The 230,686-nt window shown below is 38.7% G+C and carries 226 protein-coding genes, 1 other RNA gene and 2 pseudogenes (2 of these 229 only partly in view); 51 read left to right on the forward strand and 178 right to left on the reverse strand.

Annotation, left to right across the window (positions count from 1 at the left end):
* On the reverse strand, positions 1-525 hold the 5' portion of the coding sequence (locus tag L2716_RS12745; RefSeq protein WP_236335769.1) for an alpha/beta fold hydrolase. Its footprint begins 318 nt before the window's first position; 525 of the gene's 843 nt are visible here — the first part of the coding sequence; the start codon lies at positions 523-525; its stop codon lies beyond the left edge, outside the window.
* 160 nt (positions 526-685) lie between these two features.
* On the opposite strand from L2716_RS12745, the gene L2716_RS12750 reads away from it, so the two are divergent.
* From L2716_RS12750 to L2716_RS12765, 4 genes are all read left to right on the forward strand, one after another.
* Positions 686-1,243, forward strand: a complete 558-nt coding sequence (locus L2716_RS12750) for an RNA polymerase sigma factor (protein WP_236335778.1) — start codon at positions 686-688, stop codon at positions 1,241-1,243.
* Entirely contained in the window at positions 1,243-2,031 is a 789-nt protein-coding gene (locus tag L2716_RS12755) for an anti-sigma factor (RefSeq protein ID WP_236335797.1), read from the forward strand. The genes L2716_RS12750 and L2716_RS12755 overlap by 1 nt, the downstream gene beginning before the upstream one ends.
* A 341-nt stretch (positions 2,032-2,372) precedes the next feature.
* A complete protein-coding gene (locus L2716_RS12760) occupies positions 2,373-3,719 on the forward strand; it encodes a copper amine oxidase (protein ID WP_236335800.1) in 1,347 nt (448 codons plus the stop codon).
* Positions 3,720-3,798: 79 nt separating this feature from the next.
* The gene (locus L2716_RS12765) at positions 3,799-4,458 is read left to right on the forward strand and encodes a class F sortase (protein WP_236335802.1); all 660 of its coding nucleotides are present in this window, start codon (positions 3,799-3,801) and stop codon (positions 4,456-4,458) included.
* Positions 4,459-4,667: 209 nt separating this feature from the next.
* Here the strand turns inward: L2716_RS12765 and L2716_RS12770 are convergent, their stop codons facing one another.
* Positions 4,668-5,366: a phosphatase PAP2 family protein gene (locus L2716_RS12770; RefSeq protein WP_236335804.1), complete on the reverse strand. Its 699-nt coding sequence runs from the start codon at positions 5,364-5,366 to the stop codon at positions 4,668-4,670.
* Positions 5,367-5,594: 228 nt separating this feature from the next.
* Between L2716_RS12770 and L2716_RS12775 the strand changes: the two genes are divergently transcribed.
* Positions 5,595-5,981 carry a hypothetical protein gene (locus L2716_RS12775; RefSeq protein ID WP_236335807.1) on the forward strand — a complete coding sequence of 129 codons (387 nt, stop codon included), beginning with the start codon at positions 5,595-5,597 and terminating at the stop codon, positions 5,979-5,981.
* A gap of 67 nt (positions 5,982-6,048) precedes the next feature.
* On the opposite strand, the gene L2716_RS12780 is transcribed toward L2716_RS12775, so the two are convergent.
* Together L2716_RS12780 and L2716_RS12785 are read right to left on the reverse strand one after the other, a co-directional pair.
* Positions 6,049-7,659, reverse strand: a complete 1,611-nt coding sequence (locus L2716_RS12780) for an MDR family MFS transporter (RefSeq protein ID WP_236335809.1) — start codon at positions 7,657-7,659, stop codon at positions 6,049-6,051.
* Positions 7,660-7,721: 62 nt separating this feature from the next.
* On the reverse strand, positions 7,722-8,141 hold the full coding sequence (locus tag L2716_RS12785) for a MarR family winged helix-turn-helix transcriptional regulator (protein WP_236335811.1): 420 nt from the start codon (positions 8,139-8,141) through the stop codon (positions 7,722-7,724).
* Between the two features lie 255 nt (positions 8,142-8,396).
* Between L2716_RS12785 and L2716_RS12790 the strand changes: the two genes are divergently transcribed.
* Positions 8,397-8,825 carry a CBS domain-containing protein gene (locus tag L2716_RS12790; protein ID WP_236335831.1) on the forward strand — a complete coding sequence of 143 codons (429 nt, stop codon included), beginning with the start codon at positions 8,397-8,399 and terminating at the stop codon, positions 8,823-8,825.
* A 110-nt stretch (positions 8,826-8,935) separates the two neighbouring features.
* On the opposite strand, the gene L2716_RS12795 is transcribed toward L2716_RS12790, so the two are convergent.
* On the reverse strand, positions 8,936-9,994 hold the full coding sequence (locus L2716_RS12795) for an HD-GYP domain-containing protein (RefSeq protein WP_236335833.1): 1,059 nt from the start codon (positions 9,992-9,994) through the stop codon (positions 8,936-8,938).
* 187 nt (positions 9,995-10,181) lie between these two features.
* Between L2716_RS12795 and cls the strand changes: the two genes are divergently transcribed.
* Together cls and L2716_RS12805 are read left to right on the forward strand one after the other, a co-directional pair.
* Positions 10,182-11,684, forward strand: coding sequence for a cardiolipin synthase (cls, locus tag L2716_RS12800; protein ID WP_236335835.1), 1,503 nt, complete (start codon positions 10,182-10,184; stop codon positions 11,682-11,684).
* A gap of 84 nt (positions 11,685-11,768) precedes the next feature.
* Positions 11,769-12,050, forward strand: coding sequence for a hypothetical protein (locus tag L2716_RS12805; RefSeq protein WP_236335837.1), 282 nt, complete (start codon positions 11,769-11,771; stop codon positions 12,048-12,050).
* Here the strand turns inward: L2716_RS12805 and L2716_RS12810 are convergent.
* Positions 12,047-12,886 carry a hypothetical protein gene (locus tag L2716_RS12810; RefSeq protein WP_236335839.1) on the reverse strand — a complete coding sequence of 280 codons (840 nt, stop codon included), beginning with the start codon at positions 12,884-12,886 and terminating at the stop codon, positions 12,047-12,049. The genes L2716_RS12805 and L2716_RS12810 overlap by 4 nt on opposite strands.
* A gap of 173 nt (positions 12,887-13,059) precedes the next feature.
* A complete protein-coding gene (opp3b, locus tag L2716_RS12815) occupies positions 13,060-13,989 on the reverse strand; it encodes an oligopeptide ABC transporter permease (protein WP_236335840.1) in 930 nt (309 codons plus the stop codon).
* Between the two features lie 110 nt (positions 13,990-14,099).
* On the opposite strand from opp3b, the gene L2716_RS12820 reads away from it, so the two are divergent.
* On the forward strand, positions 14,100-14,450 hold the full coding sequence (locus L2716_RS12820; protein ID WP_236335842.1) for an SgrR family transcriptional regulator: 351 nt from the start codon (positions 14,100-14,102) through the stop codon (positions 14,448-14,450).
* A 140-nt stretch (positions 14,451-14,590) separates the two neighbouring features.
* On the opposite strand, the gene L2716_RS12825 is transcribed toward L2716_RS12820, so the two are convergent.
* The 7 genes from L2716_RS12825 to L2716_RS12855 form a co-directional block, all read right to left on the reverse strand.
* A complete protein-coding gene (locus tag L2716_RS12825) occupies positions 14,591-15,961 on the reverse strand; it encodes an aldehyde dehydrogenase (protein ID WP_236335845.1) in 1,371 nt (456 codons plus the stop codon).
* Positions 15,962-16,270: 309 nt separating this feature from the next.
* On the reverse strand, positions 16,271-17,827 hold the full coding sequence (gene floT / locus L2716_RS12830; protein WP_236335847.1) for a flotillin lipid rafts scaffold protein FloT: 1,557 nt from the start codon (positions 17,825-17,827) through the stop codon (positions 16,271-16,273).
* 22 nt (positions 17,828-17,849) lie between these two features.
* Positions 17,850-18,392 carry an NfeD family protein gene (locus tag L2716_RS12835; protein ID WP_236335849.1) on the reverse strand — a complete coding sequence of 181 codons (543 nt, stop codon included), beginning with the start codon at positions 18,390-18,392 and terminating at the stop codon, positions 17,850-17,852.
* 8 nt (positions 18,393-18,400) lie between these two features.
* Positions 18,401-19,090, reverse strand: coding sequence for a PspA/IM30 family protein (locus L2716_RS12840; RefSeq protein WP_236335851.1), 690 nt, complete (start codon positions 19,088-19,090; stop codon positions 18,401-18,403).
* A gap of 149 nt (positions 19,091-19,239) precedes the next feature.
* Positions 19,240-20,331, reverse strand: coding sequence for a Ger(x)C family spore germination protein (locus L2716_RS12845; protein WP_236335857.1), 1,092 nt, complete (start codon positions 20,329-20,331; stop codon positions 19,240-19,242).
* Complete coding sequence (locus tag L2716_RS12850) at positions 20,328-21,434, reverse strand: GerAB/ArcD/ProY family transporter (protein WP_236335859.1); 1,107 nt, start codon at positions 21,432-21,434, stop codon at positions 20,328-20,330. The genes L2716_RS12845 and L2716_RS12850 overlap by 4 nt, the downstream gene beginning before the upstream one ends.
* Positions 21,427-22,935, reverse strand: coding sequence for a spore germination protein (locus L2716_RS12855; RefSeq protein ID WP_236335861.1), 1,509 nt, complete (start codon positions 22,933-22,935; stop codon positions 21,427-21,429). The genes L2716_RS12850 and L2716_RS12855 overlap by 8 nt, the downstream gene beginning before the upstream one ends.
* 128 nt (positions 22,936-23,063) lie before the next feature.
* Here L2716_RS12855 and L2716_RS12860 point away from each other — a divergent pair, with 128 nt between their 5' ends.
* A complete protein-coding gene (locus L2716_RS12860) occupies positions 23,064-23,255 on the forward strand; it encodes a hypothetical protein (protein ID WP_236335863.1) in 192 nt (63 codons plus the stop codon).
* Positions 23,256-23,278: 23 nt separating this feature from the next.
* Here L2716_RS12860 and L2716_RS12865 read toward each other — a convergent pair whose 3' ends face one another.
* Positions 23,279-24,754 carry a PAS domain-containing sensor histidine kinase gene (locus L2716_RS12865; RefSeq protein ID WP_236335871.1) on the reverse strand — a complete coding sequence of 492 codons (1,476 nt, stop codon included), beginning with the start codon at positions 24,752-24,754 and terminating at the stop codon, positions 23,279-23,281.
* 238 nt (positions 24,755-24,992) lie between these two features.
* Here L2716_RS12865 and L2716_RS12870 point away from each other — a divergent pair, with 238 nt between their 5' ends.
* Entirely contained in the window at positions 24,993-26,060 is a 1,068-nt protein-coding gene (locus L2716_RS12870) for an undecaprenyldiphospho-muramoylpentapeptide beta-N-acetylglucosaminyltransferase (protein ID WP_236335874.1), read from the forward strand.
* Positions 26,061-26,176: 116 nt separating this feature from the next.
* On the opposite strand, the gene L2716_RS12875 is transcribed toward L2716_RS12870, so the two are convergent.
* The 11 genes from L2716_RS12875 to L2716_RS12925 form a co-directional block, all read right to left on the reverse strand.
* A complete protein-coding gene (locus L2716_RS12875) occupies positions 26,177-27,097 on the reverse strand; it encodes an ATP-binding cassette domain-containing protein (protein ID WP_236335897.1) in 921 nt (306 codons plus the stop codon).
* Positions 27,098-27,133: 36 nt separating this feature from the next.
* Entirely contained in the window at positions 27,134-28,090 is a 957-nt protein-coding gene (locus L2716_RS12880; protein WP_236335907.1) for an ABC transporter ATP-binding protein, read from the reverse strand.
* Positions 28,087-29,028: an ABC transporter permease subunit gene (locus L2716_RS12885; RefSeq protein WP_236335910.1), complete on the reverse strand. Its 942-nt coding sequence runs from the start codon at positions 29,026-29,028 to the stop codon at positions 28,087-28,089. Before L2716_RS12885 ends, L2716_RS12880 begins: the two co-directional genes overlap by 4 nt.
* Complete coding sequence (locus tag L2716_RS12890) at positions 29,025-29,834, reverse strand: ABC transporter permease subunit (protein WP_236335912.1); 810 nt, start codon at positions 29,832-29,834, stop codon at positions 29,025-29,027. The genes L2716_RS12885 and L2716_RS12890 overlap by 4 nt, the downstream gene beginning before the upstream one ends.
* Positions 29,835-29,849: 15 nt before the next feature.
* Positions 29,850-30,863, reverse strand: a complete 1,014-nt coding sequence (locus tag L2716_RS12895) for a LacI family DNA-binding transcriptional regulator (RefSeq protein WP_236335914.1) — start codon at positions 30,861-30,863, stop codon at positions 29,850-29,852.
* Between the two features lie 215 nt (positions 30,864-31,078).
* On the reverse strand, positions 31,079-32,398 hold the full coding sequence (locus L2716_RS12900; protein ID WP_236335916.1) for a hypothetical protein: 1,320 nt from the start codon (positions 32,396-32,398) through the stop codon (positions 31,079-31,081).
* A 126-nt stretch (positions 32,399-32,524) separates the two neighbouring features.
* Positions 32,525-32,806 carry a HesB/IscA family protein gene (locus tag L2716_RS18450; RefSeq protein ID WP_408005311.1) on the reverse strand — a complete coding sequence of 94 codons (282 nt, stop codon included), beginning with the start codon at positions 32,804-32,806 and terminating at the stop codon, positions 32,525-32,527.
* A 78-nt stretch (positions 32,807-32,884) separates the two neighbouring features.
* Positions 32,885-33,352 carry an ArsI/CadI family heavy metal resistance metalloenzyme gene (locus tag L2716_RS12910; RefSeq protein WP_236335919.1) on the reverse strand — a complete coding sequence of 156 codons (468 nt, stop codon included), beginning with the start codon at positions 33,350-33,352 and terminating at the stop codon, positions 32,885-32,887.
* 21 nt (positions 33,353-33,373) lie between these two features.
* A complete protein-coding gene (arsC, locus tag L2716_RS12915) occupies positions 33,374-33,793 on the reverse strand; it encodes an arsenate reductase (thioredoxin) (RefSeq protein WP_236335924.1) in 420 nt (139 codons plus the stop codon).
* A gap of 26 nt (positions 33,794-33,819) precedes the next feature.
* The gene (locus tag L2716_RS12920) at positions 33,820-35,118 is read right to left on the reverse strand and encodes an arsenic transporter (RefSeq protein ID WP_236335933.1); all 1,299 of its coding nucleotides are present in this window, start codon (positions 35,116-35,118) and stop codon (positions 33,820-33,822) included.
* Between the two features lie 33 nt (positions 35,119-35,151).
* A complete protein-coding gene (locus L2716_RS12925) occupies positions 35,152-35,496 on the reverse strand; it encodes an ArsR/SmtB family transcription factor (RefSeq protein WP_236335943.1) in 345 nt (114 codons plus the stop codon).
* A 121-nt stretch (positions 35,497-35,617) separates the two neighbouring features.
* On the opposite strand from L2716_RS12925, the gene crcB (L2716_RS12930) reads away from it, so the two are divergent.
* Entirely contained in the window at positions 35,618-35,998 is a 381-nt protein-coding gene (gene crcB / locus L2716_RS12930; protein WP_236335946.1) for a fluoride efflux transporter CrcB, read from the forward strand.
* Complete coding sequence (gene crcB, locus L2716_RS12935) at positions 35,995-36,354, forward strand: fluoride efflux transporter CrcB (RefSeq protein WP_236335948.1); 360 nt, start codon at positions 35,995-35,997, stop codon at positions 36,352-36,354. Before crcB (L2716_RS12930) ends, crcB (L2716_RS12935) begins: the two co-directional genes overlap by 4 nt.
* 24 nt (positions 36,355-36,378) lie before the next feature.
* On the opposite strand, the gene L2716_RS12940 is transcribed toward crcB (L2716_RS12935), so the two are convergent.
* The gene (locus L2716_RS12940; protein ID WP_236335950.1) at positions 36,379-36,999 is read right to left on the reverse strand and encodes a protein kinase domain-containing protein; all 621 of its coding nucleotides are present in this window, start codon (positions 36,997-36,999) and stop codon (positions 36,379-36,381) included.
* A gap of 150 nt (positions 37,000-37,149) precedes the next feature.
* On the reverse strand, positions 37,150-37,569 hold the full coding sequence (locus L2716_RS12945) for a universal stress protein (protein ID WP_236335953.1): 420 nt from the start codon (positions 37,567-37,569) through the stop codon (positions 37,150-37,152).
* Between the two features lie 357 nt (positions 37,570-37,926).
* Between L2716_RS12945 and L2716_RS12950 the strand changes: the two genes are divergently transcribed.
* The gene (locus tag L2716_RS12950; protein ID WP_236335961.1) at positions 37,927-39,399 is read left to right on the forward strand and encodes a SulP family inorganic anion transporter; all 1,473 of its coding nucleotides are present in this window, start codon (positions 37,927-37,929) and stop codon (positions 39,397-39,399) included.
* Positions 39,400-39,504: 105 nt separating this feature from the next.
* Here L2716_RS12950 and L2716_RS12955 read toward each other — a convergent pair whose 3' ends face one another.
* From L2716_RS12955 to L2716_RS13005, 11 genes are all read right to left on the reverse strand, one after another.
* A complete protein-coding gene (locus L2716_RS12955) occupies positions 39,505-40,437 on the reverse strand; it encodes a nuclease-related domain-containing protein (RefSeq protein ID WP_236335963.1) in 933 nt (310 codons plus the stop codon).
* Positions 40,438-40,533: 96 nt separating this feature from the next.
* Complete coding sequence (locus tag L2716_RS12960; RefSeq protein ID WP_236335965.1) at positions 40,534-40,737, reverse strand: hypothetical protein; 204 nt, start codon at positions 40,735-40,737, stop codon at positions 40,534-40,536.
* A 101-nt stretch (positions 40,738-40,838) separates the two neighbouring features.
* On the reverse strand, positions 40,839-41,759 hold the full coding sequence (locus tag L2716_RS12965) for a Nif3-like dinuclear metal center hexameric protein (RefSeq protein WP_236335981.1): 921 nt from the start codon (positions 41,757-41,759) through the stop codon (positions 40,839-40,841).
* Positions 41,760-41,947: 188 nt separating this feature from the next.
* Entirely contained in the window at positions 41,948-42,691 is a 744-nt protein-coding gene (locus tag L2716_RS12970) for a CAP domain-containing protein (RefSeq protein ID WP_236335992.1), read from the reverse strand.
* 109 nt (positions 42,692-42,800) lie between these two features.
* On the reverse strand, positions 42,801-43,754 hold the full coding sequence (locus L2716_RS12975) for a nuclease-related domain-containing protein (RefSeq protein WP_236335994.1): 954 nt from the start codon (positions 43,752-43,754) through the stop codon (positions 42,801-42,803).
* Between the two features lie 320 nt (positions 43,755-44,074).
* On the reverse strand, positions 44,075-45,187 hold the full coding sequence (locus L2716_RS12980) for a DEAD/DEAH box helicase (RefSeq protein WP_236336005.1): 1,113 nt from the start codon (positions 45,185-45,187) through the stop codon (positions 44,075-44,077).
* A 93-nt stretch (positions 45,188-45,280) separates the two neighbouring features.
* On the reverse strand, positions 45,281-45,709 hold the full coding sequence (locus L2716_RS12985; RefSeq protein ID WP_236336007.1) for an OsmC family protein: 429 nt from the start codon (positions 45,707-45,709) through the stop codon (positions 45,281-45,283).
* A 21-nt stretch (positions 45,710-45,730) separates the two neighbouring features.
* A complete protein-coding gene (locus L2716_RS12990) occupies positions 45,731-46,285 on the reverse strand; it encodes a TetR/AcrR family transcriptional regulator (protein WP_236336009.1) in 555 nt (184 codons plus the stop codon).
* A gap of 92 nt (positions 46,286-46,377) precedes the next feature.
* Positions 46,378-47,298, reverse strand: coding sequence for a DNA-3-methyladenine glycosylase 2 (locus tag L2716_RS12995; protein WP_236336011.1), 921 nt, complete (start codon positions 47,296-47,298; stop codon positions 46,378-46,380).
* Positions 47,258-47,818: a methylated-DNA--[protein]-cysteine S-methyltransferase gene (locus L2716_RS13000; RefSeq protein ID WP_236336013.1), complete on the reverse strand. Its 561-nt coding sequence runs from the start codon at positions 47,816-47,818 to the stop codon at positions 47,258-47,260. Before L2716_RS13000 ends, L2716_RS12995 begins: the two co-directional genes overlap by 41 nt.
* A gap of 6 nt (positions 47,819-47,824) precedes the next feature.
* Positions 47,825-48,388, reverse strand: a complete 564-nt coding sequence (locus tag L2716_RS13005; RefSeq protein ID WP_236336015.1) for a bifunctional transcriptional activator/DNA repair enzyme AdaA — start codon at positions 48,386-48,388, stop codon at positions 47,825-47,827.
* 283 nt (positions 48,389-48,671) lie between these two features.
* Here L2716_RS13005 and L2716_RS13010 point away from each other — a divergent pair, with 283 nt between their 5' ends.
* Positions 48,672-49,529 (forward strand): esterase/lipase family protein, encoded by an 858-nt coding sequence (locus tag L2716_RS13010; protein WP_236336025.1) that lies wholly within the window; start codon positions 48,672-48,674, stop codon positions 49,527-49,529.
* A gap of 71 nt (positions 49,530-49,600) precedes the next feature.
* Here the strand turns inward: L2716_RS13010 and L2716_RS13015 are convergent, their stop codons facing one another.
* The 13 genes from L2716_RS13015 to uvsE form a co-directional block, all read right to left on the reverse strand.
* Positions 49,601-50,530: a thermonuclease family protein gene (locus L2716_RS13015; RefSeq protein WP_236336026.1), complete on the reverse strand. Its 930-nt coding sequence runs from the start codon at positions 50,528-50,530 to the stop codon at positions 49,601-49,603.
* A gap of 104 nt (positions 50,531-50,634) precedes the next feature.
* Positions 50,635-51,732 (reverse strand): S8 family peptidase, encoded by a 1,098-nt coding sequence (locus tag L2716_RS13020; protein WP_236336028.1) that lies wholly within the window; start codon positions 51,730-51,732, stop codon positions 50,635-50,637.
* 143 nt (positions 51,733-51,875) lie between these two features.
* Complete coding sequence (locus L2716_RS13025) at positions 51,876-52,976, reverse strand: S8 family peptidase (RefSeq protein ID WP_236336032.1); 1,101 nt, start codon at positions 52,974-52,976, stop codon at positions 51,876-51,878.
* 150 nt (positions 52,977-53,126) lie between these two features.
* Positions 53,127-54,542 carry a peptide MFS transporter gene (locus L2716_RS13030; RefSeq protein ID WP_236336033.1) on the reverse strand — a complete coding sequence of 472 codons (1,416 nt, stop codon included), beginning with the start codon at positions 54,540-54,542 and terminating at the stop codon, positions 53,127-53,129.
* Positions 54,543-54,714: 172 nt separating this feature from the next.
* The gene (locus tag L2716_RS13035; protein ID WP_236336034.1) at positions 54,715-55,653 is read right to left on the reverse strand and encodes a coiled-coil domain-containing protein; all 939 of its coding nucleotides are present in this window, start codon (positions 55,651-55,653) and stop codon (positions 54,715-54,717) included.
* 366 nt (positions 55,654-56,019) lie between these two features.
* Positions 56,020-56,730 (reverse strand): DUF459 domain-containing protein, encoded by a 711-nt coding sequence (locus L2716_RS13040; RefSeq protein WP_236336036.1) that lies wholly within the window; start codon positions 56,728-56,730, stop codon positions 56,020-56,022.
* A gap of 418 nt (positions 56,731-57,148) precedes the next feature.
* Positions 57,149-57,487: a transfer-messenger RNA gene (gene ssrA / locus L2716_RS13045) on the reverse strand.
* A gap of 115 nt (positions 57,488-57,602) precedes the next feature.
* On the reverse strand, positions 57,603-58,070 hold the full coding sequence (gene smpB, locus L2716_RS13050) for an SsrA-binding protein SmpB (RefSeq protein ID WP_236336045.1): 468 nt from the start codon (positions 58,068-58,070) through the stop codon (positions 57,603-57,605).
* A gap of 319 nt (positions 58,071-58,389) precedes the next feature.
* Entirely contained in the window at positions 58,390-60,702 is a 2,313-nt protein-coding gene (gene rnr / locus L2716_RS13055; RefSeq protein WP_236336055.1) for a ribonuclease R, read from the reverse strand.
* Positions 60,703-60,749: 47 nt separating this feature from the next.
* Positions 60,750-61,496, reverse strand: coding sequence for an alpha/beta hydrolase (locus tag L2716_RS13060; protein ID WP_236336057.1), 747 nt, complete (start codon positions 61,494-61,496; stop codon positions 60,750-60,752).
* A complete protein-coding gene (locus L2716_RS13065; protein WP_236336060.1) occupies positions 61,493-62,209 on the reverse strand; it encodes an alpha/beta hydrolase in 717 nt (238 codons plus the stop codon). Before L2716_RS13065 ends, L2716_RS13060 begins: the two co-directional genes overlap by 4 nt.
* A gap of 341 nt (positions 62,210-62,550) precedes the next feature.
* Complete coding sequence (secG, locus tag L2716_RS13070) at positions 62,551-62,781, reverse strand: preprotein translocase subunit SecG (RefSeq protein ID WP_236336080.1); 231 nt, start codon at positions 62,779-62,781, stop codon at positions 62,551-62,553.
* A gap of 184 nt (positions 62,782-62,965) precedes the next feature.
* On the reverse strand, positions 62,966-63,931 hold the full coding sequence (gene uvsE / locus L2716_RS13075) for a UV DNA damage repair endonuclease UvsE (RefSeq protein WP_236336103.1): 966 nt from the start codon (positions 63,929-63,931) through the stop codon (positions 62,966-62,968).
* A gap of 118 nt (positions 63,932-64,049) precedes the next feature.
* Between uvsE and L2716_RS13080 the strand changes: the two genes are divergently transcribed.
* Positions 64,050-64,229, forward strand: coding sequence for a hypothetical protein (locus tag L2716_RS13080; RefSeq protein WP_236336107.1), 180 nt, complete (start codon positions 64,050-64,052; stop codon positions 64,227-64,229).
* Between the two features lie 246 nt (positions 64,230-64,475).
* Here L2716_RS13080 and eno read toward each other — a convergent pair whose 3' ends face one another.
* From eno to L2716_RS13125, 9 genes are all read right to left on the reverse strand, one after another.
* A complete protein-coding gene (gene eno / locus L2716_RS13085; RefSeq protein ID WP_236336109.1) occupies positions 64,476-65,765 on the reverse strand; it encodes a phosphopyruvate hydratase in 1,290 nt (429 codons plus the stop codon).
* A 379-nt stretch (positions 65,766-66,144) separates the two neighbouring features.
* Positions 66,145-67,677 (reverse strand): 2,3-bisphosphoglycerate-independent phosphoglycerate mutase, encoded by a 1,533-nt coding sequence (gene gpmI / locus L2716_RS13090; protein ID WP_236336124.1) that lies wholly within the window; start codon positions 67,675-67,677, stop codon positions 66,145-66,147.
* Positions 67,670-68,431, reverse strand: a complete 762-nt coding sequence (tpiA, locus tag L2716_RS13095; protein ID WP_236336126.1) for a triose-phosphate isomerase — start codon at positions 68,429-68,431, stop codon at positions 67,670-67,672. The genes gpmI and tpiA overlap by 8 nt, the downstream gene beginning before the upstream one ends.
* A gap of 206 nt (positions 68,432-68,637) precedes the next feature.
* Positions 68,638-69,822, reverse strand: a complete 1,185-nt coding sequence (locus L2716_RS13100; protein ID WP_236336128.1) for a phosphoglycerate kinase — start codon at positions 69,820-69,822, stop codon at positions 68,638-68,640.
* 416 nt (positions 69,823-70,238) lie between these two features.
* Positions 70,239-71,246: a type I glyceraldehyde-3-phosphate dehydrogenase gene (gap, locus tag L2716_RS13105; RefSeq protein ID WP_236336138.1), complete on the reverse strand. Its 1,008-nt coding sequence runs from the start codon at positions 71,244-71,246 to the stop codon at positions 70,239-70,241.
* A gap of 84 nt (positions 71,247-71,330) precedes the next feature.
* The gene (locus tag L2716_RS13110; RefSeq protein WP_236336148.1) at positions 71,331-72,344 is read right to left on the reverse strand and encodes a sugar-binding transcriptional regulator; all 1,014 of its coding nucleotides are present in this window, start codon (positions 72,342-72,344) and stop codon (positions 71,331-71,333) included.
* A 136-nt stretch (positions 72,345-72,480) separates the two neighbouring features.
* A complete protein-coding gene (locus tag L2716_RS13115) occupies positions 72,481-72,723 on the reverse strand; it encodes a glutaredoxin family protein (RefSeq protein ID WP_236336150.1) in 243 nt (80 codons plus the stop codon).
* 60 nt (positions 72,724-72,783) lie between these two features.
* The gene (rpoN, locus tag L2716_RS13120; RefSeq protein ID WP_236336152.1) at positions 72,784-74,109 is read right to left on the reverse strand and encodes an RNA polymerase factor sigma-54; all 1,326 of its coding nucleotides are present in this window, start codon (positions 74,107-74,109) and stop codon (positions 72,784-72,786) included.
* A 136-nt stretch (positions 74,110-74,245) separates the two neighbouring features.
* Positions 74,246-74,824, reverse strand: a complete 579-nt coding sequence (locus L2716_RS13125; protein ID WP_236336167.1) for a cupredoxin domain-containing protein — start codon at positions 74,822-74,824, stop codon at positions 74,246-74,248.
* 301 nt (positions 74,825-75,125) lie between these two features.
* Here L2716_RS13125 and L2716_RS13130 point away from each other — a divergent pair, with 301 nt between their 5' ends.
* The 3 genes from L2716_RS13130 to L2716_RS13140 all read left to right on the forward strand — a co-directional run bounded on the left by L2716_RS13130 (position 75,126) and on the right by L2716_RS13140 (position 77,851).
* Positions 75,126-76,118: an LCP family protein gene (locus L2716_RS13130; RefSeq protein WP_236336176.1), complete on the forward strand. Its 993-nt coding sequence runs from the start codon at positions 75,126-75,128 to the stop codon at positions 76,116-76,118.
* A gap of 581 nt (positions 76,119-76,699) precedes the next feature.
* Positions 76,700-77,290, forward strand: a complete 591-nt coding sequence (gene clpP / locus L2716_RS13135) for an ATP-dependent Clp endopeptidase proteolytic subunit ClpP (protein WP_236336182.1) — start codon at positions 76,700-76,702, stop codon at positions 77,288-77,290.
* A gap of 108 nt (positions 77,291-77,398) precedes the next feature.
* Entirely contained in the window at positions 77,399-77,851 is a 453-nt protein-coding gene (locus L2716_RS13140; RefSeq protein ID WP_236336184.1) for a Gmad2 immunoglobulin-like domain-containing protein, read from the forward strand.
* Between the two features lie 57 nt (positions 77,852-77,908).
* On the opposite strand, the gene L2716_RS13145 is transcribed toward L2716_RS13140, so the two are convergent.
* The 19 genes from L2716_RS13145 to L2716_RS13235 all read right to left on the reverse strand — a co-directional run bounded on the left by L2716_RS13145 (position 77,909) and on the right by L2716_RS13235 (position 96,650).
* Entirely contained in the window at positions 77,909-79,648 is a 1,740-nt protein-coding gene (locus L2716_RS13145) for an aromatic amino acid hydroxylase (RefSeq protein WP_236337871.1), read from the reverse strand.
* A gap of 659 nt (positions 79,649-80,307) precedes the next feature.
* Positions 80,308-81,168, reverse strand: coding sequence for a VOC family protein (locus tag L2716_RS13150; protein WP_236336186.1), 861 nt, complete (start codon positions 81,166-81,168; stop codon positions 80,308-80,310).
* Positions 81,169-81,290: 122 nt separating this feature from the next.
* Positions 81,291-81,638, reverse strand: a complete 348-nt coding sequence (locus L2716_RS13155; protein WP_236336188.1) for a PilZ domain-containing protein — start codon at positions 81,636-81,638, stop codon at positions 81,291-81,293.
* Positions 81,639-81,775: 137 nt separating this feature from the next.
* On the reverse strand, positions 81,776-82,033 hold the full coding sequence (locus tag L2716_RS13160; protein ID WP_329610121.1) for an HPr family phosphocarrier protein: 258 nt from the start codon (positions 82,031-82,033) through the stop codon (positions 81,776-81,778).
* A gap of 125 nt (positions 82,034-82,158) precedes the next feature.
* Positions 82,159-83,094 carry a DNA-binding protein WhiA gene (gene whiA / locus L2716_RS13165; protein ID WP_236336197.1) on the reverse strand — a complete coding sequence of 312 codons (936 nt, stop codon included), beginning with the start codon at positions 83,092-83,094 and terminating at the stop codon, positions 82,159-82,161.
* A 34-nt stretch (positions 83,095-83,128) separates the two neighbouring features.
* A complete protein-coding gene (locus L2716_RS13170; protein WP_236336199.1) occupies positions 83,129-84,082 on the reverse strand; it encodes a gluconeogenesis factor YvcK family protein in 954 nt (317 codons plus the stop codon).
* Positions 84,066-84,974, reverse strand: a complete 909-nt coding sequence (gene rapZ / locus L2716_RS13175) for an RNase adapter RapZ (RefSeq protein WP_236336200.1) — start codon at positions 84,972-84,974, stop codon at positions 84,066-84,068. The genes L2716_RS13170 and rapZ overlap by 17 nt, the downstream gene beginning before the upstream one ends.
* Positions 84,975-85,056: 82 nt before the next feature.
* The gene (locus L2716_RS13180; protein ID WP_236336202.1) at positions 85,057-85,515 is read right to left on the reverse strand and encodes an 8-oxo-dGTP diphosphatase; all 459 of its coding nucleotides are present in this window, start codon (positions 85,513-85,515) and stop codon (positions 85,057-85,059) included.
* 517 nt (positions 85,516-86,032) lie between these two features.
* A complete protein-coding gene (gene trxB, locus L2716_RS13185; RefSeq protein WP_236336204.1) occupies positions 86,033-86,986 on the reverse strand; it encodes a thioredoxin-disulfide reductase in 954 nt (317 codons plus the stop codon).
* A 278-nt stretch (positions 86,987-87,264) separates the two neighbouring features.
* Positions 87,265-88,935, reverse strand: coding sequence for a tetratricopeptide repeat protein (locus tag L2716_RS13190; protein WP_236336206.1), 1,671 nt, complete (start codon positions 88,933-88,935; stop codon positions 87,265-87,267).
* A 278-nt stretch (positions 88,936-89,213) separates the two neighbouring features.
* Complete coding sequence (locus L2716_RS13195; protein WP_236336216.1) at positions 89,214-89,948, reverse strand: nuclease-related domain-containing protein; 735 nt, start codon at positions 89,946-89,948, stop codon at positions 89,214-89,216.
* Positions 89,949-90,211: 263 nt separating this feature from the next.
* Positions 90,212-90,856: a bifunctional phosphoribosyl-AMP cyclohydrolase/phosphoribosyl-ATP diphosphatase HisIE gene (hisIE, locus tag L2716_RS13200; RefSeq protein ID WP_236336229.1), complete on the reverse strand. Its 645-nt coding sequence runs from the start codon at positions 90,854-90,856 to the stop codon at positions 90,212-90,214.
* Positions 90,853-91,611 (reverse strand): imidazole glycerol phosphate synthase subunit HisF, encoded by a 759-nt coding sequence (gene hisF / locus L2716_RS13205; RefSeq protein ID WP_236336238.1) that lies wholly within the window; start codon positions 91,609-91,611, stop codon positions 90,853-90,855. Before hisF ends, hisIE begins: the two co-directional genes overlap by 4 nt.
* Positions 91,612-92,346 carry a 1-(5-phosphoribosyl)-5-[(5-phosphoribosylamino)methylideneamino]imidazole-4-carboxamide isomerase gene (gene hisA, locus L2716_RS13210; RefSeq protein ID WP_236336247.1) on the reverse strand — a complete coding sequence of 245 codons (735 nt, stop codon included), beginning with the start codon at positions 92,344-92,346 and terminating at the stop codon, positions 91,612-91,614. It lies immediately after the preceding gene.
* Positions 92,333-92,965, reverse strand: coding sequence for an imidazole glycerol phosphate synthase subunit HisH (gene hisH / locus L2716_RS13215; protein ID WP_236336249.1), 633 nt, complete (start codon positions 92,963-92,965; stop codon positions 92,333-92,335). The genes hisA and hisH overlap by 14 nt, the downstream gene beginning before the upstream one ends.
* The gene (gene hisB, locus L2716_RS13220; protein ID WP_236336251.1) at positions 92,966-93,556 is read right to left on the reverse strand and encodes an imidazoleglycerol-phosphate dehydratase HisB; all 591 of its coding nucleotides are present in this window, start codon (positions 93,554-93,556) and stop codon (positions 92,966-92,968) included.
* 3 nt (positions 93,557-93,559) lie between these two features.
* Complete coding sequence (gene hisD, locus L2716_RS13225; protein ID WP_236336257.1) at positions 93,560-94,828, reverse strand: histidinol dehydrogenase; 1,269 nt, start codon at positions 94,826-94,828, stop codon at positions 93,560-93,562.
* Positions 94,825-95,472: an ATP phosphoribosyltransferase gene (gene hisG, locus L2716_RS13230; protein WP_236336273.1), complete on the reverse strand. Its 648-nt coding sequence runs from the start codon at positions 95,470-95,472 to the stop codon at positions 94,825-94,827. Before hisG ends, hisD begins: the two co-directional genes overlap by 4 nt.
* A complete protein-coding gene (locus tag L2716_RS13235) occupies positions 95,469-96,650 on the reverse strand; it encodes an ATP phosphoribosyltransferase regulatory subunit (protein ID WP_329610135.1) in 1,182 nt (393 codons plus the stop codon). The genes hisG and L2716_RS13235 overlap by 4 nt, the downstream gene beginning before the upstream one ends.
* Positions 96,651-96,867: 217 nt before the next feature.
* On the opposite strand from L2716_RS13235, the pseudogene cax reads away from it, so the two are divergent.
* A pseudogene (gene cax, locus L2716_RS13240) lies at positions 96,868-97,558 on the forward strand (calcium/proton exchanger); the annotation flags it as partial.
* A gap of 280 nt (positions 97,559-97,838) precedes the next feature.
* Here cax and L2716_RS13245 read toward each other — a convergent pair.
* From L2716_RS13245 to hprK, 6 genes are read right to left on the reverse strand one after another with little or no spacing between them, the layout of a single operon-like run.
* A complete protein-coding gene (locus tag L2716_RS13245) occupies positions 97,839-98,366 on the reverse strand; it encodes a hypothetical protein (RefSeq protein WP_236336283.1) in 528 nt (175 codons plus the stop codon).
* A 21-nt stretch (positions 98,367-98,387) separates the two neighbouring features.
* A complete protein-coding gene (locus L2716_RS13250; protein ID WP_236336284.1) occupies positions 98,388-98,915 on the reverse strand; it encodes an acyltransferase in 528 nt (175 codons plus the stop codon).
* Positions 98,915-99,565: a pyrophosphatase PpaX gene (ppaX, locus tag L2716_RS13255; RefSeq protein ID WP_236336294.1), complete on the reverse strand. Its 651-nt coding sequence runs from the start codon at positions 99,563-99,565 to the stop codon at positions 98,915-98,917. Before ppaX ends, L2716_RS13250 begins: the two co-directional genes overlap by 1 nt.
* Entirely contained in the window at positions 99,555-100,508 is a 954-nt protein-coding gene (locus tag L2716_RS13260; RefSeq protein WP_236336296.1) for a nucleoside recognition domain-containing protein, read from the reverse strand. The genes ppaX and L2716_RS13260 overlap by 11 nt, the downstream gene beginning before the upstream one ends.
* 30 nt (positions 100,509-100,538) lie before the next feature.
* Complete coding sequence (lgt, locus tag L2716_RS13265; RefSeq protein WP_236336311.1) at positions 100,539-101,348, reverse strand: prolipoprotein diacylglyceryl transferase; 810 nt, start codon at positions 101,346-101,348, stop codon at positions 100,539-100,541.
* An 11-nt stretch (positions 101,349-101,359) separates the two neighbouring features.
* Positions 101,360-102,295: an HPr(Ser) kinase/phosphatase gene (gene hprK / locus L2716_RS13270; RefSeq protein ID WP_236336312.1), complete on the reverse strand. Its 936-nt coding sequence runs from the start codon at positions 102,293-102,295 to the stop codon at positions 101,360-101,362.
* Between the two features lie 183 nt (positions 102,296-102,478).
* Here hprK and L2716_RS13275 point away from each other — a divergent pair, with 183 nt between their 5' ends.
* Both L2716_RS13275 and L2716_RS18335 read left to right on the forward strand, forming a co-directional pair.
* Positions 102,479-102,679, forward strand: a complete 201-nt coding sequence (locus L2716_RS13275) for a hypothetical protein (protein ID WP_236336314.1) — start codon at positions 102,479-102,481, stop codon at positions 102,677-102,679.
* Between the two features lie 6 nt (positions 102,680-102,685).
* A complete protein-coding gene (locus L2716_RS18335) occupies positions 102,686-102,877 on the forward strand; it encodes a GNAT family N-acetyltransferase (protein ID WP_329610136.1) in 192 nt (63 codons plus the stop codon).
* Between the two features lie 40 nt (positions 102,878-102,917).
* Here the strand turns inward: L2716_RS18335 and L2716_RS13285 are convergent, their stop codons facing one another.
* The 6 genes from L2716_RS13285 to uvrB all read right to left on the reverse strand — a co-directional run bounded on the left by L2716_RS13285 (position 102,918) and on the right by uvrB (position 112,079).
* Positions 102,918-104,843 carry a heavy metal translocating P-type ATPase gene (locus L2716_RS13285; RefSeq protein ID WP_236336316.1) on the reverse strand — a complete coding sequence of 642 codons (1,926 nt, stop codon included), beginning with the start codon at positions 104,841-104,843 and terminating at the stop codon, positions 102,918-102,920.
* Positions 104,844-105,150: 307 nt separating this feature from the next.
* Positions 105,151-105,516: a phage holin family protein gene (locus L2716_RS13290; RefSeq protein ID WP_329610137.1), complete on the reverse strand. Its 366-nt coding sequence runs from the start codon at positions 105,514-105,516 to the stop codon at positions 105,151-105,153.
* A gap of 9 nt (positions 105,517-105,525) precedes the next feature.
* The gene (locus L2716_RS13295) at positions 105,526-106,674 is read right to left on the reverse strand and encodes a DUF4097 family beta strand repeat-containing protein (RefSeq protein ID WP_236336318.1); all 1,149 of its coding nucleotides are present in this window, start codon (positions 106,672-106,674) and stop codon (positions 105,526-105,528) included.
* Positions 106,675-106,690: 16 nt separating this feature from the next.
* Positions 106,691-107,014 carry a magnetosome magnetite crystal formation protein family gene (locus L2716_RS13300; RefSeq protein WP_236336320.1) on the reverse strand — a complete coding sequence of 108 codons (324 nt, stop codon included), beginning with the start codon at positions 107,012-107,014 and terminating at the stop codon, positions 106,691-106,693.
* A gap of 212 nt (positions 107,015-107,226) precedes the next feature.
* The gene (gene uvrA / locus L2716_RS13305; RefSeq protein WP_236336330.1) at positions 107,227-110,094 is read right to left on the reverse strand and encodes an excinuclease ABC subunit UvrA; all 2,868 of its coding nucleotides are present in this window, start codon (positions 110,092-110,094) and stop codon (positions 107,227-107,229) included.
* 5 nt (positions 110,095-110,099) lie between these two features.
* Entirely contained in the window at positions 110,100-112,079 is a 1,980-nt protein-coding gene (gene uvrB, locus L2716_RS13310) for an excinuclease ABC subunit UvrB (RefSeq protein WP_236336332.1), read from the reverse strand.
* 459 nt (positions 112,080-112,538) lie between these two features.
* On the opposite strand from uvrB, the gene L2716_RS13315 reads away from it, so the two are divergent.
* Together L2716_RS13315 and L2716_RS13320 are read left to right on the forward strand one after the other, a co-directional pair.
* Positions 112,539-112,910, forward strand: a complete 372-nt coding sequence (locus L2716_RS13315) for a YobA family protein (protein WP_236336334.1) — start codon at positions 112,539-112,541, stop codon at positions 112,908-112,910.
* A 135-nt stretch (positions 112,911-113,045) separates the two neighbouring features.
* Positions 113,046-113,741 carry an AIM24 family protein gene (locus L2716_RS13320; protein ID WP_236336336.1) on the forward strand — a complete coding sequence of 232 codons (696 nt, stop codon included), beginning with the start codon at positions 113,046-113,048 and terminating at the stop codon, positions 113,739-113,741.
* A gap of 81 nt (positions 113,742-113,822) precedes the next feature.
* On the opposite strand, the gene L2716_RS13325 is transcribed toward L2716_RS13320, so the two are convergent.
* From L2716_RS13325 to L2716_RS13335, 3 genes are all read right to left on the reverse strand, one after another.
* Positions 113,823-114,248 (reverse strand): chemotaxis protein CheW, encoded by a 426-nt coding sequence (locus tag L2716_RS13325; protein ID WP_236336346.1) that lies wholly within the window; start codon positions 114,246-114,248, stop codon positions 113,823-113,825.
* 29 nt (positions 114,249-114,277) lie between these two features.
* The gene (locus L2716_RS13330) at positions 114,278-116,293 is read right to left on the reverse strand and encodes a methyl-accepting chemotaxis protein (protein WP_236336355.1); all 2,016 of its coding nucleotides are present in this window, start codon (positions 116,291-116,293) and stop codon (positions 114,278-114,280) included.
* Between the two features lie 113 nt (positions 116,294-116,406).
* A complete protein-coding gene (locus tag L2716_RS13335) occupies positions 116,407-117,042 on the reverse strand; it encodes a response regulator transcription factor (protein WP_236336357.1) in 636 nt (211 codons plus the stop codon).
* A gap of 149 nt (positions 117,043-117,191) precedes the next feature.
* Between L2716_RS13335 and L2716_RS13340 the strand changes: the two genes are divergently transcribed.
* Positions 117,192-118,064: a sulfite exporter TauE/SafE family protein gene (locus tag L2716_RS13340; protein ID WP_236336367.1), complete on the forward strand. Its 873-nt coding sequence runs from the start codon at positions 117,192-117,194 to the stop codon at positions 118,062-118,064.
* Between the two features lie 40 nt (positions 118,065-118,104).
* On the opposite strand, the gene L2716_RS13345 is transcribed toward L2716_RS13340, so the two are convergent.
* The gene (locus tag L2716_RS13345) at positions 118,105-118,341 is read right to left on the reverse strand and encodes a DUF2198 family protein (RefSeq protein WP_236336369.1); all 237 of its coding nucleotides are present in this window, start codon (positions 118,339-118,341) and stop codon (positions 118,105-118,107) included.
* Positions 118,342-118,620: 279 nt separating this feature from the next.
* Between L2716_RS13345 and L2716_RS13350 the strand changes: the two genes are divergently transcribed.
* Positions 118,621-119,646, forward strand: a complete 1,026-nt coding sequence (locus L2716_RS13350) for a glycosyltransferase (RefSeq protein WP_236336379.1) — start codon at positions 118,621-118,623, stop codon at positions 119,644-119,646.
* Position 119,647: 1 nt separating this feature from the next.
* Here the strand turns inward: L2716_RS13350 and L2716_RS13355 are convergent, their stop codons facing one another.
* Complete coding sequence (locus L2716_RS13355; RefSeq protein WP_236336388.1) at positions 119,648-120,625, reverse strand: glycosyltransferase family 2 protein; 978 nt, start codon at positions 120,623-120,625, stop codon at positions 119,648-119,650.
* 181 nt (positions 120,626-120,806) lie between these two features.
* Between L2716_RS13355 and L2716_RS13360 the strand changes: the two genes are divergently transcribed.
* Positions 120,807-121,679: a nuclease-related domain-containing protein gene (locus L2716_RS13360; protein WP_236337875.1), complete on the forward strand. Its 873-nt coding sequence runs from the start codon at positions 120,807-120,809 to the stop codon at positions 121,677-121,679.
* A 165-nt stretch (positions 121,680-121,844) separates the two neighbouring features.
* On the opposite strand, the gene L2716_RS13365 is transcribed toward L2716_RS13360, so the two are convergent.
* From L2716_RS13365 to L2716_RS13375, 3 genes are all read right to left on the reverse strand, one after another.
* Positions 121,845-123,041: a PDZ domain-containing protein gene (locus L2716_RS13365; protein ID WP_236336390.1), complete on the reverse strand. Its 1,197-nt coding sequence runs from the start codon at positions 123,039-123,041 to the stop codon at positions 121,845-121,847.
* A 16-nt stretch (positions 123,042-123,057) separates the two neighbouring features.
* On the reverse strand, positions 123,058-123,222 hold the full coding sequence (locus L2716_RS13370; RefSeq protein WP_236336401.1) for a DUF4083 family protein: 165 nt from the start codon (positions 123,220-123,222) through the stop codon (positions 123,058-123,060).
* A 230-nt stretch (positions 123,223-123,452) separates the two neighbouring features.
* Positions 123,453-124,916 (reverse strand): S41 family peptidase, encoded by a 1,464-nt coding sequence (locus tag L2716_RS13375; RefSeq protein WP_236337876.1) that lies wholly within the window; start codon positions 124,914-124,916, stop codon positions 123,453-123,455.
* A 376-nt stretch (positions 124,917-125,292) separates the two neighbouring features.
* Here L2716_RS13375 and L2716_RS13380 point away from each other — a divergent pair, with 376 nt between their 5' ends.
* The 5 genes from L2716_RS13380 to L2716_RS13400 all read left to right on the forward strand — a co-directional run bounded on the left by L2716_RS13380 (position 125,293) and on the right by L2716_RS13400 (position 130,979).
* Entirely contained in the window at positions 125,293-126,927 is a 1,635-nt protein-coding gene (locus L2716_RS13380) for a peptide ABC transporter substrate-binding protein (RefSeq protein WP_236336405.1), read from the forward strand.
* A gap of 188 nt (positions 126,928-127,115) precedes the next feature.
* Positions 127,116-128,015 (forward strand): ABC transporter permease, encoded by a 900-nt coding sequence (locus tag L2716_RS13385; protein ID WP_408005325.1) that lies wholly within the window; start codon positions 127,116-127,118, stop codon positions 128,013-128,015.
* 26 nt (positions 128,016-128,041) lie between these two features.
* A complete protein-coding gene (locus L2716_RS13390; RefSeq protein WP_408005326.1) occupies positions 128,042-128,959 on the forward strand; it encodes an ABC transporter permease in 918 nt (305 codons plus the stop codon).
* Positions 128,960-128,989: 30 nt separating this feature from the next.
* Positions 128,990-130,057: an ABC transporter ATP-binding protein gene (locus L2716_RS13395; RefSeq protein ID WP_268963990.1), complete on the forward strand. Its 1,068-nt coding sequence runs from the start codon at positions 128,990-128,992 to the stop codon at positions 130,055-130,057.
* Positions 130,044-130,979: an ABC transporter ATP-binding protein gene (locus tag L2716_RS13400; RefSeq protein ID WP_236336427.1), complete on the forward strand. Its 936-nt coding sequence runs from the start codon at positions 130,044-130,046 to the stop codon at positions 130,977-130,979. The genes L2716_RS13395 and L2716_RS13400 overlap by 14 nt, the downstream gene beginning before the upstream one ends.
* A gap of 317 nt (positions 130,980-131,296) precedes the next feature.
* Here the strand turns inward: L2716_RS13400 and L2716_RS13405 are convergent, their stop codons facing one another.
* From L2716_RS13405 to L2716_RS13595, 40 genes and pseudogenes are all read right to left on the reverse strand, one after another.
* Entirely contained in the window at positions 131,297-132,091 is a 795-nt protein-coding gene (locus L2716_RS13405; RefSeq protein ID WP_236336430.1) for a hypothetical protein, read from the reverse strand.
* On the reverse strand, positions 132,088-133,107 hold the full coding sequence (locus L2716_RS13410; RefSeq protein WP_236336469.1) for a polysaccharide deacetylase family protein: 1,020 nt from the start codon (positions 133,105-133,107) through the stop codon (positions 132,088-132,090). Before L2716_RS13410 ends, L2716_RS13405 begins: the two co-directional genes overlap by 4 nt.
* Positions 133,094-134,053, reverse strand: a complete 960-nt coding sequence (locus tag L2716_RS13415) for an NAD-dependent epimerase/dehydratase family protein (protein ID WP_236336471.1) — start codon at positions 134,051-134,053, stop codon at positions 133,094-133,096. Before L2716_RS13415 ends, L2716_RS13410 begins: the two co-directional genes overlap by 14 nt.
* The gene (locus tag L2716_RS13420) at positions 134,050-135,189 is read right to left on the reverse strand and encodes a glycosyltransferase family 4 protein (RefSeq protein WP_236336473.1); all 1,140 of its coding nucleotides are present in this window, start codon (positions 135,187-135,189) and stop codon (positions 134,050-134,052) included. Before L2716_RS13420 ends, L2716_RS13415 begins: the two co-directional genes overlap by 4 nt.
* A gap of 15 nt (positions 135,190-135,204) precedes the next feature.
* Positions 135,205-136,386 (reverse strand): O-antigen ligase family protein, encoded by a 1,182-nt coding sequence (locus L2716_RS18415; protein WP_236336476.1) that lies wholly within the window; start codon positions 136,384-136,386, stop codon positions 135,205-135,207.
* Complete coding sequence (locus L2716_RS13430; RefSeq protein WP_236336478.1) at positions 136,383-137,690, reverse strand: lipopolysaccharide biosynthesis protein; 1,308 nt, start codon at positions 137,688-137,690, stop codon at positions 136,383-136,385. The genes L2716_RS18415 and L2716_RS13430 overlap by 4 nt, the downstream gene beginning before the upstream one ends.
* A 50-nt stretch (positions 137,691-137,740) precedes the next feature.
* Positions 137,741-138,514 (reverse strand): tyrosine-protein phosphatase, encoded by a 774-nt coding sequence (locus L2716_RS13435; RefSeq protein ID WP_236336479.1) that lies wholly within the window; start codon positions 138,512-138,514, stop codon positions 137,741-137,743.
* A 26-nt stretch (positions 138,515-138,540) separates the two neighbouring features.
* Positions 138,541-139,908, reverse strand: a complete 1,368-nt coding sequence (locus tag L2716_RS13440; protein ID WP_236336489.1) for a tyrosine-protein kinase domain-containing protein — start codon at positions 139,906-139,908, stop codon at positions 138,541-138,543.
* 323 nt (positions 139,909-140,231) lie between these two features.
* Entirely contained in the window at positions 140,232-140,894 is a 663-nt protein-coding gene (locus L2716_RS13445) for a sugar transferase (RefSeq protein ID WP_236336499.1), read from the reverse strand.
* 152 nt (positions 140,895-141,046) lie between these two features.
* A complete protein-coding gene (locus L2716_RS13450; RefSeq protein WP_236336515.1) occupies positions 141,047-142,267 on the reverse strand; it encodes a murein hydrolase activator EnvC family protein in 1,221 nt (406 codons plus the stop codon).
* 67 nt (positions 142,268-142,334) lie between these two features.
* Positions 142,335-143,231, reverse strand: a complete 897-nt coding sequence (gene ftsX, locus L2716_RS13455; protein ID WP_236336524.1) for a permease-like cell division protein FtsX — start codon at positions 143,229-143,231, stop codon at positions 142,335-142,337.
* Positions 143,197-143,907 carry a cell division ATP-binding protein FtsE gene (ftsE, locus tag L2716_RS13460; RefSeq protein ID WP_236336526.1) on the reverse strand — a complete coding sequence of 237 codons (711 nt, stop codon included), beginning with the start codon at positions 143,905-143,907 and terminating at the stop codon, positions 143,197-143,199. The genes ftsX and ftsE overlap by 35 nt, the downstream gene beginning before the upstream one ends.
* Positions 143,908-144,515: 608 nt before the next feature.
* A complete protein-coding gene (locus L2716_RS13465) occupies positions 144,516-144,908 on the reverse strand; it encodes a thiol-disulfide oxidoreductase DCC family protein (RefSeq protein ID WP_236336528.1) in 393 nt (130 codons plus the stop codon).
* A 77-nt stretch (positions 144,909-144,985) separates the two neighbouring features.
* Positions 144,986-145,657: a C1q-like domain-containing protein gene (locus L2716_RS13470; RefSeq protein WP_236336537.1), complete on the reverse strand. Its 672-nt coding sequence runs from the start codon at positions 145,655-145,657 to the stop codon at positions 144,986-144,988.
* Positions 145,658-145,788: 131 nt separating this feature from the next.
* On the reverse strand, positions 145,789-146,649 hold the full coding sequence (locus L2716_RS13475) for a YitT family protein (RefSeq protein WP_236337878.1): 861 nt from the start codon (positions 146,647-146,649) through the stop codon (positions 145,789-145,791).
* A 280-nt stretch (positions 146,650-146,929) separates the two neighbouring features.
* Positions 146,930-148,031 (reverse strand): peptide chain release factor 2 gene (gene prfB, locus L2716_RS13480; protein WP_236336548.1). Its coding sequence is split into 2 segments (ribosomal slippage): positions 146,930-147,958 and positions 147,960-148,031, totalling 1,101 coding nucleotides; the frame shifts between segments, so codons are not numbered across the junction.
* 186 nt (positions 148,032-148,217) lie between these two features.
* A complete protein-coding gene (secA, locus tag L2716_RS13485; RefSeq protein WP_236336567.1) occupies positions 148,218-150,725 on the reverse strand; it encodes a preprotein translocase subunit SecA in 2,508 nt (835 codons plus the stop codon).
* 192 nt (positions 150,726-150,917) lie between these two features.
* Complete coding sequence (gene hpf / locus L2716_RS13490; RefSeq protein WP_236336584.1) at positions 150,918-151,502, reverse strand: ribosome hibernation-promoting factor, HPF/YfiA family; 585 nt, start codon at positions 151,500-151,502, stop codon at positions 150,918-150,920.
* A 376-nt stretch (positions 151,503-151,878) separates the two neighbouring features.
* The gene (gene cspD, locus L2716_RS13495) at positions 151,879-152,076 is read right to left on the reverse strand and encodes a cold-shock protein CspD (RefSeq protein WP_236336607.1); all 198 of its coding nucleotides are present in this window, start codon (positions 152,074-152,076) and stop codon (positions 151,879-151,881) included.
* Between the two features lie 168 nt (positions 152,077-152,244).
* Positions 152,245-152,850, reverse strand: a complete 606-nt coding sequence (pcp, locus tag L2716_RS13500) for a pyroglutamyl-peptidase I (RefSeq protein WP_236336609.1) — start codon at positions 152,848-152,850, stop codon at positions 152,245-152,247.
* 53 nt (positions 152,851-152,903) lie between these two features.
* Entirely contained in the window at positions 152,904-153,293 is a 390-nt protein-coding gene (locus L2716_RS13505) for a DUF8042 domain-containing protein (protein WP_236336611.1), read from the reverse strand.
* Between the two features lie 3 nt (positions 153,294-153,296).
* Positions 153,297-153,647, reverse strand: coding sequence for a flagellar protein FliT (gene fliT / locus L2716_RS13510; protein WP_236336619.1), 351 nt, complete (start codon positions 153,645-153,647; stop codon positions 153,297-153,299).
* Complete coding sequence (fliS, locus tag L2716_RS13515) at positions 153,647-154,045, reverse strand: flagellar export chaperone FliS (RefSeq protein ID WP_236337879.1); 399 nt, start codon at positions 154,043-154,045, stop codon at positions 153,647-153,649. Before fliS ends, fliT begins: the two co-directional genes overlap by 1 nt.
* A gap of 32 nt (positions 154,046-154,077) precedes the next feature.
* Positions 154,078-155,631 carry a flagellar hook-associated protein 2 gene (locus tag L2716_RS13520; RefSeq protein WP_236337880.1) on the reverse strand — a complete coding sequence of 518 codons (1,554 nt, stop codon included), beginning with the start codon at positions 155,629-155,631 and terminating at the stop codon, positions 154,078-154,080.
* A gap of 18 nt (positions 155,632-155,649) precedes the next feature.
* Positions 155,650-156,006, reverse strand: coding sequence for a flagellar protein FlaG (flaG, locus tag L2716_RS13525; protein ID WP_236336621.1), 357 nt, complete (start codon positions 156,004-156,006; stop codon positions 155,650-155,652).
* A gap of 504 nt (positions 156,007-156,510) precedes the next feature.
* Complete coding sequence (locus tag L2716_RS13530; protein WP_236336629.1) at positions 156,511-157,659, reverse strand: flagellin N-terminal helical domain-containing protein; 1,149 nt, start codon at positions 157,657-157,659, stop codon at positions 156,511-156,513.
* A gap of 142 nt (positions 157,660-157,801) precedes the next feature.
* Positions 157,802-158,032 (reverse strand): carbon storage regulator CsrA, encoded by a 231-nt coding sequence (csrA, locus tag L2716_RS13535; RefSeq protein ID WP_236336631.1) that lies wholly within the window; start codon positions 158,030-158,032, stop codon positions 157,802-157,804.
* Positions 158,033-158,488: a flagellar assembly protein FliW gene (gene fliW, locus L2716_RS13540; protein WP_236336645.1), complete on the reverse strand. Its 456-nt coding sequence runs from the start codon at positions 158,486-158,488 to the stop codon at positions 158,033-158,035.
* Between the two features lie 22 nt (positions 158,489-158,510).
* The gene (locus L2716_RS13545; RefSeq protein WP_236336647.1) at positions 158,511-159,062 is read right to left on the reverse strand and encodes a DUF6470 family protein; all 552 of its coding nucleotides are present in this window, start codon (positions 159,060-159,062) and stop codon (positions 158,511-158,513) included.
* A gap of 265 nt (positions 159,063-159,327) precedes the next feature.
* Positions 159,328-160,209 (reverse strand): flagellar hook-associated protein FlgL, encoded by an 882-nt coding sequence (flgL, locus tag L2716_RS13550; protein WP_236336649.1) that lies wholly within the window; start codon positions 160,207-160,209, stop codon positions 159,328-159,330.
* 9 nt (positions 160,210-160,218) lie between these two features.
* Positions 160,219-161,769 (reverse strand): flagellar hook-associated protein FlgK, encoded by a 1,551-nt coding sequence (gene flgK, locus L2716_RS13555; protein ID WP_236336651.1) that lies wholly within the window; start codon positions 161,767-161,769, stop codon positions 160,219-160,221.
* Between the two features lie 17 nt (positions 161,770-161,786).
* Entirely contained in the window at positions 161,787-162,290 is a 504-nt protein-coding gene (locus tag L2716_RS13560) for a flagellar protein FlgN (protein ID WP_236336654.1), read from the reverse strand.
* Positions 162,291-162,302: 12 nt separating this feature from the next.
* Positions 162,303-162,569 (reverse strand): flagellar biosynthesis anti-sigma factor FlgM, encoded by a 267-nt coding sequence (gene flgM / locus L2716_RS13565; RefSeq protein WP_236336672.1) that lies wholly within the window; start codon positions 162,567-162,569, stop codon positions 162,303-162,305.
* A gap of 29 nt (positions 162,570-162,598) precedes the next feature.
* The gene (locus tag L2716_RS13570) at positions 162,599-162,994 is read right to left on the reverse strand and encodes a TIGR03826 family flagellar region protein (RefSeq protein ID WP_236336674.1); all 396 of its coding nucleotides are present in this window, start codon (positions 162,992-162,994) and stop codon (positions 162,599-162,601) included.
* A 98-nt stretch (positions 162,995-163,092) separates the two neighbouring features.
* Positions 163,093-163,518, reverse strand: a complete 426-nt coding sequence (locus L2716_RS13575; RefSeq protein WP_236336675.1) for a ComF family protein — start codon at positions 163,516-163,518, stop codon at positions 163,093-163,095.
* 87 nt (positions 163,519-163,605) lie between these two features.
* A pseudogene (locus L2716_RS18455) lies at positions 163,606-163,797 on the reverse strand (double zinc ribbon domain-containing protein); the annotation flags it as partial.
* Positions 163,794-165,296, reverse strand: a complete 1,503-nt coding sequence (locus L2716_RS13580) for an ATP-dependent helicase ComFA (protein WP_236336677.1) — start codon at positions 165,294-165,296, stop codon at positions 163,794-163,796. The pseudogene L2716_RS18455 and the gene L2716_RS13580, both read right to left, overlap by 4 nt.
* A gap of 19 nt (positions 165,297-165,315) precedes the next feature.
* Complete coding sequence (locus L2716_RS13585; protein ID WP_236336679.1) at positions 165,316-166,167, reverse strand: DegV family protein; 852 nt, start codon at positions 166,165-166,167, stop codon at positions 165,316-165,318.
* Between the two features lie 327 nt (positions 166,168-166,494).
* A complete protein-coding gene (locus L2716_RS13590) occupies positions 166,495-167,205 on the reverse strand; it encodes a response regulator transcription factor (RefSeq protein ID WP_329610122.1) in 711 nt (236 codons plus the stop codon).
* The gene (locus L2716_RS13595; RefSeq protein WP_236336689.1) at positions 167,202-168,356 is read right to left on the reverse strand and encodes a sensor histidine kinase; all 1,155 of its coding nucleotides are present in this window, start codon (positions 168,354-168,356) and stop codon (positions 167,202-167,204) included. Before L2716_RS13595 ends, L2716_RS13590 begins: the two co-directional genes overlap by 4 nt.
* A 224-nt stretch (positions 168,357-168,580) precedes the next feature.
* Between L2716_RS13595 and L2716_RS13600 the strand changes: the two genes are divergently transcribed.
* Together L2716_RS13600 and L2716_RS13605 are read left to right on the forward strand one after the other, a co-directional pair.
* Complete coding sequence (locus L2716_RS13600; RefSeq protein WP_236336691.1) at positions 168,581-169,213, forward strand: YigZ family protein; 633 nt, start codon at positions 168,581-168,583, stop codon at positions 169,211-169,213.
* 135 nt (positions 169,214-169,348) lie between these two features.
* Positions 169,349-170,347, forward strand: a complete 999-nt coding sequence (locus L2716_RS13605) for an LCP family protein (RefSeq protein WP_236336700.1) — start codon at positions 169,349-169,351, stop codon at positions 170,345-170,347.
* 244 nt (positions 170,348-170,591) lie between these two features.
* Here L2716_RS13605 and csaB read toward each other — a convergent pair whose 3' ends face one another.
* The 14 genes from csaB to L2716_RS13675 form a co-directional block, all read right to left on the reverse strand.
* A complete protein-coding gene (gene csaB / locus L2716_RS13610; RefSeq protein ID WP_236336702.1) occupies positions 170,592-171,665 on the reverse strand; it encodes a polysaccharide pyruvyl transferase CsaB in 1,074 nt (357 codons plus the stop codon).
* Between the two features lies 1 nt (position 171,666).
* A complete protein-coding gene (locus L2716_RS13615) occupies positions 171,667-173,565 on the reverse strand; it encodes a DUF5693 family protein (RefSeq protein WP_236336711.1) in 1,899 nt (632 codons plus the stop codon).
* Between the two features lie 118 nt (positions 173,566-173,683).
* Positions 173,684-174,736, reverse strand: coding sequence for a glycosyltransferase family 4 protein (locus L2716_RS13620; protein ID WP_236336719.1), 1,053 nt, complete (start codon positions 174,734-174,736; stop codon positions 173,684-173,686).
* Positions 174,737-174,926: 190 nt separating this feature from the next.
* A complete protein-coding gene (locus L2716_RS13625; protein ID WP_236336721.1) occupies positions 174,927-176,483 on the reverse strand; it encodes a putative polysaccharide biosynthesis protein in 1,557 nt (518 codons plus the stop codon).
* Complete coding sequence (locus L2716_RS13630; protein WP_236336729.1) at positions 176,480-177,220, reverse strand: WecB/TagA/CpsF family glycosyltransferase; 741 nt, start codon at positions 177,218-177,220, stop codon at positions 176,480-176,482. Before L2716_RS13630 ends, L2716_RS13625 begins: the two co-directional genes overlap by 4 nt.
* A gap of 102 nt (positions 177,221-177,322) precedes the next feature.
* Complete coding sequence (locus tag L2716_RS13635; protein ID WP_236336748.1) at positions 177,323-179,185, reverse strand: S-layer homology domain-containing protein; 1,863 nt, start codon at positions 179,183-179,185, stop codon at positions 177,323-177,325.
* A 423-nt stretch (positions 179,186-179,608) separates the two neighbouring features.
* On the reverse strand, positions 179,609-180,103 hold the full coding sequence (locus L2716_RS13640; RefSeq protein ID WP_236336751.1) for a hypothetical protein: 495 nt from the start codon (positions 180,101-180,103) through the stop codon (positions 179,609-179,611).
* Positions 180,104-180,296: 193 nt separating this feature from the next.
* Positions 180,297-181,103 carry a teichoic acids export ABC transporter ATP-binding subunit TagH gene (tagH, locus tag L2716_RS13645; protein WP_236336762.1) on the reverse strand — a complete coding sequence of 269 codons (807 nt, stop codon included), beginning with the start codon at positions 181,101-181,103 and terminating at the stop codon, positions 180,297-180,299.
* A gap of 17 nt (positions 181,104-181,120) precedes the next feature.
* Entirely contained in the window at positions 181,121-181,927 is an 807-nt protein-coding gene (locus L2716_RS13650) for an ABC transporter permease (RefSeq protein WP_236336764.1), read from the reverse strand.
* 42 nt (positions 181,928-181,969) lie between these two features.
* Positions 181,970-184,063 (reverse strand): CDP-glycerol glycerophosphotransferase family protein, encoded by a 2,094-nt coding sequence (locus L2716_RS13655; RefSeq protein WP_236336766.1) that lies wholly within the window; start codon positions 184,061-184,063, stop codon positions 181,970-181,972.
* 40 nt (positions 184,064-184,103) lie between these two features.
* Positions 184,104-185,270, reverse strand: coding sequence for a CDP-glycerol glycerophosphotransferase family protein (locus tag L2716_RS13660; RefSeq protein WP_236337882.1), 1,167 nt, complete (start codon positions 185,268-185,270; stop codon positions 184,104-184,106).
* Positions 185,263-185,658: a glycerol-3-phosphate cytidylyltransferase gene (gene tagD / locus L2716_RS13665; protein ID WP_236336769.1), complete on the reverse strand. Its 396-nt coding sequence runs from the start codon at positions 185,656-185,658 to the stop codon at positions 185,263-185,265. The genes L2716_RS13660 and tagD overlap by 8 nt, the downstream gene beginning before the upstream one ends.
* A 406-nt stretch (positions 185,659-186,064) precedes the next feature.
* A complete protein-coding gene (locus tag L2716_RS13670) occupies positions 186,065-187,261 on the reverse strand; it encodes an acyltransferase (protein ID WP_236336771.1) in 1,197 nt (398 codons plus the stop codon).
* Between the two features lie 197 nt (positions 187,262-187,458).
* Complete coding sequence (locus L2716_RS13675) at positions 187,459-191,793, reverse strand: S8 family serine peptidase (protein ID WP_236336780.1); 4,335 nt, start codon at positions 191,791-191,793, stop codon at positions 187,459-187,461.
* Positions 191,794-192,146: 353 nt separating this feature from the next.
* On the opposite strand from L2716_RS13675, the gene L2716_RS13680 reads away from it, so the two are divergent.
* Positions 192,147-193,145 (forward strand): C40 family peptidase, encoded by a 999-nt coding sequence (locus L2716_RS13680; protein WP_236336782.1) that lies wholly within the window; start codon positions 192,147-192,149, stop codon positions 193,143-193,145.
* 48 nt (positions 193,146-193,193) lie between these two features.
* Here L2716_RS13680 and L2716_RS13685 read toward each other — a convergent pair whose 3' ends face one another.
* Positions 193,194-193,466, reverse strand: a complete 273-nt coding sequence (locus L2716_RS13685; RefSeq protein WP_236336784.1) for a hypothetical protein — start codon at positions 193,464-193,466, stop codon at positions 193,194-193,196.
* A gap of 139 nt (positions 193,467-193,605) precedes the next feature.
* Positions 193,606-194,985: an N-acetylmuramoyl-L-alanine amidase gene (locus L2716_RS13690; RefSeq protein ID WP_236336786.1), complete on the reverse strand. Its 1,380-nt coding sequence runs from the start codon at positions 194,983-194,985 to the stop codon at positions 193,606-193,608.
* Between the two features lie 285 nt (positions 194,986-195,270).
* Between L2716_RS13690 and L2716_RS13695 the strand changes: the two genes are divergently transcribed.
* Positions 195,271-198,237 (forward strand): FG-GAP-like repeat-containing protein, encoded by a 2,967-nt coding sequence (locus L2716_RS13695; RefSeq protein WP_236336788.1) that lies wholly within the window; start codon positions 195,271-195,273, stop codon positions 198,235-198,237.
* 147 nt (positions 198,238-198,384) lie between these two features.
* Positions 198,385-199,416: an S-layer homology domain-containing protein gene (locus L2716_RS13700; RefSeq protein ID WP_236336798.1), complete on the forward strand. Its 1,032-nt coding sequence runs from the start codon at positions 198,385-198,387 to the stop codon at positions 199,414-199,416.
* A 273-nt stretch (positions 199,417-199,689) separates the two neighbouring features.
* Here L2716_RS13700 and L2716_RS13705 read toward each other — a convergent pair whose 3' ends face one another.
* The 8 genes from L2716_RS13705 to L2716_RS13740 form a co-directional block, all read right to left on the reverse strand.
* Complete coding sequence (locus L2716_RS13705; protein WP_236336800.1) at positions 199,690-200,229, reverse strand: hypothetical protein; 540 nt, start codon at positions 200,227-200,229, stop codon at positions 199,690-199,692.
* Between the two features lie 164 nt (positions 200,230-200,393).
* The gene (locus L2716_RS13710; protein WP_236336802.1) at positions 200,394-201,335 is read right to left on the reverse strand and encodes a polysaccharide deacetylase family protein; all 942 of its coding nucleotides are present in this window, start codon (positions 201,333-201,335) and stop codon (positions 200,394-200,396) included.
* A 209-nt stretch (positions 201,336-201,544) separates the two neighbouring features.
* The gene (gene wecB, locus L2716_RS13715; RefSeq protein WP_236336805.1) at positions 201,545-202,693 is read right to left on the reverse strand and encodes a non-hydrolyzing UDP-N-acetylglucosamine 2-epimerase; all 1,149 of its coding nucleotides are present in this window, start codon (positions 202,691-202,693) and stop codon (positions 201,545-201,547) included.
* Positions 202,694-202,779: 86 nt separating this feature from the next.
* Positions 202,780-204,066: an ArnT family glycosyltransferase gene (locus tag L2716_RS13720; RefSeq protein WP_236336815.1), complete on the reverse strand. Its 1,287-nt coding sequence runs from the start codon at positions 204,064-204,066 to the stop codon at positions 202,780-202,782.
* An 11-nt stretch (positions 204,067-204,077) separates the two neighbouring features.
* Positions 204,078-204,419 carry an EamA family transporter gene (locus L2716_RS13725; protein WP_236336816.1) on the reverse strand — a complete coding sequence of 114 codons (342 nt, stop codon included), beginning with the start codon at positions 204,417-204,419 and terminating at the stop codon, positions 204,078-204,080.
* Positions 204,416-204,778, reverse strand: a complete 363-nt coding sequence (locus L2716_RS13730; RefSeq protein ID WP_236336819.1) for a DUF2304 domain-containing protein — start codon at positions 204,776-204,778, stop codon at positions 204,416-204,418. Before L2716_RS13730 ends, L2716_RS13725 begins: the two co-directional genes overlap by 4 nt.
* A 4-nt stretch (positions 204,779-204,782) precedes the next feature.
* A complete protein-coding gene (locus L2716_RS13735) occupies positions 204,783-205,499 on the reverse strand; it encodes a glycosyltransferase family 2 protein (protein WP_236336821.1) in 717 nt (238 codons plus the stop codon).
* Between the two features lie 92 nt (positions 205,500-205,591).
* Positions 205,592-206,173, reverse strand: a complete 582-nt coding sequence (locus L2716_RS13740; RefSeq protein ID WP_236336823.1) for a hypothetical protein — start codon at positions 206,171-206,173, stop codon at positions 205,592-205,594.
* A 184-nt stretch (positions 206,174-206,357) separates the two neighbouring features.
* On the opposite strand from L2716_RS13740, the gene L2716_RS13745 reads away from it, so the two are divergent.
* On the forward strand, positions 206,358-206,720 hold the full coding sequence (locus L2716_RS13745) for a DUF4870 domain-containing protein (RefSeq protein WP_236336825.1): 363 nt from the start codon (positions 206,358-206,360) through the stop codon (positions 206,718-206,720).
* A gap of 53 nt (positions 206,721-206,773) precedes the next feature.
* On the opposite strand, the gene L2716_RS13750 is transcribed toward L2716_RS13745, so the two are convergent.
* Positions 206,774-207,070: a hypothetical protein gene (locus tag L2716_RS13750; RefSeq protein ID WP_236336844.1), complete on the reverse strand. Its 297-nt coding sequence runs from the start codon at positions 207,068-207,070 to the stop codon at positions 206,774-206,776.
* 268 nt (positions 207,071-207,338) lie between these two features.
* Here L2716_RS13750 and L2716_RS13755 point away from each other — a divergent pair, with 268 nt between their 5' ends.
* From L2716_RS13755 to L2716_RS13775, 5 genes are all read left to right on the forward strand, one after another.
* Complete coding sequence (locus tag L2716_RS13755; protein WP_236336846.1) at positions 207,339-208,961, forward strand: DUF6583 family protein; 1,623 nt, start codon at positions 207,339-207,341, stop codon at positions 208,959-208,961.
* Positions 208,962-209,048: 87 nt separating this feature from the next.
* Complete coding sequence (locus L2716_RS13760; RefSeq protein WP_236336849.1) at positions 209,049-210,248, forward strand: ABC transporter permease; 1,200 nt, start codon at positions 209,049-209,051, stop codon at positions 210,246-210,248.
* Entirely contained in the window at positions 210,245-211,390 is a 1,146-nt protein-coding gene (locus L2716_RS13765) for an ABC transporter permease (RefSeq protein ID WP_236336859.1), read from the forward strand. Before L2716_RS13760 ends, L2716_RS13765 begins: the two co-directional genes overlap by 4 nt.
* Positions 211,377-212,084 carry an ABC transporter ATP-binding protein gene (locus L2716_RS13770; RefSeq protein ID WP_236336866.1) on the forward strand — a complete coding sequence of 236 codons (708 nt, stop codon included), beginning with the start codon at positions 211,377-211,379 and terminating at the stop codon, positions 212,082-212,084. The genes L2716_RS13765 and L2716_RS13770 overlap by 14 nt, the downstream gene beginning before the upstream one ends.
* A gap of 430 nt (positions 212,085-212,514) precedes the next feature.
* A complete protein-coding gene (locus tag L2716_RS13775; protein WP_236336868.1) occupies positions 212,515-212,847 on the forward strand; it encodes a hypothetical protein in 333 nt (110 codons plus the stop codon).
* Positions 212,848-212,919: 72 nt separating this feature from the next.
* On the opposite strand, the gene L2716_RS13780 is transcribed toward L2716_RS13775, so the two are convergent.
* Together L2716_RS13780 and L2716_RS13785 are read right to left on the reverse strand one after the other, a co-directional pair.
* A complete protein-coding gene (locus L2716_RS13780) occupies positions 212,920-213,600 on the reverse strand; it encodes a hypothetical protein (protein WP_236336870.1) in 681 nt (226 codons plus the stop codon).
* A 124-nt stretch (positions 213,601-213,724) separates the two neighbouring features.
* Positions 213,725-214,528: an SGNH/GDSL hydrolase family protein gene (locus L2716_RS13785; RefSeq protein ID WP_236336872.1), complete on the reverse strand. Its 804-nt coding sequence runs from the start codon at positions 214,526-214,528 to the stop codon at positions 213,725-213,727.
* A 261-nt stretch (positions 214,529-214,789) separates the two neighbouring features.
* Here L2716_RS13785 and L2716_RS13790 point away from each other — a divergent pair, with 261 nt between their 5' ends.
* The gene (locus L2716_RS13790; protein WP_236336874.1) at positions 214,790-215,128 is read left to right on the forward strand and encodes a hypothetical protein; all 339 of its coding nucleotides are present in this window, start codon (positions 214,790-214,792) and stop codon (positions 215,126-215,128) included.
* An 81-nt stretch (positions 215,129-215,209) separates the two neighbouring features.
* Positions 215,210-215,494, forward strand: coding sequence for a hypothetical protein (locus L2716_RS13795; protein WP_236336884.1), 285 nt, complete (start codon positions 215,210-215,212; stop codon positions 215,492-215,494).
* A 56-nt stretch (positions 215,495-215,550) separates the two neighbouring features.
* On the opposite strand, the gene L2716_RS13800 is transcribed toward L2716_RS13795, so the two are convergent.
* The 3 genes from L2716_RS13800 to L2716_RS13810 all read right to left on the reverse strand — a co-directional run bounded on the left by L2716_RS13800 (position 215,551) and on the right by L2716_RS13810 (position 218,129).
* Complete coding sequence (locus L2716_RS13800) at positions 215,551-216,510, reverse strand: MBL fold metallo-hydrolase (protein WP_236336899.1); 960 nt, start codon at positions 216,508-216,510, stop codon at positions 215,551-215,553.
* Between the two features lie 220 nt (positions 216,511-216,730).
* Positions 216,731-217,180, reverse strand: coding sequence for a VanZ family protein (locus L2716_RS13805; RefSeq protein ID WP_236336901.1), 450 nt, complete (start codon positions 217,178-217,180; stop codon positions 216,731-216,733).
* A gap of 157 nt (positions 217,181-217,337) precedes the next feature.
* The gene (locus L2716_RS13810; RefSeq protein ID WP_236336903.1) at positions 217,338-218,129 is read right to left on the reverse strand and encodes a transposase; all 792 of its coding nucleotides are present in this window, start codon (positions 218,127-218,129) and stop codon (positions 217,338-217,340) included.
* 302 nt (positions 218,130-218,431) lie between these two features.
* Between L2716_RS13810 and L2716_RS13815 the strand changes: the two genes are divergently transcribed.
* The 6 genes from L2716_RS13815 to L2716_RS13840 all read left to right on the forward strand — a co-directional run bounded on the left by L2716_RS13815 (position 218,432) and on the right by L2716_RS13840 (position 221,917).
* Positions 218,432-218,890 carry a DUF2512 family protein gene (locus L2716_RS13815; RefSeq protein WP_236336906.1) on the forward strand — a complete coding sequence of 153 codons (459 nt, stop codon included), beginning with the start codon at positions 218,432-218,434 and terminating at the stop codon, positions 218,888-218,890.
* A 163-nt stretch (positions 218,891-219,053) separates the two neighbouring features.
* Positions 219,054-219,290: a hypothetical protein gene (locus tag L2716_RS13820; RefSeq protein ID WP_236336916.1), complete on the forward strand. Its 237-nt coding sequence runs from the start codon at positions 219,054-219,056 to the stop codon at positions 219,288-219,290.
* A gap of 178 nt (positions 219,291-219,468) precedes the next feature.
* On the forward strand, positions 219,469-220,767 hold the full coding sequence (locus L2716_RS13825) for an S-layer homology domain-containing protein (protein WP_236336918.1): 1,299 nt from the start codon (positions 219,469-219,471) through the stop codon (positions 220,765-220,767).
* An 80-nt stretch (positions 220,768-220,847) separates the two neighbouring features.
* On the forward strand, positions 220,848-221,438 hold the full coding sequence (locus L2716_RS13830) for a hypothetical protein (RefSeq protein WP_236336921.1): 591 nt from the start codon (positions 220,848-220,850) through the stop codon (positions 221,436-221,438).
* 27 nt (positions 221,439-221,465) lie between these two features.
* Positions 221,466-221,693 (forward strand): hypothetical protein, encoded by a 228-nt coding sequence (locus tag L2716_RS13835; RefSeq protein WP_236336931.1) that lies wholly within the window; start codon positions 221,466-221,468, stop codon positions 221,691-221,693.
* A gap of 14 nt (positions 221,694-221,707) precedes the next feature.
* Positions 221,708-221,917, forward strand: coding sequence for a hypothetical protein (locus tag L2716_RS13840; protein WP_236336934.1), 210 nt, complete (start codon positions 221,708-221,710; stop codon positions 221,915-221,917).
* Positions 221,918-221,997: 80 nt separating this feature from the next.
* On the opposite strand, the gene L2716_RS13845 is transcribed toward L2716_RS13840, so the two are convergent.
* The 8 genes from L2716_RS13845 to wecB (L2716_RS13880) all read right to left on the reverse strand — a co-directional run.
* Entirely contained in the window at positions 221,998-222,459 is a 462-nt protein-coding gene (locus L2716_RS13845) for a hypothetical protein (RefSeq protein ID WP_236336936.1), read from the reverse strand.
* A 98-nt stretch (positions 222,460-222,557) separates the two neighbouring features.
* Positions 222,558-224,519, reverse strand: coding sequence for an LTA synthase family protein (locus L2716_RS13850; RefSeq protein WP_236336939.1), 1,962 nt, complete (start codon positions 224,517-224,519; stop codon positions 222,558-222,560).
* 160 nt (positions 224,520-224,679) lie between these two features.
* Positions 224,680-224,829: a hypothetical protein gene (locus tag L2716_RS13855; RefSeq protein WP_236336941.1), complete on the reverse strand. Its 150-nt coding sequence runs from the start codon at positions 224,827-224,829 to the stop codon at positions 224,680-224,682.
* Between the two features lie 417 nt (positions 224,830-225,246).
* Entirely contained in the window at positions 225,247-226,557 is a 1,311-nt protein-coding gene (locus tag L2716_RS13860; RefSeq protein WP_236336959.1) for an oligosaccharide flippase family protein, read from the reverse strand.
* A gap of 206 nt (positions 226,558-226,763) precedes the next feature.
* Positions 226,764-227,990 (reverse strand): hypothetical protein, encoded by a 1,227-nt coding sequence (locus L2716_RS13865; protein ID WP_236336961.1) that lies wholly within the window; start codon positions 227,988-227,990, stop codon positions 226,764-226,766.
* Positions 227,991-228,004: 14 nt separating this feature from the next.
* Complete coding sequence (locus tag L2716_RS13870; RefSeq protein ID WP_236336970.1) at positions 228,005-229,369, reverse strand: hypothetical protein; 1,365 nt, start codon at positions 229,367-229,369, stop codon at positions 228,005-228,007.
* Positions 229,370-229,409: 40 nt separating this feature from the next.
* On the reverse strand, positions 229,410-230,465 hold the full coding sequence (locus L2716_RS13875) for a glycosyltransferase family protein (RefSeq protein ID WP_236336972.1): 1,056 nt from the start codon (positions 230,463-230,465) through the stop codon (positions 229,410-229,412).
* Between the two features lie 82 nt (positions 230,466-230,547).
* Positions 230,548-230,686, reverse strand: partial view of a non-hydrolyzing UDP-N-acetylglucosamine 2-epimerase gene (gene wecB, locus L2716_RS13880; protein WP_408005327.1) — the end only. The gene runs 941 nt beyond the window's last position; only the last 139 of its 1,080 coding nucleotides appear in the window; its start codon lies off the right edge, out of view — the gene reads right to left on this strand; the stop codon is at positions 230,548-230,550.

Genomic DNA, 230,686 nt, shown 5'->3' on the forward strand with positions numbered 1-230,686 from the left:
CTTTGTCCGTTCTCTCGCGATTAGCTTTCTTTCGTCTGGGTGGAGCGATTTAGACTTCAATTGGATGATTAAATCCTGCATATATTCAAAATCGGGATGATCAGGATGATAGATGCTCTCTTCTGTGTCAGCATAATTTCCGCTGGCAGCACTACCAACAACAATTAAATAGTTTAACGAGTTAGGATGGTCTATAGCGTACCTTAATCCTAGCATTCCGCCAGTCGAATGGCCTGCAAAACTCCACTGCTCATAACCTAGAGAGACTCGTATCGCTTCTAAATCCTTAACGGTTTCTTCCATAGAAAGTTCTTTGTCTAATTTGTATCCTTCAGATCGACCTGTCCCTCTCAAGTTAATCAGTATTGTTTTATATTTATGTGTAAATGTGTTGGCGAAATGGTCTCCTGTTTCATTGAATTCAGAGTAATGATGTGCAACACACACGGGTTTCCCTTCTCCTCTAATGAAGATTTCAAATTTTCCTCGATTCGTCTCTACAATCTTACCTTTCCATTTCGTCAATTTCTCACTCCTTTCCGGCTCACCAATAAGTCCCTATGAAAGAATTTCCCTTTTTTTGTGATCCCAAACCCCCAGATAGACGTATACTTAATGAGTTCTCTTTGAAACAAGCAAAAATTAGTATATGCTTAAACAAAATCACTGTTAAAAGGAGAATGGAATGAGCGAACAAGATATCGAGCTCTATGACAGGGTGCAAAAGCAAGATAAAGAAGCACTAGGGCTATTATACGAACGCTACGAAAAGTTACTATTTTCATTTGCATATCGAATCACGAAAAGAAGAGAGCTCTCAGAGGAAATTGTCCAAGAAGTTTTCATTAAGATTTGGACGAAGCCAGGTATTTATGATCGATCTAAGGGTAAATTCTCCTCTTGGCTTTTAACCGTTACACGAAATACAGGAATAGATCAGCTTCGAAAGAAAAATGAAAACACATATGAAATTGAAGACCGAGACGCACTACAAAGAGACGAATCCTCGATCGAAGAACAAGTTGAATGGAAAGAAGATGGAAGGCAACTGAGAAAAGCGATGACTTATTTAGCTGATGAGCAACAAGAAATTGTTGAACTATTCTACTTCAAAGGATTGTCGCAACAGAAAATTTCAGAGAAAATTAAAATACCACTCGGAACCGTTAAAGGCCGGTTACGATTAGCCCTTAAACATTTACGTAAAAATCTTGAAACTGCTGAACAAGGGAGGGATCTATAATGAAAAATCAAGAACAATGTGAAATGCTCCTGGATTATTTCAATGATTGTCTAACTGAGACCGAAAGAAAAGCATTTGAGGCACATCTTACAGAATGTGCTGAATGTAGCGAAGAATTGAAAGAATTACAGGAGTTAACCGCAGACCTCCCGTATGCCGCTGAACCTGTAGAACCTAATGAAGGAATGAAAGATCGTATTCTTTCATCTGTTTTTGAACAACCGATTGAATCTGAAACACCAATCCAAGCTTCCGATTCAAATGAAGGTCAGACGAAAGTAACTCCTATACAACAACCGCAAGATAGTCAGACGAATCGAAAAAGAAAGATGAAATGGATTCAGCCATTGCTTGCTGCATCGCTTCTCTTTTCACTAACCGCCAATGTGTACTTCTATATGAACGATAACGATCGACAAATTGTATCGCCAAACGAAGACGGTGTAAATGAAATCGTAAAAAATGTAGAATTAGCTGCAACTGAAGGAAACGAGGCAAGAGCACAAGCTGCCATGATCCAAAAAGAAGATGGCATGTCCCTCGTTATGCAAGCCGATAACCTCCAAACATTATCCGGCAGTGAAGCTTATCAAGTTTGGTTAATAGATACGAATGGGGAAAAATTTAGAGCCGGCACATTCCTACCGAACAAGAACGGACAAGGTGGCGTTGTGTATCCAGTCGATGTCAAAGGCGAACATCAGTGGGATCAAATCGCAGTAACATTAGAACCAACTCCTGACAGCTCACAACCTAAAGGAAAAATCATTCTCGCATCAAAATTATAAAATTAGAAAGAGCGCTCTCAAGCGCTCTTTTCATTTTTGAAAAAGCGGTTTTCATCCGTTTTCTAGATAATTTCACATTTTTCTAGATAATTTCGTGTTTTTCTAAATAATCTTCTATTTTTCTAGATAACGACCTCAAATCACGGATTCAACTCCATTTTTGGAAGTGATCGAGCCTCTTTTTGCCTCATCTCCTTCATTTTTTATAAAAAACACGCAATGTAAACCCTTGATACAGAAGCTTTCTGCAAAAAAGAACAAAAAACTTTCAAATCAGTGTGATCCATTTCCTGATCTCTCCCGTTAGCCTTACAAATAAGAAAAAAGGGAGAGGTTCACAAATGAATTTCAAAAAAGGACTCGTAGCAATTCCATTAAGTACATCTTTACTACTCGGGGGCGTCGCAACAACAGCGTTCGCTGATGACCATGCAAAACCAACCGTAACGACACCAGCTTCAGAATTACGCACATCACTCGATCACCTCCTCGGTGAGCACGCATACTTAGCCGTCGAAACGATGAGAAAAGGTGCAGAGGGCTCGAAAGATTTTGAACAATCAGCTGGCGCATTAATGGCTAATGCAGACGATTTAAGTGCAGCAATCGCTTCTGTATATGGTGAAGATGCTGGTAAACAATTCGACGAGATGTGGAAAGGCCACATCGGATTCTTCGTAGACTATGTAAAAGCGACTGGCGCTAACGATGAAGAAGCTAAGAAAAAGGCATTGGATAACTTAGCAAATTACCGAGCAGAATTTTCTAACTTCCTAGAAACTGCTACAGAGGAACGTTTAGAAGCAGGCGCATTGGCTGACGGACTTCAAATGCACGTTAACCAATTAATCGGAGCATTCGATGCTTATGTTGCCGGAAACTATGATAAAGCATATGAGTATGAGCGTGAAGCGATCAACCATATGTACGGTGTGAGTAAGGGACTTTCCAGCGCAATTGTACAACAGTTCCCTGACAAGTTTGAGAACTCGAAAGCCGTAACACCTGCAAATGATCTTCGTTCCAACATGAACCACCTTCTTACCGAGCATGCAGGTCTAGCGATGATGGCCATGCAAAATGGAATCGACGGTTCTGAAGACTTTGAAGCTTCAGCTAAAGCACTCTCAAACAACACGGAAGACCTAACTGCAGCGATCTCTTCAGTATACGGTGAAGAAGCTGGAGCACAGTTCAAGGAAATGTGGTCAGGACATATCGGAAACTTCGTTGAATATGTAAAAGCAACTGGCGCTGACGACGCTGAAAAGAAAAAAGCAGCACTTGATGCATTAGCAAACTATAGAGCAGATTTCTCGAACTTCTTAGAAACAGCAACAGATGGTCGTTTAAAAGCTGATGCACTATCTGAAGGTTTACAAATGCACGTTAATCAATTGACAGGTACATTTGATAGCTATGTAGAAGAAGACTATGATGCAGCATATACACAACTACGTGAGGCATATGCACACATGCTGAACCCAGCAAAAGGTCTATCAAGCGCATTCGTAGATCAGTTCCCTGACAAATTCGCTGGTGAAATGCCTTCTGACATGCCTAAAACAGGCATGGGTGGAACTGCAGACCAAGGCATCTCGATTGAATCAATCCTACTTGCTGGATTTGCAGCTTCAATTGCGATTGCAATGCTAGCAGTAAGAAGATTCAGCGGACAAAAGTCATAAATACAGATCAATAAAAAATAGAAAGAAATAGAGAGAAGGTCCCTCCTTCTCTCTTTCTTTTTAAAAAAGGGTGAGCGATATGAAGAAAACCTTGCAGTGGCTAAGTCTATTATTACTAGCATTCGCTTTAGCTGGATGTATGAATCCAACTGCCGACAGCAAAGAAAATCAAATGCAAGTTAATACATCAACACAAGAACAATCAACTACAAACGAAGAAAAGGACCAATCTAATTCAACAGCTAGTGGACAATCTACTGAAAATGTTGACATCATTAAAGATGAGCGCAAAGGGATTGTACCGGTCTCAATCGAAATTCCATCCATTAATGTAAAAACAAAGGTTGAACATGTAGGAACGTTAGATGATGGCCGTATGGATGTACCGAAAGATGCCGATAACGTAGGTTGGTACAAACCAGGAACATTACCAGGTGCGCAAGGGAACTCAGTAATTGCTGGACATGTGGATGACCTGACGAGTCCTGCAGTCTTCTATGACCTTCATAAATTGAAGGACGGAGATAAAATTATCGTAAAAGGCAAATCCGGGGAAACACTTACTTTTAAAGTAAACCAATCAAAAGTCTATCCTCGGCAAGACTCGCCGATAGAAAATATTTTCGGATACACGTACAGAAGTGCGCTTAATTTAATTACGTGCACGGGTGACTATGATCCAAAAACAACCGAACGAGCAGAACGCCTTGTCGTAACAGCAGAGCTTGTTCAAGGGTAGGAAAACTGGGTTTGATCTATACCAATAGCTGCGTTTAGATAGACAGGCATATTGGTTTCAGGTCACCTTTATCGATGTTTATTAATAAAGGCGCACCCTCTAATAAAATAGAGAGTACGCCTCTTAAACGTATGTTTTTCTCTTCAAACATCACATATCCAACAAACAACCTTTTAGTATGAAAGAATCATCAGTCATCTGCATAGACCTTATAAAGGGCTGTTTTCTTTCTGGTTGCCTCGGCTTTTTAAAATAGACATCGCATACATGCATGTCAGTAACCAAACTGCTCCTGCAGAAAATCCGGCAATCACATCACTTGGATAGTGTACATGTAAATAGACTCTCGAAAATCCAATTAAGAATATAAGAAGACTGGTTAACAAGATCACAGGCCAATAAGATCGGCCTTGATTTTGTAAGTATTGAACGATGAGAAAGCCCATAATTCCATATGCTGCAATAGAAACCATCGCATGACCACTAGGAAAACTATAACCGCCGACTTCAATTAAGTGTTCTATATCTGGGCGGGCACGCTGGAACATGAATTTCAATGCCCCATTTAATCCCCATGCACCTAAGATCGTAATGAGTAAGATCAGTGACTCCAATTTCAATTTCTTTTTTAATAAGACCGCCAAATAAATGATAACAACGACCACATATGTACTCGTATCCCCTATACTCGTTACGAAAATCATAAAATCTGTTAACCAAGGGGTTTGCATATCGAATACGATGCTCGATAGAAACGTATCAAATGCACTCAATTCACGGTCTATTAAACTGTCAGCTAAATATCCAAATACACCGATTAACATTAAAGTTGCTATTATGCCAATCACAAGTTTATAACTGAGCTTTTGCAATACCTTTTCATTAATCTGCGTTCCCAACTTTCCCATTTACGAACGACTCCCTTCAACGATTACCAATTGTGCATACAGCTGATTTTCATTTATTGTGTTATTTATTCATCTACCCTAAAGAATACCCTATTATCATACATGTGAAATCATAAATAGGATGATTTTCACTTTTAATCTCCAGTATTTTTATTTTTGATCAGGAAGGATTTGCCTTCCCTTTATTGAAATTACAATATCACAGAAAAGATATGGGGTGGTCTATTGATGGGGTTTGGGCAAAAGCAGAGAAAGCGCATCATTAATAAACCTACGAGAGAATTAGAGTACAAGCTTGTGTTTATTGGCAGTTTGATTGGTTTTTTCCTTTCATGCCTTTACTTCGTCTACTTTGAGCATATGTACATGTCCATTCATGATATGACCTTGTCCATTATTAGTAGCATCTCAGGTGCCGCAGCATCTCTCGTTGCTTATTTATGCCTCAGAATGGTGGATTATCAAACACGTAAGTTTGCAATCTGTATTGCCATTTGTTCGATTTGGGGGCTAATCAGTGTGAGCTTCTTTTACTCCATACCTGCGCTTCTCCTACTCTCTTCTACCTTCCTCTGCTTTTGGCGAAGAGATAGGGAAATCCGTATCGTCAAGTAGACTTAATGAACAAAGAGATTGAACTTAAGGCATATGCTTAATCCAATCTCTTCGTCATAATCTACATTTATTTAGACATATGAGCGTGTCCTCGCGTCGTCACTTGCACGTCCTCTGTTTCTTCATCGTCTTCTTGGTTAGATGTTTTCAAGCGAACTTCTTTTAAGAAAAGGACTAGAATTACCGCAACGACCATCATAATGGCTCCAAACAAGAACGCACCATTTAATGCATCACTTAAAGTCGATCTCATCATCGCAACGATTTGTTCAAACATCCCTAATTGCTCTTGAGGAACATTTCCTTTTAGGGCTTCTAGTTGATCCGGATCCATTAACAGCTTAGGATCAGCCAGTTTGTCCAGCTCTCCGCTTGAATTTGAGTTAGATAAAGCAGCTGAATGTTTCATGTTCGATGTCATAATAATATTCATAATCGCACCCATAATCGAGACGCCAATTGTTCCTCCTAGCTGACGGAACAACTGTACAGATGATGTTGCTACACCAAGATGCTTATAAGCAACAGCATTTTGGATGGTTATCGTGAAAATAGGGAAGCTACATCCTAGTCCGATACCGATAATGATTAGTCTCAGAACAGCATCTGTATTCGTACTGTCTCCACTCAGCGTAGTTAAAGAGAAAATCCCTATACCCATTATCGTTAATCCGAGTATGGCAAGTTTTTTATACTTACCTGTTTTCGTAATCAACTGTCCTACAATTGTACTTGAAGCAACCATACTAAGCATCATTGACATCATAATAAAGCCTGTTTTTGTAGCTGAAGTTCCAATTACACCTTGAATGAAGAAAGGCATATACATAATCGCACCGAACATTGCCATACCGATTAATAACCCAATAATGTTTGAAATGGTAAACACACTATTTTTGAATAAACCTAGGGGCAATACGGGGTTTGCGACCTTCTGTTCAGCAACAAGAAATGCACCGAGAGAAATGAAGGTAAGGGTGAAAAGTCCGATGATTTGGAAAGACCCCCACTCATAAAGGTTTCCTGCCCAAGAAAATGCGAGTAACATCGGAATAATTGTTCCTGCAAGGAAGATTGAACCTAAATAATCGACTCTACCTCTTGATTGACGAGGAACACTTGGAAACAATCGCATAATTAATACAAAGGCAACAAATCCAATCGGTAGGAAAATCCAGAAGATCCATTTCCACGCGTAATGGTCAACGATAAAACCGCCTAAAGTTGGTCCAAACACACTTGCAAGTCCGAATACTGCTCCCATTAAACCTTGCCATCTGCCACGCTCTCGAGGTGAAAATAAATCACCGATTGAGGCAAATGCAGTCGAGAAGATCATCCCTCCTGCCAGACCTTGCAATCCTCTATACAGAATGAGCATATAAATTGAGGTTGCGGTCCCGCATAAGAATGTGGCAACAATAAACATCCCTAGTCCGATTAGAATAAAGGGCTTACGTCCATACATGTCGGATAGTTTTCCAACTAATATTGCGGTAACACTCGATGCAAGCATATAAATTGTAAAAATCCAACTGAAATACTCCATACCGCCAAGGTCTGATACAATCTTTGGCATTGCGGTCCCAACAATTGTCTGATTTAGTGCTGCAAACAACATCGATGCTAAGACAGCAACCATAATTGTAATTTTCTTTTTGAGAGGTAAATGTTCCATTTTGGTTCTCCTATCCTTCATCAAATGAATAGTTCACTTAGTGAACTATTTAATCAAAAAAATTATTTGTTCATTTTCGAAAATAATGTAAGCAATGTTTTCATATCTTCGTCCTTTAAGTTCTTAAATTTACGTTCCATGTATTGATGTTTACGTTCTTCTAGCATCATTACCTGGTCGCGACCTTTATCTGTAATACACAGATAAATCACTCTACGATCATTATCTGCGCGTTTTCGAATCACAAATTCACGCTGAACTAGACGATCTGTGACTGCTGTAATATGACTGGTTGCAACATTAAACTCTTGTGATAACATCGAAGTCATCACTTGATCCTTTTCCATAATATATTTTAGATACGTAAATTCCATGGATGTACACTCATCTTCAAATAGATGATTCAATTCTTTCCGGAACATACGAAAGGTCGTACGAAAGCTTTTCTCTAATTCCCATATCAATCGTTGCCGATTATCCATAACCCACACCTATCATCCTCTTTATACTTCAACCATTATAACAAATCTTAACCGTTCAACGTACCAATATGCTCTTTTCAGACACAGTCATTCATGGTAAAATATTCCTGTTGAGAACCTTCATTCAAAAGAATAAACCTGACGGACTTCACACCTACAAATAACATTCAGGACATCATTTCATCATCAAATTATCAATTTGGTACGATTTATACTATAATAAATAGTGGAGTTCTGATTGAAAGGAAGAGTCAGATGAATATTGGCTTTTACTTATTACCTAAAAGTGAAGTAAAATTCTTGAATCCTGAATCAACCATACGTCAAGCACTTGAAAAAATGTCATTCCACAAATACACTTCAGTACCACTCGTTGATGAAGACGGAAAATATACAGGCACCTTAACCGAAGGTGACTTATTGTGGAAGTTGAAAGAAGACTTAGATTCAGATCAAGACTATGAAGAAGTCATTCAAAGTATCAAGTTGAAGGATGTTCCTAGAAGAGTAAAGAATATTCCTATTTCTATTAATGCAAATATGGTAGATCTAATTACACTCGCAACTGACCAAAACTTTATCCCGATTACTGATGATGAAGGACACTTTATTGGTATTATTCGCCGACGAGATATTATTAAATATTGTGCAAGTGTCATTTGGGAAAAGAAACCGACAACCTAATGATTTTTTCAAGGAAACCGTAAAAATCAAGGAGTCCCCTGTCACATAACCTTTGTGAGAGGGGACTACTCTTTATATGAAAACCATTTTCTTCATGCTTCTATTTAGAACTAACTCGCAAAGTTTGTAATAAAGATCGAAGAGACCTTTTTCAAATCTACATAATCGTTCTCGATTTTCAAAAGTGGTCTGTGAGGAGATTCATACGGGACAAATGCAATGACCCCTTTTTCTCCACTATTTAGTACAACACTTCTGCCGACATATTGTTTCATGAGGTATCGCACAAACTCGTTTACAATCTTTTCGTTTAATCTTCCTTTATTGGCATCTATTACGAGTTGATCGATTGCAATGAATGATGACTTACCTTTTTGGTAACTACGCTCTGTGCAAATCGCATCATAAATATCCGCTATGGATAAGATTTGAACTAAAAAAGGGAGTTCTTCTTTCTTCCTTGAATCCGGATAGCCCGTTCCATCAAGTCGCTCGTGATGAGTTAATGCCCCTAAAGAAACCATGACATTTAAACTTGGTAACTTACTGAGGATTTCAAAGCCATACCTAGTATGTAATTTCACTTCCTCGTATTCAGCATCCGTAAGTTTACTAGGCTTCTTCAATATGTCATCCGGAACATGCATTTTACCGATGTCGTGTAAAATGCCCATTTTTCCAAGAAGTAAGATATCTTTCTCCGGTAAATTCAGAATTTTACCAATTAACCCCGAAATCAGACCAACATTTAAGCTATGTCGATACGTAACTTCATCACGGTCCCTTACTTCATAAATCAAAGATACAGCTTGATCCTCATCTTCCAATACCTCTTCAAGAACGTTAGAGAACTGGGTAAATACTTTATCTACACTGGCTTCTAAATTAGAGAGCACTTGATCAAAGAATTCTCTAATGCTGTGAACTGCTTGATCATAGGATTGCTGTATGCGAGGATATCCATTTGTTTCTATCTCGGTATCCATTTTAGGTGCATTCACTTGTAATACGACTTGTTCTTCTTCTCCTTCAAAAAACCAATCATGATTTTTCAACATGTCAATGTGAGCACGATTCACCTTTGTTCCTTTACGCAACAGTAGTATTCCTTTTTTGGAATGGACATTTTTCTCCAAACATACGCCTTCATTCAACTCGCGCTGATTCATCAGACACTCCCCTATGCCTCAATCATTTACCTTATAAAAAAACTCGAATTTTGTCATCTAATCTTATTATACATGCAAAATTATCCAACTGCTATTAAAATTTGAAGGGCAATTATTCACAATCGTTTCTTCGAGGTTAAATTAGGGTACTTTAACAATATTGTATATGAATGTGGAGGACGTATGAATGAAACGTACTAGACAATTTTTATTCAGTATTTCACTGATCATTAGTTTTGTAATCATCTTATCAACAAAGCAAAACCTCGAAGTCAAAGCCATTGCAGTGGCAGTCTATTTATCAATCATTTTATCCGTTTGCTATGTATTGATGCTTGAAAATCGATCTCCTTATAAAACTTTACTATGGATTTATGTCATATTATTTATTCCTGTTATCGGATACATCACCTTCATATACTCAGGACAGTTAGAAGTCAAAGGACATTTGTTCAAACAAAAGCGACAATCTAATTTCGAACAATCTTTAGAAGTTCAGCATGAGTATAAACCATCGCATAAATGGACGCACTTAAGTGAATCGGAAAGGGATTTTTCTAAATTAATCACTTCATTAAGTGGACAAAATATTAGTTTCTATTCTAATACCGAAGTGCTTCGAAATGGGGATATGAAATTCCCTAGATTACTCGAAGAAATCAACCGTGCTACTGACTTCATCCATATGCAATATTACATCTTCCGCTCTGATGAAACAGGTAGAGAACTCATAAATGCTTTAATATCAAAAGCACGAGAAGGTGTGGAGGTCCGTTTTATTTTCGATGGTATAGGTAGCTTAAGTTTAGAGGATCAAGATATTTCAGCTATGAAGGAAGCTGGCGTAGAGGTCCACAGTTTCTTACCCATCCAAAAAGGATTCTTTAACCAAAAATTTAATTTCAGGAATCACCGGAAAATTGTTGTAATTGATGGGAATATCGGTTTTGTAGGTGGTTTAAATGTAGGTAAAGAATACCTAGGTAAAGATGAAAAGTTCGGATATTGGCGAGATACTCATTTAATCTTACGTGGTGAAGCTTTGAGGGATCTACACCGTGTTTTCCTCCTTGACTGGAGCTATGTTCATGACGAGGAATTATTTACAGATCGTTATTTAGACGTACAGCCACATGATGAAGGTGGTGGGATACAGGTGGTGCCGAGTGGTCCTGATACTTCTCAAGGAATTATGAGCTATTTATATTTTTCTATGATCACGAATGCGAAGAAGTCTGTCTGGATTACTACACCGTATTTCATTCCGAGTAAGGAGATTCGAACTGCCTTACTGATTGCAGCTGTTAAAGGGATTGATGTTCGCCTTATGGTACCCGAAAAGTCCGACGGATTTTTAACTGAATATGCAACACGGTCCTACTTCAGTGAACTATTGAAATATGGCGTAAAAATTTATTTATATCGAAAAGGGTTCCACCACCAAAAGACAATCATTGTTGATGGGTCGTATGCTACGTTAGGTACAGCCAATGTGGACCTTCGCAGCTTTCATTTAAATTTTGAAGTCAATGTATTCATGTTTAGAACACCATCTGTTGATACGTTAATATCTCAATATGAAGAGGATTTAAACAACAGTGTAGAAGTCGACATAAATACTTATAAAGATAGAGGCCTTCTAATCAGAACAAATGAATCATTTGCACGATTATTTTCTCCCGTTCTTTAGAGCGGGAGTTTTTCAATCCCATGAAAGAATCCACTTATTACGTACATACTACAATTATAACTTCATGTAGAGGATGTGTTGTACATGTTTGGGTGGATTTTTCCTGTCGGATTTTGGTTTGCAGGAACACTAATTGCCGCAAGTCCTGGCATATTATTCAGGATGCTTGAAAAGGAAAAAGAACATTTGAGAAAAGAAGCCGCTGACACAAATTTTCGTGATCATATGGCTTCAATATTCTTTCGAGTCGAGGAAAACTTACTTAGTTCGATACCGTGGTGGGCTTTCACCTTAATTTGTTCCCTTTTAGCGATATTCTTTTTTACGTTTGGCTTTATTGCACTAAGCTTTGTATTAGCAGGCTAAAGTGTAGATTTCGCAACATTCACATACCAACGACTCGTTAAGCTTTCTCGTTCCAAGTAAAGTACTGCCTTTTCCTTCGTAAGCCCTTGACGAGTACGTACAGTCAATTCAACCGGATATTCAACAACCATCAAGCTTGTCGGTTGTTGTTTGAAACGTGGCACATCTGGATTGATAAAAAAGATCTTTCTAAGCGTACGAACATTCTTGGCGGGTCGTATTGTCTTTCTAACGATCGCATTGTCTTCTTGATTTATTCCATTTATGAAGGCGAACGCAATCTGTTCACTTGTCGCTTTATTAAGGTATTGATCTAATTTCCCAGCTGCTTTTAGAATCATTAATTGGTGTGATGGATCCTCTTTACTCGAGCTATGCGTAGTACTGTTTGGTAGGTGTATACAGAAATGTCCCGGAAAGTTGTTCGCTAATGCGCCTGCTCCATGTGGCATACCGTGCATAGAAGCTGGAATAAGATGCGATCCGCTTCGGATAAAAATCGCTCTTCGCTTCCAGCTCCATTTTCCATCATAAATAGCTTTCATAATAGCTGTATCAATAGTTGTGAGTGGTTGGACATCCGCATGCTTGGATCCTGCACGTCGTTGAACTTTAAAATATAGCCCTGTCTCATAATCAACCACTTCAAAAACACTATCTTTTGGAACAATCTCACTTGTTTCATCCCATGACTTCCATTCAATACGCTCAGGAATTTGGGTACCATCATCGAAAATTGAGGGAAGATATTCAACATTTATACTGTTTGCATATAAGCTACTCGGAAAAATAAACAAGAGCACTACACAAGAAATTAACAATCGTTTCATATTCATTCTCCGTTCGGTGAAATTCTTCTCCTCTATTGTGAGACAATTACCACCTAATCTATAACAGGTAAAATTTTGATGCGATCTATATATACACCTGCGCGCTATTGTAATTCATGCCATCCGATGAAGCCATAAAAAAACTGTCGAAGCCGAAGCTAGGACAGGTTGTCATATAACTATGATTGATCATCGCTAATTCTAATCCTTGGATCAATTAATCCGTAGGCGATATCTATTAGCAGGATCATAACAACGAACAAGAAGGAATAGAACAGGGTAGTACCCATAATAACAGGATAATCGTTTGTTGAAATAGAGCGCACAAATTGTTCCCCAAGCCCTGGTACTGAGAAGATCCGTTCAATTACGAGCGTACCTGTCATAATGCCAACGAGCATAGGTCCAAGTACTGTAACTAATGGAATCAGGGCATTTCTAACGGCGTGAACAACAACAACCTTAAGCGAACTGACCCCTTTTGCTCGAGCCGTAACAATATAATCCTGACCAAATACTTCTAATAGCTCCGTTCTCATAAACCTTGCTGCCACGGCCATCGGGAATATTGCTAATGCAATCGTAGGCAAAACTGTATATTCTGGACCTTCCCAAAAGGCAACGGGAAGCCATTGTAATTTTACCCCGATATAGTATTGTAATAATCCAGCAAATACAAAGCTCGGAATTGAGATCCCAATAACTGATATTAAGGTCGAAGAATAATCCCACATCGTATTATGACGAATCGCAGAAATAATACCTAAAATCATTCCAAAAAGACTTCCGAGAATCATTGATTGCAACCCTAGATAAGCAGATGGCCCTACTCGTTCCATAATCATTCCAGTAACACTACGACCATCAAATTGAAAGGATACCCCAAGATCGCCTTGGACTAAGTTCGAAATATACGTGACATACTGAACTGGAACAGGATCATTTAAATTATATTTCTCTAAAATGATCGCTTCCTGATCAGGGGTAAGCTTCTCCGATAAAGCTAATGGTGATCCAGGCATTAACTTCATTAAGAAAAATGTCGCAGATGCAATCACGAAAACAGTGATAATTAGGTACATTAACCTCTTTAAGATATATAATTTCATAAAAACAACCCCTCCTTTGTCTGACTTTTTTGATAGTTTAAAGTATAATGATAATTACGAATGGAAAAAAGTGATATTTTTGAAAGGAGTTGTTCCCCTTTTTTGGGTAAATGATGAGATATGGTACCTATTATCTACAATTATGTGATCTCTTCTCCACAGAAGATTTGATCGAAGTCCCATTGACGCGCTTAGCAGAAGAATGGAAAATCACGACCCGATATGCAAAAAAGATCATTCAAGAGTTACATAAACAACAAATTATCGAATGGACTCCAGGTAGAGGGCGAGGAAACCTATCAAAGCTACGGCTCTTATACGATAAGCATGAAGTAGTAATCGGATTGGCAAAGGAACATGTACGGAAACGAAAAATACAAGAGGCATTCTCTGTCATTCAAACACACGCCCCTGAAGTAAAAGAAAACTTTGTAGATTGGCTATCGGATCCATCACTATAAAAAGGTTGCCCCTTAATTCGCTTGGGACAACCTTTTTTTATATTTTTGTTCAATTCTAAAAGATGGTTACTATTAAATGGTCACTTCATGAATGAATTTCAACAATTTATTACCAGAGCAGCTCTTAATTGATTCATTACTTATTTCAACAGTTTTTTCATTATTGAAAGTCCATATTTATGAGACGGATACCTAAATTTAATATCAAACCGATTCGTTTGTTGAACGACACTCTTTTCATGTGAAAATGCATCAAAGCTCGCTTTTCCATGATAGCTTCCTGTGCCACTTTGTCCAACACCACCGAATGGTAAATACGGAGTAGCGATATGAATCAACGTGTCGTTAATACAACCACCGCCAAACGATAAGGATTCAATAATCTTTTCTTGATTTTGGTCTGTTTCTGTAAACATGTAAAGCGCAAGCGGTTTCGGGTGTGCTCGAACATTCTCGATCACTTCATCTAAATGATTAAATTCTAGAATAGGTAAGATAGGACCAAATATTTCATCTTGCATCACTGGAGCATCCCAATCGATTGAATCAATTAGTGTTGGTTCAATAGCCAACAAATTTCGATCGACCTTTCCACCTTTAATGACTCTTCCATCTACTAAATAGCGAGAGAGTCGATTAAAATGATTTTCATTAACGATTCTTGTCATTTCCTTATTGTTAAGTGGATTCTTGCCATATAATTCTTCAATCGCGTCTTCCATTAAACGAGTTAATTCATCCTTTACTTCCTTCTGAACGTAAAGGTAATCCGGGGCTATACATGTCTGCCCAGCATTCGTAAATTTCCCCCAAATGATCCTTTTAGCTGCCAACATAAGGTCTGCACTTTCATCTACGATCGCAGGACTTTTCCCACCTAACTCCAAAGTAACTGGAATCAGTTTCTTCGATGCGGCTTCCATTACGATTTTCCCAACATTCACACTACCTGTAAAAAAGATCTTATCAAAATCCTGTTCCAATAGCTTTTGACTGACCTCAACGCCACCTTCAACTACCGCAATGTAACGCTCTTCATAAAGCTCCTGAAACATATCATATATAACTTTAGATACAGTAGGGGTTAGCTCGGAAGGTTTGACAACTGCACAGTTTCCTGCTGCAATCGCCCCAATTAAGGGTGAAATTTGCAATGAGAACGGATAATTCCATGGTGCGATAATGAGCGAAACCCCGTATGGTTCTGGGTATATATAGCTCTTCGTTCCAATGTGAGTTAATGGGGTACTGACGCGTTCAGGCTTCATCCATTTCGTAATTTTATTGATTGCAAAATTAATTTCTTTATACAACATACCAATTTCAGTGGAATAGGCTTCAAACTCCGATTTATTCAAATCTTTCTTTAGAGCACCTACGATCTCTGGTTCATATCGTTGAATCGCTTTCCTTAGTTCATTTAGCTGATTGATTCGGAATTTAGTCGACTTTGTTTCACCAGAAAAGAAATATTGTTTTTGGTTCTTTATAATTGTTTCAATATTTTTCATAAACCTAAAGAACTCCTTCCGTCAATCCGTTCAAACTCATAAACATAATGTAACTCACTTTTCCTAACAGGTCAATTGATACAGATCTGACCCTCTACCACCGCAAGACAAGGAACACTTCGGCAGCGTTACATCGCACGAAGAAAATGCGAATTTCATTTTCGAGGAGTCTCGTCCCCTCATCTTCAATCAACATTAAACCTTAAGATGTCCTTTCATTACAGATGCATTGTATTCTAAAAAAAAAAGACTGACCCGAACATCGATTTTCATCAATGTCTCAAGCCAATCCTATTGCTTTTAGAAATCTTACTTTTCAGTTTTGGCGTATTCTTTTTCCTCTTCGTTTGTAGGAATGCCATCTCTTTTCCGTGTGATTTCTCTCGTTAGTTCATCCACACTTGAACGAACATTACCTTTTCCAGAGAAGTTTTCGATTAGCTCCTTCACATCTAATCCTGATGAAGCTTTAAGTGATTCTTGAAGTGTAGACATCAAGTTAGTTGCATAGCCGGTTACTTTATTGGCACCACCACCTGAACCACTTCCTGTATCAACAACAGTAATTTTATCAATGTTTGAGAGTGGACTCGCTACTTCCTTCGCGTAAGATGGAAGCATGTTCACGATCATATCAAGTATCGCCGCTTGACCGTACTGTTCAAATGCCTCAGCAATCTTTTGCTTCGCTTCTGCTTCAGCAAGTCCTTTTAGACGTATAACCTCTGCAGCCGTTTCTCCTTGTGCCCGTTCCGCATCCGCTTTCGCTATACCATCAATTCGAATTTTCTCTGCTTCTGCTCTTGCCATTGATTCGACACGGTATTGTTCTGCATCTGCTACAGCAATCTGCCTACGCTTATCCGCTTCTGCAGATTGTTCAACCGCATAACGATCCGCATCTGCCTTTTTCTTAACCTCTGAGTCGTATTGTTTTTCTCTACGTGCAATTTCTTTTTCCTCAAGTTCAATTTGCTTTTGACGCTCGATGATTTTAATTTGCATTTGATGTTCGGTAACTTCTTGCATCGCATGCGCTTCTTCCAAGTGATAAGCTTGATCGGCACGTGCTTTCGCTTTATCTTGTTCCTGACGAAATTCCGCTTTTTTCAATTCATTGATTTTTTCAGCTTCTGCAATTTCAGTAGCTCGTTCTAGCTCAGACTTCTTCGCATCTTTATCCGCTTCAGCCCGTTTTATACGTGTTTCTTTATCAGCGTCTGCAGTCGCAATGTCGGCATCTCTTTTCACTTGAGCAATTCTTGGCTTACCAAGAGATTCAAGGTAACCGTTCTTATCACGGACATCTTTAATTGTGAATGAGACGATATAAAGACCCATTTTCGCTAAGTCTTGAGTTGCGACGCGTTGTACTTCTTGTGAGAACTTCTCACGATTCTTATAAATTTCTTCCACCGTCATCGACCCTAAAATCGAGCGAAGGTGCCCTTCAAGCACTTCGCGGGCTTCGTTTTCTCTGTCTGCTTTTGTTTTTCCTAAAAATTGTTCAGCTGCGGTTGCAATCTCACCGATCGACCCACCAATCTTAATAATCGCCGTCCCATCTGCCATTACCGGAACACCTTGCTCTGTATACACTTCCGGCGTTTGGACGTCAATTTTACTAGATAGAAGACTTAACGATTCTGCTTGCTGGAAGACAGGGAGTACGAAAGTCCCTCCACCACGAACAATTTTAATTCTATTCCCTGACTCATCAATATTGACATTCTTGGACCCTAGATAACTACCAGTAACTATGAGTGCTTCGTCTGGTCCCGCTGTGCGATATTTAGAAACAAATACACCAATAAGTGCTAATAAAAGTACTGCAACAACTCCACCTACAATAAGTATTGTGCTCATATGAACCTCCTAAATTTTCTAATTAGATGTTTAAAGATGCATTTTCATACGGCGTTACGTGCAACACACCGTCTTGTATTTCTATGACCAGTATTTCTGTGCCTTCTGGGATGGGTTGGTGATCAAGACTGATCGCCGATTTTGCGATATTCCCACTGTTTCCTGAAATTAAGACCTCACCAAACCCATCTGCAGGGATAGAGATAATCACTTTACCAACTCGACCTTGAAGATCTTCAATTGAGTACGTATTTGAGGATTCTGCAGACGATAAGGGTATTAGTACAAATACATTTAGCAATGTAACAAGGAGTAACGCTGAAACAATAGCCGTGATTAAAATGAATACACTATTCAAACCCGTGATTTTCTCTAAAATATATCCTGTTCCACTTAACAAAGTGACAAAGGATAACACGAGCGTTGGATTAAAATATGTTTCCGAAAGCCCTTCGAAAACACCTTCCAGTATGTCACTCAACAAGATGTATAGGAATGTTAAGCTACCTCCGATAATCAGTGTGTAGAGATAGATGGCTTCCATTGTATAACCAAGCAGCTCCATAAGATCCCCTACTCATTAGTCGCTTTTGTTTGTTGAGCGATTTTTTCTTTCAACCGTTCTAATTCTTCGTCCATCTTTGTTTTCGTAGACATTTGCGTTAATTCATCATCAAGCGTCCTACTTGAAGCATTCAAGTCTTCACTTGTTTCCGCTTCTGCTTCATAGCGAAGCACCTTCTCTTCCATTCGCTTGAAACCTTGCTTTGATCCTTCACTGTTATGTGAGGACATGGAACGGTTAATATTCGTTCTCGCCTTCGCTGATTGTGCACGTGATTTTAGTGAGGCTTTCTTCAATTCCATATCTCTGTATTCTGATTTCATTTCTGTGAGTTTCAGCTTAAGGTCAGTCGCTGTTTTCGAAGCATCCAAGTAAAGAGATTGAAGCTGTTCCGCTTCCTCTTGGATTTTTATCTTATCTTCCAATGCTCGTTTAGCGAGATCCTCATTTTGATCTTGAAGCGCTTGCACAGCTTGTTCTTCTCGTTTCATGACCATCGATTCCGCTTCTTCCCACTTCATTTTCAAGAGCTTTTCTTCTGCCATCATTTTTGCGGTAGCTTTCTCGGCCTCTTGAATATCTGAGCCCATTTCACGTAAATATTGTTCTACCATTTTGATTGGATCTTCTGCCTTATCAATTAGACTGTTTACTTCCGAATTGACAACTGTCTTAACCCTTTTGAAAAGTTCAAACATGAACAATCCCCTCCATCACTTAATCGTTAGTTTCTGATTCATCATTCATTAGTTATTACGTTCAATAAATGTAAAAAGTTTCATATTTTTCTAAAAAAAGATATAAAAAGAGCCGATTATTGAATCAGCCCTTACAAAATATGACGTTATTAAGTGGTTGTCCCTACCTCTAGTATTTTCATATCCACTTCAACTTCTACAGGGATTTCTGGATACATCTTCTCCCAATCTTTTTCATTAAAACCTCTTACTCGTTGGCGGAGGCATGCGCCTAATCCGAGTGGATCGATATTATGCTCCTGAAAGCTTTTGATTAATTTCTTCGCCTCTCTTTCATTATATTTTTTGACAGTCTGCTCTATCTTTTGGATCATTGGCGGATCAAGTTGGTATTTGATCGTCGGAGCGTCATTGATCATTCCTGTCATCATTACTTTTATTAAGAATTTGGGATTATCTTTATCCCCCTGCATAATTATTTTGACTTTTGAACCAATACTTTCAATTACAATATAGTCTCCATCAAATTTGATTTCCTGAGTAGCTTCTTGAAAGTTCTCTTTCAGTAATGTGAAAACAAAGCTTTTTTCAAATGGAATTTTATATACATATGTACCATCCTTGAAGAAAGCAATCCCGTCTAGTTCTAGCTCTTCATTATCATTCAGTTTTAAAAAAGGAGTGTATCCGTCGATACCTTCTCCGTAATAAGCATATAAAAAATCATGTAAACTTGTTCGAGGTAAATTCGACTTCGCATTATGGTCAATCATATTTGTAATGAATTTACTAGTCGTTTGACTTTTTCCAATTCCAGCTTGAAGTATTTCTTCAGTCTTACCCTCAGTTATAGCTAAAAATATGTTTCTTCCTATCCTAGGATCCCTTGACATACTTTCAAGTGTGGAGCCGACACCTTTGGATGCTAATTCAGAACTATAAAGGACAACCTTAAGTGTCCCGATTGTTATGGGTTTAGACGTTTTCGCACTAAGCTCCGTATGAATTTGTTTGGTAGAATGAGCAACCGTTGTCAATGTCTCTTCGTTCATTTGTTCACTTTTCTCCAGGTGAGAAAAATAAGGAACAACTGCCGTTCCCCTGATCAGATCCTCACCCTCGTAATCATAACCGACCACTTGGATCAAGGAGACATCCTCAATGCTTTTTCTAGGAACACACCCTGAGAGTAATAGTAAGCACATACCTACATAAACCATTCTGATTAATCCTTTGGTCATTTTCTATTCCTCGCTTTATTAACAACCCTCTGTATGAGAAAGAGAATTGGAATATAGACTGATGTAAAATAAAACCCTGTATCTCCAACGATCCCATTTAACCATTCAACTGAAGTACGATCTTTCATTAGACCACATGCAACGACGATCATAACCATATACGCAATCAAAATGCGATTCTGACGTAAATTCAATGTCAGTTTCAAGGTACGGCTAGAAGCCCATAAGCTTAGACAAATGTTTGGTAAGATTACAAAAACATATAATGCTATCCCGAAGTATTCAAAACGAGCAATGAATGGGAACTCTACAATCTTCCATAAAGATATCGTTGACCATATGAGATGTTTCAATTGCCCTTCACTGTAATAAATGAACGATGTAATGACAGTGCCTAAATAAACAAGAATCGTAAACATGAGTCCATAGTGGGCCCACCTTTGGGATTCTTCGGGCTTTTTAAAAAAAGGATAGTAAATTAGGAGTACCTCAAATCCTAAATAAGTTAATGACATTGTCCTTGTTGCTTTTAAAATATCTGGTATCGAAGCTTGGATGACAGGATAAAGATTCTGCACATGAGAATATTGAAGTGGATAAAATTTCAATAAAAGCAATGGCAAGCCTATAATCATGCTGATAAAGCAGATCCCTGTAACGGTACGAAACCCTCCACATATGAAATAATAAGCAATCAATATGAATAAAGTGCTGAATATCCATACATTGAGCTGTTGGAAAACCCATAATTGTATCAGTTCAATAAATGTCCTTAAAACAGTGATACATAGAATTAATAGATAGATGCTAAATATAAAACTCAGCATATTACCAACGACTTTACCAAATAAGGAATGATGTATACTTACTAAGTCCCCTCCACCATCCTTTAATAATTTGTACATGATCCAAACCAATCCGTGAACCCAAAGCCCTCCAAGCAATACAGATATCCATGCATCATATCCAGCATCCAAAACGATATAGCGTTCAAATCCTAGAACACCTACGCCAACAATCATCGAAGATATTAGGAAGAATGCCATTTGTGGCGGTACCATAGAAGATGTTGGCACGGAATGTTGATGTGGCAATTTATTCATCTATATCCCTCTTCTCATTGGTACGCTTAGCATTAAATCGGACAGGATCTTCAGGTCGAGTCTGCAATGGTCTGATTGTTTGCTTGTTAAAGGGGAAACGGAAAAAAGCGTCTTTCAAGCCGCTGATCCTCAATGGATATATAGGGGCAAAGAAAGGTCTTCCCAATGATTGTAGTCGTATAATGTGGCACAAAAATATACTCATGACCATAGCAACACCAATTAACCCCCACCACTGAGCACCGATTAAAAATGGAAATCGAATCAAGCGGATAGCGTTTGCAATCTGATAAACAGGGGTCGTAAAAGATGCTAAAGCAGATAAAGCCACAATAATTAATAACACGTTACTTGTGAGTCCAGCTTCAACCGCTGCAGTTCCAATAACAATACCTCCAACGATACCGATTGTCTGTCCTACTTTAATAGGTAGTCTTGCACCAGCTTCTCTTAGTAATTCAATAGCCAGCTCTAAAATAATCACCTCTAATATAGGGGGAAAGGGTATATCGGCTCTTGATGTGATAATCGTCGCCATCAAGTCTTCAGGAATCATTTCATGATGATACGTTAAAATAGCTACATAAAGTGGTGTTGCTATAACTGAAAAGAGGACAGCAAAAAGACGTATGATTCTTAACGCCGAAGCCAGCACCCAGTTCAAATAGTAATCATCCGAAGCAGAGAAGAATTCTATTAATGTATTAGGTCCCGATAATGCATGGGGGGAACCGTCTACAAGAATGATAATTTTCCCTTCTGCAAGGGCCCCCGCTACACGGTCGGGTCGCTCAGTATCTAATAATTGCGGAAATGGTGAATGAGAATTATCAGAGATCATTTGTGAAATATAGGAACTATCAATAATCTCATCAAATTCAATTTGCTCTAGTCGCTGTTTAACAGTATTAATGTTCTCTTTGTTAGCTATGCCTTCAATATAAATAGTAGATACTCTCGTTTTCGTCAGTTTTCCGATAACGATTTCCTCTACTGTTAACTCTGGCAAAGGGAGGCGTTTTCTTATAAGATTAATATTCGTATCTAAGGATTCCACGAATGCTTCCTTAGGACCCACTACACTGAATTCAACCTCTGGAATACTTACTTTACGTGTTTCTGCGGACACAGCAGGTATGAGCAATACTCTCTCATCACTTTCCTCAAGTTGTATCATGATGAATCCACTTAATATATTTTGCAGAATCAAATCTGCGTCTTCAGTAATGACTTGATTTTGTACAGATACCTGATTCTTTATTTCTTCTAAAGATGTCATCTGTTGATCTTTGATGTCTTCAAGTATCGTTTCTGATAGAATCTTAGGCTCGACAATTGTTTTGATATAGCTGATGGTACAATTTGTTACTCCAGTAAGCTCGTACTGTACGAAATCCTTAGAATTCTTAAATGGAGAAAGGAGTTCTTGTAACGACTCACTTTCTTTTGGTTCGGTAGTTTGCTTGGACTTCCGATAACTTTTCCTCCACTTCGACCTCATCGCTTAAACCTCTCATTAATCCGAATAGATTTTATAGTTCCATCATTCACATCTGAAATGTAATGTATACAAGATGTTTAGATGACATCTGTTCAGGAGAAAATATGCCTACACGAGGAGGGATATTTTTGATATGGATTATGATTAGTCCATTCTTTTTACTTCTGTTATTTTTCGTCTTCATCTATTTCCTTTTGGATTTTTTTGCAATGTTCACCCTATCCATTTTTCTGATTTGGATCATCTTATTACCTTATGCTTTACTAGTCGTTGATGAACTGCATAGAATAAAAGCCGAAAGGAAAGCAGATCAAAGGTAAATGATTGCATACAAAAAGGTACCTTAAGAGGTACCTGATTGATAGATGGGCAATGTGATCGTGAAAGTAGTTCCCTTTCCTTCTATACTTTTAACATCTACCGTGCCATGATGATTTTGGATAATTTTATAACTAATCATTAATCCAAGACCTGTTCCTTTATCCTTTGTTGTATAGAACGGTTCTCCAATTTTTTCAAGTATATTGGGAGGAATTCCGCATCCTTCATCTTTTATTTCTACTATGATCGAGTCTTCCTGAGAATTAATATTGATATAGATATTTTGTTCGTCCTCCATCGACTCTATCCCATTTTTGATCAAATTGATGAATACTTGTTTCAATTGATTCTTCTCGCATATGATATGGGGAAGGTTTTCTTCCATTTGTAAATGGATTTGTATATTTTTCACACCAGCTTGTGTTTCCATATGAAGAACGGCTTGTTCTAAAATATTTTCTATAGAAGCTTCTTTCATTTCAATTGCTTGGGGTTTTGATAAGATCATAAATTCTGCAATAATCGCATCTATACGTTGAAATTCACACATGATTACATCGTAGTAGTCAAAGTGTACGAGATCTTCTTTTAATAGTTGTATAAAACCTTTTAATGAGGTCATTGGGTTTCTTATTTCATGACCGATTCCTGCTGCAAGTTCTCCGACGACGTGTAACGTTTCTGACTTCCTTATCGACTCTTCCATTTTCTTTCTTCCGGTAATATCTCGTAAAATAGTGAGATGGACATTCGGTAAAATATTCGCCTTTGTCACATGTTCCACGTACCTGACCGATCCATCTTTATTCGTAACTCTTGATTCGCCCGTTATTTTGCCAAGTTCAAGCAACTTCTTTAAAGAATCTGGAATTCGTTCTCTTATTTCTGGGTCTAATATTTTAAAGTGTTCTGCGCGTTTGATCTCATCAATTGAGAAGCCAAGTAGATGACTAGCAGCTGGATTCGCATCAATTGGAACACCTGTGTGGTCAAAAAGTAGAATCGCATCAAGAGCTTCTTCAAAAATGGCCTGGAATTTCCTTTCGGTTGATACGATTTCATCTTCCATTTGCTTTTTCTCAGAAATGTCCGTTGCCGTTCCGACGACTTCAATGGTTAGTCCATTAAGCTTTCTTGGTAATAAAACAACTGAATATATGGCACTTTCATATGTGACTTCTAATGTTACTTTTTCGCCATCATAAGCTTGTTTGTATTTAAGATTAAGATAAGCAGCAATTTCTTTATCAAAAAGGTCCTCAGGAGTTTTGCCAACAATTTCGTCTACCAAGATATTATTATGCTTAGCTGTTCTACCACTGAGAAATGTGTATTCAAACCTCTCATCCGCTCTCCGAATGAATTTGAACAAAACACAATCAACGTGGTGCAATACTTCTTCTACATGTGACAATTCTTCTAGAAGCTTCTGTTTCTCTGTTTTCAAAAGCTTCAACTCCGATTCTAGTTCGGACACCCTTTTTTCTGTTAGCTCCACGACATCCCCACCAATCATCTAGTATTCACTGAATACAATCAACTTTATTGAGACAGGGCAACATATCCTTACTATAATAGTTCTTTAAGCAACCATCGTTTCCTTTAAGTAACCATCGAAAACTATGAGAATAGGTGATAAAACCCTATAATAGATGAAACCAACGACAATACCTTGTATACTAGGATTCATATAAAATAAGTGTCCGTCACTGGGTAATGAATAAAGGATGATATGGATGAAACGTATTTTGTTAACAGGTGGTGGGTCTACAGGTCACGTTGCGGTGAACCTTGCCCTCATTCCACATTTGAAACGTAATAATTGGGAGATTCATTATATTGGATCTCATAACGGCATAGAGCGCGAGTTAATTGAACCACTTGAAGATGTTCAATACTATCCGATTTCTACTGGAAAGCTCCGTCGTTATTTTGATGTGAACAATTTTAAAGATCCGTTTAAAGTGATTAAGGGGATCGGTCAAGCATATCGTATTTTACGTAAAGTGAAGCCTGACATCGTCTTTTCTAAAGGTGGATTTGTCTCCGTACCCGTTATGCTCGCATCTAAATTGAATCGCACACCTTCAATCACACACGAATCAGATATGAGTCCAGGTCTAGCTAACAAAATTTCGATGCCTTTCGCGTCGAAAATCTGTGTGACGTTCCCCGAAACGCTAAAGCACTTACCTGAAGATAAAGGGGTATTGTTAGGGTCCATTGTACGTGAAGAATTACATGAAGGAACAAGAAGAAAAGGACTCCACTTTTGTGACTTTACTGAGACCAAGCCTGTTATTCTGGTTATGGGTGGTAGCCAAGGTGCAAAGCACGTCAACGAAACCATTCGGAAACTTGCGCCGAAATTGACACAGAAGTATCAAATTGTACATTTATGCGGTAAAGGTAAAGTGGATGATAGTATGAATATTCGTGGATACAGACAGTTTGAATATGTTAAGGAAGAGCTGCCTGATATTTTGGCGATGACTGATCTTGTTGTAACACGGGCTGGCTCAAACTCGATTTATGAGTTCCTAGACTTAGAAATTCCAATGATCCTGATTCCTCTCCCACTCAGCCAAAGTCGTGGAGATCAAATCCAAAATGCTGAGTCCTTTGAAAAGCAAGGATTTGCAGAAGTCATTCAAGAGGATGATCTAACTGAGGAAGGTTTGGAAGACTTAATTGAAAAAACGTATGAAAATCGATCCAAATATCGCAAAAACATGCAGCGAAGTGAACAAAGTAACCCGCTAGAGAAGCTTTATGGCCTTTTGGAAGAATATAGCCGGAGATAAAGCGGTTGAGAGTATAGGTATCTAGAAAAATTGAATTTTATCTAAAAAAAAGCGAAATTATCTAGAAAAGTGGATTTAAAAAGGGCTCACCCAATCAACAAAGGGTGAGCCGTTGTTTATCCACGAACTGCGAGACGATCTGTGACTTCATACTTTATTATTTCAATAACATTAGCTGCTACATAATGCTCATTTCCTATATGTAATAAGTGGGGTGGATGCTGTGACCGTGGTGGTACGTGAATAGCAGCACCGCGTTTTCTTGCATTTGGATCAGTCTTAGGGATAGAAGCAAGTAAAGATTGTGTATAGGGGTGTACAGGATTATTATATATTTCATCTTTTGGAGCGATTTCTAACAAATGTCCATGTCTCAAAACACCAACCCTGTCACTCATATGATGAACAACATTCAAGTCATGAGAAATGAAAATCATCGTAAGGTTATACTCTCTTTGTAATTCCTTTAATAGATTCAATATTTGAGCTTGAACCGACACGTCTAGTGCAGATACTGGCTCATCTGCAATAACCAATTTCGGTTTCATCACCAATGCCCTTGCAATTGCAACCCTTTGACGTTGCCCACCAGAAAATTCGTGAATGGTCTTATCATAACAATCCTTTGATAATCCCACTTTCTGAATCATCTCTAATACAAGCTGCTTTCGTTCCTTTTTCGCTCCAAGCTTCTGGATGGTAAGTGGTTCTTCTATTATCTCACCTATTTTCAAACGTGGACTCAATGACTCATAAGGATTCTGAAAAATCATTTGAAACTCTTTTTTGATCGATCGCAACTGCTCCGCATTCATACTTTTCAAACTCATATCATTGAAGTAAATCTCTCCAAAATCCGTATTATATAAACACATTAAAGACCGTCCAAGTGTCGTCTTTCCAGAGCCAGACTCTCCAACAATACCAAGTGTCTCTCCGCGGTAAACGTTAAAAGATACCCCTTCTAAAGCTTTCTCAACCTCTTTACCTCTTTGAAAATATTTTGATAGATTCTTCACTTCGATTAACGACTCCATACTACCAACTCCAGTCGGATAAATTCAAATTGCCCCTTAATTTGTGAAGAAACGCACAAAGTGTCCAGGATCCACTTCAATTAGTCTACTTTCTCTCTGATCATACTCTACATGTGAAATAAAACGGTTTGGAGCAAACTGCCTGCCTCCATAATATTGGTTTTCCATTTCACTATCTCTGATTGTTGTCAGGAATGCTTTTGGTTCTTTGATTTTCGGAATACTGTTCATCAATCCTTTTGTATACGAATGTATCGGATTGTTAAAGAGTGTGAAAACATCTGCGGATTCCACAATCTCTCCGTTATACATGACTATAACTCGATCTGCATTTTCCGCAACTATTCCAAAATCATGTGTGATCAATAAGATGGAAGTGTTTGTCTGTTCCTTATACTCATTTAATAAGTCTAGGATTTGTTTCTGTATAGTTACATCAAGGGCAGTAGTAGGTTCGTCTGCAATAATCAGTGCTGGCTTACATGATATCGCCATTGCAATCAACGCTCTTTGTTTCATACCGCCTGATAATTTGCCAGGATATTGATGATATACATCTAGTGGGTTTAAGAAACCTACTATTGATAACAGCCTTAATACTTCTTGGGTCAATTGTCTCTTTTCTACTATTGAATGGAAACGCAATATATCTGCAATTTGTTTCCCTATTTTTATAGTCGGATTTAATGACACCATAGCGTCTTGGAAAATCATCGATATTTGTTTACCTCTAATGTTCTGGATTTCTTTTTTAGACAAATCATGAAGGTTCTGATCATTGAATAAAACTTTACCGCTATCCACCCTACCGTTCTCTGGTAATAAGTCCATAATTGCTAGTGAGGTCACACTCTTTCCTGATCCAGACTCTCCAATCAATGCAACCGTTTCACCTTTATTCACTGTAAAATGAATGTCATTGATCGCCTTCGTCGCCTTTTTACCTTTAGAATAAAATGAAACACCTAAATGACTTACGTTCAACAAGGTCATCGCCTGCCCCCTCCTCTTATCAAAGGCTTGATATGATTCTGAATCCCATTTATGACTAAGTTCAATGCAAAGATCGTCAATGAGAAGAAAGCTAATGGAATAAGTAACACATGTGGCTTCAACATAATCTCATTGAAGTTATGTCCGATTAAACCTGCCCATTCTCCAGTCTGGGATGTAAATACCTCATGTTCATTAAAGATGTCACCAACTGTAAACGTACTTCTCCCTCCTAAGAAAATGAGCAAAACGCCAAGATGAGCTAGAAGAATCAAAACTTGGATAATCTGTTGGGTGATGACTAATAGGACACGGGTCGCCATTTCTGGAATGATGTGTTTGAAATAAACGTATATCGGCTTAGCTCCAAGTGAGTGTGTACTCACTATGTATTCTTTTTCCGAAATTTTCATCATGTCGTTTGAAAATGTAGAAATGAGCTGAGGCACACCAATTAGCACTAAAATAATGCATTGAATTGTCAGGATCTCTGCAATACTTTTACCCTCTTGGACTTGATGGACCGTAAGAGGAGCTAGAAGTAAAAATGCAAGTATTGAACTCGGAATGAAAATGGTTGATTCTATGATATCTTTAAAGAAAGCACTTAATTTTTTGTAAAAGCGGTGGTATACCATACTTAACATCAAAGCAAGAAATACACGAATCAAGGCTATTCCAAATGCAATTACTAAGGTGTATTTTGCCCCTTTAATAATCATATGGAATAGGCTCCGGCCAAACTTGTCTGTTCCAAAAGGAGGTACTTCAGAAGGTGTAAATGGTGCTACCCCTACTAAACTACCATTTTTATAAAGATATTTGACTTGTTCTGGCATCTTGAATAATTGATCAAAACCAAAGCTGAGACCTAGTAGCGACAGAATGATTAAAGTACCAATCATGAATTGGGGCTGTTTAAGTATATTCCAAGTCATGCAGCATCCACCTCCTGATCACCAATCGATTTACTGATAAAGGATTGAGTCGCTTCAAAAAGAAAAAGAAATGGGATTGTGATCAATACTGTACTGATTAAGAATACAAATGTGTTCGGACTTAGCATTATTCTCATGAGTCCGTGGATGTTGAATACATATTCTAATATAAATAAATTGGATAACATGAATACAAATATCGTTTTGAAGTATAGGAACAAATTGAATAATACATTTCTGAAGACATGGCGGATTAATATAAAGTATTCTCCTAGTCCCATTGACCTGGCTACAGCTACATAAGGTTTATTACGTTCTTCATTCAATAGAAGGAATGTCATTTTAAAGAGCTGGATAGTAGGAAGTGCAGATAGAGCAAGTATTGGAATCAGATATATCTTATCGTCATAAACGACGGTAACGTTACTGATCAGCCAACCTGTCTTCTGGAATATGTAAACGATTAATAACTGTAGGGAAATGACGATGAAGAGATCTGGCAAAGATTCAAAAAGGGTAAGCAGGCCATAAACAAAACGTTTAAAGTAATATGGAAGTAAAGATGTGATAAATGTGAAAAGAACTGCAAGGAACAAACCTACTAGTATTGCACCGAAAAAAATGGTCATTGAGTAAAAGTACTTATCAAAAATATCCGGGAAGATATTATAGGACTTCCCATTTAAAGAATAGGTCCTTAAGTTTATTGTTTGGTCAAACCCATACAATAAACTAGGCAAGAAACTAATGACAACAACTCCAAAAACGATTGATTTCAACTTTCTGAAATAATTCCCTATAGACACATTAATATCCCCCTGTTATGTAGTTAATCGTTTAACAGATTTTCCATAAATGAGTTCAGGCTTTATCCGAATTTCAGCTACTGTATTCTGTTCAATAATCCCCATTAATGACTTTGCTGCCTGTATTGCTATGGTATAATCATCATTTTTGATCGTAGTTAACGGTGGATTGTAATACTGACTGACAAATAGACCATCAAATCCGACTACTGATATATCACCTGGAATATGGTAACCTTCTTCAGATAGTTTAGAGATAGCTCCCATAGCCATGAGGTCATTTGCAATGAAAACAGCTGTAAGATCAGGAGATTGTTTAAGTAAAGTGATAATAGCTTCTCCTCCGCCTTTACCGGTGAAATCGCTATATACGACATCCTCGTCTTTCAAGATCAACTTTGCATTTTCAATTGCCTTTTTATAACCACTCATTCTTTCCTCACAAATTTGCACATTACTAGGACCATTTATAAAACCTATTCTCGTATGTCCAAAATCGATTATGTGTTGAGTAGCTATATATGCCCCATACACTTCATCAGTATGAATGCTTGAGCACATCTCTGAATTCACTGATACTTCTAAAACTACGCAAGGTGTTGTGATGGTCCTTATGTCATTAAAAATATTATGATGCTTCATAAATCCAGGCAATACAATACAACCTCTGAGATTTCTTTTCTGCACTAGCTCCATTAATTCACCCTGGCGATACCGATAAGGATCAAAAGCATAAATCATCGTTTCCATACCATGAGTCCTTAAGATTCTATTCATATATGGAAGCATGGCAAAAAAAGCAGGCTGAGCTTCAGCATCACTTTCTGGAATAATAATGCAAACAAGGTTACCTTTCTTATAAACCAGTTCCCTTGCTGCTAGGTTGGGGACATAACCGAGCTCTACAGCAGCCTCCATTACACTTTTTCTCGTTTCTGGCTTAACACCATATTTGTTGTTTAATGCCCTAGAGACCGTACTAGGATTTAGCTTACAGAGTTCTGCGATATTTTTTATGGAGGGCTTCATTCGTTTCCACACCTTTACATGCTTTTCGCAAACGTTTGCGAATATTCTGAAATAATCGTAACACTATCATCCACTTTTTGTAAATCTTTTTAACAAAAAAAGCGACAATTATGCCGCTTTCTTTTGTTTTTGATTTTGGATATACCATACCAATAGGAAATAGAGTATCGCTTCATTTCTCCCTATTCTTTAGCAGACAAAACGGTATTTGCACTTTATGGGATCTCTATGTTCACTTTACGGTTTAGTGTTTTTACGTACATGAGCTTATCAACAGAGATTTGCAGATGTTCGGATTGATCGATGAACGCTTTCGGGATACTCATATTGAATTGGTTTTCTGGACCTGTTCCAACACCCATATGATCCTTCAGAATTTCACCTTTTTCATTACTGATTTCAGTGATATGACTTCTAAGCTTGTCGTAAGGGTCTTGGTTCTGTTTCATTCTCAAGTCTTCACTTTTTAGATAGGGTCTTGCACTAATCAGATGTTCATCTTCGTTGTTCGAATCATATTGAATACTGATGTAAAAACGATCTTTCTTTAAGATGATTTTGTCCAAGTAAATGTCCGTATTTTTGATCTTTGCAATTCGTTTGTTCACTCTCTTTTCAAAGGGTTCTGTGTCCTCCGTGTACTCTTTTGTATCTATTGTGAAAGTGAATTGTTCATCACCAATCAGCTCCACGCTGTCGACGTTAACTACAATTTCATTTGGCTCTGAATTCGCTGGTGAAGACTTCATTTGAAAAATGTTTGCATCAGTAAATTCAATTTCTGAAAGCGAGAGATTCTCGCCCCCAATTTGCACGGTTCCATGTATCGTTTTTAATTGATCTTTCAGCCCAGAAAAAGCCCAATGAGTCATGATTTTTGACGTACCCAAAACCATTTTCTTAAGCTGCACATTACCATTATTAACTTTGAAATCTTCATTTACTTGTACAATTCTAGTGCGCTCATCAGTCTTTTTGTATAGCACATCTAATTTTATCGGGTTTTTTATTCGGAGAATCTTTGAACCTCTCACGATCTCGACTTCTTTCAGTACCATCTCTCGTACTCGTTCTAGTGTAACCCCCTCTTTCATAATCGGCTCAGCAACAACTCGATTGTAGAACCATCCATTATGCATCATGCCATCGTCAACATGATCGGCGTAACTTGTAAATCCCGCTTTTTCATTCAATGATTCAGGTACATCTAACCTGAACTCCATTTTTGGCAGTTGTTGATCCATCTTTCCTTTAACCCCAAAAAAGATATAAACGTGCTCTGAGTTATACCACACTTTACTTATTTTAAGCTCAGAATCAGAATTAGGAATGTCAACCTTCTCATCAAAATCTCTCGTCAACCCTAGTTCTTCCGCTCGTTTTAAGCCCGGTGTTGTTTCATACCAATGCTCTCTAACCTCATTCCAACTACCCGCAACTGCAGGTTTATCATCTGTAGCTTTTATGTAAAGAACAACGATAAATGCGATTATGATGACAGAAATGAGCATCACTTTCCGATAATTTTTGTTCATTTGCAACCCCCTCACCGCCATACATTTTAACACAATATGGTAATCAATGATTTATCGATACCATTAAAAAAGAGCTGCCCCAATGACAGATGATATCTTTTGGGTCAGCTCTTCTCGTTCTTTCTTTTAGCAGCAGTCTTCTTGACCGAGGAAAACGAGTCCTGCGCCTTCGTCGGTTTGTTGGAAGTCTACTATAAGATCCTGTGTATGTGTAACGATACGTTCATCAAATGATACACGGATGCCGTTCAATTCTTCTACTTTGTCCGTTTCTTGTGGCTCATCCAGAGCCATTCCCAATTTGGGACCACCTCAGCCCATACCTGCAAAATAAATACGGATTCCTTTTGCATCGTGCTGATGAAGGATCCCTTCAATCGCTTGTTTCGCTTTATCTGTAATTTGCAATGATCTTCCCCCTCACTCTATCTTTGGTAGACTCTCTCAGTGTAGTGTATTCGCGAGCAATCCTCAACGATAATCGACCTATTTCTTAGGAGATGTTAATTCTATATTAATCGCTTGAGGCTTTGGAGGTGCACAACATAGGGACATATCCCGAGCATCTCCAGCAGACTCAAATTCTGAATCCTCTTTCGTGTAGAAAATTTCCCACGCATTCCCGTCAGGATCATACACCCACACTTTATCTTGCACAGCGTAACAACAAGTCGTATCCATCTCATCTATTAATAATAATCCCGATTCACGAAGGCGCTCACCCATTTTCAGGACATCTTCAGTATTGTCCACTTGGAATCCTAAGTGATTCAACACACCGTCTTTGTTGAAATCACGTTCGTTCAGTGAGAAATGTAGAGCTGGTGAATCGAGCTCGAATTTAGCATAATTCTCCTTCACCTTAGTCGGACCTTCACCGAAGAAACTTTTATAAAATGCCAACGACTTCTCCAAATCACTGCAGTTTACAGCAACATGCATTCGGTTAATCATGAAATCCTCTCCTTTTCTCGTTTACTTGCCTTCTTTTGCAAACTTTTGAATTCGTTCTTCGATTTCATTACGAACGCGCTGGAAGAATGCCCATTTTTCCTCTTCTGTTCCTTCCGCTTTCGCAGGATCATCAAAACCCCAGTGGTCATTTTTTACATGGGAAGGTGTTGTCGGACATTTGTCAGCTGCATCTCCACAAAGTGTAACGACAAGATCCGCTTTATTCAAAATTTCACGATCAATGATATCTGAAGTTTGGTCTGTAATATCAATTTCAACTTCGTTCATTGCTTTTACCGCATTCGGGTTCAGTCCATGTGCTTCGATTCCTGCAGAATAGACGTCATAACGATCTCCTAAGTATTTCTTTCCAAATCCTTCTGCCATCTGACTGCGGCAAGAATTCCCTGTGCACAAAAAGTAAATAATCGGTTTAGACATTGTAAAAACTCCTTCAAGTTATATTTTTATGAAATAATCGAAAGCCAAATATATAGGCCGGTTAATGTGATAAATAGTGTTGGAACGGTCAGGATAATTCCGATTTTAAAATAGTATCCCCATGATATTTTAACACCTTTTAACGATAGAACGTGAAGCCAAAGTAACGTTGCAAGGGACCCAATCGGTGTAATTTTCGGACCTAAGTCTGATCCAATCACATTCGCATAAATCAATGCTTCACGGATTGTACCGCTCGTCGCCGTATCTTGAATCGCTAGTGCATCAATCATAACGGTCGGCATATTGTTCATAATCGACGACAAGATTGCCGCAATGAAGCCCATTGAAATCGTCGCCACGAATAAACCTTGATCAGCTGCTGCTTCAATTACGACAGCCAATACATCCGTTAACCCTTCATTTCGCAAACCATAAACGACAACGTACATTCCGATGGAGAAGAACACGATTGCCCAAGGTGCACCCTTTATCACCTTCTTTGTTTCAACTGCTGAGCTTTTACGAGCCATGAATAAGAAGAAAATCGCGACAATACCGGCAATAATCGAAACCGGAATACCGAAAAATTCACTCGCAAAATATCCGCTCAACAATACCGTAAGTACAAGCCAAGATAATCGGAACATCTTATCATCTCGAATAGCTTCAACCGGCTTCTTTAACTGATCTACTTCGTAGTCTTTCGGTATATCTTTTCGGAAAAATAACCACAAGACCGCAATACTCGCAACAATTGAGAACAAGTTCGGAACAACCATCCGTGATGCATACTCAACAAATCCAATATCAAACACATCTGCGGAAACGATGTTCACAAGATTACTGACAACGAGCGGTAAGGATGTTGTATCCGCGATAAATCCACTCGCCATAATGAACGGGAATATCATGCGCTCTTTAAAGTTGAGTGCCCGTACCATCGCAAGGACGATCGGTGTCAAAATCAACGCAGCACCGTCATTCGCGAAAAATGCCGCGACAATTGCACCTAAGATCGTTACGTAAATGAACATCTTCACGCCGTTACCTTTTGCAATCCGTGCCATATGTAAAGCAGACCACTCAAAGAACCCAATCTCGTCTAATATAAGTGAAATGATGATGATTGCGATGAAAGCAAGTGTCGCGTTCCAAACGATATCCGTGACAGCAACGACATCACCTAAATTAACGACACCTACAAGTAATGCTACAATTGCGCCCCCACAAGCTGACCATCCAATTCCTAAACCTTTAGGTTGCCAGATGACAAGGACTAATGTAATGACAAATATAATGACTGATAAAAATACTGATAACAAAACGTTAACCTCCAGTAGTTCAACCCCTAGCTATTACGTACAGCTTATACTCAATCCAGCTTTCTCGAGATCCTCTAGCTGTTTTTCAGAGTCAGGAACATAGTTCAATATATCTTTTACCAACGGATACCCTTCATATTCTTGATTAATGGAATAATAAATCCATTGACCCTTTCGAGTTTCCTTAACGAGTCTTGCATCTCTTAGTTTGCGCAAGTGCTGACTAATCGAAGGCTGGCTCATCTGGATGATTTCAACAAACTCACAGACACAACACTCTCTCACATTTAATAATCCCATAATCGTTAGCCTCGTTTTATCTCCAAGAAGCTTCACAGTTTGGGACACTTCTGTCATATTTAAAGCCGTTTCTTTCATCAACTCACCCCCTTATCGATTATCATTATATAAGCATATACTTATATACACAAGTGAAAAGTATTGAAAGGACCCGAAATATGATACATTAAACATAAATCTGTAAAGAGGTGTGTAAGTTTTGAACCTGCTAATGGTTGTAATCGGAGGTTTTTTTGGATCTATTTTCAGATTTCTACTCGGAGAATGGATCCCAACTTCATCAGGATTTCCAATAGGTACATTAACTGTGAACCTCTTAGGCTGCTTGTTTCTCGGTTGGTTTACTGCCTTTTTGTTGCAGAAATTTTTACATACCCAGTTGATCCTGCTTATTGGAACTGGCTTTACAGGCTCTTTCACAACCTTTTCAACCTTTTCAGTAGAAACGGTTCACCTCATGCAAAACGGACTTTTCCTAATTGCAGGTTCTTATGTGGTAATCAGCGTCTTAGTCGGCATTGCTCTAGCGTTCTTCGGTTATAAAATCGGATTAAAGCCTAAAGTAGGTGATCTCCAATGATGATCTTGATTGGATTAGGAGGCTCACTAGGGGCAGCAGCGCGGTATTTAATCGGACAATTTTTACATAATAAAAGCCCTAACAGCTGGATGAATGGGACTTGGGTCGTCAATATTGCAGGCTCCTTTCTGTTAGGAATACTTGCAAGCTTATACACAACTGATTCACTCACAGAATGGATCTGGTTGTTTTTCGGAATTGGCTTTTGCGGAGCTTTTACGACGTTTTCAACCTTTAGTGTGGAAGCGCTCAAAATGCTCCAAAGCGAAAAGTACACACAAGCTATCCTTTATATCGTCACTTCAGTTTTCCTTGGAGCAATCGCAGCATTCACCGGATTTATAGTTGAAATATAAAATGACGTCAGTTCTTCTCTGACGTCATTTGTTCGATCTCAGCGTCCTAAATGGGAGGACGATTTTTTTATAGTACAATTTCACAAGTTCAATGATGGTTCTCGGAACCTTCTTCATGAAATATTTTCTCTCATAAAAACGCTCATGGGCAAACTTTAAGTCATCCCATTGTGTGCAAGCTTTAACTTGCTTAAACCTGACAACATCGATGACTTTGATCGTTCCTTCATGCGTGAGAATCAAATTTTGAAGGTGAATATCTGACGGATTCAATCCTTTCGATCGAGCATAAGCCAACGCCTTATCCACTTCATCTATCATCTCTTTCGTGATGCGAATCCCTTTGTGCAAGCAGTCATAGAACGTATGACCTTCAATATACTCCATTACAATATAGTTATGGCCGACTTCATATACCTCTGGATAGTACGGTGAGCCTTCTAACTTCGTATATATATCCGCTTCTTGCTTAGCAAGATGCTCAAACTCTGTAAAGAAGATTTTAATCGCATAACCTGTCTGTTCATCTTTAAAAACGAATGCACTTCGTCCCTTGCCAATCAAAGTATACGATTCGGGCTTCTGAATTAACTGGTTAGACTGGATCGATACTTGATCTGTTAATTGTTGCGTTGTGGGATGCATAGCCATTCCCCTCTATCGTTTTATTTGTAAGCTCTAAAGCTATTGATTAAGACTTTGGTTTCATCTTAATTAAAACGATTCGCCAAAAGAAACGAAATTGTTTGGGTTGCGTCATCTACATGCCAACAAATGGCACGTAAAGTGTGACAGTTATTTGACGATCATGACTGGGCATTGGACACGCTTTGCAACCTTATGGCTTACGCTACCTAATACCATTTCTTGAAATGTATTCAATCCTCGACTACCAATTACAACGAGATCATAGGGGTTTTCATTCGCGTATTGAACAATTGTAGGCCCAGGTTCTCCTCTTAAAACTTTAATGTCATAAGTGATCCCCTGCTCTTGTAAAATTGCCTCTGTATGATGAAGGCGTTGTTTACGTTTCTCCTCTATTCCCTCTTTACTGCCTTGAGAAAGGACGTCCGATTTTGATGTGGCCCCATCAATAACATATAATACTGTCACCTTAGCGGATTCATTACCATTAACGATCATACTTACTTTTTCGGCAGCTCTTATTGCATGATCTGATCCATCTGATGCTAGAAGTATTTGTGTAAACATTGTCATCCTCCTCACAGCTACAAACACAGCTTATCTATTTTAATTTTCTCACTTTTTTAATAAATTTACAATTGCCTAACGATATCCCATATTTCTCCTAAAAGTAAATTCATCAAGTTGCACCCTCTGAGTGAGTATTTCGTCGATAATGGAAGAAATCAAAGAAAGTTTACGCTTTCTTAGGACTATCTTTCCTACGCAAACGATGTTATAATCCGATATGTTCACAACGGCCCCGACTTTCATGAGAGTTGAAAGTCTGTTTTTTTGAAATGCGAATGTAAGCCGCCACGTAACGGATTACAGAAGCGCTTGTTTTAAATAAATAAAAAAGAAAGAGAGAGGTGCAATACACTTTTGAACGTACAAAAATTACAACAAGAATGGTTTGGCAACATTAGAGGAGATATCTTAGCAGGTATCGTCGTTGCTCTAGCCTTAATTCCTGAAGCCATTGCCTTTTCAATCATTGCTGGGGTCGATCCGATGGTCGGTCTATATGCATCGTTTTGTATCGCGGTTGTGATTGCCTTTGTCGGTGGACGTCCAGGTATGATTTCTGCTGCAACCGGAGCGATGGCCCTATTAATGACAACACTTGTCGCTGATCACGGTCTTCAATATCTATTAGCCGCTACAGTCTTGACGGGTGTCATTCAATTATTAATGGGTGTCTTAAAGCTGGGTAAAGTAATGAAATTCATCCCTAAGTCCGTCATGGTCGGATTCGTTAACGCACTAGCTATTTTGATCTTTATGGCTCAACTACCACATTTCATAGGTGAAACTTGGATTATGTATGCGATGGTAGCCGGAGCATTAGCAATCATATATATTTTACCGAGGTTTACAAAAGCCGTTCCTTCTCCATTAATTGCAATCATCGTAATGACGATCATTGCGGTTACGTCAGGAGTAGGTGTAAGAACTGTTGGGGATATGGGAGAGTTAACACAAGCATTACCATTGTTCTTAATTCCAGAAATTCCATTGAACTTCGAGACATTGCAAATCATTTTCCCATACTCTTTTGCATTAGCGATTGTCGGTTTGCTTGAATCACTTCTCACTGCTCAAATCGTAGATGATATGACAGATACGGAAAGTGATAAGAACCGTGAAGCGAAAGGTCAAGGTGCTGCAAACATCGTTGCTGGATTTTTCGGAGGAATGGCTGGTTGTGCAATGATTGGACAATCTGTTATCAACGTAAAATCTGGTGGCCGTGGTCGACTATCGACCTTAGTCGCCGGTGTTGTTTTGATGCTACTCATTCTCGTATTCAACAACGTCCTTGTTCAAATTCCAATGGCAGCACTTGTCGGCGTAATGATTATGGTATCGATCGGAACATTCGATTGGTCTTCATTAACGAAACTCCATGTCATGCCTAAGACTGACGCAGCTGTAATGATCGTGACCGTTGTGACTGTAGTATTTACACACGATCTATCCAAAGGCGTTATTGCCGGTGTCATTCTAAGTGCAATCTTCTTTGCTGCAAAAATTTCGAAGGTTCATGTAGATACGATGATTGAGGATAAAACGAACGCAAAAACGTATCAAGTACGCGGACAGCTATTCTTCGCATCCGTTACAGAATTCGTTTCAAAGTTTGATTTTAAAGACAACGTAGATACAGTGATCATCGACTTCACTCATGCACATTGCTGGGACGATTCAGCTGTCGGTGCAGTCGATAAAATCGTACTGAAATACAAGCAAAACGGAACACCCGTTAAAATCATCGGCTTGAACCCTGACAGCCATAAGCTGATCAACCGACTCGCCGTATACGACAAAGCCAATGTAAACATTGTGAACCATTAATATATGGAGAAAAGTGCTGGACCAAACCTGGTTCAGCATTTTTTTATATAAAATACTAAGGGACATGTTCATTATAGGTAAACGATTACTAGAATCCGGTTAGCTTTATGACCTGTACTTTGGCCAGAGTGAACTAAGAATGTAAGAGCGGTTTTTGCCGGTCCCCATGTGTTTTAGGTTTAGTGAAGATAAGAATCGGTATGATGTTGTCCTAGAGGGGATTTGAAGAAAAGATCTAAGCTGTTGATTGGAAATGCTCTTACCACATAAAAGGAAGTAGTCTCGAAGTGCATCGAGATGTGCCTGTGGAGAAATGGTTTTACATTGAGGACAAATCCATTTTGAACGAGCTCTTTGCATAGGGATTGCTAAGCATTTAGGGCATTGAACTCCTGAAGTCAGTTTTTCTTTTGGGATGTTTAGTTTGGATAGAATGTCGGGGTGGTATGGAGTGTGGAACTGAATGATTTTTCTCTTGAGATTGATTAGCTCTTTTGCAGAGAACCATTCCTGTTTGTATGTTGCGTGGAGGTCATTAATTGTATCGAGGATTTTTGTATTGCGAATAACCTTTTTACGGAGTAGTTCTTCATTATTATTCGGTATGATCTTGGCTTTGTTATTTGCTACAACAACAAATGAATTGATCGGAATTTGATCTGAAAACCCTTTACTTCTCAGCCACTGGATCAGTTGAAAATGTTGATGCTCAACCTGCTGAATCGGGTCTTTATGAATCACTTCTTTATCAGCAATTTGTTGTATGAGCTGATTTTGATCGGTATCAAATAGGAGCGATCCCGCCAAATTCTTCACTTCCATAAGGATGAAAAAAGTTGGATGGACTAAAAGCGTATCCATTTGAAAGAAATACTTACCACTACTCAATCGTGTCCCATCAAAGATCAAATATTTATTGTCTCCAAGGAAGCTTAAATAGTAGTCTAAACTCCTCTCTCCCCACTCACCAGACCTGCTAGTTTCAAGCCACCCTTCAGCAATTGGCCTTGCAGGATGATCAGGCGTAATTCTTCTCATAAGCGCTTCCAGACTTTCAAGATATACATTTTTAAAGTAGATTTTTTGTGTCAAAAAATCGTTCCTTTCTATTTTGTTTGATTATTCTTTCTGTATTTAACTGTAAATACCTGCTGAAAGACTCAACCTCTTCGCATTCGTTCCACTTCTCACTCCTTGTGTTCCACTTCTCACTCCTTGCGTTCCACTTCTCACTCCTTGCGTTCCACTTCTCACTCCTTGCGTTCCACTTCTCACTTCTTGCGTTCCACTTCTCACTTCTTGCGTTCCACTTCTCACTTCTTGCGTTCCACTTCTCACTTCTTGCGTTCCACTTCACACTCCTTGCGTTCCACTTCTCACTCCTTGCGTTCCACTTCTAAAATATAAAAAGGTACATCCATGGGGATGCACCTTTTTATTCATAGCCACCATCTATGCTGAGGTATGAGCTCTATATTCAGTTGAGGATATTGTTCTTGAAACCATTTACTCATTTGCGTTTTCATAACGAGATATTCTGATGCAGAGTGGGAAACACCCATTAAGGACATATTTGTGTCTGGTACATATTGCATCATTTCTTTGTATTTCTTCCGTCCATATTCATTGTCGATATGGCAGTGGATTTCCCCTGTTATGTAGGCTTGAGCTCCACGTACTTCTGCATCTTTCATATCTTCAACTGAATCCCCACAGCCAGCAACAATTGCAACTGTTTTTATCTCTTTCTGTTGAACCCCTTCAAAATCGATGTAAGGGATGTCGAAGGTTTCTTTTAGATGATCGGCGAGATTTTCTGTGTTGGTGGTTGGTATTTCACAAATCAACCCGACGTGTCCAGTATTATTGTATGGTAGGAAACGTTCAATCACTGTTGCATTAAGTGCTTCTGCGATTGCCATATTTGTACCGATTTCTTTATGATAATCCATTGGCACGTGGCATGTATGAATGGAAAGCCTCTTTTCTTTGATTTCCTGTAGATAGTGCTCTTTGATTGGGACAAATCCACGACCAGATTCACCTCTTGGGTCACCACACTCCATCAAAAGAGGATGATGCATGAATAGGAGATCTCCTTCATTCGCGTTATCAATGAAAGATTCTAGAACTTGATCCGTCGGAAAGACAGCCATATAAACGGTCCTAACCTCATCATTACCACGAATCATTAACCCGTTGAAGCGAGACGTGAAATCCTTCTCGAAAGTAGACTTCCAATCAAACTCAATTGGATCATACACCCTCGGTATGAACCTGCCAAAAGCTGGATCCTGCTCGAGCTCGCTAATTTTAAATAAATCGTTCAAATCCTTCTCGATCTTTCTAAGTTGAACCATATGTAACCCTCCACTCTCTATATGGATACAACTAACAATAGATGAAAAAGTATGAATATTCAACAGGTTACTGAGGTAAGTGTCTGACACCAATTTTTATCCCTACTCTCCCATGGCTTTTTAGACAGTACTGACATTTCCCTAAAAGAAGAGACTGGAAGCATTGTGCTCCAGTCTCTTCACTATTGTTACTTTTCGATGAACATTTGAGTCCAGTAGGTGCCTTGGCTTCCACCTGTTGAATATCCAATTCCGATGTGCGTAAGCTCACCGTTCATGATATTTCGTCTGTGCCCTGGACTGTTCATCCAGTCTTGTACAACCTTTTCAGCAGATTGCTGTCCGGCTGCAATATTTTCAGCTGCTGATTGATAAGACACGCCGAATTCCTGCATCATTTGGAATGGTGAACCATAGTTTGGCGAGTTATGTGAAAAATAGCCATTCTCCAACATATCATCGGATTTCGCTTGGGCGACTTCTGCAAGCTTCGTATTCGCCTTTAATTTAGGAAGCCCATTCTTTGCTCTTTCCTTATTGGTCAAATCTATAACTTCAAGCTCAATTTGATTCATCGACTTACCATCTGCGCTAGGTTGATTCGGCTGTGTTTCGTTTTGTTGAGGCGCAGCTTGTTGATTATTGCCACGATCTGCAGGCATACCTCCACCGTATTGTTGACGGAACTGCTGACCGTTTTCCCCATTAAACGGTACTTCTAGACGATATTGATACTGGCCTCCGCCCCAAATTGGTCGATAACGTGTGTCATTGTTCGTCCGAATTTGAGTACCATTTTTACCATATCGATCGTCATTCACCGTTTTAAGTTGCATACCTTCTTCTGATTTATTTTCCGGAGTATTACACCCTGCCAATAAACCCACTGACATAAGTGCAGTAAGACTTAAAGTTACAACCTGTTTTTTCATGCAAAGATCTCCTTTATCGAAGGTTTTATGCCTTCTTAATGTTTACATGAAACACAAAAAGCAACCCGTGAAACACTTGGTTGTAACGGAAGAAAACGGAAACGGATATTCACTTTTTAAAAAGTGAATTTAAATCGTAAACACGATTTCTTGTTGTTCCGGTGGGTTTAAGATTTAAGGTTTCGATCATTCTGTGGGCAGTACGAGAAGTTTTTAGATGGAGGAAATTTTTGAATTCTGTGTTAGTGATGAAAGGATTGATGAGAACAGAATAATCTTGGAGTGCTTTTAAATGAGCATCATCTGAGAACAAGTCACAATTGGAGCAAATCCACTTCCCATATATTCTTGTCATAGGTATTGATGAACAATACGGGCAACATACACCTGTCATAATATCTTCTTTTTTAATTTTATAGATGTTTATTAAATCAGGATTGGTTGGTGTGTTTTCTTTGTTTAATTGCCTTTTCAGTCTTTTTAAATCTTTTTTTGATAGCACATCCTGCTTATAGGAACAAGTTTGCTCATTTATCACTTTTAAAATTTTAGTATTTCTAAAGACCATTCCAATTATAGATGGTGATCCTTTTGATGTAATTTTCGTCCTATCATTAGCGATAACAACAATTGATTTGACTGGAATTTGACTAAATTTATGCTGCACAAGCCATTTCCTAAATTGAAAAGCCTGGTGCTCAGCCTGTTCAATTGGATCCTTGAAAATTTCTTCTCTATCTTCAATCTGACGAATAAGTTGAGCGTTTTCTGGATCAAATATGAGTGTTCCAGAAATGTTTTTCACTTCTAAAATCAAAATGAATTTAGCATGTATGACGAAGAAGTCGATTTGAAAGTAATTGGATTGGTAAGGTAGGCGAATATTATGGATGATGAGGTACTCTTTTGGATCGAGGAAGCTGAAGTAATACTCAAGGGATTTTTCACCTTGAAAGCCAGCGTTTTTTTTAGCATATCTGTTTACTACTTTGGTCCAAGATGGATGGTTTGGTGGAATTCTCCTTAATAATGCTTCTAAATTTTCAATTTCTTGAGGCTTCAAACAATATTTTAGGGACAAATACGCATTCCTCCTTAAACATAATGATATATTTATTCTTCATAAGAGATCTAAAGCCTTCTTAACCTCATACATTGAAATCTTAATCAATAATCTCGACATTTCACGAGATTATCTCGACATTTGATTAGATCATCTTGACATTTCCCGGATTAATCTCGACATTTCCCAGATTAATCTCGACATTTCTCAGATTAATCTCGACATTTCCCAGCATAATCTCGACATTTTAGTAAAATAGACCCACTACCCACACCACCTCCTCACAACGAAAAAATCCGCGTTTCCGCGGATTCTCCTTATTAGATTCGTATTGTCTTTCTAGGGATGTCTCGATTGAGGTTTCTTTCGATCATATCAAACGTTGCGTAATCCTTCGGTGCGATAAATGTGAGCGCCACTCCGCTTTCCCCTGCTCGACCGGTTCGTCCGATTCGGTGAGTGTAGCTATCGGGATCCAAAGGAACATCGTAGTTGAAGATGTGTGTAACACCTTCGACATCCAATCCTCGCGCTGCCACGTCTGTCGCAACGAGTAAGTGAATGTGACCGTCCCTGAACCTTGCCATTACATCCTCACGTTTCGCTTGTGATAAACCTCCATGCAATTCATCAGTCAAAAAACCCTTCTCCTGCATCGCCAAATTCAACTTGCTCACACGACGTTTTGTTCTACAGAAAATGATCCCAAGGAAAGGTTCCTCGTCTTTGACTGTCTTCAAAAGGGTGTTTTGCTTTTTCCGATCAGTTGTCTCAATGACATATTCCTCTATTTCGCGGACTACGATGTCTTCGGCTTGCACCATGATTTGATGCGCATCCTTTAAATAGCGGTTAGTAAGTGAAAGGATTTCATCTGGCATTGTAGCTGAAAAGAGTGCAGTTTGTCTCGATTTTGGCGTCGCTTCTATAATGGCCTCCGCTTCATCCAAAAATCCAATTTGTAGCATTTGATCGGCTTCATCCAATACGAGCATCGATACTTGAGATAAATCAATCGTCTCTCTTCTCATATGATCCAAAATCCTGCCCGGTGTTCCGACAACGATATCGACGACTCGATCTAACTCTTTTAGCTGAAGGTTGATATCTTGTCCGCCATACACAGCTAATACATTGATCCCTTTTCCTTCAACGAGCTTCTTCAATTCCATTGTAATTTGCAATGCGAGCTCTCTCGTTGGCGTGATGATTAATGATTGAACGGAACCAGCATCCGTGTTAAGCCTTTCAAGCATCGGTAGCAAAAAGGCAATCGTTTTTCCCGACCCAGTTTTCGCTCTTCCGATAATATCCCGGCCTTCCATCAACAAAGGGATGGCTTGTGCTTGGATCTTCGTTGGATTCTTAATGCCTTGATCTGCTAATTTTTCACTATATGTAGATGTAATGCCTAGTTCTCTAAATGTTGTCATTCCTTCACCGCTTTACTCAAGTATATACCCTAAGCGTACTCCAATTTTGGATAAAAGTAAAAAGCCCCTTCAAATGAAGGGACTTTTACAAGTTTAAGCTTTTACCCAGTTAGGGACCATTTCAACGTCTGCTGCAACCATTGTCGTGTAGATTGGGCAACGGCTGTCAACGATTTCTTGTAGCTCATCAATGCGCTCTTGAGGCTCACTCGTTTCCACTGTAGCGTTCACAGTGATCTTTTGGAAGTAAGGTCGGACGCTCTTATCGCCCATCATACCTTTCGGGTCAATATCACCATTGATTTCGAACTTAATGCCTTTCAAGTCGAAGTCGATTTCTTTCGCTACGAAGTTTGCAATTGCATTTTCGCAACCTGCTAATGAAATGAGAAGGGTTGCAAGTGGGTTTGCACCTTCGTCTGTTCCACCCATGTTTGCAGGTTCGTCGATCACAACCGAGTGCTCGTGAGACTTACCTTCTGTGTTCATACCTTTTGATACTGCTGTAATTTGTTCTAACATTTGTGCATTCCCCTTTCAAATCTAAATATATTGTGCTCTGATGTTCTCAGCTATATTTCGCAAAATCGAGAGATCCTGAAAGTTTTTCATTAACAGGATGCCGCCTTCCAGCTGGGCAACAATCGCTTGTGCTTGCATGAGGGCTTTCTCTCCACCGACGATATCTTCTAAAACATTCTCCAAACTTCTGATCCACTTCTCAAACAAAGCATTAATCTTTGTGCGGAAAATTTCATCATGCTCGCTCATTTCAAGTGCGAGATTTCCGAAAGGACATCCGTGGAATTCACCAATACTTTCATGATAAGAAACCGCCCAATCAAGCATCTCATTCAGCTTGTCAGTTGATGGTTTGTCTGACTGAAGGATAGCCTCAATGAGATTTTGTTCCCACGTTTGAACATATTGGTCTACAACAGAAATGCCCAAGTCTTTTTTCGATGAAAAGTAATGATAAAATTGACCTTTTCCAATGTCAGCAGCCTTGAGAATGTCACTAAGCTTTGTGCTTTCGTAACCTTTTGCATGAATGAGTTCAGCCGTCGCTGAAATAATGTGTTCTTTTTTTGACGTCATCTTTAATCAACTCCATAAACCAACCGGTTGGTACAAAATAAATTTATCACAGTACTTTCATAAGTTGCAAAGGAAGAAACTCATGTAGTAAGCTAGCTTACATTTTTGGAGAGACTCCTCCATAAATAGAAGACTGCGTATGCTTCCCAGCCCTTCCATTTTGAGAAAAGTTTTGTCATTTCCTCATACGTTGGCTTTGTATCAAGACCTAGAAGCTGCTTTAATGCATTTTGTAATCCTGCATCCCCAATTGGAAATGCGGAAGGATCTCGCAAACAACGCATAAGAACGTAATGTGCTGACCATGGTCCAATTCCCCGTATGGATACCAATTCTTTTTCAGCAGATTCGAAATCTGTCTCTAACAACGCTTGTTTGGACAAATTCCCTTCTTTCATAAGCGTAGCGATTTGTATCAAATACTCTGCTTTTCTACCTGTTAGTTGAATCTGTTTCAAGTCTTCTACAGTCAGTTTTGAAATTTCCTCTGGCTTCGGAAATACCCAATATCGTTCTCCACGCCAACTCAAATCATCCCCATATGTCTCGACAAGTCGCTTTTTTACGGTATAAGCAAAAGTTAAATTCACCTGCTGACCGATTACTGCCCAGCATATGGCCTCGAACAAATCTGGAACGCCAATTACGCGTAAACCAAAGAAATCGCTCACTAATGGTGAAAGTAAAGCATCCGTTTTTGCCATTTCATAAAATGGGGTCAAATCCTGACTCAGATCAAGCCAGTCCTCAATAAATAGCTGTACCTGTTTAAAGGAGGAGGGAACTTGATTAAGAAAAGTGACTTGGAGTTTGCCATCCATCTTCTCACTAATTTCTATTAGGACTTTTTCTCCTTCTAGCTCCAAAAGTTTATAAATCTTATCGTTTTTCACTTTATGTAGACATTCTAGTGGAGAGCGAGATAGGTAAATGAGGGTTTCCTTAAAGCTATATATTTCTGGTGTATCGATGTCAAAACTGGAAACGAGCGTGCCCTTTTGCTGTGTAGTCATCGTATCCCTCCAATTGCAATAGTTGTTCCTTCACTTTTAGCCCACCGCGAAATCCAGTCAACGCATTACTTTTTCCAATGACTCGGTGACATGGGACGATTATCGGAATCGGATTTGCTCCATTTGCAGTACCGACCGCTCGAACAGCTTTCGGATTATCCAGCTTTTGTGCGATATCCGAATAGCTACATGTTTCGCCAAAAGGGATTTCAGTTAGTGCTTTCCACACTGACACTTGGAAAGGTGTTCCGATCATATCGAGTGGCTCGGAAAATGTTGTACGCTTTCCATCAAAATACTCCGTTAGTTCAAGAGCACTTGCACGAAGTCGGTCATGATCCTCTACCAATTCTGCGTTTGGCATTTGCTTTTCCACCCAGCTGTTTAATGTATCGAAGCTTTCCGTTGGCCATGTAATTCGGCAAATTCCTCTTTCAGTTTTTGCGATGTATAGTTCACGATCCTTGAAAATCGGATGCTCAAATGTTGCCCAGTATACCTTCGTAATTGTTTTATCCATTATCGTTCACCCTCCAATTCCCGTTGTTCTATATTCGTTCGGTGTGTGTCCTGTTATTTTCTTAAATGAAGCTGAAAAATGAGAGGCATTCTTGAAGCCGACCTCTTTCGCAATCCGATTGATTGTCATCTCACTCGTCTCAAGATATTCTTTTGCTTTTGTAATCCGCATTTGGTGTAAATGTTTGTTCGGCGTTAAGCCCGTTGTCCGCTTAACGATCCGCTGCAAATGATACGGGCTCATCATAAGCTTATTGGCAATGACATCAAGGGTAAGTGGTTCTTTGTACTGTTCTCGAATCAGCTTCAAAACCGCTTCTGACAATTCAGCATCTGGACCATGTTGACTCGGTGTTTCTGGCTTACACCTTTTACAAGGACGGAATCCAGCATTTAACGCTTCCTTTACTGAAGAAAAGATTTTCACATTTTCCGGCTTCGCGAGGCGAGATCGACATGAGGGTCTACATACAATTCCTGTTGTTCGGATGCCAACATAATATTGACCATCAAAACGTGTATCCCGCTTCTTCATCGTTTCGTATACAGCTTGAAAAATGTCATCCCCCATCGACCTACACACCCTTTCGTTTTCACTCATTATAAACGAATATCCCTCGTTTGTTGAACACATCCGAATAGGACAGCAATTTTTCGATAATATGAGGATTTATATTTCCAATGTTTTCATAAAACAAGATACGAATTGACAGCGCTTTCAGCTGTGTGTTTTAATGTTGTATAAGTTGATACGTGATTATGCTGGAGAATTGGAGACACGCATAAGGGACTCTTTTTGAGAACTTATGTGCTGTCTCTTTTTTACATTAATAACAAGAAAAGAGGAGATGTCCGTGAAGAAGCTTTTCGCAATGTTTATAATGATAAGCCTAATCGGTACTGGGAGCGGTACTGTCATGGCCGAGGGAGGTTCATCTGGCGGATTTTTAAAAGAAGAAGGAACACCTCCACCTGGTGCAAACGATCCAGATTGTCGCCCTAGTGAAGCACATCCCGAACCTGTCGTTCTTGTACCGGGCACATTCGAAACGATGGAAAGAAACTTCATTAATCTCTCTCCAATGTTGAAAGAGAAAGGTTATTGTGTGTTTTCTTTGAACTATGGTGAGCAGAATGGATTACCAGCGTCCGGACCGATTGAGGACTCTGCAGAAGAACTTAAAGTCTTCGTTAACAATGTCTTAGAGCTAACTGGTGCTGAAAAGGTTTCTATTGTTGGTCACAGTCAGGGCGGAATGATGCCAAGGTACTACATGAAAAATTTAGGTGGAAGCGAGCAGGTTGAAGACTTAATTGGTCTCGTGCCTTCGAATCATGGAACGACTGGAGTGGCAGGTTTCTCTGATTTGACGACAACCGGAGCAGACGTTACTTCATGTACAGCCTGCCATCAACAATCGAGTGATTCTGAGTTTATTACAGATTTGAACAAGGGTGCCGAAACTTTAGGAAGTACATCCTATACTGTCATCACGACACGTAATGATGAAGTCGTCGTTCCGTATACTTCCGCTTTCTTAAGTGGTCCGGATGAAACCGTAGAGAACATTACAATCCAAGATTATTATCCATATGACCAAATCGAACATCAAAATATTGCACAAGACCCGCTCGCGTTCAATTTTGTTTTTGACGCTCTTGAGCATGAGGGTCCGGCAGATCCTGATCGAGCTGTAGCTTTATTTAAATAAATAACTTGGTTTCAGAAAAAAAGCTGACTCTGTTTGGACTTTTTCCGTCCTTAGAGTCAGCTTTTTCTTATTTAACATTGATTACTGTCTTGTACTTTATCGTAACCCGCGTCCTTTGCATCTTTTTCGTTTAAAAAGAATACGCGGTATTCAATTGGTACGCTTTCCCACTTGGATGGTTCTACATACATCTTGGTAGCATGATGACCGACAAATTTATTTGGACCTCCCCGCTTGTTGAAGCGGAATTCGTATGGGAGCTCATCAATAGGACGCTCTGGATTCCATATACCTTTGCAAAACTCTTTCGCCCGTACAACAGCTTCACCATACTCATTAAAGTTGACCAAATTGGGGTAGATGAAATACGGAACAGCCATACCTAATTCAATCATTTCCAGATTTATGTTCTGCTCATTTTTGACAACAACTGCGAGAAGTCGACCGTATTGATCGAACGGTTCATCGCCAACGTGAATATCCACCCGCTCACCTAAAGGTAAAAGGTACTCAAGCTGTCTCGTTGCTTCCTCAGCATGGTAGCCTTGTGATTGACCTTGATAATTGGTTTCTGGGGTATCGATTGAAACGAATCTTACTTTTGTCGTTCCTAGAACTGGTGTTTCTAAATGGATTGTATCTCCATCGACAACTTTTTTTACAGAAGAGATGAACTGCTTTTCTTGAGGTGGTGTTGCTTTATGAGAATGAGATGGTTCAACGTTCGCTTCTGACGTCACATGCATTTCCTGTTGGTGAGTCGAGTCGAGCATACCTGTGATATTGAACCATTTACCACGTTCAAGATGATTCAATTTCTGTTGTGATTTTACGAGAATTCCGTTCATATTTTCATCTATGAATGGATAATTATAACCGTCTTCTAAGGGCTCTTCTGCTTCTCCAGCAAGAAATCCACTTACAGTTACTTCGCTTCCCTTTAGGTCAGACCTATCTTGCATAGCCAGTTCCGCAATACGTACTTCAAGGTCGCTTTTCATATCATTCACCCTCTTTCAGTTGTTACTTACAGTGTAATACAAGATAGGCGAATGAACTTTTAAATTACAGTAAATTACAAAAAATGAGTCTTAAAGCTCAATTATTATGCAGTAATGTTCAATAATGCTGCATATGCATTAATTCGGCCATTTTGATAAAGCGTTCCTGCGCCAGTAATTGGTACAGTTGTTGATTCAATTGCAGCTCGGACTTGAGCTCTATCAGGTTCAAGGGAAGCCATTAGTGCGGCTAGGCCACTGACAAAGGGCGCAGCTTGAGAAGTACCAGATAAATTCCCATAATCCGTTTGTCCTGTACTATTTGCTGTAATCGGCAAAGTTGATAGTATATCGACACCGGGTGCTGCTACACTAACCCAACTCGCTCCATAATTAGAAAAGGACGCTTTCGTATCGTCATTATTTAGTGCCGCTACTCCTATTACTTCTGAATAAGCAGCAGGATAATGAAGATTATTCGAGTTATCATTCCCGGCTGCCGCAACTAAGATTACACCGTTGTTAGCTGCATACTGGACGGCATTTTGAACAGTTGAACTTGAAGTTGGACCGCTAAAGCTCATATTAATAACTTTAGCCCCATTAGCTGTTGCATTAATAATACCATTTGCAATATCACTGAAAAATCCAATTCCAGTATCATCTAGCACTTTAATGTTCATGATTTTCGGGTTAATAGCAAGACCTGCGACACCAAGATTATTTCTTGTTACAGCAGCCGCGATTCCCGCTACATGAGTACCATGCCCATTCAGATCTTGTGTCGTTGATGAAGTTGAGAAATTTACATTTATAACGATTTTTTCATTTAAGTCTGGATGACCTGCATTAACTCCAGTATCCAATACCGCTATTTTTAGAAGAGAAGAACCTCGTGTAACGTTCCATGCTCTCGTAGAATTGATTTTCAATAGACCCCATTGTTGATTAAACAAAGGATCATTCGGAATCAACTGGGTAGACATTGTCCCATCAACTTCTACAAAATCTACTTCATTAACTTTTTCCAAACGACGTACGATTCCTCTAATTGAGTTGGGATTTACTTTTAATACATAGACATTGATTTGGGGTATTTCAGTGAGACGGTCGAAGTTTATTGATGAGAGAATATTGTTTACTTCTTCTCTAGAAGTATTAGACTTGAAACAAACATTAATTCGGTCTGAGGTTTGATTCATAATGATTCAATTTGACTCCTATCAATTTGGATTCTTCACCATTTGCATAATAGAGTTAAGGAAAAACTCAGCTAAGAGTAAGAATTGACCTATATTCCTCTACTAGATGAGGACCTTAATCACTAGTACATAGAATGAAATGACTATTGGTCTTTAATCTTCAATAATGCAGCATAAGTGTTGATTCTACCATTTTGATAAAGGGTTCCTACACCAGTAATCGGTACAGTCGTCGTTTCTATAGCATTCCTTACTTTGTTGGCATTAGGTTCTAAAGAAGCCATTAATGCTGCTAGTCCACTGACGAAAGGTGCAGCTTGAGATGTTCCTGATAGGTATCCATAATTCGTAGCACCCATCATGTTTGTAGAGGTTGGTAATGTTGACAGGATATCGATTCCCGGAGCTGCCACATCCACCCATGCAGCACCGAAATTGGAAAATGACGCCTTCGTATCATCACGTTTCACTGCAGCCACACTAATCACTTCAGGATAAGCAGCTGGGTAAAACAGATCATCAGCGTTGTCATTGCCTGCTGCCGCAACTTGGATAACACCATTACTAGATGCATATTGGACAGCACTTTGAACACTTGAGCTGAATGAAGGGCCACCTAAGCTCATATTAATCACTTTTGCTCCATTATCTGTCGCATTAACGATACCTTTAGCGACGTCGCTGAAAGAGCCACTACCACTATCGTCTAGTACTTTTATATTCAATATTTTGGGGTTGATGGCTAGACCTGCAACACCTATTTCATTCCTTGTTGTTGCAGCAGCAATACCAGCGACATGTGTCCCGTGACCATTGATATCTTGAGATGTCGATGAGGTCGAGAAGTTAACATTCAGGACAACTTTATCTATCAAATCTGGATGACCTGCATTAACCCCAGTATCTAAAATCGCTATTTTTAGAAGCGAAGAACCACGTGTAACATTCCACGCTCTTGTAGAATTGATTTTCAATAGACCCCATTGCTGACTGAAAAGAGGATCATTCGGAGTCAACTGAGTGTTCATTAAGCCATTGAATTCAGCGTAATCTACTTCTGGAAAATTAGAGAGAATGCGAAGTGTAGTGTTCATTCTACTAGGATCCACTTGGATGACATACACATAAATCTGTGGAATTTGATCAATTACAGTTCCACCAACAAGTTGGATGATTTGCAATGCTCGACTACTAGGAACACTAGGAAAGAAACGCACTACTATTTGATTGGGGAGAAAACTCATAATAATTTTATTTACCTCCTAACACTATTAGATTCTCTATCATTTTACGCAGCTTAAGCCATAGTGGACACGGCTAGTTGATAGATTCCGCTGAAAATAGGTATTTTTTTACATAAAAAAAGAACACCCCATTGGGTGCTCTCTTTCCGTTTATTTTGCTTCTTCAATTTCATCAAGGTGCATAAGTTTTTGTAGTGGTTTTGATAGTGCAAGTAGAATCAATCCTAATACAAGAGCAGCTAGTCCAAGATACACAAATATTTCGAGATAACCGAATTCTTGTGTTAACGATGCGACATGTCCTGCAACGTAGTTGGCAGCCGCATTACTTAAGAACCAAACCCCCATCAGTAATGAAGCAATTTTGACTGGTGCCATTTTACTAACGAGTGATAGTCCGATTGGCGATAACGATAGTTCACCGAGTGTATGAAGCAAGTAAGTGACGACCATGAACACCATTGAAACTTTGACAGTGTTAGATGCGTCGCTACCTGTTGCAAGAACAGCCGGAACTAATACCATAAATCCTAATCCTAATAAAATAAGTCCAAATGACATTTTTGTTGGTATTGAAAAATCACCGCGCTTTGTTTTTGATAGTTTCAGCCAAAGCATAGAAACAACCGGCGCTAAAATCAATATAAACAAAGGATTCAATGACTGGAAGAAGGATACCGGTACTTCATACCCAAATACGGTACGGTCGATGAAATCTCTCGTATAAAGGGTGAAAGATGCTCCTGCTTGTTCAAATCCAGCCCAGAATGCTACAGTGAAACATGCCAGAATCAGGATGACTGTCGTACGTCTTTTTTCCTGTCTTGTGAGTGGCTTAGGTTTTTCATTAACTTCAAGAGAAGGTTTTGCTTTATCATTTGCAGGCATCTTTCCGATATCGCCTAAATATTTTTTCGATAATAGATTAAAGGTCAATTGTCCAATAATCATTCCGATAGATGATGCTAGGAAAGCATACTTGAATCCAAATACTTCGATTCCAGTTGGAGTTGTTGATGCAAACCAGTTTGCGTAGATCAGACCCGCAACGATTGGGGAAATCAATGCCCCTAAGTTAATGCCCATATAGAAAATCGTGAATCCAGAATCTTTTCTAGGGTCATTTTTCGAATACAGTTCTCCAACTAGTGTCGAGATATTCGGTTTGAAAAATCCATTACCCATGATTAATAATAACAATCCGAGATATAGTCCCCACTCTGCTTGAACGGCAAAGAGTGTGAAATCTCCAACAGCCATCGTAATTCCGCCGATGGTAATCGCTGTTCGTAGACCCATCAGTTTGTCAGTCAAAAAACCACCGATTAAAGGCGTGAAATAGACTAGGCCCGTATAAATACCGTAAAGCATGAGTGCTGATGATTCACTGAATCCAAGTCCTCCACTGATTAATTCAGCTGTAAGATATAGAACGAGAATAGAGCGCATGCCGTAGTAGCTATAACGTTCCCACATTTCGGTGATGAATAGTAGGAATAATCCTTTCGGATGCTTCTGCTTCTTTTTTGCAAGCATATCCTGGTTTTCGTTAATCGTACCTTCCATGATGTTTCCTCCCATGATGTTTTCTAAGTAGTGTGAATTTTGGATGATTCCAGACCATTCGTCTATGATACCATCTAAATGGGAGTATCCATTAATATTGAGAAAAGGAAGAATTGAGAGAAAAATTAGTAAACAATGAAAAAGCTAGCTCAGGGAGGAGCTAGCTGTGAAATTATGCACTTTCAATTAAATTTTGCTTTTCATTTTTTATCATTTGTAGTCGATTTTGTGTCTGATCAGCTTGTGTTTGTAGCTTGGATAAAAGGCGATCGATGTTATTTTTTTGTGTTCTCGTTTTATCCAATGAGTCGTTGATTCTGCCTTGGACCATCCAATCGGAAATCAATCCATCGAAGAAAAAATCAGCAAATTTTAATAGAGATGATACGTCAACATTTAAATCCGCCTCTTCATTTACATCAATCAACTCTTTTTGAAACGTCCGCATTTTGGTTTGTGCATGGTGGATGTGTCCTGTCGCATCATCTATATGATTATGTTTGACCGCGCTTGAAATCATTCCGCCTCCAAGCATGTCGAGCGTGCCCCAGTTGTTGGCTTTTTCGAGCGAATGAAGCGCCTGATCTAGTGCATGTATGACTGCATTGCCCGCATGAATGGCTTCCGACAGTTCATTAAGAAAAGCACTTAAATCTCCCTCTTGCTCACTTAATCGATAAATTTCCGAAGATACAGGTGATCCACTCTCTTTTATGTACTTTTCTTTCGCTGAAAGTAATTGTTCATATTTTCTTTCTGCATCTTTAACCTGTATGAGTTTCTTCTGCAAATCATTAATCGATTGATTTACTTCTTCACGTGATTTCTTCGCTTCATCCAATTTGAGCTGAACCGCAGCTACATCTTGCTTTTCTTCATCTAAACGACCTTCCTTTGTACCGAGTATTGTGAGCAACAAACTCGTTACACTGATTCCTTCAATTTTATCGACATCCGCTTTTTCAGCTGTCAGTTGATCATTAAGGTTGAACACACGCTCATGCATTTCTTGATATTCACGCTTATATTCTTTAAGTTGGACTTCCCATTTATGCTTCTTTCGGATGTCCCCTTTAATCTGAATGATTTGATTGTTTAAATCAGCAATCATTACGCACTCTCCTTCTTCCCTTTTTATGATTTACGAGGACCAAAGGAAAAGGTTTCAAAAGAGATTCCTTATTATGTCTGAATGGAAGAGGCACTTTCTATCAGCGATATGTGCGAATTCCAATTTTCGCGGACAGTAAGAGGGGCTTTCTATCCGCGATATCTGCGAATTCCAATTTTGACGGACAGTAAGAGGCACTTTCTATCCGTGATATCTGTGAATTCCAATTTTGACGGACAGTAAGAGGGGCTTTCTATCCGCGATATGTGCGAATTCCAATTTTGACGGACAGAAAAGGGCTCTTTTCGGTCAAATCTTAATAAAAAAATAAAACCGCATTTCAATTTTCGAAATGCGGTGGCGAACTTAAAAGTCATATTCTTCTACAATTTTTTTCGTTATTAACAGATATCCTTTTTTATTCGGATGAAGTGCATCGCTGAAATATTCTGTGGATTTCACTTCAAAAAGATCATTCGTAGAAATGAATTTTACATGTGAATACTGACTGACAACTTGTTGACTTGTGTCATTCCAGTCTTGAATGACTTGTCCAACCTCTTCAGAAGAGGGTTTAGGGTTATATAGACCTAAAAACAGAACAGGTGCGTCTGGATTTTTCTTACGAATGATGTTAAAGATTTCAGATAAATTTCGTTCATAATCTACTTTTGACCGTTTCACCTTTTCATCGTGAATTTTATCTAAGGTCATCCCGTTACTTTTGACTAAATCGTTCATACCTATAAAAACCGTAATGTAGTCTGCTTTTTCAAGGTCCTCAAGTACACCTGGCTTACCGAGCTGATGAAGTAGTCCATCTGATTGCTGACCAGGTATGCCGTAATTATCGACAGTGATGTTACCCTTATGATTCTCTGTAAGTAATTTTTGTAGATCCCCTACATACCCTGCACCAGATTCATCCCCAACTCCATAGGTCAAAGAATCCCCTAACGCCATAAAAACTTCGCTATCCTTCTTTGCTTCATCCTTACTCTGATCAAAGGCAATCAATCCAAAAATGCCCGATACAAGTAATACACTAACGAATATATAAACAAGTGGTTTTCTCATAAGCGCCTCCTAAGGAAATAACCTTCCCTGTAGGGTATATGATTAAACCATTTCAGTTTACGTTTCTAAAAATAGACATAAAAAAAACCACCATAGTTATGTATGGTGGAGACGGTGGGACATGTTGTTCCATGCTTTCGTCATGGCACTGACTATATCTTGAACCTGATTGTTGCTCAGGTTCCCCGGCGTATTATACGAAATATATTTTGTACTTGTTTTCAAGTAGAATTTCGTATCCTAGTACTACCTTTAAGGTAGCCTATGAGTCGATACACGGCTGTTGGATTGCTCCACATACCGCTCGGCATTGCCTTACCGCTTTAAAGTAAGCTAATCATAGCCCCTCAAGCGACTTAGGTTTCACCGATTAAGCCAGGTTATCACTTTTGTGTTACCACAAAAGGCGACTATTTACTAATCGAACCCACGTCCAGAGATATCGGCACTTAAGCTTCTACGAGCATAGTCGATATATTGGCATTTCGCCAGCACGTCAGCCTATCGACAGGCATCGGTGTGACTAGTCTGATTATTCTCTTCCTTCATCCTCAGACGGTGGAATCCGGCGTAGCCCACTTCAGTTGAGTCCCTTACCCTAGCACATGGGCGATGCAGGGAGGAACCGCTCTAAGCTACTATTATGCAGCTAGTGCGAAGTTGTTGTTTTCTTTGCCAGTTATAGGCGTTGGCGTTTTAACGAGGCCGACCCCCTCGGCTCGCAACTTAAGCTCGACCTATCCCTGTCGAATCCGTAACGTCCCCATATAAAATGAGTGTTGCGGTAGTTGCTTAAAAATCATTGTTTTATAACTGGCGACAAAGTCTATTATAACATGAATAAATCACTTTGTTAATCGATTTACAGTTACTTACATTTTTTGGCGTTCGCGGAAGGCTTTCTCAATTTCCCGGTTTGCGGTCTTTCGCTTCAAGTCTTCACGCTTGTCGTATTTCTTCTTACCTCTTGCGACTCCGATCAGAACTTTAGCGACCCCGTTTTTAATATACAGCTTCAACGGTATTATGGAATAGCCTGTTTCTTTAGAAGCACCAATCAATTTACTGATTTCCTTCTTGTGTAACAACAGTTTTCTAGTACGAAGCGGATCATGGTTGTAACGGTTTCCTTGTTCATAATGGCTGATGTGCATATTATGAAGGAAAACCTCACCGTTTTGAACACGACAAAAGGAATCTTTCAATTGAACACGTCTTGCACGAATGGCTTTAATCTCTGTGCCTTGTAACACCATACCTGCTTCGAACGTTTCTTCAATTGCATAATCATGACGAGCTTTTTTGTTTTGTGCGATTGCATTCCCTTCATTACGTGCCATAGCTTCGTTTCCCCCTTCAACTGCATGATACATTTTATCAACAAAGGTCAAATAAAGTCAAGAAATCCGCGCTGTGAAAGAAAAGCGCAAGCGCCCTGACTTGCACAGGATGTGTTGACTTCGACGTTCACCACAGGACGTGGTGGATTTTAGTCGAAGTTCCTTACTAACGTAGGTCATTGGAAGTCCGATGAGGAGGCTGTCGCTGCCGCAAGAGGGCTGAAATGATCCAAGTGACTGGGCGCTGAAGCTAGACATCTCACCGATGCACTCCGTAAAAAGAGAGAACCTCATCCAGCATCTGAATGAGGTCATTCCATCATTTACGCTTCTTCTTTTTCCCTTTTTTCTTCTGTATGTCTTTGTAGAATGGCTTATCGCCTTTGCCTTTCTTTTTTCGAGATGAATAATTCCCGTTCCGATTATTGTCTCTCTTCTTTTCTTTCGTCGGGCTCTTACCACCACTAGAAATCACACGTGGTCGTTCCTTTCGTCTTCTCTGAGCTGGTGCTTTCATACCGACAATTTCAAAGTCAATCGCACGTTCCTCAACATTAACAGCGAGCACACGAATCTTAATTTCATCACCGATTCGGAATACATTCCCAGTTCGTTCACCGATCATCGCGTATTGCTGTTCGTTGAAATGATAGTAATCATCGGTTAAATAACTGACGTGGACAAGTCCTTCGATCGTATTCGGAAGTTCAATGAATAATCCGAAGTTGGTTACACCACTGATGACACCTTCATACTCCTCGCCGACTTTATCTTCCATGTATTCTGCTTTTTTCAGATCGTCTGTTTCACGTTCTGCATCAACAGCTCGTCGTTCACGCTCAGAAGCATGTTGTGCGATTTCAGGCAAACGTTCACCCCAATGATTCTTTGTCTTTTCGTCTGCTTTTCCTTCAATCAAATACGTTCGAATGAGGCGATGGACGATTAAGTCAGGGTAACGACGGATCGGTGAAGTAAAGTGTGTATAGAACTCCGTCGATAATCCATAATGTCCATGGTTTTCAGGTTCATATCGAGCTTGCTTCATTGATCGAAGCATGACCTTACTAATGACTGCTTCTTCAGGCTCACCTTGTACCTCTTCTAATACTTGTTGAAGAGCACGTGGATGGATGGAATTCGCAGATCCGCGAACTACGTAACCAAAGTTTGTGATGAACTCAAGGAAATTCGTGAGCTTTTCTTCGTCTGGATCTTCGTGAATTCGGTACATGAACGGTACTTTCATCCAGTGGAAGTGCTCGGCAACGGTTTCGTTCGCTGCAAGCATGAATTCTTCAATCAATTTTTCGGCAACAGATCGATCTCGTAAAACAACGTCCACTGGCTTAGATTCTTCGTCAACGAGCACACGCGCTTCACTGAAATCGAAGTCAATCGCACCACGTTCAAAACGCTTTTTACGGAGAATTTCTGCAAGCTCACCCATTTGATCGAAAAATGGTACGAGGTCCTTGTACTTCTCCAGTACTTCATCGTCTTCTCGCAATAAAATTTTACGAACATCTGTATACGTCATTCGCTCATTTGTACGGATTACACTTTGGAAAATATCGTGATTGACGACATCACCGTTCGCGTTGATTTCCATTTCACACGAAAGTGTCAGTCGATCGACCTTCGGATTTAAACTACAGATTCCATTTGATAAACGGTGTGGAATCATCGGAATCACCCGGTCTACTAAGTACACAGATGTTCCGCGCTCTAGCGCTTCCTCATCAATTGGTGAGCCTTCTGTGACGTAATGACTGACGTCAGCGATATGGACACCGAGCTTGTAATTGCCGTTGTCGAGCTTGACGACATTTACCGCATCATCCAAATCTTTTGCATCTGCCCCGTCAATTGTGACGATCGTTTCTTCTCGTAAGTCACGGCGGTCTCCAAGGTCTGCCGGATCAATTTCATCTGGAACTGAGTTTGCATGTTCTAAGGCCTCAGCTGGAAAGTCTCTCGGTAGTCCATGCTTATAAATAATCGACAGGATATCAACGCCTGGGTCGTTCTTGTGCCCAAGAATTTCAATGACTTCTCCAGTTGCACTTGATCGGTCCTCTGGATATCCTGTAATTTTTACAAGAACCTTATGGCCGTCAATTGCATTATTGATCGATTCTTTCGGAATGAAAATATCATTTGGGATTCGCTTATCATCCGCTTCGACAAATCCAAATGTCTTACTATCTATAAACGTTCCAACAACCTGTGTCACACCACGCTCAATGATTCGGATGACAGTTCCTTCTGGCTTTGCATCTCCAGGTCTGCTTGAAATGCGGACGAGTACGGTATCGCTGCTCATTGCACCGTTCAATTCAGAAGGTGGAATGAAAACATCCTTCTGCCCTTTTTGTTCAGGAAGTAAGAAGGCAAAGCCCTTCGCATGTCCCTGTAGCTTTCCTTTTATCAGATTCATTCGTTCTGGTACGCCGTATCGATTGCTGCGGGTACGGACAACCTCGCCGTTTTCTTCCATCGTGTTCAATGTAATAACAAGTTCTTTAAAATCATCCGCACCTTCAAGACCCAGTTGTTCCTCTAGCTCTTGTACGGTTAATGGTTTATAAGCTTCTTCTCTCATAAATGCTAAAATTCTATCTTGATCCATAGTTCAATCCCTCCTTCAACGTAATCATGTTGAATAATAAAATGTAGTTACTTTGTCCAATCGAGTGTATTGAGAAATGCTAAAACATCCTCATGTAATTGTTCTTTCTCTTTATCTAATGTGATGACGTGACCAGATTCTTCGTACCACTTTAAATCCTTCTGGTCAGATTCAATCGACTCATAAATAATATTTGCACTTTCCGTGTTAATCATTTCATCATTTCTCGCTTGAATAACAAACGTAGGCGTGTAAATCATATCTATGTTTGAACGAACATCCGAGATAAGATCCTGTAGCGCCTTCAATGTTTTCATCGGCGTCTTTTGGAAGGCTTCCATCTCTTCTTCAATCTGCTCTTCAGACTTTTGTTCGTATTTTTTGAATTCCCTAGCGTAATCAAGTACACCTTCATACATAACTTCTTCGCTTTTTATGTGCATAGGAGCACACATCGGTACGATCCCTTTTACCGGCTCTGTATAACCGAGTTTTAATGAAAAGACCCCACCTAGTGATAACCCAGCAACTGCAATCTCTTCGTATCCTTTTTCCTTCAGTTCATTATAAGCGTCCATAACGTCTTTCCACCAATCATCTGGTCCCGTATGAACGAGCTCTTCTGGAGGAACACCGTGCCCTTTATAATGAGGCGCGAGGCAAGAATACCCTTGCTTTTGTAAGAACCTTCCTAGCATACGTACGTCAGCCGAATTTCCTGTAAAACCGTGTAGTAACAGAACTGCACGATCCCCACCTTCAAAGAAAAACGGTTTTGGTGTTACGATTTTCATGATGTTTCCTCTCCTTCAATTGCTTCTGTATCTGTTAGAAAATGAAAGACGTGATGTATGACGTCTTCTTGTTCAATATCCTGGCAAATAATATGTTTTGATTGAGGAAGAAAAACGAGTTGTTTCTTCTTACTCTGAATAGAATCATATATATATTGAGCACTTTTCTTAGGTACAACCCCATCGCACTCTCCTTGTAAGATGAGCGTGGGCGTTTCGATTTTTTTGATATAGGGACGAAGATTGTGAATGAGTTTTCTAAATTGGAACGTCATCGACATCGGGGTCATTTTAAACTTCCGGAGATAGCGTTGAAATAACTCATTATCTTTAATTTTACCTTTTGATAAATCAATAACCATCGCTTTAATATCTTGTAAAAGCTGACATGGACTGACATAATAGGCAGCTGCACTCATAAGAACGAGTTTATCTACTTTATGTGATGCCGACAAATAACCAGCAATCATCCCACCCATGGAAAAACCGATGATGTAGATTGTGTCACACTGCCTTTCTAAAGCCCTAAGTTCCATTTCTGCCGTCTGGATCCATTTATCGAAGGAAACATATTTCATCCGTCCACCTGTATCGTGTCCCGGAAAAGTGGGAGATTCGACGATCCAATCTGTATTTTCTCTTAAATATCGTACAATCGGCTCTACCTCATAAGGACCCCCGGTAAAACCGTGTAGACATAAACAACCAATCATGGGTCGAACTCCTTTATTCTTTCTTATAGTTTGCCCCTTGTCCGAATTGTTAAAACGTATGTACAGTAGAAAGCGAAATTTGCGACACTCCTCGAAAATGAAATTCGCATTTTCTTCGTGCGATGTAACGCTTCCGAAGCGTTCCTTATCCTGCGGGAAAAGCAAGCCAGGCGAGACCCCACAGTGAACTTTGTGTCGTAAACATCATCTTGTGCAAGTGAGCGAGGAGGCTTGCGGATCGCCCGCGGAAAGGGAGTGAATTTCGCATTTTTAAGCAATGTCTTATTTTTTTGAAAAACAAGAAAACAGCAAGCATGATACTTGCTGTTCTTTCGTCGTTATTAATAAATATAACCTAATACAATTGTTAGTATGAAAAATAAAATGGCAAGAATAATGGTAGCTTTTTGAAACACTGCATCAATTCCACGAGCTTTTTGTTTTCCGAATAATTGCTCTGCTCCACCTGTAATTGCACCAGATAACCCAGCACTTTTACCAGACTGAAGGACTACAATAGTAATTAATGCAATTGCATCAATGATCAATAAGACCAACAAGAATGTTTCCACTTAATCCACCTCCAACGACACAATCCAGTATTATAAATGTACCACAACAATGCGGAAATTTTCAACATAATTTGCAAGTGTCAGACACCTTTTTCCATCCCATGTGGCGCAAGGGGTTACGCTGGGTATCGTTTCGTTTCATCAATCCTACACCTTCAACTGATCTAGAAAGTGTTAGACTCACTCATTTTATATAAAAGCTTGCACCATCAATGATTTCAATGTTGTTGTATGTTTTCAAGTCTTGCATCAATTTAAATAATGCTTCGTCTTTTTTCTTCGCTTCAATCATACAATCAATTTGTTCAACACTGCCTTTGATTTTATTAAGAAAATCCATAAACATATCTGGATCTACAAAGTCAGAGTGCGCACGGAATTGTTTTTCACTTTTAGGGCTTGAGATATGCATTTTTACTGCAAATGGTGAGTGGGACCATGTCTTTGTGACTCGTTCCCAGTGCTCTTCCCAATGCTTGTTTTCATGATGAGCTAGATGATGATGGTAATCGAACACAAGCGGAATATCTAATTTCTCACATAAATACAAGGTGTCTTCCAAGTGAAAAGACTTATCATCATTTTCAAGTATAAGTAGTCTTTGAACACTTCGAGGAACGATCATCCAGTTCTCAACAAACCGCTCTAGGGCTAGCTGACGATCCCCGTACATACCCCCAACATGTAAAACACAACGGTGCAGTGGATCGAGGTTCATTCCATCGAGCAGTTGCTTATGTAGGAGAAGTGTTTTGATCGACATCTTCAGTACATCTTTTTTGGGAGAATTGATCAATACAAAGTGATCCGGGTGAAAATCTACTCTCATATCTTTCTCTTTTACAAATTGGCCGATTTCTGCTAATTCTTCCTCAATTGCATTCAAGTAGTCCCAATCTGATAAAGCTTCATGGGTAGCAAGCGGTACTAACCTGGATGTCATCCGGTAAAATTTTATATCATGTGCTGCATTATGCCGTAAAATCCTAAGTGTATTGGAAAGATTGGATTTTGTAATCCGCTCAAGCTTCAGCATCGCAGCTTCTTTATTTTCGGTATTTGAAAAAGTTTTGTATGTCATTGTTTGTGACGGGGAAGAATTTTGCAGACTTAATGCCATTGCAACAAAACCTAATCGGACAAGTGTCATATCATTTTCTCCTTCGGATGGCAGTTATCCCTTAGTATGACCTAAATTCGTTGGTAAATGATGAACAACATAATTTTACCCATCAAAATCCATATTAGTGATATGGAGGTGAACTGCAATGACAAAGAAAGATCCAAATATCGAAAAGAATCAGGAACTACAAACCGCGACGAATATGAATCCTGGATTTACCGTTCAAAGCGACGCCTTCCAGCCGCTCGATATTCTCATTGCACAAGCTGATAGTGGGATTGAACCACAGCGAAGCGACGTACATGCCGACAACGAAGACATGTAGCTGACCCACTTCCTAATGGGGCTGACTTTTCTAAAGTCAGCCTCTTTTATTGGAGATGATCGATAAATCATGAGTTTTGCACGATAAATCTGCATGTTTGATCGATAAAATGCGAGTTTTGCACGATAAATTCCCGAGTTTGCACGATAAATTCCAACTTTTGCACGATAAAGTGGTTTATGTACCTTTAGACAAAAGCATTAAAAACCCCGATTGGCGGCTGTCCAATCGGGGTTTTTCTATTGCTTATTTGTTAATGTTGTAAAATGCATCTTCCCCAGCATAGTGTCCTGCGTAGTCGAGCTCGTCCTCGATACGTAGAAGCTGGTTGTATTTTGCTACCCGGTCCGTTCGGGATGGTGCACCAGTCTTAATTTGACCCGCGTTTGTCGCAACTGCGATGTCAGCGATTGTGCTATCTTCTGTTTCACCAGAACGGTGAGAGATGACTGCAGTGTATCCTGCGCGCTTCGCCATTTCAATTGCATCAAATGTTTCAGTCAATGTACCGATCTGGTTCACTTTAATTAGGATTGAGTTACCGACTTTGCGCTCGATACCTTCAGAAAGTTTCGCAGTGTTCGTTACGAACAGGTCGTCTCCAACAAGCTGGACTTTGTCACCGATTGCTGCCGTAAGCTTTTCCCAACCGTCCCAGTCGTTTTCGTCTAGGCCATCTTCAATTGAAACGATTGGATATTTAGATGACAACTCTTCATACCAAGCAACCATTTCTTCAGATGTCTTCGTAACGCCTTCACCTGAAAGATGATACTTGCCATCTTTATAAAGCTCAGAAGATGCAACATCTAATGCCAACTTCACTTCTTCGCCTGGCTTGTAGCCTGCTTTTTCAATGGCTTCGATAATTGTTGAGATTGCTTCTTCGTTAGATCCTAGGTTCGGAGCAAATCCACCTTCATCTCCAACAGCTGTGTTCAAGCCTTTGTCTTTTAATACTTTTTTCAATGTGTGGAAAATTTCAGCCCCAACACGAAGTGCTTCACGGAATGTTTCTGCTCCGACAGGCATAACCATGAATTCTTGGATATCTACGTTGTTATCTGCGTGCTCTCCGCCGTTTAAGATGTTCATCATTGGTGTTGGAAGTGATTTTGCATTGAAACCACCAAGATAGTTGTAAAGTGGTACACCAAGGTGGTCTGCAGCTGCGTGTGCCACTGCCATGGATACACCAAGGATTGCGTTAGCGCCTAACTTTCCTTTGTTCTCAGTACCGTCGAGCTCTAACAACTGCTTGTCGATTGCAACTTGGTCAAGTGCATCGAAATATACAAGTTCAGGTGCAATGAGTTCATTTACGTTATTTACAGCATTTAATACACCTTTGCCTAGATAACGATCTTTGTCACCGTCACGAAGTTCTACAGCTTCGTACTCTCCAGTTGAAGCGCCACTTGGTACGAGTGCACGACCACGAGCGCCTGATTCTAACCAAACCTCAACTTCTACAGTCGGGTTACCACGAGAATCTAATACTTCACGAGCAAAAATATTAATAATACTTGATGGCATAACATTCATCTCCTTGTTTTAAAAGCTAATTTTATATAGTCATTTATTTACTACGAAATTCAACTCGCTTTCCGCGGGTATGGAAATGCGGAATCGCCTTGTTCAGGTGCGATAAAGAAAACTTGGCAATGCATATCCTCTAGTGGAAGCTTCTGCCTTAGTTGCACTTATGCTGGTAGTAAGAGCGCTGGAGGTTCCTCAAACCAACACGGTTATGGTGTTGTAAGAGGAATTGAAGCGACCTCGAGCACTTAGGCGATGTAGCTAGACAAAACCGCCGCGAGCCTTTTAGATCACTTCGTTCTTTAAGAAGTCTCGCTTGGTCCGCTTTTCCCGCAGGAGTCTCATGAATTTCGCTTCTAATAAAATCTCAAAGCAACTACTTTAATAAAGTTTTACCTGTCATCTCTTTCGGCTGCTTACCGCCTAAAAGATCTAGAATCGTCGGTGATAGATCTGCAAGAATTCCGTCTTCTCGTAGTTCTCCACCTTTTTTCGTTACGATAACGGGTACAGGGTTCGTTGTATGGGCTGTCATCGGTTTTCCTTCTGTCGTCATGACTTCATCAGAGTTACCATGGTCTGCTGTGATAATCGCTGCTCCATCCTTTTCTAAGATGAGATCAACAATTTTACCAAGACATTCATCGACCGTTTCTATCGCTTTAATCGTTGGTTCAAGCATACCTGAATGACCAACCATGTCCGGATTTGCGAAGTTCAAAATGATGACATCATGCTTGTCCGCATTCAACTCATCAAGCAACGCGTCCGTTACTTCATAAGCACTCATCTCAGGCTGTAAGTCATAGGTTGCGACTTTTGGAGAATCAATCAATATCCGTTCCTCACCAGGAAACTCTTTTTCACGACCTCCACTGAAAAAGAACGTCACATGTGGGTATTTCTCGGTTTCAGCTATTCTAAGCTGTTTATAATCTTGTTGAGCTAGTGCTTCACCTAGCGTGTTATCTAGGTTCGTCGGTTTGAATGCGACTTCTCCATCAATCGATTCACTGAACTGGGTCAAACATACATAGTGTAAGTTTTTCGGACGACCTTCTCCTCGATCAAACCCTCTGAAATCGTCATTCGTGAATACTTGAGAAATCTGGATAGCTCTGTCAGGTCGGAAGTTAAAGAAGATGATCGCATCATCGTCCTCAATCGTCGCAACCGGTGAACCGTCATCCTTCGTAATGACTGATGGTAGTACGAATTCATCATGGATATCATTTTGGTAAGAATCTTCTACTACTTCGATCGGATCGTTGTAGGATGGGCCTTCGCCGTATGTCATTGCACGATACGAACGCTCCACTCTGTCCCACCGCTTATCACGGTCCATCGAATAGTACCGACCTGATATTGTCGCAAATTCCCCAACACCAAATTCGGCCATTTTTTCTTGTAAAGCTGAGATATATTGTTTGGCTGATTGTGGTCCAACATCACGGCCGTCTAAGAAACCATGGATATAAACTCTCTCGACGTCTTGTTCGGATGCAAGCTTCAACAATGCATAAAGATGATCAATATGACTGTGAATACCACCATCAGATAGCAAACCAAATATATGGAGCGCTGAATCCTTTTTCTTTACGTGGTCCATCGCATCTAAGAAGGTTTGATTTTCATAAAATTCGCCTTCTTTAATAGATAGGTTTACTCGGGTCAAACTTTGATAGACGACACGGCCTGCACCGATATTCAGGTGACCGACCTCCGAGTTCCCCATTTGACCTTCAGGAAGGCCAACCGCTTCTCCACTCGCTTGGAGTTGAGCGTGAGGAAACGCATTCCAGTAGCGATCAAAATTCGGCTTGTTAGCCTGGGCGACCGCATTCCCTTTTGTTTCATCCCGTAATGCAAACCCATCTAAAATGATGAGCGCGACTGGTTTTTTAGCCATTATGAACAACCTCCAACAATTGTAGGAAAGATTGTGGCTTTAAGCTTGCTCCACCGACTAGTGCTCCATCAATATCAGATTGGCTCATTAATTCTCCAATCGTTTCAGGCTTCACACTTCCACCATATTGGATTCGGACGTTGTCTGCAACTTCCTTCGAATACTTTTCTTCTACAACATTACGAATATATGCACAAACTTCATTTGCATCTTCAGAAGTAGCTGATTTTCCAGTTCCGATTGCCCAAATTGGTTCGTAAGCAATCACAACTTCGCGAACTTGATCTTCAGACAAGCCACTTAGTGCAAGCTCAACTTGTTTTTTGACATGAGGTTTGGTTTCTTCACTTTCGCGTTGCTCCAGTGACTCGCCTACGCATACGATAGGCACTAAATTGTACTTAAAGGCTGCATGTACTTTCTTATTAACGGATTCATTCGTTTCACCAAACATTTCTCTGCGCTCAGAATGACCTAGTATCACATATTCAACGTTCATGTCGTTAAGAGCAAGAGGACTAATTTCACCTGTAAAAGCTCCTGATTCCTCATGATGCATGTTTTGAGCACCAATATGAAGTTTGGAATCTGTCGTTTCGTTCACAAGCGCATTTAGAAATAATGCAGGCGCACAAATAACTGAATCGATTTTTTCTTGATCTGGGATCAATTGACTGATCTCCTTAACAAAGCTTTTCGACTCCTCTAATGTCTTATGCATCTTCCAGTTTCCTGCGATAATCGGTTTACGCATCTTTAAGGACCACCTTTCTTCAACTATTAAATATTCTTTAAAGACAAATTAGAATCAAGAAGTTCTAGGCACGCAGGTTTTGAGGACCGGATAGTTCAGGATATGAAACCGGCTAAAAACGCCACGTCCTGTGACAACGCCGGCCCTAGTACATCCTGTACGTCGGAGGACCGGTAAAACCAAGTAACAACGAAATTCGCAGATTATTATTTGTCGTTTAGTGCTGCCACTCCAGGTAGTACTTTCCCTTCCATAAACTCAAGAGAAGCACCGCCACCTGTAGAGATGTGGCTCATCTGATCAGCTAGTCCGAATTTCTCAACTGCTGCTGCAGAATCTCCACCACCAATTACACTGTACGTATCTTTTGCGTCAGCAAGTGCATTTGCTACACCTTTCGTACCATTTGCAAATGCCGGAATTTCGAATACACCCATCGGTCCATTCCATATTACAAGCTTCGAACCTTCAATCACTGTTCTGTACTCATCTCGGGTTTCTGGACCTATATCAAGCGCTTCCCAATCAGATGGGATTTCATCAATAGAGACGACTTTCGTATTCGCATCTCCGGAGAAGTCATCCGCAACAATTGCATCCTTAGGTAGGTAGAACTTCACGCCTTTTTGTTCTGCTTTTTCCATAAATGTTTTCGCGAGATCTATTTTGTCTTCTTCTAATAGTGACTTTCCGATATCATGCCCTAAAGCTTTCACAAATGTGTAAGCTAAACCGCCACCGATGATCAAGTTATCGACTTTATCTAATAGATTGTCAATGACACCGATTTTGTCTTTTACTTTTGCGCCACCAATAATTGCAGTAAATGGGCGTTCTGGCTCAGCTAATGCTTTTCCAAGAACCTCAAGCTCTTTCTCCATTAAAAATCCAGCCACGCCAGGTAGATGATGCGCGATACCTTCTGTTGAAGCATGTGCACGGTGTGCTGCTCCAAACGCATCGTTCACATAAAAGTCTGCGAGGTTAGCGAATGCTTTTGCAAGTTCCGCGTCATTCTTCTCTTCTCCCGCTTCGAAACGGACATTTTCGATTAATAGAACGCCGCCAAGATCAAGGGTAGAGATTGCTTTCTCAACTTCCTCACCATAAACTTCATCTGTTTTCGTAACAGTGCGGTTCAGTAGATCACTTAATCGTTTCGCAACTGGATCGAGTCGTAATTCCTCGACTACTTCACCCTTCGGACGTCCTAAGTGACTCGCAAGAATAACCTTTGCACCTTGTTCTACGAGGTGTTGAATCGTTGGTAGAGCAGCTCGAATCCTCGTGTCATCTGTCACTTCACCATTTTTCATCGGTACATTGAAGTCTACACGACAGAACACTTTTTTCCCATTCACATCAATATCTCGGATCGATTGTTTTTGCATTCGGAAAGCCTCCTTAAATAACTGAATTCATTCAAATGTTCGATAAAATTAAAGTTTTGTCCGATAAAAAGCCATCTTTGCACGATAAAATCGGGGTTTTGCACGATAAATGTGTAAGTTTGCACGATAAATCATCCAACGAACATTCATCGCCCTGTTTAATCAGAGCAATTACTTAAAATCGGCTAAGTACACGTGAAAAGAGGAGTAAAAATTACCCCTCCCCCACATTCTATATAAACTTATGATTCAGGTACAGTTTTTCGATAGAAAAACAACCTTATCTTTTTAGTGACGAATTAGAAACGAGAAGTTCAAGGCACGATGGTTTTGAGGACCGGAGTGTATGCTTTTAATACATGAGGACCGGTAAAACCGAGTAACGATGAAATTCGACGTTAATAATTCTGTCACTTTTACAATCCTTTAGATGCGATGAAAGCAACCAAATCAACAACACGGTGAGAATATCCGCTTTCGTTGTCGTACCATGAAATTGCTTTGACCATGTTTCCTTCCATAACCATTGTAGATTGTGCATCTACTGTGGAAGAATCAGGGTTTCCGTTGTAGTCAGTTGATACAAGTGGCTCTTCACTATATCCAAGCACACCTTTCAAGTTTGTTTCAGAAGCTTCTTTAAATGCTGCGTTCACTTCTTCAACCGTTACATCTGTATCGAGCTCTGCTACAAGGTCAACTAGAGATACGTTCGGTGTTGGAACACGCATTGCCATTCCGTTCAACTTGCCTTCAAGCTCAGGAAGGACAAGGGATACCGCTTTTGCAGCACCAGTTGTTGTCGGGATGATGTTCTCTCCAGCTGCACGTGCTCGACGGTAGTCTTTATGCGGAAGGTCAAGGATTTGTTGGTCATTCGTGTATGAGTGAACTGTTGTCATCATTCCACGCTTCAATCCGAATTTGTCATGCAAAACTTTTGCAAGTGGTGCAAGACAGTTTGTCGTACAAGATGCATTTGAGATTACATTGTGGCTAGCTGCATCGTATTTTTCTTCGTTTACACCAAGAACAACTGTGATGTCTTCATCCTTCGCTGGAGCAGAAATGACAACTTTCTTCGCACCTGCTTCAATGTGTTTTGCTGCATCGTCGCGTTGTGTGAAGCGACCAGTTGATTCAACTACGATTTCAACACCAAGATCTCCCCATCCTAGTTGGGCTGGGTCACGTTCAGAAAGTACTTTAATTTCTTTACCATCAACTACAAGGTTTTCACCGTTTACTTCTACTTTCGCATCAAGCTTACCGTGAACTGTGTCATATTGAAGTAGGTGTGCAAGCATGTTTGCATCCGTCAAGTCGTTTACTGCAACCACTTCAACGTCCTTATTGTTTAAAGCTGAACGAAATACATTACGTCCGATACGTCCAAATCCGTTAATTCCGATTTTTGTAGCCATATTAATAACTCCTCCTTGGAATATATACCTTAAGTATTTTTGAATCTATTTTAAGAGGTAACGATCACCGGATAGCAATCGTTCCTATAATAACTCGTTTGCTGCGCCCTCATCCGTAATTAAGATCTGGCGAGGTCCACGTTTCATATATGCTGCGATTGCATTTGCTTTACTGCTTCCGCCTGCTACGGCAAAAATCGTTTTGTCGTCTGTCAGGTCATCAAGCTGTAAGCCTACTGTTTTCAGCTTGTGTACAATGGTTCCATCTTGGTCGAAATAATAGCCAAATGCCTCAGCAACAGCATTTTGTTTCTCAATTTCTTGAAAAACGATCGATGATGAATTTCTTCGTTCTGCCATCGTTGTAGCTTCACCTATACCGTGAATGACGATTCCTGCTGAACGAATTTGTTCAAGAACATCTTTTACACCTGGCTCTTCAATTAGGGACTGATAAGATTCTTTGCTTAATTGATCGGGGACATGCAATAAGCGATACTCTCCATTCGCTTTCTGAGCCATTGTTGAACAAATTGTATTTGCTTGATTCTCGACATGCTCACCTAGTCCGCCTCGAGCTGGGACAATTAAAGGTCTTTTTCTATTCGGTAATGGCTTCATCATTTCAGCCACTGCCGCTAGTGTCGTTCCACCTGTAACTGCGATCGTTCTCTCAGATTTCAACAATGGTAAAAGCCGATTGACCGCTGCTTTTCCCATTTCTGTTTTCACCCATTGATCTCGATCACTATCACCAGGAACGATAATCACTTCTGCCAACTTTAATTTTTCCCGTAATCGCTCTTCTAAAACATGAAGACCCGAAACTTCTTTCATTACATTTTCAAGTTCTAAGAGAATATCATTACCTTCATCAGTTAAAGTCATACCTGATGTTGAAATATTCAATAGCCCTTGTTTGTTTAAGAATTCTACTTCGGCTCTAAGCACCCGTTCCGTTTGTTGAAGGTTCGTCGCTAGACTGCGCCTTCCAATCGGTTGTAGGAATCTCACATTTTGAAGGATTCGATAACGGTTTTGCATGACATCCACTAAATCTGGCAATAATTTTCTTTGTAACTCAATGATCGGTTCCATCGCAACTCCCCTTTTTGAGAGTGTAGGACTAATTTTGTCCCGGTTAGTCATATTATGTCCCAATCTGTGTAAAAAAATATAACGACCTTTCAAGTAGTATAATAGCAAGTCTTCTGTAGATGTTCAACTCATAACACTAAAAAAATGTAAGTAAGCGTTTTCTAAGTGAAATTCGATCTAATTTACCATATTGTATGTCTTTACCTTCCACTTGGACAACAGGAATCATTAGTCCATAAGCTTCGAGCCATTCATCCTTTTCATAAATATCTCTTTCTTCAATATGAAAACCAAGCTCCTCTTGAAGATCCTCAAGGATAATGAGCGCATAATCACATAATGGACACTGTTTTTTCGTATAAAAATGGACAGTTAGCATCTAATCGAACTCCTTTTATGTAAATGAAAAGATGGAACATGGTTATCTGTCCCATCTTTATTATACGACAAGTGATTTTCTTTTCGAAGAGGAAGGAATTCGTAGTTCCTCTCGGTATTTTGCGACCGTTCTCCTCGATATTGCAATTCCATCACTCTTTAAATTGTCTGCAATTTTTTGGTCAGAGAGTGGTTTTTGCTTTCTCTCTTCTTCAATCATTCGCTTAATTTTTATCTTGACCTGAGCGGAGGATGTATCTTCTGAATGATGTCCATTGTCGATCTTCGAGGTGAACAATGATTTTAGTGTAATCGTTCCTCTCGGTGTTTGAATTGTTTTATTTTTCACAGCTCGACTGATCGTCGATTCGTGCACCTCAATCGCTTCTGCTACTTCTTTCAAGGTCATCGGCTTCAAAGCTTCATAACCTTGCTCGAAGAAATCATGTTGCTTATCAACTAAATAATCACCGAGACGCTCAAGCGTTTGGCGTCTCTGTTCTAGGCTTCGTTTTAACCACTCATATTTTTGTAGTTGTCGCTCTAAATAAGCTTTAGCATCTGAATGACGTTCTAACATTCGGAAGTAACGATCATTCAAAGTGACTTCAGGCACTAACTCTTCATTCATCCGTAATTTATATTCCCCAGCATTATTCTTTTCTATGAAAAATTCAGGCTGGACCCATTCACTCCGGCTATGGTTGTACTCCGAACACGGCCTAGGATTCAAAGAACGAATTGTATCTTCAGCCTGCTTCAATTCTTCTAAGGATATTTGTAGTTTTTTCGATAATTCATTATATTTTCGATCGGCTAGCTCTTGGAGATGATCTTCCAGGATTGCCTGAACGTGTATCGAGTTTTCATTAAGAGCGTTGTACTGTATTTTAAGACATTCAGCAAGAGATCTTGCACCTACTCCAATCGGCTCAAGCTGCTGCACATTTTCTAGTGCTTTTATGACGAGACTTTCAGAAACTCCAAGTTCAATTTGCAGTTGATCCAAACTACAATCTAAATAGCCGTTCTCATCTAAACAGTAAATCAAATATTCGGAAACGGCTTTTTCTTGATCGCAAATGTCCAGCCAAGCTAATTGTTCAATAAGATGGTCTTGCAGTGATGGTTCTTCAGCTTTCACATAATTGATCGGATGAGTGTCATCTTCACCGTAGTACCATGTGTCTGAACCTTCAGCACGGTCACTCATTTTGGTAGTAGGTAATGGCTTCTCAATCAACTCTATGATCGGATTTTCCGTAGCTTGCTGTTGTAAAAAGTTAGATAGCTCAAGTGTTGGGTATTGTAAAATCGTGATCGCTTGTCGCAACTCATTTGTCATGACAAGTTTCAACGATTGTGTTTGAAATAAACCAAGTTCCATAACAATACCTCCCTACTCCCATCATATCAAATATGAATGCGCTTTATCACTATGTAATATTTACATATGAAAAATAAAACGAATCAAAATAGTAAGAAAAAGAGTGCCCAGTTCGGACACTCTTTGTTCGCTCCATTTATTCTTCTACCGTTATGGTACCTTTCATTCCAGCTTCTTTATGTCCGGCAACGCTACAATAAAATTCAAAAGTTCCAGTTTCTTTAGGAATAAACTTAATGCTGACAGTCTGACCAGGTTCTGCATTCATATGAAGTGTCTTCATATCCATTTGATCTCCGTGTGCGTAAGCTTTTTTCGTGCCTAGCAATCGATCCAGCATAGAAGTTTTATCCGGGTGGTCTGGCATGTCACTCATAAATGTCATCTCAACATCTAGTTCTTTTTCCACAAAATCGTGAAACACTTGTCCCTCATTTTTCAATACAAACTCATATTCTTGACCTTTTTTCAAAGTAATTGTTGACGGTTCAAACTTCATTTCAGTCGCAACGATTTCGATCGTGTTTTTATCCATCGTTGCATCTTGATCGTTCGACTTGCTATCTGACTGATCATCTCCATCACTTTGCTGTTCTTCTGTCGATTCTGGTTCCTCGTTATTCTTCGTCTCTGGGCTGTCTTCTGATCCACAAGCTACAAGAATTGCTAATAAGAGAAGTGACAGGAAATACAGTGGTGTCCTTTTATTAAACATAAAAATAGTCCCCTCCATTTTTGTCGATTAATGTTATATTAAAGGTATATTACATATCTTTAATTAGCAAACGATTCCATATTGAAATCGGATCACAAAAATATTGTAATTTATTGAAGCAGTACCAATGATCAATTGCTTTCAAAAGTAAGCAATATCACTATCTGATCTGTACTCAGGGGATACTACAAAGGTAAATTATTAATGAAAAATTTTCTCCCAAGTTCATACAAATCTTTACAAGATATGATATAATTTAGTGCTAGTATGTCATTTTATCGTTTATGGTGGTGAAAGAGTAATGCCTTCACGTATAGATCGGAAAAAGCAAAAGAAAAAAGGCGGTTTTCTAAAGAAAACTCTCTTATTTTTAGTGATTTTATTTATAGCTGTTGCTGGATACGCGGCCATTCAATATTACTTAGGATTACAACAAGCAGATCCTTCAAAGGAAATGGACAACAACTATGAATTCAACGCCCCTGAAGTTAAAGGAAAGTATAATGTATTGTTGTTAGGTGTCGATGCTCGAGAAGAAGATGAAAGCTCGAGAACAGATACAATTATGATTGCTCAATACGATACAGACGAGAATAAAGCTAAGCTTGTCTCTATTATGCGTGATTCATATGTCGAGATTCCAGGTTATAAAAACAATAAAATCAATGCTGCCTTCTTCCACGGAGGACCTGAATTATTGCGACAAACAATCAAAGAAAATTTTGATATCGATATTCATTATTATGCGCTGGTCGACTTTAAAGGATTTGAACAAATTGTTGATACCATTGCACCAGACGGGATCGAAATGGATGTTGAAAAAAGAATGTCAACAAACATCGGTGTCACTCTACAACCTGGAGTACAGAGGTTAAACGGAAAAGAATTATTGGGTTATGCACGTTTTCGACATGACGCAAGAGGTGACTATGCACGTGTTGAACGCCAGCAGAAAGTGGTTTCAAAAGTGAAGGATGAATTCACTAGTCTTTATGGTATAAGCAAATTACCTAAAGTGATTGGCACCATCCAACCTTATATTGATACGAATATGAAATCATTTACTGCAATTGGATTAGCAAAAGATGTGATTCTTAACAAAGGTGATATTGAAACGATGAAAATCCCTGTTGAAGGTGGATTCGAAGAGACTTCAAATTCTGCTGGCTCAATTTTGCAGCTTGATTTTGAGAAAAACTCACAAGCCCTTAAAGACTTTCTCGGTTTTGATGTAGACACAACTACAATCACAGAAAACAACAACACAGATGAAGAAGAAACAGAAGAATCCTAAATAAATGAAACAAAATCTTTCGGTCGTACCCTGAAAAAGAGGAAACGCTGATTTCGGTACTAGCAAGAGGCTCAGAGTGAACAACTCTGGGCCATTTTTCTGTCCGCCATATCCAAATCGAGCTGCTACCGCGGATAGTAACACCCCTTTTCTGTCCGCCATTTCCAGATCGAGCTGCTACCGCGGACAGTAACACCCCTTTTCTGTCCGCCATTTCCATATTGAGCTGCTACCGCGGACAGTAACACCCCTTTTCTGTCCGCCATTTCCAGATCGAGCTGCTACCACGGATAGTAACACCCCTTTTCTGTCCGCCATTTCCAGATTGAGCTGCTACCGCGGACAGAAAGCCACATATTTCTAGAGATAGGACGTTTAAATCGGCTCGGAACGGGAAAAATGGTATGATGTATACATAGCTATCTTACATAAAGCTTTAGGTCCTTGAACATTCGAGCATTAAAAAAAACGTCGAACGATTTTCAGTGTTGTAGGAGCCGAAAGGTTTGACCTATATTGACCTTTTGAGTAAGATGAAATTAAACCATAAACATACTTATGGAAAGAGGAGGATTTCTGAAATGAACTTAATCCCAACAGTTATTGAACAAACGAACCGCGGAGAACGTGCTTATGACATCTATTCCCGCCTTCTAAAAGACCGTATCATCATGCTCGGAAGCGCGATTGATGATAACGTAGCAAATTCAATTGTTGCACAGTTATTATTCTTAGCTGCAGAGGATCCTGAAAAGGATATTTCTCTTTACATTAACAGCCCGGGTGGATCGATTACTGCAGGTATGGCGATTTTTGATACGATGCAATTCATCAAACCGAAAGTCAGCACAATCTGTATCGGTATGGCAGCATCAATGGGTGCCTTCTTACTTACAGCAGGTGAGCCTGGTAAACGTTACGCTCTTCCAAACAGTGAAGTCATGATTCACCAACCACTTGGTGGAACACAAGGGCAAGCTGCTGACATTGAAATTCACGCGCGTCGTATTATTGAAATGCGAGAAAAGATCAACCAAATCATCGCAGATCGATCTGGACAGCCAGTTGAAGTTGTTGAACGCGACACAGACCGTGATAACTTCATGAGCGCAGAACGTGCAAAAGAATATGGCTTAATTGACGATGTTCTACAACAGCCAGTAACAAAATAACGCAACTCCAAAAGGATCGACCGATTAAAGGTCGATCCTTTTTTTATCAAAACGAAGCGGCTTTAATCTCTGCTGAACAACATAAACTGTTGTAAGGAGGGGTTATGAGTGAAGCGAATCTTAGTGATGGTATTGGTCGTGATGCTTGGTTTGGGCGCGTATCAAATGTATTCTAATCAAGATATTGAGACACCCGTTACTGAAGATCAGCAAAATGGAGACGATCAAAAGAAAGATCCAACTCCAGAAGCACCAGCAGAAAACGATGCTTTTAAAATTGAAAGTCCTCGACCAAACGAAATGGTTAGTAGAGAATTTCTCTTCAAAGGGAAAGCACGCGTTTTTGAAGCAAGTTTTCAGTATGAATTGAAGGATGGAGAGAACGTTATTGAATCTGATTTCCTTATGGCATCTGAAGGTGCACCAGCTTGGGGAGATTTTGAAAAAACCATCTCGGTTCCTGAAAGTGTGTCTGACCAATTAGTGCTTAAAGTGTTCGTTGAAAGTGCAAAAGACGGATCGGAAATTAATATTATAGAGATACCCCTTAAAGTTGAGTAGACGAGAAAGAACCAGAGTGACGACGTGCCCACTCTGGTTCTTTCTCGATTTGTGGTGTTAAGCTGATTTACGGACTTTGATCAAATGTAGTCCGTTATCAATCCACTTTTTCAATTTCGGCTGGTGTTTCATTTGTTCCAAGTCACTCATCAATTTATGCTTCGTCGTTGGCAATAAAGGTTTTTGTGTTAGAATCTCAACGATTTCCAGGCGTAGTAGCCAATCCTCCGGAAAGCTTTCTAATTCTTGCACGACATGATTAATCGTTGCGATGATTTCCTGAGGTGTCTGCTCTTCCTCTCGTATTTTACGAATTTTTCCGTATAACTGCTCTAATGGTGTAAGTTCTCTTTCCTCAACATGAGCAACCTCTTCGTTCACATCTCCACCAAAGAAATGCTCACTATCAGCAGCGCCAGCAAATACTGACGTAATCTCTGTTCCAACAGCCATATCGAACACGCCCTCCCCGCTTTCGAATAAAACGGATCCATTATGAGAGACTTGCGCGTTCTTAATGCCTATCAGTATGACTTTATCATTTTTTCGAACAACATGATCGAGGATGCCTTCCACCATCACACCTGATTGAAATTCTAACGTGAATGCTTCATCCACTTGGATGCCTTGCTCAGAAAACTCAGCTTCCGTCCAATCTTCAAGTGCTTTTTCAGAGGTAACTACGTCTCCAATTGGCGAGCTGAATCCTTCTGTGTGAACATTTTTACCATGCCCATCAATGACCTCATCATCAACTGACAATGCTGTCGGACCTGAAGTTTTCATAAAGATTGCTTCCCCATCATCGTCCTTGATTAACTCTGATACTGTCCCTGTTACTTGGAGTCCTGAACTGAAAACAGATGTCGAAGTGTTTGCAGATCGAACTGCTTTCTCCAAGCTCTCCGTTCCACCGACCTTGAATGCCATCGTTTCTGAAAATTGTTCAACAGCATCTAATAGTTGATCAAAGTTTTTACAAACAAATAATTGAGGCTGTTGCGTCGTAATATCAAACCCAGTATTGATGACGGTGTCCAACTCAAACGGAAGCTTTGTAACCTCTTCTGAAAGGCTCGACACACTTTCCCCAATTGAAGATAGTAGACCTGCTCCGTATAAAACAGGTTTCTCGACACTTCCGATCATGCCGAATTCCACTGTCCACCAGTATAACCTAGAGATTTGTTCCGCCTCTGATATTTCAGTAACCGCTTCTTGTTTCTCTTTAAAATTTGCACGCGCCGCTTCGATATCTTGCTCTGGAACAGATCCATCTTCAAGAAGCGCAGATAGCGTACGGATTGCATCAAAAAGTTCGTGCTCTTCTTTAGTAGCAAGTGCCTTTGAGCCAATTTCTCCAAATTTCTTGACGAATTCTGCGTATGTCGAATCACATAAAATCGGCGCATGACCAGCAGCTTCATGAATGATATCAGGTGCAGGTGTGTAATCAATGTTCTCCAGCTTTCGGATATCTGTCGCAATCGGTAAGTAACCATGCGCTTGGAAATCGAAAAACATGACTGCAGGGATGAAACCATCTATTGTAACGGCTCCCCATCCAAAAGGCTTGAGACTTTCATTCATGTCGTCCACTTTCGGTATGGAATCGATTTTGATTCCTGATGAAACGAGACCATCCGTATAAGCTTCATGAGCTACATCTTTTAAGAAGTTATGGTTTTGTCTCATCACGTAACGCCAAACAGAATGGTCGATCGGTGAATACTGTTCATGATGCTGCTCTACAACATATTTCCTTAAATGTGCCGGTAATGGTCTTTGTTTCATGATTCATTCTCCTTTTTATATAGTAAAATCTTAAAAGATAGGCTTTGTTAGCTTTCATTGTTGATGTTTAAAGAAATAGAAGCATAAGGCGGCGACTCCTGCGGGAAAAGCAACAGACTGAAGACCCCGCAGAGCGAGGGAACTAAGGAACTTCAACTAATTACCACCACGTCCTGTGGTGAACGTTGAAGTCACCACATCCTGTGGAAGTGAGGAGACTGAAGCGTTGCCCGCGGAAAGCGTCCACCTGAAGCTGTTCAAAATCAACAACAGTCTTTAACAGAGCTAATAAAATAAAAAACCTTCCATCCAACTAGGGACGAAAAGTTTCCGCGGTACCACCCTGATTGATGAACAATATTTTGTTCATCCACTCAAATGAGAAAGTCTATAAAATACTGCAATGTAATTCGCAATGACGACTGCCTGAACTTTCACCTACCGTCCAGTCTCTATTTGCTGCTCATCGTAGTGCTACTGCTTTTGCAAAGACTTTTATATTTATTTTTTTATTTATACTTAAACGCTTAGACGCTTTTAAGTGTTAAAGTTAATATACACACTAATTTTCAAAACGTCAACCCATTTATTAAAAAATAATAAAAGGGCTATATCTCAAATACTGTTCAGAACACACTTGAGATATAGCCTTCTTTATTCTTTTAACTGCCATTATGAGTCGAAAGTTGAATGCTGTTTCCTGACGGATCCTTTGTCAACACTCGATCATTCGAAATAACCACATCATAACCTAATTCATTCAACTGACTAATTACGTGATCCCTTTCTTGTTCGGTGGCATATGTAATGGAATATGATTTCATTCTCATACTGCTTTCGTCTGGTGGGGCAATACCTTTTCCATTCCATGTGTTCAAACCAATGTGGTGGTGATATCCTCCAGTAGAAACGAACAAAGCTTGTTGTCTTATCGGAATCGTAATGTCAAACCCTAGCCCATTAACGTAAAAGTCCTTGGCTGCTTCTAAGTCGTGTACATGTAAATGGATGTGTCCCAAAACTGTTTCTGAAGGCAGGCCATCCCATTGACCATCTGCCTCTTCTAGTACCCCTTCTATGTCAATTGGATCACTTGCAAGTGGCAATTCTCCATTCTGCCAAGTCCATTGTTCAGATGGTAAATCTCGATACACTTCTATGCCATGACCATCTGGGTCAGCCAAATAGAGCGCTTCACTAAACAAATGATCTGAACCACCTTGAATAGGATGGTTGACAGTTTTCACATGATTAATAAAGTTCCCTAGATCTTTTCGAGTTGGTAATAAGATAGCAAAATGGAACAATCCTGTGCGGTTACGTTGTTTAGGTTGAGCGGTATCCACTTCCTCCAAGGTTACAAGCGGATGTTTTCCATCTGCCGTTAATACGACGATATTTCCGTTCTTCTCCAATTCTTTAAAGCCTAAAATATTTTTATAAAATGAGAGTGAATGCTTTAAATTAGAAACAATTAGATGAATTCGATCTACATATGGATTCGACAATCGATGATAGGTCATCATGTACCTCCCCTGAGCACTTACTTTTTTATAGTTATAACTTTACTATATCATATTTCACTAAACTTACAATAAGTAAGTGTTTTAAAATAAAAAAATCACCAGCCTGACTGATGATTTGTTCATTCGTATGTAATTCGAAACTTCTTCTGATCTTTAACGTCATAGTTGAACTTGAAGCCATATTCAAAGAATTCTTGAGGGAGCTTTTTCTTTCGAATTATTTTTCCATAAAGAGTTACTTCTTTATCCGATATCACAACATCAATCTTATAGATGGCAAGGTAGTGGACTTTGAATTCTGCTTTACTCACAAAACGGAGTCCCCCTGCACTCATATCGAGTACAACAATTTCCTCAGGATCAGTCGATCGGACATCATCATAAGGCGTCAAGAGTTTAATCGATGTTTGAATGGGCTTTGCAAATGCGACTCGATCAAAATCTCTCCTGTTAGAAGCTTGGTACACTGTAAAATCACCTCAATCGTTTGCTTTTACATATTGTACCACCCGAAATTAAAAGGCGTATCCTACTAAATCGTCATCTTTGGCCTTTGTAAAAAGAAGTAAAAAGTACCATCCATCATTCGGACAGTACTTATGTATTATTCTGCTCTTGCAACGAAGCTTTCTAGTGCTTGAAGCGCTTCTTCTTCATCTTTACCATCTGTCATAATCGTAACGGTTGCCCCAGAGGCAATCGCAAGACTCATAATTCCCATTATACTTTTTGCGTTTACCTTCTTACCATCTTTCTCTAAGAAAACGTCCGAATTGAACCGATTCGCTTCTTGAACAAATAATGCTGCAGGTCTAGCTTGCAATCCGGATTTCAGTTCAACTTTCAATTCCTTTTCCAACAATGGATCATTCCTCCTTGTGCTTTTCTATATTCAATATATATTTCGTAGACTGCTTATTCATGTAAAGATATTATTGCTGGTAAATGTAAGCGTTCTCTTCTGCTAGGAAAGAAATACGCCTGTGGTTATGATTGACCCAGGCGTATTTTATTCGCTAATTCATCAAGCTTCCGTAGTCGGTGATTGATTCCAGATTTACTGATCGGTCCCGTCGAAACAAGATCACCAAGTTCCTGCAAGGTAACATCTTGATACTTCACCCGCAGCTCAGCAATTTCCCTTAGTTTATCAGGTAACGTTTCTAGTCCCATCTCTCTATCAATCAGCTTAATGTTTTCAACTTGTCTCATAGATGCGCCAACCGTTTTATTTAAATTGGCGGTCTCACAGTTCACAAGTCGATTAACCGAATTTCTCATATCCTTCATAATACGCACATCTTCGAATTGTAAAAGGGCATTATGCGCACCAATTAAAGTTAAAAATTCTGAGATCTTTTCTCCTTCTTTCATGTAGATGACGAATCCTTTCTTTCGTTCTAACATTTTAGCATTTAGCCCGAAAGAATTAATTAATGAAAGAAGTGATTGTGAATGTTCTTCATACATCGAAAAGATTTCTAGATGATAGGCGGACTCAGGATGATTCAATGAACCACCAGCTAAGAATGCACCTCTCAGGTAGGATCGTTTACAACAGCTTTTCTTCGTAATCGCTTCGGAAACATCACGTTTAAAGGAAAAGAGATCATCTATGATATCTAATTCTCTTAAGAGTGCTCTTGAATCATTTTTTATACGCACGATATAGACGTTGTTCTTCTTAAGCCTCATTTTCTTTCGCACGAGTAACTCAGCAGGATATCCATACAGCTGTTTAATCAAGGTATAAATTCTTCTTGCGATTGCCGCATTTTCAGTTGGTATATCGAGAATGATCTCTCGATTGGCTAGAGAAATGGACCCGTTCATTCGAATCAACGCCGAAAGCTCGGCCTTTGAGCAACAATTTTTCAATTCTAACTTAGTAAGTTCTTTCTTCGTATCGGATGCAAACGACACTATTACACCCCCTCACCCAATCTTGCATCGGGGTTTATTGAGATACTAGTTCTAATATGATTTCTGAAACACGCTTTGCATCATGTCGTATGAGAGAATCATGATATTGCACTATTTTATCACTGATGACTTCAAACCCAAAGGATTTCAACCTCGTTTCATCATATATGACAGGTTCTCCACCTTCAGTCGCGTATTTATTTAACAATTCTTTCTCTACATTTTCATTATTGACAATTATTGTATCAATTATCTGTTGGCCTGTATGAGCAACGAGAATATTGACATGATCAGATGCTGTAAAATGGTCCGTTTCACCAGGTTGGGTCATGACGTTACATAAATAAACTTTTCGTGCTGATGATTTTTTGATCTCTTCGGGCATACCTGGCACAAGTAAACTAGGTAGTATACTCGTATAAAGACTTCCTGGTCCGATGACAATCAGATCAGCGTCCCGAATCGCTCTTAAACTTTCATCTAGAGGCTTGACTGTATCTGGCGTTAAAAACACTCGGACAATCTTTTTTCCGGTATGAGGGATTTTCGATTCCCCAGAAATGATCGATCCATCATTAAACTGAGCATTAAGTATAACTCTGTGGTCTGATGCAGGTAATACTTTCCCCCGAACATTCAGAACCTTAGACAATTCTCGGATTCCTGTCACGAAGTTTCCAGTGATATCAGACATTGCAGCCAACAGCAAATTACCTAAAGAATGTCCCGACAGTCCACTACCATTTGTAAATCGGTGTTGGAAAAGTTGTTCAACAAGAGGTTCGACCTCTGAAAGAGCAGCCAATACGTTGCGAATATCGCCTGGCGGTATGATATCCAACTCTTCTCTTAATCTCCCTGAACTTCCTCCATCATCTGCTACCGTTACAATTGCTGTAATATCAACAGGGAACTTTTTAAGCCCCCTTAACAGTACAGATAAACCCGTTCCACCACCAAAGACGACAATCTTAGGATTTCGATTCAACTTCTATTTTCCGGTTTTTGTCTTTTTTGATATCGCGGTGGCTGCTATTAACGCGATAGTCTTTTCCAAGGTACCCCTTTAAATGCTCAGCCAAAGTAACAGAGCGATGCTTTCCGCCGGTACACCCAACTGCAATAACAAGTTGGCTTTTCCCTTCTCTTTTATAATGAGGGATAATGAAATCAAGTAAGCCTGTCAGCTTTTCAAGGAATTTCTGCGTTTCCGACCATTTAAGGACATATGATGAAACCTCTTCTTCAAGACCTGTCTTCGGGCGCATATGCTCAATGTAATGTGGATTCGGTAAAAATCGGACATCAAAAACTAAGTCAGCATCAATCGGCATCCCGTATTTGAAGCCGAACGAAAGGATGTTGACGGTAAAAGGATGTGACTCATTGATGGAGTATCGTTCAATGATATTTTCCCGTAACTCTTTTGGTTTCATATTTGTCGTATCGAGGATTTTCTGCGCTCGACCTTTCAGCTCTTCTAGCAATTCACGCTCATTCTTAATCCCCTCAAGTGGTAACCCGTTTGGTGCGAGTGGATGTGAGCGACGCGTCTCTTTGTACCGTTGGACAAGTTTAGAATCTTGGGCATCTAGAAATAGAATTTGTGGTTTGATTTTTTCGTTATCTGCCATTGCATCAATGGTTGCAAATAACTGATCAAAAAATTCTCGCCCTCTCAAGTCCATAACGAGTGCGACCTTCGTCAGTTTCCCAGTCGAATCATCCATAAGTTCAACAAACTTCGGAAGCAGTGCAGGTGGTAAGTTATCGACACAGAAATAACCTAAGTCCTCAAAACTTTGCATCGCAACTGTTTTTCCTGCGCCAGACATTCCTGTAATTATAACCATTTGAAATTCATGCTGCCGTTGTTCCATTAGGAATCCCGCCTTTCCTCTTGGGTCATCTTCTGTATCGTATGAATCGTGTCCATCAGTATGATCAAGACACTCTTTTGTTTTATGATGGATCTAATCGATAACTAAGTAGCTTGAAATCTGGGGTGTAAGTGAATGTTCCGATAATCATGCCACCACCGTTAATCATGTAATCTAGAATGTGATGGTCACCAGGCGCCATTGGCAAGGAAGTGACCTCATCCTTTGGTTTCCAGGATAACTTACCTTCCTCCGACTCATCTAGGACTTCACCTTCACAATCTGTCGCATAGAAGGTGAACATCATCCACTCTTGAACAATTTGTTCCTCTTCTTTAATGATAAAATTAAAAACACCTTTTAACTTCGGATTCAACAAATAGAGTCCTGTTTCTTCTCGGTACTCTCGAATAACCGCATCTTTAATCGTCTCTTCAGACTCCATTTTGCCACCAGGTGCTACCCACCAACCACGACGAGGTTTTTGTAGCACTAAGATTTGATTATCCTTCTCGAGCACACAATTCGCTACACGTTGCAATTCACTCACCTCTTTCTCATATTATACTACATCCTATGTTTGAACGCTTACCTGTAATTTCACTTAGTCTATGTAAAAAAGGCATGTTCTTATCAAATGTTTAGTTGTGGACTAACCACTCCTCGAAGATGAAACTCACATTTTCTTCGTGCGATGTAACGCTGTCGATGCGTTCCTTGTCCTGTTGGAAAAGCGATCCAAGTAAGACCGAGGAAGTGATGTCTAGCTCAGCTCCCAGTCACTTGGATCACTTCAGACTTCCTGTGACCTTCGTGACTAATCAGGTCGCTTCCGCTTATTTAAGCCGCGGAAAGGGAGTTAATTTCCGAAGTAACAAACAATTTTAGAGCGCAAAAAAAGAGCACGGAACCAATGTCCCGTGCACAAAATAAGAAATTTATTAAAAGGGGGTCAATTTCTTAACTTTATAGTACCCCACAATTGTTTCACAGTTGTTACAGTTGGGTTAAAACAGAATTACGTTTTATCCAATTAACGCATTTAAGAGCATTTTCGATTAAGAATTAACGCTCAACTTTTCCATTAAGGATTCAACATAATGCTGGGCACTTTGTGCAGCAATACTGCCATCACCTGTAGCTGTAACGATTTGGCGTAGTGTTTTCTCACGGATATCTCCTGCAGCAAAGATCCCAGGGATTTTCGTTTCCATTTCTGAATTCGTTTCAACATAACCGTTTTCGTTCGTTATGCCTAGATCTTTAACAGCTTGGTTCAATGGAAGCATTCCGATGTAAATAAATGCACCATCCGTTTTGAATTCACGTTCTTTACCATCTTCAGTGCTTACAAGTGTCACACTACCGACCTTATTGTTCTCAGCATTAATTTCTTTAACGGTATGGTTCCAAATAAATTCAATTTTGTCATTATCGAATGCACGGTCTTGTAAAATCTTTTGTGCGCGCAGTTGATCGCGACGATGAACGATCGTCACTTTAGAAGCGAAGCGAGTCAGGTATACACCTTCCTCCACTGCTGAGTCTCCCCCACCTACAACAACGAGTTCTTTTCCTTTAAAGAACGCGCCGTCACATACGGCACAATAAGATACACCGCGACCACTCAATTCTTTCTCACCAGGTACACCAAGCTTTTTATACTCAGCACCAGTTCCGACAATAATGGAACGGGCTTTGTATTCTTTTCCGCCACCTGCGATGACTGTTTTATACTCTTCACCATCAACGATTTCCTTCACATCGCCATACGCGTATTCAGCACCGAACTTTTTCGCGTGCTCAAACATTTTGTTGGAAAGGTCAGGACCGAGGATATGGTCATAGCCAGGATAGTTCTCCACATCTTCGGTATTCGCCATTTGTCCACCTGGAATACCACGTTCGATCATTAATGTGCTTAAGTTAGCACGTGAAGTATATACAGCAGCCGTTAATCCAGCTGGACCCGCGCCTGCAATAATCACATCATAAATTTTTTCTTCAGACATACTCTCCACTCCTTTACGTTAAAGAAAACTTGGCAAAGCAAAGCCTTTGGCAAGGCTGAGCCTTAGTTGCACTTATACTTAATACGTAAACTTTTTAACCACGCAGAATAACTCCATGTTAAAAAGTTATCATTCATAATGTGCGACAAACAAAGTAGTCTTAGTTTTAACTATTATTGTTATCTTATTAGTATCGTATAAAATCGAGTGGGCATCCGTCTAACAAAATGCTCAGGGAAAGCATTCTTGTAAGATAAATTACAATCACTTAACTGACCTCACTCGCTGAAATACGTCTCACTTTGTTTTTCATACAGGCTACGTAAAATTTTCACATACTTACCTAAAGTGGAAACGGAGATCCCATATTGAGACGCAACCTGCTTCTGTGAAGTGTTCTTGTCACCTAATTTGTCAACAAAATAATCAATTGCAGCTGACCATGCATAGTTGTTGTTCAGGGATATCGAAAGCTCGTTCTTCGATTCTTCCATAATCAAATACCAGAGAAATGCAGTATCTGCGTTAAGTTCATTATCACTTCCGAGTAGTAGATCCAAAATCTTCAGCCCATTGATCATCTCTACTGGAGGTTCCTCTAAACGAACGATTCCCGAATCTTCCTGAATTTCAACTTGTTCATACCCATTTTCAAACAAAACGGTGGCAGCTAGCTCTTTCATCAATAAGGATTCATCTATCTCACCACAAAATGCTTCTAATGTGGCAGAATCCTCTTCTTCCATCGACTTACGTATTAAAAGCAAATGCGAGAGTTTATTTTTGTGAATCGTTCCTCTAAGTTTTTGAATCCCATCTGTAAGTTCGCCCGATTCAAGGTAACTTTTTACCGGTATAGTATATTGATATTCAGCATAGTCGGGTTGGAGTGCGTATTCTTCCAACTTTTCTAAATAATACTTAGCCACTGTGCTTTCTGGCTGTAAATCAAGAATTTTCTCCCAAGCCCATTCAGCTGCTTTCTTTCTTCCTGTTTTTAAAGAAGCGACAGCTAACCAATGAAAATACGTCTCATTCCAAGCATAGCCTTGTTTCCTAACGGAATGTAACCATAGGAAGGCAAGCTCATTTTCTTCAAGCAACGCAAAAGTACTCCCTAGTTTGTAACGGTGCTCAGGGATAATCGGATGGATGACCCTAAGAATTCGTACAAATTGATCCGTTTCCTTTTGTTGTTGTAGCTGTTTATAAAAGAGCGCAGCATTACAAAGCGCATGAAGATTGCCTGGATTTTCATCCAAGATATCATCAAGCACTGAAAAGGCATCCTTATATTCTCCTAAGTAAAAGTGAGCAAGTGCCAAATTGTTATAAGCCGCCCAAAACTCAGGATGATTTTGTACCATTTGCTTCAAAAGGTCACGAGCTTCTTCAAACTGTCCTTTTTCCAAGCTTCTTCGTGCTTTTTCATGATGTACGATCAACCGTTCTTCTGTCGGTCGATTTTCAAGGTCCTCGCCAAATTCACTATGTATCAAATCAAGCAATTCCTCTGATTCCTCGTAAAATTCACCATCTGGTTCATTTTCCATATATCTAACCGCTTCACTCTCAGCTTCACGAAACATGCCGAGGTGAGCGTAATTATTCGCCATAAAGTAATAACACTCGGATATTTCTGCGTCAATTTCACTTACGACATACTCTAAGAGGTCGTTTGACTCCATAAAATCTCCAAGTTCTGCTAATGTGGCTGCAAGCTGGCAAAGATAAGTCGCCTCTTTCGGATCGACATCCACTGCCCTTTGGAACAAATGCTTCGCCTTCACTAAATCCTTTTTCTGATAGGCCTTAAGTCCTCGTTGAAAATAATACTCCCCGCTACGTGAAAAAGGGATCACTTTCCCTTTATTGCGAGAAGCGCTTTGATTCAATTTCATTGTAATGTAATCACCCGTTCTCTGTACTCTCTTTCGAAAGTATAACACACGCGGTTACTCCTCGAACACACTGAATCTTGACAATTATTGGTTGGACCAAAAAAGTTCAGTTACCTATAAAAAGGAAGGGTATATTTACGTCCTTTATTATTTCCAGTATGAGGGAGGTTCATGGAAGTGAGGATATGAGTAGCAGTTGAACGAGAAGAAAGATTTATGAATTCACGTAAAGTTTGATTGGTAATGATAGAGCCAAAGAGTAATGAATAGTCTTTTATTGAATCTATGTGTGCATCTTTGGATTTGAAATTACATAAACCGCATTCCTAGTGCCGTGCTATACGTAACATCGGAATGGAATTACATTCTGGGCAGTGGACACCAGTTAAAATATCCGCTTTATTAATTTGATAAGTCTTAAGAATATCTAAAAACAAGGGTTCATTGGATCTTTTCAGCTTGTTTTTTAGCTTGAGATAATCCTTCTTTGTAAGAATCTTATTGTAATATTTTTGATATGTTGATTCTATTTCAAATGGAAGGTTAGAAGCATAAGTGAGGTTTTGTAACTTATGGTCTGTATTTTTTAAAATTGTAGAAGGATGACTAATAACGACTAAAGTTTCAATGGGGATATCGGGGAATTTATGATGATGGAGCCAATTTTTAAGATGCTTTTTCTGTAGTTGGACTTGAGTATATGGATTTTGGAACCCTTCCTCCACTTCATCTAGTGTTCTGATCATTTGATCATTATTTAAATCAAAGTAAATCGTTCCAGCTATATTTTTTACTTCTAATACAAAAATCAACTTGGAGGTAATGATGACTGAGTCCATCTGAAAATAGAAATCTCCATCTTTCAGCCTTAGTCCAGGAAGTAAATGGTAGATATTTTGCGGTAAGAGACTAACATAATAGTCAGAGGTTTGTTCACCTTTAAATCCTGCCTTCAATTTCGACAAATCCGCCTCAATTACTGGTCTTTTTGGATGGGTCATAACTAAACGTCTTAGTAGCACTTCATTTTGGAGCATTTTTATGGGCTTTGTTCGTTCCACCTTTATAATCTATACAACTCCTTTCATATATTGAATATGTATTCCTCATTTAAACACATAATTCCTTCAGTGTTCTGTCGAATAACCGGTATATGCACGAGAAAAATCAGATATGCACGATAATTTGGATATATGCACGATAAACCAGATATATGCACGATAAACTAGATATATGCACGATAATTTGGATATATGCGCGATAATCGGATTATATGCAGACTAGACCTCAATCCGATTTCTCAAAAAAAAAAAAACGAAAAGGATTACTCCTTTTCGCTCGGATCTGTATGTCGTTCTTTTAAGACTGAGAGGACTTCATCAAGTGGCAATGCTTGTTCTTGCAGCAATACGAGCACATGATAGAGCAAGTCAGCCGTTTCCCATGAAAGCTCTTGGCGATCCCGGTTTTTCGCTGCAATAATCACCTCTGACGCTTCTTCTCCAACCTTTTTCAAAATCTTGTCTACGCCTTCTTTGAAAAGGTACGTCGTGTAGGAACCTTCTGGCCGTAGCTGCTCGCGTTCAGCGATCAACTTTTCAAGCTGAGAAAGAATGGCGAACCGATCATTAGACTCCACTTTCCTATTCTCATTCAACAAGGAATCATTAAAACAAGAAAAGGTACCTGTATGACATGCTGGACCTTTCGGTTGAACGAGTACGACGAGTGCATCTTGATCACAGTCATAACGAATATCAACAATCGACTGTGTATGACCCGAAGTCTCCCCCTTATGCCAAAGCTCTTGTCTAGATCGGCTATAGAACCATGTTTCCTTAGAAGAGAGCGAACGTTGTAACGACTCCTCATTCATATAAGCGAGCGTCAACACCTCTTTACTTTGTGCATCCTGGACAACTGCAGGAATCAGCCCATTTTCATCGAAACGTAAATCACTTACCCTCATCGTACGTTCACCCCTTGCTTGTTTAATTCATCTTTCACAGCTTCAATTGATGTTTCTTTATAGTGAAAAATTGACGCGGCTAATGCTGCATCCGCATCCGCTTCTGTAAACACTTCGTAAAAATGGTCAGCGGAACCTGCTCCGCCTGATGCGATGACTGGCACCGAAACAGCATCGCGTACTTTTTTCGTCAATTGTATATGAAATCCGGATTTCTCACCGTCCCGATCCATGCTAGTGAGTAGAATTTCCCCTGCTCCACGACGTACAGCTTCCTTCGCCCAGTCAATGACTTCCCAACCCGTAGAGCGCTGTCCACCGTTCGTATACACTCTCCATGAACCGAGCGATTCATCATAACGAGCGTCGATTGCAACTACGATACATTGTGACCCGAAATACTGCGCACCGAGTGTAATTAAATCTGGATTTTTAACTGCTGCTGTATTGAGAGACACTTTGTCCGCTCCTGCTCGCAACACTTTTTTGATGTCTTCAAGCGAGTTGATGCCGCCACCGACTGTAAAAGGAATTGCGAGTTCAGCTGCAACCTGATTGACAACATCGATGATGACATTCCTTTTTTCATTAGAGGCGGATATATCTAAGAATACGAGCTCATCTGCACCTTGTTCATCGTAAAGCTTGGCAAGTTCAACCGGGTCACCTGCGTCGATGATATTGACGAACTGAATGCCCTTGACGACTCGTCCATCTTTTACATCTAAACAAGGTATAATTCGTTTCGTTAACATCTATTGACCTACTTTCCTAATTGCATCTGTAAGTGTGAATCGCTCAGTGTAGAGAGCTTTTCCGATGATTGCACCTTCAATTCCATCGCTTATTCTATTTGATAAAATCTCTAAATCCTGCAAAGAGCTGACGCCACCTGATGCAATGACTTCAGCACCCGATACTTTCGCAAGCTCTGCGATTGCTTCCGTATTTGGACCTTCAAGTGTCCCATCACGAGCGATATCGGTAAAAATAAAGTGTTTCGCTCCAGACGCTGCCATCTCCTTAGCTAGGTCTGTCGCCTTCACTTCAGATTTGTCGAGCCAGCCTTCCGTTGCCACGTAACCTTCGCGAGCATCAAGTCCAATCACAATCCGCTCTCCATATTTCTTTAACATATCCTTCGTAAACGCCGGGTTTTTAACGGCTACACTTCCAAGTATCACACGGTCCACACCGTTTTCTAAGTAAAACGAAATATCCTCCTCTGTGCGTATGCCACCGCCAACCTGTACATGGACATCTAGTTCGGTAGCCACTCGGAGGACATGTTCATGATTCACTTTTTCTGCAGACTTTGCGCCATCGAGATCAACCATATGAATCCAGCGCGCGCCTTGTTCAGCAAACATTTTTGCCATATCGAATGGGGAGTCTCCATAGACGGTTTCTTGTTCATAATCTCCTTGAAAAAGTCTTACACACTTACCGCCACGCATATCAATGGCAGGATAAAGTTCAAACGGTCGCATCCGCCTTCCTCCTCTCGACATAATTTGCGAAGTTCTTCAAGATTTCCACTCCTGCTGTACTGCTTTTTTCGGGGTGAAATTGAGCGCCAAAGATATGATCTTTCCCAACGATTGCAGGAACTTCCTCATGATAATCTGACGTTGCGATCAACACGTTCTGATCATCCGTTTTTACAAAATAAGAATGCACGAAATAGACGTAATCTGAACTCAAATTTTGAAGGAGAGGAGAACCTGGCTGCTTGACGATCAATTGGTTCCAGCCCATATGTGGTACTTTATATTCAATTCCGGGGAATCGTACAACTCTACCAGGCAAGAGATTCAAACCATCTGTCAGTCCATTTTCTTCACTTTCTTCAAAGAGGAGCTGCATACCGAGGCAAATGCCGAGTAAGGGCTTACCAGCTTGTACAGATTCTCGGATAAACGTGTCCATCCCGTTTTCTTTTAGGGCGTGCATGGCATCTTTAAATGCGCCAACTCCTGGCAAAAGGAGTGCATCTGCTGCAGCTAATTCTTCTTTTTTCTCCGATAAAAAGTAGTCCACTCCTAGACGTCGAAGCGCATTTTGTACGGAGTGCAAATTGCCCATTCCGTAATCGATAATTCCAATCATTTAGAGCATTCCTTTCGTTGATGGCACGCCAGTCACTCGTGGGTCCAGTTGCGTGGCATCATCCAATGCACGTCCGAGTGCTTTGAAAATCGCTTCTATGATGTGATGGGTATTCGAACCATGATGAACAATGACGTGCAGGTTCATTCTCGCTTCTAACGCAAACTTCCATAAAAACTCATGCACAAGCTCTGTATCGAATCTCCCGACTCTTTCAGAAGGCAGCTCAACTTTCCACTCCAGATGTGGCCGGTTACTCAAATCGACAACGACCTGAGCGAGGGCTTCATCCATCGGAACGAGCGCACTGCCATAACGCTTGATGCCACGTTTATCTCCAAGCGCATCAAGGAACGTTTGCCCTAAACAAATACCGATGTCCTCAGTCGTATGGTGATCGTCAATTTCTGTGTCACCTGTTGCATTCACAGTTAAATCGAACAGGCCATGGCGCGTCCATAGGTCGAGCATATGATTCAAAAAAGGAACAGGCGTATGGATTTCAGACTGACCTTGTCCATCTATTTGTAGATTCAATTCTATTTGTGTTTCATTCGTTTTGCGAGTGATCGATGATGTGCGTTCAGACATGATCTATTCTTCCTCCAGTCGGATATCAATTGCTCTAGCGTGGGCTTCTAGGCCTTCTAAACGTGCTAGTTTACTAATTTTGCGTCCATCATTATATAGCGCATCTGTTCCATATGAAATGATGCTTGATTTTTTAATAAAATCATCAACACCAAGTGGGCTCGAGAAGCGTGCTGTTCCGCTTGTCGGCAGAACATGGTTCGGTCCAGCAAAGTAATCGCCGACAGGTTCTGAACTATTTTTACCTAGAAAAATAGCACCTGCATGCTTGATTTGGCCAAGCAATTCAAACGGTTCGTGCGCAACGATTTCTAAATGCTCTGGTGCAACCTCATTGATGGCGTTGATTGCTTCCTCTTCTGTATTTGCAATATAAATAACCCCGTTACTAATAATAGAAGCTTCAGCAATTTCCTTCCGAGGAAGGCTTTCCAGCTGACGAATCACTTCTTTAGACGTCTCTTCTGCAACTTCAATGGACGTCGTAACAAGTATCGAAGTAGCCATTTGATCATGCTCCGCTTGTGATAATAGGTCAGCTGCCAAGTATGCAGGTTTTGCGGTCTCATCTGCATAAATCATAATCTCACTCGGTCCTGCGATCATATCAATGCCAACAATCCCAAACACTTCTCGTTTAGCGAGTGCGACATATATGTTCCCCGGTCCTACGATTTTATCGACAGGTGCTACAGATTCAGTTCCGAATGTAAAAGCACCGACCGCTTGAGCGCCGCCGATTTTATAAATTTCACTCACACCACTTTCGTTTGCTGCAACGAGTACACTCGCTGAGATTGAACCATCCGCTCGCGGTGGCGTGGCAATGGCGATTCGTTCAACACCTGCAACACTAGCTGGAATCGTCCCCATCAAAACAGAGGACGGATAAGCCGCCGTTCCACCTGGCACATAAACGCCAACCGAATCTAATGGCGTCACCTTTTGTCCAAGTACCGTTCCGTCTTTTTTCGTCGTAATCCAAGATTCTTGGATCTGCTTTTTATGATAAGCTTTAATATTCGCTGCGGCTTCTCTTATGACGTCTATGACTTCAACATCAAGGGATGCGTAAGCTTTTTCGATTTCAACATCCGTTACTTTCAAGTCGTCCAATTGAGCACCATCAAATTTTCCGGTCAACTCAAACAGTGCTGTGTCTCCTTGTTCTTTTACTTGATTAAGAATGCTGATGACAGCCTCTCTCTGCTCGTTAGTCCCTTGACTCAATTGCTTACGAATGCGAGCGCCCTTCAGCTGTTGAATTTTCATCGGACGACCTCCTTCCCTTCAATCACTTTTTCCAATCGTCCTACCATGTCATCAATGACTTTAGCTTTCACTCTGTAACTGACTGGATTGACAATAAACCTTGATGTGATATCCATAATTTTTTCCGTTTCAACGAGACCATTTTCTTTAAGTGTTCTTCCTGTCGAGACAATATCTACGATTCGATCAGCCAAACCAATCATAGGTGCTAATTCAATTGAGCCATTCAACTTTATGATTTCAACTTGCTTCCCTTGACTTCTGAAATAACTGGAAGCAACGTTTGGATATTTCGATGCTATTTTTGGTGCAACTGAATCAAGTTCTATTCCCGGTAGCCCTGCAACAGCTAAATGACACCGAGATATACCGAGATCAAGTACTTCATATACGTCTCGCTTTTCTTCTAGCATGACGTCTTTTCCAGCGATGCCAACATCAGCAACTCCATGCTCCACATACGTTGGGACATCCATAGGCTTTGCTAAGATGAAACGCATATTCGCTTGTTCAATATCAATAATCAATTTACGTGAATCCTCAAATTCAGGTGGGAGGTCATAACCTGCATTCCTAAGCATTTGAACGGCCTCTTCAAAGATTCGACCCTTAGGCATAGCAATTGTCAGTATCGTTGATGTCATTCGTCTCGCCCCTCCTCTTTCCCTAGAAAGTAAGTCACTTTTGCAAATTGTTCTGTGTACCCATCTAAATAATCGATTCCTTTAATATCCTGCAACACGACTCGTTCACCTTTTTCACGGAGTTGTTGAGCATTCTCCACAGCATGTTTCCGCTGTTTTTCTGAGTAAACAATACACTGTGTTGGTGAGGTCTCTTGTTGAGGCTGAAGTGCTTCCATTAAATAATCGAGATGGATACCAAATCCGGTCGCTTTTGCATCCATTTCAAATTTCTTAAGAAGATCATCGTATCTACCACCATTACTGATCGGAGAACCGAGATTTGGTGAATAACCTTCGAAAACGACACCCGTATAGTACGTCATGTGACTGACAAGCGTGAGATCGAGTGAAACCAAATCGTTAACACCATACACTTCAAGCGCTTCACTTAACGCTTTCAACTCTTCTAATGCTTCATATGCTCGCGTCGATGAAATCAGTTCTTCAGCCTGCTGTAGTCCCGTTTCACTACCTCTTAACAATAAAAAGTCAAGCAACCTCTTCTGATCAATGGATGACAGCGGCAGTTGTTTCACATGCTGTCTGTATCCAACATAATTCTTTTCATATAAAAAACGTTTGAGCGTTTCTGTACGCTCATTCGTTCCTAGTATCTCTTTAAAAAGCGCATCCACATAACCTAAGTGTCCGACTGCCACTTGGAACTGGTGCAAACCTACCGATTGTAACGTTTCAATCATTAATGCGATCACTTCTGCATCTGCACTCGTCGTCCCGTCTCCAATCAATTCAATGCCGAACTGTTCAAATTCAGCTGGACGGCCACCCTCTTGTTGTTGTGCTCGGAATACATTCGCGCCGTAAGCAAGTCGCATTGGAAGTGCGCCGTTTTTGAGGCTCGAAGCCGCAACACGTGCGATTGGAGCCGTCATGTCCGGTCGCAAAACGAGTGTTTTCCCATCTTGATCAAGAAGCTTAAAGAGCTGTTGATCTAATGTAGCAGAAGCCTCTCCAACGGTATCGTAGTACTCTACCGTCGGTGTTTGCATAAATCTATATCCCCATTGGCTCACGGTCGTTTCCATCACAGATTTCGTTTTCAATTTGCATTCATATAATTGAGGTAGCGTGTCCCGCATCCCCATTGGTTTTTCAAATACTAGCGGTTTTGACACATCATTCACTCTCCGGTCCCTCTTAATATTCCGAATCCTTTAGTTCGCTAATTAACTAACAAGATAAAGACTTAATTTGTAGTCTAACGCGCTTCTGAAATCCCGTCAACTGTTAATTAATCTACACTGTTGCTTATCTTTACCCTAATTAAAAAATCTTAATAACGTTAATCTTCAAATGTTTGTCATACATTAAAGTAAACTGGTACTTCTAAACAATAATTTAGAAACACGTCACAATTCTGCATTATTGATGTTCGGAGTGGTCGTCGCCTTCGTCTTTCCAGAAATTTTTGCAATGTCCCTTAGTGAAGGAGATGCGCTAACATTAAGCATCTGGGTATCTTGTATTTTGATCGCCTTATATCTCAGTGCGCTATTCTTTAAGCTCGTTACGCACCGCGGGGTTTACGCATGAAAATGGTGAAGAAGCTCATGAGGAAGAAGCCGAATGGAGTTTGAAACGTGCGATTACGATTTTGGCACTGGCTACAGCTGCAGTCGCCTATGTCAGTGAAGCCCTCGTCCACACATTTGAAACAGTCGGTGAACAATTTGGATGGAGCGAAGTGTTCATCGGCGTCATTATCGTCGCGATTGTCGGTAATGCAGCAGAGCACGCATCGGCTATTATCATGGCCTTTAAAAACAAAATGGACATCGCAGTGGAAATTGCCGTTGGATCGACCTTGCAGATCGCGATGTTTGTAGCACCACTCCCTGTACTTTTGTCTCTACTGTTTCCGACACCGATGCCACTCGTTTTCACACTACCGGAGCTTGTCAGCATGGTCCTTACGGTTCTACTCATCAACACAATTGCAAACGACGGTGAGACGAACTGGTTCGAAGGTGCGACCTTACTCGCAGCCTACTTCATTATGTGCGTTGGATTCTACTTGCTGTAGTTAAAGTTGAAATCGGAAACCACTGGGAACCCAGTGGTTTTTTTTCGTTATATGAGAAGGGATGTAACGTAGTAAGAAGGAATTAAAATGGTCGGATTAATACCGGAAATGGGCGGATTACCGGTTGAAATGGGCGGATTTTTCCAAGAAATGAGCGAATAACTCAATGAAATGTCGAGATCACATCAATAAAGTACTCACCAAGCACAAAAAAGCCCCATTCTGAAGGAATCAACTTACTGACTCGCTCAGAATGAGGCTCAAATTATATACATCGGATCTATTTATAGACTAAGTTCACGTATTTCTGAATAAATCGGCGTACATCACGTTCTTGGACGATGAAATGGTACTGACAACGATGTGCATTTTTAAAGTAGCTGAAATCTGTTTGCAAATACTTCTCCAATTGCTTTCGGTGGATATGAACGACTAACTCGTTCTGTTGGTAAGGTACCATGATCTTCAAACGAGTGATATACGGTAGCTCCTTGAACAAATAGACAAGGTTATCAAGCAGTATTCTGCCAATTTTATATTTAGAAGAAAAGTACTCATCATAATCATCAAGAAATTCTGGACTAACATGGTCACTATTTTCAAAACGGATGACAGCTTCGTCACCATTCCAATATGCATCCCTTATGTAGTCGCTACCTCTTAAACGAGATACTGCAGATAAAAAGAAGAAACGATCTTGTTGCTCATTGTCTTTCTTCGGCTTAGAAGCAGCCGGACGCATCCAAGTATCGCTGATACGGAACTTACCATCCATATAGATCATTGACATTCTCTTCTTTTGTTCCATTTGACACCCCACCTTATTAACCTATATATCGTCATGATTCGTCATTTGTTTACGCTTGTCCATTTCTTCTTTCGTGTAGATGATGCGCATCGGATTTCCACCTACGAACGCCCCGGGTTCTACATCTCGATGAACGAGTGTTCCTGCAGATACGATCGCACCGTCACCAATAGTGACACCTGGTAGAATCGTACTGTTAGCGCCTATCATCACTTCATCACCAATCTCTACATTACCAAGCCGGTACTCTTTTATCAAATATTCATGTGTTAAAATCGTCGTGTTGTAGCCAATAATCGAGTTACGTCCTACAGAAATTTTCTCAGGAAACATAATATCGACCATCACCATCAACGCAAAAGCGGTCTGTTCACCTACATCCATTTTAAGAAACTTCCGATATAACCAGTTTTTCACCGGAATGATTGGTGTATACCTAGCAAGCTGAATGACAATGAAATTTTTAAACACTTTGAAAAAAGGAACCGTCTTGTAAATCTGCCAAAGCGCATTGCTTCCCTCGACTGGATAGCGCTTGGTCTTCCGCATTATACGACCACCTCAACCTCTAATACACGGAGCAAGTCCGACATTTCTTCTAGCATGAAATCAGGATTTCGTAGCTCTAAAGATTCGCGTCCTTTAATTGTCCATGCGACTGCTGCTGTCATTGTCCCAGCATTTTTCCCAGCTTCAATATCATACCGGCTGTCTCCAACCATGATTGCTGAATTTACATCTGCTTGCAGCTTGTCTAATGCCTTGAAAATGGGTTCAGGATGTGGCTTTGCTTGTTCGACATCATCTAGCGTGACGATCGTCGTGAAGTAATCACTTAATCCGGTAATCTCTAAGCCAAGTTCAACTGCATCACGCATTTTCGTCGTCACAATGCCAAGCTTGAAACCTTTTTCGTGCAAGACTTTTACCGTGTCGACGACGCCTTCAAATGCATGGACGTATTGTTCATGATGTGCCAGATTATGCGCTTTATACATTTTGACCATTTCTGCTACAGAACTTTCATCCACTTCTTTAAAACTATCGATCAAGGGTAGTCCAATGAACGAAATGATGTCTTCTCTCGAATAGGTTTGTGGACAGTAATGCTCAAGTGTATGTGTAAAGGACGCGATGATCAATTCATTCGTGTTAATTAACGTCCCGTCTAAATCAAATAAGATTGTATCAACTTTCATAATTTGCTTCCTTTCGGTGACGATGTGCTTTTTTTGCATCTATACGGTTCCAGACGACCGCTACGACCATCGTCAATATGATAGCAACGACTAAACGAATGAGCAACAAGGGCCATACCGGAATTCCGAGTGGGATAAAGATGAGCGTATCTTCAATGACAGCATGACAGGATACGAGAAAGATGAATGCGAGATATAAATCCTTTTTCTCCACACCATCCTCTTTAACAGCCTGCATCATCACTCCGGCACCGTATGCGAGACCGAAAACAAGGCCAGCCGCTAATGTAGTCGATGTGTTTGACTTCATACCTAACGAACGGGTAACTGGCGACATCCAACGGGAGAATGTAGCTAGCCAGTTCAAGTCCTTCATGTATTGAATAAAAATCATCAGCGGGATCACAATAGCTGCTAATTGGACGATTCCGATGAAACCTTTCTCAACACCGAGCCAGAGGATATTCCAAAATCCTGATACTTGTTCTTCAGATTGAGAGATTAAACCATAAACTGCTTTCTCAGCCCCGCCTTTCCAGAAGAAAGAAATTAAAAAAGCGGAAACCAATGCAAGACCTAATCGAACAACTAGCACGATCCACATTTTTATACCGGCTTTCGTTGCAACCGTAGATTCTATAAATAGGTTGTGAGAGAAAGAGAGCATAACCGCAAGGATAAACACCTCTTTTACCGTCAAATCAAGACTTAATATCGCACCAATTCCGGCATAAAGATTCAAAAAGTTCCCAATGACAAGAGGTAATGCGGCTTCGCCAGATAAACCGATCCACTTCATAAGTGGTTCCGCTAATTGGACAAGCCAACCCATGACAGGGGTTTGCCCTAGAATCGTAACGAGCAGGGTAATCGGGAAAATAATCTTTCCAAGCTCCCAAGTTGTATTCAAGCCAACGCTTAAGCCTTTTCGCATGGTATTCATATTCCCCTACCCCTTTCTTAAACTTTCTTACTAATCTTGATATCTTTTATCTGCATAACCCATTTTACGACGATACAGCATGATAGCAAGGCTGATCAGGATTAAGACAATCGAAATGACCTGTGCAATTCGTAGGTTTTCCGTTAACATTAAGCTGTCTGTACGTAATCCTTCGATAAAGAAGCGCCCAATTGAATAGTAAATGACGTACGTAAGGAACATTTCTCCGCGTCTTAAATTCACTCTTCTTAGACCAATTAAGATCGCAAAACCAAGAATGTTCCAAAGAGATTCATACAAGAACGTCGGGTGATAATAAGCACCGTTAATAAACATTTGGTCGACGATCCAGTCTGGTAAAAACAACCCTTCCAAAAAGGAACGACTTACCTCGCCTCCGTGAGCTTCCTGGTTCATGAAGTTTCCCCATCGTCCAATTGCTTGGCCGAGAATAATACTAGGTGCTGCAATATCAGCTAATTTCCAGAACGATAAATCTTTTACTTTTGAAAACACGTAAGCTGTTAAAAAAGATCCAATCAGTGCACCATGGATGGCGATACCGCCTTCCCAAATCTTAATAATTTCACCGAGGTGATCTTTATAGTAAGACCATTCAAACGTGACATAGTAAATACGTGCAGAGATGATTGCAACAGGCACAGCAATCATGACAAGATCGACAAAAGTTTCAGAATTGACCCCTAACCGTTTCGATTCTCTGACTGCAATATACAAACCAAGTAATGCTCCAAACCCTATAATAATGCCATACCAATAGATGGTCAAAGGACCTAAATCAAGTGCGACCCGATCCAAAGGTTGTATTTGTGAAAGCATTTGTACTCCTCCTAAAAGTCATCATAATCTGGGGTATCAATAACATGGTTCAATTTATCGGAAAATTGCTGTGCAGCGTTGACGCCCATTTTCTTCAGACGGAAATTCATCGCTGCTACTTCTATAATAATCGCAAGGTTTCTACCAGGTCTGACAGGTACAGTCAGCCGAGGCACTTCACAATCGATGATCGTCATCTTCTCTTCGTCCAACCCTAATCGGTCATACGTTTTAGTCGAATCCCAAACTTCAAGGTTGATCACAAGTGCGATTTTCTTGAAATTGCGAATTGCCCCTGCTCCAAACAGAGTCATTACATTAATAATACCGAGCCCTCTAATTTCAAGTAAATGCTTAATGAGATCAGGCGCACTGCCAACTAGCGTTTTTTCATCCTCTTGACGAATTTCTACTGAATCATCTGCAACGAGACGATGTCCCCTTTTCACTAGTTCAAGCGCGGATTCACTTTTACCAACACCACTTGCTCCTGTAATGAGAACACCAATCCCATAAATATCGACAAGTACACCGTGCACAGCCGTAGTCGGCGCTAGCTTACTCTCTAGAAAGTTCGTCAAGCGACTGCTTAAGCGTGTCGTTGTCATTTGAGAGCGGAGAATCGGAATACCCATCTCTTCTGCGGCCTCACTCAACTCTTCTGGCACATCCCAACCTCTTGAAATGATGATGCCAGGTGTTTCTTCGTTAAAAAGCTTGCGAAGTCGCTCTCTTCGAATACGAGGGTCAAGTCCCGCTACGAAAGAAAGCTCAGTTTTACCTAAAAGTTGTAATCGTTCTACAGGATAATATGCAAAATAACCTGCCATTTCTAGTCCAGGTCTTGAAATATCACTCGTAGTAATTGAGCGGTGAACACCTTCCTCACCATATACGAGCTCTAAATCAAACTCCTCTATTAAATCCTTGATATGTATAGTCGCCATAAAAAACGGTCACTCCCAAAATGTAGCGTACGTACCAAAATATATTTTATCATGCTTTGTCGTATCATGCTCTTACAACACATATTTTTTCCATAAACTGTCGAATTATCAAAGCAAACCTTGAAGGCAAACGAACGACCGTAGCGAAGTTTTTATAGAATGATTGAATGGGAGGTGTGAGCATTGATTTACGTAGAAAAATTGCCAGCAATGAATGCGTTTGCTGAACTTTTTTTAACAACGGGTTGGGAATTAGGCTTATCTCAAGAGGAATTATATGAGGCCATTTCGAATAGCTGGTATGTCATTTCTGTATATGATGATGACGCCCTCGTCGGCTTTGGAAGAGTTGTATCCGATGGGGTTTACCAAGCAATGATTTGAGACGTTATTGTACTTCCAGATTATCAAGGAAAAGGGATTGGAACTAAAATAATGAAGTTCATCCTAAAAAAATGTAGAAACCACAAGATCAGGATGGTCGTTCTAATGAGCGCAAAAGGGAAGGCCGAATTCTATCGAAGATTAGGGTTTAAAGAACGAGACCTGAATGCACCAGGCATGATACTAGTTGAAAAATAAGAGAGACCTATTCGCACGAACTACGAATAGGTCCATTCATTCATGTTTTCAATAGCCGTAAGCTATTTAGTATAACAAGAATCGTACTACCTTCATGTCCAATGACCCCAAGTGGCAGGTCAATCATTTGTACAAAATTCGAAGCAATTAATGACAAGATGACGATGACCGAAAAGATGAGATTCTGCTTGATGATCTTCGTCATTTTTTTCGATATTCGAACGACCTCCGGAAGATTCGATAATTGGTCATTCATGAGCACGACATCTGCAGTTTCAAGCGCAACATCAGTGCCTCGCCCCATCGCAATACCGATATCAGCTATAGCAAGCGCAGGCGCATCATTAATCCCATCACCGACCATTCCAACAAGCCCGAACTTATCCTTTAATCGCTTAATTTGCTCGACTTTATCCTCCGGCAAGCACTCTGTAATCACGTTGTCGATCCCTGCTTCCTTCGCCAAAGCTTGACCTGTCGCCTCACTATCACCCGTCAGCATGATCGTTGTAATGCCAAGGTCCTTCAGTTTTGAAATGACGTGCTTACTATCCTCTCTAATCCTGTCTTTGATCGCAAACACAGCCGCTATTCCTTGTTCATCCCGCGCGTATACTAACGTTTTACCTTCTTCCATGAATTGTGCCGTTTCATCTGGATAAAACGATTCATAACCTGAACCAACGAATGAAGCCTTGCCGACGATCCAATGCTTACTTTTGTATATCCCTCGAACGCCATTACCTGTTATGCTTTCCATCGAATCAGGTGCAGAAATTGAAACTGATCGCTCTTTTGCGGCATGGACAAACGCTTCCGCCAAAGGATGACTCGAATACGACTCGATTGAGGCAACAGCTTGTAGAATTTCATTATCCTCTAAATCTTCTCGGACTCTTAAATCCGTAACTTCTGCTCTGCCGAACGTCAAAGTTCCTGTTTTGTCAAAAGCAATCGCATCCACTTTAGCAAGCTGGGAAAGATGGTTTCCACCCTTTAGAAGGACACCTTTTCGCGCACCATTGGAAAGTGTTGATAAAACTGCCGGTGCAATAGATGCCATAACGGCACAAGGTGAGGCAACAACGAGTAGGATCATCGCTCTGTAAAACGTTTCCGTCCAGCTCCAGCCGATTAAATAATGAGGTAAAAATAACATCACACCTACGAACATCAACACGATGTTGACATAAATGCCTTCAAACCGTTCAATAAATTGTTGTGATTCCGACCTTTCATTTTGAGCCGTTTGTACAAGATCTACAATTCGCTGATACATTGTTTCATTAGACGCATGTGTAACCCTGACCGTAACGGTACCACTTTCGTTAACAGTACCTGTATATATGGTATCCCCTTCACCCTTTTGAACAGGCATAGACTCACCCGTAATCGTTGATTGATCAACGGTTGTGTTCCCCTTTTCAATGAGCCCATCAGCAGGAATTTGTTCACCAGGTCTGACTAAAATCCGGTCATCAACAGACAATAGATCTGCTTTCACTTCCACTAACTGTTCACCATCGATCCTCAGTGCAGTTGAAGGTTTTAGGTTAAGTAGTGAAGTAATCGTTTTTTTACTCTTATTCAGTGTGTATGTCTCCAACGCTCCACTCATCGAAAAAATGAAAATCAAAAGCGCTCCCTCAAGCCAGTATCCTATAATAGCAGAACCAATAGCTGCGAGGACCATGAGAAGTTCAACGTTAAGCTTCCTCTCTTCTATAGTTTCGGTTATACCTTCCTTCGCTTTAGCAAATCCGCCAATGAGGTATGCTGATGCAAATAAAACAACCGATGCCGAAGTTAAGCTTTGTGCTGAAAGTAACCATCCGATTAGAATTAAGACACCACTTGTGAGTGCCGCAATCAATTCCCAATGATCGTATAAAAGACTTTCAGAAGATGCTATGCTGAAATTCTGATCTTCTTGAACTTCCTCGGAGTAAACTAATTTTCCATCCATTGAACTCAGCACCCCTTTGGTAATTGAGAATGAATACTATCTTCAATAACCGCTTAAAAATACAAGAGCTGCCAACATTACGTTGACAGCAGTCTTTAAACTTCATCTAATTTATTCGATTCTATTTAAAATGGTTCCTACAAAATAATGATTATAAATATTATACCACCGATACAGCTTGCAGGCTAGAGAATTGTCAGATAATTTAGTGGATTTAATATAATCAACAAAAACAAGACCAGCTATCGGGTAAGTTCCCTCAGCGTGGTCTTGTTGATTTTAGACAGCTCTTCCTGTCTATTTTACTTTATTTACTTTTCAAAGGTTTGACGATTAAGTTGTTGATTAACAGGTTCAGAATTGAAATGATAATTGCAGCTAATACCGCCATTCCAAACCCAGATATGATAAATGCATCTCCCATTAGCCATTGAGTTAGCATAAGTGTGATTGCATTTATGACGAAAAGGAACAAGCCTAAACTTAAGACTGTCACTGGTAGTGTCATGATGATTAAGATCGGTTTAACAATTACATTGATAATCGATAGCAGGAGGCTTGCCATAATTGCTGCGCCTACTCCAGATAAATAGAACGATTCAGAGAAGAATCCTGAAACAACCATTAGTACAATCGTATTGACGATTAGTGAAATAATCCAGCCTCTCAAAATGGTACCCCCTTATCTTTTGGCGATTGAAATTGACCCGGTTTTTGTTTCCGCATCAAGCTCATAAGTATTCTGTGCTTCTTCGTTTGCAATGAATTCCATCTTTTTTTGGACGACATCTTTACTTTCGTTGATCATTTTGACTTTATCTAAGTAGCAATTCAAGCTTCCAATCGTCGCTTTTAAATTAGCCTTCACGAGGAGTGAATCTGGAATTAGCAGCTCTACTTTTCCTGCAACTGTCTTAAATGAAGCTTTCCCTGGAAGTGATTCATCTAATACAAATGTGATTGAACCATTTAACGTTTCAGCTTCAACTCGTTCATATTTACCATTCATACGAATTGCGCCATTTAACGTTTCTAAGTCCACCTTATTCCAAGCACTGTTTTCAAGCTTTATTTTACCATTGGATGTCGAAGCCTCTAGTGACTCCCCAGTAATCTGATCTAAAGCAATATCACCAAACGATGTCCGAGCTGTCATCGTATTTGTATGCATCTTTTCAAGAGATATCGAACCATTGGACGTTCGAAGTTGAATTTCTTTGTATTGATGAGCCGGAACATACATAACCGCTTTTACTTTCATTCGATTTTCATCGGCCATTAATTGTAACTCCCCATCCTCAAGGGTGAAATGAACGTTCTTCAAGAAGTACGCTTTGGCCTCGTCAACCGATTGTGTTCTAAAAACGGAAGCGCTACACTCGACTCTAACACTTTGCTCCTCCCAAGGTCGTAATTGGATGCCTCCGTTCGTCACGTGCGCTTTGACTTTGTTAACGAACACATCATTTTCTTGGAAGACATGATCAACCTCAATTGCTTGACCGAAGTTAAAATCAAAATCTGAGTCCTTCAACTTATTAACAACACGGTCAATGAGGCCTGAAAACTTACTGATTGTTGATTCAACTCTATTTGAACCCGTATCTTGATTGGATGTTTTTTGACTACTCTTTTGCTCACTTTCTGTCTTTTGTTCACCTGTACTAGTCGTAGTTGATACGTGATTCGGCGTAATCGTTTGAGCAGATGACTTTTCTGCTTCCATAACTTGATCTGGGTTTTCTCCAATCGCTTTTAATAGATCAATTGCCTCGCTTGATGAAATTCGCCCTTCATCAAGCATTCTTAAAATCATTTTTCTTTCTTCCATGGTTACAACCCCTTCTTTATTTCTGTAGCAACACATGTATCCCTCTCACTAAATTCCAGATTACCACTGAAATAGCGGTCCCCCCAAATATGATCATACAAAATACAGAAAACGTTGTGAAAAGCATACCCGACTCAAAATATAGGATCGATAAGATTGCTAATGCAACGATCGGGATTAAATGAAAGGTAATCGCTTTTCTTGCATGTTCCCTTACCTCATGATCATCATTCATGAAACAATATACGAGCACCGGAACTAGGAAAGGTGCAAAGATAATACTCATATAGCTAAGTGATGAGATTACTCTACACGTTGAAGACACCTTCTTCTCCTCCAATTGATGTACCCTCTTTATAAAAGACTGTTCTAAATGATTGTTGCATGATACAAGAGCAACAATGTATTTGAAACCAACCTTATAAAGATGGAACAATAATAAATGTTTATGTATAGATTAAACATGTCATGCAGCGGACAATCCTTATCTATATTTCGACAAACAAAATAAAAAGCCTTCTAAGAGTATGATTCTTAGAAGACTTTCAACATTTACTTGCTAACTGCTTCTTTTAACTTTGTATCCATCCGCTTCCGATCGCGTTTTAATATTGGAGCTAAATACTTACCCGTATATGATTCACTGTTTTCAGCAATTTGTTCTGGCGTTCCGGTTCCAACAATCATTCCACCCTTATCCCCACCTTCAGGACCAAGGTCAATGATATGGTCGACCGCTTTAATGACGTCAAGGTTATGCTCGATCACAAGCACTGAATCGCCATTATCAACTAGACGCTGGAGTACTTTCAAGAGCCTTGAAATATCGTGAACATGTAGTCCGGTTGTCGGCTCGTCCAGTATATACAACGTTTTTCCTGTAGCCCGTTTATGAAGCTGTGAAGCAAGCTTGACACGCTGTGCTTCCCCTCCAGAAATCGTCGTTGAGGACTGCCCGAGCTTAATATAACCAAGTCCAACATCCATCATCGTCTGCACTTTTCGTTTGATTTTCGGTATATTCGCGAAAAATTCAACCGCTTCTTCTACTGTCATATCAAGAATGTCAGCGATGTTTTTCCCTTTATACTTCACTTCTAACGTTTCGCGGTTGTAACGTTTACCGTGGCAAATCTCACAAGGAACATACACATCAGGAAGGAAGTGCATTTCGATTTTAATAATGCCATCTCCACGGCACGCTTCACATCGTCCTCCTTTTACGTTAAAGGAGAATCGACCTTTCTTATATCCTCTTACCTTCGCTTCATTCGTTGAGGCGAAAACGTCACGGATATCATCAAAGACACCGATATAAGTTGCTGGGTTTGACCGTGGTGTACGGCCAATTGGAGACTGATCAATATCAATGACTTTATCGATATGATCGAGCCCTTCAATCTTTTTGTGTTCACCTGGTTTATCCTTCGCTCGGTGAAGCTTTAACGCCAGTGACTTGTACAGGATCTCGTTAATCAACGTACTTTTTCCTGAACCTGATACACCTGTCACACCTGTAAACACGCCAAGAGGGATATCCACTTTAACATTTTTCAAGTTGTTCTCAGTCGCACCTTTAATCGTCAGCTTACGCCCATCAGATTTTCTGCGTTCATTTGGAAGAGCAATAAATTGCTTACCGGATAAATACTGTCCTGTCAACGAGTTCTCATCATCCATAATTTCCTGCGGGGATCCTTGGGAAGTGATTTGCCCCCCATGAGCCCCTGCACCAGGACCAATATCAATAACGTAATCCGCTGCAAGCATCGTATCCTCATCATGCTCGACGACAATTAACGTGTTACCTAGACTTCGCATTTCTTCAAGCGTATTGATCAACCGGTCATTATCCCGCTGGTGAAGACCAATTGACGGCTCATCTAAAATGTAGAGAACACCTGTTAGTCGAGAACCGACTTGAGTGGCAAGACGTATACGCTGTGCCTCCCCACCTGATAACGTTCCAGCAGATCTGCTTAACGTAAGATAATCGAGTCCTACATTGACTAAGAAGCCAAGTCGATCGTTAATTTCTCGTAAAATGAGTCGCCCAATTTGAAGTTCTTTTTCCGTCAATTCCAAATCGTTAAAGAAAGTCTGCGCTTCTTTTACTGACATTTGAGTAATATGACCGACATGGTGTTCACGGATCTGAACAGCACGAGCTTCTGGCTTCAAACGGTGTCCATCACAAGTTGGACAAGCCTTTTGCGCCATGTAACCTTCCATTTGTTCACGAATATAATCTGAGCTTGTTTCATGATAACGACGCTTAATATTGTTAACGACACCTTCAAACAAGATTTTATTTTCTCTTACTTGACCAAAGTCATTTTCGTAGCGGAAGTAAACTTTATCTTTTCCACTACCATATAAAACTTTATCGATTTCTGATTTCCGCAAGTCTTTTACCGGAACATCCATATCAATTCCATAATGATCACAAACACTTTTTAAAAGCTGTGGGTAATATTGTGAACTTTGTGGTTCCCACGGTGCAATCGCATGTTCACGTAATGAACGATCCCAATCTGGAATAATCAAATCGAGATCGACTTCGAGCTTCGTTCCAAGTCCATCACATGAAGAACATGCCCCAAACGGACTGTTAAATGAAAACAGACGCGGCTCAAGCTCTCCAATCGAAAATCCACAATAAGGACATGCATGATGTTGATTGAACAGTAGTTCTTCATCACCCATGACGTCTACGATCACTTTGCCATCAGCGATGTTCAGAGCCGTTTCTAGTGAATCTGCTAGTCTCGTTTCGACGCCGTCTTTCACGACGATTCGGTCGACGACGATTTCAATAGAGTGCTTTTTATTTTTCTCAAGGTTTATGTCGTCACTTACGTCGACAATCTCACCATCAACGCGAACACGAACGTATCCTTCTTTCTTAATATCTTCTAAAACTTTGACGTGTTCACCTTTACGTCCCGATACAACAGGAGCAAGAATTTGGAGCTTCGTCCGTTCCTCATATTCCATAATTCGATCAACCATTTGTTGAACCGTTTGTGACGTAATCGGTACGTCATGATTCGGACATATCGGCGTTCCGATACGTGCAAACAGCAATCTTAAATAATCATAAATCTCTGTAACGGTACCTACTGTTGAACGAGGGTTCTTACTCGTCGTCTTCTGATCAATTGAAATCGCTGGTGAAAGCCCTTCAATGGAATCGACATCAGGCTTATCCATCTGACCTAGAAATTGCCGTGCATACGCAGAGAGTGACTCTACGTAACGGCGCTGTCCTTCTGCATAAATCGTATCGAAAGCGAGTGAAGATTTTCCTGATCCAGACAAACCTGTCATGACGACAAGCTTGTTCCGGGGAATCGTCACATCGATCCCCTTCAGGTTATGTTCACGCGCTCCTTTTATCGTTATGTTTTCATTTGCCATGAGAGTCATCCTTCCGCCTTTAACTCTAATACTAAGTCACGAAGCTCAGCTGCTCTTTCGAAGTCGAGTTCTTTTGCAGCCTCCTTCATTTCCTTTTCCATCTTTTCGATGACCTTTTCACGCTCTTTCTTCGTCATCTTCTCAACAGGTTTAGACTTGGTCTTACCTGATCCATCCTCCGTATCTACTGTCGCCCGAATCAGCTCTGGAATTGCCTTCTGAATCGTTTGTGGCGTGACACCATGCTCTTTGTTGTAAGCAATCTGTCTATTTCGGCGGCGTTCCGTTTCATCGAGTGCAATTTGCATGGATTTTGTTATTTTATCCGCATACATGATGACATGTCCGTTTGAATTACGTGCCGCCCGTCCAATCGTCTGAATGAGAGAGCGTTCTGCACGGAGGAACCCTTCTTTATCCGCATCAAGAATGGCTACGAGAGAGACCTCAGGGATATCGATTCCTTCACGGAGTAGGTTAATACCAACAAGGACATCGAATACGCCTCTACGTAAGTCACGTATAATTTCAATCCGCTCAAGTGTTTTGATTTCCGAGTGGAGGTAACGGACTTTTACACCATTTTCATGTAAGTAGTCTGTCAGGTCCTCAGACATTTTCTTCGTGAGTGTTGTCACTAGTACGCGTTCTTTCTTTTTCACTCGTTCAGCAATTTCATCCATCAAGTCATCGATTTGTCCTTCAATCGGACGCACATCAATGGTTGGATCAAGTAGACCCGTTGGACGAATGATCTGTTCAATCATTTCAGGGGTATGCTCAAGCTCATATGGACCAGGTGTAGCAGATACATAGACCGCTTGATTAACTTTCTCTTCAAATTCTTCAAACCTTAGCGGACGGTTGTCCTTGGCTGAAGGTAATCGGAATCCGTGATCGACTAGGACCTGCTTTCGTGCTTGGTCGCCGTTAAACATCCCACGAACCTGTGGCAGGGACACATGTGATTCATCCACCATGAGTAAGAAATCCTTAGGGAAGTAATCAATCAACGTATATGGAGTCGAACCTTCAGGTCGAAGAGTCAAGTGCCGCGAGTAGTTCTCAATTCCTGAACAGAACCCCATCTCTTCCATCATCTCGATATCATACCGCGTACGCTGTTCTATTCTTTGTGCTTCCAATAGTTTATCTTGGTCTTTTAATTCCTTTAGACGTTCCTCTAGCTCAGCTTGAATCCTTTTAATCGCTAGCTTCATCTTCTCTTCACGGGTTACGAAGTGGGATGCCGGGAAAATTGCTACGTGTTTACGTTCACCAAGAATCTCACCCGTCAATGCATCTACCTCTGTGATCCGATCAATTTCATCACCGAAAAATTCAACCCTTAAGCAGTGTTCGTCTCGTGATGCTGGGAAAATCTCCACGACGTCACCACGGACACGGAACGTACCACGTGTAAAATTAAGATCATTCCGCGCGTACTGAATGTCAACAAGATCACGTAGCAATTGGTCGCGATCCTTTTCGATCCCTGCACGTAAAGAAACAACTAATTCTTTATATTCTTCTGGATTACCTAAACCGTAAATACAAGAAACACTGGCAACAATAATAACGTCACTTCGTTCAAAAAGGGCTGACGTTGCCGAGTGCCGTAGTTTATCAATCTCATCATTTATGCTCGCATCTTTTTCTATAAAAGTATCTGATTGAGGGATATACGCCTCAGGCTGATAGTAATCGTAGTAACTGACAAAGTACTCTACCGCATTGTTCGGGAAGAGCTCTTTAAATTCACTATATAACTGTCCAGCAAGGGTTTTGTTATGCGCCATCACGAGCGTAGGCTTGTTCACTTGCTGGATGACATTCGACATCGTGAACGTTTTACCTGTACCCGTCGCACCGAGCAACGTTTGATGCCTTTTACCTTCATTAATGCCCTTTACTAGCTCTTTAATGGCAGTCGGTTGGTCACCTTCAGGCTGGTACTTCGACACCAGTTCGAACTTTTCATTCATAGGCAGAATCCCTCCATTTCCATAAATCTCGCTATCAAACATTATAGCACAGGAGTAGTAAAAAATAACAAGAAAAACGAACTTACATTCGCATATTAAAATTTGGAAATTCATCATGTAACCTTAGGCCGGTTCTTTACGTCTAAACAGTAGGTGTTTAATGAAAATAATTGAATTCTTCGAAATTCACTCCCTATCCGCGGGCGAACCGCGAGCCTCCTCGCTCATAGCAAATAAAATGGAGGTTTCGTTTGCTGTGGGGTCTCGCCTGGCTCGCTGTTCCCGCTGGACAAGGAACGCTTCGGCAGCTTTACATCGCACGAAGAAAATACGAATTTCATTTTCGAGGAGTGTCGTGAATTTCGTTGAAAATCCACTTTAAAAACGAATAAACGATTTATCATCGGAGTTTCCCTTTATAGTATTGAAAGAAACGTTGCGAAGAGAGGTTGTGTTTAGATGAGAGGTTGGTACTATAAGGCATGGCTTTTGTTGATTATTCTTCTTGCTGGGTGTGGTGGACAGACAAACGAACACATAAGCAATGACATGGATGATGAGATTTGGGAGCAATCAATCAGTGGTTATATTGCGGATCAAGAAGCTTCTCGCATACTCGTATTAGGTAAAATTACTAAAGAGCAGCTTACAGAGTTAAGTGTCCGAGAGTTATTAGAATCGGCTCGACCAGATGCCTTCTGGTTTACCGTGTCTGATGTGCAAAAATATAAAATCGGACAGAAAGTACAAGTCTGGCCTAAGGGTAGCATAGCTGAGTCTTACCCCGCACAAGGCACAGCAGGAAAAATCGAAGTGATTGAAGAAGAGTAGGAAAACGATTGCACCATGTTCAGATATGACATAACACCACACCTTAAACCTTGATCTTTTTTAACCAAAAACAAAAAGAAACTTTATCTCAAGGAAACACGTATATGAACAAACGTAGAAATGAAGGTGATATATATGTCAAAATATTCTATTGAAGAGTTTGTGAGACAAACGTCTCAAGAGGATAAAGGTGAAGGGTTCTTCGAGCTGGAAACCCCACGAATTCTTGAGGTCAATTTAAATGGAAACGTATGGGCGAAGGCAGGTTCAATGGTCACCTATCACGGACAGATCAAATTTGTGCGAGAAGGCATCCTTGAGCATGGGATTGGGAAAATGTTCAAGAAAGCTTTGACTGGTGAAGGCGCCTCCCTTATGAAAGCAGATGGATCGGGTAAACTTTATCTCGCAGACCAAGGTAAGAAAATTACAATCCTACAGCTTCAAAATGATTCGATTTATGTGAATGGAAATGACCTTTTAGCATTTGAACCGACAATTGATTGGGATATTAAATTGATGAGACGAATTACCGGGATGATGGCTGGGGGACTATTTAACGTCCATTGCCAAGGTACAGGGATGATTGCGATTACGTCCCATTACGAACCACTCACGATTCAAGTCAAACCAGGTCGACCTGTTTTGACAGACCCTAACGCGACCGTTGCTTGGTCTGGCTCACTTACTCCTGACTTCCAAACAGATGTGTCATTAAAAACGTTCTTCGGACGTGGAAGTGGTGAATCGATTCAAATGCGCTTCGAAGGAGACGGTTTCGTCGTCGTTCAACCGTATGAAGAAGTTTATTATCAGAACGAAAGTAATTGATAATAGGATGAGTAATTAAATAGTTCACCGTACGAAATCAAAAAAGGACCGATCACTGAGGATCAGTCCTTTTTAAATCTATTAAGCCACTAGTACTTTTTCAATATCGAGTAGAACGAGTATTCTTTCATCGAGGTTCACTACACCCTCAATGAATTCTTTCTGAATTGAATTAATCCTACCATCATAAGGCTGAATTTGATCAATATCTACATCCAATACATCGGTTGCTTGATCGACGATCACACCAACCTCTGTTCCATCATCTAACGGCACAATTATGATTCTCGTTTCGCTATCTGTTTCATCAACTACTTGAAAAAACTTTTCCTTCAAGCTGATAATCGGAATGACATTCCCTCGTAAATTAATAACGCCTTTCATATATGCTTCAGACAATGGCAGCTCAGTCACGCTTTGCATACGCTCAATAGACGTTACCTTTTCGATATCAAGACAATACTCTTGGGTACCAATATTAAAAACAATTACCTTCTTCTTACTCATCAGCACTTTACTCCCTACCGCTTTCGTTCCTATTTTTCAACTGTAAACTTACTTAATTCTGTACGCATTTCTTCAGCAAATTGATCAAGTTCTTCAGCAAGCTTGTTCAAGTGTTCCATTGAGGCTGTTTGTTCTTCAATTGAAGCTGTTACTTCTTCCGTACCAGCTGCTGTTTCCTGACTGATTGCGGTGATGTTTTCAATGTTGTGTGAGATGACATCTTTCTGCTCGACCATTTGTTTCATCGCTTCAACAACATGAGTGATCGCATCACTATTTGACTTGATTGTATTTCTTATTTCAGCAAATGACATTTCAGTATCATCTACTGACTTCCCTTGGGAGTTGATGACCTCACTCGTTTCATTGATTAATGAGACTGTATGCTGTGTTTCACCTTGCATTTCAGTAATTAATCCTGAGATTTGATCTAATGCTTTCTCAGATTGTTCTGCTAGCTTCCGAACCTCATCAGCAACTACCGCAAAGCCTCGACCTTGATCACCAGCCCGGGCTGCTTCAATTGCTGCATTCAGCGCCAAGAGATTTGTTTGACTAGCAATCTCAGAGATCGTATTGACGATTTCACTAATGTTATTGGAACGGTCATTTAAAGAATTAATCGCAAGGACCATTTCTTTTGTCATCGTTCCTGTTCTCTCAGATTGACTTCGTAACACATTCATCATGTCCATCCCTTTTTGGGACGCTTCCTGCATACGGTTTGATTCCTCTAACATTTGTGCGCTTCTTTGTTCAACATTAATAATTTTGTCTGATAAAAGATTCGCAGCAATGACATTTTGCTCCATTAACTCTGACTGATTGTTTGCACCAGACGCAATTTGCTCCATCGTTGTTGCGACTTCGTTGGCTGAAGCTGTATTCTCTTCAGCACTTGCTACAAGAGTTTGAGAAGCATCTGTCACATGTATCGATGTTGAAGATATTTTCTTCATCATATTTCTCATTTCACTTAACATGTTTTGGAAGCTTGCTGATAGTTGACCAATTTCGTCCTTACGATCCGTATCGACTTCTACTACGAAGTTTCCTTGCTCAACTTCCTTCATAGATTGTTGTAATTTACGAATCGGCTTAGAAATCTTTCTAGAAATGATGATTGACACACCGACTGCTAATACGATGACAATTAAAAGTGTAATCAAAATTGGTAGTAAAATAACTGAAGCCTTTGACTCAAATTCATCCATACCAATGGCACCGATGATTTTCCACCCAGTTGTTCCGTTCGTTGTGAAACCCATCACCTTATCAGCGTCTTGGAAGGTGTAAAAAATGACGCCTTGATCGCCTTCTTTGGTCATCTTTTTATAATAGTCTGCTTTCGTTTGGTCTTTACCAATGATTGATTCATTAGGGTGTGCTAGGAACTTACCATTTTTATCTAATAGGGCGGCATAACCGCTTTCGCCAACCTTCACCTCATTGACCATATCTACTAATGTATTAGCAGAAATATCAATGGAAAAGACTCCGACCAACTCATTCCCATTGAAAACAGATTTAGCTGCGCTTATTGTAAGCGTATTTGACGCTGCATCAATATAAGGTTCTGTCCAAACGACTTCGCCTTTGTTTTGAACCGCCATATCATACCATGGTCGCGTTCTTGGATCGAAATCATCAGGAAGGTCTGTCTTAGGATAGAGGACCATTTCTCCTGTTTCCTCAACACCCATGTATACGTTTGTAATTGATTTGTTCGCATCCGAAGTTTCTCCGAACTCTTTCATCAAATCATCTGTATTTCCATCATAGTTCATGAGTAACTCTTTACTTGATAAACGATTAACCGTGCTTTCGTTGTTTTGGAAGAACAGTTCAAATGTATGATCCATGCTGACCATTTGCCCTTCAATACTGTTTGCTAATTCCTTCGAGGTTAAATCAACACTAAATTTGTAGCTTACGATTGCAATGATCGATCCTGATAACATAATCAGAATTAAAAAGGGTATTAAAATTTGACGTTGTAATGTTTTTTGTATGAATCCTAAACCGAATCTATTACCTATTTTCATGCTGCATATCCCCCTATATTTTTTCTGCCACTTCTTATTTCGGGGGTTTTCAGAAAAGATTAATAGGAGTGACAAAAGACAATTAAGTTGAAATTTTCTATCAATTCATTTTTCTACGATATTGATATCCATTTATTTCTAATCGCCTTCATGACAGCAGTTGTCCGATCATTTACTTGAAGTTTTTTGAAGATTGATGTGACATGCGTTTTAATGGTTTTTTCTGTAATGAATAACTCTTCTGCAATCTTTTTATTACTTAATCCTTGTTTGATCAGTTCAAGCACTTCCCATTCCCGTTTACTTAATAGACCATCGGGTTTCACCGCTTTATTAAACAAAAAATCATTTAATCTCTTATACTCTTCTAAGAGTGTAGGGACTAATTGATTATGTACGTATGCTTCATGTTTAAAGGCTTTCGCGATCGCTTCACGTATATCTTCTGGATCTGTGTCATAGAGCACATACCCATCTGCACCGTAGCTGAACATCAACTCTAATCTGTCGCATTCATGCGTAGATAAAATGAGCACAATTTTGAAATGATGATCTATTAGCCATTGAAGGGTTTGTGACTTGATATTACAGTCGACAATAGCCACTCCATCTTTTAGCTTTAATTCTTGTAATTGAATGAAATCGTTTATTACATGCGTATTGTGATTTGGAAACTTTTCAGCAACCAACGATAAGATGCCTTCCCGATAAATCGGCTTTTCTATTAAAATAACTAAATTGTTTTCCATTATCACTGCTCCATCTAAATGTTGTCCGACAACAATTTTACTACAAAAGCATTCCTTTATGTTGCTAATATTGTAAAGTCTGTGGATTTAAGTGAATAGTTCCTGTAACATAGTCTACGGAAATATAGCTGAATTAGAGGAGCTTTTTGATGGAATTACTTTTTATATTATTAGGTTTTGCAGTCGGTATTCTATCCGGCTATTTTGGAATCGGAGGCGGTTTCATTCTGACACCAGTCCTTATGCTAATGGGATTTGCGCCAGTTGTGGCAATTACAACAAGCTTGATGTATGCAATTGGATCTTCGCTATCTGGCGTTTGGGCTCACTATAAAATGAATAATGTTATCTGGAAAACCGCACTTATTCTTGGAGTAAGTGGTGTAGCAGCAACACAGCTTGCAAAGCCATTCGTGCTTTGGCTGGATCGGAACGGATTTGATGAAACAATTATTCCGATTATCTATGCTGTTATCATCGGTTATTTTGCATATTCTTTACTGAAGAAAACAAACAAGAAAAAGGTTAGCCAAAAAGGAAATCCAGGCATCATAAAAATAGTAATCATCGGTTTTATTGGTGGGTTAATGTCCGCAACACTTGGCGTCGGTGGTGGTTTTGTAATGGTCCCGCTAATGATTTCGTTAATGGGGTTTGAACCTCGCAAGGCTGTCGGGACAAGTCTTGTCAGTGTCATGATGATTGTAACAGCTGGATTCATCTCCTATTCTGTTTCGATAGATATCGATTACGTTTTAGGTCTTTTATTAATAGCAGGGGCGTTATTCGGTAGCCAGCTAGGAGCCAAGTTGACATCACTTTATACAGACACACAGATCAAGAAATACTTTGGTCTCCTTTATATCACTACGCTAGTCGGAATCTTGTTTGAACTTTTTAACTTTGACATAGCAGGTATGATTGTACTGGCGTTGTACGTAGTATTGTTGCTCGGAAAGTTTATCGTTGATTTCATTCAACGGAAGCAAAATCCTTCTATTTTGAAGCACCAGGATCAATAATTTGTTGATGATACAAAAAAGCGTCTATCCTCGATAGACGCTAACTCCATTTTTTATCTACTTTTTTTCCTATTCGCATAGATAAATAACTTCCAATTGAAAGCCCAAGTATGCCAGTTACAATGGTCCAAATACTTTCCAATTTGCTAAAAATCGCGACCATGATGATGACAGCTAATCCGATCGAAACCCACCTATTGTATGTCACCCTTACGAGAAAAGGGATCAAAATGATTGGCAATATGAATGCCCCGAAAATTTCTATCATGATGTTCATGTACGCCTCCCAACATCATTAACTTCTATCCCAAGAGCAAACTATGTAAGTACAAGGAATATATCGCCATTATACGCCTATATACGATACCAATTCAATTATGTTCTATAAAATTAGCTCAAAAGGTTGCTATAAGCTAACCTTAATTGAGCTACTTTTTGGTTTCAATACCGTTTCCTTAAGCTGTCCCTGAGAAAGTAATCTTTTTTGTAAATTTATGGTTTTCATTTATTAGTTTTAACTTACATATATTGATGGAGCTGAGGAGGTGTTTCACGCATGCTTGTATCTGTAGTGATGGCGGTTTTTAACGGTGAAAATTATTTAAAAGAATCAATCGATAGTGTCCTCCAGCAGACCTATCGTAACTTCGAATTGATTATTGTTAATGACGGCTCAACAGATCAAACAAGATACATATTAAGTCAAATTAATGATAATAGAGTCCAAGTCATTCATTTAGAATCAAATGTTGGTTCAGCAAATGCTTTAAATAAAGGCATTAGTACAGCGAAGGGCGATTGGATTGCGATCCAAGATGCTGATGATAGAAGTCTTCCTACGAGATTAGAAGAACAAGTGAAATATGTTTTTGACCACCCAAATATTGTTGCTGTTGGGGCGTTGAAAGCATGCATAAGTGGACGTTTAGAAATTCCAAAGGAAAAGCTAAAAAGAGAAGAACATGGTAATTTTTTAGTTGATCCAGAACATATGAGATTGAACCGTTTTTACATTAATCCACTATGCCATGGGTCAGTCATGTTTTCAAAAGCAGTTTTCCAAAGAATCGGCGGTTATGATCCTACTTATCAAATATGCTATGATTATGACCTTTGGATGAGGATGTTTGAAGAAGGGCCTCTTCATAAATTGCCAAAAGTTTTATATGAGTATCGCATCCATGATGATTCTATAAGCAAGGGAAATGACGGAGTAATAAATGAAGATTGGATTGTCGTAGGAAAACACATTAAATCTATTGTATCGGAAAACAACAAAGGCCTCGTTCCAAAGTTTGCTGTTCTTGGAAATGATCATGCATGCAGAGAATTCAAGCGCACAGCTGAAGTCTGCCATATTAATGTTGCACAATACATCGTTCAAGTAAGTGAAAATACGAAACAGAAAATTTTTCAGGATTATTTGGCTGGTAACATTGATGCGGTCATTTTACTTGAAGGCGTACAGTTCTTAACCTTATTTCAGACATTATTTCAGACATTATTTCAGACATTACAAAGGAAAGGGATGGAATGGAATAAGGATTTATTTAAAATTTGGGCGGGGTACTTGTATAGTTAAATTATAAATCCGTCCAAACTTTAAAGAGGTTTTGATTCTTAGTCCATCCATTTTGGATTAGTTGATTAAACATCCTGTTATAACGGTTAGTGTCTAAAAAAATGATGGCATCGACCTGATTGGAATTTAGTTCTACCGGTTTTGGATCGTATAAGTAATCAACAATTTGAAATTGGCTATCCATCACCACATGTTCCTCATATTTTTTACAATTTTCCTTTGAACCAATAATGATAAATGTAGGATGATTGATACCTTTCTTAACAAATTGCCTAATAATATCACTCGTAATGAGCTTCCAAATCTGAATATACATGGTCAGGTTATTTCTCTGACTAATTGAACCATGGTGAACACGATACTGATACAAACATTTTGGCAGTTTATAAGCCCTATCCTTATTTAGCATCCTTAACCACAAATCATAGTCCTGACAAATACGATAGTCTGGATCATAACCACCAACTTCGTAAAAAAGGGCTTTCGAATACATCACGGAACCATGACAAAATGGACACCCTAAGTATCTGTTGTCCATAATCTCCTGATGGGACTGACTATAATTAAAACCAGACGCCATATTGATTAGTTGTCTTAAGGGAATTTTTTGTTTACCAGGGATACATTCGACAAGGGAACTAACAATCCGAACATCTGTATTCTGCTTTATGAAGTTCACTTGATGTTCAATTCTCGTAGGCATACTGATGTCATCAGCATCCTGTATCGCAATCCAATTTCCTTTCGACATACTAATTGCCAAGTTCAACCCTATTGGTGTCCCCCTGTTTTCTTTTTGATGAATAATCTGGACTCGGTTATCTTTTATGGAGTCAAGTAAGTCTTGGGTACCGTCGGTTGAACCATCATTGACGATAATGAACTCTATATTTTTGTATGATTGCGTTAAGATGCTTTCCACAGCTTCGATCAAGTAATCTTCCCCATTAAATACGCTCATTACAACACTGATTAGCATATTACCCCTCCCCATATCCTTACACACTATGTATAATATGGTTATTCGACAAATGCTCAATTTGAACCATTAAGGAATAGGAGTTGATTTATTGATAAAGTTACCGCGTAAAGAACCTCTATGGATTCCAGCTTTAACCGCCCTGACCTACAGATGCCCTCCCTCACATCCGAATTTTTCATTGATTGAAATAGATTTAGCAAAACACAAAACAGGATATCGTGGTGAACTCACTCTTGGCTATTACTTAGCATACCTTCCCCCAAAAGAAACCTCGATTTTTAATGGCCTCAGATTATTTGATACCCTTCACTTTTTTCAAATGGATACAGTAATTTTGACGCCAACATTCATCCTCATTGTGGAAGTGAAAAACATTTCCGGAAGAGTCAAATTTGATGATGTAAAACAAATGATTCGAACGCTTGATGGTAAGGAAGAAGGCTTTCTGAATCCATTTTTACAGGTTGAGTGGCAGAAGGAAAAATTGAAAAGGTGGCTCGACCAACACAAGTTCCCAGAGATACCAATTAAACACCATATCGTTATCAGTAATCCTTCAACGATTATCGAACCTTCAGCACATATCCCCACAAACTTAACACCCGCTGCCAACATTTATTTCGCAATAGAAGATCTCAAAAATGCACATCCAATAGAAGTGATGAAAAAAGAACAGATTCGCAAACTCTCCCGCTTATTTATAAAAAAGCACACCCCATACGTACCTGATGTAATGGAAAAATACAAATTAATTAAGGAAGATTTACGCACAGGAATCTACTGCCCAGCTTGTAAACAATTGGCGATCAAGCGAAAACAAGGTCGCTGGGTATGCTCAGAATGTGAGATAGACCGTGAGAATGCTCACATTGAAGTGTTAAAGGAATACAAACTTTTACTGGGTCCCACGATTAGTGCTGCTGAGTTCCAGTGGTTTGCCGGACTACCTTCACAGCTCATGGCTCGACGGATTTTACAATCGATGGACCTCCAAGTCATTGGGAAGAATAAAGGTACAAGATATGTGCTCCCAAACTGGGATGATCGATAAAATTGGAGATTTGCACGATAAATTCCGAGTTTTGATCGATAAAATTCAAGTTTTGCACGATAAATTCCCAACTTTGCACGATAAAATCCAAGTTTTGCACGATAACCGCAACTAACCACCTCACCAAACGAAAAAAACCACCCCTCAGGGCGGTTTTAGGACACATCATCCAACGACTTTACGTCGCTTCGCTTTTTCCGGCTGTGCGAAGAGCAGTCCTAGCTCATGATGTTCATTTTCATACAACGAACGCTGCACAAACCGAACATCTCCATTTTCATTTAAGACTTCCATTTTACAAAACTGCGCATTGCTTTGAACCGCTCCGTAAAAGTCCTCAACTCGATCCAACGTACGACCGTTCACTTTCACAATTCGCTCTCCGATTGATACATTCATTTTTGATGCAGGAGAACCTGGTATGATGCCAAGCACACGTAAACCTTCCTTTAATTCTGAAAAATACGGAGCCTTCTCCACTTCAAGCTTTCGATAGAATAAAATCAGTGCATTACGCCCAACAAAAGCGAGCGCCACCACTACAATCGATAACGACTCAAAGTCTAAAGAAATGAGCAATATGGACGCTGCAAGTAAAATGACGCCGAGCCACATGAATCGAGACCCGATACTCTTAACGACTGGTTCTGGCATCGATTGGGATACAACGTGGTGGAATCCTATAGCAAACGGTACGAGCGCAATTCCTACACTCACTTCACCCATTTGCAACATCGGAAACCAGCTTGACGTTGAGATTGCGCCTCCTGGTACGAGTACGAACAATGGGACTAACCAAATCCGACTAATGACATGTGCGCCAATGCCTTTCCCTCTTTTTCCTCGTAATAAGATCGGTGACGTATTTTGTGCGCCAACTGACATGATTAGAATGCCTTCTACAACAACAAGTGCGGCAACGAGCAACGCGATCATGCCAAGTGAAGCTGTTTGCAGTTCACCCATCCACGTATCAATCAGCCCAACGCCTGTACTAAATTCCGGAACATAAGCCGCTACTACATATGTCAGCAAACCTGCGAATACGGGATGAAATAGATTTTTACGTAGTGTCAATCCAAGCAATATGTAGAATGCTGACATTACCGCGATTACGCCAAATGGAAGGTATAATCCAGCGAATACACTTAACAATGAGAAAATGAACCCGATTAAAAGACCTGGAAAGATCCCCTTCGAAAAGTCGTCCAGCGTATCATGGATCCGCACATGAAAATCACTCCGTTCACGCTTCACACGAGTGACTGCATGGATACCAATTAAGATAAGGATGACATAAAAAAGAGGATTGAGAAAAAACCAGCTCATTCCTTTTATAAAACTCCATAAAATTTCCTGCATAACATTGCCCCCAACACTAATCTTTCTGTTTTTCTTCTATTAAACGATCAAGCTTTTCATTCATCTGATCCATTGAGCGCTGCTTTCCCCGCATATATTTCACAACAAAAACAATCCCTAAAACCAATCCGATCAAAATGAGAAACGCAAACAGTTGATATAATATATCCCCAACATTCATATATAGCTCCTCCTATACTCTTCGCCCGAGTTAAAGAAAACTTGACGAAACCAAGCTTAAGCGACGATTGTGTCCTAGTTGCCCTTATACTGAATTCGTAAACTTTCCCACTACGTCGAAGTCCACCATTTGTGGAAAGTTATAGCTTGTTCAAGTAACCCAAAAGAAAAACCGTAGAAGGGGTATCTTCTACGGATATATTCGACAGATATAGATTTTATCCTGCTCTTTTACTTGCCAAAGAGAACTTCTATCGCTGCTTTTAGCTGTTGATCATTCTTTCCACTATCAATCTTTTCTAGCAGCTTTGTTTGCATCATAGTAGCTGTTTCTTCGTCCACATTGCCAGATGCTTTAAGATCGTTTGCATTTTGGAATGCACGGACAGCAGTCTCTGTCTTTTCATCAAAATAACCATCATCACGACCTGGGTTAAACCCAAGACCCTTCAACATCGTTTGAACGTTTTTCACTTGTTCACCCGTCATATCGAACTTCAATGGTTTTTCAATCGTAATTGGGTTTGCCCGGTAGAAATCTGGTTGCTCGACTTTAATAGTCGGTTTAACACCCTTTTTATGAATCCAGTTTCCATCTGGCGTCAGCCATTTGAACATCGTCAGTTTGATGCTGCTTCCATCGTCCATTTCAACTGCCTGTTGTACAGTCCCTTTACCGAATGATTTCTCACCAACAACATCATAACCGCCTGCTTCTTTTAAGGCTGCTGCTAATATTTCTGAAGCAGAAGCACTTCCTCCGTCAATTAAAGCAACAATAGGGTAGTCTTTTTTACTCGTTTGATCTGAGAAAAACCGTTGCTTTTCTCCGGCTCTTGATTCAATTTGTACAATTGGATCGTCCTTCGTGATGAAATGCTGTGCAATTTTCTCTACACTTTGCAAGAATCCACCTGGATTACCACGAACATCAATGACAAGCCCATCAATATCCTTCTTTTCAAGTGCCTTCAACTGTTTTGCAAAGTCATCAGCTGTATTTTCAGAGAACGACGTAATCTTCAAGTGTCCGACTTTCTTACCGTCATCTTCAATTACTTCTGAGTAAACCGTTTCAATCGGAATCTTATCACGCTTTACATCTACTTGGAGCGTGTTGCTGACACCTGCTCTTTTCACTTCGAGCTTTACCGTTGTTCCTTTTTTACCTCGAATCTTTAAGACAGCTTCGTAAAGGTCTAAGCCTTTCGTACTCTTCCCATCAATCGATACGATTTGGTCATGCGGCTTCAATCCAGCTTTTTCGGCAGGTGAATCCTCGAATGGCGCAACGATGGTCACATATCCATCCATCATTGTCACCTCAGCACCGATCCCTTCAAATGAAGACTCGAGCGTATCATTGAATTGTTTAGCGGTGTTCGGATCCATGTAAACGGAATACGGATCATCTAATGTGTTCACCATCCCCTGAATGGCTCCGTCTAAGAGCTGTTGTTTGTCAACATCCTCTACGTACTGTTCAGAAATGAGTTTATACGTTTTTTCAATCTTTTCGAACTCTTCCTCGGATACTGAGGCACCGGCATTCAAATTCTTACCGTTTTCCGTTGCTTTCTCCAGTAGAGACTGCGTTTGTCCATCATCAGAAAACAAAGACATGCCAGCGTATGTACCACCTGCTCCAACTGCAAGTGATCCCGCAACTAATAACGCAGCCACTTTTCCTCTCACATTCATCTCTATCACCTCATTGTGTTTGCAGGAAAAGGCACCACACCTTCTAGATGCGATGCCTTCTCCTATGAGTAAGGTCCCCCTACGCTCCGTGCCGTTCGCTTACTCAATATACTATATGAACAGCTTGTATACTTTATGAATTCAATCTCTTCAATATTGTGTGAATTTTACTTCTTTTAGCTTACTACAGAACCCTTTATGAAACAACAATTCTAGCTTTTATTTCTCCATATTTTCTCAAATCAATGTGAAGTTCACAATATGCAAAATCCGACTTTTAAAATCAAGTTCAATTCATTTTTTGTGCATAGTACCTCCCCATTCAGAGAGATACTAAAGTGAAATGATTAACAAACATGGAGGTAATGACGTGTTCAAACAACGTAGATCTGAAAAGAAAAGTATTTTCACAGCATTTAGCCTTCTACTAACATTAGCGCTTGTACTAGCAGCTTGTGCCCCAGGTGGCGGCGATGGTGGTGGTGAAGGTGGAGAACAAAAGATTAGAGTCAATATCAACACTGAACCATTTTCATTGAATCCTGGTCTTGCAAACGATACGACGTCCGGAGGCGTACTCCTTCAAACGTTTGAAGGCTTAACACGAATAGGTAAGGACGGAAAGCCTGAAAATGCAATGGCAAAAGACGTTAAGAAATCGGAAGACTTGAAAAAGTACACATTCACAATTCGTGATGCAACATGGTCTAACGGTGATAAAGTAACCGCGCAGGATTTTGAATACGCATGGAAATGGGCCATCAATCCTAAGAACGAAGCACAGTATGCATATCAACTCTACTACTTAAAAAATGGTGAGTCGGTAAACATGGGCGAAACGCCTGTTGATCAACTCGGTGTAAAAGCAATCGATGAGAAGACGCTTGAAGTTACGTTAGAAAACCCAACACCTTATTTCTTAGAGCTGACGGCATTCTATACGTACTTCCCAGTCAACAGCAAAATCGCAAAAGAAAACCCAAAATGGTACACAGACGCAGGTGAAAACTACACGTCCAATGGACCATTTGTCATGAATAAATGGGCACACAACGACAAAATTATACTTAAAAAGAATAAAGAATATTGGGATGCAAAGGCTGTAAATCTTGAACAAATCGAGATGATTATGGTCAACGATCCTAATACAGAATTAAGCATGTTTGATAATGGTGAGCTGGACTGGGCGGGTTCTCCAATGGGTAACCTTCCAACAGAAGCAATCCCATCATTAAAAGATGAAAAACGCCTCAATATCGAACCGATTGCAGGTACGTATTGGTACAAATTCAACACATCGAAAAAGCCGTTCAACAACGTGAACATCCGTAAGGCATTTGCGTACTCGATCAACCGTGAAGCGATTGTTAATAACATCACCAAAGGCGGACAGATCCCTGGAATGGCAGCTGTCCCTCCAACCATGATCGAGGAAAATGAGAAGGGTTATTTCAAAGACAATGAAGTTGACGAAGCGAAGAAACTGCTTGAAAAGGGATTAAAAGAAGAAGGATACGGAAGCGTTGCTGATCTACCTGCGATTACACTCTCGTATAATACCGACGAGTCACACGCAAAGGTCGCACAAGCCATCCAAGATATGTGGAAAAAGAACCTTGGCGTTAATGTGAAGTTGAGTAACGCTGAGTGGAAGGTTTATATCGACAAATTACACAGCGGGAACTACCAAATTGGACGAATGGGTTGGCTTGGTGATTTCAACGATCCAATCAACTTCCTCGAGCTATATAAAGAAAAAGGCGGGAACAACGATACACGCTGGCACAATGATGAATTCGCTTCCCTACTTGAAAAGTCTGCAACAGAAACAGATGAAAAAGCACGTTTAAAAATGCTTAAAGACGCAGAAGAAATTTTAATGGACGAAATGCCGATTGCACCCATTTATTTCTACACGAACACATGGGTACAAAATGAAAACTTACAAGACGTGGTCCTATCAGGACTCGGAGACGCTCAGTTCAAATGGGCATCGGTTAAGTAAAGAAAACGTGAGGAATCGAAGCGACCTCGAGCACCTGTGCGCTGAAGCTAGACTTCTCTTCACTTTATCAGAAGTGTCAGGCTCCATTCAGGAACCCTTGAGTCCCAGGGGTTCCAAAAAGGTGCCTGACACCATCATTTAAGGAGGTGGTTCCGTTGTTCGTTTATATTTTGAAACGCATTTTATTTATGTTCATTTCTCTGTTCCTTATCATTACGGCGACTTTCGGGTTGATGCGTGCTGCTCCCGGTGGTCCTTTTACAGGTGAAAAAGAACTGCCCCCAGCCATAAAGGCGAATCTAAATGCTTTTTATGGCTTAGATCAGCCTTGGTATATGCAATATCTTGACTATCTCACTTCAATCGCACGATGGGATTTTGGTCCTTCTTTTACGTACAAAGGGCAAACGGTTAACGACTTAATTAACAACGGATTTCCAGTGTCTTTTTATCTCGGGATGGAAGCAATTCTCATCGCCGTTGCATTTGGCATTTTATTAGGAACAATTGCCGCTTTGAAACATAATTCATGGCAGGATTACGGCGCTATGATCATTGCCGTGCTTGGTATCTCAGTCCCTTCGTTCATCATCGCGTCTGTTTTTCAATATTTTCTTGCGATGCAGCTCGGATTATTTCCTGTCGCACGTTGGGATACATTCATGCATTCGGTGTTACCTGCATTCGCACTTGCAACAACGCCAATGGCCTTTATTGCCCGGCTAACACGCTCAAGCATGCTTGAAGTGCTCAGTAATGATTACATTCGTACAGCAAGATCAAAAGGTATCGGAAAGAATATGATCATACTGCGCCATACAGTCAGAAATGCGCTATTACCCGTTGTTTCTTATATGGGACCGCTCATTTCAGCGATTCTAACAGGGAGTTTCATTATTGAAAAAATCTTCGGAATCCCAGGACTCGGCATGCACTTTGTCACAAGCATCACAAACCGTGACTACACAACGATTATGGGTGTAACCGTCTTTTTCAGCGTATTACTACTCGTATCCATTCTCCTAGTCGATATCGCATACGGGCTCATTGATCCACGTATCAAAATTGCCGGGACGAAAGGAGATTAACACATATGCGACAAGACGAACTTAATATAGAAGACATACCAAAAGACTATTTGACGCTCGTTGATACGAAAGCAGATGATGCTGAAAAAATTACCCGTCCAAGCCTCTCCTTCTGGCAGGATGTGTGGAGGCGATTTCGTAAAAACAAGCTCGCTTTAACGGGTGTCGTCATCCTCATTCTCCTATTGTTAATGGCGATTATCGGACCGATGATTACACCTTACGACTATAGAACCAACAACCTTCAAGCCGTAAATGAAGCACCCAGTGCGGAACACTGGTTTGGAACCGATAACCTTGGACGAGATGTGTTCACCCGTGTATGGGAAGGTGCTCGAATATCTTTATTCATCGGATTTTCAGCAGCAATCATCGACTTGTTCATCGGGGTCATTTGGGGTGGTATTTCCGGATATAGAGGCGGACGATTGGATGAACTCATGATGCGAGCGGCCGATATTTTATGGGCAGTCCCTTACCTCCTTCTCGTTATCTTACTCATGGTTGTTTTAGAACCTGGACTGACAACGATGATCATCGCCATGACTATTACTGGATGGATCAACATGGCCCGTATCGTTCGTGGGCAAGTTTTACAACTGAAAAATCAAGAATTCGTCTTAGCCTCTCAAACATTAGGGGCCAAAACGAATCGAATCATGTCCAAGCATCTCATTCCTAATACGATGGGACCGATTCTTATTACAATGACGCTCACGATTCCGAATGCGATCTTTACTGAAGCATTCTTAAGCTACTTAGGATTAGGCGTTCCAGCACCACTTGCAAGCTGGGGAACGATGGCGAGTGAAGGACTTCCAGCAATGCGTTACTATCCTTGGAGATTGTTCTTCCCTGCGACCTTTATCAGCTTAACGATATTTGCCTTCAACGTGATTGGTGACGGTATGCGAGACGCTCTCGATCCGAAACTACGGAAGTAAAGAAAACGAGAAATGAAAGGAGTGAACCTTATGGATAAAGTTTTAGAAGTGAAAGATTTGGAAGTCTCCTTTTTCACACATGCTGGTGAGGTAAAAGCTGTGCGAGGCGTCAATTTCGAAGTGCGTAAAGGTGAAACACTCGCTATCGTAGGTGAATCTGGTTCTGGAAAAAGTGTAACAACCCAATCGATTATGAAACTGATTCCGATGCCCCCTGGTAAATTTGTCGGCGGCTCTATCCTTTTTGATGGGGAAGACCTCGTCCATAAATCCGATAAGCAAATGGAAGCCATTCGCGGAAAAGACATCGGAATGATTTTTCAGGATCCAATGACGTCATTAAATCCAACGATGAAAGTCGGAAAGCAAATTACTGAAGGCTTACAAAAGCATGAGAAAATCTCACAATCAAATGCGAGAAAACGCGCAATTGAGCTACTTGATAAAGTCGGCATACCTATGCCCGAAAAAAGAATCAACCAATACCCACATGAATTTTCAGGTGGGATGAGACAGCGCGCAATGATTGCGATCGCTCTTGCTACTAAACCTAAGTTGCTCATTGCCGATGAACCTACAACCGCGCTTGATGTAACCATTCAAGCTCAAATTCTAGAACTGATGAACGATTTGCAAGAGGAAATGGGTACTTCCATCATCTTCATTACCCATGACCTTGGTGTTGTCGCGAACGTTGCAGACCGCGTCGCTGTCATGTATGCGGGACAGATCATTGAAACAGGAACGGTAGACGAAATCTTTTACAATCCGAAACATCCATACACTTGGGGATTACTTGGCTCGATGCCTGATATGACAACTGAGGAAGAGGAATTGACAGCCATTCCAGGCTCACCACCGGATCTCGTCAATCCACCAAAGGGCGATGCATTTGCTCTCCGAAGTCCTTATGCGATGAAGATTGACTTTGAGTACGAACCACCGATGTTTCAAGTTTCTGAAACTCATTTTGCTAAGACGTGGCTCCTTCATAAGGACGCACCACAGGTCGAACCTCCAGAAATTGTGAAGAAACGAATGGTACATTTTAAAGAAAAACAAGGTCAAGAAAAAGGTGAACCGAATGGCAGCCGATAGAGAAAAGATTATTGAAGTAAAGAACCTATCGAAGCATTTCAAGACCGGTCGGGGGAATGTCGTCAAAGCCGTTGACGAGGTTTCATTTAACATATACAAGGGAGAAACATTCGGACTCGTTGGGGAGTCTGGTTCAGGGAAATCTACGACTGGACGAACGATCATTCGACTGTACGAAGCATCTGGTGGCGAAGTGATTTTCAAGGGTGAAAATGTTCACGGTAAGAAGAACTCAAAAGACATGTTGAAATTCAATCGTAAAATGCAAATGATTTTCCAGGATCCTTATGCTTCACTAAATCCGCGGATGACAGTTGCAGACATTATAGCAGAAGGCATCGACATCCATAAGCTAGCCAAAAATAAGTCTGAAAGAATGGAAAAAGTATATGATCTACTCGTCACTGTTGGATTGAATCGTGAACATGCCAGTCGCTATCCTCACGAATTCAGTGGTGGACAACGCCAAAGAATCGGAATTGCGCGTGCACTAGCTGTTGACCCAGAGTTCATCATTGCCGATGAGCCCATTTCGGCACTCGACGTGTCCATACAAGCTCAAGTCGTCAATTTAATGAAAAAGCTTCAAAAAGAAAAAGGACTGACCTACTTATTCATTGCCCATGACCTTTCGATGGTAAAATACATTAGCGACCGCATTGGAGTTATGTTCAACGGAAAACTCGTCGAACTAGCAGAAAGTGATGAACTATACCGAAACCCGATACACCCGTATACACAGTCGCTCTTAACTGCAATTCCGAGGCCAGATCCTGACTATGAACGAAACCGAAAGCGTACGCACTATAATCCAAAAGACCTGAACGTGAAAGAAGAAGATGTTTCATTTCGCGAAGTGACACCAGGACACTGGGTCGCATTGACTGATGAACAGTATGAACAAGTTGTAGAACGGACTTAACATGAGAGGCGTGACCCGAAAAAGCTTTTTCGAGTCACCCTTTTTTTATAAAAAAGTAGGTTCAAATCTTCATCAAATTGCATTTATCGTGCAAAGTTGGGATTTTATCGAGCAAAACTCGAAATTTATCGTGCAAAACTTCAAATTTATCGAGCAAAACTCGAAATTTATCGTGCAAAACTCCAATTTTATCGTGCATTTAGTATGTAAGTCCTAGTCGCGAGATCCTCCACCTGCAAGTTCCTTGGCACACAGTAGTAGAAAGATGCCCTTTTTTAATTAAGAAAACTCACACCAGAATTGGTGTGAGTTCTTCCTTACATATTAAATTGAATAAAGTCCGATCGTGCTTTCCATCTTTTGCTTAATGCGTACAATACTAAAGTTCCTAACAAGCTCTTCGCTTCATAACATTTGTATTCAATGACTTCTTCCCCGCCGAAACCTTTTTTAAAATAATCGATATTCTTTTCCTCGTCATTATCCTCTTGGGTTAAACCACAAAAATCATAAATTTGATACCCTTGATCTTTAAAGTACATCATATCTTGCCAATGTAGATGACGGTTGGCTCTACCAATAATACTTTTATCAATAGAATCATCTAACAGACGAGCTGAACAGGAGTAAATCATACAAGCTTTCACGCCATCAGTGGAGTATCCATGTGAGCTTAATAATCGACCGTTTTCATCCGTTACTCTCGTAATGACGAGCTGATTTTTGTCCCTCAATGAAATTAATTTACTAATATTGCACGAGCCAATTTTCTTTTCTTTTGCAAATTCATTAAAGAAGACGCCAAAGCTTTGAATATCGATATCACTCGGTATTTCAATGATCTCCACCTTCACATTGTCTCTTACAGCACGGTTTACTTGATAGCGTGTACTACGGTTCATTTCAGAACGAAGCTGCTCGGTACTTTTCGTCAAATCAATATGAAGTGTTTTAAAGCGTTTATGCAATGTCTTACTTACACCCTTTTTGATTACCTCAGGAAGTTGTGAATAGATGATGACGTCTGTTTTTTGTTGATGATCGATTTCATTTTCTCTTCCATATATATCTGTAATTCTCATAAACCCTTTTGACCAATTTACAGGATTCATTTACTCGCCTCCATTTGAAAGACTTTCGATTTCTCTTGATACACCTCGTTCATTGTTTTTGAAGTCATGCCATAATTCGTCTTTAGATCAGCATAATGCGTTAATACTTCACGAAGAAAATGCATGTTCTCCTTAAAATTCGCCCCAAAGTTGTGAGGGTGCCACCATATATGAAATACCTCTCCCTTTTTAGCTGCGTGTGTTAACCCATCCTTAATTCGCTTCAAACGCAAAGGTTCTAACATACGTAATTTTTTAGAATAAGGCTTTATTTGACGACTCGAAGGAACGTTTAAAGGTAATGGATTGTCTCTGTTCACTGTATACGTATGATGACCAGATATATTCACATACGTATCGAGCAAACGTAGCGCTCTTTTAATGTATTTACGTCGTTCGTTTGCGCTAATGTCGTAAAACCAAGATGATTCATTACCTCTATAGGTTGAAAGATTGTTTTCTCTACAAATCGCCAAATGCTCTTCATTGATTTGATTTTTAGGAAATACGATACTACTAATCGTGTGCCCATTTCGCCTGGAAATGTTCAATGCATTTCTTAAATCTTCTCTAAAAACATGTGTATTTTTATTTTCTAAGCTGTAATGGTGTGAATACGTGTGGGTAGCGATTTCTTGATGTGGGTAAGACGAGATTAGTCTAATTAATGAGGGTGCAAAATGAAATGGATCTTCTGACTGGATATTTTCTAGTTCCTTAATATATCTAGCTAAACTCATTCTAGCCTGCATGATAGATGACGCATTTTTCATTTCAGCTAAAAGCTCTTGTTTATTCTTATAATACATAAACCCAACAACCGCCCAAGTTGCATGGACATTGAATGTATTAAAGAGATGCAGAGTTTCCGGTACGTTTTTTTGAATACCAATAATATTATTTTGATAATCATCTCGATCAAAACCTTGATCCCATAAACCCCAAAATAATTCAAAATCAAGTGAGACGACGAGCGTGCCTGTTTTTCTATGTTGATTTATGTTATTTGACTTCACTTGATACATACCTTTCTTTCGACTCCGAATTATAGTTCATACTATAATAGTCCATCGTTTCTTTAAGGCCTTCTTCTAATAAGGTGTTAGGCTTCCAATCTAGAGAAAATTTTGCATGTTGGTTTGCTAAACAACTGTTTGGTATATCTCCTTCAACGACTTGCTCATATATATAATTAAATGGCTGTCTTGATAGCTTCGAAATGACTGAAGCTAGTTGTCGAACAGAAACTTCCTTACCTGAACTAATATTAATAATTTGATGATCCCCTTTGGTTAAGGCACGAATACAAGATTGTACAACATCTTTTACATATATGAAATCTCTCGTTTGTTCTCCATCACCAAAAATAATGATGGGTTTATTTTCAAGTTTATTAATAATGAATTTTGTAATAACCCCAGCTTGTCCGAGAGAGTTTTGTCTAGGACCATACACATTAGCGAACCTCAGAATACTATAATTGAGACCGAATCTTTTTTCATACATCGTTATATATCTTTCAGCCGACCATTTTGAAACGCCATAAAAGGATATAGGACTTAACGGGTGACCTTCTTGGATAGGTAGCAATTCAGGCACACCATAAATCGCTGCGGAAGACGCAAATATAATTTTAGACACACCTAACTCTACACAATAGTTTAAGATTTTAAGTGTCCCATTTACATTGGTGAAGCTGTCTTCTAATGGATTACGGTTTGAATGTTCAACAGATATTTGAGCTCCGAAATGATAAACAACTTCAGGTCTTTCGTGCACCATGACATCGTGAAGCCCTGGCTCATTGATATCCATATGATAGAAATTTGCCTCGGGTGAAACATTCTCCAGATCACCATTCACTAACGAATCAACCACAACTACTTTATGCCCTTGTTTAATCAACTCATCCACTAAGTGAGAACCTATAAAACCCGCTCCGCCTGTAACCATGATTTTCATATACTTTCCTCCCTTTTATGAAGTACAATTTGGTTTTTGGGAAAGGAGATTTTCTTATAATAATTTAATGTGTCCGAGAACATCCTGTCATAGGTGAACCTTTCTTCGTAACGCTTTCTACTGAACTCACCCATCTTCAACATCAGTTCTTGATTCGATATTAACGTTGATAGCTTAATAGCTAATGTATCAACGTCTCCTTCAGGAATTAAGTATCCATTCCAATTGTCTCTCACCATTTCTTTAACACCACCAACATTAGAAGCTACGATTGGAAGCCCACTGCGCATCCCTTCAATAATGCTGATTGGTAATCCCTCATGTTTGGACATTAATACAAAAATATCTGAGTCGTTAAGCACCTGATTGACGTGGCGTATAGCCCCCATAAATGTGACTCTGTCTGAAATCTTGCTTTTCTTTACTATACTTTTCATATCTGACAGTCTCGGTCCATCACCGACTAGAGAGAGTTTCCACCTCATATGACCCAGCTTCTCTAAAGCTTTAATGACAGTTAGATGATCTTTTGGATAAGCAAAACGAGCAACCATAACTATTGTTGGAGGACCCATATTCCTTTGAGATGATAAAGGTCTTTTGATATCCGGTATCCCATTATAAATAGTCTGTAATTTGTTTTCAGGTAAAATGTCATGCTGCAACGCTAATTGATAGTCGTAATCCGACACAGTTATTATCCCTTGAGAAATCCGCCCAATTAGTCTCTCTAAATATATGTACATCCTCCTTTTTCTTTCTGGAATTCCTTCTGAAAAGGACCAACCATGAGCAGTAAAAATAGTAGGGATTTTAAGCTGTTGTCCAAGAATTCTACCAATTACTCCAGCTTTAGTAGAATGAATAGCCAATAAATGAGGGTTAGCTTGCTTTAAAACTGACCGAATTTTATATAGTGCTCTCAAATCAAAATAAGGGTGAATGGTACGACGCAGTTCTGGAATTTCAATACATGCAATATTGTTTTGATTTAACTCATCAAACAATGGACCTTTTTCATTAGCAATGACGGTCACATGATGCCCTCTCCGTGCAAGCCCGATTGATAAATGAAGGAGATGTATCTGTGCACCACCAATATCATCCATACGTGTTATGAATTGAACAATTTTCATTTCTATTGCACCTCCCTATTTAATATCAACGGCAGATCGTGGATTAAGCTTGATAGATTCATTCCACCAAGGTAGTGCCAATAGTAACCAAAAGTGTCTCCAATGAATGGTGTCTACGAACAAACTATTCAATAAAATTCCTAGAATAGACGCTAAAATAATGACGAAAATCACTCGATCAGTGCCGTTCGTAGAGAAGATTTTCTGTACACATCTAATCATGCAAATGAATAAGAATCCTATAAAAGTGAGCAATCCTAGTAATCCATTTTCTAAAAATAATCGAATATATAAACTATGAGTGGAGTGATTAAATAGTAATTCTGTTTGACCCGCTCCAACCCCTAACGGACGATCGCTCCCTGTCGAAATGGCTGCTAGTTGGACATCAAACCGCTTTGTATCATAGCCTTGAACGCCAAACCGCTCTTGAAAAAGACCGACAAGATCAGAGGATGTACTAAGGTAAATTAGTAAAATTAATGAAAGAATGCTAACGAAAATGAAGGACACAAATCTTTTTTTCGGGTTTACTTTCACAAATAGTAAGTAAACGGCTGCACCTAAGACAAAATTGACCCAGGCACCTCGGGAAAAGCTTAAAATAATCCCCAAAAGTAATAATAAAAAAATAATGGCCCACATTGATACTGATCGAGAACCTTTTGATGTTTCTATTTTCGATAAAGCAAATAAGGCAGGTGCAATCAAAAAGGGACCGAAAACGTTAGGGTCTTTAAAAAATGATTTCACACGCCCTTCCATTAGTACCAATTCCTCTAAAGGAAGAACGTTGAGGTATCCAGCGAGACCGATGATCACCGAGAGAACTGCTGCAATGGTATAACCGTTAAATAAGACATCAATACCTTTTCGGTTAAATCTGGCTAACACCCCTGAAACACAAACCCAAGTAACCATCAAAAATACAGTGATAATTGTGTATTTAATAGAATGAACCGGATCGATCGCAATGAATACCGATAGTAAATTGCTTACAGTAAATATGGCTAAAAAGATGATCGCGACTTGCATATATGATGAGAAATATAGATATGACATATAGATCGATATGACAAATAATAAAATTATAGACATATCATACGGAGAAGGTTCAATAAACACGATAAAGCTTGATACCATTACAAATTGAAAGAGCTTAAAATAGATCGTTGGCACTTCCTGAACATGATTCACCCGATTCCATCAGCCCCTTTCAATTTCAATCTCATCGAATACCATGAGAAGTAAAGAAGAACAAGATATCCGATTGAAGCTGCAATACTTAATACTGCAATTGTTATGAATGTTGATTGTATAAAATAATGAGCTACAATAGCTGCACCTACAATAATGATTAATCTGATCGTTTCACTGATAATTTGCAGCCATTGACACTCGAGAACATAAAAGTTAATGAGCGTTGGTCCGGTGATAAGCTGGAATAAATAAAGTATGGCGAGAACTTGGACATAAGATCCTGATTCGGACCAATTATCTCCAAAGAACATTCCGAAAACCAATGGAGATAACAATGCGATACAACCTATTACAATAACGCCCAGCCAACTCATTTTCTTCAAAGTTTGCCAATACAATGATCTGAAGCTCTCATATGAAACTCTAGCTTGCTTCGTTGATTCTGATAAATACACCTGTTTCACTGAGAAACCGACTAGCGCATCAGGTAAAGTTAAGATTCTTTGAGCAAGCATGTACAACCCAGCAACCTTAGGACCGAAAGAAAACGCTACAAACAGTAAGGGCAAGTGTAAGCTTAATTCATTTATAATAGAAGAAATACTAGACACCATTGGAAATTTTTTATACCGTATGGAAACTTGTTTAAGTAGTTTTGGTGAAAATCCTTTGACCCCTTCTTTCAAATCTCTCCACATGCTCTTGCCAAGGAAACTGCTTCCTCCTACTCTACCCGCAACATCACCAACAACGAGACCTAGAGATCCGAAAGATAATAGACCGAACGTAAGTTGTCCTACTACTTGACTTATGTTCATCGTAACTTTCCCTTTTGTCATAGAAGGGTAAGACTCTTTTCTGATCAACCAGACATTGAATACTTGATAGGTGCCCAACCCTAGTAAACTAATAGGGATAAACAAAAGATTCATCCTAATATGGTCAACGTTCATCCAATTGGCAATAACATCTTGAAAATACAGTATGAAAATGAATACACTAATACTTACGCTTACGACAAATAGCATAGCTGTGCACAAGATATGAAAGGCATCACGATCACTTTCAGGATGCGGAATTGCCATTTCATATTGCATAGAAACAATTACCGAAAGACTAAAGAGAATCGCTAAATAAATGGAATAAAAACCAAATTGCTCAGGTGTATAAATACGTGTCAATACTGGCATAGCAAGAATAGCTACAAATTGAGAGAGCGCGGTCCCTGAGACAAGGATAGAAACCTTTTTGACAAAATCATTTGCGCTAAGTATATGAATAACCGGGTTCAGGATTCGCATTTTGTTCTCCTTTTTCGTTATGGGTAGTGAATCCAGTTAAGTTATTGGCATCATAGTAATCGAAAGACTTTTCGTTGTTTCTTAACTTGTTGAGGCTCTTTGATTTTAAATTCCCTCCCGGTTAGTACATGTTCTGCATTATTCATAAAATAAGATGAATACGGTCCTCCGAATTCCTTCTTAATCAACTTGTACGCTTCATGGATTTTGAAGGGACGCCTTGATGTATCATGTGCATCTGAAGCAATGAAGTGAACTAAGTTATGATGAATCATTTTCATTGCAGCCGATTGATTCCTTTCACCCATATCCCCTACAATGCTTCCAGCTGTAACTTGAGCTAATGTGCCTCTTTGGATAAAGGAATAAAGCCGATTCGGGTCCTTCCGAAATTCTGTATTACGTTCAACATGAGACAAAATCGGAATATATCCCATTAATTGAAGCTCAAAAAGTATGGATTCTGTGTAAATCGGCACCTGATTGCGCGGCAATTCAATAAGGACATAACGTCCGTTATTTAACGATAATAATTCTTGAGGATCTTTTTTCATATCTTGAAGAATGTTGCCATTCAAATGAATTTCCATACCAGGTACAATCGTTACGTTAATTCTCAGTTCCTGTAGCATCATATTTAACTTCTTTGTTTGTTCTAACACTTTAATTGGAGAGTTATGATATTGATCGTTTTTATGGTGTGGAGTGGCAATGATATGTGTAATGCCCGCTTCTACTGCACTACGAGCCATGAGAAGTGATTCGGACAATATTTCTGGACCATCATCTAACCCATGTAAGATATGGTTATGAATATCGATCATTCAGTCTCTCTCCCTCTGTTCATGTTTTAATAATAGTAATATTGGCTCTGATTAATTGACTTGTCTTTATTTAAAACAACACCGACGATGTTGCCACCCATTCTTTGAATTTTGCTTAGGCTTTTAGAAGTCTGATTATATTTTGAATTCTGGGCATCGACAACGAACAGGCAGTCATTCACTTTTGATGATAAGATGATTGGGTCTGAGACGATCAGCGGTGGACTGTCAATAATGATGACGTCATATTCTTCCTTCAAATCATTTAACAGTTGATCCATATTCTTAGATGAAAGAAGCTCTGATGGATTTGGGGGGATCGGTCCTGAACCGATAAAACTAAGGTTCGGAATTTCTGTTGTAGAAATGACGTCATTCAACGATGCATAACCAGTTAAATATGATGTCATTCCGTGTCTTTTCGTTTGTTCAAATATCGTGTGACCATTTGGCCTTCTTAAGTCTCCATCGATATATATGGTTTTTTGATTATCCATAGCAAAGATAATCGCTAGGTTTGCACTCGTTAGTGATTTTCCTTCACCAGAATTCGTGCTCGTTACCATTAATGCTGTGGTATCCGAATCTGTAGAATGAAATTGAAGGGAAGTCCTCAATGTTCGGTAAGCTTCTGCAATAGGAGATAAATTGCTTCCTTTATGGATGAGGTTCACATATGGCTGATCTATTGAAGCAGCAACCTCTTCCTTCGACTTTTCAAAATACGGTATAACAGCAAGCACTGTTACAGATAGTAACTTTTCCACAATAGGCTCTGAATGGAGTTTAGCGTTAAAATATTTCTTAGTCAGAATGAATGTACATCCTAATATGAGACCGATTAGAACGGAGATTGCGCCGTTTAATATAGGTTTCGGTCTGACTGGTTTTTGATCTGGCAATACGACTGCTTTTGAAAGGATATGAACATTATCGGTATTCATTACTTTCTTGATTTCTGTTTGGAACGTGTCTGCAACTGAATTCGCGATTTTCGATCCTGTTACAGGGTTTGTATCTTCTACTACAATTGAGATAATTTGAGAATTCTCAAATGTCGTTACATTTGTCTTTTTAATTAACTTTTCGCTTGTCATACCGTTTCCGATTTCTGCTGCAACTAAATCCATAATTCTTGGACTTTCAATCATAAAGCGATACGTTTCAATTAACCTTAAATTGGTTTCAATATCATTAGAAGAGACTCTTAAACCTTCCTCGGTCGGATTGGTCCGGTTGACTAGTAAATCCGTTTTTGATTGATAAATAGGCTGTAATAGGAAAAATGTTAAACCCATACCGATCAATGTAGAAACAATCGTGAAAATAAGGATGACCCTATAATTCGCCTTTAATTCATCTAATAATTTACGTGCATCAAATTCTTGATCCATAAATTGATCCTCCTTATTTTTATAGAAGGACCGGATTGTCCAAATGTTAGATGAGGACAACCCGTTCACTCTTTACTCATTTATCTTATGTTGGTCAATTAGGATAAATAACAACTTATTATTGGTCATTTTGAACAACGTAAAACCAAAAAAATACTACACCTGTTTTCTGATAAAAATTTCCTTTACCAATAGTGTACGTCGGACTCATTATTTACTTTATAGGTCTTTCTGTCGATAAGTAGTTTTATTGTACCACCAAAATCATGTTATATCTATACTTTTTTGAATTATGTGATAATATTCAATAGATATTTAGATATTTAATATGAACCTTTGCCCGACAGAACTTGAAAGATCGTTTTCCATAGGATTATTAGATCTAGTTTCAGGGACCAATTCCGAACATAATAAAGATCGAACTTAATTTTTTCGCCATGGTTAATTGTGGAACGACCATTTATTTGGGCATATCCTGTGATACCAGGTTTACATGATAGTCGACTTCTTTGGTAATCCGAATAAAACTGAGTAATTTGTGGAATTTCTGGTCTAGGTCCAACCAAACTCATTGTTCCTAACAGAACATTAATAATTTGAGGAAGCTCATCCATGCTCGTTCTTCTTAATACTTTTCCGATTTTGGTGATGTTCGGATTTTCTTTACCTTTAAACACAAATTCGTCTGGAACGCCGTTCTCCCAAGAATAGTTATGGTTGTTTTTCTGAAGTGAATTTTTGTTTGTCATTGTCCTAAATTTGTAAATTTTAAAAGGTTTATTATTCAATCCGCTCCGAGTTTGAACAAAAAAGATCGGTCCACCATCAAGTAGAAATATCACCAACATGATCAAGAAGAAAATCGGTGAAACTACAATAAAGATCAAACTCCCTAAAACGATGTCAATGATTCTTTTGTACACGAGCAACGAATGATCCAATTTACGAATGGGATACGTAACATTCGCCACCTTGTTTCTTTCCATAGCTTGTCCTCCTTAAGTGAAATTCCCCCTACTCCTAGTCTTCAAGTAAACTATATTCGCTTCCTATCAACATATTCCTTTTTATAATCTGTCAATTATGTAGAAAAAAGAGCAATCCTTAGTAGGAATTGCTCTTTTTAATACTATGATTTTTAGAAGAATCTTTGAGGATCTATAGCGTTTGATTTGCTAGAGTTCCATTGACCTTTATGGATTTCAAAGTGTAAGTGTTGACCAGTTGAACGGCCTGTATTCCCCATGATTCCAATTTGCTGTCCTTTTTTTACAGATGCACCATTTCCAACTTGACGATTTCTCAAATGAGCATAAACAGTTGTATAGGTCTGTCCATTGATATTGTGGGCAATAAAGACTACGTTTCCATAACTACTAGAGTAGTAGGATTTAATAACCGTACCAGATGCTGATGCAACAATTGGAACTGTGCCACCACGAGCCAAATCTATACCCGCGTGTTGTTTACCCCAACGAGATCCAAATCCAGAAGTAATTCCTGCATTCGCCGGCTTCATGAACATACCACCTGTTACAGAAGGTGCGGATGCACTGGAACCAGATGATGAGCTCTTAGCTGCTTCTCTTGCTTGACGGCGCTTTTCTGCTTCAAACGCAGCTTGTTGTTTCGCTAAAAGATCACCTTCATTTTCTAGTTTACCTAACTCTTGATGCATATGTGCTTCTTCTTCTTCTAGATCACTAAGCAGTGCATTCTTTCGCTCAACTTTTTGATTTAGACTTGCTTTTAAACTCTCAAGCTCTTTCATTTGCTTGTTCAATGTTTCAAGTTCACTCTCAACTTCAGCTTTTTTATCTTCTAGAGCTTGTTTATCGGCTTTATGCGCCTCAAGAATCTCTTTATCTTGAGCAGCAATTTGGTTTAATGCAAATACACGGTCTAGGAAATCACCAAAGTTGCTTGATCCGAGCAGAACTTCAATGTATTGGACAGAACCACCGTTTTCGTACATTGCTTTCACACGGTCTTTCAACATCTTATCACGTTCAGCAATTCGCTTTTTTATAACAACAATTTCTGCCTTCAGTTTTTCAATATCTTCTTTCGTTTTGGCTATATCTTTTTCTTTCTGATCAATTTGATTTTCTGCATCTGAAACTTGTTGGTCGAGCTTTTCAATTTCTGCATTTAATAGATCTTGGTCATGCTTAATTTTTTCAATTTCTTCTTTTGCTTTTTCTTGTGCTGATTTATTTTTATCGCTTTTCTTTTTTACGTCATTAATTTTATCATTTAGTGAATTTGCGGATGCTACATCATTAGTTCCTGTCAGGCCTGGATACCCTCCAAGCAAAAGGCTTAGTGATGCAACCGCGACAATTATTTTCTTTTTCAATCGTACATCCCCCAATCAAATCTTTTTATGTATACCAGAAAGTCTGTAACGACTTCCTGGTTTTCAGTTATACTTTCAAGAATTTACGGACAGAAGTTAAGCTCCCCCACACGCCAATGAAAGCACCTATGACGATTAAGAGTCCAGCAAGCTGGAACATTAACGGATAAACTGGTAGGAGCTGAATGAAGACTGTCTTTAAGTTCATACTGACAGCATCATAAACGAATTGATAAGCTAGTATTAACAGACCAATCGGAACCAGTGATCCTAGCACGCCTAGCAATAGCCCTTCAACAAAGAACGGACCTCTTATGAAAGAGTTGGTAGCACCTACTAGTTTCATAATCTCAATTTCACGACCTCTTGTAACGATCGTGATTTTAATTGTATTCGCGATCAAGAACATCGCAGTAAAGAGAAGGCCTACGATTAATATGAGCCCGATATTTCGAGCAGCATCAGTCACTTTAAAAAGTTTCTCAACGGTTCCCTTACCGTATTCAACCTTCGTGACACTTTTCATGCCTTCAATTTTATTGGCTACAACTGGTGTATCTTGCGGCTTTTTCGTTTTGACCGCAAAAGCATCAGGTAGAGGATTCTCTGTCTCTAGAGATTCAAACACTTTCCCTTCATCTCCGAGAGAGTTAATTAAATCCTTTAATCCTTCATCCTTTGGTACAAATCGAACATCGTTCACTCGATCGATTTTGCTCAGCTTTTCTTCAATTTGCTGATGCTGTTCTTGTTTTGTTGTTTTATCGAGATACACTCTAATTTCAACATCATCTTCAATTTGTGAAGCGATGGAATTAATATTTAAAAGTAACACGAGGAATACGCCTACTAATAATAGAGTCACTGTTACTGCACTAATCGATGCAAATGACATCCAACCGTTTCTTCCAAGGTTTTTGAATCCTTCTTTAATGTGTCGAGATAGGGTTCGCATCTTCCTCATAACCGTAGACACCCCTTTTCTCATCACGTACGATTCGTCCACCTTCGATGGCGATCACCCGTTTTTTAATTGTGTTTACAATCTCTTTATTGTGGGTAGCCATAACTACAGTTGTCCCACGATTTGTGATTTCTTCAAATACTTCCATAATTCCCCAAGCTGTGTCTGGATCAAGGTTTCCAGTAGGCTCGTCTGCAATTAAAACGGGCGGCTTGTTCACAATGGAGCGCGCAATTGAAACACGTTGCTGCTCTCCTCCAGATAATTCATCAGGGAGAAACCGCGCTTTATTCTTGAGACCAACGAGTTCAAGTGTTTCCATCACTTCTCGTCGAATGACTTTTGGAGACTGCTCAATCACCTCAAGAGCAAACGCTACATTTTCATATACTGATAGTTTCGGTAGAAGTTTAAAGTCTTGGAACACGACGCCAATTTGTCTTCTTACGTAAGGGATTTTGCGTTCCTTTACTTTTGTTAAACTCTTACCATTTATAATAATGTCACCTTTTGTCGGTTTCTCTTGGCGGAACATACATTTTATGAATGTTGACTTTCCCGCACCACTTGGTCCGACAACATAGACAAAGTCACCTTTTTCGATATGGACATCTATCCCGTTCAATGCCATCACACCGTTGGGGTAAGTTTTCCATACATCTATCATTTCGATCAAACTAAATCACACCCTATGTTGTTTCTTTTGAAGTCTATTCTAAGTAGAGTATCTTTATATCAAAGTATTCTAGTATATTTAGTCGTAATATTTAGCACAAGATTAATTATAACATCTTGATTCGGCAAAATAACCCAAAATCATATTACATTTTTGTTTCAAAGTATGACGAAATATATCATATACTCGTTTGCTCACTCGATATTCTTCGACAGGTTTCTCGCATTATTGTACTTTTCTCCATTACTTGATTATATCCTTCTTAAAATTAGTAATAAAGTACAAGGAACTCAGAATTATACAGTTATAAATAACCAGAAAATTAAAAATCGCGATTGGAATTAGATGAAATTAGACCTATGTAATATCATATTTACCCATTGTGACATCGTACTTTTTACTACTATTTCAATTTTTGACAAATTATTAGGGATTGAAGCACGTAAAGAAGTGAATTATGGCAGAATATCATAAGAACAGATTATATCCTTTAAGGTTTACGAGGATAGGCATATGAAGGGGTATTACTTTTGTTTAATGAAGCAATTTCCATGTTAAAGGTCACTTTAAAGTTTGCTCTTAGAATGAAGACACATGAACCTTCCTCTCTATTGTAAGAACCGTTTTTTTATATCAGGAGTTGGCATCATGCATTCATTTCGTTTTCCAAACCATTTATAACGATTCTTAGCGACATAATTGTATAGAGCATCCCTTAAAGGTCTTGGTATGATGAGTAGAACAGTGAGTAGTTTCCAAAAGCCTTTTAATTTCCTACAAATTCGTAACGCCGCACTTGATTGTTGATAGACCTTGGCATTTTGTATAAGTACTATACTATTGAATGACTTCGGTAGATCATAAGTTTGTAATAGCTCAGACCCGACTTTACTCTGAAGTGCTGCAAATTTGAAATGTCCTTTCGGATCTCGGTCAATAATGAACTGAACCGCACCATTACAAAGGTTACACTCACCATCAAATAGTAAGATGTCATTCATTTGATACACCCCTTTCAGATGAACCTAGTATACCATTTGAAAATGACGACAAAAAACCTCTTGATCGGATCAAGAGGTTAAAAAATCAAGCCTGCTTCAAAATGTGTGAAACGGTTTCCGATGATCGTCGTTACATTCCTACTTGAGGACTGGAGTTGTATTGATATCGTTTGTCCAGCTGTCAATCTGATGATTGTGCACCCCTGCACTTTGTCTGTCGTTCCTGGATTGGAAACTGCAAAGTCCAAATCTGTTACAGCAGCTCCATTACTACTGTTAAGAATCAATCGTACGTTCGTTGGAGCTTGTCCTCCTCCAGTAGCGACCGAATATTCAACACTCGAACAGACTGAATAGGTACCTGTTTGGGGCGCTGTGAATGTTGATGTTGCAGGGTTATATCCATTTGCTAAATCAAATGCTTCTGTTTCAAAGGTGACGGTTTGCGGTGTATTGTTCCCAAGAATCGTTTGAGCTACACTGTCAAACGCACGAAATGCTGTATCTGGAGGTGGCGGTCCAGGTGGTCCTTGTGGTCCCTCTGGACCTTGGGGGCCTTCTGGACCTTGGGGACCTTCTGGACCTTGGGGACCTTCTGGGCCTTGGGGGCCTTCTGGACCTTGGGGGCCTTCTGGACCTGGTGGACCTGGTGGACCTGGTGGGCCTGGTGGGCCTTCACCTCTTTGTATAATGACACAGCACTCGTTATTGGATGTACAACCTTTACAATTACAATACTTCCTTTTCATAAATACACATCCTAATAAACTAGTAATAGTTCATTATATGCTGTGGAACCCTTCTTTACATGAGCTTATGCCTAGGACAAGCTATAATTGGGTGTTGGTCTGCATAAATAAAAGACTCCCAAATGGAGTCTTTACGATTGACTGAATCCTTCGCCAAGTACCTCATGTGCATTCACGATAATAATGAAGGCAGCTGGATCCACTTTTTTCACTTGTTGTTTTAGACGTGTCACTTCAAACTGCTCAACAACGCACATGAGCATCGGCCTCTTATTGTCTGTAAAACCTCCCGTGGCAGAAATTCGTGTTACACCACGATCGATTTCTCTAAAGATTTCATCACGTACATCATCTTCATGTTCTGTAATGATATACGCCATTTTTGAGTAGCCGAGCCCCATTTGAACGACATCAATCGTTTTTGCGGTCAAAAACATACCGATCATTGCATAAAGCGCTTGTTCAATTGAGAAAACGAATGCCGAGGTTGTCACAATTGCACCGTCAATGCTTAAGATACAAAGGCCAAGTGACATGCCCGTATACTTATGGACGATTTGTGCTGCCAAATCAATTCCGCCTGTAGACGCTTTTCCTCGAAACACGATTCCTAGACCTAAACCTACACCAAGTCCTCCAAACAATGCACCGAGAAGAGGGTCATTCGTAATTGGCTCCGCTCCTTCTGAAAGAAAGACGACAAAAGGTAAAAACAATGTACCAACTAGTGTTTTAACGCCGAAATTTTTCCCGAGAATGACTACACCAGCTATGAATAGTGGAATGTTAAGTGACCACTGTACAATCGAAGGCATCCAGCCAAACAGATTTTTTAAGATTAAACTGATCCCGACTACACCACCAGAAGCGATGTTATTTGGGGCTAAAAACAAATTGAATGCTAAGGCAACGAATGCCGAGCCTATCAACACAAATATATAATCTAATAGAATTAATAACTTAGGATTTACTTTATTACGTCGAACAGCCATCATCATTTTGTACCACTCACTTTATGTAAAAGTAATATTTGGTAGAATATAACCTTGAAAAGTATATCACTACCCTAGGTTTAAGTAAATTTTCCGATTATTAGGACTAGTCCGTCGATAAACTTAAGCGTGACAAGGTATATGAGGCTTTTGAATGAAGGATTCGACAGTGTTCACAAATCGTCAAACAAATGTTTGTTTGACACTGCACACTCGCTGTATGTGTGCGGCAAAACTAATAGGGACAACGGTTTCCCGTCATCCCCACTTTACACTTCTCTTATTTTATTTTTGAACGAAGATAAGCATCAATGAACGGATCAATGTCCCCATCCATGACACCATTGATATTTCCAACCTCTACATTTGTCCGGTGATCTTTAGCCATGCTATAAGGATGGAAGACATATGAACGGATTTGACTGCCCCATCCGATTTCTTTCTGTTCCCCGCGAATTTCATTGAGCTCAGCTTGTTGCTCTTCAATTCTTCGTTGGTATAGCTTCGCTTTCAACATTTTCATAGCACGATCACGGTTTTTTATCTGTGAACGTTCCGTTTGGCAAGAAACAACTGTATTCGTTGGGATATGTGTCATTCGAACGGCTGAATCCGTCGTGTTGACATGCTGACCACCAGCTCCACTTGCACGATACGTATCAACCTTAATTTCATCTGGCTTTAATTCAATTTCGATATCGTCACTCAGCTCTGGCATAATCTCACATGATACAAATGAAGTATGCCTTCGACCTGAAGAATCAAACGGTGAAATTCGCACAAGTCGGTGTACACCTTTTTCAGCTTTTAGGTAACCGTACGCATTATGACCTTTAATCGCCAACGTAACACTTTTGACTCCTGCTTCATCACCAGGTAGATAGTCTAACGTCTCAACCTTATAGCCTTTATTCTCAGCCCAACGTGTGTACATACGCAATAACATAGATGCCCAGTCTTGAGACTCTGTACCACCTGCACCTGGGTGAAGTTCCAAGATGGCATTGTTTTTATCATGCGGCTCACTAAGAAGAAGGGTTAGTTCAAAGTCTGAAAGCTGTTTAGAGAGCTCTTTCAATTCGTTTTCAAGCTCGCTTTGTAGATCAGCATCCTCTTCCTCTTTCACAAGTTCATAAGAAACTTCTAAGTTTTCATAGGTTTCGTTCAGCTCATGGAATTCATTAACGACATCTTTCAATCCATTTGCTTCATTAATAACTGTCTGCGCATTGTTTTGATCGTCCCAAAAATCAGGAGATGTCATTTGCTCTTCCAAAACAGCAATGCGTGCCTCTTTATTGTCTAAGTCAAAGAGACCCCCTAAAGTCTTGTATTCGTTTCTCCATAGCCGATAACTCGTGCTTAATCTCCACTAATTCCATAATCGAACTCCTCTTTTATATGGTTGATGTGTCAGTCATCAATTCACAACCGTTGATATGAATGGGTTGACGATCGGTACCCGACACTTTTTAAGTCATAGAATCTGTTAAATGCAGCAATCACTAACATATCCAAATCATAAAAGAAAACTTGGCAGGGGCCAAGCCTTCTTTAACTGCTTCTATTTAAGCACCGTGACAGTGCTTATATTTCTTTCCGCTTCCGCAAGGGCAAGGTTCGTTGCGTCCTACCTCGCTGCTTCTACGCATAGGTTTTTTCTTTTGTTGTTCTTGTGCTTTCGGATCGACCGCTTTTCCTTCAGCTACTTTTTCACGTTGTAGATTTTGCTCTACTTGAGCCTTCATGACATAAGTAGAAACCTCTTCTTCAATCGCTTCAACCATTGCTTCGAACATTTGGAAACCTTCGAATTGGTATTCACGTAATGGATCATTTTGACCATAAGCACGTAAATGGATTCCTTGTCGGAGTTGATCCATCGCATCAATGTGATCCATCCACTTTCGGTCAACTGAGCGAAGAACGATTACTTTTTCAAACTCACGCATTTGTTCTGGCTCAAGCTCAGATTCTTTACGATCATACTCTTCCTTCACTTTTGCTAAGAACACTTCAACAATTTCTTCACGTTCTTTACCTTTTATGTCGTTAACAGTTACGACCCCATCGTTCAAGAACGTACCCTTTGCATAATCGATAATCGCTTGTAGGTCCCAATCCTCTTGAACCTCTTCTTCCGGTGTATGTGCAGCTACAATTCGCTCTACAGTAGAATGAATCATACGCTCCACAATTTCACGTAAGTTTTCAGATTCCAACACTTCAGCACGCTGTGCATATATAATCTCACGTTGTTGACGCATGACGTCATCATATTGGAGCAACTGCTTACGTGCATCATAGTTATGACCTTCCACTCGTTTTTGGGCAGTTTCAACGGCTTTCGTCACCATTTTACTTTCAAGTGGTTGATCTTCCTCCATTCCGAGGCGATCCATCATCGCAATCATATTATCTGAAGCGAATCGACGCATCAATTCATCTTCCATTGAAATATAAAATTGGGAAGAACCTGGATCCCCTTGACGACCAGCACGTCCACGTAACTGATTATCAATACGTCGGGATTCATGACGCTCGGTACCTACAATGTGAAGTCCACCCAGTTCTAATACACCTTCGCCAAGCTTGATGTCCGTACCACGACCCGCCATGTTCGTAGCGATTGTAACGGCACCTTTTTGCCCAGCGTCTTCAATGATCTGCGCTTCTCGACCATGGTTCTTCGCATTCAAGACGTTATGAGGTACGCCTTTTTTCTTAAGTAATGTTGCAATTAATTCAGACGTCTCAACCGCAACCGTACCGACAAGAACAGGCTGTCCCTTTTTATGGCGTTCAGCAATTTCATTTACAACTGCTCTATACTTACCTTCTTGTGTTTTATAAATATGATCCGCATTATCTAAACGCGCAATCGGTCTGTTCGTTGGAATCACAACAACATTCATATTATAAATGTTACGGAATTCCTCTTCTTCCGTTTTCGCTGTACCTGTCATCCCTGAAAGCTTATTGTACATACGGAAGAAGTTCTGGAACGTAATCGTCGCAAGTGTCATCGATTCACGTTGGATTTGCAAGCCTTCCTTCGCTTCAATCGCCTGGTGCAATCCATCACTATAGCGACGGCCTGCCATTAAGCGACCTGTAAATGGATCGACAATGACTACATCGCCATCTTGTACAACGTAATCTGTATCGCGATGCATGACGACATGCGCTCGTAACGCTTGGTTGATGTGATGGTTGATGGAAACGTTCGAAACGTCGAACAAGTTCTCAACACTGAAAAAGCTTTCAGCCTTAGACATACCTTCTTCTGTAAGCTGAACATTTTTCGTTTTAATATCAAACGTATAATCCACATCAATTTTCAATTGGTGAATGAATTGATTCGCAATCCGATATAGCTCAGTCGATTTCGCAGCATTCCCTGAAATAATTAAAGGCGTTCGCGCTTCATCAATTAAAATCGAGTCAACCTCATCGACAATTGCAAAGTTCAACGGGCGCTGTACCATTTCTTCCTTATAAAGCACCATGTTGTCACGGAGATAATCGAACCCTAGCTCATTGTTCGTCGCATACGTAATGTCAGCTGCATAGGCTTCTTTCTTTTCTTCTTTCGAAAGTCCAGTTACATTCAAGCCGACACTCAAGCCAAGGAAGTTATATAGCTGACCCATCTCCTCGGCGTCACGTGCTGCTAAGTATTCGTTGACTGTAACAACATGAACACCTTTACCAGTCAGCGCATTCAAATAGACCGGCATAGTCGCGACCAACGTCTTACCTTCACCGGTTTTCATTTCTGAAATATTACCTTCGTGTAGTGAAACAGCACCCATAATCTGTACAGGGTACGGTCTCATCCCAAGCACGCGAGTCGCTGCTTCTCGAACGACTGCAAATGCCTCAATTAAAATGTCATCTAGCTTCTCCCCGTTATCTAAACGAGATTTGAATTCCTCTGTTTTTGCTTTTAACTGTTCATCTGACAGCTTTTCCATCTCTGGTGCGAACGTTTCAACCTCATCCGCATACTTTTGTAGACGAGAAATTTGACGCTCATTACCACTTGGAAAAATCTTTTTTAACATACCGATCATGAAGTTAGCACCTCTATTTACAAATCAAATGATTTTTTGAAAATTCTTCTAACTTTAGTCCATGCTTTATTTTAACAGTTTGCAACAGGAAGAACAAGAATTCAAGGCATATCCACCATGCGTAGATGCTGATTTTTTCCATATAAAAAGACGCAGTCATTACGACTGCGTCTCCCGTGCTTTCATATTTGTTTATTCGATATCCGGAGCAATTAGCCCGTACCTACCGTCTTTACGTTTGTACACGACGTTCGTTTCTCCAGATTCAGCATGAGAGAATACGAAGAAGTTGTGTCCTAGCATATCCATTTGAAGGATCGCTTCCTGTGTATCCATCGGCTTTAAGTCAAAACGCTTATTACGAACAACTTGGAAGTCATCCTCTTCCTCTTCTTCCTCAAGAAGAGTGGTTGTAGTAGCAGGTGCTGCACTAGGTGCACCATTGCCATTTGCAAACGCGAATTTGATCGCGCCACCCTGTCTAAATTTACGATTTACTTTTGTTTTGTGTTTGCGGATTTGTCTTTCCAGTTTTTCAACCACTAAATCTATTGCAGCATACATGTCGTCATGAGACTCCTCTGCACGTAATAACAACCCTGGCATAGGAATCGTTACCTCGACAAGCTGCTCATTATTGAACACCTTTAGGTTGATGTAAACATCTGAGTTTGGAGTACCATCAAAATAACGTTCTAGCTTTCTTACCTTCTTTTCGGAGTAACTCCTTAGTGCTGGTGTTACCTCAATATTTTCTCCACGAATGTTAAAGTTCATGAAAGACTCCTCCTTTCGGTGTTTATATATATTTCGCTATACCCCTTAACAATTCCTCCATAAACATAAAAGTAAATCTAAAAATTCTGACAATATTTTTAACATTTAAGTAATATTGAGGAATTTAAGGAAAATAGCGCTATATAAAGGGAAACACGCGAGTTTCATGCCACCGCAATGACATGTTACAGAGATTATTCGACAAATCCTCATACTAGCTGTAGAGGTCTTTCGATGGATATATTAAGAAAATGTAAATTGGGGAAATTGTACAGGATTAAAGGAGTGAACACGATCCAGATAAATTAGAAAACCCGCTCCTATATATAGAAGCGGGGGCTTGCTATTAATTCAAATTCTCAAAAAGGAATGTGAATTAAAGCTTTGTTACGTTTGATGCTTGAGGTCCACGGTTGCCTTCTACAACTTCAAACTCAACGTCTTGGCCTTCTTCAAGAGTTTTGAAGCCTTCAGACTCGATAGCAGAATAGTGTACAAAAACGTCGTCTTGTCCTTCTACCTCGATAAATCCGAAGCCCTTTTCTGCATTAAACCATTTTACTTTTCCTTGCATGTAATTCACATTCCTTTCGTATTCAAGAAATCATGTGGAAAATTCCACAATAAAAGTATACAATGTGACAACCTTTAGAGTCAACATTCCGGAAATGATTAGTAAAATGTGACCAAAAGTCGGACAACCTACAACCTTATTCTAATACGTCAAGAGTATTAGAAACACTTACACAGCAAGGGTTTTGATGGCCGCTTCTACTGCTTTTTGGATGGTCGGCAATGGCCATGCCGGGAGACTTTCCTCACCAATAGAAAGTTCAAATGAAGCTGGTACATGGATGAACCCAGCAGGCATTTTTAGGTCCCTTTTGTCCAGTTCATGGAGCAATAAATACATGACATTATTGCATAAATATGTACCCGCACTGTTTGAAATTGCAGTCGGGATCCTTTCTTCATGAAGATGATCTACGATCTGCCGTATCGGTAAAGTGGAAAAATAAGCAGCAGGACCACCTTCAACTATGACTTCATCTACTGGCGTTTGTCCTGCATTGTCCTTAACACCATCGTTCACATTAATCGCGACCCGTTCAGGAGTAATTTTGTTCCGACCCGCTGCAAGCCCTAACGCAATGACAGCATCTGGCTCAATTTCTTTTAAGTGAGTTAATAGTTGTGGAGCTGCCTCATCAAAAACAACAGGTAAAACTCGGCCGACAACCTCAAACTCTCCCACTCGCTTCCCATCTAAATTTCGAACGATCGATTCAGTTGGATTCATTGCGTGATCAAGAAACGGTTCAAAACCAGTTAATAATAACTTTTTCATAAAAATCCTCCTATAAAAAAGAAGCCGATATTTTTCGTCCGGCTCCTTTCATTCTAATGCTGTATGTATGGTTTAAACGTCACGTCGAGAATTTCCTTCCAAGCAGAAAAGGCAGGAATCAATCGATTCAGAACTACACGCTTGCGCTCTGTTTCAAGCTCATAAACCTTTTCTAAGTCAGCAACTATGCTTATCACTGTATCAAATTTTTGTATATCATTGAGAATGGTAGTCTCATTTTTGAACAGCTCATTCATCAATTGGTTCGTTTTTTCAAACTGAGTAAAAGCGAGGAAAACATCTCCAAGCATCCGATCGCCTTCAAACCACTTTTCTAACTGATATTGTTCTTCTACATAATCAAAGCCTTCTTCAACGACTGTCAACAAATGTGAGTATTGGATCATCATTTCATGTTGATTATTATCTAAATTGTACATCATAACCTACTTCCTTTTATCAAAGAACATGCCATCAGCACGATTGGTTTGATAAGGGTTGGCGTATTTCGTGTTATTCGTCCGCTTCGTCTGGATCTTCATTAATTGCATTTTAATATGCTTCATTTGATCGTTCAGATAAGGTTGGATCAGCTTGTTAATTTCAACGAGCTGTTTACCCAACTCCTTTTCCTTATCTGTATAATCCCCCGACAAACGCTCAATCAGCTTCTGACGATATTCCATATATTGATTTAATTCATCAAGATAGTCTTCAGGCTCATCCTCTGGCAATCCCTTTTGCACATGATCATATAGCTTTTCGGTATGCTCCAGCAATTCCTGAACTTGGCTCATTAAGCTTGTCCACCCATCCCATAATTTGCTTTTCGATTTTGTTGAATAACTTCCTTCCATGTGTCACGGAATTCCGTTGTGATGCCCTCAACTTCTTCAATAATGGTCACATCATTTTTCACGTTCGCATCAATCAAACGACGATTCATGTAATCGTACATCTGCATCATCTGTTTTCCAACAGCTACATCTGTATTCAATGTCACCATCAGCTCTTGAATGATCTTTTGAGCCTTTTGCAAGTTGATATTCTTTTCTTCAACTTTTCCAGCTTCAATTCCTGCTTTTGCTTGTTTTAAGAACTTTAAGCATCCATTATAAAGCATGAGAGTAAGTTCACCTGGTGATGCTGTCCCCACAGAATTTTGTTGGTAAGTTTGATATGCATTAAGAGACATTGTAATCAAAACAACTCCTTATATTTTCGCGGTTACTGTCCGCCGCCAAATTGATTCATCAAGAACATTGACTGTTGGTTCATACGACTAATTGCCTTTTCCATTGCGGTAAACTGACTCCAATAACGATCTTCAATACCTGTCAATCGACGTTCAAAGTCAGTAATTCTTGAATCCAAGTCGGTAAGATCTCTTCCCATAGTGAACTGCGCGTTTGTTTTTAGTGAGTTTCCCGCTTTTGATTCGATTTTATCAATTGTTTCATCAATCGAGTCACGTAGTCTTCTCGCAATCCCTTTTTCACTCGTAGTCGCACCATTACTCATGAACATTTGGTAAATGGCATCCGGATCGTCTTGAATCGCTGCCCGAAGTTTATCCTCAGTAATGATGAGCTTACCACGGTCTAAATAATTGGAGGAGGTTTTTATACCAATTTCAGAGAGCTGGTCGTACTTTGTAGATACATTTGCACCTGTTACTTGAGAGTAAAGATTAGATCGCATATTGTTCAAACCACTGTTGAGAATTGAGTCGTTTCGAAGCATTCCGCTTCTTGCCTTCTCTTCCCAAAGCTCGACTTCCCTTTCAGACAAGTCTTCCTTTTGTTTAGCCGTTAAAGGAGGGAAATCTCGATAACGATCTTCTTTCACTTCACCATTAATCTTTTCAATGGTTTCATTATATTTATCGACGAACTTAACGATTTTATCAAGAATTGAATCGGTATTTTGAGAAACAGAAATGTTCACATCGGAAGTGGTCACTTGTTTCAAAGAATACGTCACATCATTGATCGTAAAATCGTTCGTTTTCCGAGTAGTGGCAAAACCGTTATATTCAAATGACGCATCTTTACCTACGGTTTTTCCAGTAAGGTCAGAACCAGTGGTAGCATTACTAAATCCAAGTGCTTGGAAGAAATCTCTCGTGGTATCATCCTTCATATTCAGTTGTGCGCCATTCCCAGTGTTTTTCATCGTAAGTACAACTTTGTTCGTTGCTTCATCGTAAAATGCTGAAACGCCTAATGATGTATGTGAATTGATTTTTGACATGACATCATTAATTGAATCAGTAGAAGGATCAATATCTAAGGTAATATCACTTGCAGCTGATTCACCAGGTTTCATGACACTTAAAGATAACGTGAACGGACTCGCAAAAGTTTTATCGGCCCCACCAACAGTGAAAGTAACGTCTTGAAGGTTCGTATCTCCACCAACAACTGCACCATTCTTATCTGTAACTGTTGCTTCAGAACTATACATTGCAGCTTTTGCTAATTGATTTACCTTTATAGATGTATTTGTCGCAACAGCACTGTTGCCTGCTTTAGCAGAAACTGAGGCTTGATCAGAGCTTGTTACAGACTTTGATAAATAAGTACTTTGTCGGAATACACCGTCAAAAATATGTTTGTCAAAGTCTTTCAAGAGCTTATTCATTTCACGATAGTCATCGCGTTTCCATTCCAGTAATTGCTTATCTTGATTCATTTTATCTAATGGAATTCGTTCCGATTTCATTAAGTCACTTACAAGCTGATCAATATCCATCCCACTTGCTAGTCCGCCTATTCGCATGCCCAATTTCTATCACCTCTATATCTTTTCGTCTACAACAATCCCGACAAGCTCCGCCATAGCCGCGTACATATCTAAAAATTTTCGATCTGGTATCTCACGGACCACTTCATTCGTTTGATCATCCACTACTTGCACATAATATTCATCTGACTGTTCATGGAGCTGGAATTTTAAAGATGTGTGAGTCGGCATCAGAAATTCATTCATACTTGCGATTTTCTCATCAAGTACAGCCTTAGGAATACTCTGCTCTTCTGAATTGTCCTCTTTCTTTTTCTTTGATTCCTGTTCGTCTCCTTTAAACTTAAGGCCAATAATCCTCTCAAGATGTTGAACACCAGATGTACTTGAACTCACATTCCCTGTTTCCATACCCGCTCCCCCTAAACAATTATTCTCTATCTCTTTTATCGGTAAATAAAGTAGAAACTTAACAAGCTATTAAGATAATAAAAAACTTATTAACAAAAAATGGCCGCCTCATTTGAGACGACCATTGTGTAGTAAAAATTAACGAAGAAGTTGTAGAACTCCTTGAGGTTGTTGGTTGGCTTGCTTCGCCGCTATGTCTTTCGATCATAGAATAGACTATATCTTCACCCTTGATTATTAGGGGCTGGGCACTTCGAATGGTTATATCCACCCTACGAAATTCATCACCATAGTCTTATGACCTTAGATGGTTTTTTCTAGTCGTTGAACCTTCTCCACTCTTTCGAGACAGGAGCTTGGCTGCTGATTATCCAATCCCACTCATTTTCTAACCCTCACGTCTGTCGTTTCCAACTACGTTGTGGTTGAGTAAGCTTAAGGAAGTTCCAGCAATTCACCCAGTTATACTCTTACCCGTTACCAGATAAGACGCCCTTCAATCAGTTACCTTAGAAGTTGTAAAACTCCATTCGGAGACTGCATTGATTGAGCCAACATTGCTTGTGCTGCTTGTGAAAGAATAGAATTCTTAGTTTGGTTCATCATTTCTTTCGCCATATCCACGTCACGGATACGAGATTCTGCAGCAGTTAGGTTTTCAGAAGATGTACCTAAGTTATTAATTGTGTGGTCTAAACGATTTTGCCATGCTCCCAAAGAAGAGCGTTGTGCAGAAACCTTTTTGATCGCTTCATCAATAACTTGAATATTGTCGTCAAAGCTCTGTGTAGTTACATTTACAGCTGCAAGATTAGCTACATTTGCATTACTTGCAGTAGACCCAAGAGCCGATGATCTCATATCATCTATTGAAATATCCAATGTAGTCCCACCATTTGCACCAATTTGGAAGCTTAATGAAGTACCACTAGTAGCTATTGTTCCTCCACTAACTGAACCTCCAGCATTAGCTGTACTTAAGTTAGCATCAGATCCAAATGATAATTCTAGTCCAATAGAGTCAAAGTTTAAAGTTGTACCTGCAGATATTGCAGTAGTATCAGCTACTGTTAATGTTTGTGAAACCCCACTATTTGTACCAGCAACAGTTATAGAAGTACCTGTTGTTGTAAATGTAAGAGTCTCTCCTGCAGCAACACCTGAAACAGATGCAGTAATTCCAGAAGCAGTTAAATCAGAAATTGCCATTGTTCCATCTGCTGCTTGTACACCTAAAGATCCATCTAATAGTGTCTTCGTGTTGAATTCAGTTTTATTCGCAACACGATCAACTTCAGTGTTCAGTTGATTAATTTCTTTTTGGATTTCAGCTAGATCATCTGAAGTATTTGTGCCATTATTGGATTGAACTGCTAATTCACGCATACGTTGTAACATACTATGAGTTTCATTTAGAGCACCTTCAGCAGTTTGGATCATTGAGATACCGTCTTGAGCATTCCGAGATGCTTGCTCCAATCCACGAACCTGGCCACGCATTTTTTCTGAGATTGCTAGTCCTGCAGCGTCATCTCCAGCACGGTTAATACGAAGTCCTGAAGATAGCTTCTCCATTGACTTACCTTGTGCAGTAGAAGCACTGTTCAACTGACGATATGTGTTAAGAGCTGCGATGTTGTGATTAATTCTCATTATAAAATTCCTCCTTGAATTGTCCGAACCACGTCCATGTGGTTTGATTTTCACAAAAACAAACGTTCACGTCGGCCGACCATGATTGTTGCTTTTGCTTACAATTCTATTATCGTCATCACTCGACAGCTCTTTAATAGTTTTATTTAGATTTTTTTACAGATTTTAATGTTTCCATTAGATTGCTCGGTGTTTGGCTTGCTTGGTTGTTCTCATCTTGGATAGATAAATAGATTTCTTTTCTATGTATATCAATGTTTTTAGGCGCATCGATTCCAATCTTTATTTGATCCCCATCAATACCAAGGACCTTGATCTCAATTTCCTCACCAATTTGAATGGACTCGTTTGGTTTCCTGGTTAACACAAGCATTTATCTGTCCCCCTTAACAGCGTTCAGGGATTCTTGTAATAACGTGTGCTTCGTGATGTATTGCTCATCATTCAGTACAATTTGCTTTCCGTAACCTTTTTCAATATTAATTACAATCGGCGCTTTCAAATTTGCAGTTGTTTTTTCAAATGGATCTTGAACCGTTAAGATGACAAAGACTGCAACCTCTTGTTCGCCCTTAATTTGCAATTGACTCGTGACCGCTTCTGGAATATCAAACTCATAATTTCGGAAAAACAAAAATGGATTAGCAATTACAAAAGCCAATGAAGGTGTACTGACGGATTGTAAAATATTCAGTGGTGTCTCTTCGTCACCAAATGGTATTACAACAAACTTCTTCTCTTCAATAAAGCCTGGTAGCCCTTGTTCGAACTTAATGATTTCTTTTTCCTCTATTTCCATCTCACCAAAGTACCTTGTATCAATTTTCATTATTTTCACCACACATTTTTATTTAGACAAAATCTATTGAAATTGAATTTCTTTGTTGTAAGGACACCTCTACTTTACCTGGCTGGTAGTTGTGTTCAGGTTTTTGTAAAGTAGTCTCAATTATTGGCTTGTTTACTTTCACATCAACATTTACGTCCGCAGGCTGATAATTGACCTTCACACTACCTGCAGAAGGAATCCATCCAATATTCCATTCCTTCATTGAGTTCATACTATTCATCTCAGCTTGATCTACTAAAGGACTTCCACCATTCTCAATGCGCATCAGCTGATCACCTTCCTGTGCACGACGTGCTACGCCCTCTAAAAGGTCTGATTTCCCTAATTGTGCTGCTTCTTCTGTTCGAACAAATACACTTTTAAGATCCATATCATTCCATGCTTGTGTCTGATCAATCGTTAATGTTCCTTTGGTTGTCTGGATGTTAAGCTCCGCTTTTGGTTGCTGAATGGACTGATCTGCTTTGGGTTGTTTAATCTCTTGAATTGGCTCAGTTGTTTTCAAACCGATTAAAGCTGGCTGTGATTGTATTCGAATTTGTGGAATTTTCATGATCAACACCTCAATTTATCAAAAAAAGCTATCTAACGAGAGATAGCTTAAATTAATATAACATCATAGTAGTAGACGGTTTAGGAACAAGAAGTTCAAGGCACGATGGTTTTGAGGACCGGAGCGACGAGCGATACATCTATGTGTTACTGCGAGTTGTACCGAGGAAGATTACTTCAAAGGTACACTTGTAGACGCAGGTACATATGCTCTTTGTCCGGTAAAACCGAGTAACGATGAAATTCGCCATTCATAAATCGGATACTTATCTTAAAAAGTCCATTAGCGTAGGCTGGATAATCCTCGCTCCAGCTGCTAACGCAGCCCGGTGAACGCTTTCTTGCGTTTTCAAGTCAATGATGACTCGTTCCATATCTGCATCTTCGTTGTCTGATAAGATACGATTAGCAATAACTTCTTGTTCAGCTACACGGTCTTGCACCATTTCCACTCGGTTATACCGCGCACCAAGTTCAGCTCGTTCAGATACAACCTCATCCAGGTGTGAATCAACTTTTCCAATAAAAGCATTTAATTGTTCTCCTGAGGAACCAGCATTGTTCAACTCATCAACAAGCCCTTGCAAGTCATCAAACAAATCCTGTGAAAAAGCTTTATCCTCATCAATGTTCACTTTTAGCTTTATGCCTTTTGAAACTTCAATTTTAATGGCTTCAGTTCCATTAGGACGAACGACTATACCATCTGCATTTACTGGAGCATTTGTCGTATCGGTCCCGTTAAAGATATACTTCCCAGCAACTTTAGTATTCGCAATGTTAATCAAGTGATCACGCAACTGCCCAATCTCGTCTGCAATTGCGCCACGTTGGCTATCTTCATAAGTCCCATTACTTGCCTGCACAGTCAACTCACGAACGCGATGTAAGACTTGCCCCGCTTCATCAAGCGCCGCATCTGAATTCTCCATCCAGCTGTTTACTTCAGACAAATTACGTTTGAACTGCTCAACTTCTGTTAAGTCCGTTCTGTATTCCATCCCTTTCATCGCAACGACTGGATCGTCAGAAGGTTTCGTTATACGCTTTCCTGTTGAGAGCTGATCCTGATATTTCCCCATCCGCTGGTAGCTCTGGCTTAAGTTACGCAACATGTTTCCTGTTAGCATACTTTGTGTGACACGCATTTATTTCCCCTACCTTCCTACTCGACCCATGCCGTTGATAATTCGGTCAAGCATTTCATCAATACTCGTAATGTTTCTTGCTGCAGCATTATAGGCATGCTGGAATTGCATCATTTTCGTCATTTCTTCGTCTAATGAAACCCCACTAACGGATTGACGACGTTCCTCAACCGATTGTTTCAACGTATTAGAGTTGTCCATTAACCGATTGGCTTGTTGTGCATCGACAGCCATTTCACCAATGATACCTTCATAAAAGCTTTGCAAAGTAGAATCTCCGCTAGAAAAAGTGAACGTCTCGTCTTTTACTTCACCTAAGGCTAAGGCGTTACTTCCATCTCCCGCATTACCATCCGTTGAAGCTGCAATATTATTAAGCCCATTTGCACCTGTAACATCACTATGTAACTTGATTTGAGAGGCCGCACCTTGAGTGGATGTCAACTCGTCGAAAAACTTCTTTCCAGTATTGGTATTCGGACTTGTAGAGCTTAATCCATATCCACTTTCATGAACATTATTGAACTCTGTAGCGAATTGATAAGCCATTTCATCTACTTTTGAGAGCATTTCAGGGTAAATACCTGAAACATTTCCGCCAGTATCTTCTTTACCGTAACTCTCGATTAACCCGAGCAACTTACCTTTGGATGTGAAATTTTCAATTGGCGTAGCTGGTCCTTGCGTGTTCGATCCAAAAGGTGTTAATGCAAATGAATCCATCAAACCATTCGAATCACTATCAAGGATCTCTAGTGTATTCCCAGTCAAATTCGCTCCATCTACTAAAGTACCAATTGAATTACCGCTTGCGTCCATCAATTCAATTGTATATTTACCTTCAGCAATATCGAGCGACTGTCCACCACTTCCAACTGCTGTAACCTTCACATTTGCTAATTCGGATAATCGATCGACAAGGGCATCTCTTTTATCATATAAATCGTTCGTTAAATATCCATGAGGCTCAATCTCACCGATTTGTTTATTAATATCATTGATTTGCTCTGCAATAGAGTTGATTTCTTTAGCGGTCACGTCAATTTGGGTCTTGAAATCATCACGAATCGAATTCAAAGAACTGGAAAGGTAGTTGAATGTTTCCGCTAGCGCTATACCACGTTGACGTACCACAGAACGTGCTCCAGAATCTTCTGGGTTAACTGCTAAATCCTGCAATGATTGCCAGAAACGATCCATCGTCTTTGCTAAACCATGATCTGACGGCTCATTCATTACTTCTTCCATCTTTTGAAGTGCATCACTTCGAGACGCCCAATAGCCTGACTTTGTGTTTTCACCTCTGAATTGTAAATCCAAGAAACTTTCCCTTACACGCTGAACCGTTCCTGCTTCAACGCCTGTTCCCATTTGTCCAGGAACTTGCGGACGGTTACGAGCTGCTGCAGGATAGGGTTCCGTTTGTGAAAAGTTAACACGTTGTCTAGAATATCCAGGTGTACTAGCGTTTGAAATGTTATGACCAGTTGTATTCAAGGCACTTTGGTGTGTCCGTAAGCCTCTGAGTGATGTTTCAAGTCCGTGGAACGTAGATGACATTTGTGAATGCCGCCTTTCTATGCTTTAGAATCAAAGATTGATTGTTGTTTCTGATATCCGTTTGATTTTGTTGATTGTCCGGGTCTTCCGTAATTTGCAGTTGGTTGCTTAGGCTCCATTAAGGAAAGCGATGCATTAACGAATTGAAGTGACTGCCTCGTCAATTCATGATTCAACTCATTTTGCTCCTGCAGTTTCTGAATTGTCGTACGCAACTCAGCTTGAACCTCCAGCAACGTTTGCTGCTCCTTTTCATTATAAAAACGAAGAAGCTGAGCTAGAGACGGATTCTCATCCGCCACAATCCCCTTCTGGTTCAAAAGTGACTCAACTTCTTGAACTCTAGCATTCTCAATCGCGTCAATTTGTTGAATACATTTATTTTCTTGCGTTAAAATTTGATCCAATGCTTTCATTTCGTTCGCTTTGAGAGCCTCTGTTTTCTTTAGTGACAACTCTAGTAACTGTTCGTGCTGCTTATGTAAATCGGACAATAGCCCGATCATTCGATCCCCTATCATACCTTCACACCCTTAGGCTTTGGTCCAGAAGTCAGCGAACTTCTGTGCAACTTTTTCAGCATCAACCTTATAATTTCCAGATTGTACTTCGTTCTTTAATTGCTCAATTCTTTCAGTACGTTCCTTTGAAGCACCACCACTTTTTTGCATTTCAAGTGCTTCTTTTGAAATTTGAATTTGGTCTTGTTTTACTTGTTGTTGGTTTTGCTGTTCGTTTTGTTTATTGATCTGCTGTTTGTACGGGTTGTTTGAGATGTTTCCAAATCGGTTGATTTTCAACTCAATTTCCTCCTTACTCCACATTTGGATTATTTTTCTGTATAGTAAGTTATTCGTTCTTTCACTTGTTGTTTTTGGGTTAATTCATCATGTGTATACAATTCTTTTCTCAATTTCGAGTTGCATGAATCACACATTCTTCCGTCTTGAATGCCTTTACCACAATGTTCACATTCATAAGTCAGGTTTGGAAATTGGGATGCTCGAATGCGTCCTTCTTTCACAAAGCGACTAATCGTTTTTTCTGAAACACCTGTCGCTTCAGAAACTTCTAGTAAAGACGCCTCACGATTCGCCTTCTTCTTAATAAACTTATAGACCACTTCATATTGTTTCTCTTCTTCATTATAACAAGCATTACATACAGGTCGATACGCTTTCGCAAATAATCGGCCACAATGTGCGCAGTTGGCTAAATCCGCCATCGACGGTCTCTCCTTTTACATGTTACGTTATTCTTTATCTACATTCTATATCGGTTCAATTCACTTAAAGTTTAACGCTATCATATGTTTGGTAGGATTTACCCTCTCGCTACTGTAAAAGATGTAATACTTAGGGCACCTTTATCTAATAGAATTTTGCCCGCTGCCTCAAGTGTCGCACCCGTAGTGTAAATATCATCCACTAATGTGATCTCTTTGTCACGAATATCCTCTTTAAATGATTCGTTAAAAGTAAAAACCGCTTGTTTCTCCAAACGATCCTCTCTTCCTTTTTTACTCTGCTTCTCTTCGTGTATTGGTCTATGTAGACAACAAAACATAGGTTGTTTTAGCAGTTGAGCAATTAAGAACGATTGATTAAATCCTCTTTCATAATGCCGTTCTTCACTTAACGGTATCGGAACAATTGTCGTGTTTTTGAATTCCTTTTTAAATAGTGAGACGGCTTTTTCCCGAATCGCTTTAATGAGTTCAGCATCCCCTCTATATTTAAACTGTGCCATGTATTCCTTCAAAAATGTGTTGTATACAAAGAGGGACCTATTCCTTGATATAGCCCTGCCCGACTCACTCCAACGAACACAGTCAAAACACACATCTTCCTGCCGATATTTCTCGGGAAATAGCGAAAAAGGACGACCACACTGTCGACAAATTTCACCTTCTATGTGTTCAAGCTGTTCTGTACATGCCTCACAAAGTAATGGCAGACTGTCCCATCCAATAAATAATCCCCAGCCAACAGCAGGTTGAAAGGTTTTTTTACAATACAGGCATATCACAGACTCGGTTGACCCGCTCTTTTGTTGTGTTCTAAAATCGTATCTCGAGCTGAAACCATTGCGTTCGTTTTACCATAATGGAAGTAAACAACCTCTCCGTATGGATCTTCAATACTACGTCCAGCTCTACCGGCAATTTGGACAAGGGCATTTGAACTGAAATTTTCATGATCTGCACCAAACACCCCTACGTCAATTTCAGGAACTGTTACACCTCGTTCGAGAATGGTTGTCGTGATCAACATCATGGTCTCCCCTTTGCGAAATTTTTGAATCTTTTCATTTCGATTTGGATCCTCAGCATGGACAAAATCAACACTTTCGCTTTTTTCAAAAAGCGCATACACTTGTCTGGCAACTTGAACAGTAGGTACAAAGACAAAAGTTTTCCGCTTTCTTTCAAGTCGATCCTCGATCCAATCAAGCACAACTTTTGTCATGAGACCTTTTTTCAAAAACTTCATCCAATTGCTGCACCATACGAATTCAGGAACGGGTAAGGGGTAGCCGTGATATCGCTTAGAGATATGCACGACTTCAAGCTCGGTCTTTTTCACTCTTTTTAACATCGAATGTGAAGGGGTTGCCGTTAAGTAAATCATGGTGCGATTCGTTTTCGAGGCTTTTGCAACTGCAAATTGTAATGTTCGATCATAGGAATACGGAAAAGCATCCACTTCATCTACAATCATTAAGTCAAATGCTTCTTTAAATCGGAATAGTTGGTGAGTTGTAGATAAGATGAGTTGTGAAGAATGCGATAAATCAGAGTGTCCACCGTATATCGCCTGTACGCCAACATTCGGAAAAGCAGATTCAAATCTAGGACGTAACTCTGTGACGACATCCGTTCTAGGGGTTGCAAGACAAACGCGCTTTCCTTGGTGAAGAGCTTTTTCAATCCCTTCAAACAGAATTTCTGTTTTTCCAGCACCACAAACCGCCCAAATGAGAAGTTCTTGTGGTAAATCAATAACTTCTGAAATCCTTTGTGAAGCTATTGCTTGTAACTGAGATAACTTACCCTCCCACTTCAATATTTGATTATTTTTCTGTTTCCAACTGAATTCGGGTCTAGTCCACCTTAAAAGAGGTGTACATTGACTCACTCTCCCCATCATGATGCAGTTTCGACAGTAGACGCATTGCTCCTTGCACCGAAAGCAGTCAAAGGATGCAAACAAATTTAGTTCATCGTTACCACATCGCTGACAATAAAATTGACGTCCATTTGTAGTTATTCCTTTTTCAAAAATAATCAAACCATTTAAATAATGTTCGTAGATTTGTCCTATTGGGAATGGTAGTTCATCAAGTAGAAGGTGTTTTCCTAATAAGAATTGGTGGAGTTGAGACGTATAACGGAATGACTCATTAATAGGTGGATGAGGTAGTTGAGAGATATTTCCGATGGATTGTAGCAGTTGGTTCGGTGATTGAGCAAGGGGCTCCGGACACAGAATGGTGCCTGTTTCAGAAGGAATAGTGGCAAAACGCATCAGTTTCGCCACCGCTCCATTATTGTTTGATCCATGTAAGGCCGATACTTCCTTCACCTAAGTGTGTGCCGATGACAGGACCGAAATAAGAGATAATGATTTCAGCATTGGGAAAGTCCTGTTTCAATGTTTCTGCATATTCTTTGGCTTCCGCTTCACGATTCGCGTGTATAACCGAGATTGTCACTTGATCATTCGATTCGACATCCTCATGAAGAAGATCAAACAAACGTTTGATTGCTTTTTTTCTGGTACGTATTTTTTCAAAAGGAACGATTTTCTTGTCTGAAAAATGGAGGACCGGTTTCACTTGTAACAAGTTTCCGACGAAAAATTGTGCACTGTTCAATCTGCCCCCACGGTGTAAATGACTCAAATCATCGACCATGAAGTAAGCTGGCACGCCATTTGCACGAATTAACGTCATACGTGACATGATTACTTTAGCGGCTTGCCCCTGATTAGCCATTTTCGCCGCTTCTAATACGAAGAAGCCTTGTGGCATACAACTGATTTCAGAATCGAACACATGAACGTCAATATTTTCTACCATCGTTTCAGCAGTTAATGCACTTTGGTACGTTCCGCTGATTTCACTCGATAACGTAATGACGATGACATCTGTATATCCTTCATCTGCTAGCTTTTCGTATAATTCTACAAACAGACCCGCTGCAGGCTGTGAAGTTTTCGGTAAAGCATCACCTTCTCGCACTTGTGCGTAGAAATCTTCAACGGTCAATTCAATTTCTTCTTGATAGGATTCTTTTTCAAAAATAACATTCAGTGGAACCATTTTGATATCATACTGGTCCCTCAGCTGCTTCGGTAAATACGAAGTGCTGTCTGTTACGATCGCAACTTTGTGCATACCCATAACCCTTTCTAAAATAAATTCCCCTAAATATGTATTTGACTAAAAACGAAGATTACCTGCTTCATTATACTCGAATCATGATTTAATTACATTTGTTGTGTTCATTATTTTCAAATGCACGATAAATTCGGGGTTTTGATCGATAAATTCTGAGTTTTGCACGATAAATTCGGAGTTTTGATCGATAAATCTCGACTTTTGCACGATAAAACTCAAAACTTGCACGATAAACGCGTCAATCCCCTCAAAACACCCCCCACAAATTAAAAATTCCCCACCAAAAAGACCCCCTGTCACCAGAAGGTCCCTAACATAAAGGATTTAGTTCACTTTCACCCAACCATTTTTAATTGCTTCAACTACAGCTTGCGTACGGTCGTTTACATTCATCTTTTGCAGAATGTTACTCACATGGTTTTTGACAGTCTTCTCACTAATGTAGAGCGCTTCACCAATTGAGCGGTTACTCTTACCATCAGCTAGCATCTGTAGGACCTCGCACTCTCGGCGAGTCAAAATGTGAAGCGGCTTGCGGTATTCAACCTCTTTAAAGCCAACTTCGCCACCACCGTTTGATGGACCTTGCGTTTTAATGCGACGAAATTCGCTGATCAAGTTTACCGTTACCTTCGGATGTAAATATGCGCCACCATCTGCTACAACTTTAACTGCATCAATTAGTGCATTTGCGTCCATTTCTTTCAGCAAGTAACCAGATGCACCTGTTTGGACCGCATGTGTCACATATGCTTCATCATCATGGATCGATAAGATGATGACTTTAATATCCGGATATTTTTCAATCAAACGACGGGTCGCCTCTACGCCGTTAATATTCGGCATGTTAATATCCATCAAAACGACATCAGGATCATAGTTCTCTATAAGTTCTACAGCATCTTGACCATCGTCACCTTCAGCAACGACTTCAAAACCCTCTTCCATGTCCAAGATGCGCTTTACACCTTCGCGGAATAGTTTGTGGTCATCAATAAGTACAATACTTGTTTTAACGGCGTTCATTTGTGTCATGTCCATGCCTCCTGCTCTTTTAATGGAATTTGAATAAAAATTAAAGTGCCTTTTCCAGGGGTCGTATCAATTTTCATCGTACCTTTAAGTAACTCTACTCGTTCTTTCATTCCGACCAATCCAAAGGACTTATCCTTCTTCTTACTAGGATCGAATCCAACTCCGTCATCTCTTACTAAAATCGATAAGTTATCCTGAAACTCGATCTTCACTTGAACTTCCTCAGCTTGAGCGTGTTTACAAGCATTTTGAACGGATTCTTGTATGAGCCTGTAGGTGGCTACTTCCATTCTCGAAGGTAGTCTTCGTTCATTTCCAAAACTTCTGAGTTGAATGTCAATTCCTGTTGAATCGCAAAGTGTTCTTAAGTATTTCTCCAAAGTTGGCACTAAGCCTAAGTCATCTAATGCCATCGGACGCAAATCATAAATGATTCTTCTCACTTCAGTTAGTGCTTCTTTTACCATCTGTCTTAAATCATTCAATTCATTTCGAGCTTGATCGATCCCTTTTTGCATATATGTTTTTTCGATCAATTCCGATCGTAAAAGTACATTCGCTAACATTTGAGCCGGACCATCATGTATTTCTCTAGAAACTCTGGCACGCTCTTCTTCTTGTGCTTCAATAATTTGAAGCCCGAAGTCCTGCTTTGCCTTCGCATCCTTCACAATCGCACCGACCTGTCGAAGGTCCGAATCTAAATAAGTCAAAACAACACTGATTTGACTGACCAATTGCTCAGCTCGCTCAATCGTTTGTTCCAACTGTCGGATCCTACGCTCAATATCATCTCGTCGCTCTCGTAATGATGCCTCTTTTTGACGTGTTGAAATGAGTTGAACTTGATACTCACTAGCTACTTCATACGATCTTTTAATTTCATGTTCGTTATACCGTTCGAAATGCTTACTGACTTCGGCTAGTTTCGCTCTTGATAAACGAGACTTTGTTTCAAGAACATCACCTAGATGAATCGTTTCATGAACAGATTCTCTGATCTCTTTTAATTCGTTAGACAGCTTTTCAAATTCCTCACGTGACTGCTCACCAATCTCGAAAATTTGTTCTTTACTCTCATTGACGGTGGCAATCGTTTTATCCAGAATCGTGTCGATACTACTTGGATCAAAGGTTTCTGTAGTTTCCATGCTTATGCCTCCAATACTACTGTATCGAACAACCCTAATAGGTACTAGGTCCTTCTTGCCCAAATATTCATAAAGTCCTATATCCAAATATTTCCCTATATAATTAGACAATTCGAAATGAAGTTAGAATTTATGACTTTATTACTCCATTTTTTTAAAAATTTGATGGGATATTAGTCCAGATATATAATTGTTAAAGTCACTACTTAAATCTGGAGGTTATTATGCTCTCATCATATTATACCGTAAAAGCGTACGGAGAACACGAACAAATCCTACAAAAATCAAGATTTATTGGCTATATACAAAGAGCTGAGACGGAAGAAGAAGCACAAGCTTTCATCCAGTCGATCAAAAAGAAACATCCATCTGCCAACCACAACTGTTCAGCATACTTAATAGGTGAAAATGACCACATCCAAAAAGCCAACGATGATGGTGAGCCAAATGGTACAGCAGGGCTTCCGATGCTAGAAGTGCTCAAAAAACGAAAATTAAAAAATACTGTAGTAGTAATTACCCGATACTTTGGTGGAATTAAACTCGGTGCAGGTGGTTTAATTCGTGCGTACGGCTCTACTACATCCAAAGTACTAGATGCGACAGGAATTGTCGAACGCCAACGAATGACTATGATGTCCTCTGCATTTGATTACCATCTCCTAGGTAAAGTCGAAAATGAGATTAGAAATGCTCACTATCTTTTAAAGGGAATTGAATACCTGGAAAAAGTAATTATAACTACAGCTGTACGCGAGGGAGAGGAAGAACAGTTCTCTAAGTGGTTAATAAATGTTACAGCAGGACAGGTGGAAATAGCAGCTCAAGACAAACAATATATTGAAACCGAATTGTAATTAAATATCTATTGCTATAAATCATTGATTGAGATACCATTTTAAAAGTTAGTCAAATTTAGTCGATTAAGGAGAGTTCGTCCAACTAAATGACTCTCTTCGTAATTTATATATCAATAAGGAGAATATCGAAATATGTATCGGACAGAAATTCGAAGGAAAAGGAAACGCCGGCGTAAACGATTATTATTGACTTCGCTCTTTTTAATCATTTTTTCTATAATTGGTTATGGTTCTTATTTAAGTTTCAAATTAGCTAACGCAAGTAACAATTCTGTTGAAGAACTTAAACGTGGAGAAAAATCTGACCTTCGAGAAAATTTAGTTGATGTGAAGGACGATAATTTCTCTGTACTGTTCATCGGTATTGATGCACGTGAAGGGGAAAAGGTGAGTCGATCGGATGCCTTGATATTGGCAACATTCAATAAAAAAGACAAATCAGTCAAGATGGTAAGTATCCCACGTGATTCCTATGTTGATGTACCAGGCAGAGGGATGGATAAAATTAACCACGCTCATGCTTTTGGTGGAGTTGACCTAGCAGTTCAAAGTGTTGAGAACTTGTTTGATGTTCCAGTTGACCATTATGTACGAGTAGACTTTACAGCATTTATCGAAATTGTCGATGCCCTTGGCGGTGTTGAAGTTGACGTACCTAAGACGTTCTCAGTACAAGACAGTCAAGACCGTGCCGAAGCCATTACACTCCAAGAAGGAGAACATGAGTTGAATGGTGAAGAAGCACTTGCCTTTGTTAGAATGAGAAAGCAAGATCCAACTGGTGACATTGGTCGAGGAGAGCGGCAGAAACAAGTCATTAAAGCGATTCTAGAAAAAGGTACTTCATTAACTTCCATTACGAAATACGGAAAAGTGATAGATGGACTAGAAAAGAACATCCAGATGGACCTGTCATTTGGAGAAATCGCAGGATTGCATGGATATGCTGGAAGTATTGATAATATCGAATCACTGCAATTATCAGGGTCCAATACGAACAACGGAACATTTTATTATATGCTAGATGAACAAAGCGTCGACCAAATCTCTGATCAATTAAGAACACACCTAGAATTAGATGGGGAGAGCAAAACAGCTGAAGAAACTTCCTCAAAAGTTGCAACTCAATAAGAATTCATATTAGAAGTTCTGACTAATAGACATCACATCGTCTGCTTTGGTCAGAACTTTTTTATATTCAAAAGAAAAAGGAAGAGTTCCAAATACGGACTCTTCCAATAATCATTCACAATATAATGATCCAAAAAAACGCAATAATAAATCCTGATAATAAAGTTCCAACTAGAAGAAGTAACATTTGCTTACTGTTCATAGGATCATCCTAACTGACAGTTTAATAAGTGGGGCCCTAAACCTATTGTTGCCTAAAAGTATCAATAGCTTTCTTTGCAGTTTCTAAAGCTACTCCCCTCATCTTGTTGACCGGCTCTTTCATCAATTGAAGGCGATAATCTAGATTACTCATTTCCTCTAAAATCTTTTCAGAAAAGCCTTCCAAGTCATCATCTTCAACACTCCCTGCAACGCGCTGATTACACAAATCAGCAAATGAATCAATTTTCGGATCATAAGAAATGGCAAGGAATGGTGTATCTTTAACTGCAGCAAAGATAAGTGAATGCAGCCTCATTCCTACAAGTAAATCAGACTGGCCAATGATAGCGATTTTTTCCTCAATGCTGGCATCAAAAGGAGAAACTACAGCTGAATGTTTCATCATTGAGATGATATCCTCAGAGGCGTGATCATCATGTTTTCCATGCATGGGTACAAAGACAACATGTGCATCAAATCGATCTAAGAATTTGTCCAATTCACTTGCGATTATTTTTTTGAATTCAACATGGTCTTTCCAATTTCGTACTGATACTGTGATGACAGGTTTGGAAAATGACTGTTCTTTAAACCATTGTGAATGATAATCTGCTTCGATACCAATCACGGGGTCAGGCACTATTTCGAGCTCTCTTTTCACACCTACAGTCTCCAATAGGCGCTTTGAATCTTCATCCCTTATGGTTATCTTATTTGAATGATTCATCACATGACGGACGATCGCTCTGCTGAGCGAGGACTTCAATGGTCCTATCCCCTGTGCATAAATAAAGACAGGTTTTTTCAACCATTGTGCTATTTTAATGATCCCACCATAATAGGGAATGGATTTCCAGCCAGTTGAATCCTGAAACAAGCTACCCCCTCCGCTTATGAGACCATCAGAAGATTTTATTGCTTCTTTAACTTCTTTTAAGCGCCATCTATTTACTGCCCCAACATTGTAAAGGCTTTTTGTTTTTTCAGGATTGTTAGACAAAACGACAATGTCCAAGTTCTTTTCAATCATTCGAAGAGATTGAATGATTGAAAAGACAATAGCCTCATCACCTATATTGTCAAATCCATAATACCCTGAAATGACGATTTTCATGTTACCACCTTGCTTTCCATTTTGAAAAGTATCGATTTCCTAGGTTAAATACACCGATGAATAGTAAACCGATTACAATTCCAAAACTTAAGCTATATATGCTTCGAAGTAATGAAATATAAAGCGGAATGTGTAAATGAGTAAAAGTATTTACTAGAGATAACCACCCTATAATTGATGGAATCATGCATAGTAAACCAAGCTTTAAATAATTCCGCATGAATAGATACAATCCAAGGATATAGAAAGGAAAACCAATCAATACTTCTTTTGTTCTTGGTCTGACAAACAGTAATTCTTCAAGCTTTTGTCTTACAGTCAATTCAAGTGTAGACACAGATCCTGCATTGCCTGTCCTGCTTACATAATAAAGGAGAACTGCACCAACAACTACAAGTATAAGCAAATGCCAATACTTAATAGGCCTGTCTAGAAGCGAGACAACATCTCCTAGTTGTATATTTCTTTTGGTTCTTTTGTAAACAGCACCTATAACATAAACCACTGTAACAACAATCGGCATTAAGTATAAAACTTTTACTCCTCTGAATCCTTCTCCTACATGAAGGAAATACTCTGTTCCATAAAGAAGTGAAACGACAAACCATATCCCGATGAAAGAGATTAATCCTGCTTTCAGATACTGGAATAATACCGCGCGCCAACTATCTACTTTATTATAAGATAATGCAGCAAATATAGGTGTTAACGATGCAACTCCTAAGGCAACCAGTTTAATTATTAATTCTATTTCAGATATGAAATAGATAACAGCAAGAAGAACTGTTCCCGCCCCCGCTAGTACCATCCATCTCTTTTTCAAAAATTGACCTACAGATAGCATGATGAATATCGTTGCACCTAACAACACTATAGCCATTTCCCATATGCTGTGATCAAGCTTAGGGAAGGTTGTTGCCTCTTCATTTTTGAATCGGTCTGGCATTGAATCGTTTAAATGATTAAAAAACTCCATATTTTCTTCTGCCAATTTTTCTGCATTACCAAAAGTAAGCAGGTGAATATACAAGACACGTATATTACGTTCCTTCACAGCTCGAATTGCTTCTTCTGTAATTTCTTCATATGGCTTCTTTTCCAAATCAAAACTTCTTAGTCGAATGACATTCAAATCATTTAAATTGGCTAGGGTTTCCAAGCCTTTTTGGCTATACTGCTCAATTGTCAGTAGTGATATATTTTGTTCCTTTAGTTGATCTGCCCATTTTTTGTAATCTTCGTCTTTATATCCTAAGGCTTCACTTCCGTAGAAAAGAACTTTGTTTGATGCAGTGGTTGTATCAAACGCCTGATCCCATATGTGTTTATTCGTTTCTACAATTTCATCTACAGGAATACGAAGAACAATAGAATAGTCATATTTTTTTATTAAATCAATTTGCTTTTGCGAATAACTTAGGAAAAGATCTTCGATTATTTCGGGACTTCCTTCTATGAAGAAGAACGTTCTTCCACCAATCGTCACTTCTTCTACTCGATCTTCAAAAACTTTCAACAAATTTTCTTTCAGTTTTATCGAACTATCTATATCAGATATGTACAAGCCATCTTTATCCTTAACAGCATTCAAGCCTTTGTTTTCGCTATCGGACATTACCAAAGGTATGATTTCTTCTTGTTCTAGAACTAATATTTTTCCGCTTTTATCTAAGGAATCAATTGTTTCAGGCATTAAGCTTACAGAAGTCACTCCAGCTTTTCTTAAACCTTTAAATAAACGTTCCTGTTTGGCACCTCCACGAATCAATTGATCCATTTCGTGATAAGGAACTGTAATTTCGTAGTTATCATTATTCCATTCCGCCTGTGAACGTTCAATGATAAGCGGTGTTGTCAAGATCATGGAAGCAATCAGTATAATCCAAAGCCACTTTTTCACACGAAAACAATCCTTTCACATTTCAAATCTTGGTGTTTGACATGAACAAAGCTTGGCATATGCCAAGCTTTTTGTATCATTAATAGATTACCCACTTGTAGAGAAGATTTACCCATGTTTAAATTTTCCGAGCATTTGTCACTCTGCTAAAGAAATTTAATACTGGACGATAATTAGAGTCGACGAGACCGACTACTTCTACAACCAGTTCAATAAATATGAGCAGAATACCCACTATAAGTAATGAGCCCCATAACGTAGTACTCTCAATCATTACTGCCGCAAGCCCAAAAATTGCACTCATTGCATAAATGATCAAAACCGTTGTTTTATGACTGAATCCTAACCTTTGCAAACAGTGATGTAAGTGAGATTTATCAGGCGCAGATAAGGGTTTCTTTTTCACAATCCTTCTGACGATTGCAAAGAGTGTGTCAGAAATTGGTACGCCTAGAATAATGACAGGCACAAGCAATGAAAACAACGTAATGTTCTTGAAACCTAACAAAGAAATAATCGATATAATGAAGCCTAAATACAGCGACCCTGTATCACCCATAAAAATCTTGGCCGGGTTAAAATTATAAACAAGAAATCCAATTGTACTACCTAAAACCGTAAAACCGACTGCCATTACAAAAGCATTTCCATTTACAATGGCCATTGTCGAGATGGTAATCAGTACAATAGAAGATACTCCTGCTGCAAGTCCATCCAGACCATCAATTAAATTGATTGCATTTGTTACCCCAATAATCCAGATGAGCGTAATTGGTATACTTAAATAACCTAAATCAAGGCGTAAATCAAACGGCAAGTTAATAAAATGGACAACGACTCCACCGTGAATCATGATCCCTGCTGCAACCACTTGACCTAACAACTTTACTTTAGGAGAAATTTCAAAAATGTCATCAAAAAATCCTGTGGCAACTATAATGGTCCCAGCTGCTAATAAAGGAATCATGTATTGTTGGTCTGGCTGAAGTATATAGAAGCCGATCATTGAACTAATATAAATAGCTAGCCCACCAAGTCTAGGCATGACCTTTGTATGAACTTTTCTTTGATTCGGCTGATCAGTAGCACCAATCCGAATAGCGAACTTCTTAATGATTGGTGTTAATATAACCGAAGATAAGAAGCATATTAACAACGTTAAATAAAGCATAATTAGGACACTCTCCTATTACATTTGGCAACAAATAAAGTCAACATTTGTTTATATACCCTTTAATTTGACAAACTAAGCCTATAATACAATACACAAAGAAAATTATACCATATAAAACCATTAAAAAATCACGAAATATATCTTTTTTTAGTATGTTCATCTGGTGTTTTTTCTAGCTCTATACCAGTTATTTTTTTAAGATGTTTTTAATTCCAGGAATTGATCCAATTTCCTCATTTGATATTCCTTTCAAACGAATAATTAAGATGAAGTAAATAACCCCACCAACCATCATACTGATAAGAGAATATCCAAGAGCTACAACCCTGCTCCACTCATCAACTGCTAAAAACAGAGTCGGTAGTCCAATGATCATCCCCATTAATATAGACGATCCAGCATGTACAATCGTTGCTCTTGAGTAGAACTTTACCCCTGTGTACTTATAAATAAAAATGGAGTTGACGATGAATAATAAAATGTATATCACGAGAGTCGAAACGGCTGCACCGATTAATCCCCAATATTGAATGAAAAGAACATTTAAGCCGACTTTTACAATTGCACCCAAAACAATAATAAATGCGGCAACCCTGGAACGATCTAGACCTTGTAAAATGCCTGTCCCTAATACCGTTAGTGCTGTAAACACTGAACTCAAGGAAATAATCGCTAAAACACTTGAACCATTCATGTTAGTGAACAACGCTAGATTCAATGGAAGTGTCAGACTAAATAACCCTAATGCAGCTGGCCAGGACAATAAATTACCGAGCCTCTGTGATTTCTCAATAAGGTTATTCGTCGTATGGATATCCTTTTTGGCTATACTTTTGCTGATTGTTGGAATGAGTGGTAAGACAATTGAGGTCGAGAAGACTGTTGCAATTTGAACCAAGGATAATCCTCTTCCATATAATCCATATAAATAATTAATCCCTTCTTCTGTTTGATCAGACCATTTCAAACTGAAAGGAATCGATAATGAATCCACAACATTTATTAATGCCATCGTTAAAGCTCCAACACAAATAGGTAAAGAAATCACAAGTATACGCTTGGATGTCTTTTTAAAAATAGCTAACGAATAAGGGGACTTCACTTGAGGCTTGAAGACCGACCTTTTGAATAATATTCGCAAATAAATTAGAGAAATTAATGCACCGATAGATGAGCCAACCATCACACCGCCAGAAACTTTTTCATTTGAGTATCCTAATTGAACCATGTAGTACGCAATTCCAATGATTAACACAACTCGAATCAATTGTTCGATGACCTGAGAGTATGCAGTCTGTCTCATGTCTTCATAACCTTGAAAGAATCCGCGATAAACTGCCATATAAGGGGCAATTAATAATGTCAATGAGACCACGATTAGGGACAGACGTGTTTTTTGACCACCTAACATTTCTGCAATAGTAGCGGAAAAGCCAGAGATCAATAAGAAACTCACGATCCCAAATAATGCACCAAGTATACTTGCTGTTAAAAAGATGTTTCTAACCTCTACTTGATCCCCGGATGTTCTTGCCTTTGCTATGAGTTGAGAAATGGCAATCGGAATACCCGCAACTGATAAAATCAGAGCTGTCATATAAACAGGATAAACAAGTGAGAAAATGCCCAGCACTTCATCCCCTGCAATGTTTTGCAAGGGAATCCGAAAAATGCTGCCTAAAATTTTGGACAACAAAGTTGCAATTGTTAAAACAAATGTACTTTTAACAAGTTGATTACTCATGATTTTTCCTTAACCTTTTGTTCATTTATTTTTTTCATGAATTTAGGAATTGCCATCATTCGTCCAATTCGGGATGGTTGATTCAGCAATCTGTAGAACCATTCTAGGTGAACTTTCTGCCATATGATTGGTGCTCGTTTCACAGTGCCTGCCCATACGTCAAAACATCCGCCAACACCCATGAATACACCTTTGTCGAACTGATCGATGTGCTGGTTGATCCACTTTTCCTGTCTAGGGAATCCGAGTGCTACAAACACGAAGTCTGGCTTCAGTTGCTTGATTTCTTCTCCAATATCATTCTCTTCCCAATTGAAGTAGCCGTTATGATACCCAACAATTTCAAGGTTTGGATATGTTTTTTGAATATTTTCTTTGGCAAGTTGGATAACCTCATCCTTTGCACCTAACAAGTAAATAGACATCTTTTGTTGATTTGCCTTAGATAAGAAACCTTTCATTAAATCATAACCTGTCACACGCTCAGGAAGTGGTTGCCCAAGCTTTTCAGCTGCTTTCACGATTCCAATACCATCAGCTGTTACATAATTTGCGTGATGTAAAATCTGCATGTACGAAGAATCTTCATTTGCGTGCATGACGATCTCTGGATTAGCAGTAACAATCGATGCTTTTTTGGATTTTAAAATATGCTCATTTAAAATGTGGTCTATAAACTCATTTAATGTCGTATTTACAAATGGAACATCAAGTATTTTTACTTTCGAAATTGCCATGTGTTATTCTCCTTATCTTCACGATTGATTTCAAAGAATAACTTTATCATACCAAAAAGAGAACGCAACAAGAAATTGTCGCATTCTCTTTCCAATTTTTATTTACTTTGCAACCTTTAGTTCAGTAGTTAGATTACTGTATTTCCCATCGTGATAAATACTTGCTGCCGAATACTTACTATCGATTGGCATTATGTTAAACCATTGTCCGTCACTACTATTCACTTCATTATTGATAATGAACGTAATGCCGTCGAACGGATACTTGTAAATAACCGAACTACCAACCGTAGTTGCTTTGTTTCTTACATTAATTGTAGATTTGTTCAATGTAACACCTAATTGGTATTTATGAAGGTCTTTCCCACCAAGGATTTTGTCTGCACGGTGCATTAAACCAGCAATTTTTTCTCCCCAGTATGGATCAGAAGCATATCTTACATTCATCCCCTTGGACTTGTTTCCGACAAACGCTCCATTATATTTCCAATTGTCTAAGTTGAAATATTGTTGCTTAATAAATTCGTTCGCTGCACGATCAATTCCGTCTTCGAAAGAAGCAAATGTTGTTGCATTTTCTGAAGGATTGGTATCTGTTGCTCTCCAACCAAACAGATTATATTTTGATTGAGCGATTTGGCTCGTTCCCCAATTACTCTCATGGATTGCGTGCGCCAAGAAGTAAAGTGCATTAACTCCGTATTTTTGCTCTGCCTTTTTGAAATCATCACCTAAGCCCTTAAGCGGCGAAGTTGTGAAACCATTCCTTGCTGTAAATCCTTTTTCAATAAACTTCTCTAAATCTGCAGCAGAGTAAGTTGTCTTAGAGTATAGCGGTAGATATTGGAAATACTGATACGCTTGTCCGACTTTTGAACCAGAGCTCGTATAAAAATCATTTCCATCCCAACTATAGTACGTTTTACCCTCTTGTAAAAATGATGGTGCTGGACCAACTGCGAGCTTATCATATTTATTTAATTGTGGAACATAAATGTAATGATACAGCTCTCCAGAAGAAGCTTTGTAATAGGAGCGACCTTTTAACAATTCAGAAGGGACTAAAGTTACTTTGTTAATATCAACATACCCTACACTTTCAGCAGATGTGACCTTAACCCAGCCATCACCTACTTCAAGAAGCTCAAGTTCTGCTCCTGAATTCACGTAAGTTACAGAGTCACCTTTGAGGCTAGTAGAAGTGTAAACAACCGTCAATTGGTTTGTATGTAAATAACCGTCTTTCACCCAAACAATCTTTTTACCTTTCATGATAAATTGATTGTTTGAAGAAATAGCATTTTTAGCATCTGTTAACGTCTCAAATTTATCAACCTCTACTACTTCACCAGAACTATTCACTTTCGCAGTGCTATATTCATAGTTTTTAGGTGGTGTCATGACAGTTAATAGTCTATGTATGACTACTGCTGCTTCTGCACGAGTTGTAAAGTTCTTTGGTAAATATGTTCCATTTGGATTACCATTAACAATCTTTAACGAAACAACTCGACCAATATCATCTAGAAGATCTGGATGAATATCTGCTTTATCAGAGAAAGTGACATTTCCTTCTGTGGATTCGATCGCTTTCGTCTTTAATGCTTGGTTAATGACTGCCGCCATGTGTTCTCTTGAAATGTTATTATTCGGTTTGAATGTTCCATCTGGATAACCATTAATTATTTTTACTGCGGCAGACTTATGAATTGGACCAAAATACCATTTCTCTAACTCAACATCCTTAAATGCTTCAAAGTTAGGATCCTCTGGTAAATCCAATGCTCTAGTAACAAATGCAGCAAATTCAGCTCTTGTTACTTTGCTATTAGGTTTGAAAATACCATTTCCATAACCATTCATAATGCCCTCATCATTTAAATACCTCAATGACTTTTCTGCCCAGTGACCAGTGATATCATCGTTTGCAGCTGAAGCATCCGGCGCTACAACTCCAAAAGACATCAAAACAACAACCATCAGTACCCAAAACCGCCTAAACCTTAACTTCATTCTATTCCCTTCCTTTCTAATATTTTAAATCTCATAAACTAGGGATGAGATTCATAACCTAATTCAACAAAAACTGCAAAAAATAGAACAGAATAAAAATTTTGTCGTGAAACAAAAGTATCCAAATAGATATTAAATTGAAATTTATTAACTCTAGACCTTTTCTCTCCCCACTTTGTATATCGGTGATAACGCCGATAAATTAAGTGAAATCATATTTTTCCCGGTTACTTTTTTCCTTTCCATCAAAAGTATTAAAAAATATTTCAGAATAATAGTAATAAAGTAATAGATCATATATTATCGATATTTATCAAAATTTCACATAAAAAATAGCTTTAAGTCGGATGACTTAAAGCTATTGAATCTCAGTAATTACTTTTCTTTTATACTAGTAATGTATAATGATTGACCTTCTCTGATATATGTAAAAGTTACACGTGATCCAGTCTTTAAATGATTGATTGTCTCTTTGACATCTTCTGTAATTTGAAATGCCCGTGGCCCTTCTGCGAACATGATTTCGATTGTATGTCCATCTGCTTGACCGTTATAAACACCACTTCCTGATTGCTCTTCAGGTTTTGGCGCATCAGCATTAGGTTCTTTTACATCTTCATTAGTCTGTTCTTCTGTAGACTCTTCATCTGAGGAATTTTCTTCGCTTTCCTCTGTAGTGGTCGACTCAACTTGTTTAGACTCTGTTGTCTCACCGTCTTGACTAGATTCTGGTTCTTCCATCTTATTCTCTTGACCATCCATCTCAGTAGACGCTTGCTCTTCATTCGTTTCCGTTTCTTCTGTCGTTCCACATGCTGTTAATACAGCAATTACAAAAAGCAGCAACCCAATCCATTTCCAACCTTTCATATCTGTACCCCCCTTATGTCTTACCAATATATTATCAGAATGTAAGACATTTGAAGATCCTTCTTTCTTCCTAACTTACAAAATTCGACATAAATAAATTTGAGAGATGAATTCAATGATACAAATGTAACTCAAAAAAACAGAGTAACGTTAGCTCTTCTTAAAGCTAAAATTACTCCGTTAATTAAAGATATTATGTGACTTTTAAATAATCTCCTCTTTGTTTCTCCATTACTTTTTGCTTGAATAGTTTTTTCTCTTTTTTCGACATAGCTTTATATTCTTTTAAGAATTTCTTATATTCTGGAAGTACGTCATCAATGTCCCCAAATTGTTTGACCTCACCAAACTCCATCCATAGGGCTTTATCACAGAAATTACTTACCTGTTTCATCGAATGACTGATGAAGAAAATGGTCTTACCCTTTTCTTTGAACTCATTCATCTTGTCTAAACATTTATCCGCAAAGGTTTGGTCTCCAACAGACAACGCTTCATCAATAACAAGAATATCCGGGTCAATTGTAACTGAAATAGCAAATCCTAATCGGGATTTCATACCACTAGAATACTTTTTAACAGGTTGATCGATAAATTTCCCTATTTCAGCAAATTCTATGATTTCTGGTTCTAGCTTTTGGATTTCCTTCTTCGAAAATCCCAACATAAGACATTTGAGTTCAATATTTTCTCTTCCTGTTAGCTGATTGTTCAAACCAGAAGCAATAGCTATTAACGATACCTCACCTTTTGTAGTGATTGACCCGGAAGTCGGTGGGATAATGCCTGAAATGATATTGGATAATGTAGATTTCCCAGCACCATTCACACCGACAACCCCAATCACATCTCCTTCATGTGCTTCAAAGCTAACTTTTTGAAGCGCATAAAAGTCTTCACCATATCCACCAGGAAGAATGATATCTAATAATTTATCGGATGTTTTACTGTACATTTTGAAGTTTTTTGAGACATCGTTCAGTACGACAGATTTTTTCATACTTTCACATCCATTTTTTATAAATAATCCACAAAGTGATTTCTGAACCTAACATGGAGCATGGATCCTATCACGAGAAGAACCAACACGAGTCCCCAGTAATACAGGGTGTATTGAACGTTTTCTACCATGTACCAAGATGTTCCGAGAAAAGAAGCCCTGTACCCATTGACAATATAATAAAATGGATTGGCCATCATAATATTTTGGATCCATTCTGGCAATCTTTCTGGAGACCAGAGAAATGGAGTCAAATATAACATCATCCTCATTACAGCTTGTACGATCATCTGTACATCTCTAACAATCGTAGCTAATGTTGATGTAATTAAAGCAATTGCAATTAACAAAGCAAAAGTAGCAAAAACAAAATAGGGCAGCTGAATCATGTAGATTGAAACCGGAAATCCAAGGAATTGCAGCATTATAAAAACTATCAAAGCTAATGCTATGTGTACATAGAACTTACCTACAATCACATAAGAAGGTATGACACTTAATGGAAAACTCATCTTTGAAATCATTTTAATTTTCTTATAGATGGATTTGGTAGCTTCAAGAATAGCTGGATTAATGAAAAACCATAAAATAATTCCAGATAGCATCCAAGGTAAGTAAGGAATATCACCTATTGCTTCTCTTTGATATATACCATATCCAAACACGAACCAATATATAGATATTTGAATCATCGGGTTAATAACTTCCCAAAGCATCCCTAAATAATTATTGTTATTAGCTGCTTTCACTTCGTACAATGATAAGCGCCCAATTAAATAGATACTATTCCATTGTTCCTTGATAATCGTAAAGACAGACTTCATAGAATATCCTTTCTAAGCTACCGATTACGAGAGAAACCACAACTAGCTGTCTTTCCCTAAAAAGACTCTGTCAACTACTCTTTTAGCAGATTCACCAGACTCTAAATAGCAGAACTTCTCATGAAATTGTTTGAAACGTTTATCTTCAGCTATATTGATTTGTGAGTCTTCGCGAATACGATCAATAACTTCATCTGTTGTTTTAACTAACGGACCTGGTGCTTCCTGTTCAAAATCGAAATAAAATCCACGTAACTTATCACGATAATTTTCGATATCATACACATAAAAAATCATTGGACGTTTTAAATTCCCGAAATCGAAAAACACTGAAGAATAATCTGTAATCAATAGGTCTGAAATAAGATAGAGTTCACTTATGTCTCCATGTAAAGAAAAGTCAAAAGCAAAACCTTCATATGGTGATAAATCGAAGTTTTCAGCGACTAGATAATGCATCCTTAAAATGATGACATACTCTTCTCCTAATTCATCCCTTAATTTGTTTAGATCTAACGCAAGATCGAATTTATATCGACCTTTTCCATAAAATTGATCGTCTCTCCAAGTAGGTGCATACAAAATGACCTTCTTTTCTATAGGGATTCCCATCTTACTTTTTAACTTACGGATATTTTCTTCATTATCATGATTGTGTAGAATGTCGTTCCGCGGGTAACCAGACTCAATCATTTCCTTTTCAAAGTTGAATGCTCTACGGAAAATTTCTGTAGAATATCCATTTGGGGAAATCAAGTAATCCCAATTTCGTGATTCTTTATGAAAGTTTTTCTTATATTTTTGTGTGTTCGTTCCAGGCATATGCACTTCTTCCATGTCAGCAGCTAATCGTTTGAGAGGCGTACCATGCCAAGTTTGAAGATAAACTGTATTTTTCGGTTTTGGAATCCACAATGGCATCCTGCTGTTCGTTACCCAATATTTAGCTCTAGCTGTAGCAAAAAGCCATTTAAGTGAGAAACGATTAATATGAGGTATACCCTCTTTCCGGAAAGTTTCAGCATACCGCTTGTCTACACTCCAGAACATCTTGTAAGTAGGATGATTTTGTTCCAAATATTCATAAATAGCTCGAGGATTGCAGCTATATTGTTTACCAAGAAAACTTTCAAACATAATTAACTTTTGATCAGCAGGAAGTTTTCCAATCCACTTAAAAGCTAGTTTGTATAGCTCTTTCGTCTTCTGGTGACGCTTTATTTCAATTAACTTATTTTTTATTTTTGAAACGACTCGTTTTTTTAATGAGTGGGAAGAGATTTTTATTCTAAGATTTTTAGTTTTCTTGTTGGCATCCACTTTCACTCTTCTTTTTCCTGAGTTCGATTGAATGACTGCTTCTTTACTAGCGATATGAGAATACGGAAGAAGCTTTAATATTGTACTACCTGTAAAGTCCTCTTCATTCTCATCTGTTATCGTATAAGATAACTTCATTAAGGAGTTATGGGCTACATTAAATAAAGCACCATAGTCTCTTAATTCTATTTGTAAACTGAAACTCCTCACTTTGTACCCATTGGCAACAACTTGTTTTGTCAGTTCGTCTTTGTCACCATCTTGCATGTTAATTTTTATTTCACCATTTGGATGCTGTATACTCAGCCTCATATTCGTAATAGAAACATTCGCTTCTGGATACATCGCATAACCGAAAATATCCAACTTACCATTACGAGTAACTTGAATCTCTTCTACTTTGCTGACAACACTCTTTTCTTGAATTTTCAGCGATAAATTACCTTTGTTTGTAGTGTAAGGGAGCATCATTTTATCTTGACCAATCGAAATGGCCTTCAATTCTAAATACTGATCAAATGACTTCAGTCTACTTTTCTTATTAGTGTTATGGTTAAACACATAGAAATCCCAAACAGCCCCAATTGCTTTCAGGGAATTCTCTGTTGGGATCGTACGAAAATATATGCTCATTTCTTCATCTGAAGATTCATTTAACTCAAACTCTCGTTCTTCTTCGCTAATCCGATCCACAAGTATCAAACTCAAATCATCTTGATGCTCATTATTAGGATGGTTAATTTCAATATTTATGTGATCTACTTGAAGCTCCAATAATTTAACTGATGGCTCCATAGTTGTACTTATGTTACTCAATGACTATACTCCTCTCACACAACTAACATCTAATATATATTTACGAAAAAATTTGATTAACGAACTTTTTACTTGATTCGCCTCTTGAATAGCTATTCCACTTTTCCGAAAATGCTCGAACGAGTTCAAGGTCAAATTGTTCATCCTTTATCAAGGATATGATCTCATGAGTAGAAAATACGATGGGTCCAGGAACCATCTGACCGTACCCTGACCAAACACCCCTTTCACCCTCATATTCTTTCAAGTCATAAGGGAAAAATATCATAGGCTTTTCTAACAAGCTAAATTCGAATGGAATTGAAGAATAATCTGTAATCAAAACATCTGTAATCAGTAGCAACTCATTTACATTTGGATGTGCTGAGTAATCATAGACGAAATCGGAAAACATATTCCCAAACTCTTCAACCTGGTTAACTGCTGGGTGGAGTCTCACAATTAATACGTATTCATCGCCTAACTCTTTTTGCATCCGTTTTATATCTAATTTAATGTGATAATCATCAAGGTGGTTATCTCTAAAGGTTGGTGCATAGAGAATCACTTTTTTGTTTTTTAATTTAGGATTTTCAGCGTATATTTTTTGGACCATCCGATTTTTTTGATGAGTATCATAAAAAAAGTCAGTTCTAGGGATACCCGTTTTCAACACCTTATCATCCTTGAGGTTGAACGCCTCTTTATAGACTTCGGTAAGGGCATCAGAACCAACAACGACCTTGTCAAATTTCGAATAAACTTTTTCAAACCTTAATTTAGCATTTTTACTCCTGTGGGAAATCGTTCGATCTTGTAAGGCAAATTTCTTCAATGCTCCCGCAGCATGCCAAAGTTGTATACACTTAACACCTTGCTTAAATTCAGTGACCGATAAGAATCCATAATAATTATCAATAATAATAAATTTAGAAGTTGCTATATGATAAATCGACTTAATTGCTTCTATGGGATTTGCAGATTCAAATTCATATAAATCTATTTCAGGATATCGTTTTTGGAAATAGGGAAAAGTTCTCTTTGTACAAATAAAGACAGACTTGTACTGTATATGTTGTCGCTTCATTTCTTCGTATATATATTCCGGATTTTGACTGAATGAAACGACAAAGGTTACCTTATTTTCTTTAAGCGGAAATAGATTGCAAACCCGGAAAATGGCTTTAAAAAATTCTAAATAAAGCCAAATTGCGAACTCTCTAGCCATTAATTTCAAAGAGATCCTGCTTAATTTGTGAGGTGGAAATCCCCTCTGTACGAGGTAAATACACGACTTCACATTGATCTTTCAAAAAGTCAAATTTCCCTTTCCAATCATCGCCCATAACGAATATATCAATATTATGATCTTCAACATCTGTAAACTTTTGATTCCAATTATTTTCAGGAATGACTGCATCTACATAACGAATAGACTCCAAAATCAACTTGCGATTTTCATAACTATGGTACGCCTTCTTGTTTTTCACAGCGTTAAACTCGTCCGATGAAAGACAAACCGTTAAATGATCACCTAGTAGTTTCGCTCTTCTCAACAAATTAATATGGCCCCAATGCAACAAATCAAAAGTCCCGTAAGTAATTACCTTTTTCACTGTACCTACTCCTTTTCATAAAATCCCCTAAATGACTTTACCACAATAGTAAACTATCTACATTCAAGATTGGTTAAATAATATATTTTGTAAAGTTAATGTAAAGTTAAAATGAACATTGTTACAATATGCAATCTAAAAGGACTAAACAATTGGAAAACTATTACCTCTTCATCACCATATAATACCACATATTCACCATAGTTACACCTTAAATAGTCATTTTTTAGACCTCTGAAAATAATAAGATCTTTGGAGAAAGACACCACCAGACATGATTTATCTGAACCTAGGAGTTAATTAAAAATATTTTCCTTATAAAATTTAACTTCATTTTGAACATTTAAAAACTATTCGATGACAATAAAAAAAGGACGACCATGAAGGGTCATCCTTTTTATGCCAATTAATAGTTAGTCGTATAGGAAGGACTAGGTTTTGAACTGTAATCTTCCTTTGTTCGATTTTGTTTTAATGAAGGCAACTTACCAAAAATCACCCAATAATTATTCTCAAAATACTTCTGCGTCAACCTTACAATCAACCAACTACCTATCGAAATTGTAATAAAGGTGAAGATTTGCCAGCCGTTATAAACAAGTGGAGAACCACCTTGAACAACTTTTCTCATCACCATTAATAGTAATGGATGAATTAGATAGATACCAAACGATGTCGCACCGATTTCCATAAAAATAGACTTAGTCTTTGGTGAGAACCTCTTATTTGCCCAATGAGCTAATAGGAATAGACTTAACCCTGCAAAGAGAGCGTGTGTTGCCCATGTGAATTCTCCAATATATTGATTAATTAGTTGGGGAAGGTGTTGTGACACATCTCTGTATACACCGATTCTAACCAAATACATATAACCTGTGTATAGAACGACCATTCCTCCATACACGAAAAATACACTTGAGAAAACTTTAAACCTAAACGATGATTCATTCATTTTTTCACGCAAATCATTGTAATAAATTCCTAAGAATGCCCCCACAAAATAAAATGAAAAATATGAAAGGGAAATGGATCCTTTCAACGTGATGTGAAAGTATTCTTTATTCAAGTATACCCAAAGCCACTGTATCAATATTCCGATCCAAATAGAGTGTTTCCTCAAAAACGAAAACTTTTTAAATAAAAGGATGAAAAACGGAAACAATAGATACAACTGTACGCTAATAAACACAAAGTACAAGTGTGGATGAGCCTTGCCTAATGCAAACAAATATAAAAACTTCTGAATTGCAAACCCAATACTCGGATAATCATAATAAAAGAACCATTTCAATATGAAGTAAACAGCTGAAAAGAATAAATACGGAATTAGTATATACTTCAGTCTTTTTACATAGAAATTTTTTATTAATGTAAAGTCTGTTTTTTTAGGAAAATAATTATAAAACAATATAAAACTACTCAGGAATATAAATGTCGGAGTCCCAAGTTTTCCAGCAATATTAAAAAAATTATAAATTGGAAACAGAAGTGAATCTGTTGAAATAGTTGTCACGCCTGATGATGAAGAATGAACAAGTAGTACAGCAATGATAGCAAATGCTCTAGCTAATTGAATTTCATCTAAACTAACTCTTTTCTGCATACTCTTGCTAGCCCCTTCCATTCAAGTTAGTTTGTTTTAAACTCCACTATCATAATAAGGTCTTACTATTGAGTCAAGGATTATCCCGAGATCTTCACGAAACTTTAACTTTGTTTCTATTCCGTTACCTTTATGTAATAACTATAAAAAGAAAAGAAGGCGGTCCTCATGAGGACCGCCTTCCCGCACACATGCTTTTACTTAAATCGGTCGTCCAATGCTCTTACAAGAAGTGTTGCAAATTCAGATCTTGTAATACCTTTGTTCGGTTTAAATGATCCGTCTGGATATCCAGCTACCATATCATTTGCAACAAGTGTGTTGATATAGTCTGCTGCCCAATGTCCGACAGGAACATCGTTGAATCGGTCCTTACTAGAACCTTCAAGGTCATAAGCGCCTACAATAATTTTCGCCATTTCTGCACGAGTTAATGTAGCTTTAGGGTTGAATTTACCATTGTACCCTGTCATGATACCAGCATTTGCAATGGCTGCAACCTCTTCGTAACCTTTACCTTTGTAATCTTCTTTCTTCACATCGCTGAACTTTGGATCTGATAGATTATCAGTTTCCAAACCTAATGCACGTACAATCATTTGTGCAGCTTGTAATCTAGTAACTTCGTCATTTACTCCAAAATCACCATTAGTATAACCATTGATTACACCCATTACGTTTAGTGTTTGAATTGCATCCTTAGCCCAGAAATTACTCTTAATATCTTTAAAATCTTTCGCTTTTTTATCAGACTGAACAATTGTGATTTTCTTAACAGTTGTGTTTCCAGCCATATCTACAAGCTTCAATTCAAAATGATTCTTTCCTTCTTCTAATGAAACTTTTTCTGACAATGATTTAGTGTGAGCTCTCATTTCATACGGCTCTTTAAATTCATTGTAGTAAACTTCGCTTCCATCAATATAAAATCTCATATAATCGAAGTTGTCAGTCAACTTAAGGTCCAGTGTTGCTTCTGTCTTATCTGTATAGTATGGACCTTCAACTTCTACGATCGGCTTAGTCGAGTCGATAATCACTGTACGAAGGAATGATAATTCATTTCCTTTCGCATCTTTACCCATAAATCGAATTTGTTTTACACCGTCTGACTTGAACTCAACAGTTGTCTTGAATGTGTAACGTTTCTTCTCGTCATCCCAAGCCAACGCTGTTTTCTTACCATTGATGTAAAGTTCTTCAACAGCTGAATCGTCGTTGATATATCCATCAACATCAATTTCTCTTTCATTAAAGACACCTAGTGCTTCAGGCGATTTCGCTGTGATGAATGGAACTGTGTTATCCTCACCAGTTGAATCCATTCCAACGTTACCTGCCCAGTCAGTAGCTACAACCTTTACAGATTTTACATCTTTCATATCTTTCAACGTGTATTCCGTTTGATCGCCAGCTAAAGGTGATTCAAGAACACTTTTACCGTTTACAAGTACGTCGATGTATGAAATGCCAACACCTTCATCAGTTGCAGCCCATGTAACTTTTCCAGTTTCTGTATCATACGTAGTTTCCACTACCGGATCCTTTGTATCAATATAGAAAGGAATTTGTTTCATTTGCCAATCTGCATCCTTGTAATCTACTACTGTCTTGACTTCATAGTAGTACATACCATCTTCCATAACTTTACCTTTATACTTTCCATCCCAATCTGCCGCAGTATAGATCGTATATTGAGACGCAGCACCTCTGTCATAATAGTGCTTACGTAACTCATTTTCCGTACGAAGTGTTAAAATTTCATCCTTATTCTCATCTAAAATTGAGAACTTCGCTTTCTTCGCGTTTCTAAGTAGAGACAATACTGGTAGGATTGTTTCGTTGACATTATCACCGTTTGGAGAGAATGCAACTTTGTCACCGTGTGCGTCTTCACTTACAGGGTTTGTACCAAGGTAAGAGTACTCATCTTTAGATGGTGAAACAAGACCTGTCATTCCGTAGAATGAGTTTTCTTCATAGATCGTTTCATCTACGATTGGCGCTTGATCCCAGTCACCTTTAAATCCTACATATGGAACATTCAATTCAGGATGCGTATCGTTAATATCCATGAATGAGATGAACCCTTCTACAAAGTAACCATTTTCAAATACATCGTCTAAAGCAGCACCAGACCACCAATCGACGGTATCTTTCAAGTCAACTGTCACTTCCACTTCAACAGAATCGTTTGCAGGAACAAGAATTTGGTACTCATCATCAACATCTGCACCATTCACAGAGCTTATCTCAAGTGGATACTCTCCTAAGTAAGGTGCTGTTTCTGCAGTAGTTCCTGCTTTAAAGATACCTTGTGTTTCAATTTGGTTCAGACCACTAGCTATGAGATCAGTTTGTACAGTTCCCATTGCTTTATAAACTTCATTTTTATCACTATAGTTTGTTAACTTAAGTTTGAAAGTTGTTTTTTCATCCATTTCTTTAAGAGCAACTTTACCAATTCCGGATTCTACTTCTGTTACTACAACAGGTGTACTCATTGCAGCATGTAGATCCATTAAACCAGCACCTTGTCTTCTTGGAGAATACAACAAATCTGTATCTAATGCTGGGTGATCATTATAAAATCCTTTATCTTCTTTTGGTTGAGAAGTGTTCATTAAAATATTCTTTGTCATTTCAACGCGTTCAGAACCTGAAAGATTAAATTCCTCATCAACACGTTGCATAACAAGAGCAGATCCACCAGCTACGTGAGGTGCAGCCATGGAAGTACCACTCATCAAACCGTACTTGTCATCATTTAAAGTAGATAAAATGTTTCCACCCGGAGCTGTGATTTCAGGTTTGAAATCAAGGTTCGGAGTTACGCCCCAAGATGTAAAGCTAGAAAGCTTGTTGTTGTCTGGGTTTAATGCTGTTACTTTCTCACCCTTGAATGCAAGCTCAACTTTTTTACCTTCTTCTAAAGCAGCGTGTAATACATCGCCATCTTCTTTAAGGATGAAAAGTTGCGGGATTTCAATTGTGCTATCAGATGCCATGCTCACATATCCAGAAGAATGATTGAAGATGATGACCCCAATTGCACCTTCTTCTTGAGCGTTTAAAGTCTTATCTACAAACGCCGCTTCTCCTCTTTTAATAAGAGCAATCTTTCCTTCTACATCTACATTTTCAAAGTCATTTGCATCAGGATTAGCAGTTGAATCTCCAGGCTTACGTCCTAATCCAGCATAAACAACTTCGTGATTTCCTTCACCTAACGTTGATGGGTGAACATCACTTGCAGAAAGGTATGCGACTGGATCAGCAGATTCTCCATCAATCATTACATTGAAACCTTCAAGGTCCAAATATTGATTTTCAAAAGAAGCTACTTGTAAGGAATCATTAGATAGACCAGGTGAACCAACTACCCCTATGTCAGGGTTACTAGCAAATGGGTTGTTTTCAGCACCATTTCCGAAATATGCAGAGTTACCTGCAGAAATGGCCATCATTACACCATTATTAACAGCTCTTTCAATTGCTTTTTGTTCAGGATCTTCTGGCAATACGAATGCAGCTGTAGAACCTAGGCTCATATTAATAACATCTGCACCTAAAATGATCGCATCGTCGATTGCTTTCACATAAATATCACTCCAAGTCGAAGGCATTTCAGGATCGTTTCCAAAGACTTTCATTCCCAAAATTTGCGCTTCTGGAGCAACACCTTTAAGTCCACCATTTTCTTCATCACCATTCGCACCAACCGTACCGGATACGTGCATACCATGCATACTCGCACCTGGACCTAGGTCTCGAACTTCATGGTTCTCATCTGCATAATTGTATGCATAAGGGACTTTTTCAGTATAATATTTACCTGATAAAGATTTTTCGGCAATATAATCATTCACTGCCTTTTCAGATAATTCTGGTGTCGTTTCATCACTTAACACCATATCTCTGTGATCAGGGTCGATTCCTGTATCGATTACTGCTACAGTCATCCCTTCACCTTTATAACCGTAATCTGCCCACGTTTGTTGAGCTTTTACCAACTCTTTACTATAAATCATGTCTGGCTTTTGCTCTTCAGGTCTCTCATACTTGTTTGAAATATGTACCTTTTCAACGTTAGAAAGACTTTCAATTACTTCAATAGATTTATATGTTACTTCTCCACTAAAACCATTGACCACTGTTGTAAAGCTTTCCTTATATTCCATTGGAATAGCAGATGATTTCATTGCTTTCTTTACATCAGTTTGAGATTTCAAAACTTCTTGTCTAAGTTGCTTTTTGCTAGATTCAGAGAGATCTTGATAGTTCTTCCCTGAACTTTGCGCAGCGAGCATCGCAGGCTTACCCTTTAATTCTACGATGACTCTGACTTTATCATTTGGCTTATATTTCTCAGATGCTTGATCTTTGTTGAGCGTCTTAACTAATTCTCGTTCCTTCTTTTGGCTTGCTTCTGCATTCAAATTCTTACTTGCTGGCCCATTGGCTGCAAGGGCGACATTGGAAAATGCCATTAAGAAAATGATGAGAAGCAAAAATGGTTTCCTCATTTTCATGTTTGTTCCTTACCCCCTATATAAGTTAGTTATAACCCTCGAAAAAGGAGGAACTTTTCCGAAAATTACATAAATTTAGTTTAATACAAAAGGACTAGATAAGTCAATTTCTGTTTTTAGTGGAATGTTCTTCTAATTGACCCTTATTTCGACATTGAAATTTGTCGCAATTACTTGATAATACTATTCTACTAAGCTTTTATACCACAAATTAAGATTGAATTATTACTAATCTTGTAGAATACTGTAATTTTATTGTTACATAACTGTAACTTAAGAGGTTATTTTTGTATGGTAGAATAGTTTTTGTAAATGAAGGGGAGAATTTACACAACTTAGGGGGAGGAAATTACGTGTTGAAAAGAACTTTAACAGTATTTACTGCGGTGATCATGGCATTCTTACTCGTATCACCATCAGCTTTTGCCAGTAGTAAAGGGGATAAGGTTTCATCAATTGCACATCAATACATAGGTACACCTTACAAATATGGAGGAACGACACCGAGTGGGTTTGATTGTTCCGGATTTCTACAATACGTATACAATAAAATTGACGTATCCATACCTAGAACTTCTGCAGCTCAATCAGATTATGGTACTGCTGTTTCTAAATCAAATTTACAACCTGGAGATCTCGTTTATTTCTCTAATACATACAAGCCAGGCGTTTCACATTCAGGCGTTTATGTCGGCGATGGCAAATTTATTCATGCATCATCAAGTGGTGTTAAGAAATCTTCTATAAACGATCCGTATTACTGGGGAGACAAGTATACAGGGGCAAGAAGGGTCATTAAAGAAGAGCGCTTACCTACACTACCAAAAGGACAATATCATGATGTCCCAGCTGATTACTGGGCAGAAACTTCAATATCTTATTTATCTATGAACGATATCATCAATGGCTATGATCAAAGTCTATTCAAACCAAACAATACAATTACTCGAGCTGAAGTTGCAACGATGCTTGCTAAATCATTCAACCTTCCATTAGAGGATGGTGCATCGATGGCACCAGATGTTTCAAGCAAGCACTGGGCAAAGGAAGAAATTAATGCAGTAATGAAAAAGGGCTTCTTTGGCGGATATTCTGATGGAACATTCAGACCTGATCGACCAATTACTCGCAGTGAAATCGCTTCATTATTTACAAGAGCTTTTAACTTAAGTCAAGAAGGTTCAGGTATTGCTTTCTCAGACGTTTCAAAGAATTATTGGGCATATGGTTCCATACAAGTCGTAACTTCAAATGATATCGCTGGCGGTTATAGCGACAACACATTTAGACCTACAAAGAATGCAACAAGAGCTGAGTTTTCGGTATTCTTGCATCGCGCATTACTAAACTAGTATCCTAACAAGACTAGTAGAGCATTGTTCTACTAGTCTTGTTTTTATTTACTTAGAATGTTTTCCTTTCAAACCAAGGTAAATTAACATTGATGATAAGAATACTAAAGCATATACAGGTAATAAACTAATATGGTAAATAGATTCTGGGGAATTTTGAACAATGTTCGTATTAATGTTTATGTATCGCCAATCCAGGCTAACTGGGTTATTTGCATGAATTGATATTTGATTTAAGTAAAGGCTTCTTTTTGTAACTTGAAAGATAACATAAAGTAAACTGGATAATAGTAATACATTTGCAACAACTAGTTTTTTCATTTTTAACCCCCCCTGACATTTTAAGACGATATTGAACATAAAAGGTTCCAAATACGATTGTTTTAATGTGCTCTATATCATCCATACTTGAAGAATGAAAGATAAGAAAAAGCGACCCTATGCGGTCGCTTTTTCTCTATTATTTATTTTTATAGTAATCTAGTATACCTAAGTAAATTGCTTCAGCAGCTTTTTCACGATATGCATTGGAGGCAAGTTTCCTCGCATCATTCGGGTTGGATAGAAATCCTAACTCTACCAAGACTCCAGGAACATAATTATCACGTATGACTTGGAAATTACCATGCTTCACGCCTCGGTTACTCGTATCGATTGCCTTATACAAACGGTTTTGGATATATGTTGCTAGCTTTTTAGCTTCTGCTCCTTGAGGAGAATAGTAGTTGTAAAAAGTTTCCGTTCCATGAGCAGCATCACTATGAAATTTGTTTGCGTGTATACTGATGAAACTGTCTGAATTGCTTTTTTCCGCTATACCTACACGGTCACTTAGAGAGGGATATGAATCATCCGAACGAGTCATCACTACTTTTACCCCGGCTCGCTCTAAGTAAGTTCTCAATTTCTTCCCTACTGATAAAACAACTTCCTTTTCAACTAGACCATTTGCCGTCGCACCAGGATCTGTATCACCATGGCCTGGATCTACCGTTATTACTTTACCACTTAATGCAGAGACAGGAACACCTAAATACGTCGCGTAAACGAATCCCTCATACCCAGGAGCTTTTATGTATGCCCAGTTACCTGTTTTAAAATAAGAAGATACTAAAGTCCCTTCCTTAATTAACCCAGCAGAATCGTAACTTGTACCTGGTCCTTTTCTTACATTCAGCCAATCCGCTTTAATTATACGTTTCTCAGGATTAGTTTGTTCTTTCATAATACGGAAGGAAGACTCAAGTGAACGTGATGTAAAGATTGCAAATTCCCCACGTGTAACGATCTTGTCTGGTCGAAATGTATCATCTGTGTAACCGATTGTAACTCCATTATTCGCTAACCTATTAATCACATCATAATAGTGACTAAATGGATTTACATCAATAAAATAATAATTTTTGGAAGCCGAGAAATTAAATGCTTTTGATAATAAATATGACATTTCTCCTCTAGTCATGTATCTGTCAGGTTTGTATGTATCATTCCCGTAACCAGAGATAAAACCAGCTTCATGTGCGGATTGAATATATCCTGATGCATAATCACTTGATGCTACATCGCTAAATGAGGTTTTTCTTTGATTTCCATTTAGATTAAAAGCTTTGGCAATGACAATTGCAGCTTCCCTTCTCGTCACACTATTGTTCGGTCTGAATGTGCCATCTGGGTAACCTGAAATGATTTCCTTATTCACCAAAAATTCAACTTGCTCCTCAACCGGATGACCTGCAGGTATGTCACTAAGGATTGTATTAGCAGATACCTCGTTACCCGTTACCCAAAATACAGAAACTAAAATCAATAACGACAAAGATATATTGACAAACTTTTTCATCTTTCCCCAATTCCCCCTAATATTGTATTGATTTACGACAATATTAGCACAGAGAATGGAATTTATTGTTTCTTTTTGGTAATTTGAGTACTATGTTGGACACGATCACATCCATATCCCTATAATAAATTTATTTTCAAAATAAGATAAATGCCTCTGAAAATTCCTCGAATTTAGCCGATAACGTCATTTTAGAACCCAACCTTTAGCTTCATTGAATATTCAACTTCAATACATTATGATAAATAGGTAATATCATACTTGGTATACGGAGAGTGCAATTAAATGAAAAAAACTATAATCGCTTTTACGATTGTCATATTACTAATAGATGTTTATTTCTTGATGGTTACAAACTCCCGACCTCAAGTCATCAATGTACTCATTGTATATGAAGAGGATTCAACTAATCACTTAGATACATATCAGCATTACAAGCAGACACTTGTAGCCAATACAAAGGTTGAAACGATGCCAATCAACGTTTTAGATTCAGTGGATTTAAACAATTACGAAATGATTTATTTAGACAAATCCATTATTGATACACCATCTTTCAAAAACGCGAAACAACCACTTCAAAATTTTGTATCAAAAGGTGGGCACTTGTTTCTTGAGAACCAATTCTATAACGCATTTCCAAAGTCATTTATTGGCGCAAAAGCGTTTGAACCTATTCATGAGTTACCTAACCACATCTCCTATCCATCTGTAAACAGAAATCTTACAGGGGTTCAAAATGTTATTAAACAAATCGATTCAGAACTAAAAAGTAAATCAAAAAGTAATGGAGACAATCCTTTGGAGCTTGGGTATGGCATACGTCCTTCAACAGCTGAAACAATAGCAGAATCAAATGGTGTGTCCTTATTTACAATAAATAATCATGGGGATGGGACTGTATTTTTTGCTAGCGAATTATTACCTAACGATCAATTCATCACATCTTTTGATTTCAGCAAACAGAATCCTCAACAAGAGGAATTCAACTATACATTTCTTACCGGAAATTATTTATTTCGCAATGAATATCTATCCTTTGTTGCAAAAGATATGTACGGGTATTCTGTATCAAAGGTCATTGGCACACATGGAAGACCAGGCTTTGCTATGCAATATATAGTAGAGGATAAAAATGATTTTAAAGAAAACCGCCTCACCACCTTTATGAAACAATTACAAACTGAGAAATTGGTGCCTACGCTCTCACTTTCTAGTCATGTCTATGAACCTAATACATGGAAAGAAGCCATTTCTTATTACAAAAATGTCCAAAACCCTAATGAGCCTGTCTTTGAGAACGAAAAGAGACTCTTCTCTTCAGGCACGCCCGTCAAACTAAACAATAAGAATTTAACGATAAAAAGTTCACCTGAACAAAGTGGTTTTACAACAACAGGTAAAGACCTACCTGAGAGAGCGTATATAGATACTTACGACTTAACAAACGATGGGCAACCAGATTTAGTGGCTGGTAGTTTAGATGGAAAACTGTATTATTATGAAGGAACTGACTCAAATAATGAGTGGAACGTAAAAGAAAAAGGATTATTAAAATTCAGGAACAATAAAGAAATCGACCTCGGCGGATATGCAGCACCCATTTTTTACGATTATAATAAGGACGGTTTACAAGATATCGTATCAGGCAATCAAGCTGGAGAAATTTTTATACTCATCCAGTCTGAAGATGGAAATTATGAAAATCCACGAGTTTTATTTGGTGAAAATAAATCCCATACCTTCACTACACCTGAAATTGCTGACATCAATGAAGACGGAGTGGATGACCTTATTTACGGAACAGCATCCGGAGATCTGTTCTACCGTTTGGGGACTGAACAGAACGGAGGGTACGTCGAATTTTCTGATGAGGAAAAAAAGGTAGTTAGTACCTCAGGCATAATAAAAGTAGATGGGTTAGCATCCCCTAAGATCGTTGATTACAACAATGATAATCAACTCGATCTTTTAATCGGAATGAAATCTGGTTTTATCAAAAGGTATGAAATGGCTAAGTCCAAACAATGGGTGGATAAAGGTTATCTAGAAGGAACCTACGAGAATCCATTTAATAATAAGCGTTTGTGGAGTGGTAGAAATTCTGTACCTACAATGGCGGATATAAATGGAGATAACAATCTGGATCTCCTAGTAGGTCACCTAACATACGGTGATCCAATTAACATAAGCGATGAACATTTTCCTTACCGGACACAACTGGAAAGATTCATTCAATCTTATAGGAAATACGCATCCAACATTAAGCCTCACATCTTTATGCAACAGGAATCAGGTGAGGTTGATTACAAGGAAGAGCTGAAAACTCAACGTGAAATATACAAAGAATATGGTATCGATTGGAGACCAACAGGGTTAATGTTTCACAAAGCGCCGATTAATGAGGAGGAAGATAGTCAATCACATAACCTTCCGCCCATTGAAGGTGTATGGAACACAGTTGTACATGCTGATGATAAGAATGAAAATAATCAGTTAACCATCCCCTTTATACAAATGGATAATAAAATATTGAATTCAAAAGTGTATCATGAACCAAATGTGGGTGTAGACACACCTTTTAAGACTTATTTGCAATTCGATCTGCCATTCACAGAACAAATCAGATCTTTAGATGACAAAATATGGCTTACACGTTTATCGAATTTCAAAAAGCAAATGGACTATAACAGTATGTCGGAACAACAGCTTTATAAGTCTGTGTTAGCCACCCAACAATCTACTAGTACGTTAAATTACAATCCGATAGAGAAAGTATTCTCAGATTTCCAAAACCTCCTACGTAGAAAATTGCACCATACTGTTTATATCGAGAATAATGAGAATGACGAATTAGACCCTGAATTAATTGGACCCTATAATCAATCATTAGGATATAAAGTTGAACTTGGCGAGAAGTATAAAGGCTTTATTTTCAATACAGATGCACCCATTTATATGAACAATGGTTCAACTCTCTATTTTTCTGGTAAAGAAAAGATTCAATTAAAGCTAGCTACAGAATACAGGGATCAACCTCATATCATGCGAAGTAATATACCACTTGAGGTTGATGAATATAATGAAAATATTACACTCAAACTGTTAGATTCCGGTATGCAGCAAATCAAAGTATATGCTCCAAGTGGAATTACCTTGACAGATGAAGAATGGGAGGTTGAAAAGCGCGGCCATTCATACATTCTTACTCGATATGGAGACGTGACTACATTGAACTTCTCATATAAGTAAACGACAACTTATTCTGAACAAAGGCATGATCTACTATCTCACTAGATCATGCCTTTTAATTTTAATTTTGGGAGAATTACCCTAGTGACGTTTATGGAATAATCAGGTAATATATATTTTGTTGGGAAAATTTTAAGGGGGATAAAAATGAAAAAATTTATTGCAAGTCTTTCAGCTGTACTCTTAAGTGCAAGTATCCTGTCACCTCTTTCTGCAGAAGCATCATTAGATAATTATTATGCAGATGATTTGGATGAGCACTGGGCAGCAGACACAATGTATCAATTAATTGATGCAGATATTATCAAAGGGTATATGAACGCTGGAGTTATGACAGCCAAGCCGAATCAAAATATTACAAGAGCCGAAGTGACAACCCTTCTCGTCCGTTCTCTTGATTTAAAGAAATCGGGATCTGGTAAGACTTTCTTAGATGTTAAGTCCGACAAGTGGTACTATGATGCAATACAAATCGCAAGCTCTTTAGGGATCGTCAACGGAAAGACAAAGACAACATTCGAGCCAAACAAACATATTACACGTGAAGAATTAGCAACTATGATTGTACGTGCTTTTGAGCAAGTTTCAACAATTGATTTCACAAATGGACAACCTATTAACTTTACTGATAAGAACACCTTTTCTACTTGGGCAGTTCCCTATATTAATAAAGCAAGCGCAGTTGAATTGATTCAAGGTTATAACGGGAAATTCTCACCAAAGAATACTGCTACACGAGCAGAAACGTCAACTATGTTATTAAATGCCTTACATTCAGAAAGTACAGACCTACCAAGTGCAGATGCACTCTTCTCTGCAATTGAGCGTAACGAAAGTGAAATGTTAAATCTTTATAAAAAGAACGAATTTCAGTCTGCGTTTAGTATTATCGATAAGAATACAATCGGATTTTATAATGCACTTCTAACGTTTAGCAATGATTACTATATTGACGCGAAAGATTTTGGAGTCACGTTTGATTTTGCAAAAGTAGGAGAAGCAAAATTCGAGTTGCTAGATCGTAATACACGATTGGCTGTAGTTGAGCTTAGTGGCTTAAGTTATTATGTTACAGAAACATACGAAGGTGAATCTGAAACAAAAAACAATGACACCACTAGCGGAACCTACTTCCTTCGCAAAATAGATGGTGATTGGAAAATCTACGCACAATACTAAGAATTAGAGTGAAAACCGCCTTATAAAATGAGAGAGGTTCCTTGTAGTTACGTAAATAACTACTTAGGAACCTCTTTTTCCTTTTAAAAACTAAAAATGAGTTGTCAGGAAGTAGAGTTTTGAACTCATTTCTGCAACTTTGGGTCATTTTCGCGGACATGTTCACTTTACTTGTGGAACTTTCCTCTTCACTTGTGGAACTCGGTACTATTTTACTATAATTCTAAAAAGGGTCAACCGACTCTTTAATCGGATGACCCTTTCCTCATTTCATTAGTTAATCGTTTTTATTACATTACTTTTCATTTCAGCTTCTTCTGGAGAAGTATACACAATTCGATCTTGATATGGTTCATATAAGTATTTAAGAACTTCTTCGGATTCTCTACATCTTGTCCCAATTACTACTTCCTTATCTGACAAGCCACCAGGGTTTGTCACAATATCAAATAAAATGGGTAACGATCCAAACTTTTCTCTTAATAAGTTGAGCGCCCACTTGTTCGTTCCAACTGGGACATCATTCGTAATCACAAGTAAGAAATCGTTTCTGACATGCTCAGCAATTTCAGACAAAATCATTTCAAACTTAGAGGAATTAAAGTGACCAGCTTCATATATATCACCCGTATCAATAAAGATGATGGAAGCATTTTGATAAGCTTTCGCTTTATCGTCTGTAACTGACATCCAATTTTGAGAAGGCTTATTTCCAGTATCAGATAACCAGGTAATCGGATAACCAATATCAATCAGTTCATTGCCTGTAGCTAGACCTTGCTCACCTGAACCAACTAAAGTAATTTGCTTCATGTTCACCATCTCCTCTACTTACTCTTTTTATATGACTGCGTGAATAGTTATTTTTCTTACAACTAAAGTGTAACAGTGAATTGTAAATTTCATGTTAATTTTCTCTATCATTATTGCAAAAAAAGAAGAGCTTAACCTATTCACTCAGGTAAGCTCGTAACTTTTTATTCCATTGATTCTTCTATTCTTGCTATTAAACGATCTCCATCCATTTGGTCAACCACATTAATCCGCATGAGTCGGAAAGGGTCAGTTTCTACTCCATTTACGCCTCGCCTAACTGTATGTCCTAATTGATATCCAAGTTCTTTTGCCACTTTTATTACCTCATTACTATGTGCACCATATGGATAAGCCAGTGCAACAACTTCTTTATTCAGTTTCTCTTCTATAGTTTTTTTCGATTTTTCTAAGTCCAGTTTAATTCGTTCAATATATGCAGCTTTACTTTCATCTTTCATTCTATTCGTTAGTGCAGGACCTTTCCCATCATTTGTTTTTACATAGTAATGGCTATCGTATGTATGACTTTGTATATCTACAACACCGGATTCATACATCTCTCTAGTTTCATCCCAAGTAAGGTGGGGTATACTGCCAGGTGTTTTTTCTTGATCTGCAACTACAACATAAATGGTCGCTTTCATCTGTAATTCTTTAAGAATCGGATAAGCAATTGTATAGTTACTTTGATATCCATCATCAATCGTTATTAATATTGGATTCTCTGGTATTGGTTCTCCATTTGAAAGGTAGTTAAGCAATTCTTCGTCAGTAATCGTATTATACCCCGCATCATGTAATGCCATCATTTGTTCCTTAAACCGATCCTTTGAAACAACGACTGAACTGTCAGATGTCTGATCAAAATGGTGATACATGAGAATTGGTATATTCAAATTTTCATTATTAGTCAATCTTACTGAATTCTCTTTTTTAATAGATTCAGCTTTAACGCTAGGTGTTGGAGAATTTGATATATTTTCATGTTTTTCACTAGAATAAGTGACTTCTCCAACAGACTCATTAAATAATGATTGATAACTTACATACGCTAAAATAAGAATACTTAAAACACAACCGATAAACATTAAGTTCTTCTTCATACAATTTCCTCCATAAAAGTAAGTCTTAAAGACTATTAGTTGGAAAAAATTATAACATACAGGTCATTAATTAAAACCTTAAATTATCAATTAAACTACTATATGGAAATTAACAACACCTTTAGCCCTTTCTATCTCTGTATGAAATATATTTTTACAAGCAAAAAAAACCTACCAATAGGTAATTGGTAGGTTAATTAGTGGGTCTATTATTTAACTTTAAACGATTGTGGTCTCTCAGACTTTTTCTCAAAATAGTACAAGATAGCATCAACGATTCGTTTCGAAGCTTTCCCATCTCCATATGGGTTAGAAGCTTTCGCCATTGCATCATATGCTTTTTGATCTGTCAGCAATTCATTTGCCAAATTGTACACCTCGTCCTCATCTGTACCTGCAAGCTTCAATGTACCCGCTTCTATTCCTTCTGGTCGTTCTGTTGTATCTCGAAGAACAAGGACGGGAACACCTAGTGACGGCGCTTCCTCTTGTATACCACCAGAATCAGTCAAGATGAGATGAGATCTTGATGCAATGTTATGAAAATCAATTACGCCCAGTGGTTCAATAAGGTGGATGCGGTCATGTTCACCTAATATAGTATATGCTATGTCCCGTACTGCTGGATTCATATGAACAGGGTAGACAACTTGAATATCCTCATGATCCTCTACTAATCGACGAATTGCAGTAAACATTTGCTTCATTGGCTCTCCAATGTTCTCTCTTCGATGTGCGGTTACAAGTACAAGTCGATCATCGCCAATTTGCTCAAGTACATCGTGGTGGTACTCATCTGATACAGTTGTACGTAAAGCATCAATTGCTGTATTACCTGTAATATGGATGTTATCCAGATTTTTGCTTTCTTTCACAAGGTTCTCAGCCGAATTATCAGTAGGTGCAAAATGAAGATCCGCTAGTACACCTGTCAATTGTCTGTTCATCTCTTCAGGGTATGGTGAAAATTTGTTACCCGTACGGAGTCCAGCTTCGACATGACCCACTGCAATTTTATTATAGAATGCAGCTAAACTTGCGACAAAAGTTGTAGTTGTATCTCCGTGAACGAGCACTATGTCTGGTTCCGCTTCTTTTAAAACTCGATCCAATCCTTCAAGCGCTCTGTTTGTCACTTCCATCAAACTTTGTCGCTCTTTCATAATATTTAAATCAAAGTCGGGTTCAACACCGAAAATATCCAAAACTTGATCAAGCATCTCTCTATGTTGTGCTGTTACGGTAACGATTGACTCAATTTCTTCTGGGTGTTTTTGTAGCTCCAATACGAGCGGACACATTTTAATTGCTTCAGGTCTCGTACCGAAAATTGTCATTACTTTTACTTTCGAATTCATAAAGGGACTCCTTTTTCATTAAATTCTCTTGTTTCCATTATACAGTTCGTACATTATACAAAAAAATGATGGTACGTCTGTATATTTCATACATGCGACTTTACAATTTTAACATATTTTGTTAATAAATATCCTACCTGATAAATCGTAAATGCTGTCAAAATACAAAGCATAGGTATAATAAAAAATCCGTATCTCGGTATGGTAAGAAACATGTTAGATAGAAGAATATATCCTACGACAATCCAAGCAATTGTCCTCACGTTCAGCTTCTTCATATAGAAGATCGTAGAACCAATCCCCACCACGACAACGAAATAATGAATCCATTTAAAATATTTTAACATCGCATAATTCATGTAATGGACCTGACTATCTACTTGATGGAATAAGTTGATCGTCTTACCTACAGTGAACCATGCAAACCAGTAATCAAAATCATGCTTGAATCCTTGTTTAATTTTATACCAAGCATATTGCTCTTGGTCCCAGCCTTTAGCTTTCATTTCTCTCCAGTATTCACTGAAATCATTTTTGAAGAAAGGGTTTGCACCTGCAAACAAGCTGTTTCCGGCATGGGATGAAAATATGTAAAGCTCACCGAACGCGGCCAGGTTACGTATCACCCATGGCGCAATAACGACCACTGGTCCTATGACCCACAACAACCCTATTCTAACAGACTCTTTTATTGGATACTTCAATAATATAGCAGCAATCGCTAATAATATCAGTGGAGCGGGTGTTGGTCTGAACATAACCGTTATACAAAAGAATATCCCAAATAGAACATGATCACGTGTTCTATGATCCTGATAAGCTTTCAGGAACAACAACAGCGTCAAACAAAACATAAAGATGGACGGGATTTCAGTTAAGGTCGTTCTAAAATAATGTAGAGGGCTGAGGTAAATTGAATATAAGAATGCCGCACTTAATGAAATCCAACGGGATTCAAATAGCCGATACGATATAAAATAAAGTAAAGCAACAGTTGAAACACTTAATGCCATGTTCACTAACTTTGCAAGTAAAAGTTGATCGACAAAAATCAAGTTAGCAATTGAAAAAATGACGACGAGATAAATCGGTTGACCTGGTGTAACAAATGCATTTTGTACAACCTCCCCGGTATGATGTGTGTCATAACCATAAACACCTACATCAAGCAGTTGCCTTGCCATCTCTGCATATAACGTCGCATCTCGTCCACCATATTGACCTTGCTTTTCAGTAAATCCAATTTGACCTGGGTCGTTGAATATCATGCCAGGGTTTTTAATCAAAAAAAGAAGATGTACGATCAATGAAAATACGATGATCAATATAAGTGGATATCTAGAGTAAAGTAACCTGTTCATTTGGTTCAACATTATGACCACCTCTACTTAGCGATTAAATAGACTCCTATAACAATGACACAAACGCCTATCCATTGAGAAGCATCAACAGATTCCTTGAAATAAAAGTAAGCTGCTAGAACGCCGATGACATAACTTAAGCTTTGGAGCGGATAGGCAACACTGAACGGCAACTTCGTTATGATGTACATCCAAATAAAAGTAGCGACCACATATAAAAGACCGCCCCCAATAAAGAAGGGCGACTTTAACAAGTAGATAATCGTTTCAAAATTCCACTGATCTATTTTCGCAGCTCCTACCTTCCAGAGCATTTGCCCTCCAACAAGTAGAAAAACATTGACTAACAATAACAAATACGTCATTTTTTACTTCCTTCTCTTATTTTTTCTTGCTCTTTTAATTCCTGTTTTAACAAAGTGAAGTCTTGCGTTAAGGTTATGATTTTATGATTTAATTGAGAAATTCTTCGAGTTAAATCGAAGATAATAATTAAACTAAATAAAAGTCCAAATAAAAATAACAGAGACGGCGCATAGAATATGCCTAATAGATTAGCCAACATTTCTAACAACGAAGTGCTAATACTTAATACTGCCAAAACAACACAAGTGAGAATCCACAATAAAGAATACTTTGTCTCAAGAATCCCTCTTCTGACAGATTCGAGCACGATAAAGAGAAACATAATTACTACACCAAATGAAACAACTGATATATTCATCGGATCATTCCTTTATAACTTTCTGCATTAATATAGAAAGAGTAACTTTCAGCATATAATACATGCTCTTAAATGGGGTAATAGAAGAAGATCCGCCTTGTCTTTGTTGCATTTGAACAGATTTTTCTTGAATGACATAACCTTTCTTATGAATATAAATCAGAACTTCTGGCTCAGGATAATCTTTTGGGTACTTATGGGCAAATTCCTTAATAATGCGATTATTAATTGCACGAAAACCCGAAGTGGGATCCGTGAATTTTTGTTTCGTTAATAAGTATAATAAATACATAAAATAAACAATGCCGAATCTTCTTAAACTGCTGCCTTTATAATCAGTTGGCAAGACGAATCTGGAGCCTACAATCATATCAGCTTCGTTTGCATACAAGGGCTCTATAATCGTAGATAGGTCCTCATTATTATGTTGTCCATCTGCGTCGAATTGAATAGCGATTTGATAATTGTTTTCATATGCATATCGATACCCTGTTTGCATTGCTCCACCGATTCCTAAGTTATAAGGTAGGTCGAGGAGAATGACTTCAGGAAAGCTCTGGACTACATCAACAGTACGATCACTAGAACCATCATTCACAACACATATATCAATTCCATATGGAGAATTTCGAGAGGTGTGAATTAATTTATGCAGTGTTTTACCTATAGATTCTTCCTCATTAAATGCAGGAACAATGATTAACACTTTATGTTCTTTCATAAAATCACCTCTGAGCTATTAGAAGATTTTAGGGATATATGTCACTAACATTCCCCATAGTCTTCCAATTCAATCTTCATAAGATGAGTTATTCAATTTTGTAATCGTTTCTTTACAAACAATAAGGATATAGCTGCAATTAGAAAATAGGTTTTAACATGTACGAAATGCATTTGATATGATGGCATTATTTCTAATAGTATCCACCCTGCTCCTCCAACAATGGCATACAATTTCAAATTGAATAAACGTACAATCTTATTATGTAAAAATATCGCCGTAACTACTGTGATTGGGACAAAGATAAAAGTCACAAAACTAGTAGAGGCGTATAAATATTCTGCAATTCGGTTGTCTGGACTATTTTCTATAGAAAATGCAATCGATTTGTAAATAGTAGAAAATGTTTTTCCTATAAGCATACCTGCAACTACACTTAGAAAATGACCTGAATAATCTCCTTTAGAATAGTATCTTTTATATAGGAATATGGTCATTACAAGCGTAATGATGAGGTTGACTAACAGAATGATTGGAATTGCTTTAAAGATCATCGCTCCTACAGATTGTTGTAAGGATGGGTCGCTAATCCAACCTATAACAACCACGGTGACGATGACGAAACTTGTCACAAAGAAAGTGATAAACATCGACGTTATCAGACTTAATAACATATTCGGTAATTTTTTCATTTTTCACCAACTTTCATTAATTTGATGTAACTTATTTACAATACCACATCCATTCACCAACATTAAACGTTTTTGGTAATACCTTCAACTTTATCTTGAAACTTATTATTGTTATAAACGTAAAGGAATATATAAAGTAAGAGATGAAGAAAAGGAGTGAATCATAATGACTGAAGATTTAAATGCATTGTCTAAAGAAGAAAAGAATTGGGGTATGTTTATACATTTAGCTGCTTTTGCAGGGTATTTGACAGTAGCACTTGGGTTTATCGTCGGCCCGTTAATCCTTTGGTTAATGAAGAAAGATGAGTCTGAATATGCAAATTTTCACGGAAAAGAAGCACTTAACTTTCAAATTAGCTTTCTAATTTATGGAGCCATTTCAGGTCTACTTATCTTTGTGTTAATCGGCTTCATTCTTCTACCGATAGTGGCATTGTTACAACTGATTTTCATGATTATCGGAACGATACGAGCAAGTGAAGGCACATATTATCGATACCCAATGACGATTCGTTTCTTTAAGTAACATGCATAAGGGTGAATCACTAGTTAAGTTTTCCGTGATCACCCTTACGCATTCTATTGTACAAGCGGGAGTTTGACTGTAACGGCATACAATCTTTCTTCTTCTTGATTCAAATAACGTCCCTCAACCCCTAACTTAATAGCTCCCTCATAGTATCCTAAATCATTAATGATTTTTTGGTTGTCCTTAATGATGATCTTGTAGTCTGGGTCCTGAAAGTCCATTGTCGCTGTTGAACTCTGTTCTGCATCCTCTAACTTTTCAATCAAACCAATAATAAATGCCTGGTCGTTAATTGTGCTTAAATGGATACCCTCAGCATAAGTGTTTTTATTTACATAATTTTCCACCCCTCTAGTTCTAATGACGTATTAAAACAGGATTATGTTACACATAATAGCCATCACCCTATTCGAGAAAAAAATAACATTTTAATTGAATAATATTTTTACAAATATGGTTGAATCCAAATATGGCACGGTGTAGGATTAAGGAGTACGATTTTTACAAAGAATTTCCTTTATTATTTCAAATGTTACAGCCTTTTATATAGCTTGTTCGAATGAATTGTTTAGGAGATTCATAATCTAATAGTACATATACAATAGGGGGATACTAATGAATTACGGAAAAGATGAAACCGCTGCTACCATTGAACCATCCCAGCAGCCTAAGAAAAGCAAGAAACCATTGATCATCTCACTCGCTGTGATTGTTTTACTAGGAATCAGCGCAACTGTTTATGCACTCTTTTTCAATTTATCAGCGAAAGAAACGTATTTTCTAGCTGAGAAAAAGACGATGGAACAAACATCTGAAGATTATATGGAGATGTTTGCAGTTAATGAAGACATCAACGAGAAAATGTTAGAAGAACCGTCCAAAACATCAATGAACCTTAGTCTAAATAGCATTAATGGATTAGAAGCCATTGATCCGAACGTCGCAATGTTTAGTTCATTTCTCAATCAAGTGAAATTGAACTTCTCTACTCAACTTGATCCTGAGAATAATGAAGGACTTGTTGATATGAAAGTCGGAATAGGCGGAACAGAGCTTGTAAAAGCAGAAGCTTATCAATCTGAAACAGTAACAGGGCTTAGCGTCCCACTACTTTACAACCAATATCTTTACATGAAAAATGAAGAGTTTGGTAAAGTGATGCGTGAAATGGATCCGAATTATGTTGGACCAGATACGATCGATAACTTCGTAAAATTGCAGTTAGAATCAGTTGAAAACCAAGAGAAATTAGAAGAACATTTGAAGGAATACGGAAAGTTCATTTTAGATGAAATTAAAGATGAAGACGTCACTTCTAAAGACGGCGTTGAGTTTGAAGGAGAAAAATACGAGCAGTTAACCCTAGAGCTTTCAGAAAAAGAAACAAAAGATCTTCTCAAAGCGCTCATTACGAAAGTGAAAAATGACGATGAACTGTTAGATCAGTATATCGAAATGGGCGTGGGCTCTAATTTCACAACAATGAGCATGAATAAAGAAGACATGAAAAAAGAATTTATTTCTTTACTTGAAGAAGCTGAAAAAAATATGGACGATGTGAGCATGCCTGATGGATTAAAGAGTGTCATTCTGATTGACAATGACAACTTGATTGTAAAACGTGACATGATGTTTAAGATTGGCGATCAAAGTGAGATCATAAATATGAATCTTTCTACACACGCGCTACGAAAAGATGACATCGTTACTGATGGAAAATGGGAATTAAACGCTTATCCAGAAGGTAGCAAGAACCAAGACTACTTGAAAATTCTTTTTGAACTGAAAGGCGAAAAGAAAGACGAGAAAATGAATCATGACCTCACAGGTACTGTCGCTATCGCTGAATCCGGAGAAGTAAACGGTGCAACGCTTAAGGCTGGATTAACAGGTAAGCCAGAAGACATGAAGATTAACTTTGAAATTTCAGTTGATGAAGCAACTCAACAGATTCCACCAATTAAAGGTCACTTTACGAGAAAAGTAACAGATGATCTTGATAACGGACAATACTCGACTAAAGGTGAATTTGGTTTAGAAGCGGATCCTGGACTAGGCTCTCCAGTCGAAGTGGTTTTCGATTACGAATCCAAAACGGCATTTAAAGAAAAGCTTAAGTTTCCTAACGTCCAAGAAGACGGTGTAAACGTAGCTGAATTAAATGACCAAGAAAAACAAGAGCTGATGACGGAAGTTCAGTCACGCATCCAAGGCTTGATGATGAACAGCCCATTCTAAGAAAAAGCAGTACATTAAATATAAGGCAAGTGTCCGAGTCTACTCTGCACTTGCCTTTTTTATACATAACGGTATAGGAGAACGATTATGAGGGCGATGACACTAGCTAAGACACAACTGAAAGAAGTATTCAACCAACCAATAGCATGGATAGTATTATTTGTAATGCCTATTGCACTTATCGGATTTTTACTCTACGGTCTTGAACATGTAATCAAATCCAAGTCCCTCCTCCCTCCTTTTGATGTTGCAATTGTTGACGCAGACGATACAGAAGGAACAAGACAACTCATTCAGCAGTTTAAAGACAATGGAGAATTGATTTCGTTTCGTGTTGTAGATGAAGTTAAAGCGAATACATTAATAGAGGAAAATAAAATAGCTGCCATTCTGAAGGTCCCTGAAGGTTTTACAGATGGGATCAGAGATGGGGACAATAAGCAGGTAACGGTCATTGGTAATAATCAGCGCCCCTTTCAATCTGCTTTATTTAACGAAATGATGAATAGTTCCGCTGATCTCGTTAGTGCCGCACAAAGTGGCGTTAACACGATTTATGATTATATGGTCGAGGTCGGACATGAGGGTGAATACTTACAGAGGGTTGCTGACATAAAGATTTTGGAATTCACTTCCTTTGCATTCAACCGGAAGTCAATGTTTGATAAAAGTGAAGTCAACGCTTTTGAGGGCGTTACGCCATTAAAATACTATAGTACATCAGGAATCATCTTCCTTCTATTATTAACAGGACTTCTAACCATGAGCTTAACGTCATCAACGAAAGATAAAATCGATGAAAGGCTCCGAACATTCGGGGTATCCACGATCTCTCATGTTTCAAGTGCATTCATAACAACATTTGTCATTTTGTTCATGCAGGCAATGCTACTCTTAAGTGGTTTATTCCTATTGACTGAAGTGAGCGTCACCGGTCACTGGGGCTGGAGTATTGTTGCAATCATCACAATGATCATTGCCATCAGCGTTTGGTACACATTTTTGTCTAATCTGCCCATCCCTAGTGGCATTCAATTTTTCGTAGGATTAATCGGGATCATGGTTTTCACAGCAAGCGGAAGCTTACTTTTTCCTGAAGCGTACTATACTGGATTCCTAGAGTGGGTCAATTTATCGACCCTCACACATTGGATTCACACGATGTTCATCCATGCTTTATTTGTATACAATAAAGAGATTATATTAGCTAGTATAGGTGTATTAGGCGGCATGACAGGCTTGCTGTTCTCCTCTTCTCTCCTATTAAGGCAGGTGAGGCGCATATGAGAACGTGGCACTTTATAAGGAATAGATGGAAGATAACGTTAAACCATCGCTGGAAATTCATCTTCATGCTGCTCTTACCTTTACTATTCTTTTGGACGACAGAACAATTGCTCTCTAAAGGATCAGAACAGTTAAAAATTCCTCTCATCATAGTGGATGAGGAAAGCAGCCAGATGACAGAAAAAATAATTAATCGCATAAAAGAGAACGAAACCTTGCACATCACCGAGCAATCAAAATATGAAGCCTTACAAATGTTGAAGAGAAACGAAGCTGAAGCAGCTGTTGTTTTTACAAAGGGCCTTACTGAACAACTCGGAAAAGGTGAAATTAAAGATGTCATTCAACTTTATACAGCTCCAAATGCTATTTCAACAAATCTCATTGAAGAATATGTAGCAAGTGAAGTGATCCGAATTGCGAGTAATGGTCGGGCGGCTACCTATTTAAATGAAGAATTCAACGGCTCAAAGCTCTATGAGTATGCTTGGGAATACGCAGACAATCAATGGGAGCCTGAACCGCTCATGACTGTGAACTACGAAACAACCGGTCAAAGTAAAACGAGTGTGGTGGAAAAAGATCATTCTCCGATTCTATTTGGATTATTAAGTGTTTATATTCTTCTCTTAAGTTTCTACCTACAGACATGGGTCATTCATGATAGAAAGAGCGGAATCGCATCTAGGACAGGAATGTTTGGCGTTAGCGTATTGAATCGTAAACTCTCCAATTTGTTCGGTGTTTTTACACTCATTACAATCACGATGCTACCATCCGTCTTCTATTTACTTAAAGATTCTGACCACCTTTTGACCGATGGTGCACTTCTTTTAGGATACATGGCTGTTTGTACCACGATCAGCTTTTTGATAGCCAGTCTGTTTAATAGCTATAAACTATACCATTTGATGGGTATTACGATAACGGTAGTATCAGGAATTCTAGGTGGCAGCTTCATTAAGCTTGAAGCATTTTCTGAACGTTTCTTATTTGCTTCAAAATTCACACCACAATATTGGTTATTAAGCGGAATTTCGCATGCCGATAATAACTTGAATTTATTCATATTTGGGATCACCGGAATGAGTCTGATCATTTTAGGATTTGGGATAGGAGTTATTCGTCATGATCGAACTTAAACATGTTCATAAGCAATATAAAAAAAGAGACGTAGTAAAGGATATTGACTTGTTGATTCCACAAGGCGCACGAGTAGGGTTGGTAGGTCCTAATGGCGCTGGTAAATCAACCTTAATGAAAATGATCGCAACCCTCGTAAAGCCTTCTAGCGGAGAAATTTACGTGGGTGGACAATCGGTTACGAGAAAAAAGAACCAACTTAGAAAAAGAATTGGGTATGTTCCACAAGACATTGCCCTACATTCAACTTTGTCAGTAAGAGACAACCTTACTTTCTGGTCAGGCATGGCACCTGGATCAGTTTCAGATGAGTGGGTCTCCCACCTATTAAGCATGGTTGGCTTAAGACAACATGTTGATAAACGCGTTGATCAATTATCAGGTGGTATGCAGCGAAAGCTCAATATTATCGTTGCTCTCCTCCATAATCCTGAACTCCTTATTATGGATGAGCCGACTGTCGGAATTGACCTTCCGTCTAAAACGGACATTATCGCTTTTTTGAAAGCACTAGGGTCAGACAAGACGATTTTATTTTCATCTCATGATCTTCAGGAAATTGAGATGCTCTGTCACTATGTTTTAGTGTTAGAAGAAGGCACACTAAGACATTTTAGTTCATTAAACGACCTTCCTCACGCCCAAAATCCGACACATGAACTGCTTAAACACCTGAAAATCATCCGCCATTGATGCGTTAATCAAATGTTTGTTTGAAATTAAAGCCTTATTGGCCAAGGGCTCGCAGTACTTGTGCAGTCAATCAAACGTTTGTTTGACACCTTCTGTTCTTTTTCATAGAAAAAATAGTTGAAAGTGAAATAAGCACAAAAGAGATCATATGACCTGAATGTATCGAATTGATATATCTTAGGTCTTTTTTAATTTGTATATAAAATTGTTAATGATCTTTCAATCCACACTAACCCCCTTATTCATACGAAAACTATAACAATATTGATTACCAAAAGAACTATCACTAATAGTTCTTATTGACTAATTAAGCATTTCTTCTAAGAGGTATATTTACCCACCTATATTCTACAATGCTTTTGTTATATATTAATTTACATTTAGAAAATTACCCATTACAATAAGATAAAGAGGGAAGGTGGGCCTAAAGATGGATAACGGTGATATCACAGTTGTTTTAGTAAAGCCTGGACAAATTCCACAGACTACACATATTAAAAATGATTTAAAAGCTTTTGAAGAGCTTGCGGACGGACCTGTCAGTGTAGAACGTTTTTTCATTAGTGGCTTCCGATTAGTTTGCAACATCGATGAAGGTTTTGGTTACGATGATCGAAGCTTACCCAAAGGTACATATTTCGTCGCTAGATATCATACAGAGTTTGAAAATATGTCTGTACATGAAGCAGAAGAGGTTAAGAAAGTAATTAAAGAACAAAGCAAAAAGCGTAAAAAGGGATTATTCTCTATTTTCACACGATAAAAAGCTATCAAAATCGATAGCTTTTTATCTTTCTATGACTTTGTACCTGTATTTTATTATTGGAATAATTTTTTAATCTAATCTGCTTTTTGGTATTGGAATCTCACCGATCACTTTTTTGGGAATCCCATAGGCCCCTAAATCCTTTGCGTCATCAAATACGACCATAGCTTCCCCGAGATTATAGCGAATATTAAAATCCGCATCCGATATAGAGCGTTTATAGTTGTACATATGGTGAGAAATGGCTTCCACCTTTATTTCCGAAGTTTCACTACTATCGTTTACATCCATGATGAACTCTAATTCTTGCAAGAGTTTCGTTACTTTAAAATCGCCTTCATCATCTTTTAGGTTTTGCAAATGCCCAACACCCTCGGCTTTAGTAAAGTATTGTTGTCCGTCATTAAACGAGTATGTAATCGTCTCTGACTTTTTTTCTTTACCATTGCTTAATGTATAATGTTGTTTGCCCATAATCGTATTTAGCAAGATCGTAAAATCATTATTTGTATCTTGTAAACCAATTGCTAAAATATCCTTTTCTCTAATCTCAGGAATCTTCTTCCAATCTACCCTCATAGTGACTAGGTATTTATCATTTCCTAAGTCCTTCAACTCAACCGTGACATCCTTGTAGTTAAGATCAACATTCTTTTCCTCTTTCAATAGCATGCTGTTACTAAGTGCAACGCCCCCAATTGATAGGAAAATGGCCATAAAATAAAACAATATCATGAGTCTTTTCTTCAATTCACACAACCTCCTCCATCTCTCATTATTATACTTTAGTCTGAATATTTTTACTATAATTTCCATATTAAACAATTTAAAAAGAACCACCTATTTTAACAGGTGGCCCCTTCCAATATTCGTGTTAACTTCCAGTAAAGTAGTTTACGATATATTCAGCCCAAAGTTTATTCCCTTCATCATTTGGTCCAGAAATATCTTCTAATATATACTGCTTAATTTCTTCATCTGTAACATCTGGCCAGTTATCCCAGTGGTTAAGGTAAGTCGTATCTGTTTCTTCAGCATATTCTTTCAAGGCATTTATTTGTGTCGCATAGAGTCCTGGTTCATGAATCGGATGCGGCGGTTGTACCATAAAAATAACTTCCTCATTCTCTTCTACCATTCTTCTTTTTATGATTCGAATACTATCAATCGTATGATTAATATTCACTTCACCGTTATCATTCAAAAGAAATGGTTCAAGAATGACTATATCAGGCTGATCATTAATAATCGAATCCATATCGTCTGTTCGAATCGCCCGAATGGAAAACTCATCACCGAAATTATAATTATGTACTGTGAATAGTTCAGGCCCGTAAGCTTCTTTTAAGCCCTCTTCAACTAGTTCTGGCCAAGGTGTAGACCCTTTCGTTTGAGCCTCTGAACCTATGAATGCGAGATCCAATTGCTCACCCTTGTTAAATGAATCTATTATGATGGACGCTGCCTCTTTTGGTAGATTTTGAGTAAGCGTTTCTAAATTTCGTTTACTTTCTGTTTCTTCAACTTCTGACTCATTTACGTTAGCATCGGAGTCTTCTGTTATGTCATCATTTGCAGAGACACTTGCAGTACTTATTTTCGATTTCCAATGTAAGTGCCCAAAGACAATTACGCTGATCGACAAAAGAATTGTTGTTATGTATAAAAATTTCTTCATCTCTTCCCCCTTATATTCGACAAAATCCTACCCTAATTATTTTTCATTATATATCATATTTTGTCAAATAACACCACTACATTTTGTCATAACCCATCATACCATGTAATAATAGGAAATTTAGCCTATTTTCCTTTATTGACAAACCATTAGACTTACTCTATCATCCGCTCTCTTTCGACATAACTAGTCATTTACACCTAGATAGCTATCGCGTATACTTTTTATAAATAGAAAATATTGGGAGAGGCGGAGCGGATAATGAATAGTCAGAAAATTACGATTGTTCTTGTGGAGCCAGGTCAAAGTCCTCAAATTACTACGGTCCCGAACGATTTAAATTATTTTGAGGAATTAGTTGATGGACCCGCAAGTGTAGAACAATTTTTTATAAGCGGTTATCGAATTGTATGTAGTGTGGATGAAGGACTCGGTTATGAAACTGGACGGAGCCTACCAAATGGTACATATTTCATTGCGAGATACCACACTAGCTTTGAAGATATGACAGTCGAAGAAGCGGGAGAAGTAAAGAAAATATTGAGGGATCGAGCAAAAAAACGCAAAAAGAAAGGAATCTTCTCAATTTTCTCAAGATAAATGAGTGGGTCGAGGGGACAGGTACCTCGACCCATTATAGAAGAGCTGCCTATTAGGTAGCTTTTTTAATTGTTTAAAAGAATGGAATATACATTTCAATCTGTCGATAAAATTAATAGAGCGGTACTGAAAAGACTAAAGAGGATTTGGGAGAGAGATCTTATGCTTAAATTATTTATATACTTACTAACATCCTACCTATTTGTGCAATTCTTCTTCAGCATAGGTTATGCAGTAGCTTTTATGGTTAAAGAAACAGACCCAAATAAAAAAATTGATAAGATATTTAAACATTTTGTTATTGCTATATTATGTGGTGCATTATCCTTATATCTTTTAATCGATTTTGTCCAGATTGGCGTATAAGATGAATAAATGTAAAAAACGCCACGAACAGGATTCTTTAGGCGTTTTGCTTACGTTTACTGTTGGGTTCGTAGTTTCCTGTAAACCCATACTCCACCACTCAGTTCTTTCGTGACTTTTCCATTGGCTTCTAAATAATCCAAATGACCGATTATTTCTGACATAACGAGTGAAAACTGCTCATAGTACCTATCCTTATAAAATGTAAGGGCAATATCACTCGCGGTTCGCGGTTCTTGCTCAAGCTCACTTTCTATTTTACTTGCCTTCCTACTAATGCCTCTTAACCTCTTTTCAACTAGCATCCTATGGTCATAGATGATATCCCCATGACCTGGATACAAAACGTTAGCATGAATAGAAGCACATTTCTTAAGTGATTGCTCATGTTCTAAAACAGTTTTTATTCGATTTCCACTTTCATCAGGCTCTACTAGAGCATTGCTCGAGATATGATTAAGAAGAAGATCGCCTCCAAAGATCACCTTTTGACCATGATCATAATAAATCATGTGATCTGGAGAATGACCAGGTGTTTCTAATGGTTCCAGCGAAGTGAAAGTTTGCTTACCTATAGGAATGACATCTGATTTGAGCCTCTTCTCCTCATGCGATGCCATAGCCGCTCCCAACTTCTTGATTTGAACATCCCCTTCTACCCCACAACCCATCTCTTTATATAGTTTGTTGAAGAACTCCATTCTCATTTCAAAAAAATCACGATCCCGCTTCAGACGACAAATCGCCTTTTCAGGCACATATACCGGAATATTGCGACTGGAAACAATCCGATCAACTAATCCTACATGGTCTTCATGATTATGGGTAATGATAATTTGATCTAGATCTTCTAAACTAAAGCCATGATGATGCAATGCCTCGTTTAAATAATCCCAACACTTTGATGAATTCACACCAGCATCTATTAACGATAATGATCCCTCATCTTTCATTATATAAAAATTAAATGACTTCAAACTCGAACGCGTCGGTACGATAATCGGAAAAACTTCCATTAAAATTCACTCCATAATTCTTGGTGGGTCGAAGGGACAGGTACCTCGACCCACTTAATAACAACACGACAGTTTTCGCAGCTTATCAAACAAGCGTTTGTTTGACCCACTAACTTCATGATACACAAGGAAAAACCCCTCAATCAAACGATTGATTGAGGGGTTGTCGAATCATGTTCTGTAGTCGAATGTCCCCTTTGATCTCCAGCTATAAATAGTTTTATATGTTCGTGTTTGGATGTCTAATTTTATGAACGAAAGTATACAAACTAACGCCAACAATTGCCCCAGAACTATCTATTAGCACATCATTTATTTGTGCACCTCGACCAGGAACGAATAGCTGATGAACTTCATCTGAAGAAGCGTACAAAACACAGATCAGTAAGGCGAATCCAATCTCCTTTTTACGAATCCGATTCTTTCTTAAAGCATTCAATACGAGTAAACCGAGAATGAAATAAGCAAAGAAATGAGCGTTCTTTCTAACAATGTGATTAAAGGCTTCCAGGTCAAAATCTTGCACAGGAGTGACACCTTCAATGAATTGAACAATCATTTCTGTTAATCCAGTACTCATAGCATTAGAGGCTGTTGCTGGTTGGTGTGATAGGTAGAAGATTAATGACATCCAAAGAAACACAAACGACCAGGAAAGTATTTTGTTCATTTATTTGGTCCTTTTCTCTTCATATTATTGTCTCGTTCATTATATCAGTAAGCACCCAATAAAGGATAGAGAGCTAACATGAATTGAAAGCTCCCCCTAGTATCCACTTCATGAATGCTCGTTGTTGATGAATATAAAGGAACCTACCGTAAATGGGTCAAGGGACCTGTCCCCCCGACCCACTCCTTCGAATTCGCTGAATCACGCTTTTCGATATTCCACTCACCCGAGATAGTTGCCCATTCGTGACTCCCTCCAATTCCTTCAACTCAGCCAATACTGCGTTCCTATCCACCCTGTCCATTTGCTGCAATGAACTCACATTCTTAACACCCAACTCGCTCAAATATTTTCTAACTACATGATCATCCACTCTTACATTCACATATGAATCATCCATACATTGATCATCATTTGATTGTTTCATGTGCTCAATAAACAGCTTCATCGATTCCTCACGATTTACCGAATAAAAACCAATTGCTTTATCGACATCTACTATATTCGTCTCATGAAGATACTCCCCCATACTCGTCCACTCACATTCAAATACATCTTTCTCGATGCCAGCCTTCACGGGGTTCTGGTGGATATATCGAAGTACAGTTAAAAAATAAGCAGAATCCTCTACACATTCACTTTTATACCTAGCCTGGAAAAGGTGCCCGCACCGATCATACTTCATGTTGTACCAATAAACGTAGCTAGAGCTGATCCGCTTAATGGTATCTGAAATAGGCTCCTCCATCTCTTTCAACAGCAAATGAATATGGTTATTCATCAAACAATAGCTATATAGCTTAAAGTGACAAATGTCTTTATATTTTTTGAGCGTTTTGACAAACCTCTTCTTATCCTCTGCATCCTCAAAAATGGTTTGCCTATTAATCCCTCTTAAAATAACATGATAAATTCCGCTACTACTCTTTCGTCTGGCCCTTCTTGGCATTCATATATCACCTCAAAACTGTACATAGTTAACTTCTTGAATAAGGGGGTTCTTTCGATAAAATGGAGCTTTAAAATTTGATGGGTTTTTGATGTGAAAGGTTATTAATGTGGATTGAATGTAGGGAAAAGTTAAAGTTGAAAAGATTCGTGGTATAACTATGTATTCTACAAAAAGAAAAAAATCCTTTAAAAAGTTTCGTGTAAGTGGGTCGAGGGACCTGTCCCCCTGACCCAGTAATAATATGGAGCAATTAGGCAAAGATATTTATTAAAACCATGTATATAAAGGAGCGATGGATTTTGAATATCAGACATATCATTGCTATTTCTTCTAAGTTCTTAATTGCATTCTGTTTATGTTTAGCAACTTTAACACCTTTCTTTGGCGTTTCCATAATCAATGCACTTTGGGTGTCTATATTGATTACAGCAATCGGCTATCCGATTGGAGATTTATATGTTTTGAAGAAGCTCGGTAATTTCTTTGCGACAGCGATTGATTTTGGATTTGTTTTCATCGTCCTATGGCTATTTGCTGAACCTATTGTAGATACGCCATACAATCGGTTGCTTGGAGCTGGCATTGCATCTTTAGTAATTGCTGTTTCCGAATTCGTCTATCACATGTTTATCGAAATTACCAATCCATTACATCCTTCGAAAGCCGATATCAAGGGACATGGATATGCAGTTGAAGTTGGAGAGGAATTTGCACCAGCGGGTGATAAGTTGATTAATGAAAGCGATGAGGATAAATAACAGCCCCCTCCCTCCATACGTTAGTGACTCTTACCATCTTCTCATCGTGGGTCGAGGGACCTGTCCCCACGACCCACTTTAAAGTTTTTTGGTTTGTTCCGATATAATAAAGGTTGGGACGAACAGTTTTTTACATAGAGAACAATTTGTGAGGGGATTATGCATGGATAAAGTGTTACAAGAAAGGTTGTTATCTTCTGAAGATAGGGTTATTTGTAAACTTCTGAAGATCTCAAAGGCTAAAATGTATGAAATGATGGACTCGGGGGAATTTCTACCTTATGCAATTGAAGTCTACAATCAATTAGATCAATCAAAGCAATCATCGTGGGCAAGAAAACTATTGAAGGAAAATAAAGAAAAACAAGTAGGAAGCACATTACATAGAATTGAAGTTTAATTTAAAACTTGAGGGTAAAAGCACTCTATTCAATAATCCACGGAAAAACTTTTCCGTGGATTTCCCATTCCATTTTACAGGTAATTACAATTTGATGTCGAATTTACTTTAGGTATATATATAAATTGGAAGGAATGGTAAATGGATGGTGTTGAGTAAACTACGGTTTGGAATATTGATGATGTTAGTACTTTTAATCGCGGTATCCCCGCTTTCACCCACTGTTAATGCACAGTCGGTAGAAGTAACCAAGCTTGACTATGTTGCGTTAGGTGATTCTTTAGCTGCTGGAGTTAACCATCAAGATCAATTAGGGATGGGGTACAGTGATTTTCTTGCTTTGCAAATGAAACAGACATTGGTTCTCGGTGATTACTCTAAGCAATATGCATATCCTGGTTACACGTCGGCAGAAGTCTTAGCTGACCTCAAAAATAATGTATTTAAACCTAACATGGATGGAAGTCCAGACACAGATGGCATTCAAAAACAAATAATGGAAGCCGAAGTTGTCACCTTGAATGCTGGAGCAAATGATCTTTTGGCTGTCATAGACATTGATCCAAAAACTGGTGTCGTATCATATGATGAAGTTGCATTTGCAAAAGCGATTTCACAAGTCGGAGTAAACATCGGCTCAACAGTCGGTCTTATCAAAACCTTGAATCCAAATGCAGATGTATATGTGATGGGGTATTATAACTCATTCCCCTATCTACCAGACACGGAACAACCGAAGCTATTAGCAGCTTTAGACAATTTGAACAAATCGATTCAAACAGCTGCAGTTTCAACTGGTGCAACATACGTTCCGACAGCCGATGCATTTAATCCAAACGGGAAAACCTACTTGCCAAATCCAAAAAACATCCATCCAAATGAAGCGGGTTATCTCGTCCTAGCAAATGCCTTCTGGCGTGCGATGGAAGTAAAGGATTCACAAGATTTCTCTGATGTAAATGATCAAATGTATTCTTACGATGCCATTCAAACCCTTGTCCAAAAAGGAATCATTATTGGGTATGGTAATGGTAAATTCGGTCCAGAAGATTCCGTTCGACGGGATCATGCAGCACAAATGTTAACGAGAAGTATCGTATACAATCCTAATGTACCACCAGCGTCATTTAGTGATTTGTTACCTACCAATCCAGCGTTTGCAGAGATATCTGTCCTCTCGCATTACAAAGTATTAAATGGTTACCATAATGGCACTTTCCGCCCTACTATAGAGTTGAACCGTGCAGAGATGGCAAAAATCATCGTGACAGCATTCAATTTGAAAGGAACCGGAAAACAATACTTCGATGACAATACGGTTGAAGAATACTGGGCATATGATTACATTAACATTTTAGCTGAAAATGGCATTACAATTGGAGTAGGTAACAATCGCTATCATCCTGAATATCAGGTACAACGTGAAGAATTCGCTACCTTTATCTACCGAGCTCTGCAAAAGCAAACGACAAACTAAACGGGTCCTTCTGTAGCTGATAAACCGGGAGCCTTTCCGATTTATCAGCTTTTTTATCATAAGAAAATGGAGGAAAAAAATTGACGAAACGAAAGAAAATACTTATCCCGACAATTATTTTAATTACAACATTTATAATACTAATTAATTGGTTTTACCCTTACTCAGCTCTGAGTATGACTAAATCTATACCGTTTACACCTAATTCTATTGTAGTCGAGCATTATAAAGAAGAGCTAACCACTTTTAAGAAAAAGTATGAAGAACAAGTTCAATCTGACGACGACGTAAACGTAAACCGTACGACTGACAGGATCCAATATCTGCTCCAAATGTTTGAGCAAGATTGGCTATTAAAAAAAGAATCGACAAAAATGACCAAATCAAAATTAGAAACCATTCACTTTGAGGTGAAAGAAGCAAAACAAATTTTAATTGAATTGGCATTTAAAGAATCTTACGATCAAGACTCCAAAACGTTACTCAGAACACTCTTAGAAAGTACATTGTACATAGAAGAAAACATCCTTTACATCATTAATAGTGATAATCACTCAAGAGCAGAAAGCAAGAACCTACTCGGAAATCTCCATATGAGTTTCGTTGCTAATTTCGATCACCTTACAACCTTCTATGATCGATATTTAGAACATGATCAAAATAACAATTAGCATAAGAAAGGATATGAACAGATAAATATGAAATTAAAGATTATCCTCATCATTACTTTACTTTTCTCTAACTTAATAACCGCATACTTATGGTTGAACGATAAAGATGAAGTTGCCTTTATTAATGTCTTACTAGAAGGTGAGTCTGAACATTGGACAATTGAGGATTACCACGTAATCTATTCCCCTGATTTGATGAGTAAAGGAGATGGAACACTTACATATAAAAATGAAGAAAAAATGTATGGATACTAGACTACACACTTGAATTGTATGATCATAACGGTAGAAATTATAGTACAGTCACAGGATCTACGTTTCGGATGAAAGGTACGATTGGTGCTATTGGCTCAAAAGTGGCAGGTGGTAAAAAGATTACCGTACCGACTATTAATGACGTAGAAGCATCTTATGCACTCGTTAGATGGGGTAAAAAGGAAGAGCGAATAGATCTGAAATTGAAGAATTCACGAAAGTAATGAGTGGCCAACTACTAAAAAAAAATGACCCCAGAACGAATTTGGGGTCAATCTTTGGGCTTTGAGTTTTCAGTTTAAGTTTAATCATAATACCCTGTATTATTGGAAGCAAAATACCAGTTTTCTTCCCCTTCTATTTTTTCAAAGTGGCAACTATCCAAATAACTAAATTCTCTATTGGTTGGTGGCTCTCCTGTAGAGGTATACAAAAACCCTTCAATTAATCCAGGACCAAAAACAGGTGAATCAACCCATTGGAAAAATACAAAGTGCCTTTCTTCACTATACATCCTTGCATGAAGAATATCGTCAACATTTGCTTTACTAAATTGTGGAGGTGTATGGTAAAATGCAAAACCACCTTCACCCTCCTTCTTAATTTCCCCTTCATTCAACATCCTGACGACCTCTTCACGATCCTCTTTATACAATTTAAAATTAGCAGTTTCATTGTTCGGGTTTAAATAAACACCGTATAAAAACAGAGAGACAATCACAAAAATAGAAAGAATGGATAGAATGATTGCGGTACGTTTCTTCAAATACATATACCCCCACTATATATTTTTCCTTCAACTTACATTTAGTTCAACTATAGTGTTCGTCAAAATGGGTCGAGGGACCTGTCCCTTCGACCCACTTATTTAAATTTCTTAATCAGGTTTCCGAAAATGATGTCATCTGAGATTCTGTATTGCTGTTGGGCTTCTTCGTAGATTGAGCTGCACTCCTTGATGTCGATCTTCTTGCCAGTTTCAAACTCATAGCATGTTCCGTTACTGAAGATGCCATCCTTAGCTTGTTGGTACCATACCTTGCCATTCGTGACACTTCCTGTTCTCAGTGCAACCAAACGATTTCCTTCCAGGAATAGGTCCTTACCCATAAAATATTTATCGTTCGTTTCATGCCCTAACATATGCAGAAGTGTTGGGGCTAAATGAAGCTGTCCTCCAGTCTTCTCATACGTACCTGCTAGCTGATCTTCAGGTAAGTGGATGACAAGTGGAACCTGATCGTATTCTTTATATAATTCAAATTCATTCTTATCACCGGTAACGAATGTTTCTGAATTCGTCCCCTGTTCCATCACTTTTGCGTCATGATCACCATAGAACACGACTACGGAGTTCTCCCACAAACCTTTTTGTTTCAGTTCCTCGACAAAGACTTTAATCGACTGATCCACATAATGCACCGAGTGAAGATAGTTTTCAAGAAGTTCGTTTTCCACATTGTCTAAATTAAGTACCTTATGTTTTTTTGGCATAGGATACGGATGATGGCTCGTTAACGAAATCATGAATGAATAAAAGGGCTTGTCTGCTGGCATCATATCAACCGTTTGACGGAAAAAGTCTTCATCTGAAGCGCCCCATCCAATCGTCTCCTCAGGCTGATAATCTTCCTTCGAGTAAAATTGATCGTATTCTAGTGAACTGTACATGGAATTCCGGTTCCAAAAGCTCCCTTTAAATGCATGATGGGCTGTAGCTTGATATCCATCATCCTTTAGCACTTTTGAAATACTGTCATATTCATTCGCACTGTATCGAATAAAGGCTGAACCAGTAGCTAAAGGATATAGTGATGTATTCACAAGTAGGTCCGCATCAGACGTCCTTCCTTGTGCAGCTTGATGATAAAAGTTTGGAAAATACGCACTATCTTTAATCAGCTCATTTAAATAAGGCGTGATCTCTTGTCCTTCTACTTCACGATTGATGACGAAATCCTGAATGGCTTCCAGCTGTACAACAATCAGATTTTTCCCTTCTGCTATACCAAATGTTTCTGGACTCGTTTTCCCGGTATTGGTTGAGAACCACTCGTCAATTTCATTTGCCCGTTCTTTTGAGACTCTTTTTTTATGTAGAACATAGTCTTCGAAATTTCGCTTCATATCAAAGAAATGATAGCCGTAAATGCCCGTAAACTTATAAATACTTTCACTTGCGATCATCTTCTCAAGAATCTTCTTCCCACCATATTGGTAGAAGACGTGTAAAGGCTGCTGGACACAGAACCAGCCAATCACGAAGGCGAGAATCCCAGCAACAATTGCCCGCTTTTTCTCAGCAAACCACTTCTTCTTCCATATGAAAATGAAGAGAGGAATCGTTAGGAATACATCCACCCAAAATAAGATGTCTTTCAACTGTATAAGGCTGATGATGCTGTCTGTCAGATTTCCGACTTGCCCTGCTTGTAAAAGTAAAGCAACGGATATGAAGCCATCGAAGTATCGGTAATGGATGACATCGGCAAACAAGACAAATGAAACCAATGCATTTAAAATAATTAAAATATAAATTCGTTTCCGCCTTGTAAAGAAGAGTGTCCAAAACGAAAGTAATAATATGTATCCTAGACTAATCATCAACAATCCACTACGGATGGTGTTAAAGCTACCTCCACCAAAGATAAATGCAAATAGGTTCTTTATGTACCCCCATACGCCATACTCATAAAAGACTGTACCTGTAAGATCGGCTAACAGATACGTCTTGAACATCAGCAATAGGACGAATAAGAAATAGTCAGAGTAAAAAAACAACCTTTCTCTGAACCAATTTATTTTAAAAATCCATCTATCTCTCATGAACCCACGTTCCCCTTATGTTAAAATTTACAAACTCTTAGTAAACTTAGCATAAAATTTATAATAGTAAAACCATACAAAAAGCCTACAATCCAAATAGACCAAGATTCATAGGGATAGTTCTCTTGGTACGACGACAAGGTACCTGTCCCCTTGTCCCTTAGTTCTGCTTCAATGAGAGGATTGAATTGTTCGTCGTTTTCACTTCTCGCCTCAATGTTAATGCCTCCCACAAATCGGCATCGTCAATAGATGAAAACTCGTTTAAATCAGCGATCGTCCTTACTAACTGTATAAGCTTAATCTGCACTCGATTATTTAGCCCGACTATTACAATTCCTCTAGGTATTAAGAAAGATGGCCCCTGAACAATTCCGAAGTCATCTTATAGCTGCCTATTTCTTTTATTTAACTGTTTATTTTCAAGGGTACAGTTCACTAACCAATAACACGTCTTATAATACTTCAAATAGTTTTCCGAAAACTTCCAAACGATTAATTAACAATATCCCTTATTCTCCCTCACTATGAGATTGGGTATAAGTCACTCTTATTAGTTTAGGTTTTTTTTGATCGGATACATCAGTACCGTTCGGAATTGCTGATCAAGGTCATCTATTTTAAAGTGATGTTAAAAGAAAAATGAGCTTCTAGAATCGCTTCTAAAAAACATTTGTTATACGGGAAAACATTTACGTTCTCCCGTAAAGAGCGTTTTTGAAAATAACTACTTTTTCACTGGTCTCATACCATCCCCATGCTTTACATAGTTTCTACTTGAATTGATCACCCAAATGCTTAAATATAGATACGCAATAACTCCAGTTAGTGAGTATAATGCGATTGCGAGAACATCGTTATCAAATAAATAAAACCCAATGGCTAAACCTAAAATATTTAAGATCATACTAATAATTTCAAATAACAAAAAACGCCCCTGCAAATTCATCACAGGTATTGCAACAGAGCTTGGGAGATTTATAAACATAAAAAATAGCCATAAAGCTAACCATCTTGCATATTCTCCTGCTACCACCCACTCTGTTCCAAACACAAACCCGAAAAGCTGAGGTCCATAGGCCACGACGATTCCAAATGGTATGATGCCGACAACTGCAATAAGTAAGGTAGATTTACAAATCAAACGAGTTAGATTTTCCCCATTATTCGCTGCCTCTGCAATTCGAGGATAAAACACATCAGTTACTGATTTACCTATAAGTCTTATTGGCATATCGAGTACAGTTTTTCCTATATTATAAAATCCTGCTGAGGCAGGACCAAAGAAAACTGATAACAATAAAACAGGTAAGCTCCTAGAAACAGCATTAATTAATACTTGTGGTGCTCTATAAAGTGGAAAGTCTTTGTATTTTTTTGCTAATTTCTTAAGTTCTTTTGATTCTAATGAGTCAGAAACTTCTTTCTTTAGAAAAATAGTTGTACCTCTGATTAACATAAATGTGTGCAAAGCGTTACCAATTGTTGAAATAAATACAAGTACTGTCACTACAGGAGCAAACCATCCTATACCGACCTTTGCACTGTTTAAAATTAAAGCATTAAAGAATGCTACTTTGGCAGTAATTCTAAATTGTTTGGTGCGAAATAACCATTGTTGCGCAATTTGTAGGAAGGCTGAGAACAACATTACCAAAGGTATTAGATATAAAAATGGTGCTATTACTTCTATTTGAAGAAATTTAACTATTGGGTTATTAAAAACGAATAATACTATGGCTGTAAATAGCGCAAAAAACACAGAAATAAATAGTGAGATGCGAATTAATCCTTTTGCATCACCTTCACTTTTAGGTAGTACAATAGCAATTGGGTAGGTCAATGCTGCTATAGGCGAAACAATGCCCACCAAGGCCATAAACACACCTAGTACCCCAAATGCTTCCGCACCATAAAGACGAGTTAAAACGGGTGCAAAAGCCATAGTGACAACTTGGGCCGCAGCTGTGCCAGTAGCAACTATCACTACATTGCGTACTAATGGTCTTTTACTTAGTTTTTTAAGTTTACTTTTCATTCCATGCTCCTTATTGCAACTCTCACAAAAAAATATTTGAAATAAAGACTATATTAACGATAAATCTAATATTAATTTGGTTACAACTAAGTTGAATTGTCAAACAAAATACTATTATAATTATCTGATTAATCAGCAGTGTTTTTTATTCTTTTAAGTGTTGCCTAACAACTCTTTCCATATATATATTTCTAATATATATTCGTCTATAATATTTTTTTCACCATATACTCTGGTGTTAATAGTTCAGAAATTCCATAATCTACAGTTTTTAGTTGGTTTCTTGCTTTTACGATAGCATCTTTAATTGATTTTTCCTCATTTTCACATAATATAAATCTATTGAATTTCTTAAAATATTCTCTTAACTCGTCTTTAAACTCACTGTCCAAAATAACTATAATCGGTTTCTGATAGCTGGTACAATAATAGATCTTACCAGGAATCTGAGTGCCATTTCTATTACAAATACAAACTAATATATCAGAGTTTTCTTCCATTTCAACAACTTCCTTATAAGATACCATCCCATCAACAGATATATTTTTTGTGTTGCTTAATGTTAGATCCGATGATCCACAAATATTTAATTTAATATCATTACATTCTCTTACAGTGTTATATAAGGGAATGATGTTACGTATTCTTGAGTGGAATGCCCCAAAATATCCCATGGTAATATGCTGATCCTTTTTTATAACTTTATTTTTATTTAAAAGCTGCTGCTCATTGGCATATGCTTGAGAAGCATATGTCATTTTATAAGCCTGTTTTGGAAATGTTTCTTTTTGCGTATTTAATGTTATAGGTGATGCATACACCACTTTATTGGCTTTTACGATTAATCTATTTTCATAATATTTTACTAAACTGTTTCTCCAGTCACTTTTTCTAGTTATATCATTTAAAAATGGGTCGCCCCAATATTGAATCCATTTAGCTTTACAGCCCTTATTTTCCGTGAAGATTCTTTCAACTAACAGGTGCGATGACTTAGGGTCTGAAGCAGAAATAATAATATCATACTCATTATAATCAATATTAACTTTTGAAACTTGTTTAACATTAACTTTTTGGGCATCAAAAATAAATGTATTGTCATATACAGCTTTTATTATACTTCTGCCCTTTTTTAATATGTAAATTAGTGGATTTTTATTTTCATTTAGTTTTGGAGACGTTCCACTAGATTTATTTTTTTTGGCCATGAGCATCTCATATTTAGAATCCATATCTATATAATATCTGTTTTTAATTAAAAAATTTATATCGTTCATCGTATTATCGTAGCTAATTGTACTTTGATTTGGTGTTAAAGTCATAATATCCACATCATGCCCTAAGGCAAATAACCCTTTTACAATTCCTTTATTTTGAATAGTTGCAGATGTATTGTTTTCAAATGCAACCATTGACACAAATAGTACTTTCATATCAACACCCTAACTTAAGATAATAATTTCATAGATATATATATTAATGCTAATGAAAAACCAATAAATCCCCCAACATACAAAACTCCGATTTTTCTCCTTTTACTTGTTTCGATATATGCATCTATCGCTAAAGCAACCATAAACGGGTAATATAGCATGATATGCCTAAACGTAAAGGTTGTAGCTATTACACCCATAAACAAAGTCAAAAAGCATATTGCTAGCCAATCAAACTTAAATATTCTCTTAATAATGAAAGGTATCGCTAAAATTTGAAATAATACCCCGATATAAATTAACAAAAAAACAAAATCATATAGAACACTGCTTGTATTATTAAATAATCCTAAAAAGTTGGGAAAAGGAGTTATAAATGCATATACCGTTCTTAAAAAAATTCCAAACGGTAATAATGTTTGCTCGAATATAAATGCACTTAATCCATTTTCTGCTTGGTTAAGAATATAGTTGCTATATCCTTCAATAAAACGATCAAGCTTTATGAATTCATGAAAATTACTTAACAATATTATTGGCAAACCAATTAATATGAGATAGCTCTTTTTAAACCTAAATTTCTCTACAAAAATAAATAAGCAAATTGCTCCTGCAAAAACTAGAGCATTTGTCCTTGTGAAATACGTTGTATAAACTAAGAGAGCTAAAATCAAAACGAAAAATATTTTTCTTATATAATTCTTATTACTTAAAATTTTGTCAACCAAGAAAATTATCAGGAATATTTGCAATAGGTTAAAGGAATCCCTGAAAACATGTGAGTTAATATACTGAATATTAGGAGTAAGAGCAAACGCAGCAATCGATAGATTCGTTTTTAAATCAGAAAATTTAGCATACTTTCTAATAAAATACTCAAATAACATAGTTATCCATAATAAAAAATATACATTTATCATTAAGGGTAAAAATGTTGTATAATCGCCAAATAAATTAGAAAATTTAATTAAAACTGCAATATATACTACAAAAAAAGATGAATTATGCCAATTAGGTAATATATTTAATTCTAAAATTTTAAATGGGTTGTAAATACCTGCATTATGGACATCTAATCCCTCTTGCTCGAACATCAAGTCATCTGATCCACCTATATAATATGGTGAACCATAATTCATTTGATTAGCTAAATAAACTAAGAATACAAAAAAAATAGATACTACAAATATAATTGTATATATCCTTGCAGTTTTATAATTTTTTTTCATTATTAAAGGTATAGTTATAAATCCCAGTATAATTTGCATTATGAATACCGAAAAAGAGAACGTTAGAATAGAAGACATCATTATAAAAAATACTATTAATAAAGCAAATACTTGTTTCGTTTCATGTTTTTCGAATGTTTCATTATTCATAAAATGGTCTTCCTTTGTTAGTTTCAGTTTCATAATTAAATTATTTCTTCCCTATGAATTTATTTAATTTAGCAATGAAATACTCGTTATCTTTTATAACATTTTCAAAAAAAGAGACTCTTCCTTTTTCGTACTCAATTTTACTAAACTCTTTTAAATATCTATTTATCTCACCTGCTACATCATCTAGAGAGTTCAACACTAATCCTAAATTATATTTTTGGATTTGCTCTGCCAAGTAGGTACCCTTCAAAGATAGCATTGGCTTGCCATATAAAGCTGAGTTATATAATCTATTCGTTAAAAGACTTTTACAGTTTATATGATTATCATACAGAAGTGTATTTATAATTGTTGCCTTTTTATACAAATGTTCTTCTTCTTCCTTTTTATAACGCCCATAAATTTTTACATTATTTATTTTATTTTGTTCTACATAATTTTTAAGTTTTTCATTTATTGTTCCTTCTCCGTGAAAAATGACATTAAACTCATTCAAATTGTTTAGTTTATTAACTAAACAAACATTAACATCCCAATGTCTAATCACACCAATAGTAGATATATTAATTTTCCGTATTTCTTTTTCAATATTTAACGGCCTTAAACTATTTAAGTTACTTACTGAACTATTGTGATTTACGACATACTTTGCACTTTCAGGTAGCCAATTTTGTTGATAGCCAGGAGATGATATTACAGTAAATGCTGAATAATCAATAAGTTTTTTGAAATTAGAAAATTTAAAAATTTTATTGTAGTCTCTAATATCTAAAATATATTTTCCTTCATAATTCTTTATCAAGTAATTTTTAAGAAAATAGCCTAATTGCAAAGTAAATACTATAACTTTATCATAATTTGTTTCTTTTAATTTCGCTTTAACAAAGTTTTTGTATTTAAAATAATCCAAGTAATTTCTTTGATGTCCTAATTTTTTATCTTTGTATATGAGCCCATCTACATGTTCTTCTATATTAAACCTATTCCAACTAATAATAGTATAGTCAACATTTAATTTTTTTAATATTTTTTCATAATTGGTTACATAAGGCATATATAGCATATTTGATGGACAAATCAGTGCTATTTTCATAGTGCATCACTTACCTTTCACTTCATAATTAACAATATCCAAACGAAACATTTAGCAACCCTAAATGCCCTCAAAATCAACATTATCTCTCCAATACATCTGCTATCCGTTTACTTGCAGAACCATCACCATATGGATTACTTGCCTGACTCATCTTCACATATTCTTCTTTATCTTCTAGTAGCATTTTAAAAGTCTTGTAAATTACTTCTTCATCCGTT

This window comes from Pseudalkalibacillus berkeleyi (genome assembly GCF_021608225.1).
GTDB lineage: Bacteria > Bacillota > Bacilli > Bacillales > Fictibacillaceae > Pseudalkalibacillus > Pseudalkalibacillus berkeleyi.

What these genes read in the sequence shown, in the direction of transcription:
- L2716_RS13325 (WP_236336346.1), bottom strand. Translation starts at nt 114,248, where the DNA reads ATGAGTAAGAAGAAGGTAATTGTTTTTAATATTGGTACCCAAGAGTAT.
- L2716_RS13600 (WP_236336691.1), top strand. Translation starts at nt 168,581, where the DNA reads ATGCTCTCATCATATTATACCGTAAAAGCGTACGGAGAACACGAACAA.
- L2716_RS13875 (WP_236336972.1), bottom strand. Translation starts at nt 230,465, where the DNA reads ATGAAAATAGCACTGATTTGTCCATCAAATATGCTATATATGCCTTAT.
- L2716_RS13320 (WP_236336336.1), top strand. Translation starts at nt 113,046, where the DNA reads ATGTCAAAATATTCTATTGAAGAGTTTGTGAGACAAACGTCTCAAGAG.
- L2716_RS13795 (WP_236336884.1), top strand. Translation starts at nt 215,210, where the DNA reads ATGGAATATACATTTCAATCTGTCGATAAAATTAATAGAGCGGTACTG.
- L2716_RS13530 (WP_236336629.1), bottom strand. Translation starts at nt 157,659, where the DNA reads ATGAGAATTAATCACAACATCGCAGCTCTTAACACATATCGTCAGTTG.
- L2716_RS13670 (WP_236336771.1), bottom strand. Translation starts at nt 187,261, where the DNA reads ATGCAGAAAAGAGTTAGTTTAGATGAAATTCAATTAGCTAGAGCATTT.
- pcp (WP_236336609.1), bottom strand. Translation starts at nt 152,850, where the DNA reads ATGAAAAAGTTATTATTAACTGGTTTTGAACCGTTTCTTGATCACGCA.
- L2716_RS12995 (WP_236336011.1), bottom strand. Translation starts at nt 47,298, where the DNA reads ATGACTACACAGCAAAAGGGCACGCTCGTTTCCAGTTTTGACATCGAT.
- fliS (WP_236337879.1), bottom strand. Translation starts at nt 154,045, where the DNA reads ATGTCTCTTAATGCATATCAAACTTACCAACAAAATTCTGTGGGGACA.
- L2716_RS13570 (WP_236336674.1), bottom strand. Translation starts at nt 162,994, where the DNA reads ATGGCGGATTTAGCCAACTGCGCACATTGTGGCCGATTATTTGCGAAA.
- clpP (WP_236336182.1), top strand. Translation starts at nt 76,700, where the DNA reads ATGAACTTAATCCCAACAGTTATTGAACAAACGAACCGCGGAGAACGT.
- L2716_RS13125 (WP_236336167.1), bottom strand. Translation starts at nt 74,824, where the DNA reads ATGTTTAATAAAAGGACACCACTGTATTTCCTGTCACTTCTCTTATTA.
- L2716_RS12805 (WP_236335837.1), top strand. Translation starts at nt 11,769, where the DNA reads ATGTTTGGGTGGATTTTTCCTGTCGGATTTTGGTTTGCAGGAACACTA.
- hpf (WP_236336584.1), bottom strand. Translation starts at nt 151,502, where the DNA reads ATGAACTTTAACATTCGTGGAGAAAATATTGAGGTAACACCAGCACTA.
- L2716_RS13635 (WP_236336748.1), bottom strand. Translation starts at nt 179,185, where the DNA reads ATGTCTTTTGGAGTTGTAGCGCCGGATGCTTCAGCTGCAAACGATGAT.
- L2716_RS13110 (WP_236336148.1), bottom strand. Translation starts at nt 72,344, where the DNA reads ATGGAACCGATCATTGAGTTACAAAGAAAATTATTGCCAGATTTAGTG.
- L2716_RS13760 (WP_236336849.1), top strand. Translation starts at nt 209,049, where the DNA reads ATGAGGGCGATGACACTAGCTAAGACACAACTGAAAGAAGTATTCAAC.
- L2716_RS13015 (WP_236336026.1), bottom strand. Translation starts at nt 50,530, where the DNA reads ATGAAAAGCGACCTTGAAGTACGTATTGCGGAACTGGCTATGCAAGAT.
- uvrA (WP_236336330.1), bottom strand. Translation starts at nt 110,094, where the DNA reads ATGGCAAATGAAAACATAACGATAAAAGGAGCGCGTGAACATAACCTG.
- L2716_RS13870 (WP_236336970.1), bottom strand. Translation starts at nt 229,369, where the DNA reads ATGAATAATGAAACATTCGAAAAACATGAAACGAAACAAGTATTTGCT.
- L2716_RS13020 (WP_236336028.1), bottom strand. Translation starts at nt 51,732, where the DNA reads ATGAATCAAACCTCAGACCGAATTAATGTTTGTTTCAAGTCTAATACT.
- L2716_RS13725 (WP_236336816.1), bottom strand. Translation starts at nt 204,419, where the DNA reads ATGACGTATTTGTTATTGTTAGTCAATGTTTTTCTACTTGTTGGAGGG.
- L2716_RS12925 (WP_236335943.1), bottom strand. Translation starts at nt 35,496, where the DNA reads ATGAAAGAAACGGCTTTAAATATGACAGAAGTGTCCCAAACTGTGAAG.
- wecB (WP_236336805.1), bottom strand. Translation starts at nt 202,693, where the DNA reads ATGAATTCGAAAGTAAAAGTAATGACAATTTTCGGTACGAGACCTGAA.
- L2716_RS12775 (WP_236335807.1), top strand. Translation starts at nt 5,595, where the DNA reads ATGGGGTTTGGGCAAAAGCAGAGAAAGCGCATCATTAATAAACCTACG.
- L2716_RS13385 (WP_408005325.1), top strand. Translation starts at nt 127,116, where the DNA reads ATGTTCATTTCTCTGTTCCTTATCATTACGGCGACTTTCGGGTTGATG.
- L2716_RS13775 (WP_236336868.1), top strand. Translation starts at nt 212,515, where the DNA reads ATGGATAACGGTGATATCACAGTTGTTTTAGTAAAGCCTGGACAAATT.
- L2716_RS13745 (WP_236336825.1), top strand. Translation starts at nt 206,358, where the DNA reads ATGACTGAAGATTTAAATGCATTGTCTAAAGAAGAAAAGAATTGGGGT.
- L2716_RS13585 (WP_236336679.1), bottom strand. Translation starts at nt 166,167, where the DNA reads ATGCACAAAGTTGCGATCGTAACAGACAGCACTTCGTATTTACCGAAG.
- rnr (WP_236336055.1), bottom strand. Translation starts at nt 60,702, where the DNA reads ATGGATCAAGATAGAATTTTAGCATTTATGAGAGAAGAAGCTTATAAA.
- hprK (WP_236336312.1), bottom strand. Translation starts at nt 102,295, where the DNA reads ATGGCGACTATACATATCAAGGATTTAATAGAGGAGTTTGATTTAGAG.
- L2716_RS13770 (WP_236336866.1), top strand. Translation starts at nt 211,377, where the DNA reads ATGATCGAACTTAAACATGTTCATAAGCAATATAAAAAAAGAGACGTA.
- L2716_RS12940 (WP_236335950.1), bottom strand. Translation starts at nt 36,999, where the DNA reads ATGCATCCCACAACGCAACAATTAACAGATCAAGTATCGATCCAGTCT.
- L2716_RS13810 (WP_236336903.1), bottom strand. Translation starts at nt 218,129, where the DNA reads ATGCCAAGAAGGGCCAGACGAAAGAGTAGTAGCGGAATTTATCATGTT.
- L2716_RS13150 (WP_236336186.1), bottom strand. Translation starts at nt 81,168, where the DNA reads ATGACCTATCATCGATTGTCGAATCCATATGTAGATCGAATTCATCTA.
- ftsX (WP_236336524.1), bottom strand. Translation starts at nt 143,231, where the DNA reads ATGAGGAAGATGCGAACCCTATCTCGACACATTAAAGAAGGATTCAAA.
- lgt (WP_236336311.1), bottom strand. Translation starts at nt 101,348, where the DNA reads ATGCTTTCACAAATACAACCTTTGGATCGGGTCGCACTTGATTTAGGT.
- gpmI (WP_236336124.1), bottom strand. Translation starts at nt 67,677, where the DNA reads ATGGCTAAAAAACCAGTCGCGCTCATCATTTTAGATGGGTTTGCATTA.
- L2716_RS13790 (WP_236336874.1), top strand. Translation starts at nt 214,790, where the DNA reads ATGAATAGTCAGAAAATTACGATTGTTCTTGTGGAGCCAGGTCAAAGT.
- L2716_RS13365 (WP_236336390.1), bottom strand. Translation starts at nt 123,041, where the DNA reads ATGCAGGAAATTTTATGGAGTTTTATAAAAGGAATGAGCTGGTTTTTT.
- L2716_RS13355 (WP_236336388.1), bottom strand. Translation starts at nt 120,625, where the DNA reads ATGCTAATCAGTGTTGTAATGAGCGTATTTAATGGGGAAGATTACTTG.
- L2716_RS12880 (WP_236335907.1), bottom strand. Translation starts at nt 28,090, where the DNA reads ATGACCTTGTTGAACGTAAGTCATTTAGGTGTTTCATTTTATTCTAAA.
- L2716_RS13025 (WP_236336032.1), bottom strand. Translation starts at nt 52,976, where the DNA reads ATGAGTTTTCTCCCCAATCAAATAGTAGTGCGTTTCTTTCCTAGTGTT.
- L2716_RS13850 (WP_236336939.1), bottom strand. Translation starts at nt 224,519, where the DNA reads ATGAGAGATAGATGGATTTTTAAAATAAATTGGTTCAGAGAAAGGTTG.
- L2716_RS13720 (WP_236336815.1), bottom strand. Translation starts at nt 204,066, where the DNA reads ATGTTGAACCAAATGAACAGGTTACTTTACTCTAGATATCCACTTATA.
- L2716_RS13405 (WP_236336430.1), bottom strand. Translation starts at nt 132,091, where the DNA reads ATGAATCCTGTAAATTGGTCAAAAGGGTTTATGAGAATTACAGATATA.
- L2716_RS13035 (WP_236336034.1), bottom strand. Translation starts at nt 55,653, where the DNA reads ATGATTGCTGATTTAAACAATCAAATCATTCAGATTAAAGGGGACATC.
- L2716_RS13005 (WP_236336015.1), bottom strand. Translation starts at nt 48,388, where the DNA reads ATGGGGGATGACATTTTTCAAGCTGTATACGAAACGATGAAGAAGCGG.
- trxB (WP_236336204.1), bottom strand. Translation starts at nt 86,986, where the DNA reads ATGTCTGAAGAAAAAATTTATGATGTGATTATTGCAGGCGCGGGTCCA.
- L2716_RS12990 (WP_236336009.1), bottom strand. Translation starts at nt 46,285, where the DNA reads ATGACGTCAAAAAAAGAACACATTATTTCAGCGACGGCTGAACTCATT.
- L2716_RS13590 (WP_329610122.1), bottom strand. Translation starts at nt 167,205, where the DNA reads ATGACACAAATGAACGCCGTTAAAACAAGTATTGTACTTATTGATGAC.
- L2716_RS13820 (WP_236336916.1), top strand. Translation starts at nt 219,054, where the DNA reads ATGGATAAAGTGTTACAAGAAAGGTTGTTATCTTCTGAAGATAGGGTT.
- hisB (WP_236336251.1), bottom strand. Translation starts at nt 93,556, where the DNA reads ATGTCTGAACGCACATCATCGATCACTCGCAAAACGAATGAAACACAA.
- L2716_RS12850 (WP_236335859.1), bottom strand. Translation starts at nt 21,434, where the DNA reads ATGAATAAATTGCCACATCAACATTCCGTGCCAACATCTTCTATGGTA.
- L2716_RS13340 (WP_236336367.1), top strand. Translation starts at nt 117,192, where the DNA reads ATGGAATTACTTTTTATATTATTAGGTTTTGCAGTCGGTATTCTATCC.
- L2716_RS13250 (WP_236336284.1), bottom strand. Translation starts at nt 98,915, where the DNA reads ATGCGGAAGACCAAGCGCTATCCAGTCGAGGGAAGCAATGCGCTTTGG.
- L2716_RS13465 (WP_236336528.1), bottom strand. Translation starts at nt 144,908, where the DNA reads ATGAATGACATCTTACTATTTGATGGTGAGTGTAACCTTTGTAATGGT.
- uvrB (WP_236336332.1), bottom strand. Translation starts at nt 112,079, where the DNA reads ATGAATGAAAAGTTCGAACTGGTGTCGAAGTACCAGCCTGAAGGTGAC.
- hisA (WP_236336247.1), bottom strand. Translation starts at nt 92,346, where the DNA reads ATGCGACCGTTTGAACTTTATCCTGCCATTGATATGCGTGGCGGTAAG.
- secA (WP_236336567.1), bottom strand. Translation starts at nt 150,725, where the DNA reads ATGATCGGTATGTTAAAAAAGATTTTTCCAAGTGGTAATGAGCGTCAA.
- L2716_RS13040 (WP_236336036.1), bottom strand. Translation starts at nt 56,730, where the DNA reads ATGAGAAAACCACTTGTTTATATATTCGTTAGTGTATTACTTGTATCG.
- L2716_RS13740 (WP_236336823.1), bottom strand. Translation starts at nt 206,173, where the DNA reads ATGTTATTAAGTCTGATAACGTCGATGTTTATCACTTTCTTTGTGACA.
- csaB (WP_236336702.1), bottom strand. Translation starts at nt 171,665, where the DNA reads ATGAAAATCGTCATTTCAGGGTATTATGGATTTGACAATATAGGTGAT.
- cspD (WP_236336607.1), bottom strand. Translation starts at nt 152,076, where the DNA reads ATGCAAGGAAAAGTAAAATGGTTTAATGCAGAAAAGGGCTTCGGATTT.
- L2716_RS13545 (WP_236336647.1), bottom strand. Translation starts at nt 159,062, where the DNA reads ATGAAAATTCCACAAATTCGAATACAATCACAGCCAGCTTTAATCGGT.
- fliW (WP_236336645.1), bottom strand. Translation starts at nt 158,488, where the DNA reads ATGAAAATTGATACAAGGTACTTTGGTGAGATGGAAATAGAGGAAAAA.
- L2716_RS13710 (WP_236336802.1), bottom strand. Translation starts at nt 201,335, where the DNA reads ATGAAGAAGAACTTAATGTTTATCGGTTGTGTTTTAAGTATTCTTATT.
- smpB (WP_236336045.1), bottom strand. Translation starts at nt 58,070, where the DNA reads ATGGCACGTAATGAAGGGAATGCAATCGCACAAAACAAAAAAGCTCGT.
- L2716_RS12760 (WP_236335800.1), top strand. Translation starts at nt 2,373, where the DNA reads ATGAATTTCAAAAAAGGACTCGTAGCAATTCCATTAAGTACATCTTTA.
- L2716_RS13370 (WP_236336401.1), bottom strand. Translation starts at nt 123,222, where the DNA reads ATGAATGTTGGGGATATATTATATCAACTGTTTGCGTTTCTCATTTTG.
- uvsE (WP_236336103.1), bottom strand. Translation starts at nt 63,931, where the DNA reads ATGACACTTGTCCGATTAGGTTTTGTTGCAATGGCATTAAGTCTGCAA.
- rpoN (WP_236336152.1), bottom strand. Translation starts at nt 74,109, where the DNA reads ATGGAACTTGGTTTATTTCAAACACAATCGTTGAAACTTGTCATGACA.
- rapZ (WP_236336200.1), bottom strand. Translation starts at nt 84,974, where the DNA reads ATGGAACAACGGCAGCATGAATTTCAAATGGTTATAATTACAGGAATG.
- arsC (WP_236335924.1), bottom strand. Translation starts at nt 33,793, where the DNA reads ATGTCTAAACCGATTATTTACTTTTTGTGCACAGGGAATTCTTGCCGC.
- L2716_RS12910 (WP_236335919.1), bottom strand. Translation starts at nt 33,352, where the DNA reads ATGATTAACCGAATGCATGTTGCTGTAAACTGCAGTGATTTGGAGAAG.
- L2716_RS12770 (WP_236335804.1), bottom strand. Translation starts at nt 5,366, where the DNA reads ATGGGAAAGTTGGGAACGCAGATTAATGAAAAGGTATTGCAAAAGCTC.
- L2716_RS13685 (WP_236336784.1), bottom strand. Translation starts at nt 193,466, where the DNA reads ATGAAAAAACTAGTTGTTGCAAATGTATTACTATTATCCAGTTTACTT.
- L2716_RS13345 (WP_236336369.1), bottom strand. Translation starts at nt 118,341, where the DNA reads ATGAACATCATGATAGAAATTTTCGGGGCATTCATATTGCCAATCATT.
- L2716_RS13560 (WP_236336654.1), bottom strand. Translation starts at nt 162,290, where the DNA reads ATGATAGGGGATCGAATGATCGGGCTATTGTCCGATTTACATAAGCAG.
- L2716_RS13595 (WP_236336689.1), bottom strand. Translation starts at nt 168,356, where the DNA reads ATGGAAACTACAGAAACCTTTGATCCAAGTAGTATCGACACGATTCTG.
- L2716_RS12845 (WP_236335857.1), bottom strand. Translation starts at nt 20,331, where the DNA reads ATGACCAAAGGATTAATCAGAATGGTTTATGTAGGTATGTGCTTACTA.
- L2716_RS13785 (WP_236336872.1), bottom strand. Translation starts at nt 214,528, where the DNA reads ATGAAGAAATTTTTATACATAACAACAATTCTTTTGTCGATCAGCGTA.
- L2716_RS13080 (WP_236336107.1), top strand. Translation starts at nt 64,050, where the DNA reads ATGACAAAGAAAGATCCAAATATCGAAAAGAATCAGGAACTACAAACC.
- flaG (WP_236336621.1), bottom strand. Translation starts at nt 156,006, where the DNA reads ATGGAAACAGGGAATGTGAGTTCAAGTACATCTGGTGTTCAACATCTT.
- floT (WP_236335847.1), bottom strand. Translation starts at nt 17,827, where the DNA reads ATGAGCACAATACTTATTGTAGGTGGAGTTGTTGCAGTACTTTTATTA.
- L2716_RS12965 (WP_236335981.1), bottom strand. Translation starts at nt 41,759, where the DNA reads ATGGTTCAACTTAGAAAGATCGAGAAGGATTTGAACGATTTATTTAAA.
- L2716_RS13625 (WP_236336721.1), bottom strand. Translation starts at nt 176,483, where the DNA reads ATGAGTAATCAACTTGTTAAAAGTACATTTGTTTTAACAATTGCAACT.
- L2716_RS13420 (WP_236336473.1), bottom strand. Translation starts at nt 135,189, where the DNA reads ATGAAAATTGTTCAATTCATAACACGTATGGATGATATTGGTGGTGCA.
- L2716_RS13475 (WP_236337878.1), bottom strand. Translation starts at nt 146,649, where the DNA reads ATGGCTGTTCGACGTAATAAAGTAAATCCTAAGTTATTAATTCTATTA.
- L2716_RS13675 (WP_236336780.1), bottom strand. Translation starts at nt 191,793, where the DNA reads ATGAAAATGAGGAAACCATTTTTGCTTCTCATCATTTTCTTAATGGCA.
- L2716_RS12985 (WP_236336007.1), bottom strand. Translation starts at nt 45,709, where the DNA reads ATGTTAGAACAAATTACAGCAGTATCAAAAGGTATGAACACAGAAGGT.
- hisF (WP_236336238.1), bottom strand. Translation starts at nt 91,611, where the DNA reads ATGTTAACGAAACGAATTATACCTTGTTTAGATGTAAAAGATGGACGA.
- L2716_RS13630 (WP_236336729.1), bottom strand. Translation starts at nt 177,220, where the DNA reads ATGGCAATTTCGAAAGTAAAAATACTTGATGTTCCATTTGTAAATACG.
- csrA (WP_236336631.1), bottom strand. Translation starts at nt 158,032, where the DNA reads ATGCTTGTGTTAACCAGGAAACCAAACGAGTCCATTCAAATTGGTGAG.
- eno (WP_236336109.1), bottom strand. Translation starts at nt 65,765, where the DNA reads ATGCCATCAAGTATTATTAATATTTTTGCTCGTGAAGTATTAGATTCT.
- tpiA (WP_236336126.1), bottom strand. Translation starts at nt 68,431, where the DNA reads ATGCGTAAACCGATTATCGCAGGAAACTGGAAGATGCATAAGACATTA.
- hisG (WP_236336273.1), bottom strand. Translation starts at nt 95,472, where the DNA reads ATGACATCAACGATACTGACAATTGCTATGCCTAAGGGTCGAATCTTT.
- L2716_RS13650 (WP_236336764.1), bottom strand. Translation starts at nt 181,927, where the DNA reads ATGAAGTCTGTCTTTACGATTATCAAGGAACAATGGAATAGTATCTAT.
- L2716_RS12955 (WP_236335963.1), bottom strand. Translation starts at nt 40,437, where the DNA reads ATGAGAAGAATTACGCCTGATCATCCTGCAAGGCCAATTGCTGAAGGG.
- hisIE (WP_236336229.1), bottom strand. Translation starts at nt 90,856, where the DNA reads ATGAGGGTAAGTGATTTACGTTTCGATGAAAATGGGCTGATTCCTGCA.
- L2716_RS12840 (WP_236335851.1), bottom strand. Translation starts at nt 19,090, where the DNA reads ATGTTTGAACTTTTCAAAAGGGTTAAGACAGTTGTCAATTCGGAAGTA.
- L2716_RS13445 (WP_236336499.1), bottom strand. Translation starts at nt 140,894, where the DNA reads ATGGAAAGAAACAAGGTGGCGAATGTTACGTATCCCATTCGTAAATTG.
- tagH (WP_236336762.1), bottom strand. Translation starts at nt 181,103, where the DNA reads ATGAAAAAATCTGTCGTACTGAACGATGTCTCAAAAAACTTCAAAATG.
- L2716_RS13800 (WP_236336899.1), bottom strand. Translation starts at nt 216,510, where the DNA reads ATGGAAGTTTTTCCGATTATCGTACCGACGCGTTCGAGTTTGAAGTCA.
- L2716_RS13580 (WP_236336677.1), bottom strand. Translation starts at nt 165,296, where the DNA reads ATGCGTTTTGCCACTATTCCTTCTGAAACAGGCACCATTCTGTGTCCG.
- L2716_RS13285 (WP_236336316.1), bottom strand. Translation starts at nt 104,843, where the DNA reads ATGGATGGAAAATTAGTTTACTCCGAGGAAGTTCAAGAAGATCAGAAT.
- opp3b (WP_236335840.1), bottom strand. Translation starts at nt 13,989, where the DNA reads ATGAAATTATATATCTTAAAGAGGTTAATGTACCTAATTATCACTGTT.
- L2716_RS13700 (WP_236336798.1), top strand. Translation starts at nt 198,385, where the DNA reads ATGAAAAAATTTATTGCAAGTCTTTCAGCTGTACTCTTAAGTGCAAGT.
- L2716_RS13805 (WP_236336901.1), bottom strand. Translation starts at nt 217,180, where the DNA reads ATGAACAAAATACTTTCCTGGTCGTTTGTGTTTCTTTGGATGTCATTA.
- L2716_RS13575 (WP_236336675.1), bottom strand. Translation starts at nt 163,518, where the DNA reads ATGGCACAGTTTAAATATAGAGGGGATGCTGAACTCATTAAAGCGATT.
- hisH (WP_236336249.1), bottom strand. Translation starts at nt 92,965, where the DNA reads ATGATTGGAATTATCGATTACGGAATGGGCAATTTGCACTCCGTACAA.
- L2716_RS12970 (WP_236335992.1), bottom strand. Translation starts at nt 42,691, where the DNA reads ATGAAAAAACAGGTTGTAACTTTAAGTCTTACTGCACTTATGTCAGTG.
- L2716_RS13835 (WP_236336931.1), top strand. Translation starts at nt 221,466, where the DNA reads ATGAAATTAAAGATTATCCTCATCATTACTTTACTTTTCTCTAACTTA.
- L2716_RS13100 (WP_236336128.1), bottom strand. Translation starts at nt 69,822, where the DNA reads ATGCAAAAACAATCGATCCGAGATATTGATGTGAATGGGAAAAAAGTG.
- L2716_RS13315 (WP_236336334.1), top strand. Translation starts at nt 112,539, where the DNA reads ATGAGAGGTTGGTACTATAAGGCATGGCTTTTGTTGATTATTCTTCTT.
- L2716_RS13395 (WP_268963990.1), top strand. Translation starts at nt 128,990, where the DNA reads ATGGATAAAGTTTTAGAAGTGAAAGATTTGGAAGTCTCCTTTTTCACA.
- L2716_RS12780 (WP_236335809.1), bottom strand. Translation starts at nt 7,659, where the DNA reads ATGGAACATTTACCTCTCAAAAAGAAAATTACAATTATGGTTGCTGTC.
- L2716_RS12870 (WP_236335874.1), top strand. Translation starts at nt 24,993, where the DNA reads ATGAAACGTATTTTGTTAACAGGTGGTGGGTCTACAGGTCACGTTGCG.
- L2716_RS13430 (WP_236336478.1), bottom strand. Translation starts at nt 137,690, where the DNA reads ATGCGAATCCTGAACCCGGTTATTCATATACTTAGCGCAAATGATTTT.
- L2716_RS13640 (WP_236336751.1), bottom strand. Translation starts at nt 180,103, where the DNA reads ATGAAAGGTTGGAAATGGATTGGGTTGCTGCTTTTTGTAATTGCTGTA.
- L2716_RS13330 (WP_236336355.1), bottom strand. Translation starts at nt 116,293, where the DNA reads ATGAAAATAGGTAATAGATTCGGTTTAGGATTCATACAAAAAACATTA.
- L2716_RS12900 (WP_236335916.1), bottom strand. Translation starts at nt 32,398, where the DNA reads ATGAACAAAAATTATCGGAAAGTGATGCTCATTTCTGTCATCATAATC.
- L2716_RS13690 (WP_236336786.1), bottom strand. Translation starts at nt 194,985, where the DNA reads ATGAAAAAGTTTGTCAATATATCTTTGTCGTTATTGATTTTAGTTTCT.
- L2716_RS13335 (WP_236336357.1), bottom strand. Translation starts at nt 117,042, where the DNA reads ATGGAAAACAATTTAGTTATTTTAATAGAAAAGCCGATTTATCGGGAA.
- L2716_RS12825 (WP_236335845.1), bottom strand. Translation starts at nt 15,961, where the DNA reads ATGAAAAATATTGAAACAATTATAAAGAACCAAAAACAATATTTCTTT.
- L2716_RS13260 (WP_236336296.1), bottom strand. Translation starts at nt 100,508, where the DNA reads ATGAATACCATGCGAAAAGGCTTAAGCGTTGGCTTGAATACAACTTGG.
- L2716_RS12785 (WP_236335811.1), bottom strand. Translation starts at nt 8,141, where the DNA reads ATGGATAATCGGCAACGATTGATATGGGAATTAGAGAAAAGCTTTCGT.
- L2716_RS13735 (WP_236336821.1), bottom strand. Translation starts at nt 205,499, where the DNA reads ATGAAAGAACATAAAGTGTTAATCATTGTTCCTGCATTTAATGAGGAA.
- L2716_RS12835 (WP_236335849.1), bottom strand. Translation starts at nt 18,392, where the DNA reads ATGGAGCTGCTTGGTTATACAATGGAAGCCATCTATCTCTACACACTG.
- L2716_RS13605 (WP_236336700.1), top strand. Translation starts at nt 169,349, where the DNA reads ATGTATCGGACAGAAATTCGAAGGAAAAGGAAACGCCGGCGTAAACGA.
- L2716_RS13295 (WP_236336318.1), bottom strand. Translation starts at nt 106,674, where the DNA reads ATGGAAGAAAGAAAAATGATTTTAAGAATGCTTGATGAAGGGCGAATT.
- L2716_RS13435 (WP_236336479.1), bottom strand. Translation starts at nt 138,514, where the DNA reads ATGATCGATATTCATAACCATATCTTACATGGGTTAGATGATGGTCCA.
- L2716_RS13245 (WP_236336283.1), bottom strand. Translation starts at nt 98,366, where the DNA reads ATGGAACAAAAGAAGAGAATGTCAATGATCTATATGGATGGTAAGTTC.
- L2716_RS13115 (WP_236336150.1), bottom strand. Translation starts at nt 72,723, where the DNA reads ATGCTAACTGTCCATTTTTATACGAAAAAACAGTGTCCATTATGTGAT.
- L2716_RS12980 (WP_236336005.1), bottom strand. Translation starts at nt 45,187, where the DNA reads ATGACAACATTTAGAGAACTAGGCATTACATCTACATATAGTGAAAAA.
- L2716_RS12855 (WP_236335861.1), bottom strand. Translation starts at nt 22,935, where the DNA reads ATGAGGTCGAAGTGGAGGAAAAGTTATCGGAAGTCCAAGCAAACTACC.
- L2716_RS13860 (WP_236336959.1), bottom strand. Translation starts at nt 226,557, where the DNA reads ATGAAAAGTAAACTTAAAAAACTAAGTAAAAGACCATTAGTACGCAAT.
- L2716_RS12750 (WP_236335778.1), top strand. Translation starts at nt 686, where the DNA reads ATGAGCGAACAAGATATCGAGCTCTATGACAGGGTGCAAAAGCAAGAT.
- L2716_RS13030 (WP_236336033.1), bottom strand. Translation starts at nt 54,542, where the DNA reads ATGGAAGGTACGATTAACGAAAACCAGGATATGCTTGCAAAAAAGAAG.
- L2716_RS12795 (WP_236335833.1), bottom strand. Translation starts at nt 9,994, where the DNA reads ATGAATCAGCGCGAGTTGAATGAAGGCGTATGTTTGGAGAAAAATGTC.
- L2716_RS13730 (WP_236336819.1), bottom strand. Translation starts at nt 204,778, where the DNA reads ATGAATATATCAGTTGTTTCATTTGGTGTAGTAATTATGTTTCTCTTT.
- L2716_RS13065 (WP_236336060.1), bottom strand. Translation starts at nt 62,209, where the DNA reads ATGATTGGTTGTTTATGTCTACACGGTTTTACCGGGGGTCCTTATGAG.
- L2716_RS13660 (WP_236337882.1), bottom strand. Translation starts at nt 185,270, where the DNA reads ATGGCTAGAGAGTTCGCAATTTGGCTTTATTTAGAATTTTTTAAAGCC.
- L2716_RS12810 (WP_236335839.1), bottom strand. Translation starts at nt 12,886, where the DNA reads ATGAATATGAAACGATTGTTAATTTCTTGTGTAGTGCTCTTGTTTATT.
- L2716_RS12885 (WP_236335910.1), bottom strand. Translation starts at nt 29,028, where the DNA reads ATGACTTGGAATATACTTAAACAGCCCCAATTCATGATTGGTACTTTA.
- L2716_RS13765 (WP_236336859.1), top strand. Translation starts at nt 210,245, where the DNA reads ATGAGAACGTGGCACTTTATAAGGAATAGATGGAAGATAACGTTAAAC.
- L2716_RS13130 (WP_236336176.1), top strand. Translation starts at nt 75,126, where the DNA reads ATGCCTTCACGTATAGATCGGAAAAAGCAAAAGAAAAAAGGCGGTTTT.
- L2716_RS12765 (WP_236335802.1), top strand. Translation starts at nt 3,799, where the DNA reads ATGAAGAAAACCTTGCAGTGGCTAAGTCTATTATTACTAGCATTCGCT.
- L2716_RS13755 (WP_236336846.1), top strand. Translation starts at nt 207,339, where the DNA reads ATGAATTACGGAAAAGATGAAACCGCTGCTACCATTGAACCATCCCAG.
- L2716_RS13415 (WP_236336471.1), bottom strand. Translation starts at nt 134,053, where the DNA reads ATGAAAATCATGGTTACAGGCGGAGCGGGTTTTATAGGTTCTCACTTA.
- crcB (WP_236335948.1), top strand. Translation starts at nt 35,995, where the DNA reads ATGATGATCTTGATTGGATTAGGAGGCTCACTAGGGGCAGCAGCGCGG.
- L2716_RS12755 (WP_236335797.1), top strand. Translation starts at nt 1,243, where the DNA reads ATGAAAAATCAAGAACAATGTGAAATGCTCCTGGATTATTTCAATGAT.
- L2716_RS13825 (WP_236336918.1), top strand. Translation starts at nt 219,469, where the DNA reads ATGATGTTAGTACTTTTAATCGCGGTATCCCCGCTTTCACCCACTGTT.
- hisD (WP_236336257.1), bottom strand. Translation starts at nt 94,828, where the DNA reads ATGAAAATTCAACAGCTGAAGGGCGCTCGCATTCGTAAGCAATTGAGT.
- L2716_RS13705 (WP_236336800.1), bottom strand. Translation starts at nt 200,229, where the DNA reads ATGAAGCAAATTACTTTAGTTGGTTCAGGTGAGCAAGGTCTAGCTACA.
- L2716_RS13865 (WP_236336961.1), bottom strand. Translation starts at nt 227,990, where the DNA reads ATGAAAGTACTATTTGTGTCAATGGTTGCATTTGAAAACAATACATCT.
- flgK (WP_236336651.1), bottom strand. Translation starts at nt 161,769, where the DNA reads ATGTCATCTACGTTCCACGGACTTGAAACATCACTCAGAGGCTTACGG.
- L2716_RS12875 (WP_236335897.1), bottom strand. Translation starts at nt 27,097, where the DNA reads ATGGAGTCGTTAATCGAAGTGAAGAATCTATCAAAATATTTTCAAAGA.
- L2716_RS12895 (WP_236335914.1), bottom strand. Translation starts at nt 30,863, where the DNA reads ATGAAGCCCTCCATAAAAAATATCGCAGAACTCTGTAAGCTAAATCCT.
- L2716_RS13470 (WP_236336537.1), bottom strand. Translation starts at nt 145,657, where the DNA reads ATGAAAAGGAAGTATTGTAATTGTAAAGGTTGTACATCCAATAACGAG.
- cls (WP_236335835.1), top strand. Translation starts at nt 10,182, where the DNA reads ATGAAACGTACTAGACAATTTTTATTCAGTATTTCACTGATCATTAGT.
- L2716_RS13620 (WP_236336719.1), bottom strand. Translation starts at nt 174,736, where the DNA reads ATGCTTTATTTAACGTTGTTAATATGCTTCTTATCTTCGGTTATATTA.
- L2716_RS13695 (WP_236336788.1), top strand. Translation starts at nt 195,271, where the DNA reads ATGAAAAAAACTATAATCGCTTTTACGATTGTCATATTACTAATAGAT.
- L2716_RS12790 (WP_236335831.1), top strand. Translation starts at nt 8,397, where the DNA reads ATGAATATTGGCTTTTACTTATTACCTAAAAGTGAAGTAAAATTCTTG.
- L2716_RS13400 (WP_236336427.1), top strand. Translation starts at nt 130,044, where the DNA reads ATGGCAGCCGATAGAGAAAAGATTATTGAAGTAAAGAACCTATCGAAG.
- fliT (WP_236336619.1), bottom strand. Translation starts at nt 153,647, where the DNA reads ATGAGCCAAGTTCAGGAATTGCTGGAGCATACCGAAAAGCTATATGAT.
- flgL (WP_236336649.1), bottom strand. Translation starts at nt 160,209, where the DNA reads ATGCGTGTCACACAAAGTATGCTAACAGGAAACATGTTGCGTAACTTA.
- L2716_RS13350 (WP_236336379.1), top strand. Translation starts at nt 118,621, where the DNA reads ATGCTTGTATCTGTAGTGATGGCGGTTTTTAACGGTGAAAATTATTTA.
- L2716_RS13440 (WP_236336489.1), bottom strand. Translation starts at nt 139,908, where the DNA reads ATGGATCAAGAATTTGATGCACGTAAATTATTAGATGAATTAAAGGCG.
- L2716_RS13060 (WP_236336057.1), bottom strand. Translation starts at nt 61,496, where the DNA reads ATGAAAATCGTAACACCAAAACCGTTTTTCTTTGAAGGTGGGGATCGT.
- L2716_RS12945 (WP_236335953.1), bottom strand. Translation starts at nt 37,569, where the DNA reads ATGTTTACACAAATACTTCTAGCATCAGATGGATCAGATCATGCAATA.
- gap (WP_236336138.1), bottom strand. Translation starts at nt 71,246, where the DNA reads ATGGCTACAAAAATCGGAATTAACGGATTTGGACGTATCGGACGTAAT.
- ppaX (WP_236336294.1), bottom strand. Translation starts at nt 99,565, where the DNA reads ATGAAAGTTGATACAATCTTATTTGATTTAGACGGGACGTTAATTAAC.
- L2716_RS13000 (WP_236336013.1), bottom strand. Translation starts at nt 47,818, where the DNA reads ATGGATAAAACAATTACGAAGGTATACTGGGCAACATTTGAGCATCCG.
- L2716_RS13505 (WP_236336611.1), bottom strand. Translation starts at nt 153,293, where the DNA reads ATGATGTACAATTTAGATAATAATCAACATGAAATGATGATCCAATAC.
- L2716_RS13520 (WP_236337880.1), bottom strand. Translation starts at nt 155,631, where the DNA reads ATGCGAATAGGCGGACTAGCAAGTGGGATGGATATTGATCAGCTTGTA.
- L2716_RS12820 (WP_236335842.1), top strand. Translation starts at nt 14,100, where the DNA reads ATGATGAGATATGGTACCTATTATCTACAATTATGTGATCTCTTCTCC.